Genomic DNA, 206,229 nt, shown 5'->3' on the forward strand with positions numbered 1-206,229 from the left:
GTCTTGGGATGGGTCCCATGGGAGCGTTTTGGTTGTTCAGGGGCCAGATCGAGCCGGTGATAGGCGCGCAGAGCGCGCCGTAACAGGGGTGGGGACGGGTTGGACAACCATCCCCTCAGGACCACCAAATCGCTCGGAGGGCAACCCTGCCCCTCGGACACGCCGACAGTGAATGCAGCATCTCCCGCCCGGTCTTCCGAGCGGGAGATTTTGCTTTCAGTCCCCGGATCGGCCTGGAGGGCGTGAGATCCTGGCGAGGCGGGCGTGCTGAGACATCCCTCGACACCGACAGTCTTCGCCCGGGTCGTGACCGCGTTTCGTGGAGCTCGGGCTGGCGGTGTCGACGGTCAGCGGCTGCTGGCGCGACGTCCTCGGCCCTCGAGCCGTTTCCACTCATCGAGCACCCGGTTGGAGAGGTTGTGCAGATGGCGCTCGGCCGCGGCTTGCGCCGCGTCGCCGTCTTGCTCGCGTAGCGCCTGGAGGATGCGAGCGTGCTCGAGAACAGCCTGTCTCTTGCTGCTTGTCCAAGCGGTGGAGTAGGCGGCGAGGACGACCTGTGTCTGCACGCGTTCGAGGGTGTCGGTGAGGCACTCGTTGCCTGACAGGTTCTGGATGTACTGGTGGAATTCGAGGTCGGCTCGCCGGGCGGTGGGTTGATCTTCGTGGAGCATGGCGCGGTCGAAGCGCTCATGGATCGCACCAAGGTCATCGAGCGCTTGCTCATCGATATGTGGTGCTGCGAGTCGAGCTGCGAGCCCCTCAAGGGGCGCTCGGACGGCGAGCGCGTCGAGTAGGTCGAGACGGTCTGGCGCGGCGACCCCTGCCCCGCTGGCGGTCCTGCTGAGGAGCCGTTCGGACATGAGTCGCTCGATGGCCGATCGCACGGGACTGCGGCTCATCCCGAACGTCCCAGCTAGGGCGACGACGCTGACGGAGGTGCCGACTGGCAGCGAACCGTCGAGGATCATCTCTCGGATGCGGTAATAGGCCGCGTCGGTGAGGTTCTGTGTGGTGTCGAGCTGCGTGGCGTCGAGCTCTGCGACGTTTGCTGGTGTTGGCATCGGGCTCATGCGCTCCTCGCTTGGTGTGCGCCTCAGGCTAGTGGAGGGCTTCACGGCGGTCTCCGAAGGCGCCCAGGAGCTCCGAGGAGAGGTCCTTGACGCTGGGTGCTCCGAGCAGCTGCATCGTACGCACCATCTCGGTGGCAAGGAGATCGGTGGTTCGTCGTACGCCGGCTTCGCCGGCGGCCATGAGGCCATACAGGTAGGCGCGTCCGACGAGGACTGCGGTCGCGCCGAGGCATAGTGCGACGACGACGTCTGAGCCGGACAGGAAGCCGCCGTCGACCATGATCTCGGTCTGGTCGCCGAGAGCGTCGACGAAGCGAGGCAGGACGTCAAGGGATGCGGGAGAGCGGTCTAGCTGGCGGCCACCGTGATTGCTGATCACGACCGCATCGACGCCGACGTCGACGCAGTCGGTGGCGTCCTGGAGTGATGTGATGCCCTTGACGATCAGCTTGCCCGGCCACTGGTCACGCAGCCATGCGAGGTCATCGAGGTTGATCGAGGGGTCGAACAACGTCGAGGCGAGCTCGGCAACGGTCCCGCTCCACTGCGCCAACGACGCGAACGACAACGGCGGTGTCGTGAGCAGGTTGAACCACCAGTGCGGGTGCCGCGCCCCATCGACCACGGTCCGCAGACCCAGCGCAGGGGGAATCGTCATGCCGTTGCGGACGTCTCGGAGCCGCGCACCAGGGACGACGGTGTCCACGGTCAGGATCAGCGCGTCGTAACCGGCGGCTGCCGCACGCTGGATCAGATCAAGTGAACGCCCGCGGTCGCGCCACACGTACAGCTGAAACCACCGCCGACATCCGGGGATCTCGGCGGCGACGTCCTCAAGTGAAGTGGTTCCCATCGTCGACAACGCGTAGGTGATGCCCGCAGCACCCGCCGCCCGAGCGACCGCCAACTCGCCGGCACTGTGCATCATCCGTGTGAATCCGGTCGGCGCAAAGACCACGGGGATAGGGGATCGCACGCCCAGGATCTCCGTGCTCGGGTCTGGATCCGACACATCACGAAGCGTTCGCGGCGCGAATCGGACACCCTCCAAGGACGAGCGCGCGTCTCGCAGGGAGAGTTCCGACTCTGCGCCACCGTCGACGTAGTCGAAGACAGCGCGCGGTACACGCCGCTGGGCGATCGTGCGTAGGTCGTGTACGGAGGCCGCGGCGGCGGCACGTCGTCGGTCGCCTTGAAGCTCCAGCGGCTTGGGCCGAAGCAGCGGGCTGAGTTCGCTCCATCGCGGCAGGCGACGTTGAGCAGAAGAGATGGCGGTCACACACTCAGCCTGCATGCAGGAGGGTCTTAGGTCAACCCTGGCTGCATCCCAGCAACAGTAAATTTCCAGCGTGACGGTTGACACATGCTGCATGCAGTCACATGATTGCCACGTCAGGCGGGATGCGCCTGGAGTTATCCGAAGGGAGATCGCACATGGCTGCGTCATATCGCGTACTGATCCCGCTGCCGGACACCGACTTCGACACCACCGAGTCCGCAATCTCATGGAGGCGGTTCACCGAGGCGGGGTTCGTTGTCACGTTCGCGACCGAGACCGGCAAGGTTGCCCGCTGCGATCAGCGCCTGTTGAAGAGCGGATGGTTCAACCCGCTGCCGGCCGGTCCTGAAGCGCGGGCCGCCTACACCGCGATGGTGTCCTCGCCCGAATTCCGGGCACCGATCACCTACCGCGCCATCGACCCGGCCGACTTCGACGCGATCCACCTTTCGGGCGGACACGCCCAAGGGATGCGCCAATACCTCGACAGCAAGGTCCTGCAAGCCAAGGTCGTTGACTTCCATCGAGCGGAGAAGCTCATCGGGGCGGTGTGCCACGGCACCCTGATCCCTGCGCGCGCCGTTGACCCCGCGACCAAGCAGAGCATCATTGCCGGTCGCCGGTTCACGACCTTGACCCTTCCCCTAGAGAAGTGGGCGTTCAAGGTGACGTGGTTCCGGGTAGGTCGCCGGTACCGCACCTACTGGAAGTACACCGAGACCGAGGTGCGCGCGGCTGTGGGTCCCAGTGGGGAGCTCGTGCGGGGAGAGTCATTCCAGACTCCGCTCGTCGTGGAGGACGGCAACTTCATCAGCGCCCGCTACCCCTTGGACGTCCCGGACTATGCGGCCGCATTCGTACGTCGCCTCCAAGCCTCAGAGCAAGCAGCCTCAGAGCAAGCAACACCGCGCACCGTCTAGCGCCCGTCGGCCCCCGCCGAGTCCCGGGCAGGCTGTCACCGACTGCCTCCCGAAAGTCCAGAGCAGACGCGTCTCGAACGTCTTGTCGAGCTCCCTGCTCCGCGTTCCCCACCGGTGAAGTCGGGCGCTTTCGCACGCCCTCAACAGCCCTACCTAGGAGAGACATGTCCATCCCCGTCCCTAGCAGCGAGAGCAAGAACCGCCAGACGACCAACGCCTTGTTCTCGGAGAACAAGCTCAAGCTCGGCCTTTTCGGCCCCAACTGCGATCGCGGGTGTGCGATGACGCTCTCGGACGACGTCCCGCTACTGACCTGGGACTACACCAAGCGCGTCGCCCAGGTCGCCGACCGCGCCGGATTCGAGGCGCTGGTCCCCGTCGCGCGGTGGAAGCAGATCGGGGAGAACGGCTTCAACGGCCGCAACTTCGAGACCTACACCTGGGCCGCCGGCCTGGCCTCGGTGACCGACCACATCACCCTCGTGACCACCGCCCACGTGCAGGCAAGCCACCCCGCCGTCGCCGCGAAGCAGGTCGCCACCGTCGATCACATCAGCGGCGGACGGATCTGCCTCAACATCGTCAACGGCTGGTTCGAGCCGGAGTTCAAGATGCTGGGGTCCGACTTCCTGCCACACGACCGGCGCTACCAGTACACCACCGAGTGGTTCGAGCTCGTCCAGCGCTTCTGGACCGACGAGGAGGAGTTCGACTTCCACGGCGAGTTCTTCCAGGTCGAGGGCGGCTACTCCCAGCCCAAGCCGATCCAGTCACCCATCCCCGCGATCATGAACGCCGGCGGCTCCAAGACCGGCCGCGAGTTCATCGCCAAGTACGCCGACGCCGGCTACGTGCTGCTCGCGGGCTACGACCTGGCCGCAGCCCGCGCGCAGGTCGAGGAGCGTGCGGCCGACGCCGAGGCCGCTGGTCGTGACGTCTCGACCTGGACCACCGCCTACGTCATCCAGCGCGACACGATGGAGGAGGCCCAGCAGTACCTGAACAAGGTGTTCGTCGACGAAGCCGACATGAGTGCCGGCGAGGCGGCCGCACGCTACCTCGGCCTCAACTCCTCGGCGATGGAGCCGCACCAGTGGCAGGAGTTCAACCTCCACCTGCGGGCCGGATACGGGGGCTACCCCCTCGTTGGCACGGCCGAGGACATCGCCGAGCGTCTCAACGAGCTCTCCGAGATCGGCGTCAGCGGCGTCTCGCTCTCCTTCGTCGACTTTGTCGACGGCCTGGAGCGCTTCAACTCCGACGTCATGCCGAAGCTCGAGGGCGCCGGTCTCCGCAAGCCCTTCACGCCGGGAGTGTGAGGCATGACCACCGTGGACTTCTTCGACGGACTGATCGAAGCACTGACCGACGGCACCTCGCCCGCCCTGGTGGATGCCGACACCTTCCGCGACTCCATGGCGCGTGTCTGCGCACCGGTGACCATCGTGGCGACCGTCGGCTTCGACGGGCCCTATGCCACGACCGTGAGCGCGTTCACCTCGCTCTCGCTGGACCCGCCCATGGTGATGGTGTCCTTGGGCAAGCAATCGAACCTCCTCAGCCACGTGCGCAGTTCTCGCCGCATCTCGGTCAATGTCTTGGCCGTGGACCAGGACGATCTCGCCTTGAGGTTCGCGCGCAGCGGTGAGAACAAGTTCAGCGGTGTTGCCTGGCAATTACACGACGGGCTCCCGCAGTTCCCCGGGACGGCCACCTGGCTGAGCTGCCGCGTCGACCGCTTCGTCGATGGCGGCGACCACGCCATCCTCATCGCCACCGTCGCCGAGGCGGAGATCAGCGACCATCCGCCACTGGTGTATGCCCGCCACAAGTTCGGCACCCACGACGGCCTGGCAAGGGGAGGCCAGTGAGGGTCGCCAACGTTAACCGACGCGCCTGGCTCCTGACAGGCGACCGCACGGGGGTGGACATCAACCATGCCAGCGCCGGCGCCTTCCCGGCCGACCTCAGGCAGCTGCTTCCCGAGCTCGACCGCCTCGAAGCCTGGCTGAGGGAGCAGCCGTGGGGCGTGATCGAGACCCAGGCCATGTCCTTCGAACTCGATGACCTTGGGCCCGTAGTACCGGACCCCCCGCAGATCTTCGCCATCGGTCTGAACTACCGCAGCCACAAGGACGAGACCGGCTACGCCCAAGCACCTGAACCCGTCATCTTCACCAAGTACGCCAGCAGTCTGGCAGGGCCGCTGTGTGACGTTGTGCTGTCGTCGGACGCCGTCGACTGGGAAGCAGAGCTCGTTGCCGTCATCGGCCACCCGGGCCGCAACATCGCAGCGGCAGACGCTTGGACGCATGTCGCAGGCCTGTGCGTCGGGCAAGACCTGTCTGACCGTGGGCACCAGTTCGCCGCCGTACCACCGCAGTTCTCGATGGCGAAGTCGTTCGCGGGATACTCCCCGGTGGGGCCATGGCTCGTGACACTCGATGAGATCGCCGATCCCTCCGACATCGAGATCGGCTGCTCCGTCGACGGCCGTATCCTCCAGAAGGATCGGACCTCGAACATGATCCTCGATATCCCGGCGACCATCGAGCGCCTCTCGCGGGTGGTCGAGCTCAACGTCGGAGACCTCATCTTCACCGGGACGCCAGCCGGCGTCGGGATGGGACAGCAGCCGCCGATCTACCTGCGTCCCGGCGACGAGCTGGTGACCTGGGCCGTCGGCATCGGCGAGATCTGCCAACGGCTACTGGAACCCTCCCGCTGAAGGCGCCGAGACCGCCGTCACCGCCGCCACCGCTGCGATCCCGTCCTACCGAGAGGGCCAAGCATGCGAGCCGTTGTCTACCGACAACCCGGTTCATCAACCGTGCTCCATGTCGCCGAACGCGACCTGCCCGAGCCGGGACCCGGCGAGGTCCGCGTGCGGGTGGTCCGCTCTGGCGTGAACCCGACAGACTGGAAGTCCCGTACCCAGACCATGAGCGGGCACTGCGAGGTGACCCCGGGCCAGGATGGCGCCGGCGTGGTCGACGCCCTTGGACCGGGGGTGGAGAGCTTCAGCGTCGGCGACCGGGTCTGGCTGGCGTTGGCCCAGCACGGCCGACCCTACGGAACGGCTGCCGCGTACACCGTTCAGCCCATCGAGCGCGTGGCACCGCTGGCCGACACCGCCTCCTACGATCTCGGAGCGAGTCTGGGCGTGCCTGCCGTCACCGCCCACCGTGCCCTGACCGCAGTCGAGGACGGACCCGACCGGCTGGCACCAGGTGCCCTCGAGGGCAAGGTGGTACTCGTGGCCGGAGGAGCCGGGGCGGTAGGCAATGCCGCGATCCAGCTCGCCCGCTGGGCAGGCGCTGTCGTGATCACGACGGTCAGCAGTGAGGAGAAAGGCGCGCTGGCGCGCAGTGCGGGTGCACATCACGTCGTGAACTACGGTCAGGGTGATCCCACCCGGCAGATCCGGGAGATCCGGGAGATCGTCCCAGACGGCATCGACATCGCCGTGGAGGTCGCGCCCGCGCGCAACATCCTCATCGACCTGGATCTGGTCAAGACCCACGGGCTGATTTCGATCTACGCCAACAACGGCGGTGACCAGCTGACCATGCCGATCCGTGCGGCCTTCGGCAGGAACCTGCGCCTCCAGTTCATCATCCTCTACACCCTTCACCCTCACCTCATACGCCGCGCCATCGAGGACGTCACCTTGGCCGTCGTCGCGGGCGCACTTCAGGTGGGGGAGCGTGCAGGCCTACCCCTGCACCACTTCTCCCTCCAGCAAGCCGCCGCGGCCCACGACGCGGTCGAAGGCGGAGCGGTCGGCAAAGTCCTGATCGACGTCGCCGAGGCCTGACCGCGAAGGCCGGTGCAGACGGTGCCACGCCATGTCGACATCGCAGGCTGACCCCGCCTCTGCGCGGGGCCGCGGAGAACGCGGCGCACGTGGTATCGCGACGACCGAACAATCCGCATCAGTTGACGATAGGAACCCCACGATGGACCTTGCCGAACAGCACCAACTCTGCTCCGAGGACCCGGAAGCATTCTGGGGAAAGGCCGGCCTCCTCATCGACTGGTCCCAACCTCCGACCCAAGCAGCGCCGGACCCAGCGGCCGGCGGCGGGTGGTACCCAGGCGGCCGCCTCAACACCTGCTACAACGCCCTCGACCGTCACGTCAAAGCCGGCCACGGTGACCGCCCCGCTGTCGTGTTCGAGAGCGGCATCACCGGAGCGAGCCAGATTCTGCGCTACGCCGACCTCAGAGCCAAGGTCCAAGAATGCGCTGCCGTACTCCAGCGTCTTGGTGTTCAAGCCGGCGATCGCGTTCTGGTCTTCATGCCCACGATCCCCGAGGTGATCGTGGGCATGCTCGCCTGCGCCCGGATCGGGGCGATCCACTCGGTCGTCTTCGGAGGATTCGCCGCCCCTGAACTAGCTGCACGCATCGACGACGCCGAACCCAAGGTCCTGCTCACAGCGTCGTGCGGGCTCGAACCCGGCCGACTCATCGACTACATGCAGCTGGTCAACGATGCCCTCGCGCTCGTCGCGCATCCCGTGTCCGCCGTATTGGTCAAGCAACGCCCCGAACAGAACGCGACCCTGGTCGCGGGCCGCGACTATGACTGGGACCAGGAGCTGACTTCGCACGCTGGAGCTCAAGTTCCATGCGTCGATCGATCCAGCACCGACCCGCTCTACATCCTCTACACCTCCGGCACGACTGGCCGCCCCAAAGGCATCGTCCGCGACAACGGCGGGCACGCCGTTGCCCTCGCCTGGTCGATGGCCAATATCTTCAACATCCGAGCCGGCGACGTCTGGTGGGCCGCCTCCGACGTCGGGTGGGTCGTGGGCCATTCCTACATCGTCTACGCACCGTTGCTCGTCGGCGCCACGACTGTCCTCTACGAAGGCAAGCCAGTCGGCACACCAGACGCTGGCATCTGGTGGCGCATCTGCGAGAAGCACGATGTCCGCGGCCTGTTCGCTGCCCCCACCGCCATCCGCGCCCTCAGACGCGCCGACGAGACCGGGCAACACGTCCGCGCCTCTCGCCTCTCCAACCTCCGGTCCCTCTTCGTTGCCGGCGAACGCATCGACCCCGAGACCGCCTCGTGGGCTCGCCGTACTCTCAAGGTCCCCGTTGTCGACAACTGGTGGCAGACCGAGACCGGTTGGCCGATCACCGTCACCGCTCCCGCGGAAGATGCCGATGCCGCAGGCCCAACCGCCGGTGGCCAGCCCTCGCCTGGCTACCAAGTCGCGGTACTCGACACCTCCGGTGAGCGCCTGCCGGCCGGGCAGGAGGGCTCGATCTGTCTCCGACTTCCGCTCCCCCCTGGGGCGGCCACCGCTATCTGGAGCGACCAGGAGCGCTACGCCTCTGAATACCTCTCGACCTTCGCCGGTTACTACCTGACCGGTGACGGAGGCTTCCTCGATGCGGACGGGCGAGTGCACGTTCTCGGACGAACCGATGACGTCATCAACGTTGCGGGACACCGGCTATCGACCGGAGCACTCGAGGCCATCGTCGCTGCCCACCCAGCGGTGGCCGAATGCGCAGTGATCGGAAAGGCAGACCCGTTGAAAGGGCAGACACCTCAGGCGATCGTCGTCCTCAAGGACGGCCACGAAACCGAGGCCGACGCCGTCGCGAGGGAGATCGTCGACCTTGTCCGCGCCGAGTTCGGGGCTGTGGCGGCGCTGCGCCAGGTTCAGGTCGCCTCCGCACTCCCGAAGACGCGCTCAGGCAAACTGCTCCGCCGCACGATGCGGGATCTCGCCGAAGGAAGACCAGCCGTCATCCCCGGCACCATCGAAGACCCCAGCGTCGTCGAGTCATTGCGCACAGAGCTGGAGAGCGCCCAGGAGCCGGTCGAGCGATGAGCCGATCGTCCCAGGGCACAACGAGGGGACGTCATAGCCGTCGTGTAGTCCCACCGAGGCAGTCGAACCGCGCACCACTTCACCCACGTCCTTGACCGCGCCGCACGGCCTACTACAGCCTGTTGACCCGGCGGGCGATCGAGCCGATGTCGACCTACCTGTGGCAGGTCGGTGCCGTGCCCGGCCCCGGTCGCGGCGAGCGCTTGCGCGGCGGCTGGTGACGTGCTCGAGCACCTACACCGGTGTCGGAGACGCGGTCGGGAACGGCGTGGTGGTGAAGATGACGTCCGCCACGGTGATCACGATGACTGATCCCGACGTGCCGGCGACCCGCTCACCGGCCAGGTAGGGGCGGATGGTCGTCCTGTCCCGGCCCAGGTGCCGAGCGATCGCAGAGGCTCGTCCAGCCCGGCGTAACGCGTGAGCGTCGATGTCTTTCATATGAGCGCCGTCAGCAGTCTGCCTGTCGTCTCATCACGCGTCCAACATGTGCGAGAAGTGGCGGATGCTTGCACTCCCGCGGACGACGGGACCGCAACCATCCGCCACTTCCGGCGGTGTGTCCGCCGCGGCCCCCTCAGGCCTGCTCCCGCAGCTCCGCGGCGAAGAACTCCAGCGCCGTCTTCGTCTTGGTCTGCTGCTCGCCGCCGAGCGGAATGCCGAGGGACTGCAGGTAGGACCGCGCGTGCACGGCGACCGGGAGGGCCTGTCCCGGCACGGCCTTGGTCGACAGCTCGACCACCCGCGAGCCGTCGGGGTAGGTCCACAGCTCCACCACGAGGCGCTGAGCGAGGTCGGCGGGGTTGAACTTCAGCTTCAGCACGAGGATCGGCCCCAGGACCGACAGGTCGTCGAGCGCGAGACCGGCTGGCGCGTGAGCTGCGTAGAAAGCGCGCTGCTCCTTGGAGAAGAGCTTGCGCAACGGCTGCTCGCCCGACGTCGAGGCCAGCACGGCGGCGGCCGTGACCGTGTGCTTCATGGAGCCCGAGCAGACGTAGCCTCCTGGCATGGCGTCGACCTCGACGTTGAACTGCGGCGACTTCCGCACCGCCGGGTCCAGCTCCGAGGGCACCACCGGGCGCAGCTTGATCGTCGAGTCGCCGTCACGGCCCTGGATGCGGCGTGCTCGGGCCACCACGCCGGCGGCGTTGAGAGCGAGGTCGGGGGTGTCGAAGAAGAACACCTGGCGGATCTGGGCATTGAGCGGATCGAGCTTCAGAGCCTTGGCTGCCGCTCGGTAGGACGTGGGCGGCACGGTCAGCTTGAGCTCGACGCTGTCGGACTGCCCGGCCAGCTCCATCACATGCAGGAGCTCCTCGGGCAACAGCGTGGGGGTGGCGGTCATGCAATGTTCCTTTCTCAGATGGCGGCACGAAGGGCGAACCGTTCCGCGAGCACGCCGTAGCGCAGACCGCGGTCGCTCACCGTGAGTGAGTCCTTCCCGAGCTTGTCGAGCACCGTGCGCACGATGCATGCCCCCGCGAGGATGACTTCCGCGCGCGCTGGCTGCAGGCCGACGATGGAGCGCCGCTCCGCGGCCGTGCGGGTGCGGAAGCGTTCGATCTGGGCGTCGATGGCCGCACGGTCGAGCACCGTGCCCTGCACGACGTCGGGGTCGTAGTCGGTCAGGGCGTGCTCGATCGCGGCGAGGTTCGTGACCGCGCCGCCCATCGCGAGCACGGCGTCCGGAACCTCTCGGCCGTCCAGCCGGGCGAGGCCGTCGGAGATCGCCGCGAGGGCGCTGCTCAATGTCTCCGGGGAGGCCGCGCCGTCGAGGCCGAACTGCTCGGTGAACCGCGCCGCTCCGACCTCGACGCTGAACTGCTCGTCGATCCGGTCACCATCGCCGAAGGTGAACTGGGAGCTGCCGCCGCCGGTGTCGAACACGACGAGCGACCCCCGCGGGGAGCGCGCCGCCGAGAGCGCCGAGGTGGCCGCGCGGTAGGCCAGCCGCGCCTCGTCCTCCCCGGAGATCACCTCGATCAGCACCCCACACCGTGCCTGGACCGCGCCGACGAGCTCGGAGCTGTTGGCGGCCATCCGCAGGCCGGCGGTGCCAACGGCTGCGATCGCCGCAACACGCTGGCGGCAGGCCTCCTCGGCCATCCGTGCGATCGCCTCGACGGTCCGCTTCATCGGCTCGGCCTCCAGCCGACCGCTGTCCCGCAGACCCTCGCCGAGCCGGGTGACCTCGGCGCGGTCGACGATGCGGCGCCAACTGCCGTCGGCGCACCGCTCGCCGATGTGGAACTTGACCGAGTTGGTCCCGACGTCGATGACGGCGAAGCGCTCGGCGCCGAACCCCTCGAGGACGCGGAGCCCGCGCCCGTAGCTCACATTCGGCACGCACGTGAGCCCGAGGCGGTCGAGCTCGCTGACGACGTACGCCGGCTCCTCGGACTCGATCGCGATGGAGCGTGCCGAGGCGTCGCCCGTGCGGACCTCCGTCACCTCGGCGAGGCACCCGTCCGGCTGGTAGCGCACCCGCGTCTTGTGCACCTCGACCGCGCGCAGCTCAGGACTCGGTGCGACGACGTCGCTGAGCAGAGCGGCGAGCGACATGCCGGCCGACCCGACGGGCGCTGGCGCATCGACGCCCCACGCCTGCGTGAGGACGGCGAGGTCGTCGTCGGTCAGGGGGAAGCTCGCCTTCAGCACCGGCGTCCACTGCTCGAGTCCGTCGTCTCGCACCTGCTGGAGATGCTTGACATCCATCAGGCCGCCCCGCACCTTGACGAGCCCGGCGCCCGCGGCCGAGACGACGTACGTCTCGTCGCTCTCCACGACCTGCACGACCGCGGTGTCGGCGAGGGCGGCGGCGGCGTCGGCGAGGTGCTCGCCAAAGCTCCGCCACTCCCATCGAGGCACCACCGTCGGCATGGCTCACCCTCGCTTCCCGCCGGCTCCGATCACATCAGTCGCGACGTGAGCAGCCGTCACCCGAGTCGGGTGAACGAAGACTTTGCTGAGACTCTGAGGTGCCCGAGGAGGGTGATCGATCCGCCGCCTGGGCACGAGGAGGACAATGGCGCTGTGGAGCCGCATCGTGCCGGAGCGACCGAGAACCGACCGCCAGGTCCGCAGGTGGGTGCCGTCCTCGGCGCAGCCGGAGGTCTCCTGCTCGCCGGGGTGTGGGCCTTCGGCGCCTGGGACGTCGCGCTCGCGCTCACGGCCGTCTTCGCCTGCCTGGTCGTCGCGCTCGCGCTCGGCGCGCCCGGCTGGCGCCCGTTCGACCTCGCCCTGCTGCTCGGCGCCATCGCCGTCGCCGGCGTGATCGCGCTCTTCCGCTGAGAGCGCACGGAGGGGCGCTCCCGAGCGGGCGTCGCGTCAGGCCCCCGACGGCGTGAAGGAGAAGTCGCTGATGACGACCTCGGTCGCCGGCGTCTGGCTCCAGCCGCTCGTGCAGCCGCACACCCACAGGTTGATTCCGACGCTCTCGTCGTAGGGCGCCGGCGCGTCCGCACCGGTCGCGGTGGCGGTCGCGAGCACGGCTCCGGAGGCGTCGTACGACGTCCAGGTCAGGACCCCGGGCTCCCAGTCGAACTGCTGGGTGCTCGGGCCGGTCACCGCCGGCGTGCGGGCGACCGAGTCCTGCCCGTCGGCCCAGGTCGTGTAGTCCCAGGTGATCGGCGTGGTGCCCCAGCCGGACGCCTCGATGTCGATCTCACGGTGGCCGTAGGCGGCGTCGCGACCGTAGGTGAACAGGCCGAGCACATACTCCGGCGCCAACTGCGTCACGTCGGTGTCGACCCGCCACCGGTAGACGCCGTACCCCCAGCCGTTGCGTGTGGAGTCCAGCTCCGCCTGGGTGTAGCGGCCCTTCTTGTCGCGCGTGACCTCGAGGTGCAGACGCCCCGCGCTGTCGATCGACACGTTGCTCGCCGACCACTGTCCGGGAGCGCCCGGCGCGCCGGGCGCGGTGCGGGCCACCCACGTGTAGCCCTGCCACGAGAGCGTGGTCGTCCGCGCGGAGGCAGGCGAGAGCAGGCCGCCACCGAGCAGGAGGCCGACCGCGAGGGGCAGGACGAGCAGCTTCTTCATCGGCAACGAGTCTCAGGCCGGGCGGGGGTCCGCGTCTCGAGAACGCCGATCCTCGGCCCCTCGGCCCGTCGGCCCTTCGAGCTATGGCTGCCTCGACTGCTTGTCCGATGACGCAGGATGGCGCCATGGCCGACTGCCTCTTCTGCTCGGTCGCCGCCGGCGACACTCCGGCCGCGACGGTGCTCGCCGACGAGCAGTTCGTCGCGTTCCTCGACCACCGGCCGGTGTTCAAGGGGCACACGCTGCTGGTGCCGCGCCGCCACGTGGTGACCCTGCCCGACCTGCCCGGCGAGCTGCGCGATGGCTTCCTGGCCCGCGCGCAGCATCTGGCCTCGGCCGTGGTCGACGGCCTGGGGGCGCAGGGCAGCTTCGTCGCGATCAACAACACCGTGAGCCAGTCGGTCGCCCACCTGCACCTCCACGTCGTGCCGCGCACCAAGGGTGACGGCCTGCGGGGGTTCTTCTGGCCCCGCACCCGCTACGCCTCGGACGAGGAGCAGGAGGAGTACGCCGACCGGCTGCGCAGCGCCCTCGGCGCTTAGGTGCTCCGCGCGCCTCCGTGTTCTCATACCGTCGCCGACGCACACTGGACAGTGGTCCTCCGCTGGACAGACACCACACCCCACGATCGGAGTCTTCGTGCGCACTCGCACCCGGAGCGGTCTCCTGGCTCGCACCCTCACGCCCCTGCTGGTCGCCGGCCTCGCGCTGAGCGCCTGTGGCGGCGGTGGCGGCGAGAAGAGGACGTCCGCGGACAAGCCGGCCGCCAGCGCGTCTCCGACGACCCCGCCCCCGCCGCAGTACTGGCCCCTCACCGGCATCCAGGCGCCCGCGGGCCAGTCGGTGGCGAAGAACCGGCCGGTGCTCGTCGTGAAGATCGACAACACCGACAACAGTGCGCCGCAGCTCGGCCTCGGCTCGGCCGACATGGTCGTCGAGGAGCTCGTCGAGGGCGCGGCGACCCGTCTCGCGGCGTTCTTCTACTCCACCCTCCCGAAGACCGTCGGCCCGGTCCGATCGATGCGGGCCAGCGACATCGGCGTCGTCTCGCCGGTCGACGCCACTGTCGTGACCAGCGGTGCGGCGGCGGTCACCAAGTCGCGCATCAGCAAGGCGGGGATCCACTTCATCCAGGAGGGAGCCAAGGGCTTCTTCCGCGACAACTCGCGCACGTCGCCGAGCTGGTATCACCTGCTCGATCACCTCGACCAGACCGCGACGCTGGCGAAGACGAAGACCGCCAAGACCCCGAAGAGCTACCTGACCTTCGGCACCGAGGCGGAGCTCCCCGCCGGGACGCCGGCGACCCAGGTCGCGGTGCCGTTCGGCGGGTTCCACACGACGAAGTGGCTCTTCCAGGGCGGCCACTATGTCAACACGAACTCGTTCGCCAAGAAGGGCGACACCTTCGCCGCGGACAACGTGCTGGTGATCCGGGCCCACATCGGGGATGCCGGCTACCTCGACCCCGCCGGCAACCACGTGCCGGAGATCCAGCTCGACGGACGGACCGGCAAGGCCTTGCTCTTCCACGGCGGCAAGGTCGTGCGCGGCACCTGGAGCAAGAAGTCCGCGGCCTCGCCGTTCCAGCTCGCGACGGCCGCCGGGCCGCTCAAGGTGCCGGCGGGCCACACCTGGATCGAGCTGGTCCCCGACAACGGGCCCGCGCTGACGATCAGGTAGGTCTCGATACGCCCTCGCCCGGGGGCTCGGGCTACTCGACCAGCGAAGCCGACGGGCTGCTCGGCTCGGGCTACTCGACCAGCGAAGCCGCGCGGACGGCGTCGGCGAATGCGTCGACGTCGTCCTCGCTCAGGTCGAAGCTGCACATCCACCGGGCGACGGGGCGCTCGGCGTCGGACTCGTCCCACAGGTAGAACGGAAACCGCGGCTGGACCGCGTCGACCACGGTGCGGGGGAGTCGGACGAAGACCGCGTTGGCGTCGACGGGCGCGGTGACCTCGACGCCCTCGATGCCGGTGACCGCCGCGGCGAGCCGAGCGGCCATCGCGTTCGCATGTGCCGCCCCGCGCAGCCACAGGCCGTCGGTCACCATCGCCTCGAGCTGCGCGGAGATGAACCGTGTCTTCGAGCTCAGCTGGGTGGCCAGCTTGCGCAGGTAGAGGACGCCGCGGACCCGCTCGGGGCTCAGCACGACGATGGCCTCGCCGAAGACCATCCCGTTCTTCGTGCCGCCGAAGGAGAGCACGTCGACCCCGGCGTCGCGGGTGAAGGACCGCACGGGCGCGCCGAGCGCCGCCGCGGCGTTGGCGATCCGAGCGCCGTCCATGTGGACGCTCATCCCGAGCCCGTGAGCGTAGTCGGCGAGAGCCTTGATCTCGTCCGCGCTGTAGAGGGTGCCGAGCTCGGTGCTCTGGGTCAGCGACAGCACCGTCGGCTTGGCCCGGTGCTCGTCCTCGAAGCCTCGAGCCTCCCGGGCGACCAGCTCGGGCGTCAGCTTGCCGTGCTCGGTCGGCACGGCGAGCAGCTTGAGTCCACCGATCCGCTCCGGCGCGGCGCACTCATCGGTGTTGATGTGCGCGACGTCGCTGCAGATCACCCCCGACCACCGGTCGGTGAGCGCCATGAGGCTGACGACGTTGGCACCGGTGCCGTTCCAGACCGGGTAGACCTCGATCCCGTCCCCGAACAGCGGCGCGAAGACCTCCGGCAGGGCGGCGGTGTAGGCGTCGGCGCCGTACGCGCTCTGGTGCCCGCCGTTGGCCGCCGCAAGCGCCGCCAGCACCTCGGGGTGAGCGCCGGCGTAGTTGTCGCTGGCGAAGGAGATGCGCGAGGGATCGTGGCGGACGGGGATCGTCATGCCGTCATCTTGCCGGTGACGCCTCGCGTCGACTCGACGACCCCGCCCAGCTTCCGTGCCAGCGTCTCGTAGAACATGCTGAGCGGGAACTCGTCGGGCAGCACGTCGTCGACGAGCTGGCGCGGCGGCACGCTGAAGTCGAGCTCCTCGCGAGCATGGGCCCACTTCGAGCCGGGGTGCGGGGACAGGTACGTCGACACGAGCTCGTGGCCGGCGATCCAGTGCACGACCTTGGGCCGGTCGATGCCGTCGCGGTAGAACCGCTGGATCTCCTCGCCGAGCTGCGAGGTCAGCTCCCGGGCGCGGTCGAAGTCGATGCTGAGGTGGTTGTCGGTCCACCGAAGGGCATCGTGCTGGTGCAGGTAGACGAACAGCAGCTGCCCACCGAGGCCGTCGTAGTTGCGCACCCGGTTGCCGCTGACCGGGAACCGGAACAGCCGGTCGAAGAGGACGGCGTACTGCACGTCCTCGGCTTGTGCCAGGCCCTCGCCCGCCAGCGTCACCGCCTCCCGGAACGCGGTGAGGTCGCAGCGCAGCTCCTCGAGGCCGTACATCCAGAACGGCTGGCGCTGGCGGATCATGAACGGGTCGAACGGGAGGTCCCCGTGGCTGTGGGTGCGGTCGTGGATGAGGTCCCAGAGGACGAAGGCCTCCTCGCAGCGTGCCTGGTCAGCCAGCAGCTCGCGGGCCTCGTCGGGCAGCTCGAGCCGCAGGATGTCCGCAGCGGCGGCGGTCACCTGGCGGAAGCGGGCGGCCTCGCGGTCGCAGAAGATGCCGCCCCACGTGTAGGACGACGGCGTCTCGCGCACCGCGACCGTCTCCGGGAAGAGGACCGCGGAGTGCGTGTCGTAGCCGGCGGTGAAGTCGTCGAAGCGGATGGGCACGAACATGGGGTTGTCGTAGCGCGTCGCCTCCAGGTCGGCGAGCCAGTCCGGCCATGCCTCGTGGATCAGCAGCGCCTCGAGGTTGCGGTCGGGGTTGCCGTTCTGGGTGTACATCGGGAAGACGACCAGGTGACCACGGCCGTCGGCGCGGCCCTTCGAGGGGTGGAAGGCTGAGAGCGAGTCGAGGAAGTCCGGCGCGCCGAGACCCTCATCCGCCCAGCGAGCGAGGTCGGTCTGCAGCGCCGTGAGGTAGGCCGCGTCGTGCTCGAAGTGCGGTGCGAGCTCCGCGACCGCGCCGCGGATCGTGTCGACCAGTCCGACCGGTCCGCCGGGGGCGGAGCCGTCCGCCTGCTGGTGGCGGCGCAGCTCGCTCGTTGCGTCACGCAGGCGGAGCCAAGCGGGGTGCTGGCGAAGATCTTGCGTCATGAACCCTCCTGGGCCGTAGATCGTCCTGCCAGGAACCCTATTGCATGGAAGGTCACCGGTCCAAGCGTGGCGCGATCCTGAGACGGGGGTAGCGGTCCTCCGACGCCTCGCCAGGGCGTGGCCGGCGCAGGCATGATGGGGGCATGCCAGGCGACGACGGAGGGGGTGCCGGCCTCGCGGCCGGCATGCTGCTCGTGGCCACGCCGGCCCTGCTCGACCCGAACTTCGCCGAGACCGTCGTGCTCCTCCTCGACGTGGACGACGACGGTGCTCTCGGCGTGGTGCTCAACCGGCCCTCGCCCGTCACCGTCGCCGAGGTGCTCGGCCAGTGGAGCTCCGCGGTCACCGAGCCGCACGTCCTCTTCCACGGCGGACCGGTCGGGACCGACGCCGCCCTCGCGGTCGCGCTCCTGCGCGACCCGGCCGACGTCCCCGTCGGCTTCCGGTCCGTCCGAGGATCCCTCGGCCTGCTCGACCTCGACACGCCCACCGAGCTGCTCGCCGGCAGCCTCGCCCGGTTGCGGATCTTCGCCGGCTATGCCGGCTGGGCCCCCGGGCAGCTCCAGTCCGAGGTCGGGGAGGGCAGCTGGTACGTCGTGCCGGGCGAAGCGGTCGACGCCTTCCGCGACGACACCGACGTGCTGCGCCGCGACGTGCTGCGACGTCAGCCGGGCGAGCTCGCCTGGCACTCGACGAGGCCTGCCGATCCCGACCTGAACTGACCTGCCGGGTTAGGCTACGGGCATGGGTTTCCTGGGCTTCGGTGACAAGGGCGGCACCGCTCTGGACGAGCGGGTGCGGGAGGATGAGCGCACCGTCCCGACCGACGAAGGCGACCACGACCGCTTCTCGCACTATGTCGAGAAGGACAAGCTCACCGAGGCGATGGTGATGGGCACGCCGGTGGTCGCGCTGTGCGGCAAGGTGTGGGTGCCGAGCCGCGACGGCACGAAGTTCCCGGTCTGCCCGGAGTGCAAGGAGATCTGGGAGGGCCTCTCCGACGGCCCCGAGGACGGCTCCGACAACCCCGGCTCCGGCGAGTGACGGGCGCGCGCCCGACCGACGCCGCCTCTCCCCACGCACTCCCACCGGCCTGGCCGGAGCGGGCGGCGTGGGGCACGGCGACGTCCCTGCGTGCCTGGCAGCAGGCGGCCATGACGGCGTACTTCTCCGACCTGCCGCGCGACTTCCTCGCCGTCGCCACCCCGGGCGCGGGCAAGACCACCTTCGCCCTGTCGGTGGCCAGCGAGCTGCTCGGACGACGGATGATCGACCGGATCATCATCGTGGCGCCCACCGAGCACCTCAAGACGCAGTGGGCCGAGGCCGCGAGCCGCGCCGGCATCCCGATCGACCCGACCTACTCCGCCGGTCAGGGCAAGACGTCGGCCGACTTCCTGGGCATCGCGGTCACCTACGCGGGTGTCGCCGTCAACCCGCTCGCCATGCGCATCCGCACGGAGCGCTTCAAGACGCTCGTCATCCTCGACGAGGTCCACCACGCCGGTGACGCGCTGTCCTGGGGCGAGGGCGTCCGTGAGGCGTTCGAGCCCGCGGCGCGGCGGCTGGCGCTGACCGGCACGCCGTTCCGCTCGGACGTGAACCCCATCCCGTTCGTCACCTACGCCCCCGGCGAGGACGGCATCCCTCGCTCGGTGGCGGACTACACCTACGGGTATGCCGAGGCGCTGCGCGACCACGTCGTCCGCCCGGTCCTCTTCATGGCCTATTCCGGCCAGATGACCTGGCGCACGCGTGCCGGCGACGAGATCGCCGCGCAGCTCGGTGAGCCGCTCACCAAGGACATGATCCAGCAGGCGCTGCGCACCGCCCTGGACCCGAAGGGCTCGTGGATCCCGGCCGTGCTCGCCGCCGCCGACAAGCGGCTGGTGGAGGTGCGCCGCCATGTCCCCGATGCCGGCGGCCTCGTCATCGCGACCGACCAGGACTCCGCGCGTGCCTACGCCAAGACGCTCAAGCAGATCACCGGGGAGTCGGCGACCGTCGTGCTCTCCGACGAGAAGGCGGCCTCGAAGAAGATCGCCGCCTTCAGCGCCGACGACAGTCGGTGGATGGTCGCGGTGCGGATGGTCTCGGAAGGCGTCGACGTCCCACGCCTGGCGGTGGGCGTCTATGCCACCACCACCTCGACCCCGCTGTTCTTCGCCCAGGCCGTCGGCCGCTTCGTGCGGTCGCGCTCGCGCGGTGAGACCGCGAGCGTCTTCCTGCCGTCGGTGCCGGGCCTGCTGGGCCTGGCCGCCGAGCTCGAGGTCGCCCGCGATCACGTGCTGGGCAAGAAGATCGCCGACGAGGGCGACATCTTCGCCGCCGAGGATGCGTTGATGGCGCAGGCCAACGCCAGCGAGTCGGCCAGCGACGAGGAGGTCGGCCTGCCCTTTGAGGCGCTCGGCTCCGAGGCCCGCTTCGACCGCGTCCTGTTCGACGGCGGCGAGTTCGGCCACGCCGGGGAGGTGCAGGTCGGGTCGGAGGAGGAGATGGACTTCCTGGGGATCCCCGGCCTCCTCGACCCCGAGTCGATGAAGCAGCTGCTCCGCCAGCGCCAGGCCGACCGGGCGAAGGAGCAGAAGTCTCGCGCCGTGGCGAGCGAGCAGGCCCGCGAGCGGGCCGCCGACTCCCTCGCCGACGTGTCGACCCACGAGCAGCTCGCCACGCTGCGGCGCGAGCTGAACGGGCTCGTCGCCGCCTGGAACCACCGCACCGGGCAGCCCCACGGCATCACGCACGCCGCGCTCCGCAAGGAGTGCGGGGGCCCGGCGGCCGCGGTCGCCAACGCCGACCAGCTCCGGACCCGCATCGAGCGGATCCGTGACTGGGCCGCTCGCAAGTCCTCCTGATTCGCCGAGCCTCGGGGCGTGAGGGTCAGTCGACGTCGGCCGTCTCGAGGATCTCGGCCTCCTCGGCGCTGCCGTGGACCGGCGCGCTCGTGCTGGGGACGAAGCGACGGAAGCTGAGCAGCAGCACCACCGCGAGGAGCGTCGCTCCCGCGCCCATCCAGAACGGCGCGTGGATGTTGTGCTCGAGCAGCTTGCCGGCGAGGTAGGGGCCGACCGAGGCGCCGGCGAAGCGGACGAAGGAGTACGCCGCGGAGGCGACCGGCCGCGGCACAGGAGCCGAGCCCATGACGAGCGTGGTGATCACGGTGTTGTTGATGCCGAGGAACGCGCCGGCGAGGATGACGCAGACCACGATGACCGCCTTGTGCTCGGTCCAGATCGCCATGACCGAGAGCAGTGCCGCGAAGCCTACGAGAGCGACGACGATGGTCGCGACCGTGCCGATCCTGGCCTCGATCCACGGGGCTCCCCAGATCGAGAAGAACGCGAGCAGCAGGCCCCAGCCGAAGAAGATCCAGCCGACGTTCGAGGCGCTGGTCTGCAGCGGGAACGGCGCGGCCAGCATGAGGGTGAAGAAGCCGAAGTTGTAGAGCAGCGAGGTCAGGGCGACGACGAGAAGGCCCGGATACTTCAACGCTCTGATCGGGGCGGCGATCGAGATCCTCGGTCCTCGGACCGGGATCGACGGCAGGAAGATCGCGGTCGCGAGGAGCGCGATCATCATCAGCGCGGCGACGCCGAAGAACGGCGCGCGCCAGGAGATCGAGCCGAGCTGGCCGCCGACGATCGGGCCCAGGCCGATGCCGATGCCGAGCGCGGACTCGTAGAGGAGCACGGCCTGCTTGAGCGAGCCGGCGGCGAGGGTGACGATCGTCGCCAGCGACGTCGCGATGAAGAGGGCGTTGCCCAGACCCCAGAAGGCGCGCGCGATCACGATGCCGCCGATGCTGTCCATCGCGCCGGCCACGGCGGAGAACACGACCACGAGCACGAGGCCGGCGATGAGCGTCCGCTTCGCGCCGATGCGGCTGGAGACGAAGCCGGTGATCAGCATGGCCACACCGGTCACGGCCATGTAGGACGTGAACAGAAGCGAGACCTGGCCAGGGGTGGCGTGCAGGTCCTTGGCGATCGAGGTGAGGATCGGGTCCACGAGGCCGAGACCCATGAAGGAGATGACGCAGGCGAAGGCGACGGCCCAGACGGCGCGTGGCTGCTGGAGGAACGAGCCCCGCTCGGGTGCGGAGGAGGGCGTCGGGGTGGCGCGGACGGCGCTCATCGAATCCTTTCGGCTCAGGTGCCCCTCTCCGCGTCATCGACGGCTCCCGACTCGAGGAGGTCGCGCAGGACCGACACCGTGGTCGCCAGCTCCTCCTCGGTCCGGTTGTGTGCTCGCAGCCGCTCGCTGATCGTCGTCGCGTAGATGTCGCGCAGCGTCGAGAGCGACTCGCGGCCCGCATCGGTGAGGCTGACGACGCTGCTTCGCGCATCCTGCGGGTTCGGCTCCTTGCCGACCAGACCGCCGTCGACCAGTTGGGCGACGGCGGCCGACATCGTCGGCTGGGAGCAGCGGTCGAGCTTGGCGAGCTGGGTCACCCCGAGGGGGCCGTGCTCGTCGAGCAGCGACAGCACCCGCGCCCCGGCAGGGACGTCGTGCGTACGGCGCAGCGCACGCACCAGTCTGGTCGTGTAGATGACCAGATCGGTGCTCAGTGCGAGCGAGGCGTGGGTCAGGTGCGAGTACATGAGGTCGATTGTACGGAGTCCATAGGGAGACTATGTATCTTGACGAACCCCATCGTACGCCGCCTCTGACGGATTGCGAAAGATCCTCACGCCGCCGGTGTGGAGACCGGCAGCGGCGCCGGCCGCGCGAGTTCGCGCACGGGCGCCGAGACCAGGGTCAGCAGGGCGATGGCGACGAAGAGACAGCCGCCGACGGTGAGCACCTCGCCGATGCCGTACAGACCGGCGAGTGGGCCGAGCGCCAGCTGACCCACCGGGACGGCGGCCAGGGAGCCGAGCTGGTCGTAGGAGTAGGCCCTCGACAGCATCTCGTCGGGCACGTTCTCCTGCATGGCGAGGTGCCAGCCGAGGATGAAGACCTGCACGCCGACGCCTGAGACCAGGCAGGCCGCGACGAGGGCCCCCGTCGAGGGCCAGGCCCCCAGCACGATCATCGGGAGCCCGAAGGCGGCCAGGGCCAGCAGACCGGTGACCAGGGGGCGCTCGAGCCGCCACCTCATCAGCGCCACGGTGGCTCCCAGCGCGCCGAGCGCCTGCGCCGACATCGCCAGGCCCCAGCCGCCGGCGCCGATGGCGGTGCCCTCGGCGCGGATCGGGCCGAGCGCGGTCAGACCCCCCTCGGCGAGGGCGTTCAGGATCGCGCAGGCGGACACGACCAGCCACAGCCACGTCGTCCTCCGGAAGAACTGCCACCCCTCGCGCAGCTCCTCGAGCATCGTCGCGTCGGTCGTGATGGCCGGCGGCAGCGAGACGGGCAGCAGCAGCGCCGCGGCGAGCAGCGAGGTGACCGCGTCGATGAGCAGCGCCCAGCCGGCGCCTGCTCCGACCACCAGCGCGGCGGCCGCGCTCGGCCCGATCACCATGAGGGAGGCGCGCGTGAGCGAGAGAAGCGCGTTGGCCTGCTGGAGCTCCTCGCGCCGGACCAGCTGCGGGACGATCCCGTTCATCGCGGGCAGCCCGGGCGCGACCACCAGGCCGTTGAGAGCGGCGAGCACGACGAGCGACCACAGCTCCGCATGCCCGCTGAGCACCAGCAGGGCGAGCCCTCCGCGGACGAGGCCCGCCAGGAGGTTCGACCCCTGCACGACCCGCTGCCGGCCCCAGCGGTCGGCGAGCACGCCGCCGAGCAGGAGGAGGACGACGAGGGGGATCGTGTACGCCGCCAGCACGATGCCCAGTGAGGTCGTGCGGTCATCGACGGCGAGCACCGCGAACGCCAGCGCGACCGGGGCCATCGTCGTGCCCGCCAGGTTCACCGACCGTGACAGGAAGTACCACCGGAAAGCGGGTGCACGAAGAGGAGACATCGCCGAGATCGAGGTCACCACGGGACCTTAACCTGCCGGCACGGGTCGGGCCAGGGGTCAGGCCACCCTCACGCCCGCCCTCATGAGCTCCTCGATCGCAGCTGCCGTCGACTCGGGGGCGACCCCGACGGAGAGCTCCGCCAGGAGCGTGACGGCGAAGCCCTCGCGGACCGCGTCGAGCGCGGTGGCCCGCACGCAGTAGTCGGTGGCGATCCCGCATACGTCGACGTCGGTCACCCGCCGGGCGCGCAGCCAGTCGGCGAGCCCGCTGCCGTCGGTCGAACGCCCTTCGAACCCCGAGTACGCCGCCGCGTGCTCGCCTTTGGTGAAGATCGCCTCGAACGGCTCCGGGTCGAGGTTGGGGTGGAACGCCTCGCCGTCGGTGCCGACGACGCAGTGGGCGGGCCAGGAGTCGCGGAAGTCCGGCTCCCGGGAGAAGTGGCCACCGGGGGAGATGTGGTGGTCCTTGGTCGCGACGATGTGGTCGTACGCCGCAGCGCCCGGCAGCCCCGCCGTGCGCGCATGGAGCAGCGTGGCTATGTCGCTGGCGACGCGCGCACCGCCCGCCACCGGGAGGGACCCGCCCTCGCAGAAGTCGTTCTGCACGTCGACGACGATGAGCGCGCTGGCCATGCTCGACAGAGTAGACCGGCCCGCCCTCACTCGAAGAGCGTCGGGATGACCGGCTCGCCCTTGCTCATCGACTGCGCGGCCACGGGCAGCTCCGCCCGCGCCGCGGCGTGCCGCTCGCGTGCGGCCTCGAGCGGCTCGCGGCCCAGGATCTCGCCCTCGCGCACGAGCGGGACGAGCAGGGGACGGTCGTCACCGTCGTCGGCGGGCACGGCGCCGATGCCCACGACCTCGGCCTGCGCGACGCCGGCGGCCGAGCGTCGCCGCAGCGCGTGCTTGCGCCCCCCGATCGAGACCTTGTCCGTGCTCCTCTTCGCGACCGAGACCAGCTCGCCGTCAGCGCCCTCGCGAGCGACGAGCTTGTAGACGAACCCGCTGGTGGGGTGGCCGCTGCCGGTGACCAGCTCGGTGCCCACGCCGTAGCCGTCGACGGGTGCGGCGGCCAGCGCGGCGATCGCGAACTCGTCCAGGTCGCTCGTGACGATGATCTTCGTGTCCGTCGCCCCGAGGGAGTCGAGCTGCTCGCGCACCGCGATCGCCAGCACGCCGAGGTCGCCGGAGTCGATCCGGACCGCGCCGAGCTTCGTGCCGGCCACCTCGACGCCCAGCCGCACCGCCTCGGCGATGTCGTAGGTGTCGACGAGCAGGGTGGTGTCCGCGCCCAGCGAGCTCACCTGCGCGCGGAAGGCCTGGTCCTCGGTGTCGTGCAGGAGCGTGAACGAGTGCGCGCTGGTGCCGGTCGTCGGCACGCCGTACCGCTGACGGGCGGCGAGGTTGGAGCTCGCGGTGAAGCCGGCGACGTACGCCGCCCGCGCGGCCGCCACGGCCGCTTGCTCGTGGGTGCGGCGCGAGCCCATCTCGATGCAGGGCCGCTCTCCGGCGGCCATCGTCATCCGCGACGCCGCCGAGGCGACGGCCGAGTCGTGGTTGTAGATGGAGAGCAGCACCGTCTCGAGGAGGACCGCCTCGGCGAAGGTCGACTCGACGACCAGCAGGGGGGAGTGGGGGAAGTAGAGCTCGCCCTCCGGGTAGCCCCAGATGTCGCCGGTGAACCGGTAGTCCGCGAGCCAGGCGAGCGTCGGCTCGTCGACCACCCCGTCCAGGGCGGCGAGCGTGTCGGCGTCGAAGCGGAACGCCTCGACCGCGTCGAGGGCACGGCCGACGCCGGCGACGACGCCGTACCGTCGCCCCTCGGGCAGGCGGCGGCCGAAGAGCTCGAAGACCGAGCGGCGAGCGGCCGTGCCGCCGGCCAGCGCGGCCTGCAGCATGGTCAGCTCGTAGTGGTCGGTCAGGAGGGCTGTCGAGTCCACGGGCGCCATCGTGGCACGATGGTCGTCATGTCCGCGCCGAGCCCGGTGGAACTCGACGAGCCTGTCACCGATGACGTCACCGTCCCGACCACCCCGTGGATCACGGTGGTCTGGAACGACCCGGTGAACCTCATGTCCTACGTCACCTTCGTCTTCTGCAAGTACTTCGGCTACTCCAAGAAGAAGGCCGAGAAGCTGATGCTCGAGGTGCACGAGGACGGCCGGTCGGCGGTGAGCTCGGGCACGCGCGAGGAGATGGAGCGCGACGTGCAGGCCATGCACGAGTACGGCCTGTGGGCGACCTTGGAGAAGCAAGAATGACGGGGTTCACCCGGCACCGGCGCAGCGGCCTGGTCATCGCGAACTTCACCGGCTTCGAGGCAGACCTCCTGCGCTCGCTCGCCGGTCAGCTCGTCGAGCTGCTCCGCAATGAGTCGGCCGCCCCGGTCGAGCAGGACCCGCTGGAGGCCTTGCTCGACTTCTCGGGGCCGACCACCGAGCCCGACGACCCGGTGCTCGCGCGACTCTTCCCGACGGCCTACCGCGACGACGAGGAGGCGGCCGGGGACTTCCGCCGCTTCACCGAGGGGAACCTGCGCGACGGCAAGGCGGCGTCCGCGACGGCGATCATCGACGGGCTGGAGGACGCCGGGCTGCCCCCCGAGCTGACCGAGGACGGCCTCATGATCGATGTGGAGCTCGACGAGCCGACGGCCGAGGCGTGGATGCGCTCCTTCACCGACATCCGACTCGCTCTCGCCACCCGGCTCGAGGTCGAGGAGGGCGACGAGACCTACTGGGCGTCCCTGCCCGACGACGACCCGCGCGGGCAGGCCCACGACATCTACGACTGGGTCGGCTACCTCCAGGAGACCCTCGTCGAGGCGCTCTCGAGCTGAGGCGGCCACGTGAGCCTCGTCACGTCCGGCTTCCGGGCGGCGTGAGGCGAGCAGGTGCCCCTCGCCTAGGCTGGTCGCCGTGCTGACCATCTCCCAGGCGACGTACGACGCCATCGTCGCCCACGCGAAGCGTGACCACCCGGACGAGGCCTGTGGCATCGTCGCCGGGCCGGAGGGCAGCGACCGTGCCGAGCGCGTGGTCGAGATGGTCAACGCCGCCGGGAGCCCCACCTTCTACGAGTTCGACAGCACCGAGCTGCTCGAGCTCTACAAGTCGATGTGGGCAGCTGACGAGGAGCCGGTGATCGTCTACCACTCCCACACGGCCACCGAGGCCTACCCGAGCGTCACCGACGTCAAGCTGGCGAGCGAGCCGAACGCCCACTACGTGCTGGTCAGCACCCGCGAGCACGGCAACGACGAAGGTCCGGTGGAGTTCCGCTCCTACCGGATCGTCGACGGCGAGATCACCGAGGAAGAGATCCAGGTGGTCACGGCGTTGAGCACCACCGAGTAGCCGAGCAGATCGACTACCGAGCACACCGAGTCAGGCCCACCAAGGAGAGACCATGGCCATCGAGGTCCGCATCCCGACCATCCTGCGCACCTACACCGCCGGCGAGAAGTCCGTCAGCGGCGACGGAGGCACGCTCGCCGCGCTCATCGACGACCTCGAGTCGAACCACGCGGGCATCAAGGACCGGCTGATCGACAACGGCGACCTGCGCCGCTTCGTCAACATCTACGTCAACGACGAGGACGTCCGCTTCCTCGGTGGCCTCGAGGCCGAGCTCAAGGACGGCGACCAGGTCGTCGTGCTGCCGGCTGTCGCCGGCGGCGCCCGCTGAGGCCCCGACGCCGCCTTCGGACCACTCGACCGACGAGGGAGACATGACGCGCTACGACAGCCTCATCGCCTCGGTGGGGAGCACCCCACTGGTGGGGCTGCCGCGCCTGTCTCCAGGTCTGCAGCCGAACGGGACCGATGTCCGGCTGTGGGCCAAGCTCGAGGACCGCAACCCGACCGGGTCGATCAAGGACCGTCCGGCGCTGCGGATGATCGAGCAGGCCGAGAAGGACGGACTGCTCCGTCCCGGCTGCACCATCCTGGAGCCCACGTCGGGCAACACCGGCATCTCGCTGGCGATGGCGGCCAAGCTCAAGGGCTACCGGATCGTCTGCGTCATGCCCGAGAACACCTCCGAGGAGCGTCGCCAGCTCCTGCGCATGTGGGGCGCGGAAATCGTCTCCTCGCCCGCGGCCGGCGGCTCCAACGAGGCGGTGCGGGTCGCCAAGCAGCACGCCGCCGAGCACCCCGACTGGGTGATGCTCTACCAGTACGGCAACGCCGCCAACGCGCTCGCCCACGAGGAGGGCACCGGCCCGGAGCTGCTGGCCGACCTCCCCTCGATCACGCACTTCGTCGCCGGTCTCGGCACCACGGGCACCCTCATGGGCGTCTCGCGGTTCTTCCGTCGCGCCAAGCCGGACGTGCGCATCGTGGCCGCCGAGCCTCGGTATGGCGAGCTGGTCTACGGCCTGCGCAACCTCGACGAGGGGTTCGTCCCGGAGCTCTACGACGCCGAGCTCATCGACACGCGCTTCTCGGTCGGCCCGCGCGATGCCGTCCGGCGCGTGCGCGAGCTGCTCGAGCTGGAGGGCATCTTCGCCGGCATCTCGACCGGCGCGATCCTGCACGCCGCTCTCGGGCAGGCGGCGAAGGCGGTGCGCGACGGCGTCTCGGCGGACATCGCGTTCGTCGTGGCCGACGGCGGCTGGAAGTACCTGTCCACGGGTGCCTACGAGGGCACGATCGACCAGGCGGAGGAGTCCCTCGAGGGCCAGCTCTGGGCGTAGGTCCCCGGGACCGGCCGTCAGGGCGTGGGCGCACTCACAGCCCCGACATCGTGCGTCAGCGGTGCCCAGCGCCTAGCCTTTCCGCTTGTGCACGTGCCGAGGTTGGAGCCGACCCTCCCCGTCGACGTCGACGCGCCCATCGGCATCTTCGACTCCGGGTTCGGTGGGCTCACCGTCGCACGCTCGGTCATCGACCAGCTGCCCCACGAGTCGGTCCTCTACGTCGGCGACACCGCCCGTGCGCCGTACGGTCCCAAGCCGATCGCCGAAGTGCGTGAGTACGCGTTGGAGTGCCTCGACCACCTCGTCGACCAGGGCGTCAAGGCGCTGGTCATCGCCTGCAACTCGGCCAGCGCCGCGATGCTGCGCGACGCGCGGGAGCGCTACGACGTGCCCGTCACCGAGGTGATCCTGCCGGCGACGCGTCGAGCGGTGGCCGCGAGCCGGACCGGCCGGATCGGGGTCATCTGCACCCGCGCGACCGCGGAGTCGATGGCCTACGACGACGCCTTCGCCGCCGCCCCGCACGTCGAGCTGCATACGCAGGTGTGCCCGCGTTTCGTCTCGTTCGTCGAGGCGGGCGTCACCAGCGGCGAGGAGCTGCTCGCGGTGGCCCACGAGTACCTCGACCCCCTCACCAGCGCTGGCGTCGACACCCTGATCCTCGGGTGCACGCACTACCCGCTCCTCACCGGCGTCATCTCGTATGTCATGGGCGACAACATCACGCTCGTCAGCAGCGCCGAGGAGTGTGCGAAGGACGTCTACCGGATGCTCGCCGGCACCGGCCTGATGCGCGAGTCGGGCGTGCCGACGTACCGCTTCCTCACCACCGGCGCGCCCGAGGCGTTCGAGACCATCGGCCGCCGTTTCCTCGGCCCGGAGATGGTCGCCGCATCGCAGTTCGTGGGAGGACTCGCATGAGCCAGCACCCGACCGGGTCGCCGACCCCGTCCGCCGCGATGACGCTCACGATCGTGGGCTGCTCCGGGTCCTATCCCGGACCGGACTCGCCCGCGAGCTGCTACCTGGTCGAGGCCGTCGGCAGCGACGGCAACGGCGGCAGGCGTACATGGCGGCTGCTGCTCGACCTCGGCAACGGCGCGCTCGGGGCGCTGCAGCGGTACGCCGACCCCCTGGCCATCGACGCCGTCCTCCTCTCCCACCTGCATGCCGACCACTGCATCGACATGACCTCCTACTACGTGCTGCGCAAGTACCACCCCAGCGGCCAGCAGCCGCCCATCCCCGTGTGGGGCCCGAAGGGGACCGCTCGCCGGCTCGCGCGCGCCTACGACCTGCCGCGCAAGCCGGGCATGGCCGAGGAGTTCGACTTCCGCCGGCTGCGCAGCCGCTTCGACGTGGGGCCGTTCCGGATCACGCCCGTCGAGGTCGACCACCCCGTGCCGGCGTTCGCCTTCCGGGTGGAGGTGGCCGGCACCGTGCTGGCCTACACCGGCGACACCGGGCCGACCGAGGCGCTCCTCGGGCTCGCCGAGGGCGCGGACCTGCTCCTGGCCGAGGCGTCGTTCCGCGAGGGCGACGACAACCCCGCGAGCCTGCACCTGACCGGTGTCCAGGCTGGTGACGTCGCCGCCAAGGCCGGCGTGAAGCGACTCGTCCTCACCCACGTCCCGCCGTGGCACGACAGCAACGGCATGCTCGCCGAGGCGGCCACGTCGTTCGAGGGCCCCGCCGAGCTCGCGGTCGCCGGGGCGGTCTACTCGCTGCCTTGACGCGGGCGGCCGGCTGACTGTTCGTCGAGGTAGGCAGCCGAGTCGTCACCTCCCGTGCGGAACTCCGCGAGGGACGTGTCGGTCCGCCTGCATACCTCGACGAGTCAACACGCGGACTCGCCGCCTGTCGGTTGGGCGTCGCGGCCGAGACACGGCAGGGTAGGGCCCATGATCAAGGTCGAAGGACTGACGAGGAAGTACGGCGCGTTCACGGCCGTCGACGACGTGAGCTTCGTGTGCCAGCCCGGTCGGGTCACCGGCTTCCTGGGGCCCAACGGCGCCGGCAAGTCGACGACGATGCGGGTCATGGTGGGGCTGACGCCGCCGACGAGGGGTCAGGTGATGATCGGCGGACTGCGCTACCACGACATCCCGAACCCGGGCCGCCACGTGGGGGTGCTGCTCGACGCGTCGGCCCAGCACGGCGGCCGGACCGGCCGGGAGGTGCTCACCCTCGGTGCGATGACGATGGGCCTGCCCGAGTCGCGCGTGGACGAGATGCTCGAGCTGGTCTCGCTGACGAAGTCGGAGGCCAAGCGGCGCATCCGCAACTACTCGCTCGGCATGAAGCAGCGCCTCGGCATCGCGCACGCCCTGCTCGGCGACCCGCAGGTCCTCATCCTCGACGAGCCGGCCAACGGACTCGACCCCGCCGGCATCCGCTGGATGCGCGGGCTGCTCAAGTCCTACGCCGACCGCGGCGGCACGGTCCTGCTCTCCAGCCACCTCCTCCACGAGGTGGAGCAGATCGCCGACGAGATGATCCTCATCGGCAACGGACGCATCGTCGCCCAGGGTGACCGGACGACGCTGCTCGCTGGAGCCGGCCCCGCCCAGACCCTGGTGACCTCGCTCGACAACGCCTCGCTCGCCGCCGCGCTGCGTGCCAAGGGCGTCGCGGTCGAGACGGCCGGCGAGGGGCTGCGCGTCCACGCCGCCACCCCGGACGTCGGGCGCGCCGCGCTCGAGGCGCAGATCGTGCTCACCGACCTCCGCGACGGCGGTGCGGGCTTGGAGGACCTCTTCCTGCAGCTCACCGCCGACACCCAGCGTGAGGCGCCGTCCTCGCTCCAGGCTCCGACCCCCGAAGGGACCGTCGCATGACCACCGCCTCCAGCGGCGCCGCGCCGCTCGTGCTCGACGTCACCGACACCGCGCCGGTTCCGTTCGCCCGGCTCGTCAACGTCGAGTTCCGCAAGGCCCGCGACACGAGGGCGAGCTTCTGGTTGCTCGCTGCCATCGGCATCCTGGTCGTCGGTGCCGAGGCGATCGCGCTGATCGTCACCACGGTGAACGACCAGAAGATCCAGTTCGGAGACTTCACGGCCGTCGCTGCCTTCCTGACGTCCGTGCTGCTCCCGGTCCTCGGGATCATGTTGGTGACCACCGAGTGGACCCAGCGGTCGGCGATGGTGACGTTCACCCTCGAGTCCCGGCGGTCCCGCGTCGTGCTCGCGAAGCTCGTCGTCGGGGTCCTCCTGACGTTGGCGACCATCGTGCTCGCGACCGCCATCGGTGCGCTGTGCACCGTGCTCTACGGGCTGTTGAACGGCCACGCGGACTGGCACTACGGGTGGGACGGGTTCTTCGGCTTCATCATCAACCAGAACCTCGCGATGCTGACCGGCTTCGCGCTGGCCTCCTTGCTGCTCAACACGGCCGCAGCCATCGTCATCTTCTTCGTCTACACCTACATCCTGCCCGGACTGATCGCCCTCGGGGCGCACTACATGAGCTGGTTCGACAAGCTCGCTCCGTGGATCAACTTCGACGCCGCGCGGGCCGAGCTCTACACGCTCTCGTCCATGACCGGCAAGGAATGGGCGCATCTCGTCGTGTCCGGGTTCGTCTGGTTGGTGATCCCGTTCGTCATCGGGCTGCGCCGCATCCTCCGCGCCGAGGTCAAGTAAGCCGGGAACGCGAGCGGCCGCGGGTGCGCCGGGGGCGCGAGCGGCCACCGGCCCGCCCATGCGCCCCGCGGGGGCGACTCGCCGCGGCGTACGGCGTGTCGTGCGAATCCGGCGCAGCGGCGGGCCGGGCGGCGGGGGATCCGCGGCCGCGCCGGGCGGCACCCCGGGGGCGGCGCAATCGTCGCCGATAGGGTCGCGGGTATGACGACGACCCGCGCGGACGGCCGCGCCGACGACGAGCTGCGCCCGATCACGATCACCCGCAACTGGCTCGACCACGCTGCGGGTTCGGTGCTCGTGGAGTTCGGTCGCACTCGTGTGCTCTGCGCCGCCTCCGCCTCCGAGGGCGTGCCGCGGTGGCGCAAGGGTTCGGGCCTCGGCTGGGTGACGGCGGAGTACGCGATGTTGCCGGCGTCGACCAACACGCGTTCGGACCGTGAGTCCGTCAAGGGCCGGATCGGTGGCCGCACCCACGAGATCTCGCGGCTCATCGGCCGGTCGCTGCGGGCGGTGATCGACTACAAGGCGCTGGGCGAGAACACCATCCAGCTGGACTGCGACGTCCTGCAGGCCGACGGCGGCACGAGGACCGCCTCCATCACGGGTGCGTACGTCGCCCTCGCCGACGCCGTCGCCCACCTGAAGGCAAGAGGCGCGCTCACGGGCGAGCCCCTGACCGGATCGGTCGCCGCCGTCTCGGTGGGGATCATCGACGGCGTTCCGCGGCTCGACCTGCCCTACGAGGAGGACGTGCGGGCCGAGACCGACATGAACATCGTCATGACGGGGAGCGGCAAGTTCGTCGAGGTGCAGGGCACGGCCGAAGGGGCGGCGTTCGACCGCACCGAGCTCGACGCCCTGCTCGCGCTCGGTGAGAAGGGCTGCGCCGACCTGACGCGCCTGCAGAGCGAGGCGCTGGAGCGCGCATGACGCAGGTGTTCGTCGCATCGCGCAACGCCAAGAAGATCGCCGAGATGGAGCGGATCCTCGCCCCCCTTGTGCCGGGAGTCGCGGTCGTCGGCCTCGATGACGTGGCGTTCTACGAGGAGCCGGTCGAGGATGCGCCGACCTTCGAGGGCAACGCCCTGATCAAGGCGCGCGCCGGCTTCCTCGCCACCGGCCTGCCGTCGGTCGCGGACGACTCCGGTCTCTGCGTCGACGCGCTCAACGGCATGCCGGGGGTGCTCTCTGCGCGCTGGAGCGGGCGACCCAAGAGCGACGAGCGCAACAACCAGCTGCTTCTCGATCAGCTGACCGACGTGCCCGACGCTCGCCGGAGCGCGCACTTCGCCTGTGCGATCGCGTTCGTCTGGGCCGAGGGCGAGCTGGTCCTCGAGGGGCGCATGGACGGTCGCGTCATCCGTGAGGTCCGCGGGAGCGGCGGGTTCGGATACGACGTGCTCTTCGAGGCCTCCGACCATCCCGGACTCACGACGGCCGAGCTCGCGCAGGAGGAGAAGGACGCGATCTCGCACCGGGGCAAGGCGCTGCGGGAGATCGGTCCTCACATCGCCGACGCCCTGGCCGGCTGAGGGTCCGCCGCTCGACCTCAGGGCGGGCTCAGGCGGGCTCGGTCGCCGCGCCGACCGGCCGCCCGACGACCATCCCGTCGAGCAGCCCGCTGGGCAGCGCGGAGGCGGTCTCAGGGTCCAGCTGTGCACCCAGTCCGTCGAGCACGCGCGTGAAGAAGGAGCGGGCCGCGGCGGCGTACACGACGTCGGCGATGTCGGCGTCGGTCAGCCCGACGGAGCGGAGGGCGTCGATGTCGGCCTGCTCGACCGAGGCTGCGTCCGCGGCGACCTTGGTCGCGAATGCGTAGACCGCGCGGTCCTGCTCAGGGAGGGTGCCTCCCGAGGGATCCTCGGCGAGCGTCCACAGCGTCGCCTCGTCGTCGCAGACGTCGCGGAGGAACTTCGAGTGCGCCGCCGTGCAGTAGGTGGAGCGCAGTGCACGCGCCGCCGCGATGGTGGCGAGCTCGAAGCGTCGCCGGTCCATCCCGCTGCGGATCGCGCCGTTGAGGGCGTTCCACGCCTGCGCGACGTCCGGTCGGGTGGAGAAGGCACCCGCGTAGTCGGGCAGGAAGCCCCACGCGCCGCGCTGCTGTGCGTAGTACGCGGCCAGGTCGCCGGTGGCCTTCGACTCGGGGACGGTCTCGATGAACATGAGGACACTCTCCTCGCCCACGGGGCCTCGGCGCGAGGGGTCGGGCGGGGGATACGCCGCCCCGCACGGCAGGATGGCCGCCGTGACACTCTTCCGCCAGGCGGTCTCCGCCCTCGACCAGTACAAGGATGGTCCCAAGGTCTGGGAGGTGCCGGTCGCCGAACAGCGTGAGGCGGCCCGCCTCGTGGCGTCGAAGGAGCCGAAGGAGGAGGTCGCGAGCGCTGAGGACGTCGACGCCGACGGCGTGCCGTGCCGGCTCTACAAGCCACAGGATGCGGTCTGGCCGGGTGGGAACGGGCTGGTCGTCCACCTCCACGGCGGAGGCTTCGTCTTCAACGACGTCGAGATCCACGATGCGGTCTGTCGGCGCTTCGCCAACCGCAGCGGTCTGGCCGTGCTCAGCGTCGACTACCGGCGTCCGCCGGAGCACCGGTTCCCGGCTGCCGTCGACGACGTCGACACGGTGCTGCGCTGGCTGGAGCGGCAGGATCGAGACCCGCAGCACGCGACGTTCGCGCACGGCGACAGCGCCGGGGGCAACCTCGCCCTGGTCGCCGCGTTGCGCAACCCCGGCCTCTTCGACGCGGTCGCCCTGATCTACCCCTTCCTCGACCCGACGCAGGCGTTCGAGTCCTACGACACGGCAGCCGAGGGCTTCGACCGGGAGGAGGCGGCCTGGTACTGGCAGCAGTACGCCGCCACCGACGCCGACCTGACGGACCCCGACCTGGCGCCGCTCCTCAGCGACCGGCTCGCGACCCTTCCGCCCACGCTCGTCGTCACCGCGGAGCACGACCCGCTGCGCGACGAGGGGGAGGAGCTCGCCCGACGGCTCGATGCCCTCGGTGTCGAGGTGACCGCGACGCGCTACCTCGGGCAGACGCACGGCTTCTGGCGGCACGACGCCTTCACCAGCGCGGAGCGGCTGGTCCGCCAGGTGTCGGGGTTCCTGGCGTCGTACGCCTGAGGCGACCTGACAGGATGACCCCATGCGCGTGCACCTCGGCTGCGACCACGCAGGCCTGGATCTCAAGAGCCACCTGACCACCCGCCTCACCGACCTCGGCTACGAGGTCGTCGACCACGGACCGTTCGTCTACGACGCCCTCGACGACTACCCGGTCTTCTGCATCCGGGCGGCCGAGGCGGTCGCCCGGGAGCGCGAGCAGGGTCAGGACAGCTTCGGCGTCGTGATCGGTGGCAGCGGCAACGGGGAGCAGATGGCGGCCAACAAGGTGACCGGCATCCGGTGCGCTCTCGTGCACTCCGACGAGACGGCCAAGCTCGCGCGCGAGCACAACGACGCCCAGGTCGTGGCCGTCGGTGGACGGATGCACAGCATCGAGGACATGACCCGGTTCGTCGAGATCTTCCTCGCTGAGCCGTTCAGCGACGAGGAGCGCCACATCCGCCGCATCGGCCAGCTCGACGTCTACGACCGCACCGGTCAGCGGCCGCCGCTCCCGGAGTCGGCCCGCGGCATCGGCCCGGCGGAAGACCAGGACTGACCGCCTCATGCCCGAGGGCCACACCCTCCATCGCCTCGCCCATGACCTGACCGACGCCTTCGCCGGTCGCCCGGTGCGCGTGGGCAGTCCGCAGGGCCGCTTCGACGCCGAGGCCCGTCAGCTCGACGGCCAGGTGCTCGAGGGCGCACAGGCGTGGGGGAAGCAGCTGTTCGTCGAGTTCGCCGGCGACCGCTTCGTCCACATCCATCTCGGGCTCATCGGCAAGCTGCAGCTCGCGCCGTACGACGCCCGGGGTGGGCAGAGTGTGCCGCCCCCGATCGGACAGGTGCGCCTGCGCCTGGTCGGGGAGCGGTCGGTCGCCGACCTGCGCGGCGCGACCGCCTGCGACCTGTGGACCATTGAGCAGGTCGACGCCTGTGTGGCGAAGCTGGGACCGGACCCGCTGCGCAAGGACGCCGACCCGCTCCGCGCATGGGCGCGGATCGGCAGGAGCCAGCGCAGCATCGCGAGCCTGCTCATGGACCAGACGGTGCTCGCGGGCGTCGGCAACGTCTACCGGGCCGAGCTGCTGTTCCGGCACCGCGTCGACCCGTACCGGCGCGGCGACTCGCTGACCCGCAAGCAGTGGCTCGCGATGTGGGAGGACCTCGTGGCGCTCATGCACGACGGCGTCGCCAAGAACCGGATCGACACCGTCCGCCACGAGCACACGCCGGAGGCCATGGGCCGCGACCCGCGGGTCGACGACCACGGCGGCGAGGTCTACGTCTACCGGCGCACCGGGCAGCCCTGTCACGTGTGCGGCGCCGTCGTGCGTACGGCGGAGGTGGAGGGTCGCAACCTCTTCTGGTGCCCGCGCTGCCAGCGAGCCTCCCGATCTCGCGCGACGCGCTGATCTGCCCACTAGAGTGTGGCATCCCCGACCACGAGGACCTCAGACATGACCGCTCCCGCCGAGTCGTCGCGCGCCGCCGCGGTCGGACGCTCGCTGAGGTGGCGTGCCCGGGCTCGGCTGCGCAAGGGCCGCCTCACCGGCGAGACGGGCATGCTGCTCATGCTCAGCGCCCTGGCGCTGGTCACCTGCTTCCTGATCATCACGGCCGCCACCTACGCGCCCGTCACCCTGCTCCTGGTGCCGCTGCTGATCGCGAGCCTCGTGCTGGGGCCGCGCTCGCTGCCGTGGTTCGTGGTGTTCGTGCTGACGCTGACCGTGGTGGCGGTCATCGGGCGTCGGCTGCGCCACGTCGACATCGCGCCGGCGACCGTGACGGGCATCGCCACCGTCTTCCTGCTCGGTCTGATCGTGCTGCTGATGTCGTTCCGACGCTCGCGGCTCGGCGTCGCCGGCGTCCGGGGCGAGTCGATGTTCGTGGACCTGCGCGACCGCATCCTCAACCAGGGCGGGATCCCGGTGCTGCCGATGGACTGGCACGTCCAGTCCGCACTGGCCTCGGCCGGCGGCACGCTCTTCGCGGGTGACTTCGTCGTCGCCAGCCGGCCCGCGCGCGACCGGCTGGAGGTCGTGGTCGTCGACGTCTCCGGCAAGGGGGAGCAGGCCGGCACTCGTGCCCTCCTCCTCTCCGGCGCCTTCGGCGGCCTGCTCGGAGCCCTGCCGCCCGAGCAGTTCCTGCCGGCGGCCAACGAGTACCTCCTCCGGCAGGAGTGGGAGGAGGGCTTCGCCACCGCCGTGCACCTCTCGGTCAACCTGATGACGGGGGCGTTCGACCTGCGCACGGCGGGCCACCCGCCGCCGGTGTGGCGCGCCGCCGGCTCCGGGCGGTGGAGCGTGCTGGCCAGCGAAGGACCGATCCTCGGGCTGATCCCCGGGGCGGAGTTCGAGGTCGCCTCCGGCGTCCTCGCCCACGGCGACGCGATCCTGCTCTACACCGACGGCATGGTCGAGCAGCCCCGCCGTGACATCGACCTCGGCATCGACCGACTCGTCGGGGAGGCGGAGTCGCTGCTGCGTGGCGACTTCGTCGACGCGGCCCAGCGGCTGGTCGACGCCTTGGGCTCGCGCAACGACGATCGGGCCACCGTCGTCGTCCACCGGCTGTAGCCCACCGTCCTGGGGCCGGTTGGTGGGGGAGCCGGTTGGGGAGAAGGGCGGCGCGTATGGCACCATTTCGCAGGTCGCTCCGCTGCTGCGGGGACACGCGGATGTAGCTCAATGGTAGAGCCTCAGTCTTCCAAACTGATTACGCGGGTTCGATTCCCGTCATCCGCTCCGAGGGACCCGGCGTGGCGTCGGCTCTGCCTACCTCGACGAGCATGCGGTCGGGCGGCCTCGCTTCGCCGCCGGGCGGGGGGCACGGATACGATCCACCCAACGGGATGTGGCCTAGTTTGGTAGGGCGCCTGCTTTGGGAGCAGGAGATCGCTGGTTCGAATCCAGTCATCCCGACTGATGGACCGATCGGCGCCGAGTTCGGCCTGGGCGCGGCGGCGGCTATCGTTGGCAGGTCGAAGTTGCGGGACGAGGATCGGGCGCGCTTGCAAGCCGCGAAGTGGCACTGACCTTCGCGAGGATCCACGTCCTGCTGCCCGACCGCTCACGCCACATCAGTTCAACTAGAGGAGAAACCCTGTGAAGAGCGCCGTCGAGACCTTGAGCCCGACCCGGGCCAAGCTGACCGTCGAGGTGCCCTTCGAGGAGCTCAAGCCGAGCCTCGACAAGGCATACAAGCAGATCGCCCAGCAGATCAACGTCCCCGGCTTCCGCAAGGGCAAGGTCCCCGCTGCCGTCATCGAGCGCCAGTTCCCGGGTGCGGCCCGCGACCAGGCACTCAATGACATCCTCAACACCAAGTACGTCGAGGCGCTCCAGGCCAACGACCTGACCCCGCTGGCGCAGCCGGAGGTCGAGGTCACCAAGTACGAGGACAACGGCCCGCTCGAGTTCGTCGCCGAGGTCGACGTCCGCCCCGAGTTCACGGTGCCGGAGTACGACGGCCTCGAGGCCAGCGTCGACGACGTCGAGGTGACCGACGAGGACGTCGCGGAGCAGGTCCAGGCGCTGCGCGAGCGGTTCGGCACGCTCAAGGACGTCGAGCGGCCCGCGGCCGACGGCGACTTCGTGGTCATCGACCTCGTCGCGACCCAAGACGGCGAGACCGTCGAGGGCGCCGAGGTCAGCGGCATGAGCTACCAGGTCGGCAAGGGCGGGATGCTCGACGGTCTCGACGAGGCCCTCACCGGCCTCTCCGCGGGCGAGGAGGCGACCTTCACCAGCCAGCTCGTCGGCGGGGACATGGTCGGCCAGGACGTCGAGGTGACCGTCAAGGTGACCCAGGTCCAGGAGCAGGAGCTCCCCGAGGCCGACGACGACTTCGCGCAGCTCGCGAGCGAGTTCGACACCTTCGCCGAGCTCGAGGCCGACGTCCGCGAGCGGCTCGGCCGTGGCAAGCGGCTCGAGCAGGCGGCCGCGGCGCGTGACGCCGTGCTCGAGGCCCTGCTCGACAAGGTCCAGATCCCGCTCCCCGACACGCTGGTCACCGACGAGCTCAACGCCCGCCGCGAGAACATCGAGCAGCAGCTGCAGTTCGCCGGCCTCACGATGGAGAAGTACCTCGAGGACGAGGAGCAGACCATCGAGGAGTTCGAGGCCGACCTCGAGCGCCGGGTCCGCGACGCCATCACCGCGCAGATGCTCCTCGACGAGATCGCCAAGGGCGCCGACTTCGAGGTCACCAACGAGGACCTCACCGGCTACATCCTCCGCCAGGCGCAGAGCCAGGGTCAGGACCCGCAGCAGGCGTTCGCGCACATCCAGGAGCACCCGCACCACCTGCAGGAGTACGCCGGCGAGATCGTCCGCGGCAAGGCCCTCGCCTCGATCGTCGAGTCGGCCGTGGTCAAGGACGCCTCCGGCAACGTGCTCGACCTGAAGAACCTGCGTCCTGACGGCACGGTCGGCGAGCCCGAGGCCGAGGGCGCCTCCGAGGAGGAGGCGGCGGCCGAGCCCGTCGCCGACGACGCGGAGTGACACACCCCTGAGCGCACCGAAGGCGCCCGGTCCCCTGGTGGGGCCGGGCGCCTTCGTCGTCGTACGCCGCCTCGTCGCGTCCGCCGTCAGCGAACAGGGGCCGAGAACCCGTGGAACTGTCCGGACCGACGGCTAGGGTCGGCGACGTGAACCAGAACTCCAGCCACGCCGAGGCTTCGGCGTACTCGCACCAGATGGGCGGCGGTCCCGGGCCGGCCGACCTCGACAGCCACATCTACTCGCGGCTGCTGCGGGAGCGGATCGTCTTCCTCGGTTCCGAGGTGCGGGACCAGAACGCCAACGCGATCTGCGCCCAGCTGCTGCTGCTCTCGGCGGAGGACCCCGACGCCGACATCTTCCTGCACATCAACAGCCCGGGCGGCTCTGTGGACGCCGGCATGGCGATCTACGACACGATGAACTACATCCCCAACGACGTCGCCACCGTCGGCATGGGCCTGGCCGCCTCGATGGGCCAGTTCCTGCTCTGCGCCGGCGCGAAGGGCAAGCGCTACGCGCTGCCGCACGCGCGGATCATGATGCACCAGCCCTCGTCGGGCATGGGCGGCTCGGCCTCCGACATCAAGATCCAGGCGCAGCAGTCGCTGCACATCAAGAAGGTCCTGCTGGACCTCATCTCCCAGCACACGGGCCAGCCCATCGAGCAGGTCGTCGCCGACGCGGACCGCGACCGCTGGTTCACCGCGCAGGAGGCCCTGGAGTACGGGCTGGTCGACCAGGTGATCACGAGCGCCCGCGAGGCCTCCGACGAGGGCCGCCCGGCCCACGCGAACGACTGAGCGGGCGAGGAGAGCCATGAACTACTACATCCCGCAGTGGGAAGAGCGCACGTCCTACGGCTTCCGCCGCATCGACCCCTACGCGAAGCTCTTCGAGGAGCGGATCATCTACCTGGGCACACCGATCAGCGACGACGTCGCGAACGCGGTGATCGCGCAACTGCTCTGCCTGCAGTCGATGAACCCCGACCAGGACATCAACATCTACATCAACTCGCCCGGTGGCTCCTTCACGGCGCTCACGGCGATCTACGACACGATCCAGTTCATCAAGCCCGACGTGTCGACGGTGTGCATGGGCCAGGCGGCCTCGGCGGCGGCGATCCTCCTGGCAGCCGGCACCAAGGGGAAGCGGATGGCGCTGCCCAACAGCCGCATCCTCATCCATCAGCCCTACACGGAGGGCACCTTCGGCCAGACCTCCGACATCGAGATCCAGGCCAACGAGATCCTGCGGATGCGTGAGCTGCTGGAGAAGATGATCGCCGACCACAGCGGGCGGCCGCACGACGAGGTCAGCCGCGACATCGAGCGCGACAAGATCCTCACCGCCCAGCAGGCGGTGGACTACGGGCTGATCGACACCGTCCTCGGGTCGCTCAAGACGCCGGTCCTGGCCTGACCGACTGAACGCATGGACCCCGTGTCCGTCTCCCGCGAGAGGCGGACACGGGGTACCGTCAGGGGCTGGAACGGACAGCCCCGCCCGCACGATCACGACCCACGCACGACGAGCAAGACCTGCGAGAAGGAGACCGCCCGTGGCACGCATCGGTGACGGAGGCGACCTGCTGAAGTGTTCCTTCTGCGGGAAGAGCCAGAAGCAGGTCAAGAAGCTGATCGCCGGGCCGGGCGTCTACATCTGCGACGAGTGCATCGACCTGTGCAACGAGATCATCGAGGAGGAGCTCTCCGAGGGCACCGAGGTCAGCCTCGACGAACTGCCGAAGCCGAAGGAGATCTTCGAGTTCCTCAACTCCTACGTCATCGGCCAGGAGCAGGCGAAGAAGTCGCTGGCCGTCGCGGTCTACAACCACTACAAGCGCGTTCAAGCCGGGCTCCAGCCCGGCTCGACCTCCGGGGCGGCGGGCAAGCACTCCAAGGACGAGAGCGTGGAGGTGGCGAAGTCCAACATCCTCGTGATCGGCCCGACGGGATGCGGCAAGACCTACCTCGCCCAGACGCTCGCGCGGATGTTGAACGTCCCCTTCGCCATCGCCGACGCAACGGCGCTGACGGAGGCGGGGTATGTCGGCGAGGACGTCGAGAACATCCTCCTGAAGCTGATCCAGGCGGCCGACTACGACGTCAAGAAGGCCGAGACGGGCATCATCTACATCGACGAGATCGACAAGGTGGCCCGCAAGGCGGAGAACCCCTCGATCACCCGCGACGTCTCCGGTGAGGGCGTGCAGCAGGCGCTGCTGAAGATCATCGAGGGCACGACCGCGTCCGTCCCCCCGCAGGGTGGGCGCAAGCACCCGCACCAGGAGTTCATCCAGATCGACACGACGAACATCCTGTTCGTGGTCGGCGGCGCCTTCGCCGGTCTGGAGCACATCATCGAGCAGAGGGTCGGCAAGAAAACCCTCGGCTTCACCGCCGAGCCGCGCGGTCACGCCGAGAAGCAGGCCGAGGACCTCCTCAAGCTGGTGCGGCCCGAGGACCTCACGAAGTTCGGCCTCATCCCCGAGTTCATCGGCCGTCTGCCGCTCATCGCCAGCGTGAGCAAGCTCGACCGTGAGGCGCTCGTCCAGATCCTCACCGAGCCGCGCAACGCGCTGGTCAAGCAGTACCAGAAGCTCTTCGAGCTCGACGGCGTCGACCTGGAGTTCACCGACGACGCCATCGAGGCGGTGGCCGACAACGCGCTCGAGCGAGGCACGGGTGCGCGCGGCCTGCGCGCGATCATCGAGGAGGTCCTCCTCCAGGTGATGTATGACGTGCCGTCGCGCGGCGACGTTGGCAAGGTCATCGTGACCCAGGACGTCGTCGAGGGGCAGGCGGCTCCGACGCTGGTCCCGCGCGAGTCCGAGGCGAAGAAGAAGAAGTCCGCCTGACCTACCCAGGCAGATCTAGTCACTTTGAGCCATTTGTCCTCTTTCGTCCGTGTTCGCCTCCGGCAGGCCGAGACAATGACAGTGTGTCGGTCCTGGTCTCGGCAGGGACGCGCCTGTGAGCTCACAACACAAGGCGCCCCTCGCAGCGTTCTTGGTCATCTCGATCGCGTGCATCGTGGTCGTGGTGAATGCGCTGCGCTCTGACGCACTCTCCGGGATCTTCGTGACCCCCACGCAGGTCGTGGTGGCGGGTGCGCGCCTGGTTCCTCAGCCTCAGGAGATCCTCTCGACCGAGGCGAAGGTCGTCTCCCACGCCGCTGCCGGCCTCGCGATCGCGCCGGACACCGCCGACCGAGTGGTCAGGCAGTCGGCACCGGGCGGCGCGCGGACGCGGACGAGCGCGCCTCGGGCCAGGACTGCTCAGGCTCACCACCGCTCTGGCGCTGCTGGAGCCCACGCCAAGACCCACGCGGCGCCGACCCAAGCAGCGCTGACTCACCCGACGGCGCCTGCGCCGGCACACCACGTCGCCGCCCCGACCGCCCCGACCGCCCCGACGTCCATCCTCCCGGGCTGGCTCGGCCACCCGGCGCACCCGGCACACCCCGCGCACCCCGCCACGCCGGCTCTCGGTCACCACGGTGCGATGACGCCCTCCAGTCAGATGCATCTCGGCTGGGGCTGGGTCAAGCGCCAGGGGCAGGTCCAGCAGTCCTCCTGGGACCGTGCCGCGGTCTCGACCGCGGCTCGGAGCGGGTCCAACGGACACGGACACGCCTACGGCCGGGGATGGGGCCACGCTCGCGGCGGCCAGGCGGTCGACGCGCTCGCCGGCGCCCGCTCCCACGGCTTCTCCGTCCGTGGCGCTGTCGTCAGCTGGGTGCCGTCGAACAGCTGGTCCGACGCTCGCCGGTCGAGCACCGGGCGCGGCTGGGGCGGCAACGGCCGCCACGGCCGGCACTGACCAACCGTCGTACGCCGACCGGACGCAGATGACCGCTGGTTCGGTCTCGAGTGGGCGCAGATGACCGCTGGTTCGGTCTCGAGCGGACGCAGATCACCGCCGGTTCGACCTCGAGCGGACGCAGATCACCGCCGGTTCGCCCCCGAGCGGACGTAGATCACCGCCGCAGCCTGCGGTCATCTGGGTCTGCTCGGCGAGGATGGCGCGGCCATCTGGGTCTGCTCGGCGGCGGGGGCGCGGTCATCTGCGTCTGCTCGCCGAAGCGAAGCTCTCAGTCGGTGTGAGCGAGCTCCGCGCTGACGGTCAGCTCGGTGGCGGACTCGTCCACGACGAACCGCAGCTCCCCGACGATCCGGCTGCTCTTGCGCAGGTCGTCCGCCGCCAGCTCGGCGGCCTGCACCAGCGCCTGGGGCCCGGTCACCGTCGCGTGCGAGAGCTCGGCGCGCATCGACGCCTTCGCCTGTGACTTGGCCCCCCGCAGGCCGGTCAGCGCTGCCGAGACGGCGTCGAGGCTGGACGGGTCAGCCGCGGCCGCGGAGCCGAGCTCCAGCTCGGTCGGCCAGGCGGAGTGGTGGATGGAGCCGCCCTCGGCGTTCGCCGAGTGCCACCACGACCACACCTCCTCGGTGACGTAGGGCAGGAACGGCGCGAGCAGGCGCAGCTGGGTGTGCAGCGCGATCGCCAGCGTGGACTTGGCCGACGCCTTGGCGGAGCTGTCCTCCTCGGCGTACGCCCGCTCCTTCACGAGCTCGACGTAGTCGTCGCAGAACTCCCAGAAGAACTTCTCGGTCGTCTCCAGGGCGGTCGTGTAGTCGTAGGCCTCGAACGCGTCGGTGGCCTTCTCGATGACGTCCTTGAGACGCGCGAGGAGGGCGCAGTCGACCGGCTCGCTCACCTCGAAGGCATTGAGCTCGGTGGCCTTGACCCCGTCGAGGACGAACTTGGAGGCGTTGAGCACCTTCACGGCCAGCCGGCGACCGACCTTCATCTGCGTCTCGTCGAACGGCGAGTCCAGGCCGGGACGCGCCATGGCGGCACGCCAACGGACGGCGTCGGCGCCGAACCTCTCGAGGATCTCCGTGGGCACGACGACGTTGCCCTTCGACTTCGACATCTTCTTGCGGTCGGGGTCGAGGATGAAGCCCGAGATCATCGCGTGGTGCCACGGGACGGCGCGGTTCTCGAAGTGCGCGCGCACCACGCGCGAGAAGAGCCAGGTCCGGATGATGTCGTGCGCGTTCGTGCACAGGTCCATCGGGAAGACGCGCGAGAACAGGTCGTCGTCGGAGCCCCAGCCGCCCGCGATGTGCGGGGTGAGCGAGGAGGTCGCCCAGGTGTCCATCACGTCGGGGTCGCCGATGAAGCCGCCGGCCTTGCCGCGCTGCTCCTCGGTGAAGCCCTCGGGGGCGTCCGTCGACGGGTCGACCGGCAGACGCTCCTCGTTCGCCAGCAACGGGTGGTCGTAGTCGGGCTCGCCCTGCTCGTCGAGGCGATACCAGACCGGGAACGGGATGCCGAAGAAGCGCTGCCGCGAGATCAGCCAGTCACCGTTCAGTCCGCTGACCCAGTTGTCGTAGCGGTGCTTCATGTGGGCCGGCACCCAGGTGATCTGGTCGCCCGCAGAGACGAGCTGGTCGCGCAGGGCGGTGTCGCGGCCGCCGTTGGTGATGTACCACTGCCGGGTCGCCACGATCTCGAGCGGCTTGTCGCCCTTCTCGTAGAAGTTCGCCATCCGCAGAGTCGGGGTCGGCTCACCTTCGAGGTCGCCGGTCTCGCGCAGCTTCGCGACCATGGCCTCGCGGGCCGAGTGCGCCGTCTTGCCCTTGAGGTCCTCGTACGCCGCCGCGGCGGCCTCGCTCGAGAGCCACTCGGGCGTCTCGCGGCTCATCCGGCCGTCGCGCCCGATGAGCGTGCGGACCGGCAGCTGCAGCTCGCGCCACCACAACACGTCGGTGAGGTCGCCGAAGGTGCAGCACATCGCGATGCCGGCACCCTTGTCGGGCTCGGCGGCGGGGTGTGCCAGCACCGGGATCTCGACGCCGAACACCGGGCTGGTGACGGTGGTGCCGAAGAGGGCGGCGTACCGCTCGTCGTCGGGGTGGGCGATCAGCGCGACGACGCTCGGAATGAGCTCGGGACGTGTGGTCTCGATGTGGACGGGGGAGCCGTCAGGCTTGTGGAAGGCGACGCGGTGGTAGGCGCCGGGGTATTCCCTCGCCTCGAGCTCGGCCTGCGCGACCGCCGTCTGGAAGGTGACGTCCCACAGCGTCGGCGCGTCGTGCAGGTAGGCCTCGCCGCGAGCGAGGTTGCGGAGGAACGCGCGCTGGCTGACCGCCTGGGCGGCCGGGCCGATGGTCGTGTAGGTCTGCTTCCAGTCAACCGAGAGGCCGACGACGCGCCACAGCTCCTCGAAGACCTTCTCGTCCTGCTCCACGAGCCGCTCGCAGAGCTCGATGAAGTTCGGCCGGCTGATCGGGATCTGACTCTTCGGGTCGGGCTTCTCCGGTGGCGTGAAGTCGGGGTCGTAGGGCAGGCCCGGGTCGCACCGCACGCCGAAGTAGTTCTGGACGCGACGCTCGGTCGGCAGGCCGTTGTCGTCCCAGCCCATCGGGTAGAAGACGGTCTTGCCGCGCATCCGCTGGAAGCGGGCGATGAGGTCGGTGTGGGTGTAGGAGAAGACGTGCCCGACGTGCAGGCTGCCGCTGACGGTGGGCGGGGGAGTGTCGATCGCGTAGACGTTCTCCCGCGGCTGCGTGCGGTCGAACGCGTAGGTGTCGTCGGCCTTCCACCGCTGGCCCCACTTGGCCTCGAGACCTTCGAGCGCAGGCTTCTCCGGTACGACGACGGCGCGCACTGCGGTCGTCGTGTCCGGGTCGCCCGTGAAACCGGGCTGCGTCTGCGTGGTGTCGGTCATAGCCGAAATCCTAGGGCTCGCGCATTCACGCCCGTGAAACGAGTCCACCTAGACTCGACGGGCCATGACCGAGACTCCCGCCGGCCGCCCGGCTCAGACCTTCGCTGAGGCGGAGGATGCGCTCCTCTCCCGCTGGCCCGAGACGAGGCTCGAGCCGTCGCTCGACCGGATCCGGGCCTTCGTCGAGATCCTCGGCGACCCGCAGCGCGCCTACCCGGTGATCCACCTGACCGGGACAAACGGGAAGACCTCGACCTCTCGGATGATCGACACGCTGCTGCGAGCGCTCGACCTGCGCACCGGCCGGTTCACCAGCCCGCACGTGGAGAAGATGAGCGAGCGGATCAGCATCGACGGCGAGCCGCTGTCGGACGAGGCGTTCGTGGACGCGTTCAACGACGTCGCCCCCTACACCCACCTCGTCGATGCGGACCAGATCCACCCCCTCTCGTTCTTCGAGACGGTCGTGGGGATGGCCTACGCCAAGTTCGCCGAGGCGCCCGTCGACGTCGCCGTGGTCGAGGTCGGCATGGGCGGCTCCTGGGACGCCACCAACGTGGCCGACGGGGCGGTCGCCGTCATCACCCCGATCTCGGTCGACCATGCCGCCTACCTGGGCGGGACGCCTGCCGCGATCGCGGTGGAGAAGTCCGGGATCATCAAGCCCGGCGCGATCGCCGTCGTCGCCGAGCAGGACGACGACGTCCTCGCGGTGCTCGAGACCAGGGCCGCGGAGGTCGGTGCGACGCTCGTGCGTGAGGGCGTCGACTTCGCCGTCGTCTCCCGGACCCCGGCCGTCGGCGGCCAGCTCCTCACGCTCAAGGGCCTGCGGGCGACCTACGAGGACGTCTTCGTCCCGCTCTACGGCGCCCACCAGGCGCAGAACGCCGCGGTGGCTCTCGTCGCCGTCGAGGCCTTCCTGGGCGCGCAGAGCGAGACCAGCGAGCCGCTCGGCGACGAGATCGTGCGCAACGCGTTCGCTGACGTCACCTCGCCCGGCCGGCTCGAGGTCGTGCGCCGCTCGCCCACCATCGTGCTGGACGCCGCGCACAACCCGCACGGCGCCGAGGCGACCGCCGCGGCGCTGGAGGACTCGTTCTCCTTCTCGCCCCTGATCGGGGTCATCGGCGTCATGGGCGACAAGGACGTCGAGGGCGTCCTGGCCGCCTTCGAGCCGCATCTGGAGCACCTCGTCGTCACGCAGTCCTCGACCGAGCGCGCCATGCGCGCGAGCAGGCTCGGCGAGCTCGCCGTGCCGATCTACGGCGAGGACCGGGTCACGGTCGTCCCACAGTTGGCCGACGCCATCGACGCCGCGGCGGCCCTGGCCGAGTCCGGCTCGGGTGACTCCCTCAGCTCCGGGGCCGTCCTGGTCACCGGGTCCGTCGTCACCGTCGGCGAGGCGCGGGTGCTGCTCGGGGGCGTGAAGTGACGACGGAACGCGAGAAGTCGCCCCGTCGCGGCATGTGCGCGGCGGTGCTGGCGCTCGAGGCGATCACGCTCGGACTGACCACGCCGGTGATGATCTCGATCTCCGACGTCGCGACGGGCTGGGCGCTCGCGATCGGTCTGGGACTGGTCGTCGCCTGTGTGGTGGTGGCCGGCCTGCTGCGCCGGCCGTGGGCCTACGCGCTGGGCTGGGCCATCCAGGTCGCCGCTCTGGCGCTGGGGTTCGTCGTCGGGATCATGTTCGTCCTCGGTGGGATCTTCGCCCTGTTGTGGGGCATGGCCGATCTCCTCGGTCGGCGGATCGACCGGGAGCGGGCGGCGGCGTTCGCGGCGTACGACGCCCAGCACTGAACGGCGACTCGACGCATCTTGATCTCTGTGGGGCGCGGGTTCGGTCGAGCTCGGGTTGCCGACGCCGGTTCGATCGAGCGCGGGGGCGGTCGCTAGGGTGCGGGCCATGACCCAGCGCACACTCGTCCTCGTCAAGCCCGACGGCGTCCGCCGTGGCCTCACGGGCGAGGTCATCCGCCGGATCGAGGCGAAGGGCTACACGCTGGTCGCCCTGGAGCTGCGCACCGCCACTCGCGAGATCCTCGCCGCGCACTACGCCGAGCACGAGGGCAAGCCGTTCTACGAGCCGCTCGTCGAGTTCATGCTCTCCGGTCCGGTCGCCGCGATGGTCGTCGAGGGGGAGCGGGTCATCGAGGGCTTCCGTTCGCTGGCCGGCGCCACCGACCCGACGACGGCCGCCCCGGGCACGATCCGCGGCGACCTCGGTCGCGACTGGGGCCTCGCCGTCCAGCAGAACCTCGTCCACGGCTCCGACGCGCCCGAGTCCGCCGCGCGCGAGATCGGGATCTGGTTCCCGACCCTCTGAGGGGCCGCCACGCGCGCGGCCACGCTCGCTCGGAGGCGCTGGGCCACGCCGTCCGGCGGCCGCCGCGAGTGCTTGTTCGTCGAGGTATGCAGACGAGTTGTCACCTCCCGTGCGGAGTTCCGCGAGGGGAGTGACGACTCGTCTGCATACCTCGACGAACATGCGGTGGGCCGCCCAACCCCGATCACCACATCCGTCACACGACCCTCGGCGTGCCTCAGCAGAAACACGGTCCCGCACGCCTAGCCTCGACCGTGGGAACGGCCGTCCTGCCGTCCCGCTCTTCCCCGAGACCACAGGACGACGGAGCTCTCCCCATGGCCAACAGCATCATCGGCCGCGACATGGCGGTCGACCTCGGCACCGCCAACACGCTGGTCTACGTGCGCGGCAAGGGCGTGCTCGTCGACGAGCCCAGCGTCGTCGCCCTCAACCGGACGACCGGCGAGGTGCTCGCCGTCGGACACGAGGCCAAGCGCATGCTCGGCCGGACCCCTGACGACATCACCGCGATGCGGCCGCTCAAGGACGGCGTCATCGCCGACTTCGAGGCGACGGAGCAGATGCTGCGCTGGTTCATCCAGCAGGTGCACCGGCGCCGCTACTTCGCCAAGCCGCGGATGGTCATCTGCGTCCCGAGCGGCATCACGGCCGTCGAGCAGCGTGCTGTGAAGGAGGCGGGCTATCAAGCGGGCGCGCGCCGCGTCTACATCGTCGAGGAGCCGATGGCGGCGGCGATCGGCGCCGGGCTGCCCGTGCACCTGCCGACCGGCAACATGGTCGTCGACGTCGGCGGCGGCACCACCGAGGTCGCCGTCATCTCACTCGGCGGCATCGTCACCTCCATCTCCGTCCGCACCGCGGGGGACGACCTCGACAACGCGATCGTGCAGTGGATGAAGAAGGAGCACTCCCTCCTGCTGGGCGAGCGCACCGCCGAGGAGGTCAAGATGACCCTTGGCAACGCCTTCCCGATGAGCAACGAGCCGGAGGCCGAGATCCGCGGGCGGGACCTCATCTCCGGTCTGCCCCGCACCGTGACCACGTCGAGCGCCGAGATCCGCAAGGCGCTCGAGGAGCCGCTGCACGACATCGTCGACGCCGTCCGCGCGACCCTGGACCAGACCCCGCCTGAGCTCGCCGGCGACATCATGGACCGCGGCATCGTCCTCACCGGTGGCGGCGCGCTCCTGCGCGGCCTCGACGAGCGGCTGCGCCACGAGACCGGGATGCCGGTCCATGTCGCGGACTCGCCGCTGACCAGCGTCGCCCTCGGCGCCGGTCGCTGCGTGGAGGAGTTCGAGGCGCTTCGTCAGGTGCTCGTCGCCGACCGCCGGAGCCACTGATGGCCATCCTCATCCCCGAGCGCCTCAACCGGCGCGGCCGCCTCGAGCATCCCGACCCCGGAGCGCCCAAGCGCCCGACGGTCGTGGCGTTGCTGCTCGCCTGCGCGGTGCTGCTGGTGCTCGACCTGACCGGACCGGCGCTCACCCCCGCTCGGCGCCTGCTCGGCGAGGTCTACGGGCCGCTGGAGTCCGCCGCCAGCACGGTCGCTCGACCCGTCACCGGGATCGGCGACTGGTTCCACACCCAGAGTGGGCTGCGCGACCGCATCGACACCCTGGAGTCCGACAACGCCGCGCTGCGCCAGCAGCTCGCCACGACCGACTTCGGCCGGGCGAAGCTGGCTGAGTATGAGGGCCTGACCGCCGCCGCGCAGAACATCGGCTACGCCGTCGTGCCGGCCCGGGTGGTGGGGTACGGCGCCAGCCAGTCCTTCTCGCGCACCGTCACCATCGACGCCGGGTCCGAGGCGGGCATCGCTCCCGACATGACCGTGCTCAACGCCGCCGGGCTGGTCGGTCGCGTGCTTCGCGTGAGCCGCTCGACCGCCACGGTCCTCCTCATCGTCGACGCGGACTCCGTCGTCGGCGGTCGCGCCGGATCCAGCATGGAGGTCGGCTTCGTCCACGGCAGCGGCGTCCTCGGCCACACCGGCCGGCTCGACCTCGAGCTGCTCGACCAGACGGTCGTCCCCGCCAAGGGGGAGACCGTCGTGACGTGGGGGAGCAGCAAGGGCGCGCCGTATGTCGCCGGCGTGCCGATCGGCGTCGTCGACTCGGTCTACTCCAGCGTGCGCGACTCCACTCAGCACGCGCGGATCACGCCGATGGTCGACTTCTCCAGCCTCGACGTCGTCGGCGTCGCGGTGCCGAGCGGCACCAAGAGCGACCGAGGTGTCATCGAGCCGAACGGGAGGCTGAAGTGATAGCCGCTCGCGTCGCCGTCACGGCCGCGTTGATCAGTCTGGCGGTCATCCTCCAGGCGAGCGTGTTCGACGCCTTCTCCTGGCATGGGATCGTCCCGGACCTGGCGCTCCTGGTCGTCGTCGGTGCAGCGCTGGTGCGCGGTGCCGAGTTCGGCATGGTGACCGGCTTCGCGGCGGGCGTCGTGCTCGACCTCGCTCCACCTGCCGACCACCTCGCGGGGCGCTGGGCGCTCGCCCTCCTCGTCGTCGGGTACGTCGCCGGCCGGGTCCGTCAGGACGCACGGCCCGGCACCGCACCGACCGCCACCACCGTCATGGCGACCGTGGCCGCGTGCAGCTTCGTCGGCAGCAGCATCTTCGCGCTCACCGGGATCGTGCTCCGTGATCCGGCGGTCGGCGTCGGGGAGCTGCTCCAGGTCATCGCGATCAGCCTCGTCTGGGACGTCCTGCTCGCGCCGCTGGTCCTGCCGGGCGTGATGGCGGCGTTCCGTCGGCTGGACCCGGCCCGGTGAGGTCATGAGCGCCACCGCCAAGACCTCCCGCCTGCGGCTCATCGTGCTGCAGGCGCTCGTCTTCTCCCTCTTCGCCACGCTCTTCGCCCGGCTGTACTACCTCCAGGTCGTCACCGGTGACGACTACCACGCCAAGGCCGCCTCCCAGTCGGTGCGCGAGGTCGTCCAGCAGCCGGCGCGGGGCCTCATCGTCGACGACATGGGCCGGCCGCTGGTCACCAATCGGAAGGCGTGGGTCGTCGAGATCGACGAGAACGTCCTCTCCCAGCTGGCGTCCGGCGACCGGGCGGAGCTGTTGAAGCGGGTGTCCCGGGCGACCAAGGTCTCGGTCGCCGACATCGAGAAGGCCCTCGCCGACTGGAACGGCTCGCGCTACCAGCCCGTCCCGGTCGCCTCCGACGTCCCCGAGAAGGTGGCGCTGACGATCCTGGAGCAGTCAGAGGACTATCCCGCGGTCGTCGCGGAGCAGCAGTCGGTGCGGGCCTACCCGGAGCCCTTCGGCGTGAACCTCGCCCACGTGCTCGGCTACCTGAGCCCGGTGACCGAGGGCGAGTACGAGACCGCCAAGAAGACGAAGGACCCCTCCCTCAACGCCACCTCGTCAGTCGGACGGGCGGGCGTGGAGAAGGAGTACGACGAGTGGCTCCGAGGGCTCCCGGGCCACACCTCGGTCGCCGTCGACTCGCTCGGGCGCCCGCTCGGAGACGGTGAGAGCGTGGCCGCCCAGCCGGGCGACACGTTGGTCACCAGCATCGACGCGAAGGTGCAGTCCGTCGTCGAGCAGCAGCTGCACGACGCGATCACCGCGGCACGCAAGACCTACGACCCGGTGACGCACAAGAACTACGTGGCCGACTCGGGGGCCGCCATCGTCATGGAGGCCAAGACCGGCCGGATCGTGGCGATGGCCAGCCAGCCGTCGTACGACCCCTCGGTCTGGGTCGGCGGCATCACGAAGAAGCAGCTCAAGGCGCTCTACTCCACCAAGGACGGCAACCCGCTGCTGGCCAGGGCCACGCAGGGGCAGTTCGCTCCGGGCTCGACGTGGAAGCCGATCATGACGTCGGGCGCGATCACCGGCGGCATGTCCACCGACACGACCCTCGGCTGCACGAGTGGGCTGCAGATCGGCAACCGGTGGTTCAAGAACTACGAGTCCGAGTCCTACGGCAACATCACCTTCGCCCGCGCCCTCGAGGTCTCCTGCGACACCTTCTTCTACCGCGTGGGCCTGCACTTCTGGCAGAAGTACGGCTCCGACCCCGCCAACGCGAAGGCGAAGGACCCGCTGGCGACGACCGCGAAGTCCTTCGGCTTCGGCAGCCCCACCGGCATCGACCTGCCCGGCGAGGCGAGTGGCCGCGTCGGCGACCGGCGCTGGCGGGCGGCGTACTACGACGCCATGAAGGGCTACTACTGCAAGCTCGACGAGTCCGGGAAGGCGGGCACGGCGTTCCTGCGGAAGTTCGCCCACGAGTTCTGCCTCGAGGGCAACTACTTCCGCCAGGGCGACGCCGCCAACTTCGCGATCGGCCAGGGCGACACCATGGTGACGCCGCTGCAGCTCGCCCGGGCCTACTCCGCCATCGCGAACGGCGGCACGCTGTATGAGCCGACCGTCGGCAAGGCGATCGTCTCCGAGGACGGCACGGTGCTCAAACGCATCAGGCCGAAGGTCCAGCGGCACGTCAAGGTGTCGAAGAGGGCGCTCGGCTATGTCAACCAGGCGCTGCTCGGGACACCGAAGGTCGGCACGCTGGCGTGGAAGTTCAACGGCTTCCCCCTCGACAAGGTCAAGCTCCGCGGCAAGACCGGCTCGGCCGAAGTCGAGGGCAAGCAGTCGACCTCGTGGGTCGCGACCTTCGACGGCGACTACGTCGTCGTGATGATGGTGACTCAGGGCGGCACGGGCTCGGGGACGGCCGGTGAGCCGGTCCGGCACATCTGGGAGTCGCTCTACGGCATCACCGACGGTCAGGTGAAGGCCAAGAGGGCGGCGATCGGCGGGACCACCCCGCCGAAGGGCCTGCCGACCTTCGCCAAGGACGGCTCGATCCTGCCGCCCATCTCCGCTGGTCGAGGAGCGAGCGCCAGCGAGCACATCGAGACCAAGGAGCACCGATGATGGCACGTCGGGTCGACTGGCTCCTGCTCGGCGCGGCGCTCCTGCTCGCGGCGGCCTCCTGCCTGCTCGTCTGGTCGGCGACGTCCCACCGCGACGCGCTCACCGGTGGCGACGGCGGCCTCTTCCTGCGCAAGCAGCTCGTCAACGTGGTGATCGGGCTGGTCCTCATGGCGGTGGTGTGGGCGACCGACCATCGGTGGATCAGGATCGTCACACCGCTGGTGTACGTCGGCTCGATCGGTGGACTCCTGCTGGTGCTGACCAACGGCATGACGATCAACGGCTCGAAGTCGTGGATCGACGTGGGCGGGATGTCCCTGCAGCCGTCGGAGTTCGCCAAGCTCGCGGTCGTGATCGGCATGGCGCTCGTCCTCGCCGAACGGACCGAGGGCCGATGGCGCGCGCAGGTCGGGGTCGGGGACGTCGTCGCGATGCTGCTGGTGGCGGCGCTGCCGACGCTGCTCATCGTGATGCAGCCCGACCTCGGCACGACGCTGGTGCTCTCGGCCACGGTCTTCGGGGTCCTGGCCGCCGCCGGTACGCCGCGCCGCTGGCTGGCGCTGCTCGCGGGCGGAGGCGTGACCCTGGCGGTCGCGGCGGTGGCGGGCGGAGTGCTGAAGGCCTACCAGATCGACCGGTTCATGTCGTTCGTGAACCCCGCCCTGGACCCGAAGGGCGCCGGCTACAACGTCCAGCAGGCCCGCATCGCCATCGGGAACGGTGGCCTCCTCGGCCAGGGCCTCTTCCACGGGTCGCAGACCCAGTCGGGCTTCGTGCCGGAGCAGCACACCGACTTCGTCTTCACCGTCGCCGGCGAGGAGCTCGGCCTGGTCGGGGCCGGCGTGCTGGTCGCCCTCCTCGGCGTCGTGCTGTGGCGGGCACTGCGGATCGCCACGCGCACCGACGACCTCTTCGGCCGGATCGCGGCCGCCGGGATCGCGTGCTGGTTCGGCTTCCAGGCGTTCCAGAACATCGGGATGTGCCTCGGCATCATGCCGGTGACCGGCGTGCCGCTGCCGTTCCTCTCCTACGGCGGCAGCTCGATGTTCGCCTCGCTGCTCGCCGTCGGCCTGCTGCAGAACATCCACGGCCGCTCGACCGCGGTCGCCGACCGGAGCCTCGTCGAGTCGCCGCGGGTGCTTGCTGTCCGCTGACGACGGGGGACCGGGGCCGGCGTACGCCTCGTCAGCCCCTCTGGTCTCGGGATGCAAGTAGATTGGCTCTCGATGAACAGCACCCCCGACCCTGACCCGACCGCGCTCCGCGAACCGGCCCCCGCGCCGGCCCCCGCGCCGGCGGAGTACACCCACCAGCAGATCGTCACGATCATCACGGGCCTCATGCTCGGAATGTTCCTCGGCGCCCTCGACCAGACGATCGTCTCGACGTCGATCCGGACGATCGCCGACGACCTGCACGGACTCTCGGCGCAGGCGTGGGTGACGACGGCTTACCTCATCACCTCGACCATCACGACGCCGATCTACGGCAAGCTCGGCGACCTGTGGGGCCGCAAGAAGCTCTTCATGTTCGCGATCACGATCTTCATCGTCGGGTCGGCGCTGTGCTCGTTCGCGACGTCGATGTATCAGCTGGCGGCGTTCCGCGCCTTCCAGGGGCTGGGCGCCGGCGGTCTGTTCACCCTGATCCTGGCCATCATCGGCGACATCGTGCCGCCACGTGAGCGCGCGAAGTACACCGGCTACTTCATGGCCACCTTCGGGGCGTCGAGCGTGCTAGGCCCCGTCATCGGGGGCATCCTCGCCGGCACAAGCACGATCCTCGGCATCACCGGCTGGCGCTGGGTCTTCCTCGTCAACGTGCCCATCGGCATCGTCGCCCTGGTCGTCGTCTACAAGACGCTGCACGTCCACCACGTGCGCCGACCCTCCAAGATCGACTGGATGGGCGCGGTCTCCCTGTGCGTCTGCCTGATCCCGCTCCTGACCGTCCTCGAGCAGGGGCGCGGCTGGGGCTGGGACTCGACCCGCTCGATCGTCTGCTTCGCCACGGCGGCCGTCGGGCTGGTGCTCTTCGTGGTCGCCGAGGCGGTCATGCGCGACGCAGCGCTGATCCCGCTGAAGCTCTTCACCATCCGGCCGGCCGTGGTCACGATCATCGCGAGCGTCATCGTGGGCATGGGGATGTTCGGCGGCATGATGCTGCTGCCGCTCTACATGCAGATCGTGCACGGTGCGACCCCGACGCAGTCGGGCTTCCTGATGCTGCCGATGGTCGCCGGGCTCATGTCGGCGTCGATCACGTCGGGTCGCATCATCGCCAAGACGGGCAGGACCCGGATCTTCCCGATCGTCGGCTCCGCCCTCATGACCCTCGGCATGCTGGCCCTCACCCAGATCACCGCCGACACGCAGCTGTGGATCGTGATGATCATGATGCTGGTGGTCGGCTACGGCGTCGGCAACTGCATGCAGCCGCTCATCCTCACCGTCCAGTCGGCGGTGCCGCCCAGCTCGATCGGCGTGGCGACGTCCTCGGCGACCTTCTTCCGGCAGATCGGCGGCACCATCGGCGTCGCGATCTTCCTCTCCATGCTCTTCGGCGGAGTGGGCGCGAACATCTCCCAGGCCTTCGCCGACGCGAAGCCGCAGATCACCTCGCTCGCCCAGGACCCCTCCTTCAAGCGGACCGCCATGGACCAGAGGGTGCTCCACGGCGACACGACCGTCTTCGCGGAGGTGCAGGACGACTCCTCGATCATCGAGCAGATGAACCCGGTCCTCGCGCACCCCTTCAAGGCCGGGTTCGCTGACTCGATCGCCTCGGTGTTCTGGGTCTCCGGCGGCCTCGGCGCGCTGGCGTTCCTGGTGCTGCTGACGATGCCCGAGGTGGAGCTGCGTCAGCAGTCGGCCTCCGTCGCGGCGGCCGCCGACCGCGCCGCCGCGGCGGCCGCCCGATCGGACGCAGGCTCGTAGGGGTCGCGGCTGTTCGACGAACTTGCACGGCCGAGCAGAATCGGTGGCCAGGGTCCGTCCGACGTACCCTGATCGCTATGTCCGGCGAGTCCCTCTTCCCCCGCCTCGAGCCGCACCTCGGTCGCGTCTCCAAGCCGATCCAGTACGTCGGCGGTGAGCTGAACTCGACCGTGAAGGACTGGGATGCCGCAGATGTCCGCTGGGCGCTCATGTATCCGGACGCCTACGAGGTCGGCCTGCCCAATCAGGGCGTCGCGATCCTCTACGAGGTGCTCAACGAGCGCGAGGGCATCCTGGCCGAGCGAACCTATGCCGTCTGGCCGGACCTCGAGAAGATCATGCGCGAGGAGTCGATACCGCAGTTCACCGTCGACGGACACCGCGGCGTGGGCGACTTCGACCTCTTCGGCGTGAGCTTCTCCACCGAGCTCGGCTACACCAACATGCTGACCGCGCTGGACCTCGCCGGCATCCCGCTGCACGCCGCCGACCGTGGTGAGGGTCACCCGGTCGTCGTCGCCGGCGGCCACGCGGCGTTCAACCCAGAGCCCATCGCCGACTTCGTCGACGTGGCCGTCCTCGGCGACGGCGAGGAGGTCGTCCTCGCGATCTCCGAGGTCGTGCGGGAGTGGAAGGCCGAGGGCCGCCCCGGCGGCCGCGACGAGCTCCTGCGCCGGCTCGCCGTCTCCGGCGGGGTCTATGTCCCGCGGTTCTACGACGTGACGTACGCCGCCGACGGGGCGATCGAGGCCGTCGTGCCCAACCGTCCGGGCATTCCCTGGCGGGTCAGCAAGCACACGCTGATGGACCTCGACGCGTGGCCCTACCCGGCGAAGCCGCTGGTGCCGCTCGCCGAGACGGTGCATGAGAGGTTCTCCGTCGAGATCTTCCGCGGCTGCACCCGCGGCTGCCGCTTCTGCCAGGCCGGCATGATCACTCGCCCCGTCCGCGAGCGGTCGATCAACACGATCGGTGCGATGGTCGAGAACGGCATCCGCAAGTCCGGCTTCGAGGAGGTGGGCCTGCTGTCGCTCTCGAGCGCCGACCACACCGAGATCGGCGACATCGCGACGGGTCTCGCCGACCGCTACGAGGGATCGAACATCTCGCTGTCGCTGCCGTCGACGCGCGTGGACGCCTTCAACATCACCCTCGCCAACGAGTTCTCGCGCAACGGGCGCCGCTCGGGCCTCACCTTCGCCCCCGAGGGCGGGAGCGAGCGGATGCGCAAGGTCATCAACAAGATGGTGACCGAGGAGGACCTCATCCGCACGGTCGCCACGGCGTACTCCCATGGGTGGCGCCAGGTGAAGCTCTACTTCATGTGCGGCCTGCCGACCGAGACCGACGAGGACGTGCTCGCGATCGCCGACCTGGCCAAGAAGGTCATCGCGAAGGGCCGTGAGGTCTCCGGTCGCAACGACATCCGCTGCACCGTCTCGATCGGCGGCTTCGTGCCCAAGCCGCACACGCCGTTCCAGTGGGCGGCCCAGCTCGACCACGAGACGACCGACGAGCGGCTGCGCAAGCTGCGCGCCGAGGTGCAGACCGACAAGCGGTTCGGCCGCGCGATCGGCTTCCGCTACCACGACGGCAAGCCCGGCATCGTCGAAGGACTGCTCTCCCGCGGGGACCGGCGCGTCGGCCCCGTCATCGAGGCGGTCTGGCGCGATGGAGGCCGCTTCGACGGCTGGAGCGAGCACTTCTCTTACGAGCGGTGGATGTCGTGCGCCGAGTCGGCCTTGTCGGGCACTGGTGTGGACGTGGACTGGTTCACCACCCGCGAACGCGCCTACGACGAGGTCCTGCCGTGGGACCACCTGGACTCCGGCCTCGACAAGGACTGGCTCTGGGGCGACTGGGAGGACGCCCTCGCGGCCGCCGACGGCGAAGACATCGAGATCGAGGACTGCCGCTGGACGCCGTGCTACGACTGCGGCGTCTGCCCCGAGATGGGCACCGAGATCCAGATCGGTCCCACAGGGCAGAAGCTGCTGCCGCTCTCGGTCGTCTGACGCGACCAGGTCGGTTCGACAGCCCGAGCCGCCTCGTTGGTCGAGTAGCCCGAGCCGCTAGGCGAGGGCGTATCGAGACCGGTCGGGGGGCGGCCGCAGCGTGCGGCTCCAGCGGGCGACACGCCGAGACTGTCGGCGTGTCGCGCCGATCTGGCGCACCGGAGGGCCGGGCGCCCGAGGGTCTCCGGGTCAGGCCGTCGCCGGCACGCGCAGCTGGTCCTCGACGTAGACGGGACGCGCGCAGAGCAGGCCGAAGATGGTCTGGGGCACGCAGATGGCGATGAGCACGCACAGCGGCCACGTCCAGCCGCCGGTCCTGTCGTAGAGCAGCCCGATCGCGAACGGCCCGACCCCGGCGATCAGGTAGCCGACGGACTGCGCCACGCTCGACAGGGCCGCGGTGCCGGACGGCGTGCGGGAGCGCAGGTTGATGAGCACCAGCACGAGGGGGAAGACGACGGTGCCGGCGCCGACCAGCACCGCGGCCGGGGCGGCGAGGTTGTGCGGCGCGATGAGCAGGGCGACGTAGCCCAGCGGGTAGCACAGCATGAAGACCAGCAGGATCCGGCGCGGGTGGGCGGTCCGCGCCAGCGCGGCCGGCGCCCACAGCGACAGTGGGATCGACGTCGCCGCGACCAGGCCGACCAGCACGCCCGCCGTGGTCGCCGAGAACGCGTTGTCGCGCCACATCGTCGCGAACCAGCCGAACACGACGTACGCCTGCAGCGACTGCAGGCCGAAGAACAGGATCATCGACACGCCGATCGGCGTGCGGAGCACCTCGAGGAACCCCACGGTGCGCGGTCCGCGCTCCATCGAGGAGTCGTGCGCGATCATCGGCAGCCAGGGGATCGCGGCCACGACGGCCACGACCGCCCACACCCCGAGGCCGGTGCGCCAGCCGCCCCCGGCGTGGGAGATCGGCACCGTCAGGGTCAGCGCCAGCGTGAGGCCGATGGCGAGCAGGGTCGTGTAGAGCGCCGTCACCTGGCCGACCCGGTCGGGGAAGTGCAGCTTGACGAGGGACGGGAGCAGCACGTTCGCGAGCGCCATGCCGGCGAGGGCGAGCATGCTGAGGCCGAGGAAGCCCGGCTCGTCGTCGGCGAGCGAGCGGCCGAAGAGCCCGATGGCCACGGCGAAGAGGCTGAGCAGCGTGACCCGGTGGATCCCGTAGCGACGGGCGAGCAGGGGTGCGAGCGCTCCGAAGAGGGCGAAGGCCAGCACGGGGAGCGAGGTCAGGAGGCCTGCGGAGCCGGCGCCCATGTGCAGCCCGTCGCGCACCTCCTCCAGCACCGGTCCGACGCTGACGGCGGTCGGTCGCAGGTTGACCGCCAGCAGCAGGATGGCGGCGAGAGCGACGACGGACGTGCGACGGGTCACCCGGTGATCCTGCCATCGCTCTTCACCTTCGCGGCACCGGGTATTGCGGAATCGGCCCCTGGTGTGCCTGCGCCCTAGCCTCTTCGGTGTGCGACAGCAGCCCGAGCAGCAAGCCCCACCGGTCCAGCGGCTGAGGATCCGCTACGCCAAGCGCGGGCGGCTCCGCTTCACCAGCCACCGTGACTTCTCCCGGGCCTTCGAGCGCGCGCTGGTGCGAGTGCGCCTGCCGATGGCCTACTCGAGCGGCTTCAACCCGCACCCGCGGATCTCGTACGCCGGCGCGGCCCCGACCGGTGCGGCCAGCGAGGCGGAGTACGTCGAGATCGGCCTCGCCGCGATCGTGGAGCCCGCCGACGTGCAGCAAGCGCTCGCCGAAGCGCTCCCGGACGGTCTCGACGTCCTGGAGGTGGTCGAGTCGACCGGCGGGTCGCTGGCGGACCGGCTCGAGGCGAGCGCCTGGGTGATCGACATCACAGCGCCGTACGACGAGGCGGAGCGCGCGGTCTCCGCGTTCCTCGAGGCACCGGAGGTGCCGGTGGAGCGGATGACGAAGAAGGGGCTGCGGACGTTCGACTGCCGCGCCGCGGTCGTCACGCTCGAGGCGGAGGCGACCGGGTCGCCGGGGTCGGGCACGCGGCTGCGGCTCCTGCTGCGGCACGGGACACCGGCCGTTCGGCCCGACGACGTCGTCACCGGGCTCGGCGCGGTGGGCGGTCTGAGGGTCGGTCCGGAGTACGGCGGCCTCCCGCTGCTGACCCGCCTCGCCCAAGGGCCGTTCGACGAGGCGACCGCGACGATCGGCGACCCCCTGGTGTGACGCCGCGCGCCCGCTCGGTGTGTGTCGCCGGCTCGGGTTCGGCGACGTGATGTGCGATACTCGGCCTCGGTCGGCCTAGCGTCGCGGTGCGTGCGCCGCGCGCGATGACCGACCCGACGACTCATCCGTCGTGCCGAGCTCCCAGCCAGGGAGCGGCGGTCCGACACGGTGACGACACTCCTCGTCGCCACGCCGCGACGCGGCCCCAGGTCGGTGACAGCGACCGGACGGGCCGGCGACCGCGGCAGGCGTGAGGCAGGTGCCGTCGCTGACGCGTTCGCGGGACGAGCCGCCGCCCCTGACAAGCTTTTGCGTCGGTCGGCGACCTGAGGGTGGCCGACTGGCGTCGGACCTGTCCGTCGCGTTGATGCTGGCGGACCGAGGAGCAGCACATGGCCGACGACCTCACCGTCGAGAACACCACCACCACCCCTGCCGAGGCCACCGCCACCGGCGCCGACTCAGCCGCGGAGCCCGCGAAGAAGACGGCCGCGAAGCGGACCGCCGCCAAGAAGGCGACCGCGTCGAAGACGACCCCCGCGAAGACCGCCGCGAAGAAGACGGCGGCCAAGAAGGCCGCAGTCAAGGCCACCGCCGCGAAGACCGCCACGAAGAGGGCCACCGCCAAGAAGGCGGCCTCCGCGGAGACAACGCCTGAGGCGACGGCCGAGGCGGCCGAGGCGGCTGGGCCTGAGAAGACGACCGCTGCGAAGCGGACGCCGGCCCGGCGGACCACGAAGAAGGCCGCTGCCGCGCCCGCCGACGAGACGCTGCCGCTCGACTCAGGGCTCGACGCCACCGCCGCGGCGGTCGAGGAGCCGCGCGCCGAGGCGTCTGCCGAGACCGGCGAGGGCGCGGTCGCTCCGGCGAAGAAGCCGGCCGCCAAGCGAGCCGCGAAGAAGACCGCCGCCAAGACGACCACCCGCAGGACCGCCAAGAAGGCCGCCGCGCCCGAGGGCGACGGTTCGGAGTCCGCCGCGGCGGCCACCGACGGCGAGACCGAGGCTCCGGGCGAGGTCGCCGCCGAGGCGGACGGCTCCGGGTCTGCCCCGGCCGTCCTGTTCCAGACGCCCGAGACCGCTCCGGCACCGCGCAAGCGGGCGAGCCGCAAGAAGGCGGCCCCGGCGCCCGAGCCGGTCGAGACCGCTCCGGAGGAGGCGCTCGAGGACGCTGCCCTCGAGGCGGCTGCCGCCACGGAGGCGGCCGTCGAGGCTCAAGCGGTCGAGGCGGACGCCGTTGAGGCGGAGGCCGACGTGGCTGAGGTCGACGAGACCGAGGACGCCGACGCGGAGGAGGCGCTCGAGGCCGACGAGGAGCAGCAGGAGTCCGAGGACGCCGCTGAGGAGACCGAGGAGGGCACGCCGTCGCGTCGCCGTCGTCGGCGCGGCGGGCGCCGCCGTCGCAAGTCGAACGGCTCGGCCGACGACGCCGGCGACACCAGCGACTCCGACGACGAGGACGACGCCGACAGCGAGGCCTCGGACGAGGGAGAGGAGACCGAGGCCGCGGCGGAGAGCGGCACGTCGCGCCGGCGCCGTCGTCGTCGTCGCGCGGGCGACAGCGCCGCCGAGGAGGACGACAACCCGCCCAACACCGTCACGCGGGTGCGCGAGTCCAAGCCGCTGGAGCAGCAGATCACGGCCGTGTCGGGGTCGACGCGGCTCGAGGCGAAGAAGCAGCGCCGGCGCGAGGGGCGCGAGGCGGGCCGTCGGCGTGCCCCGATCGTGAGCGAGGCCGAGTTCCTGGCCCGTCGCGAGTCGGTCGAGCGGGTCATGGTCATCCGCCAGCGTGACGACCTGACCCAGATCGGCGTCCTCGAGGACAAGGTGCTCGTCGAGCACTACGTCGCCCGCGAGTCCCAGACGTCTCTGATCGGCAACATCTACCTGGGCCGCGTCCAGAACGTCCTCCCCTCGATGGAGGCCGCGTTCATCGACATCGGCAAGGGCCGCAACGCCGTGCTCTACGCGGGCGAGGTCAACTGGGCGGCGCTCGGGCACAAGGAGGGCCAGCCGCGCAAGATCGAGTCGGTGCTCAGCAGCGGCCAGACCGTGCTGGTGCAGGTGACGAAGGACCCGATCGGCCACAAGGGCGCACGGCTGACCTCGCAGATCTCGCTGGCGGGCCGCTTCCTGGTCTACGTGCCGGACGGCACCACCAGCGGCATCTCGCGCAAGCTTCCCGACACCGAGCGCAACCGCCTGAAGTCGCTGCTCAAGGAGATCGTCCCCGACACCGCGGGCGTCATCGTGCGCACCGCCGCCGAGGGCGCCAGCGAGGACGAGCTGACGCGCGACGTCGAGCGCCTCAAGGCCCGCTGGGAGGACATCGAGGCCAAGTCCCGGGGCAACGCGCCCCAGCTGCTCTACGGCGAGCCCGACCTCACCCTCAAGGTCGTCCGCGACCTCTTCACCGAGGACTTCGCCAAGCTCGTCGTCCAGGGGGACGAGGCGTGGCAGACGGTGAAGGGGTACGTCGACCACGTCGCCCCCGACCTGTCCGACCGTGTCGAGGCCTACGAGGCGGGGGACGGCAAGGACCTCTTTGCGACGTACCGCGTCGACGAGCAGATCGCCAAGGGCCTCGACCGCAAGGTCTGGCTGCCCTCCGGCGGATCGCTCATCATCGACCGCACCGAGGCGATGACCGTCGTCGACGTCAACACCGGCAAGTTCACCGGGTCGGGGGGCAACCTCGAGGAGACGGTCACCAAGAACAACCTGGAGGCGGCCGAGGAGATCGTCCGTCAGCTGCGGCTGCGCGACATCGGCGGCATCATTGTGGTCGACTTCATCGACATGGTCCTCGAGTCCAACCGCGACCTGGTGCTGCGTCGCCTCGTCGAGTGCCTGGGCCGCGACCGGACCCGTCACCAGGTCGCCGAGGTCACCTCGCTCGGCCTGGTGCAGATGACCCGCAAGCGGATCGGCACCGGCCTGGTCGAGGCGTTCTCGGAGACCTGCACGCACTGCCAGGGTCGCGGCCTCGTCATCCACGACCACCCCGTCGAGTCCGGCGGCTCCGGTGTCGTCGCACCCGAGGACAGCGGTGGCCGCCGTGGCCGCCGGCGCGGTGGTCGCGGCCGGACGAACGGCGAGGAGATCGTCGAGACGCCCAAGCCGGTGGTGCCCTCGCCCAAGGACATCGCCCTGCTGCCCCGGCATGAGGCCGACGAGATCATCGTCGCGGCCGACGACGTGCCGGAGTCGTCCACGGTCGAGGCCGACGTCGAGGTGACGCCTGCTGCTGCGACCGCGCTGGAGGCGGCGGCCGACTCGACGGTGGCGTCCACCGGCGCGACATCCGAGGCCGCCGTCGAGGAGCTCGTGGATGCGACGAGCGAGCCAGTGGCGGCCCCCGAGCCGGCGTCGACGCCTGAGCCGGCCAACGAGCCGACCAGCTCGGTCGACGTCGCGCCGCGCGTGGTCACCCGGACACGCTCCCGTCGCGGTGCGAGCCGACCGGTCGTCTCGACGGGTGACGGCACCGTGGTGGAGGTCGCCGCGGAGCCGGTCGGCGTACCCGTCCACGTCGCCGACGCTCCCGCACCGCCCAAGGTCGTGACCCGCACCCGCCGCGGCGCCAGCCGCGAGGTCGTCCACACCGGCGCCGATGGCGTCCGGGGCGGTGGCGGGGGAGCGCCGGCCGAGGAGGAGCACATCGAGCATGTGCCGATCAAGAAGAAGGGCGCGCGCAAGCGCTGAGGTGTTGACCAGGCCCCGGTGCCCCGCGTTTTGCGTGGGCCACCGGGGTTTGCGTACTATTGACCCTCGGTGTTCGGCGACGACTCGACGAGCATCGATCGCCGGCATCCCACCCCCGAACACCCGCGGTGGTGAGGCGTGCCGCGACCCGAGACTCAACGCTTGCAGGATGAAGGAGACCGCGGTGTACGCGATCGTGAAGGCTGGCAGCACCCAGCAGAAGGTTGCCGTCGGCGACGTCATCAAGATCGACCAGGTCGCGACCGGCGTCGGCGAGTCCGTCACGCTGCCTGTGGTCCTGGTCGTCGACGGCGAGAACGTCACCTCGACCGGTCTCGACAAGGCGTCGGTGACCGCTGAGGTGGTCGGCGGCGCCAAGGGCCCGAAGATCATCATCCAGAAGTACAAGAACAAGACGGGCTACAAGAAGCGCCAGGGCCACCGTCAGAAGTACACCCAGGTCAAGGTCACCGCGATCAACGCCTGAGCGTTGACGGCAGCTACGAAGGACTGAAGAGAAATGGCACACAAGAAGGGTGCGGCGTCCACCAAGAACGGCCGCGACTCCAACTCCCAGCGCCTCGGCGTCAAGCGCTTCGGTGGCCAGGTCGTCAACGCCGGCGAGATCATCGTCCGTCAGCGCGGCACGCACTTCCACCCGGGCAACAACGTCGGCCGTGGTGGCGACGACACGCTCTTCGCCCTGTCGGCCGGTGCGGTCGAGTTCGGCACCAAGCGTGGTCGCCGGGTCGTCAACATCGTCCCGGCCGCGGAGTGACGCTCCGCAGCTGAGAAGCTCCGCACGGTAGGGCGTCCCGCACTCGGGGCGCCCTCCCTGCATTTCCCCCTACCGAGAGACTGGTCCCCATGGCAGTGCCCACGTTCGTCGACCGCGTGCGGCTGCACGTCCGTGCAGGACGGGGTGGCAACGGTGTCGCGTCGGTGCACCGCGAGAAGTTCAAGCCGCTGGGCGGCCCCGACGGCGGCAACGGCGGACCGGGCGGCTCGGTGATCCTGCGCGTCGACCCCGATGTCACCACCCTGGTCGACTACCACCACAGCCCCCGGCGGTCTGCCACGAACGGCGGTCAGGGCGCCGGCGGCCACCGCAACGGCGGCCATGGCGCCGACCTCGTGCTGCCGGTGCCGGACGGCACCGTCGTGACCGACGCGCAGGGCAACGTCCTGGCCGACCTCGTCGGACCCGGCACCGAGCTCGTGGTCGCCGAGGGCGGCCGAGGCGGCCTGGGCAATGCCGCGCTGGCCAGCGCCAAGCGGAAGGCACCCGGCTTCGCGCTCCTCGGAGAGCCCGGCGACGAGCTCGAGATCGGCCTCGAGCTCAAGGTCGTCGCCGACATCGGCCTCGTCGGCTTCCCCAGCGCCGGCAAGTCCTCGCTCATCGCCTCGATCTCGCGCGCGCGGCCCAAGATCGCCGACTACCCGTTCACGACGCTTGTGCCCAACCTCGGCGTGGTCCGTGCCGGCGACGTCACCTTCACCGTGGCCGACGTCCCCGGCCTGATCGAGGGCGCGTCGGACGGCCGAGGCCTCGGGCACGAGTTCCTGCGCCACATCGAGCGCTGCGCCGCGATCGTCCACGTCGTCGACACCGCCTCCATCGAGCCGGGCCGCAACCCGGTCGACGACCTGCAGATCATCGAGCGCGAGCTGGCACGGTACGGCGGCCTGCAGGACCGCCCGCGGCTGGTGGCGCTCAACAAGGTCGACGTGCCCGACGGCCGCGACCTCGCCGACATCACCCGCGACGACATCGAGGCCGAGGGCTACCGGGTCTTCCCGATCTCGGCCGCGAGCGGCGAGGGGACCCGTGAGCTGATCTTCGCGATGGCCGAGATCGTCTCGGCCGCCCGCACCGAGCGACCCACGGTCGCCCCGAAGCGGATCGTGCTGCGGCCCGGCGGCGCCGACGGCGGCGACGAGTTCACCATCACCGAGACCGCCGAGGGATACGTCGTCCGCGGTGCCAAGCCCGAGCGCTGGGTGCGGCAGACCGACTTCGGCAACGAGGAGGCCGTCGGCTATCTCGCCGACCGGCTCAACCGGCTCGGGGTCGAGGACCGGCTCATGAAGATGGGCGCCGAGGAGGGCGACGCGGTCATCATCGGGCCTGCCGACAACGCCGTGGTCTTCGACTTCCGGCCCTCCATCGAGGCGGGCGCGGAGATGCTCGGCCGACGTGGCGAGGACCAGCGCTTCGACGAGTCCCGGCCCGCCGCGCACCGACGGCGCGCGATCGACGAGGCGATGTCCGACCGCGCCGAGGGCGAGACCCGCGCGGACGTCGCCCGCCGGCTCGACGAGGCCCGTGGGCCCGTCTCCTACGAGATCGGCTCTGACGACGACCCCGACTTCTTCGACCTCTCCGAGAGCGACCCCGACACATGAGGTCGCGGGCGTGAGCACCCAGGAGGGACCGGGCGGGGTGCCGGAGAGCGCCGTGTCGGAGAGCGCGGTGCTGGAGAGCGCGGTGCTGGAGAGCGCGGTGCGGCACAGCGTCGTCGACGCGAAGCGCATCGTCGTCAAGGTCGGCTCCTCGTCGCTCACGACGGCCGCGGGCGGCATCGACCCGGACCGGGTCAGCGCGCTCGTCGACGCCCTCGCCGACGCCCGCAAGCGGGGGTCGGAGATCGTGCTCGTCTCCTCCGGAGCCATCGCCGCGGGGCTGGCTCCGCTCGGGCTGCGGAAGCGGCCGCGGGCACTGGCCGCGCAGCAGGCGGCGGCCAGCGTCGGCCAGGGCCTGCTTGTGCACCGCTACACCGAGGAGCTGGCCCGGCACGGTCTCACCGCCGGCCAGGTGCTGCTGACCGTCGACGACGTGACGCGGCGCAGCCATTACCGCAACGCGTTCGCGACGTTCGCCAAGCTGCTCGAGCTCGGGGTGCTGCCGATCGTCAACGAGAACGACACGGTCGCCACCTCCGAGATCCGGTTCGGGGACAACGACCGGCTCGCGGCGCTCGTCGCACACCTCGTGCACGCCGACCTGCTCGTGCTCCTCAGCGACGTCGACGGACTCTACGACGCCCCGCCCACCACGCCCGGCGCGTCCCGCATCGGCGAGGTGGCCGCACTCGAGGAGCTGGCCGACGTCCAGGTCGGCAAGGCGGGGGCCGCGGGCGTCGGCACCGGCGGCATGGTCACCAAGCTGGAGGCGGCGCGCATCGCCGTCGAGGCGGGCATCCCCGTCGTCCTCACCGCGGCCGACCGGGCCGGAGCCGCTCTGGCCGGGGCCGACACGGGCACGCTCTTCCACGCAACCGGCCGCCGTCAGCGGACGCGGCTGCTCTGGCTCGCCCATGCGACCGAGCCCGCCGGGTCCATCACGCTCGACGCGGGAGCGGTCCGAGCCCTGACCCAGCGGGGCGCGTCGCTGCTGGCGGCGGGTGTCACGGGTGCCAGTGGTCGCTTCCAGGCCGGAGACCCCGTCGACCTGGTCGGCCCCGACGGCACGGCGGTGGCACGGGGCCTGGCGGCGTACGACGCCGACGAGATCCCGCAGCTCATCGGACGCTCCAGCAAGGACCTCGAGGCCGATCTGGGGCCGGCGTACGCCCGTGAGGTCGTCCACCGCGACGACCTGGTCCTGCTCTGACGCTCGCCCAAGATGACCCGCCGACGCCGTTGACCGGGGTTCGCGACGGGTATTCGATGAGCGGCGGGGAGCGAACCCGAGGGGGACAACACCCACGGAAAAGAGAGCGCCATGCCCAAGTACATGATCAAGGCCTCGTACTCGCCCCAGGGGATGAAGGGCGTCGTGGCGAAGGGCGGCACTGCGCGTCGGACCGCCATCGAGAAGCTGCTCGCCGGAGTCGGCGGCTCGCTGGAGTCGTTCTACTTCGCATTCGGGAGCGACGACGTCTATGTCACCGTCGACGCTCCGAACCATGAGGCGGTCGCCGCAGTCGCGGCGGCTGTCACGAGCACCGGCGCGATGAGCCGCTACGAGACCGTGGTGCTGTTGGAGCCCGAGCAGCTCGACGCCGCGGCCGGCCTGACCGTCGACTACACGCCACCGGGCAGCTGATCGACGGCGCCGCGGTTCTCCCTTGCCGGGGGCACCGGCTGCGCTCCGCGTGACCGGCCATTCCATGCGCGCGAACCGCGCGACACGCCGGGAACGTCGGGCGTGTCGCGCCCTGGGGGCGCAGCGAATGGCCGCCGGCCCTCGGCGCGAGCGGGTGCGCCTCGGCCGGCGCGAGCGGAGCGGTCGCAGTGATTCAGTCCCCGACCGCGTCGATCCCGCGCTGGACGATGAGCGGGTCGGGGCTCCCGACGAGGGCCTCGTCCTTGCCGTCGTAGGAGAACAGCGACAGGAAGTGGCGCATCGCGTTGATGCGTGCGCGCTTCTTGTCGTTGCTCTTGATCGTCGTCCACGGGGCCCAGTCGGTGTCGGTGGCGCGGATCATGTCCTCCTTCGCGGCGGTGTAGTCGTCCCACTTGTCGAGCGACTCGATGTCGATGGGGGAGAGCTTCCACTGCCGCACGGGGTCGACCTGGCGGATGATGAAGCGCGTCCGCTGCTCCGAGCTGGTCACCGAGAACCAGAACTTCGTCAGCGAGATGCCGCTGTCGACGAGCATCTCCTCGAAGAGCGGCACCTGCTTGATGAACTGGCGGTACTCCGGCTCCGACGCGAACCCCATGACCCGCTCGACGCCGGCGCGGTTGTACCAGGACCGGTCGAAGAGCACCATCTCGCCGGTGGTGGGGAAGTGCTGGACGTAGCGCTGGAAGTACCACTGGCCGGCCTCACGGTCGCTCGGCTTCGTCAGCGCGACCGTCCGGGCGTAGCGCGGGTTGAGGTGCTCCATGAACCGCTTGATCGTGCCGCCCTTGCCGGCGGCGTCGCGGCCCTCGAAGAGGAGGATGTGGCGACTGCCCGTCGCCGACGCCCAGTTCTGGAACTTCAGCAGCTCGACCTGGAGGAGATACTTGGCCTCGTCGTACTCCTCGCGCGGCATCCGCTCGGAGTACGGGTAGTTCTCGCGCCAGGTGTCGACCGCGTTCCCCTGCGCGTCCAGCAGGATCGGGTCGTCGTCGTGGTCCTCGCCGATCGAATGGCCGTCGATGCGGAGTCGGTCGATGTACTCGCGGACGTCGGTGAGCATGCACCCACGGTAGGACGTCTCGTTGAACGATGTCGTCGGCCGCTGACCGACGTGGCCGGTGCTGGTTCGTGACCGGGTCGGGGCTCGCCGTACCCTGGAGGTCGTCATGACCGCCGCCCAGACTCCCGTCGTCTACCTCGACCACGCCGCGACCACCCCGATGGTCCCTGCCGCCGTCGACGCGATGACCGCCCACCTGCTCGAGGTGGGCAACGCCTCGTCGCTGCACGCGTCCGGCCGCCGGGCACGCCGGGTGGTCGAGGAGTCGCGCGAGACGATCGCCCAGGCGCTCGACTGCCGGCCCGGCGAGGTCGTGTTCACCTCCGGCGGCACCGAGGCCGACAACCTGGCGGTCAAGGGCGTCTACTGGTCCCGGCGCGCCGCCGACCCGCAGCGCATCCGGATCCTGGCGACCTCCGTCGAGCACCACGCCGTCCTCGACCCGCTGCACTGGCTCGAGACCCGCGAGGGTGCGACCGTGGAGCTGCTGCCGGTCGACGCTGCCGGTCGCGTCGAGATCGCCGCGCTGGAGGAGGCCCTTGACCGGGATCCGGAGTCCATCGCGCTCATCTCCGTCATGTGGGCCAACAACGAGGTCGGCACGCTCGAGCCGGTCGCGGACGTCGTCCGGCTGGCCGCACGCCACGGCATCCCGGTCCACACCGACGCGGTCCAGGCCGTCGGCGCGGTGCCGGTCTCGTTCGCCGGGTCGGGGGTCGATGCTCTCACCATGACGGGGCACAAGGTCGGCGGGCCGTACGGCGTCGGCGCCCTTCTCGCCCGGCGCGAGCTCTCCGTCACCGCGCTGGTGCACGGCGGCGGGCAGGAGCGCGACATCCGCAGCGGGACCATCGACCCGCCGGCGATCGCCGGGTTCGCCGCCGCCGTGGAGCTGGCGGTCAAGGAGCAGGCGACGTACGCCGCCCGCGTCGGCGCCCTGCGTGACGAGCTGGTGCGCGGCGTGCTGTCGGTGGTCCCCGACGCGATCCTCAACGGCGCTGCCCCCGATCCCGCGGCAGTCGACCGGCTGCCCGGGAATGCGCACTTCTCCTTCCCCGGCTGCGAGGGCGACTCGCTGCTGATGCTGCTCGACGCCCGCGGCATCGAGTGCTCCACGGGCTCGGCCTGCTCAGCCGGCGTGCCGCAGGCCTCTCATGTGCTGCTGGCCATGGGCCAGTCCGAGGCGGAGGCACGCTCGTCGCTGCGCTTCTCACTCGGCCACACGACGACCCGGGCCGACGTGCGCGCTCTCGTGGAGGCGATCGGGCCGTGCGTGGAGCGCGCGAGGCTGGCGTCCCGATGAGGGCGGACCTGTGAGGGTCGTCGCCGCCATGTCCGGCGGCGTGGACTCGGCGGTCGCCGCCGCCCGCGCGGTCGAGGCCGGTCACGACGTGACGGGCATCCATCTGGCGCTGTCGCGCAACCCTGCGTCGTACCGCTCCGGCGCCCGCGGCTGCTGCACCATCGAGGACGCCAACGACGCCCGCCGCGCGGCTGACGTGATCGGCATCCCGTTCTACGTGTGGGACCTCTCCGACCGCTTCCACTCCGACGTGGTCGAGGACTTCATGACGGAGTATGCCGAAGGTCGCACGCCCAACCCCTGCCTGCGCTGCAACGAGAAGATCAAGTTCGCAGCCGTCCTGGACCGGGCCCTGGCGCTCGGCTTCGATGCGGTGGCGACCGGGCACTATGCGGTGCTCCGACCCGGGCCCGCCGGAGTCGAGCTGCACCGCTCGGTGGACGCGGCCAAGGACCAGAGCTATGTCCTCGGTGTGCTCGACTCCGACCAGCTGCGGCACTCGCTCTTCCCGCTCGGCGACACGCCGAAGCCGCAGGTGCGCGAGGAGGCGGCCCGGCGCGGCCTGCTGGTCGCCGACAAGCCGGACAGTCATGACATCTGCTTCGTCGCCGACGGCGACAACGCGGGCTGGCTGCGCGAGAAGCTCGGCGAGCGACAGCCCAACACCGGCGGCGCGATCGTCGACGAGGCCGGTGTCGAGCTCGGGCGGCACGCCGGGACGGTCGGCTTCACGATCGGTCAGCGCCGCGGCCTGCGGCTGGGCCGGCCGGCGCCCGACGGCAGACCGCGGTTCGTGCTCGACATCGAGCCGGTGTCGGGCACGGTCACTGTCGGTCCCCGCGAGCACCTGGCGGTCGACCACGTGTCCGGCATCCGGCCGCGCTGGTGCGGTCCGGCACCGACGTCGTTCGAGGGGACGGTCCAGCTGCGCGCCCACGGCAAGGAGCACCGGTGCACGGTCACCGTCGCAGAGACCGTCGAGATCGAGCTCCTCGACCCGGCGTACGGCATCGCGCCCGGCCAGGCCGCCGTCCTCTACGACGGCACCCGCGTCGTCGGGTCCGCGACGATCGCGTCGACCCGTCGCCTGACGGCGGCCGAGCGGTGAGCTGTCAACGGGGCAGCGTCGGCGAACGGTTGCTGACGCACCGCCCGCGCGGGGTGGCACCGGTGGGCGGTGAGCTGTCACCGGCCGACGTCCATCCTCCGGATGCTCACTCACCGCTGGGGCGGCGCGCATGATCGCCACGGGGATCGGGTCGCTCCCGGGGGAGGCCCAGAGCGACTACGCCGAGGCGGTTCGGATCGTTCTCGGGGAGCTGCCCGACCTGCCGCACGTGCCCGAGCTTCCGGGCCGTGGCGCGACGGCGAGCATGACCGGGCGGACGCTGGCCCTCGTCACGGGCCTGGACGCCGACCTGCAGCCGGCCGGGTGGCGGCTGACGGGCTCGGCCGGGTCGCCGGGCGTCGACCATCGCCGCGCGCGCAGCCTGCTGGCCCAGGACCTCGACACGGTCGAGGAGCTGGCGGAGGGCTACCGAGGCGCGTTCAAGATGCAGGTGACCGGGCCGTGGACGTTGGCGGGGAGTGTGGAGCGGCCGCGAGGCGATCGCATCCTGGCCGACCACGGGGCTCGGCGAGACCTGGCGCAGGCGCTCGCGGAAGGCGTGCAGGCGCACGTGGCCGACGTACGACGCCGGCTGCCAGGCGCCGACCGCCTCGTCGTCCAGGTCGACGAGCCCGCGCTGGCGTTGGTGATGGCCGGCAAGGTCCCGACGGCGTCGGGCTTCGGACGGCACCGCTCCGTCGACGCGCCGCAGGCCTCCGAGGCGCTGAGCTGGGTCCTCGACGCGGTCGCCGCGGCCGGCGCCGAGCCGTGGGTCCACTCGTGTGCGCCCGGCACTCCTCTCGGGCTCCTGCGCACCGCGGGGGCACGCGGGCTCGCCGTCGACCTCGGGGTCCTCGACGCCGGCGACCACGACGCCTTGGCCGAGGCGCTCGAGGCGGGGGAGACGGTGGCGCTGGGCGTCGTACCGTCGCTTGCGCCCGAGGTCGCCCCCAGCGACAAGGACGTGGCTGAGCGGGTCCTGCGCTGGCTCGACATGGTTGGCCTCGACCCCGAGGAGATCGGCGACCGGCTCGTCATCACCCCCGCCTGTGGGCTGGCCGGCGCCACGTGGGACTGGGCGCGGCGCGCGCTCGCGCTGGCGCGCAGCGGCGCCAGTGCGCTCAGCGGGGAGAGTGCGCTCAGTGGAGAGAGTGCGCTCAGTCGGGACGGAGCGCTCCGTGGAGACGGAGCGGAGCCCGGTCCCCGATCAGGGTGAGCGATCTGCGCCGATGGTGACCCGGCGCGCCGCCGTCATGTGTACGTCGAGCAGGTCCCAACGGAACGTCGGCCGGCCGCCGTACGCGGCGGGCGGAACTGGTCTGAACGGGCGCGCCGGAGCGCGTTCGCGGTGCCGCTTGAGACCAGTTGCCGGCGCCTCCGCCTGGCGTCTTCCGCGGCGGGCGGAACTGGTCTCAACGGGCAGCTCGACCGGCCGCCGGGATGCCGATTGAGACCAGTTGCGCGGACCGGGGTCGGCCGTCGTACGTGACGGGCGGAACTGGTCTGAACGGGCGCGCCGGAGCGCGTTCGCGGTGCCGCTTGAGACCAGTTGCTGAGCATGCAGACGCCAGCGCGCCCCCGGTCCGAGGACCGGAGGCGCGCTTGGGAGCGTTCTGCGCTCGCGGAGCCCCGAGACACGACCTGCGGCCATGGGGAGCCCGGTAGCCGGACGGCTCAGCCGACGTGGACGCCCTCGGGGGCGTCGGTGGCCAGCTCTTCGTGCTTGACGTCGAGGAACGCCCAGATGATCGCCGACCCGACCAGCGCCATCACCGAGCCGACCAGGAAGGCGGTGGTCGCGCCGTGGGCGAAGATCTGGTGCTGGATCGTGGCCATCAGGTCAGCCGGGGGGCGAGCCCCGCCGGCCGCCGCGGCCGCCTTCTGGAGCGACGCGGCGTCGCTGGTCATGACGTGAGTGGCGACGGTCGAGAGGATCGCGAGGCCGAGCGCGCCACCGACCTGCTGCATCGTGTTCAGTACGCCGGACCCGATGCCCGCGTCCTCGGGGCGAAGGTGGTGGACGGCTGTCAGCGTCACCGGCACGAAGGTCAGCCCCATGCCGATCGCCATCAGCGTGATCCACGGGAAGACGTGGGTCCAGTAGCCGGCCGCGGAGGCGTGGATCGGCAGCGTCACGTCGGACGGGATCCGGGAGAAGCCGAACAGGGCGATCGCGGCGAGAAGGGTGCCGATGCCGGCGAGGTAGCGCGGGTCGATCCGGTTCACCAGGTTGGAGGCGAGGCCGGCGGCGAAGACCATGCCGACGCAGAACGGCAGGAACGCGACGCCGGTGTGCAGGGGCGTGTAGCCCTTCACGAGCTGGATGTACTGGCTCAGGTAGAAGAACATCGCGAACATGGCCGCCGGCAGCAGCATCATCGCGACGAAGGACGACGCCCGGGTCCGGCTGGCGAAGATCCGGAACGGCAGCAGCGGGTGCTCGACGCGCGTCTCGATGAGGGCGAAGACGCCGAGCAGCACCACGCCGCCGATGAGGAAGGCCAGGGTCGTGCCGGAGGTCCAGCCGTGGCTCGAGGCGCGGGTCAGTCCATAGACGATGGCCAGCAGGCCTGCGGTGCCGGTGATCGCGCCGGGGACGTCGAGCTCGCCGGTGTGGCGCTCGGACTCGGCCAGCAGGGGGCGGGCCGCCAGGGCGGCCAGGATGCCGATCGGGACGTTGATGAGGAAGGTGAGCCGCCAGCCCTCGATCGCAATGCCGAACACGCCGTCCAGGCCCGTCAGCCAGCCGCCGAGGATCAGCCCGACGGCGGCGCCCACGCCTGACATGGCGGCGTACACGGCGAAGGCTCGGTTGCGGGCCGGGCCGGCCGGGAAGGTGGTGGTGATGAGGGCCAGCGCCGACGGTGCGGCGAGCGCCGCGCCCGCGCCCTGGAAGGCACGCGAGACCAGCAGCATCGCCTCGGAGCCGGCCAGACCGCCGACGAGCGAGGCGACGGCGAACACCAGGAGGCCCGTGATGAAGATCCGGCGCCGCCCGTAGAGGTCGCCCAGGCGACCACCGAGGAGCAGCAGGCCGCCGAAGGTCAGCGAGTAGCCAGTGACGACCCAGGTCAGGTTGCTGGCCGAGAAGTCGAGGTCCTTCTGGATGAAGGGGAGCGCGATGTTCGCGATCGTGGCGTCGAGCACGACCATCAGCTGGGCGATGCAGATGAGGACGAGCGCCCAGCCGAGGTGGCGGTGGGAGCCCGCTTCCTGGACCGGCGGGTCGGCTTGGGTGGTGGATGACATGGAGTCGGTCAGTCCTTCGTTCAGAGACGGTCGGTGCCGGCGACGGTCTCCTGACGGAGCGCCGCGGGGAGGATGATCTGGTCGATCACCCGCGTGATCAGGTCCTCGTCGGGCAGCTGCCCGAGCACGAAGACGCGGTGGAGGACGATGCCGGCGAGAGCCGGCTCGAGGATGTCGAGGTCGACGTCGTCCCGCAGCTCGCCGCGAGCCTGGGCGCGTGCCCAGATGGAGCGCGAGCCCTCGAGCTTCTCGGCGAGGAAGCGGGCCCGGAACTGCTCGGCGAACTCCGGGTCGCGGCCGATGGCGGTCATGACGCTGCTGAACACGGCGACCGCGTCCGGGTCGGTCAGCCCGCCCATGCCGCAGAACGTCGCCTGGAGGTCGCCCCTCAGGCTGCCGGTGTCGGGGAACTCGTGCGGACCTTTGCTGTGGGCCAGCGCGTCGATCACCAGGTTGGCCTTGCTCGACCAGCGTCGGTAGAGCGTGGCCTTCGAGGCCTTCGCCCGAGTGGCGACGGCATCCATCGTCAGCCGGTCGTAGCCGGCCTCGGCCAGGATCGCGAGGGCTGCCTCGAGGATCTCGAGCTCGCGGTCGCCCTCGACGCGGGGCCTGTTCTTCCCCAGTGCGCGGGCGAGGTTCATCGCCGTCCTCCTGACGTTCGCCTTCTCGAAACGAAACAGTTTCGTTTCACTTCCCGGTCAAGACGGTACGACGTCGTTTCATTCCCTGCAACCGAATTTTCTCCGCAGTGGTCTGGACCGCCTGACCCGCGCGGCGCTGTGGAGGGCGCGGCGAGAACGTCGGTGGCACCCGGCAAGATGGACTCCATGACGGAGTCAGTCGCCGAGCCCGCTGCCGAGATGGCCGCCGCGCCCTCCGACGCGCGCGAGCAGCACCGCCTGCTGTCGGAGGAGATCGAGCAGGCGCGTTGGCGCTACTACGTGCTCGACGACCCCACCCTGTCCGACGCCGACTTCGACCAGCGGATGCGGGCGCTCGAGGCGCTCGAGGCGTCCTATCCCGAGCTCCGCACGCCCGACAGCCCGACCCAGAAGGTCGGCGGGGCCGTGTCGACCGAGTTCACCGCGGTCGATCACCTGGAGCGGATGGAGAGTCTCGACAACGCCTTCTCCTTCGACGAGCTTGCCTCCTGGCACCAGCGGATCGCGCGAGACGGTGCCGGTGACGCGGCGCTGCTCTGCGAGCTCAAGGTCGACGGGCTGGCGATCAACCTGCTCTACGAGAAGGGTCGTCTTGTCCGGGCGCTGACGCGCGGCGACGGCCGGACCGGCGAGGACGTCACGCCCAACGTCAAGACGATCGCCTCGGTGCCCCACCGCCTGACAGGCACCAACGAGTTCCCGGTGCCGGAGCTCGTCGAGGTGCGCGGCGAGGTCTTCTTGTCCCCGGCCGCCTTCGAGCGCCTCAACGCCTCGCTGGTCGACGCCGGCAAGCCGATGTTCGCCAACCCGCGCAACTCGGCGGCCGGATCCCTCCGGCAGAAGGACCCGCGGGTCACCGCGACCCGCGAGCTGGGCATGGTCTGCCACGGCATCGGCGCGCGGCGCGGGTTCGAGCCCACCGCCCAGTCGGGGGCGTACGACGCCCTGCGGGCCTGGGGCCTCCCCACGAGCGAGCGGGTGCGAGTCGTGCCGACGCTCGCCGACGTCGAGGAGTTCATCTCCTACTACGGCGAGCATCGCCACGACGTGACCGAGCACGAGATCGACGGCGTCGTCATCAAGGTCGACGACGTGGCCCTCCAGCGGCGACTCGGCTCGACGTCACGGGCGCCACGGTGGGCGATCGCGTTCAAGTACCCGCCGGAGGAGGTCAACGCCAAGCTCCTCTCCATCGCGGTCAACGTCGGCCGCACCGGACGGGTGACACCCTTCGGCGTCATGGAGCCGACCCGGGTGGCCGGCTCGACCGTCGAGCGGGCCACCCTCCACAACGCCCACGAGGTCAAGCGCAAGGACGTGCGTCCCGGCGACACGGTGATCCTGCGCAAGGCGGGGGACGTCATCCCCGAGATCGTCGGTCCGGTCCTCCCGCTTCGCCCCGAAGGGCTCGCCGAGTGGGTCATGCCGACCGAGTGCCCCTCGTGCGGCACGACGCTGGCCCAGCAGAAGGAGGGCGACAAGGACCTGCGCTGCCCGAACCACCGGGCGTGTCCGGCCCAGGTGCTCGAGCGGGTGTCCCACGTGGCGAGCAGGGGTGCGTTCGACATCGAGGGGCTCGGCTCGGAGGCCGCCTCCGCGCTGCTGGAGGCAGGCGCCCTGGAGAACGAGGGCGAGGTGTTCGACCTCGACGCCGAGCGCCTTGCTCGCGCACCGCTGTTCACGCGTGCTCCCAAGAAGGGGGAGGAGGGGCCACAGCTGACCGCGAACGCGGAGAAGCTGCTCGCCAACCTCGCAGAGCGCAAGCAGGTGCCGTTGTGGCGCGTGCTGGTCGCCCTGTCGATCCGGCACGTCGGGCCCACCGCGGCGCGGGCCCTCGCGACGGAGTTCGGGTCGCTGGAACGGATCCGCTCCGCCTCGCGGGAGGAGCTCGCGGCAGCCGAGGGCGTCGGGCCCACGATCGCCGACGCGGTCATCGAGTGGTTCGGGGTCGACTGGCACCGCGACATCGTCGACAGATGGGCGGCTGCCGGCGTGACCATGGCCGACGAGCGCGACGAGTCCGTGCCGCGCACGCTCGAGGGGCTGACGATCGTCGTCACGGGCTCGCTGACCGGCTTCTCGCGCGACTCCGCGAAGGAGGCGATCATCAGCCGCGGCGGCAAGGCCGCCGGGTCTGTGTCGAAGAAGACCGACTTCGTCGTCGTCGGGGAGAACGCGGGCTCCAAGGCCGACAAGGCCGAGGAGCTGGGCGTGCCGGTCCTCGACGAGGGGGGCTTCGTCACCCTCCTGGAGGGCGGCCCCAGCGCCGTGGGGTGAGCGATTCCCCGAAGACGGTTACCGGGGCTCCACGCGAAGGCCGGTGAGAAGAGCCGGTCGGAAGGGAGTGATCGACCATGGTCACCGCTCGGGACATCATGACGCGTGGCGCCGCTTGCGCAGCGGCAACCGAGACCCTCGTCGACGTGGCGCGACGGATGCGCATGCTCGACATCGGGGCGATGCCCGTCTGCGGCGAGGACGGCCGCCTGCAGGGCATGATCACCGACCGCGACATCGTGGTGAAGTGCGTCGCAGCGGGCGAGAGTCCCGCCGACCATCGCGCCGGGGACCTCGCGCAAGGGCACGCGATCACCGTCGACGCCGACGACAGCGTCGAGGAGGCGCTGCGGACGATGATGAACGCCGACGTCCGCCGGCTGCCCGTCCTCGACAGGCACAGCCTGGTGGGCATGGTGACGCTCGCCGACCTGGCGATGAGCCTGCCCGACGACGACGTGAGCGAGCTGGTCGGCTCGGTCTCGTCGGCCGCGCCGAACAACTGACCCCCACCCGCGGGGCCCGCCAGCGTGACGGGTCCCGCCTCCCCGGCGCCGCGTCGCGTCGGCTGGCCGCCGAGGGGAGTCCAGCGCCCGGGAGACCGCGCGTGAGCGCGCCCCGCGCCGACACCTAGACTGACGCCCATGCCTGAGACCCCTGGATCGAGCAGCCCGCGCGGCGCGAGCGGGCACATCGAGATCAGCCGTGACGAGGTCGCCCACCTGGCCGACCTCGCCCGGATCGACCTCGACGACGCGGAGCTCGACCACCTCGCCCCGCAGCTCAACGTGATCCTCGAGGCGGTCGCCTCCATCCAGGGCGTCGCCGGAGACGACGTCGTGCCCACGTCGCACCCGCTGCCGCTGACCAACGTCTTCCGTGATGACGTCATTCGGCCGTGCCTGACGCCTGAGCAGGCACTGGCCGGCGCGCCGGAGGTCGAGGAGCAGCGCTTCTCGGTGCCGCGGATCCTGGGGGACGAGCAGTGAGCGACCTCCTCCACCGGACCGCAGCCGAGCTGGCCGACGCCCTCGCCGCCCGCGAGGTCACCAGCGTCGAGCTGACCCAGGCTCATCTGGACCGCATCGCCGCCGTCGACACCGGCAACGACGGTGTGCACGCCTTCCTCCATGTCGACGCCGAGGGCGCGCTCGCCCAGGCCAAGGCCTCCGACGAGCGCCGTGCCGCCGGTGCGCCCCTCCACGCGCTCGACGGCGTGCCGATCGCGGTCAAGGACGTGCTCACCACGACCGGCCTGCCCACGACGTGTGGCTCGAAGATCCTCGACGGCTGGATCCCGCCGTACGACGCCACCGTCGTCGCCCGGCTCAAGGCGGCCGGCCTGCCGATCCTGGGCAAGACCAACATGGACGAGTTCGCGATGGGCTCCTCCACGGAGCACTCGGCATACGGCCCGACCCGCAACCCGTGGGACCTCGACCGGATCCCGGGTGGCTCGGGCGGTGGCTCGGCGGCCGCGGTGGCCGCGTTCGAGGCGCCGCTGGCGCTCGGCACCGACACTGGCGGCTCGATCCGCCAGCCGGGCGCTGTCACGGGCACGGTCGGCGTGAAGCCGACGTACGGCTCTGTCTCCCGCTACGGCCTCGTCGCTCTGGCCAACAGCCTCGACCAGGTCGGTCCCGTGGCTCGCACGGTGCTCGACAGCGCGCTGCTGCACGAGCTGATCGGCGGCCACGACCCGCTCGACTCGACGTCCGCGACGCTGCCTGAGTCAGGTGGCAAGGTGACCGGCCTCGTCGAGGCGGCCCGTCAGGGCGCCGCAGGCGACCTGGCCGGCCTCAAGGTCGGCGTCATCAAGGAGCTCTCCGGCGACGGCTGGCAGCCCGGCGTGATGCAGCGCTTCGCCGAGGCCGTGGACCTGCTCACCAAGCTGGGCGCCGAGGTCGTCGAAGTGTCGACGCCGAGCTTCGTGCACGCGCTGGCGGCCTACTACCTGATCCTGCCGGCTGAGGCCTCGAGCAACCTCGCCAAGTTCGACGCGATGCGCTACGGCCTGCGCGTCACTCCTCCCGGAGACCCGAGCGCCGAGGACGTCATGAAGGCGACCCGCGACGCCGGCTTCGGCGACGAGGTCAAGCGCCGGATCATCCTGGGCACCTACGCGCTCTCGTCGGGCTACTACGACGCCTACTACGGGCAGGCGCAGAAGATCCGCACGCTCATCATCGAGGACTTCAACCGCGCGTACGCCGACGTCGACGTGCTCGTCAGCCCCACCGCGCCGACGACCGCCTTCAAGCTCGGCGAGAAGCTCGACGACCCGATCGCGATGTACCTCAACGACCTCGCGACCATCCCCGCCAACCTGGCCGGCGTCCCGGGCATCTCGGTGCCCGCCGGCCTGGCCCCGGAGGACGGCCTGCCGGTCGGCTTCCAGATCCTCGCGCCCGTGCTCGAGGACGCGCGGCTCTACCAAGTCGGAGCCGCCCTCGAGTCCGCGCTCATCCAGCAGTGGGGTGCCCCGCTGACGCCAACGGGTCTCGATATGCCGGGTCTCGATACGCCCTCGCCTAGCGGCTCGGGCTACTCGACCAACGAGAGGTCTAGCGGCTCGGGCTACTCGACCAACGAGAGGTCTAGCGGCTCGGGCTACTCGACCAACGAGGAGAAGCAGTGACCGACACGCTCATTGGGTTCGACGAGGTCCTCGAGGACTTCGACCCGGCGCTGGGCCTCGAGGTCCACGTCGAGCTCAACACGGCGACGAAGATGTTCTGCGGCTGCCCGACGGAGTTCGGCGCCGAGCCGAACAGCCAGGTCTGCCCCACGTGCCTCGGGCTGCCCGGTGCGATGCCGGTGGTCAACCGCAAGGCCGTCGAGTCCGCCATCCGCATCGGCCTCGCGCTCAACTGCTCGATCGCCGAGTGGTGTCGCTTCGCCCGGAAGAACTACTTCTACCCGGACATGCCGAAGAACTTCCAGACCTCGCAGTACGACGAGCCGATCGCGTTCGACGGCTACATGGACGTGGAGGTCGAGGGGGAGACGTTCCGCATCGGCATCGAGCGGGCGCACATGGAGGAGGACACCGGCAAGACCACCCACATCGGTGGAGCGACCGGCCGCATCCACGGCGCCGACCACTCGCTCGTCGACTACAACCGAGCCGGCATCCCCCTCATCGAGATCGTCACCAAGCCGATCACCGGCACCGGCGCCAAGGCGCCTCTGGTCGCTCGTGCCTACGTCGCCGCGCTGCGCGAGCTGATCCTCGCGCTCGGGGTCTCGGACGCCCGGATGGAGCAGGGCTCGATGCGCTGCGACGTGAACCTGTCGCTGGCGCCGAAGGGCTCCGAGGTGCTCGGCACCCGCACCGAGACGAAGAACGTCAACTCGCTGCGCTCGGTCGAGCGGGCGGTCCGCTTCGAGATGAGCCGCCACGCCGGCGTACTCCTCGATGGCCGGAAGGTGCTGCAAGAGACCCGCCACTTCCACGAGGACACCGGCACGACGTCGCCCGGCCGCGAGAAGTCGGATGCGGAGGACTACCGCTACTTCCCCGAGCCCGACCTGGTGCCGATCGCACCGTCGCGCGAGTGGGTCGAGGAGCTGCGCGGCACGCTGCCCGAGCCGCCGGCCGAGCGCCGGGCCCGGCTGCAGACCGAGTGGGGCTTCTCCGACCTGGAGATGCGCGACGCGGCCGCGGCCGGAGCGCTCGCGCTCATCGAGGAGACCGTCGCCGCCGGAGCGGCGCCACAGGCCGCCCGCAAGTGGTGGCTCTCCGAGCTCGCCCGCCGTGCCAACGACGTGGGCGTCGAGCTGACCGACGTCGGGGTGACGCCGGCGCAGGTCGCCGAGGTGCAGAAGCTCGTCGAGGCCGGCACGGTCAACGACAAGCTGGCGCGCCAGGTCTTCGAGGGCCTGTACGCCGGCGAGGGCTCGCCCGCCGAAATCGTCGCCGCCCGCGGGCTCGCCGTGGTCTCCGACGACGGCGCCCTGTCGGCCGCGGTCGACAACGCCATCGCCGCCAACCCCGATGTCGCGGACAAGATCCGGGACGGCAAGGTCGCCGCAGCAGGTGCGCTCATCGGTGCGGTCATGAAGGAGATGCGTGGCCAGGCCGACGCCGGCCGGGTGCGCGAGCTGATCCTCGAGAAGCTCTCCTGACGTGGCGGAGCCGTTCAGGATCGCGTTGCTCATCGACGCGGACAACGCGGATGCCTCGAAGATCGACTCGATCCTCAACGACCTCGCCGAGTACGGCGAGTGCAACATCCGCCGTGCGTACGGCAACTGGACCAAGCCCAACCTGAAGCGGTGGGTGGAGGAGCTGCACGGGGCCGCGATCCGTCCGATGCAGCAGTTCGACCTGACCACCCACAAGAACGCCTCCGACATGGCGCTGGCCATCGACGCGGTCGAGCTGCTCCACGCGGCCTCACCGGACGCCTTCGCGATCATGTCGAGCGACTCCGACTTCACCCCGCTCGTCCACTACCTGCGAGAGAAGGGCCGCGCCGTCTACGGCTACGGCCGCGCGAACACGCCGGCGCCGTTCCAGAGCGCCTGCACCCGGTTCACCGTGGTCGACCGGCTCGGTGAGGACGAGTCCGAGGTGGACGCCGACGAGAACCGGAGCGCCGACGCCGAACCGACCTCCGACGGGCGCGCCAGGGTCCCCAGCGGCGACCTCAAGGGCAACTCCGGCCTCGTCCGGCTGCTGCGCAGCGCCATCCGCGGAGCCGCCGAGGAGGACGGGTGGGCGGCGGTGTCGAAGGTCGGCCAGAAGATCCGCAACCAGTCCTCGCTCGACTGGCGCAACTACGGCTACGCGACGCTGACGAAGCTGCTGGCCGCGACGGAGCTCTTCGAGCTGCGCGACGAGGGCACGCCGGCCGTGTCCGTCCGCGATCCCCGCGATCCCCGCGAGGCCAAGGGCTGAGAGGGCGGGTTGGGTCTGGGACTGACTGCGGGGTTAGGCTTCGGCCGCTACATCTCCACATTCATCACGCCCGCGCGTGGGGGAAGCCGGTGAGAGTCCGGCACTGACCCGCAACCGTGTGCCCCTGCCCAGGGGCGAGTCGGACCACCCGCCGCGACGCGTCCTGACAACCACGCTGTCGCGGACAACAGCGGGTGTGCTCGCGAGGCCCTCCCGCTGGTGCAGCGGGAAGGAAACCATGCGACTCCTCCTCCGATCAGCCGCCGCCCTCACCGGTGGACTGCTCATGATCCCGGCTCTCTCCTCGCCTTCGATGGCGGCGACGCCCTCCGCGCAGGCCGGCTCCTGGCTTGCTCGACAGATCTCGACCGGCGTCGTGCACAACAGCCAGTACGACTTCGACGACTACGGGCTCACGGCCGACACGGCTGTCGCGCTCAAGGCCATCGGTGGTCACAAGAAGGCGCTCACGAAGACGCGGCGGACGCTCGCCGCGCACGTGAACAGCTGGACGACGGGCGTCGACTACGGCGCCAGCAGCGACGTGTTCGCGGGGTCCGTCGCCAAGGCGGCGGTCACGGCCAAGACGCTGGGCGGCAACCCTCGTTCGTTCGGGGGCGTCAACCTGATCAAGCGTCTGAACGCTCGGGTCATCACGTCCGGCCCGGCCAAGGGGCGGATCCATGACGCGGGTTCGGCAGACTACGCCAACACCGTCGGGCAGGCGCTCGCGGCACGGGCACTCTCCGACGCCGGCTCGCCGCGAGCGCGCATCGTCGTGCGGTTCCTGCTCGCCCAGCAGTGCTCGGCGGGCTACTTCCGGCTCACCTTCTCGGCCGCCTCGTCCTCGTCGCAGAAGTGCGTCCCCGGAGACGTCGTCGGCAGTGCGCCCGACCCCGACACCACCTCGCTGGCCCTGCTGAGCCTGCACAGCATCAAGCACCCCTCGGCCGGGGTCCGGGCCTCGATCGCGAAGGCCACGCGTTGGCTCAAGCGTCACCAGCGCCACGACGGGTCCTTCATCGGTGGCCCGACGACGGCCACCCCCAACGCGAACAGCACCGGGCTTGCCGGCTGGGCTCTCGGTGAGGTCGGCGCCTGCAAGCAGGCCCGCAAGGCGGCCTCCTGGGTCAAGCGCCTGCAGGTGACGAGCAAGAACGCCACGGACAAGCTCGCGCACGAGCACGGCGCGATCGCGTACGACGCCACCGCCCTCGCCGCCGCTCGAGCCGCCGGGATCACCACCACGTCCCAGGACCAGTGGCGTCGCGCCACGGCGCAGGCCGGCCCGGCGCTGCGCTTCCTCCGCGGCTGCTGACGATGGCCCCGCTGAGCACGATGGCCAAGCTGGTCGCCGCGGTGATGATCACCGCGGCGGCCACGCTGGCATTGCCCTCCGCACCGGCTCAGGCAGCGTCGTGCTCGGCGGAGCAGGTCAGCGTCGTCGTCGACTACGGCGCGCTCGGTGGCGGCACGGCGGCCGGGTGCGGCACCGGATCGACCGCCGACAAGGCGTTCACCAGCGCCGGCGTCTCCCTCGGTCGGCTGACCGGACAGCCGGGGGTCGTCTGCAAGGTCAACGGCAAGCCGTCGCAGGGCAGCTGCTTCACGACGACGTCCTATTGGGGCTTCTTCGTCGACAACGGCAAGGGCTGGGTCTACGCCTCACAGGGCGTCTACTCGCAGGCCGTCGGCGCCGGCGACTCCGTCGCGCTCGCCTGGCAGTGCAGCGGCACGCCGCGCAAGCCCGGTCAGACCGGCTCATGCTCGACCCCGACGCGATCGGCCTCGACCGCGCCGAAGCCGAAGCCGAGCAACACCCGCACGCCACGGCCCTCGAAGGCGCCAGCCACCCGCGCGACCAGCAGCGTCGCACCGAAGGGCCCCACGACCCCGAGCGCGAGTGCGACGACGACCGCGCCGTCGGCCAGCCCATCGCGCAAGCCCGGGCCGAAGTCGTCGCCGTCACCCGCATCGAGCTCGGCCATCGCGGTCGCGACGACGAGCGCCGACCCGACCCCGAGCGCATCGATGAGCCCGACGACGGAGGCGGCCATCACGCCGGCGTCGAGCGAGAGCAGTGGTGGCATGCCCGGTTGGGTCCCGCCCGTGCTCATCGCGGTGCTGGCGGCCGCGGCCGGTGGGATCGCCTGGGCCAGACGGGCGCGATGAGCCGGCGATGACTCTGCGATGACCCTGTGATGACCGCCCGATGACGAGGATCGCCCGCGATCTGCACCCGGTCGCTTGGTGGCTGTGGGCGATCGGGCTGGCGGCGTACGCCTCCCAGACCACCAACCCCTGGCTGCTGCTGATGCTGATCGGCGCCGCAGCGGTGGTGGTCAGCGCCAGGCGCTCCGACCAGCCGTGGGCCGGCTCGTTCCGGATCTACCTCATCGCCGGGGCGGTCATCGTCGCCATCCGCGTGGTCTTCCGGATCCTGCTGGGTGGGGCGGTCGGCGGCACCGTGATCGTGCACCTCCCGCAGATCCCGCTGCCGGGTTGGGTCCTCGGCATCACGCTCCTGGGGCCGGTGACGCGGGAGTCGGTCCTCGCTGGCCTCTACGACGGGCTCCGGCTCGCGACGATCGTCATCTGCGTCGGCGCGGCCAACTCCCTCGCCAACCCCAAGCGGCTCCTGCGCAGCATGCCGGCCGCGCTCTACGAGGTGGGCACCGCCGTCGTCGTCGCCGTCAGCGTCCTGCCGCAGCTGGCCGAGAGTGTCCAGCGGGTCCGCCGTGCTCAGCGCCTGCGCGCCGAGGTCGGTGAGCGGTCGCGCGGCGTGCGCCGTCTGCGCCGCTTCGTCGTCCCCGTGCTCGAGGACGCCCTGGAGCGCTCGCTCACCCTCGCTGCGGGCATGGACACGCGCGGCTACGGCCGCGCGGGTGACGCCACCGCGGCACAGCGCCGTCTCACGGGCTCCCTCATGATCATCGGCCTCATCGGGGTGTGCATCGGCGCGTACGCCCTCCTCGACCAGACCTTCCTCGGCGGCTCGTGGGGGCCGGTCAGCCGGGGCGCCGTGGTGCTGGCCGTGGGCGTGGGGGTCTGCGTCGCCGGCATGGCGTCCGCGGGACGGCGCGTGGGGCGCACGACCTACCGGCCCGACCCGTGGCGCTGGCCGGAGACCGCAGTCGCGCTGACCGGCATCGTCGTCGGCGGCGTGGGCTCGTGGGTCGCCCAGCACCAGTACGCCATCACCAACCCCGACCTCGGCGCCTCTCCGCAGGTCAGCGTCGCCGCGCTCGTCGGCGTGCTCGTCGCCCTGGCGCCTGCTGTGTTGGCTCCGACGCCCCGGCTCCCGGTCGACCGTACGCCGGCCCGCCCGTCAGCTCGCGAGGTCGAGGTGGCCGCATGAACCCGCCCCTGCTGGAGCTGCGTGGCATCACGGTGACCCTTCCCGAGCGGGCGCAGCCGGTCCTGGCGGGCGTGGACCTGGCCGTGGACGACGGCGAGCTCCTCGTGATCTCCGGACCGACCGGATCGGGCAAGTCGACGCTGCTCGGCGTCGTGGCGGGGCTGGTGCCGCGCTTCAGCGGCGGTGCCCTCTCGGGTGACGTCCTGCTCGACGGCACCTCCATCGTTCGGACGCCGCCGCGCGAGCGCGCGGCCTCCATCGGGTACGTCGGCCAGGACCCCGCCGCCGGCTTCGTCACCGACACCGTCGAGGAGGAGCTGGCCTACGGGATGGAGCAGCTCGGCCTGCCGCCGGCCACCATGCGCCGCCGCGTCGAGGAGACCCTCGACCTGCTCGGCATCGCCGACCTGCGCGACCGCGACCTGCGCACGCTGTCCGGCGGACAGCAGCAGAGGGTCGCGATCGGCTCAGTGCTCACGATGCATCCCCGGCTCCTCGTGCTCGACGAGCCCACCAGCGCGCTGGACCCCACCGCCGCCGAGGACGTGCTCGCCACGCTCACCCGGCTCGTCCACGACCTCGGCGTCAGCGTGCTGCTGGCCGAGCACCGGCTCGAGCGGGTCGTGCCGTTCGCCGACCGGATCGCGCTGCTGGTCGGCGATGGGTCCGTCGAGGTGGGGGAGCCGGCGGAGGTGCTCGCCGACTCGCCCGTCGTACCTCCCCTCGTCGAGCTCGGCCGCGCCGCCGGGTGGTCGCCGCTGCCGCTCACCGTCCGCGAGGCCCGTCGCCGGGCTCGGGGGTTGGGCCTGCAGCGGTCGGGTCTCGATACGCCTTCGCCTGGCGGCTCCGGCTACTCGACCAGCGGAACATCCGATGGTCGAGTAGCGAGCGCCAGCGATCCCGGAGGTCGAGTAGCGAGCGCCAGCGAGCGTCCAATCCTCGCCGGTCGAGTAGAGAGCGCCAGCGAGCGTATCGAGACCCGTGTCGAGAAGCTCGTCGTCCAGCGCGGCGAGCGGGCGGTGCTGGCCGGTGTGTCGCTGAGCCTGGCTCCGGGCACCGTCACCGCGCTGATGGGCCGCAACGGAGCCGGCAAGTCGACGTTGCTCTGGGCCCTCCAGGGGGGCCAGCGACGCTCAGGCGGCATGGTGACGGTCGGCGGGACGGACCCGGCCCGGATTGCCGACGCTGATCGACGCGCCATGGTCGGGATGCTGCCGCAGACGGCGGCCGACCTGCTCTACCTCGAGTCCGTCGACGACGAGTGCCGTGCTGGCGGACCTCGGACGAGGGCGATCCTCGACCGTCTCGTGCCCGGCATCCCGGGCGACCGCCACCCGCGCGACCTCTCCGAGGGGCAGCGGCTGGGCCTCGCACTGAGCCTCGTCCTGGCCGCCGATCCGCCGGTGCTGTTGCTGGACGAGCCGACGCGGGGACTGGACTACGCCGCGAAGCGCCATCTCGCCCACCTCCTGCGAGACCAGGCCGCAGCCGGCAGGACCGTCCTGGTCGCCACCCACGACGTGGAGTTCACCGCGCAGGTCGCCGACGACGTCGTCGTCCTGGCGGAGGGTGAGGTCGTCTCAGCGGGGCCGGTGCGCCGCGTCGTCGCTGAGTCGCCGTCGTTCGCCCCTCAGGTCACGAAGGTGCTCGGCCCGCCGTGGCTGCGGGTCGACGAGGTCGTCGCTGCCCTGTCCGCCGCGGACGGGGCCGCGGATGGCGCCGCCGATGGAGCCGCTCGTGCGTCCTCCACCGGGCCGTCTGCCGCGTCCTCCGCTGCTGCGTCCTCCACTGCCTCGGGGAGGAGGTCACCCTCGTGATCCGGATGACCGCCCGGTCGGGGCTGATCCTCGGCGTGGCGAGCGTGGTCGGGCTGATCACCCTCGTGTGGCCGCTGCTGCTCCACGACCCGCGCAGCACGCAGGTCCAGCCGCCGTTCGTCTTCCTGGCGCTGCTGCCGGTGGTCGTCGCGGTGGTGCTCGCCGAGCTCGCCGAGGGCGGCCTCGACCCGCGGGTCCTTGCGATCCTCGGGGTGCTGACCGCCATCGATGCGGTCCTGCGGGGCGTCTCGGCGGGGACCGGCGGTGTCGAGCTGGTCTTCTTCCTCATCATCCTGGCCGGACGGGTCTACGGTCCGGCGTTCGGCTTCGTGCTCGGCTGCACCAGCCTCTTCGTCAGCGCGCTGGTCACCGCGGGGGTCGGTCCCTGGCTGCCCTACCAGATGCTCTGCTCCGCCTGGATCGGCCTGGGCGCGGGGCTGCTGCCGCCGGCGCGGGGCAGGGCGGAGCTGGCGCTGCTGGCGGCGTACGGCGTCGTCGTCTCCTACCTCTACGGGCTGCTGCTCAACCTGCAGGGCTGGCCCATGCTCGCGGGCGTCGCGATCCCGGGCCACCACGAGCAGCTGGCCTTCGACCCGGCGGCGAGCCTGGGGGAGAACCTGGTCGTGTTCGTGAAGTACACCCTCATCACGTCCACCACGAGCTATGACACCGTGCGGGCGATCACGACGGCCGTCGCGATCCTGCTGCTCGGTGGCGCCGTCCTCACGCCGCTGCGCCGCGCCGCGCGTCGGGCGAGCGTGACGGCGAGTGTCGAGACAGCCAGCCCGTCAGGTCACGAGCTCCCCGCGGACCGAGGCTGAGGAAGGGGCAGGTCGGTGCGGCGCTGGACCGCGGCCTCCAGGTAGGCGTCGGCGTCCTCGCGCTCGGCGCGCCGTTGGGCGAGCGAAGTGAGGGCGACCATGGCGTTGCGTCGAGCTCGCGTCTGCGACGAGGTCGACCAGTGACGCGCAGCCGCAGCGAGCGGCATCGGCGTCCGCGGAAGCAGAACCATGGAGAACCGGGACAACGTCATGAGCGGCTCCGAGGTGGGGAGGAAGAACCTGTGTCTAACTTAGGCGCCTCGAGCACATCTGTCGTCACCGGAAGATGACCTTTGTGTGAATCTCAGTCCAGGACCGGCACGGGCTGACGTGCCGAACGGGTCATCCCGATGCTCGCGACCACGACGCAGAGCAGCGCGAGCCACTGCACGGCGCTGAGTGTCTCACCCACCACCAGCCACCCGGCGAGCGCTGCCGCGGCGGGCTCCAGACTCATGAGCACCCCGAAGACCGACGGCGGCAACGAGCGCAGCGCGACGAGCTCGCACGAATACGGGATGACCGAGGAGAGGACACCGACCGCTGCGCCGATCACCCAGATGTGGCCGGAGCCCAGGTCGTCGCTGTGCAGCCCGATCGCCAGCGGGCTCAGCATCAGCAGGGCCACCCCGCTGGCGACGGCGAGCCCCTCGAGGCCCTCCCAGTGCCGACCGGTCTGCGCGCTGAGCAGGATGTACGCCGCCCAGGCGGCACCCGCCAGCAGCGCGAACCCGACCCCGGCGACGGTCAGGTCGGTCCGCTGGAAGCCCAGGAGGAGCACGCCGAGCGCAGCCAGCCCGATCCAGACCAGGTCGCGAGCGCGGTGGGACCCGAAGACGGCCAGCGCCAACGGTCCGACGAACTCGATCGTGACGGCGATGCCGAGGGGGATCCGAGCGAAGGCCTGGTAGATCGCCCAGTTCATGGTCGCCAAGGAGAGCCCGAATCCGACGACGACCGCCCAGTCGTGGCTGGTCCGCCCCCGCAGCGACGGGCGGACCACCGCCAGGAGCACGACCGCGCTGGTGAAGAGCCGGAGCCAGACGATCGTCGTGGGGGAGACCTCGTCGAACAGTGTCTTGGCGAGCCCGGCGCCGAACTGGACCGATGCGATGCCGATGAGGACCAGCAGGACGGGAAAGCGGCTCGTGGACATCGCTCGCAGCCTAGAAGGTCCACGCCTCCGGGTCGCAGTCGTGACAGAGTGCGGCCATGGGATCGCCGTTCGCCATCACCCGCTCGCTCGTGATCGACGCCCCGCAGGAGCGCCTCCACGAGCTCATCGACGACTTCCACCAGTGGCGTGCCTGGTCGCCGTGGGAGGACCTCGACCCGGACCTGCAGCGCACCTATGAGGGTCCGGAGTCGGGCGTCGGAGCGCGCTACCTCTGGAAGGGCAACCGCCGCGCCGGCTCGGGATCGATGGAGATCACGGGTGTCGCCCCGGACCGGGTCGACGTACGCCTGGTCTTCACCGCGCCCTGGCAGGCGGACAACAAGGTTTCGCTGGTGTTCACGCCGGCCCAGGAGCGCGGCACGGACGTCACCTGGACCATGACCGGCGAGCACGTCGGCGGCGTGCGCGGCCTCGTCATGCGGCTGATGCCGCTGGACAAGATGGTCGGCCGCGACTTCGAGAAGGGACTCGCCCGCCTCAAGGCCGTGGCCGAGAAGTAGCCGCTAGAGCTGATCGGGCTGGTAGACGGGGATCTGGATCTCCTCCGTCGTCGGCCCGAGGCTTGGCTCGGGCACGGCGGCGGTGATCGTGGACCCGTCGGGGCGGGTGCCGCCGAGCACCGGCGCGTCGTCCATGTGGCCGGGAGCCCGCGGCCCGTGGTGGGCGAGCTCGACGACCAGGGGGGCGTCGGTCCCGACGACGTACGTCGTCCCACGGACGGCCAGCGTGACGGGCCCGGGCCCCTCCTCGATCGTGATCGCGATCCGCTCCTCGGTCAGACCCACGACGAGGCGCGCGCCGCGCCAGCGGACCCGGAAGGTCAGGGACGACCAGCTCTCCGGCAGCCTCGGGTCGAAGGACAGGCATCCGCCGTCGGCCAGCGTGCCGTGGTCGCGCATCCCGCCGAACCCGAAGACGAGCGCCGACCAGACGCCTCCGGTGGAGGCGACGTGCATTCCGTCGACGGTGTTCCCGTGGAGGTTCATGAGGTCGACGTAGAGCGCGTCGTGGAAGTAGCGCAGCGCAGCCTCGTGGTAGCCGACCTCGGCGGCGACGATCGACTGGACCACCGCCGACAGGGTGGAGTCACCGGTGGTGATGGGGTCGTAGTACTCGAAGTCCGCCCGCTTCTCCTCGAGGCTGAACCGGTCGCCCTGGAGGAAGAGGGCGAGAACCACGTCGGCCTGCTTGAGCACCTGGAAGCGGTAGATCACCAGCGGGTGGTAGTGCAGCATCAGCGGCCGCAGCTCCGGCGGGGTGTTGGGCAGGTCCCACACCTCGCGCTCGAGGAAGAAGTCGTCCTGCGGGTGGATGCCGAGCCCCTCGTCGAAGGGGATGTGCATGCCCTTGCCGCAGCGGGCCCACTCCTCGACCTCGCCGTCCTCCAACCGCAGCCTCGCCCGGATCTGCTCGAACTCGTGCGGGTGCTCGCGCCGGATCAGCTCGACCGCGGCCACGGCCTGCTCGAGGTTGTAGCGGGCCATCACGTTGGTGAAGAGGTTGTTGTTGACGACCGTCGTGTACTCGTCGGGCCCGGTGACGCCGTGGATGTGGAACGACGGGACGCCGTTGTGCCGCCAGAAGCCGAGGTCGGCCCACATCCGGGCGGTCTCGACGAGAATGTCGATGCCCTCGCGGATGAGGAACCCGTGGTCGTCGACCGCCTGGACGTACTTGCTCAGCGCGTAGGCGATGTCGGCGTCGATGTGGACCTGCGCGGAGCCGGCCGCGTAGTAGGCGGACGCCTCCTCGCCGTTGATGGTGCGCCAGGGGAACATCGCGCCGCTCCCGGCCAGCTCCTTGGCGCGCTCGCGGGCGGCTGGCAGCATCACCGAGCGGAAGTGCAGGACGTTGCGGGCGAGCGCCGGCTGGGTGAAGGTCAGGAACGGGACGACGTAGACCTCGGTGTCCCAGAAGTAGTGGCCCTCGTAGCCCGACCCGGTGACGCCCTTCGCCGGCACGCCGAGGCCGTCCGCGCGCGCGGACGCCTGCGCCAGGCTGAACAGGTTGAACCGGATCGCCTGCTGCAGGGCTCCGGTGGCCATGGTCCCGCCGTCCGTGGCGCCGACCTCGACGTCGCACGCCGCCCAGAAGGCGTCGAACCACTCGCGCTGCTCCTCGTGCAGGCGCGTGACGCCCATGCGGTGGGCGCGGTCGAGCGTGCGGTCGCACCGGTCGGAGAGCTCGCGGACAGGTACGCCGCGGGAGGTGTGGTAGGTGACGAGCTTCTCGATCCTCAGCGGAGCGCCCTCGGTGGCATCGACCCGGAAGACCATCTTGGCGCGGTCGTCGTCGGCCCCCACGACGGTCTCGTAGGCGTCGGTGGTGCTGATCCGGTGGTCGGCCGCGACCGCCAGCGTCATCCCGGAGCGGTTGGCCTGGTAGCCGAGCATCATCCGGTCCTCGGTCGCATAGCTCATCCGCGGCAGGAGCACGCGCTCGTCGAACGCGGCCGCCTTCCGCGGGTCGATGCCGACGCCGAGCGTCCCCGGGACGTTGTGCTGGGGCTGCTGGTACTCGTCCTTGCCGTCCTGGCGGTTGAGCAGCTGCGACGAGATCACGACCGGGGCATCGCCGCTGAGCATCGTCACCTCGAGGCTCAGCAGTGCGAGGTGGCGCTGCGTCATCGAGACCATGCGGGTCGAGGAGATCCGCACCCGCTTGCCGGACGGCGTACGCCAGACGAGGCTGCGGCGCAGCATCCCGTCACGGAAGTCGATGCTGCGCTCATACTCCTCGAGGTCGGCCGTGCCGAAGGTCAGCGGCTCGTCGTCGACGTAGATCTTCATGACCTTGGCGTCGGGGACGTTGACGATGGTCTGGCCGGTGCGCGCGAAGCCGAACGCGTTCTCGGCGTGCCGGATCGGCCAGGTCTCGTGGAAGCCGTTGACGAATGTCCCGTGGACGTAGGTCGGCCTGCCCTCCTCGGGGTTGCCGCGCATGCCGAGATAGCCGTTGCCGACGGCGAAGAGCGTCTCGGTCAGGCCCAGGTCATCGGGGTTGTAGCCCGTCTCGACGAGCCGCCAGGGGTCGACCGGGAACCGGCCGTGGTCCATCGGGTCCGGCCCGACTCCGGTGACGTTCATCATGGCTGGCCTCCTGGGACGAGATGGCGGAGATCGGAGACGACGACATCGGCGCCCGCGTTGGTCAGCGCCGTCGGTCCGGCGCCCCGGTCGACGCCGACGACCAGGCCGAAGCGTCCGGCCGCGCCGGCCGCCACACCCGAGAGGGCATCCTCGAGCACGACGGCGTCGGAGGCCGGCGCGCCGAGGACCTCGGCGGCGTGGAGAAAGGTGTCGGGGGCCGGCTTGCCGGCCAGGCCCAGCTCGTCGGCGACCTTGCCGTCGACGACGGTTGCGAACCGATCGAGCAGGCCTGCCGCCTGCAGCACGTGGCGGGCGTTGGCCGAGGAGGAGACGACGGCCAGCGGTACGCCGACCTCCCGCAGATGGTCGAGCAGTGCGACCGAGCCCGGGTAGGCCTCGACGCCGTCACGATCGAGCACGTGGTTGAACGCGTCGTTCTTCCGGTTGCCCAGGCCGCGCACGGTCAGCGCCGTGCCCGGGTCCTGCGACGTTCCCTCGGGCAGCGTGATGCCCCGCGACGCGAGGAAGTCCCGCACGCCGTCGTAGCGCGGCTTCCCGTCGACGTAGGAGAAGTAGTCGTCGTCGGTGTAGGGCGCCTCGCCGGGCTGGTGCTCGGTCAGGTAGCCGTTGAACAGCTCCGACCACGCGGCCATGTGCACGACCGCGGTCGGCGTGATCACGCCGTCGAGGTCGAAGAGCACGGCGGCGTACCGCTTCCAGTCCACGGACTCCATGACCGTCAGCGTATTGGTCTGGCGCACCGGTGGGGCAAGGGAGCATGGTGAACCCATGGCGACGAAGCTGCTGGTCGGGACACGCAAGGGCCTGTGGATCGGGACGTCGGACGACGCCCGCGAGGAGTGGAGCTTCACCGGGCCGCACCATGACATGGAGGAGATCTACTCCGCGATGATCGAGCCCGGCACCGGCCGGATCCTGGCCGGTGCCTCCTCGCTCTGGCTCGGCGCCCTGGTGCGGGCCAGCGACGACGGTGGGAAGACCTGGACCGAGACGTCGGTGAAGTTCCCCGAGGACGTCGACGCGAGCGTCGCCCGCGTCTGGCAGCTGGCGCCGGGCACGCCGTCCGGATCCGGCGGCACGGGCACGATCTGGGCCGGCACCGAGCCGGGGGCGATCTTCCGCTCGACCGACGGGGGCCGGTCCTTCGAGCTGGTGCGGGGGCTGTGGGACCACCCGCACCGGACCGAGTGGAACGCGGGCTTCGGCGGGCAGGCCTTCCACACGATCCTGCCGCACCCGACCGACCCGCTGTCGGTGACGGCGGCGATCTCGACCGGCGGCGTCTACCAGACCCGCGACGGCGGGGAGACCTGGGAGCCGCGCAACGACGGCATCCGGGCGATCTTCCTGCCCGAGGGCATGCAGTTCCCGGAGTTCGGACAGTGCGTGCACAAGATCGCGCGGCACCCCTCGCGCCCGGAGCGGCTCTACCTGCAGAACCACGGCGGCGTCTACCGCTCCGACGACGAGGCGGCGACGTGGAAGTCGATCGCCGACGGGCTCCCGACCGACTTCGGCTTCGCGATGGTCGTGCACCCGCACGAGCCCGACACGATCTACACCTTCCCGATCGGCGCCGGCGAGAGCCGCTACCCACCCGAGGCGAAGGCACGGGTGTGGCGCTCGAAGGACGCCGGCGAGACCTGGGAGGCCCTCGACAAGGGTCTGCCCGAGGGCTGGTACGTCGGAGTGATGCGTGACGCGATGTGCGTCGACGACCAGGCGCCCGCCGGGGTCTACGTCGGTGCGCGCAACGGCGCGGTCTGGGCGTCGAACGACGCGGGAGAGTCGTGGAGGCGCATCATCGGCGAGCTGCCCGACGTCCTGGTGGTCCGCGCGGCGAGCGTCTGAGTCACCGGCTCGGGGCGGGGCTTAGGCTTGACCCATGCCCACCCTGCGCTCAGCGACCTCAACGTCGGGCCGCAACATGGCCGGTGCGCGCGCCCTGTGGCGTGCCACCGGCATGACCGACTCCGACTTCGGCAAGCCGATCATCGCGATCGCGAACTCGTTCACCGAGTTCGTGCCAGGCCACGTGCACCTGCGTGACCTCGGCAAGATCGTCGCCGAGCAGGTCGTCGCCGCGGGTGGCGTCGCCAAGGAGTTCAACACCATCGCCGTCGACGACGGCATCGCGATGGGGCACGGCGGCATGCTCTACTCGCTGCCGAGCCGTGAGCTGATCGCGGACGCGGTGGAGTACATGGTCAACGCGCACTGCGCGGACGCCCTCGTCTGCATCTCCAACTGCGACAAGATCACGCCCGGCATGCTGATGGCCGCCCTGCGGCTCAACATCCCGGTCGTCTTCGTCTCCGGCGGCCCCATGGAGGCCGGCAAGACGGTTGCGATCGAGGGCATCGTGCACGAGAAGCTCGACCTGGTCGACGCGATGGCGCTCTCGGCCAACGACGCGGTCAGCGACGAGCTGCTCGACACCATCGAGCGCTCCGCGTGTCCGACCTGCGGGTCGTGCTCGGGCATGTTCACCGCCAACTCGATGAACTGCCTCACCGAGGCGATCGGCCTCTCCCTCCCCGGGAACGGGTCCACGCTGGCCACGCACGCGAAGCGTCGTGCGCTCTTCGAGGAGGCCGGGCGCCTGGTCGTCGACCTCGCCAAGCGCTACTACGACGGCGACGACGACTCCGTGCTGCCGCGCAGCATCGCCACCCGCAGCGCGTTCGAGAACGCCGTCGCCCTCGACGTCGCGATGGGCGGCTCGACCAACACCGTCCTCCACCTGCTCGCCGCCGCACGTGAGGCCGAGCTCGACTTCCACGTCGCCGACATCGACGCCATCTCCCGCCGGGTCCCGTGCCTGTCGAAGGTCGCGCCGAACAGCCCGAAGTACCACATGGAGGACGTCCACCGCGCCGGCGGCATCCCCGCCCTGCTAGGCGAGTTGCGTCGCGGCGGTGCCCTCAACACCGACGTCCACACCGTCCACTCGGCCTCGGTGGAGGAGTGGCTGGGCACCTGGGACATTCGCGGGGAGAACCCGAGCGCGGAGGCCCTCGAGCTGTTCCACGCCGCCCCGGGGGGCGTGCGCACCACCGAGGCGTTCTCCACCGAGAACCGCTGGAGCACCCTCGACACCGACGCCGCCGAGGGCTGCATCCGCGACATCGAGCACGCGTACTCGGCTGACGGGGGCCTGGCGATCCTGCACGGCAACCTCGCCGAGGACGGCTGCGTGGTCAAGACCGCCGGCGTGCCCGAGGAGATCTGGACCTTCACCGGCACCGCGATCGTCTTCGAGTCCCAGGACGACGCCGTCGCGGGCATCCTGTCCAAGAAGGTCGAGGCGGGCCACGTGGTGGTCATCCGCTACGAGGGGCCCAAGGGCGGTCCGGGCATGCAGGAGATGCTCTACCCGACGTCGTTCCTCAAGGGCCGCGGGCTCGGCCAGAAGTGCGCCCTCATCACCGACGGCCGCTTCTCCGGCGGCACGTCCGGCCTGTCCATCGGCCACGTCTCCCCGGAGGCGGCCGGCGGTGGGCTGATCGCGCTCGTCGAGGACGGCGACCAGATCTCGATCGACATCCCGAACCGGACCATCTCGCTCGACGTCGACGCCGACGTCCTCGACCAGCGCCGGATCGCCCAGGAGAAGCGGGACAAGCCCTACACGCCGCTCGACCGCGACCGGGTCGTCTCGGCGGCACTGCGGGCCTACGCGTCCATGGCGACCTCCGCCTCCGACGGCGCCTACCGACGCGTGCCGGAGTGACCTGAGCCCACCCGCGGCGAATCCGGGTGAGCCTCGTCGGCTTCCGTCGCCGCCGTTTGGGACACTGGGAGGCGTGGGACTGCTCGGGCGACTGCTGATCCTCGGTCCTCACGCGGGTGCCCACCGGATCGCCTTCCGCGCGTCGGTCTCGGTCTTCGTGCCGCTGCTGGTGCTGTGGGCCACGGGCCATCTCGAGTGGTCGATCTACGCGGCTTTCGGCGCGTTCACGTCGCTCTACGGGCGCGAGCGCGTCGACCGCGCTCGCCTGACGCTCCAGATCGAGGCCGCTGTCACGCAGGTCGCCGTGATCACGCTCGGCGTCCTGGTCGGGATGAACGAGGATCGAGCGTGGCTGGCGATCCCGGTCGCGGCGGCGGTGGCGGTCGGTGCGTCGTACGAGTCCGCGCGCCGCGGCTGGCATCCACCCGGCTCGCTCTTCCAGGTCTTCGGCTTCGCGGCGGTCGCGTCAGCGCCGGCCACCACCGCGAACCTCGCGCCGGCGGTCCTGGTCTCGGCAGCCGCCGCGCTGTTCTCCATCCTCGTCGGCTCGGTCGGGGCGGCCGTGCGGCGCGTCCGCCTGGTGCCGTCCCTGAGCCCGTCGCTGGCGGCGAACCCGCCCATCGGTGGCGCGGTCGAGGGCGTGTGGCGCTACGCCCTGCAGTCCGGCGCCGGCGTCCTGCTCGCCGGCGTGGTCGCGACCTCGAGCGGCATCGGCCGGCCCTACTGGGCGATGGTCTCTGCAGTTGTCCCGCTCGTCGCTCGCGACCTCTCGGCCCAGCTCACCCGGGGCCTGCACCGCGTCGTCGGGACCGGGCTGGGGCTCCTCCTCGCCTGGGCACTGCTCGAGCTGAACATCGACGGGCTCGTCCTCGTGGTCGCCGTCGCGCTGCTGCAGGCCGCGGCCGAGCTGCTCGTCGGCCGCAACTACGCCCTCGCCTTGGTGTTCGTGACGCCCCTCGCGCTGATGATGGTCCACCTCGTCGCCCCCGTGCCGACCAGTGAGCTGCTGACCGACCGGGGTGTGGAGACGGTGATCGGGGTCGTGGTCGGCATCGCGGTCGGGTTCCTCAGCCGCCCGCGCCTGGGCGAGGTCGTCCGCGCCCGGCTCTCGCAGGCTGATCGCTAGGGTCGGCCGCGTGCCCGAGACCATGCCCGAGACCAACGAGTTCGGCCAGCCGGTCGGCGATGTCGTTCCCGCGTGGGAGCCTCGAGCCCGCCCCGAACCGGTCACTCTCACGGGGCGCTATGTCCGCGTCGTGCCGCTCAGCTCCGCGCACTACGCCGAGCTCTTCAAGACGCTCTGCCGTCCCGAGGACGGCGACCTCTGGACCTATCGGCCCGTCGACCGCCCGACGACGCTGGCCGAGCTGTGGATGCACCTCGCCGCCGTCCTCGAGGCGCCTGGCGACGTGACGTTCGCGCTGGTCCCCACCGAGGGGGAGTACGCCGGCCTGCCCGCCGGCCTCGCGTCGTACCTCCGGGTCGAGCCGCGCACCGGTCAGGTCGAGGTCGGCGGGGTGCTGTTCGCGAAGGCGCTCCAGCGCACCCGCGCGGCGACCGAGGCGATCCACCTGCTGATGCGGCACGCCTTCGAGGAGCTGGGCTACCGCCGCTTCGAGTGGAAGTGCGACAGCCTCAACGAGCCGTCGCGTCGGGCCGCGACGCGGCTCGGGTTCGTCTACGAGGGGCGGTTCCGGCACCACATGATCACGAAGGGCCGCAACCGCGACACCGACTGGTTCTCAGTCACCGACGCCGACTGGCCCGTGGTCCGCGCCGCCCACGAGCGGTGGCTCGACCCGGCCAACTTCGACGCCGATGGCCGTCAGGTGACGGCGTTGAGCGCGCTGACTCGCCCCTGATTGCTCTCGGCTGCCCTTGGCTGCCCGTGACTGCCCTGGGCTGGCCTGGATCTCGCCGCTTGACGCGCTGTCGGAGGTCGGTGCGAAGGTGGTGGCATGGACCAGCGGATCAGCTTCGTGACCCTCGCGGTGCGAGACGTCGCCGGCAGCCGGACGTTCTACGTCGAGGGCCTCGGCTGGTCCGAGGAGCTCTTCGTGCCGGGCGAGGTCCTCATGATCCGGGTCGGGGAGCACGTGGTGCTCAGCCTCTGGGACCGCGCCCACTTCGAGGCCGAGGTCGGCCCGATCAACGAGGGCGACGGCGGTGTCCCGCCGGTGACCCTCGCCCACAACGTCGGCACGCCGGCTGAGGTCGATGCCGTGCTCGCCACGGCGCGCGGCATCGGGGCAGACCCGGTCCATGACGGACAGAAGCGCGACTGGGGTGGCTACACCGGTTACTTCGCGGATCCGGACGGATACCGCTGGGAGGTCGCCCACAACCCCGGGCCCATCGGAGAGCTGGTGCTGCCATGACCGACGATCGCTCCGCCTCGGACAAGCAGGTTCTCGGCGGTGAAGGCGTCGCCGCGGCTCTGCTCGATGACTGGAGGCTCCTCTTCGGTGCCCTCCACGCCCGCTTCCGCACCGGCAGCTTCAGGACCGGGATGGCCCTTGTCGATCGGATCGCCAAGGAGGCCGAGAAGGCCGACCACCATCCGGACATCGACCTGCGCTACGGGTTCGTCCACGTCCGGCTCACCAGTCACGACGCCGGCGGCGTCACCGAGCGCGACGTCCGCCTCGCGCGCATCATCAGCGAGCTCGCCGACGGGCTCGGCGCACCTGCGCAGGTGGGGGCGCTCCAGGTCGTCGAGGTCGGCCTGGACACCGCCGACGCTGCGCAGATCAGGCCGTTCTGGGCGGCGGTCCTGGGGCTGTCCGACGTCGGCGACGAGCTCGTCGACCCCGACGGCCGACTCCCCACGCTGTGGTTCCAGGAGACCGACCCGCACGAGCCGCCGCGGCAGCGGTTCCACTTCGACGTCCGGGTGCCGCCCGAGCTGGCCGAGCAGCGGGTGCGGTCGGCGATCGAGGCTGGCGGCACGCTGGTCAGCGACGGTCGGGCGCCGCGGTTCTGGGTGCTGGCCGACGCCCAGGGCAACAAGGCCTGCATCACCACGTGGCTCGGCCGTGACGGTGACCATGAGTAGGCGCGCTGAGCGGGGCGGCGCAGGAGGCCGGATGATGGGACGTGCGTCTCAGATGGCGAGACCTGGAGGGGGCCGGGATGACGGATCCGAGGTCTGCGAGTAGCGTGACCGCCATGCGCCTGGACATTCTCGTACGCACGCGACGCGCCCACTGAGCATCAGTCGACGCGTCCCCCTCCGCTGCCATCCGGCCGGGGGGTTTTTTGTTGCAAGCGGTCAGGCACACGCATCAGAGCAGGAATGAGGAACGACAGCATGGGTGAGATCACCGGGGCACAGAGCCTGGTCAAGTCGCTGGAGGCGGCGGGTGCCGAGAACGTCTTCGGGATTCCGGGTGGCGCGATCCTCCCGGCGTACGACCCTCTGATGGACTCCACGAAGGTGCGCCACATCCTCGTCCGGCACGAGCAGGGCGCGGGGCACGCTGCCGAGGGTTATGCCTCGGCGACCGGCAAGGTCGGCGTCTGCATGGCCACGTCGGGTCCGGGTGCCACCAACCTCGTCACGCCGATCGCAGATGCCTACATGGACTCCGTGCCGATGGTCGCGATCACGGGCCAGGTGCCGGCGAGCCTGATCGGCACGGACGCCTTCCAGGAGGCCGACATCCGCGGCATCACGATGCCGATCACCAAGCACAACTTCCTGGTGACCGACCCGGCCGACATCCCGCGGCGCATCGCGGAGGCCTTCCACATCGCCTCGACCGGTCGCCCCGGCCCGGTGCTGGTCGACGTCGCCAAGAGCGCCCTGCAGGCGATGACCACCTTCCAGTGGCCCACCGAGCTGCAGCTCCCGGGCTACCGACCGGTGACGAAGCCGCACGCGAAGCAGATCCGCGAGGCAGCACGGCTCATGCTCGAGCGCCGCAAGCCGGTGCTCTACGTCGGCGGCGGGACGATCCGCGCCGGCGCCCACCGAGAGCTGCGCCGGCTCGCCGAGCTGACCGGCATCCCGGTCGTCACCACGCTGATGGCTCGTGGAGCGTTCCCCGACAGCCATCCGCAGCACCTCGGCATGCCGGGCATGCACGGCTCCGTCGCTGCGGTCGCGGGCCTGCAGAAGAGCGACCTCATCGTCAGCCTCGGCGCTCGCTTCGACGACCGGGTGACCGGTGACCTGTCCACGTTCGCCCCCGGTGCCGCGGTCATCCACGCCGACATCGACCCGGCCGAGATCGGCAAGAACCGGCACGCCGACGTCCCGATCGTGGGCGACATCCGCGAGGTCCTCACCGACCTCCTCGCCGTCCTCGAGGCCGAGAAGGCCGCCGGCCGGGAGGGCGACTACGAGTCCTGGGTGGCCTACTGCGCCGGGATCAAGGAGAGCTACCCGCTCGGCTACGACACGCCGGCCGACGGGCTCGCGCCGCAGTACGTCATCGAGCGGCTCGGCCAGATCGCCGGCCCGGAGGCCATCTACGTCGCGGGCGTCGGCCAGCACCAGATGTGGGCGGCGCAGTTCGTCGGCTACGAGCACCCGAACACCTGGCTCAACTCCGGCGGCGCCGGCACGATGGGCTACTCCGTCCCGGCGGCCATGGGCGCCAAGGTCGGCCGGCCGGACGCCACCGTGTGGGCCATCGACGGCGACGGCTGCTTCCAGATGACCAACCAGGAGCTCGCCACCTGCGCCATCGAGAGCATCCCGATCAAGGTCGCCATCATCAACAACGACAACCTGGGCATGGTCCGGCAGTGGCAGACGCTCTTCTACAACGAGCGCTACTCCAACACCGACCTGCAGAAGCACGGCGGCCCTGTCCGGATCCCCGACTTCCCGAAGCTCGCGGAGGCCTACGGCTGCGTCGGGCTCTCATGCGAGTCGGCCGCCGACGTCGATGCGACCATCAAGAAGGCGATGGAGATCAATGACGTGCCGGTCGTGGTCGACTTCCGCGTCCACAAGGACGCCATGGTGTGGCCGATGATCGCCGGCGGCGCCAGCAACGACGAGATCCAGTACGCGCGCGACCTCGCGCCCAAGTTCGATGAGGACGACATCTGATGGCCGAGCTCAGCAGCGGCAAGCACACCCTCTCGGTCCTCGTCGAGGACCGCCCCGGCGTCCTGGCCCGCATCGCGGGCCTGTTCAGCCGCCGCGGCTTCAACATCGAGTCGCTCGCGGTCGGCCCGACCGAGCACGACGGCATCTCGCGCATGACCATCGTGGTCAACGTCGAGGACACCCCGCTCGAGCAGGTCACCAAGCAGCTCAACAAGCTCGTCGAGGTCATCAAGATCGTCGAGCTCGAGCAGGGCCACGCCGTCCATCGCGAGCTCATGCTGGTCAAGGTGGGCGCGACGGCGGAGACCCGCGGTCAGGTCCTCGACGCGGTGCAGCTCTTCCGCGCGAAGGCGGTCGACATCTCCACCGACGCCGTCACGATCCAGATCACCGGCAACAGCGGCAAGCTGACCGACTTCCTGCGCGTGCTGGAGCCGTTCGGCATCCGCGAGCTCGTGCAGTCGGGCATGGTCGCGATCGGCCGCGGCTCGCGCTCCATCTCGGAGCGCTCGGCCCGCCCGGTCGCCGTCCCCGCTCCGCCCGCGGCCAGCTGAGCCGGCCCCACCGGCCCGCTTCCGGTCCGGGCCGGTGGACCTGCCCGCCAGCTGGGCCGCCGCACCCGAAGCATCCCCATCCCGCTAGCCTCGTCCGAGGCGAGAAACAAACCAGAAGGAGAGCCCGAACGTGGCTGAGATGTTCTACGACGACGACGCCGACCTGTCTCTGATCCAGAGCAAGAAGGTCGCGGTCATCGGTTACGGCAGCCAGGGCCACGCGCACTCGCTGTCGCTGCGCGACTCCGGTGTCGAGGTCCGCATCGGCCTGCAGCCGGGCTCGAAGAGCGCCCCCAAGGCCGAGGCCGAGGGCCTGACGGTCGTCACTCCGGCCGAGGCCGCCGAGTGGGCCGACGTCGTCATGATCCTGGCGCCCGACCAGCACCAGCGGAAGCTGTACGCCGACGAGATCGCCCAGCACATGACCCCGGGCAAGGCGCTCGGCTTCGGTCACGGCTTCAACATCCGCTTCGGCTACATCACCCCGCCCGAGGGCGTCGACGTCTTCATGGTCGCCCCGAAGGGCCCCGGCCACCTGGTCCGTCGTGAGTTCGTCGACGGCCGCGGCGTCCCGGTGCTCGTGGCCGTGGAGAAGGACGCCTCCGGCAAGGCGTGGGACCTGGCGCTGTCGTGGGCCAAGGGCATCGGCGGCCTGCGTGCCGGCGGCATCAAGACCACCTTCACCGAGGAGACCGAGACCGACCTGTTCGGCGAGCAGGCGGTCCTGTGCGGCGGCGCCTCGCAGCTGATCATGTATGGCTTCGAGACCCTCACCGAGGCCGGCTACCAGCCCGAGGTCGCCTACTTCGAGGTCCTCCACGAGCTCAAGCTCATCGTCGACCTGATGTATGAGGGCGGCATCGCCAAGCAGCGCTGGTCGGTCTCCGACACCGCTGAGTACGGCGACTACGTCTCCGGCCCGCGTGTCATCGACCCGCGCGTCAAGGAGAACATGCAGGCCGTCCTCGCCGACATCCAGAACGGCGAGTTCGCCAAGCGCTTCATCGCCGACCAGGACGCCGGTGCGCCCGAGTTCAAGGCGCTGCGCGAGAAGGGCGAGAAGCACCCGATCGAGGAGACCGGCCGCGAGCTGCGCAAGCTCATGGCCTGGGTGAAGTCGCACGACACCGACTACACCGAGGGCACCGCCACGCGCTGAGAATGCCCGGGTGACCGGACGCAGATGTTCAAGGGGGCAGGCCTCTCGCCGCGGCGAGAGGCCTGCCCCCTTGAACATCTGCGTCCGGTCACCCGACCCCGGGAACATCCCCGGCGTGCTTCGGCGTTCGGTCACCGTGCGCATCGACATCTGGTCCGACATCGCCTGCCCGTGGTGCTACATCGGCAAGCGCCGCCTGGAGACGGCGCTGGCCGACTTCGAGCACCGCGACGACGTGGAGCTCGTCTACCGCTCCTTCCAGCTCGACCCGAGCGCGCCGACCCACCCGACCGAGACCGCGCAGCAGATGCTGTCCACCAAGTACGGCGTCAGCCCCGCCGAGGCCGCTCAGATGCAGGCGCGCGTCACCGAGCTCGCCGTCGTCGAGGGCATGGCGTGGCGCCACGACGAGACGGTCCACGCGAACACGTTCGACGCCCACCGCCTCCTGCACCTGGCCAAGGAGGCCGGCCGCCAGGGCGAGCTGAAGGAGGCCTTCCTGCGGGCCAACTTCTCCGAGGCGCGCAACATCGCCGACCACGCGACGCTGCGTGAGCTCGCGGTGGGCGCAGGCCTGCCCGCGCACCGGGTCGACGAGGTCCTGGCCGGCGACGAGTTCGCGGCCGACGTACGAGCCGACGTCGAGCAGGCCCGGGCGTACGGCGCCAACGGCGTGCCGTTCTTCGTCATCGACGAGAAGTACGGCGTCTCAGGCGCCCAGCCGACCGAGCTCTTCGGTCAGCTGCTCGAGCGGGCATGGCGGGAGTCTCACCCGATCGTCGAGCTGGTGGGGGAGGGCGCTGCCGACGGCGTCTGCGGCCCGGACGGCTGCGCGATCTGACGCCCTGTGTGGCCCGCCGAGTGAGGCAACCCTCAGTATGGTGAGGCAAACCTAAGTTCTCGTGTAGTATCCGATCCGTGGTTGCGAACTACCTGATCGGTTTGCGGGAGGGTCTGGAGGCTGCGCTCGTCGTCAGCATCCTGGTCGCCTACCTCGTCAAGACCGGCCGCACTCAGCTCCTCAAGCGGATCTGGGCGGGCGTCAGCCTCGCCGTGCTCGTCTCCCTCGCCTTCGGCGCGCTGCTCACGTGGGGACCGAGCGGGCTCACCTTCGAGGCCCAGGAGGCCATCGGCGGCTCGCTCTCGATCGTCGCGGTCGGGTTCGTCACGTGGATGATCTTCTGGATGGCCCGGGCCGCCCGCGGGCTGGGCGGCGAGCTGCGCGGTGCCATCGAGAAGGCCGCCGAGGGCAGCCGCTGGTCGCTGGTGGTCGTCGCCACGCTGGCCGTCGGCCGCGAGGGCCTCGAGACGGCTCTGTTCCTGTGGGCCGCGACGAAGGCGGGGACCCGTGAGAGCGTCGGCTCCCTCACCCCCACCTGGGAGCCGTTGCTCGGCGCCGTCCTCGGGCTGGGCACGGCCGTCGTCCTCGGCTACCTGATCTACCGCGGCGCCGTCGCGATCAACCTGACCACCTTCTTCGCCTGGACCGGCGCCTTCCTGATCCTGGTCGCCGCGGGCGTGTTGTCCTACGGGGTGCACGACCTGCAGGAGGCGCGGATCCTCCCCGGCCTGCACACGGTCGCCTTCGACGTGTCAGGCACGATCGACCCGAACGCGTGGTACGCCACGATCCTCAAGGGCGTCTTCAACTTCTCGCCGGTCACCACGACGCTCGAGGCGTCGGTGTGGCTGGTCTACGTCGTCCCGGTCATGCTCTTGTTCTTCTCTCGCAAGCGCCGCTCCACCCAGGCGCAGCGACGTGCCGCCGAGCCGAGCGGCTCGCGCGTCGCCACCCATCACTGACCGCCAGTCCGGCCGGCGCCCCACGCGCCACTGACTCGAAGGACCGAGCCCATGCGCACGCCTGCCCTCCTCCTGACCGCCTCCGCACTCGCGGCCGTGCCGCTGCTCGCGGCCTGCACGCAGAACGGCACCACCGCCGGTGCTGACAACGGCGACCCGCGCAGCCTCACGGTCGAGTCCTCGGCCGACGCCTGCACGCTCTCCGCGACGAGTGCACCGGCGGGCACCCTCACCTTCGACGTCACCAACATGGGCTCGGAGGTGACGGAGTTCTACCTGCTCGGCTCCGACGGGCTCACGATCAAGGCCGAGATCGAGAACATCGGGCCGGGCATCAGCCGCAAGCTGACCCTCAACGCTCCCGCCGGCCGCTACGTCACGGCGTGCAAGCCGGGCATGACCGGCGACGGGATCCGGACCGACTTCACGGTCAAGCAGTCCGGTGACGCGCCGAGCGCCTCCGCTGACGAGCAGCAGCAGGTCGCCACTGCGCTCGCCCACTACAAGGCCTATGTCAACGACCAGTCCGATCAGCTCATGGGTGCCACCCAAAGGTTCGTCGCGCTCTACAAGGCCGGCAAGGACGACGCCGCCCGCGCGCTCTATCCGCGGGCGCGCACCCACTGGGAGCGCATCGAGACGGTCGCGGAGTCCTTCGGTGACCTCGACCCGAAGACCGACGCCCGCGAGGCCGACCTGGAGCCTGGGCAGAGGTGGACCGGCTGGCATCGCCTCGAGAAGGACCTCTGGCCGCCGGCGGGCTACCGGGCGCTCACGCCGCAGCGGCGGGCGGCGTACGCCGACGACCTGCTCGCCAACGTCACCACCCTCGACACCCGGATCGGCGCCCTGACCTACACCGTCGACCAGATCACCAACGGGTCACGCGGGCTCCTCGAGGAGGTCGCGAACGGCAAGGTCACCGGCGAGGAGGAGATCTGGTCGCACACCGACCTGTGGGACTTCCAGGCCAACGTCGACGGCGCCCGTGTCGGCTGGGAGGGCGTGAAGCCCATCGTCGAGACGAAGGACCCCGCCCTCGCCCAGCAGCTCGACAGGCGCTTCGCGGCACTCCAGGCGCTCCTCGACAAGCAGCGCTCGGGTGACGGCTTCGTCTCCTACGACAAGGTCGGCGACGTCGACAAGAAGGCGCTCGCCGACGCCGTCAACGCCCTCTCGGAACCGCTCTCGCGGCTGACGGCGGCGGTCCTGTCATGACGGACCTGTCTCGTCGCGGGCTGCTCGGGGGCGGGGTCGCCGTGGCCGGCGTGGCGGGAGCGTTCGTCGCGGGGCGGGCGAGTGCCGACGAGGCGCCGGCGCCGGCGAACGGACCGAAGGCCTACGCCTTCCGCGGGACACACCAGGCCGGGATCGTCACGCCGGCCCAGGACCGACTGCACTTCGCGGCGTTCGACGTCACCACGGACTCGCGCGACGAGCTCGTCGCGATGCTGAAGGCGTGGACGGACGCCGCCGAGCGGATGACCAAGGGCGAGGGGGCCGGGCCGATCGGGCCGACGCAGGGCGCGAGCAACCTGCCGCCCGACGACACCGGCGAGGCGATAGGCCTGTCGCCGAGCGGTCTGACGATCACGTTCGGCTTCGGGCCTGGGCTCTTCCGCACTGTCGACGGCAAGGACCGGTTCGGGCTGGCGGCGCGGCAGCCGGCCGCGCTCAGGATGCTGCCGCACTTCCCCGGCGACATGCTGGTGCCGCAGCGCTCCGGAGGCGACCTCTGCGTCCAGGCCTGCGCCGACGACCCGCAGGTCGCTGTGCACGCGATCCGCAACCTGGCCCGGATCGCCTTCGGCACCGCGTCGGTGCGCTGGAGCCAGCTCGGGTTCGGTCGCACCTCGACCACGTCGGTCAGCCAGGACACGCCGCGCAACCTGTTCGGCTTCAAGGACGGCACCGCCAACGTGAAGGCGGAGGAGACCACGGCGCTCGACGAGCACATCTGGGTGGCCTCCGGAGACGACGCGAAGGCCGAGTGGCTCGCCGGCGGCTCGTACCTGGTCGCGCGGCGGATCAACATGCGCATCGAGGTGTGGGACCGCCAGCCGCTGGAGGACCAAGAGGGGTTCGTCGGGCGGACGAAGGACACCGGCGCCCCGCTGTCGGGCGGCACCGAGCAGACGCGGCCCGACTTCGACATGCCCGGCCACGACGGTCCGGTGATCCCGGCCGACTCCCACGTGCGCCTGGTCCACCCCGACTTCAACGACGGGGTCCGGATCCTGCGGCGCGGCTACAACTTCGTCGACGGCTCGACCGACCTGGGCGGCCTGGACGCCGGGCTGTTCTTCCTCGCCTACCTGCGCAACCCCGACACCCACTTCGTGCCGCTCCAGACCAGGATGGCCGCGCACGACGCGATGATGGAGTATCTCCAGGTCACCGGGTCGGCGCTGTTCGCCGTGCCCGCGGGCATACGCCCGGGGGAGTACGTCGGGCAGTCCCTGTTCGAGGCCTGACGCCGCTCAGGCCTCGAGCCGGCTCTCCGCGGCGAGTGCCGGCTCCGGCGTCCTCATCACGATGCGGCCGCCTTGGGCGAGGACCGGCTGCCACTGGCTCGCGGTCTCCTCGCTCAGCGGTCCGACCGCCAAGAAGACGGGGCGCTCGTCGCTGGCCCGAACGTCGCTCGAGGCGATCGGCGACGGCCCGACCGGCATGAAGGCCGTCCTGGTCATCCCGCCGGCTAGGAATTCGCCCCAGCCCAGTGCGCGCTTGCCCCGTGCACCCTCGAGCAGGGCGCCCGCGAGCCGGCCGTCGAGGCAGACCAGCGTGTGCGCGCGCGGAAGCCTGAGCTGCGCCTCGAGCACCAGCCCCGCGTCGGCCGCGTGGAAGAGCAGCACGGAGCAGGCGCTCAGTTCCTCGACGAGCTCGTCGGCTCCGACCTGCGCGGGGTCGACGAGGACCCACGCCGCCCCTGCGCGGCTTGCGCCGAAGAGGCACGTCAAGGCCATCGGGTCGTTCGCCGACACGATGCCGACGGTGGCCCCGCCGGCGCCGCAGGCCCCGAGCGAGGCGGCGACACTGCGGCTGAGCCCCTGGACCTCCGCATAGCTCAGGGTGGCATTCTCCGTCACCAGGCATGGTGCGGCCGGGACCAGGGCGGCGCCGAGGTCCAAGCAGTCGACCAGTTTCACAGTGTGTCTCCAGTGGGGGGAGGAGGACGGGCTCTGTGTGTGACAAACGGCCGGGTGGGGAAAACCCTTGGTGACGATTGTCCGAATTCCTCTGGACAACCGTCAAGCACCATCTGGACAATTGTCCAATCGGAGGATCGCCCTGGTCCGTTGGGAGGCATGCGAATGACGTCCAAGGCCGGCCGCCGACCGGCGGACAAGTTCGACGAGCGTCGGCGCGAGCTGGCGGAGTCGGCGCTCGTGACACTGGGAGAGCTGGGCTATGCGCGGACCAGCCTGCGCGAGATCGCCAGCCACTCCGAGTTCAGCCACGGCGTGCTCCACTACTACTTCTCCGACAAGCTCGAGCTGATCATCTTCTGCGTCCGCTACTACAAGGCGCGCTGCGTGCACCGCTACGACGAGGTCGTCGAGCGGTCCGCGACCGCCGACGAGCTGCTCGACGGCTTCGCGGCGAAGCTGGCCGAGACGATCGTCGAGGAGGCGCCGATGCACCGCCTCTGGTATGACCTGCGCTCCCAGAGCATGTTCGAGGAGAGTCTGCGCGAGGCCGTGACGACCATCGACCGGACGCTGGAGCAGATGGTCTGGCGGGTGATCACGCGGTACGCCGACCTCCTCGGCGCCCCGGTCACCACCACGTCGGCGCTGGCCTACGGACTGCTCGACGGGCTCTTCCAGCAGGCACTGCTCGGCTACACGGCCGGCGACCAGACGGCCCTCGACCGTCTCCAGGACGAGGTGCGGGCCGTCATGGACCTGCTGTTCCGGGGCGCGATCGCAGCCTGAGCGGCGAGGGCGTATCGAGACCGGCGTCAGTGCTTGGTCGCGATGATGACGGACGCGTCCGCGGCGACCATCACCTCGACGGCGGTGAAGCGCTCGTCGGTGAGCCACTGCTCCCGGAGCGTGTCGACGCGGCCGTAGGTGATCGGGGGCCAGGTCTCACTCGGCGTGAAGTCGTCGAGCACGACGATGCCGCCGTCGTCGACCAGGTCGACGATCCGCTCGACCCCCACCTCCTGGGGCTGGCCGGAGTCGAGGAAGAGCAGCGAGAACGGGCCTTGGTCGAGGAGCGTCGACCAGTCGGCGGCGAGCACCTCGACCTGCGGGTCGGCGGTGAAGATCTCGGCCGCGGCCGAGGCCAGCCTGGTGTCGCGCTCGGCGGTGACGATCCGGACGTCGGGGCGGCGTACGCCGGAGCGCAACCACGCCGTGCCCACGCCCGTGCCGGTGCCGAACTCGGCCATCGTCCCGCTCCGGGTCGCTGCGAGCGTCGCGAGCAGCCGGCCGGTCTCGTTGCGGCAGAACGAGACATACCCGGCCCGACGGGAGACGTCGAAGGCCCGGGTGACGATCTCGGGAAGCTCTGGCGGGGCGCTCATGGTCGCGAGTCTTTCACGCGGCGGACCGCGTCTCGGATGACGGAAGGATCGGCGAGGAGTGCTGACGCGCCAAGCGTCGGCCGCTACCCTGTGAGGCACCATGCGGACGCTTCTCGTAATTCGGCGCCGCGGCGGGGCCCGGACACACGTCTGAGAGGCCACCCCGTCGCGGTGGTCGTGCTCGTCCCCGAACGAGCCCGCTGGCTTCTCGATCCGTCCCCTCGTGAAGCCCGAAGGAGCACCGCCATGCCTCTGCAGACGCTCATCAGGACCCTCGAATGGGGTCCCGCCAACCGCGATCCCGAGAACCCGTTCGGCCAACGTGCCATCGAAGACGCTCTCGACCGTCGGGACACTGCCGACGAGCGCCCCGACGACAACTAGAGTCCCTGCCGTGACTGAGCCCACGACCCCCCTGCGTCTTGCTGTCATCCCCGGTGACGGGATCGGCCCCGAGGTGACCGATGAGGCCCTCAAGGTCCTCGAGGCCGCCTCGCCGGTGAAGTTCGAGCAGACGCGCTACGACCTCGGCGCGGAGCGCTACCTCGCGACCGGCGAGGTCCTGCCCGACTCGGTGCTGGCCGAGATCAAGGAGCACGACGCGATCCTGCTGGGCGCGGTCGGCGGCAAGCCCAACGACCCGAACCTGCCGCCGGGCATCCTCGAGCGCGGGCTGCTGCTCAAGCTCCGCTTCGAGCTCGACCACTACGTCAACCTGCGGCCGTCCAAGCTGTTCCCCGGCGCCGTATCGCCGCTCTCCGACGCGGTCCTGGGCAAGGGCGAGATCGACTTCGTCGTCGTCCGCGAGGGCACCGAGGGCCTCTACGTCGGCAACGGCGGCTCGATGCGGACCGGCACGCCCGCCGAGGTCGCGACCGAGGTCTCGATCAACACGGCGTACGGCGTCGAGCGCGTCGTCCGTGACGCCTTCAACCGCGCCCAGCGGCGGCGCAAGAAGCTCACGCTGGTCCACAAGACCAACGTGCTCGTCAACGCCGGGTCCCTGTGGTGGCGCATCACGCAGGAGGTGGCCCATGAGTATCCCGACGTCGCCGTCGACTACCTGCACATCGACGCCGTCATGATCTTCATGGCGACCGACCCCGCACGCTTCGACGTCATCGTCACCGACAACATCTTCGGCGACATCATCACCGACCTCGCCGCCGCGATCACCGGCGGCATCGGCCTGGCCGCATCGGGCAACGTCAACCCCGACCGCACGTTCCCGTCGATGTTCGAGCCGGTCCACGGCTCCGCGCCCGACATCGCCGGCCAGCAGAAGGCCGACCCGACCGCCGCGATCCTGTCTGCGGCGCTGCTCCTCGACCACCTCGGGCACGCCGACGCGGCTGCGCGCATCGACGCCGCTGTGCTCGCCGACCTCACTGAGCGCGGCAGCGCCGTGCGGCGTACCGCTGAGGTCGGCGACGCGATCGCCGCCCGCATCTGACCGACCACCGACCTGTCCCGCTGGGCGGGAGGGAGGACTAGCCTCATGTCCATGGACATCCACACTTCGCTCTCCGCCCACAAGGCCAGTGACGAGCGCCTTGCCGAGATCCTCGCGGACCCGGGGTTCGGCCAGCACTTCACCGATCACATGCTCACCGTCGAGTGGACGCCCGAGAAGGGCTGGCACGCGGCCCGCATCGAGCCCTACGGCCCCATCTCGCTCGACCCCGCCACCGCCGTCCTGCACTACGCGCAGGAGACGTTCGAGGGCATGAAGGCCTACCGCCACCCGGACGGGTCGGTCTGGTCCTTCCGCCCGGAGGCCAACGCCGCGCGCATGGCGCGCTCGAGCCACCGGCTCGCGCTGCCGGTGCTGCCCGAGGAGGACTTCGTCCAGGCCGTCGACGAGCTCGTCAAGGTCGACGCCCGGTGGGTGCCTGAGTCGTCGGAGGGGAGCGAGAAGTCGCTCTACCTGCGTCCGTTCATGTTCGCCTCCGAGGCGTTCCTCGGCGTGCGGCCCTCACAGCACGTGACGTTCATGGTGATCGCCTCGCCCGCCGGCTCCTACTTCAAGGGCGGCGTCAAGCCGGTCCGGATCTGGCTGACCGAGGAGTACACCCGCGCCGGCCGCGGAGGGATGGGTGCGGCGAAGACGGGCGGCAACTACGCCTCGTCGCTGGTCGCGCAGCAGGAGGCCTACGACCAGGGCTGCGACCAGGTCGTCTTCCTGGACGCGTCGGAGGGGAAGTACGTCGAGGAGCTCGGCGGCATGAACCTCTACTTCGTCTACGCCGACGGCCACATCGTCACGCCCGCGCTGACCGGCACGATCCTCGAAGGCATCACGCGTGCCTCCATCGTGGAGCTGGCCGGCAAGCTCGGCCACGCCGTCGAGGAGCGCCGCTTCTCGATCGACGAGTGGAAGTCCGGCGTCGCCTCCGGGGAGATCGTCGAGGTCTTCGCCTGCGGCACCGCCGCCGTCGTCACCCCGGTCGGCGAGCTGGTCTGGGACGGCGGCTCGGTCACCTCGCCCGCCGGCCAGGTCGGTGCCACCATCCGGCAGCACCTCGTCGACATCCAGCTCGGCCGGGCCGACGACACGTTCGGCTGGATGCACCGGATCGTGTAACCGTCCCCGAGCCGCGGGTTGCTGCTGGTCTCAGCCAGCAGCAACCCGCGGTTCGAGGGACGACAACCCGAGGCTCGGCGATCGGGAGGTTAGGGTCGGATCCGTGACGACAGCGCCGCGCGAGCGAGTCCCGAGACCGGGCAGCGAGGCCGGGGGTCCGCGGACCATCGGCGGCTACACGCTGCTCGCGTCGCTCGGTGAGGGCGGGATGGGCGTCGTCCATCTGGCCCGTCGCAGCGACGGCCAGCGCGTCGCGCTCAAGATCCTCCGGCCGCAGGTCGTCGGCGACGACGAGACACGTGCCCGCCTGGCCCGCGAGGTCGCCTCGCTCCGACGGGTCCGGAGCCGCTGGGTGGCCGAGATCATCGACGCCGACCCGTGGGCGCCGGTGCCCTACATCGCCACCCGCTACGTCCCCGGGCTCTCGCTGCACGACGAGGTCGTCCGTGAAGGCCCCGTGCGCGGCGAGGATCTCGCCTGGCTGGCCCGGTGCCTCCTCGAGGGGATCGCGGCGGTCCACGAGGCGGGCGTGCTGCATCGCGACGTCAAGCCCTCCAACGTCCTCATGGAGGGCCGGACGCCGGTCCTCATCGACTTCGGGCTCGCGCGCGTCGCGGACGACCCCAAGCTGACTCAGACGGGCTGGCTGCTGGGGACGCCTGGCTACCTGGCGCCCGAGGTGCTCTACGGCGACGAGCCGACGCCGGCGGTCGACGTGCATGCCTGGGCGGCGACGGTCGCGTACGCCGCCACCGGCCGCCCGCCGTACGGCCGCGGACCGTCCATGGCGGTGATGGACCGCGCCCGGCGCGGCGAGCACGACCTGACCGGCGTGCCCTCGCCGCTGCGCGAGGTGCTCGACGCAGCGCTCAGCCCCGCGCCGGAGCGTCGGCCGAGCATCGTCCAACTGCTGACCTGGCTGCGCGGGCGCGGCCCCGCCCCCGTCGCGCTCGCCGTCTCGGCGCCGGTGCCGCCGGTCCCCGTAGTGCCCCCCGCGCCCCTCACCGCCGAGACGATGCCACTCTCGCTCTTCAGCGACGAGTCGGAGCACGGCGTGCACCCGCCGGAGCCGGTGACGCGCGCGGAGCAGGCCCCGTGGGCCGAGGCGGCGCCGTGGGCGGAACCGGTCACGCGGGCCGAGCCGGCGGCGTGGGCGGAGCAAGAGCCGTGGGCCGAGCCGGTGACGCGGGTCGAGCCGGCGCCGTGGGAGGTCCCGGGCGCACAGGCGGCCGGTCCGACGGCGCCTGGGCTCGCCGAGCGAGGCCGCCGCCTCGCCCTCCTCGGAGCGACCGCGCTTGCGGCCGCGGGCGGCATCGCGGCGTACCCCGGGGCCGGGCTCGGCGTCGTCCTGGTTCTCGCCTGGCTGCTGCGCACCGGCTCGCTGGCCGCCTCGGCCGTGGGGGAGCGGCGCCGGCTCCGCGGCGCGAAGTGGCACGACGGCCCGCGACTCGTCCTCGGCGCCCCCTGGGGTCTGGTCCGGTCGCTGCCGGCCAGCGTGATGCTCGGCCTGTGGGCCTTCGGGATCGCGGTCGCGGCGATCCTGCTGTGCTACGCGGTCGCGGCGTCGGCCTCGGTCACGCTGCTCATCGCAGGCCTCATCTTCGCGTGCTCCGTCTGGTGGGGGCCCGGCGGATCCCGGGTCCGGTCGCCGGTCAACCGCGTCGTCCGACCGCTCGCGACCGGTCTGCGGAGCTGGGCGATCGCACTCGCTGTCGTCGTGGCCCTCGCCGGGCTGCTCGGGGCGATGGCGGCGCGAGGTGCCGACTGGCTGCCGGCGAGCGGCGCGCCGTTCTCCGGGCTGGCCGGCTGACCGCATGCCAAGACCATCGGTCCACATCCCGAGCCGCGGGTGGCATGATGGCCGCATGCAGCAGGGCACGATCATTAGCTAGCGCGTCAGGACCCTGACGCGCCGACCTCTCGCACCCCGAGAGGTTTTTTTGTGCCCGGACGACCGGAGAAGGACCTATGAGCGAGTTCCACGTCTACGACACCACGCTGCGCGACGGCGCGCAGCAGGAGGGCCTCAACCTCTCGGTGGCCGACAAGCTGGTGATCGCGCGCCAGCTCGACGGACTGGGCGTGGGCTACATCGAGGGTGGCTGGCCCGGGGCCAACCCCAAGGACACCGAGTTCTTCGCCCGCGCCCGCAACGAGCTCAAGCTCGAGCACGCCCAGCTGGCCGCGTTCGGCGCGACGCGTCGTGCCGGGCTCAAGGCCGCCGACGACCCGCTGATCGCCGCCCTGCGCGACTCGGGCGCCGGCGTCGTGACGCTGGTGGCGAAGTCGCACGACCGCCATGTCGAGCTGGCCCTGCGCACGACCCTCGACGAGAACCTCGCCATGATCCGCGACACGGTCACCCACCTGCGCGAGGAGGGTCAGCGGGTCTTCCTCGACGCCGAGCACTTCTTCGACGGCTACCGGGCCAACCGCGCCTACGCCCTCGAGGTGCTCCGCACGGCGGCCGACGCGGGAGCCGAGGTCGTCGCGCTGTGCGACACCAACGGCGGCATGCTGCCGGGCTGGATCGCCGACGTCGTCCACGACGTGGTGTCCGAGACGGGCGCGAAGGTCGGCATCCACTGCCACAACGACACCGGCTGCGCCGTCGCCAACAGCCTCGCCGCGGTCGACGCCGGCGCGACGCACGTGCAGGGCACGGTCAACGGATACGGCGAGCGCACCGGCAACGCCGACCTCATCGCGGTCGTCGCCAACCTCGAGCTCAAGCTCGGCCGCCGCGTGCTGCCCGACGGGCTGCTGCGGGAGGCCACCCGGACCGCCCACGCGATCGCCGAGGTCACCAACGTCCCGCCCGCCTCGCGCCAGCCGTATGTCGGCTCCTCCGCCTTCGCCCACAAGGCCGGACTGCACGCGAGTGCGATCAAGGTCGACCCCGACCTCTATCAGCACATGGACCCGCTCGGCGTCGGCAACGACATGCGCCTGCTCGTCTCCGACATGGCCGGCCGCGCCTCGATCGAGCTGAAGGGCAAGGAGCTCGGCTTCGAGCTCGACGCCGACCTGGCCCGGCGGGTCACCGACCGGGTCAAGGAGCTCGAGTCGCGCGGCTACACCTTCGAGGCGGCTGACGCCTCGTTCGAGCTGCTGCTGGCCGAGGAGGTCGAGGGTGCCCGGCCGTCGTACTTCGACGTCGAGTCCTGGCGGGTCATCAGCGATGCCGCGGGCGGCAAGGCCGGGCTCACCGAGGCGACGGTGAAGATCGTGGCCGACGGCGTCCGCTTCGTCGTGACCGGCGAGGGCAACGGCCCGGTCAACGCACTCGACTCGGCGCTCCGGTCGGCGATCACCCAGGCCTTCCCGGAGGTGCAGGGGTTCGAGCTGACCGACTACAAGGTGCGGCTCTTCGACGAGGGGCATGGCACGGATGCGAAGACGCGGGTGCTCATCGAGACCTCGGACATGGACGAGTCCTGGGTGACGGTCGGGGTCGGGGAGAACGTCATCGAGGCCTCGTGGGAGGCGCTCGTGGACGGACTGACCTTCGGGCTGCGCCGACACCGCTGAGCCGCGAGTGTCTCGACCACCCATGGGTGGTCGAGACACTCACGGCTCTGCCAGGGTGGCCGGGTGAGACTCGCGCCGACGTACCCCCTCCAGACCGAGCGGCTGCTCCTGCGCCCGCTCACGCCGGCCGACGTCGACGACGTGCATGCCTACCAGTCGCTGGACGAGGTGTGCGCCTTTCTGCCGTACGAGCCGCGCAGCCGCGAGGAGATCGAGAAGCGGCTCGGCGACCCGCAGTTCACCCGGACCGAGCTCGACGCCGAGGGGCAGGTGCTCATCCTCGGGCTCGAGCTCAAGGAGACCGGTCGGGTCGTGGGCGACGCGCTCCTCATGTTCCACAGCGAGAAGCACCGCTCCGGGGAGCTGGGCTACGAGCTGCATCCCGACGTGTGGGGACGGGGTCTGGCGGTCGAGGCCGGGCGGGCGGTGCTCCGGCTCGCCTTCGAGGACCTCGGCCTGCACCGGATGGCCGCGCGGATCGACGCGCTCAACACCGCCTCGGCCGCGGTCCTGCGCAAGCTCGGCATGCGCCAAGAGGCGTTGCTGGTCGAGAACGAGTGGTTCCGCGGCCGGTGGAGTGACGAGATCGACTTCGCGATCCTCGACCGCGAGTGGGAAGCCTCCCTAGGCTGACCGGGTGACCGATCTGCACGACCTGTCCGCGTTGGAGCAGGGTGAGCTGGTACGCCGCTGCGAGGTGTCGCCTGGCGAGCTGGCGGAGCACTACCTGCAGCGGATCGAGGCGCTGGACGACGTGGGCGCGTTCGTCACGCTGGCCGAGGAGCGGATCTCCTCCTGCGCGCGCTCGTTGGCAGTCAAGCCGGTGGGGGAGTCACCCCTGTTCGGCGTACCCACCGCCATCAAGGACCTCAACCTCACCGCCGGCGTGCGGACGACCTTCGGGTCGGCGGCCTTCGACGACTACGTGCCGGACATCTCCGACAACGTGACGCTGTCGATCGAGGCCGCCGGGATGATCTCCCTCGGCAAGACGAACACGCCCGAGTTCGGCTCGCCCTGCTACACCGAGCCCGACGTCGCGCCGCCCGCCGTCACCCCGTGGGACCGGACCCGTGGCGCCGGCGGCTCCTCCGGTGGTGCGGCCGCCGCCGTGGCCGCCGGGCTTGTGCCGGTCGCTCAGGGCTCCGACGGGGGCGGCTCGATCAGGATCCCGGCGTCATGCTGCGGCATCGTCGGCTTCAAGCCGTCACGGGGCGTCATCTCCGGAGCCCCCATGTACGGCGACCCCGTCGGCCTCGGCACCTCCGGCCCGCTGGCGCGGTCCGTGCGTGATGCCGCCGCTTTCCTGGACGTGCTGGCCGGCCGCCGGGTGGGGGACCCGTTCTGGGCGGTCTCCTCAGAGTCCTACCTGGAGGCGTGCGACCGGCCCGTCGGCCGGCTGCGGATCGCGCGGTTCCTCGAGCCGGTCATCACCGAGGCGGCGGTGGACCCTGAGGTCGTGCAGGCCTGGTCGGACGCCTCTGTCCTGTTGGAGTCGCTCGGCCACGAGATCGTCGACGTGCCGGTGCCGCTGCCGCCCGAGGCCGTGCCGACATTCGAGACGTGCTGGGCGGTCCTGACGGCGCTGTCGGTGGTGCCGCCTGAGCGGGAGTCGCTCCTGCGGCCGTTGACGCGGTGGCTGATCTCGCGCGGCCAGGGTGTGTCCGGGCCGGAGTTCGGGCTCGCGATCGGCACGATGCGGCGGTATGCGGCGCAGGCGCTGGCCGCGCTGGCGCCGTACGACGCCGTCCTGACTCCCACGTTGGCCGTGCCGCCGCTGCCCGTCGGTGCGATCCGCGACGACGCCGACCCGGCCCGCGACTTCGAGAGCCAGAAGCGCTTCACGCCGTGGACGTCCGCCTGGAACGTCACCGGCATGCCCGCCGTCTCCCTCCCGCTGCACTGGACGGCGTCCGGCCTGCCGGTCGGCGTGATGCTGGCCGCGCGCCCGGCCGAGGACGAGCTGCTGTTCTCTCTCGCTGCTCAGGTCGAGGAGGCCGTCGGCGGGTTCACGCGGCGGCCGCCGGGGTGGTGAGGGTCTGGGTGGATGCTCGTCGAGGTATGCAGCCGAGTCGTCACTTCTCGTGCGGAGTTCCGCGGGGGAAGTGACCGTTCGGCTGCATACCTCGACGAACACGCAGCGCGTCGGTCAGCCGTCGCCGATCCCACGAGCGTGCAGGGCGTCGCCGGTCTCGTGGGCGCGGGCGACGACGCGGATGACGAAGGGCGTCAGGTAGGCACGCGGCGTCCGAAGGCCGCGGGCTCGCGCGGCGTCGCGTGTCTCGAGCACGAGGGCGAAGGTGGCCGGCAGAGACTGGATCGCGAGTCCCACGGTCAGCGCGACCCGCTCCGGGTCGACGCCGATCCGGCGCAGGGGCGTGATCCAGCGGACGAACGCGTCGAGCATGTCCGTCACGGCCGTCGTGTGGCTCAGCGTCAGGCCGAGGAGCCCGAGGGTGAGCAGGTCGAGGAGCGACTCGACCGCGCGGGCGGGTCCGATCGACCACCACTGCAGCAGGGCGATCGCCACCGCGAGCAGCAGCAGGGCGCGCAGCGTGCGCACGATCTGGAGCAGCGGGATCCGCGCCAGCGCCGCGACGGCCAGCGCTCCGGCGAAGAAGACGACCGCGGAGAGGGGGCCGCGGACGACGACGAGGGCGATGCTCGCGATGATCAGGCCGAGCAGCTTCGGACCGACCGGTGCTCGATGCAGGAGCGAGGTGCCCGGCCGGTAGACGCCCAGTCCGTCGAGGTAGCTCACCGCTCGGCCGGACACGACCCCTCCCAGGCGGGTGTGGAAGTCGCAACCGACTCGACGTAGTCGGCGACGGCGTCGGGGGCGGGACCGTCGTAGCGGATGCGACCGTCCTCGACGACGATCCCGCGGTCGCAGCGAGCGGCCAGGGCGAGGTCGTGGGTGACGAGGACCAGCTGCTGGGGGAGCGAGAGCAAGAGGTCGCCGATGAGGCGGGTGTTGGCGAGGTCGAGGAGCGTGGTCGGCTCGTCGGCGACGAGGACGTCCGGCTCGACCGCGAGGACGCCGGCAAGAGCGAGCAGCTGACGCTGTCCGCCGGAGAGCGCGTGGACGCTGACGTCGGCGCGGTCCTCGAGCCCGAAGCGGGCGAGTGTGGCCAGGGCGGCGGGTCGACGCTCGGCGCGGGGGAGCCGCTTGCGGAGGGAGAGCTCGACGTCCTCGACGCACGTCGGCATGACCAGCTGCGCGGACGGGTCGGTGAAGCAGAAGCCGACCTGCCGGCGCACGTGGGCGCCGTGGCCCACCGTGTCGTGGCTGTCGACGAGCACGCGACCGACGGTGGGCTCGATCAGCCCGTTGATCAGGCGCGCGAGCGTCGACTTGCCGGAGCCGTTGCCGCCGATGACCGCGATGCGCTGCTCGCGCAGCACGAGGTCGGTGGGCGCCAGGATCGTCCGCTCGCCAGCGGTGACCCCGGCGCCCTCGAAGACGATCTCAGCCACGGCGTCCCAGCAGTGCGGGGAACGCCCGGTGCACCTCGGCGGCCACGATCGCGGCCACGGCGGCCTTCACGATGTCGCCGAGCCAGAACGGCGCGTCGAAGGAGGCCGCCTTCGCCCACGAGACGTCGAGGCTGAGGTGGAGGCCCAGGATGCCGGCGGCGTGGTTGACGAGCACCGCGGCCAGTGCCGGCACGAAGAGGAAGACGGCCCGCGTGCGGTTGGCACCGACCAGCAGGGCGCCCAGCCCGGCCACGGCCGTCATGAGCGGGAAGCTGTAGAGGTAGCCCGCCGTCGGACCCGTGAACACCGCGGCGCCCGACGTGTGCTCGGCGAAGACCGGGAGACCCACGAGACCGAGGAGGAGATAGAGCGACGCCGCCAGGAAGCCGCGCACCGGACCGAGCACGAGGCCCGTGAGGATCAGGGCGAAGGTCTGCAGGGTCAGCGGCACGCCGGCGCCGCCGACGGGGATGGCGGCGACATACGCGGCCGCCGCGATCAGCGCCGCAAAGACCGCGATCAGTGCGAGGTCGGTGGTCGTGAAGCGGCGCCGGCCGGTCGCATTGGCGGGTGTCTCGGTCATGGTCATGCGTCTGGCTTCCTGTCGGGACCTGAACGGTGGTCAGGTGAACGTTGTTCAGGTTAAGGTGGGCCCGCGTGCCGGTCAAACGGTGCCACGAACGGGAAGCAGGTGACATGCGCTATCGCCGCGACGACGTGGTCGCCCGGGCGGTCGACGTGCTCGACGGCTATGGGCTGGCGGACCTGACGATGCGGCGGCTCGGCGCGGAGCTCGGCGTGCAGCCGAGTGCGCTCTACCACCACTTCGCCAACAAGCAGTCGCTCCTCGCGGCCGTCGCGGACGAGATCCTGGCGCGAGCGTCATGGCCGGCCGACGGATCGTGGGAGGAGCGCGCGACCGGGATCTGCTCGGTGCTGCGCGACGCGCTGCTCGCCTACCGCGACGGCGCGGAGGTCGTCGCCACCGTGTGGTCGTTCGGACTCGGCGCGGCGTATCCCTATGAGGCGCTCCTCGACGCACTCCGCGAGGCCGGACTGTCCGAGCTCGCGCCCGTGGCCGCCCGGACGCTGCTGCACTACGTCTACGGGCACGCGGTCGACGAGCAGACGCACCTGCAGGCGGCCTCCGTCGGCGCGATCGACGATGAGCCGCGTGAGTCGTCGGACTTCGAGACCGGCCTGGGGCTCGTCATGGCCGGCATCCAGCTCGCCGTGGCGGTGCGGCAGGCGTCCTGACGCCGGTCCACTGAAGGGTCCGCGTACACGGGTACACCGAAGTCGGTGTCGGACTCAGCGTCCCCCCGTGGCGCCAGCGCTGACGGCGGACTTCGGTGTACCCGTGTACGTGAGCAGTCGCTCGCACTCGTCGATGAGGCGCTGGCGGATGGGCTGGGCTCGCTCGGCGAAGCCACGCTGAAGCTCCGCGTAGACGCGCTTGCCGTCGGGTGTCTCGATCCGCACCGGCGACCATTCCTCGCCGGAGGGGTCCAGTCTCAGGCCCGTCATGTCATACGGAGCAGCGCGCATGTCGAGGATCCGGATGTCCCAGGCGAGCTCGAACGCGTCGGCGACGAGGTCGGAGCCGACCATCGGGGTGAGCCGGTAGGCGTGCATGTAGAGGTCCATGCCCCCGTGCAGGCAGCCGGGCTGCTCGAAGTCGGGCCGGTCGTGCGACGCGGGGGAGAGGGCGTTGAGCGGCACCGCCGACGGCGTGAAGAACCGGAAGGCGTCGAAGTGGGAGCAGGCGATCCGGTGGGACTCGACCACCGCGTCGGTCGCCGCCCCGCCGAGCCGGAGTGGCTGCGGGTGTCGGGTCTCGTCGGCGCGGTAGACCATCGCCCACTCGTGCAGCCCGAAGCAGCCGAAGTTTGCCGCCCGGTCTGCGGTGGCGCGCAGGAGGCGGAGGAGCGTCTCGACGAGCGTGCGCTGGGAGGCGACGTACTCGGGGGAGACGGTGATGATCTCGTGACGGGTCTCGATACGCTCGCTCGCGCTCGCGCTCGCGCTCGCTGCTCGACCGGCGAGGTCGTCGCTGGTCGAGTAGCCCTCGCGAGGGACGAGCGAGGGCGTATCGAGACCCTCGGCGAGCGGGGCGTAGCCCTTGAGACCGGCGTACTCGGCGGCGTCGGCCAGCCCGATCCCAGCTCCGGGGTGCCAGCGCAGCAGCTGCGCGGGGCGCTGGGAGTAGTAGGTGAAGAGGAAGTCGTGCACGGGGTGCTTGACGCGGGCCTCGCGGCGGGCGAGGTGGGGGTCGACGTACGGGGCGAGGCGGGCGCGGTGTGACGCGGCCCGGGTCTCCCACTCGTCCCGCGACAGCACCTCCACAGACACAGAGGGTAGGTCGATAGGCTCCCAGGGTGCGCATCGCGAGATTCACCACCGGTGGAGACCCTCAGTACGGCGTGATCGCCGGTGAGCTCGACCAGTTCGGTCAGCCGGAGGAGGATGCGCAGGTCCTCGTGCTGGCCGGAGACCCGCTTTACGCGGGGCTGAACCCGACCCAGCAGACGCTCCCGTTGAGCGAGGTGAAGCTGCTCGCGCCGGTGATCCCGCGCAGCAAGGTGGTCGCGATCGGCAAGAACTACGCCGACCACATCGCCGAGATGGCGAATGTGACGGGCGGCGAGGCGCCGACCGAGCCGATGTTCTTCCTCAAGCCCAACACCAGCGTGATCGGCCCGGGCGATGCGATCGTCTATCCCGAGCAGTCGGAGAACGTTCACTTCGAGGGCGAGCTCGCCGTCGTCATCGGCCGCATCTGCAAGGACGTGCCGGCCGAGAAGGCGGCGGACGTCATCTTCGGCTACACCCTCGCCAACGACGTCAGCGCGCGCGACCTGCAGGTCAAGGACAAGCAGTGGAGCCGCGCGAAGGGCTTCGACACCTTCTGCCCGCTGGGCCCGTGGATCGAGACAGAGCTGACCCTCGACGAGATCAAGAAGGGCATCGACCTCAAGACCTATCTGCAAGGCGACGTCAAGCAGGACGGCACGACGGCCGACCTGATCTTCGACATCCCGAGGATCATCGCGCACGTGAGCGCCGCGATGACCCTGCTGCCCGGAGACGTCATCCTCACCGGCACCCCCGCCGGCGTCGGGCCGATGGAGCCGGGCGACGAGGTCGAGGTGACGTCCTCGCGGCTGGGCGCCCTGACCAACACCGTCATCAAGAAGTCCTGAAGAAGGAAGTGTTGTGACCGTTCGCGTCCGTTTCTGCCCGTCCCCGACCGGCTCCCCGCACGTCGGCTTCGCTCGCACGGCGCTCTACAACTGGGCCTTCGCGCGCCACCATGGTGGCACCTTCGTCTTCCGCATCGAGGACACCGACAAGGAGCGCAGCACCCAGGAGTCGCTCGACTCGATGATCGGCGCGATGCAGTGGCTGGGGCTCAACTGGGACGAGGGCCCGCTGGTCGGCGGACCGCACGGCCCCTACCGGCAGTCCGAGCGTGGCGACCTCTACCGCGAGGTGCTCGACAAGCTGGCCCACTCGAAGTTCACCTACGACTGCTACTGCACCAACGACGAGGTGGCGGCGCGCCGGCTCGAGAGCGGCTCCAAGGTCATGGGGTACGACGGCCACTGCCGCGAGCTCAGCACCGAGCAGCTCGAGCGGTTCCGCGCCGAGGGTCGCCAGCCGGTCGTGCGGTTCCGAATGCCCGACGGGTCGATCACCTGGAACGACCTGGTCCGCGGGGAGATCACGTTCGAGACGCAGTACGTCCCCGACTTCGCGCTGTGCCGCGCCAACGGCGACCCGCTCTACACGCTGGTCAACCCCGTCGACGACGCGCTGATGGAGATCACCCACGTGCTGCGCGGCGAGGACCTACTCTCCTCGACGCCGCGGCAGATCCCGCTGCACCAGGCGCTCGTCGAGCTGGGGATCTCGAAGGGCGTGCCGGAGTTCGGTCACCTTCCCTTCGTCATGGGGGAGGGCAACAAGAAGCTGTCCAAGCGCGACCCGCAGGCGCACCTGTTCGGCTACCGCGAGGACGGCTTCCTTCCCGAGGGCCTGCTCAACTACCTCGCCCTGCTCGGGTGGGCGATCTCCGGCGACCGCGACATCTTCACCCTCGAGGAGATGGTCGAGGCGTTCGACATCCGCGATGTGAACCCCAACCCTGCGCGCTTCGACCTCAAGAAGGCGGAGGCCATCAACGCCTCGCACATGCGCATGCTGTCGATCGACCAGATCACCGAGCGGGCGTTGCCGTACCTCAAGAAGGAAGGCGTCCTCACCGATCCGGTGAGCCCCGCCGACCAGCAGCTTCTCGAGCTCGCCATGCCGTTCGTCGCCGAGCGGATCAACAAGCTCACCGAGGCCGCGCCGATGCTCGGCTTCCTGTTCGTCGCCGAGGACCACTTCACCGTCGACGAGACCGACAAGGCCAAGCTCGTGGACACCGACGAGGGGCAGGCCGTCGTGCAGGCGGCGTACGACGCCCTCGCACGCGTCGAGCCGTGGTCCGCTGCTCGGATCAGCGATGCGCTGACGCAGGCGCTGGTCGAGGAGATGGGACTCAAGCCGCGGGTGGCCTTCGGTGCGGTCCGGGTGGCCGTCACCGGGCGCCGGGTCAGCCCGCCGCTCTTCGAGTCCCTCGAGCTGCTCGGCCGCGACCGCAGTCTCGGGCGGCTCCAGTCGGCCCTGGCCTGAGGGGTTTCGGCGATGCAGGCGGGGCTGGAGTACCACGAGCTGCACCGGGGCGGTGTGACGAGCTGGTGGCGCGCGCTGATCGGCGTGGTCGTGCTCCTGCTGAACTTCATCGGGTTCATGCTGTTCCCGCTCCTGCTGCTCGCCGTGTTCACCGCCGTGTTCGTGGCGCAGGGCGACACCCCGGGGGAGGCCGTCGACCGGCTGACCGGCGACACCGTCACGCCGGCGTACCTGGCCTTCCTCAACCTCAACCTGGCCACGGCGATCCCCACGGTCATGCTGCTGACCTACGTCCTGCACGGCTGGCTCAGGCCCGGCTGGATCGCCTCCGTGGCCGGGCGGATGCGCTGGAAGTGGATGCTGCTGTGCTTCGGCATCGCGGTGGTGGCGCTCTTCGCCACGCTGGTCGTCTCTGCGCTGCTGCCGGCGGCCGGGTCGGACGATGATCTCGGTGGCAAGGTCAACCACTTCACCTCGACGACCCGTGACTACCTGCTCGTCATCCTCCTCCTCACGCCGCTGCAGGCGGCGGGCGAGGAGTATGCCTTCCGCGGCTACCTCACCCAGGCCTTCGGCGGGGTCTTCAGGCGGCGGTGGGTCGCCGTGGTCGTTCCCGCTGTGCTCTTCGCGTTGGCGCACGGCTCGCAGGGCATCCCGGTGTTCTTCGACCGCCTGGCGTTCGGGCTGGTCGCGGGCGTCCTGGTCATCGTCACGGGCGGCCTCGAGGCCGGCATCGCGATGCACGTGCTCAACAACTTCCTGGCCTTCGGTCTGGCGCTCGCCTTCGGCGACATGACCACGGCCTTGAAGGCGTCGGAGAGCAGCTGGTGGATGATCCCCAGCACGCTGACGCAGTCCCTGGTCTACCTGGGGCTGGTGACGTACGCCGCCCGCCGCTTGGGCATCGCGCGACGGACCGCCGGTGAGACGGCCACCGTTTTGGTCGGCCAAACCCCGCCCGTGTAAGGTTCCTTCTCGGTTCGAACGCCTGGCGGACGAGCCGTTCGGCTGTTAAGTCGATGGTCTATGGTGTAATTGGCAGCACGACTGATTCTGGTTCAGTTAGTCTAGGTTCGAGTCCTAGTAGACCAGCGGATCCTCTTTGAGGATTTGGTGCGGAATCCCAGCTCCGGCTAGTGTTCTGCGAGTTGTCCGAAGGACATGCCCCCGTTGTGTAGCGGCCTAGCACGCCTGCCTCTCACGCAGGTAGCGCCGGTTCGAATCCGGTCGGGGGTACCAACCGCAACAGGCCCTGACCAGCAGAGATGCTGGTCAGGGCCTGTTGCGTTATTGCGGCGCTCGATGGTGCCCGCGACGAGGCGCCGCAGGCGATCAGCCGCCGGTATCGCGCTCAGCGTGCCCAACGGACTGCGCTTCGCGACTCTCAGGAGGCGACTGGCGGAGGATCAAGATGTGCCCGAGGCCGATGCCGAGGGTGGCGTTGACGAGGGTGTCGGTGCGGAGCTCGAAGGCCTCCACTGGGTCGTCGAGGCCGTCAGCGTGCACGGGGATGCCGACCACCCGCGCGGTGGTGCCAGGTGGGAACGGGACTGCGGTGGTGACGGGCGTGAAGTCGTTGGCATCCGCGGTGGCGACGACCGTGTGCACCTGGACGGAGACCGTGCGGCCGCTGGGGCGCGACAGTGTGACCGGCACCGAAGCAACCGTCGATCCGGCGGCAGGCGTCGGTGACGCTGACGTCGGCCAGTCGGAAGACTGGCGGTGGGTCGTCGTCATCGGCGATGCCGCGGGCGCTGGTGCGCCGGATCGTGAGACCTCGCTGTGCGGACAGGTGCAGCCGGATCATCTCGGTTGGCTCGTCGAGACTGTCGCCGAGCACCGGCACCCGCACCACGGGGCGGGTCGCCCCGAGGGCGACGCGCATGCGGACCCGTTGCTGTAGGTAGTCGAGGCCTGCTCTGGCGCCGTTGTCGGCCGTGGTCACCAGGACACTGGTGGCGAGTGGGCCGGTCGAGGCTGAGCGCGAAGGCCAAGGTGGAGCGCGAGCCGTGCGTTCGCTCACGCGAGCGTCGGAAAGCGACACCGCCGGAACCGGTGGGTCCGGGGTCCGGTGGGAGCTTCTCAGGAAGGCGAAGCAGTAGCCGCGGGCGTGAGTGCGCTTCACGGGGCGTCACTCCGCCGCGTACCATCTAGGTCGCGCCACAATGCCGCGCGAGCTCGTGTGCCCGATCAGCGAGTCGAGACCTCTGACCGGCGGAGCAGGTCAGAGGCCTCGATCTTGGGTGCTGTTAGGCGACGCTCTCTCTTTCTGTCTCATCGGAGCTCTCGTGCCGATAGCCGTGACCCGGGTGGCGTTCGTTGAGCAAGGGTCCCTCGCCGAACAACTTCTCCCGGTAGGTGCCCTCCTGGTAGGCGGTCTTGTAACGACCGCGACTCTGGAGTTCCGGTACGACGAGGTCGATGAAGTCGTCGTAGGCCTCGGGAAGCACGATGCGGCCGAGGTTGAACCCGTCGATGTCCGTCTCGTCCATCCACCGCTGGAGTTCGTCGGCAACGGTCGTTACCGAGCCGACGACCAGGGGGCCGAGGCCGGCCAGACCGACCTGCTCGGCAATGGCGCGCGGCGTCCACACGCGGTCTCCGTCGACGCTGGTGAACATGGTGGCGATCGACCGGACGCTCTCGGACTCCACCTGGTCGAGCGGTGAGTCCAGGTCGTACTTGGAGAAGTCGATCCCGGTCCAGCCGGCGACCAGGGCGAGAGCGCCGTCGTGGTTCACGTATTGCTTGTAGTCCTCGAGCTTGGCGTGAGCCTCCTCGTCGGTCTCGGCAACGACGACGGTCATCCAGGCCAGCACCTTGGCGTCGCCCTCATCGCGGCCGGCGGCGACCAGCCCCTCCCGGAGGCCCTTGACCGCGCCGCCCAGAGCTCCGGTCGACGGGGCGACGACGAAGACGCACTCGGCGTGGGCCGCCGCGAAGGCTGTGCCCTTCGGGGAGGCGCCGGCCTGATAGAGCACAGGGGTGCGCTGTGCCGATGGCTCGCAAGGGTGGATGGCCTCGAACTGGAGGTGGTCGCCGTCGTGGCTGATCTTGTGGATCTTCGACGGATCCGTGAAGACTCCGTTCTCGCGGTTCACCATCACGGCGTCGTCCTCCCAGCTGGACTCCCAGAGCTTGTACATGATGTCGATGTACTCCTCCGCGATCTCGTAGCGAGTGTCGTGGGAGATCTGGTCGTCCTGTCCGACGCTCTTGGCGGCGCTGGCGAGGTAGCCCGTGACGATGTTCCAGGCGACCCGGCCCTTGGTGAGGTGGTCGAGGGTCGACATCCGGCGGGCAAAGGGCAGCGGAGGTTCGTAGGTCAGCGAGCCCGTGATTCCGAAGCCGAGGTGTTCGGTCGCCGCGGCCATGGCTGGAACGATCATCATGGGGTCGCAAACCGGGATCTGTACACCGTTGCGGATGGCCGTCTCCGGGTCGCCGCGGTAGACGTCGTACACCCCGAACACGTCGGCGAGGAACAGGCCGTCGAAGAGACCACGTTCGAGGGTCTGGGCGAGCTCCGTCCAGTACTCGAGGGTGTTGTAGTCGCGCGACTTGTCGCGGGGGTGGCGCCACATCCCAGTTGCGATGTGGCTGAGGCAGTTCATATTGAAAGCGTTGATGCGGATTTCCTTGGCCATGATCGGCTCCTTGATGTGACGGAAGGTGTGCTCGGCAGGCGGTACGACCGGTCAAGTCATCGACGGCCTCCTGCCAGTCGCAGCGAGTCCGAGCTCGCGCGAAGCCTCGACATCGCGACAGTCCCGACGAACGGCCCGATCGCGAGGAGGCTGAACGCGACCGGCCAGCCGATCCGTTCGTGCGCGGTGCCCAGGAGCTGGATGCTGCCCAGGGTCAGCAGGAAGCCGAGGCAGGTCTGCAGCGTCAACATGCTGCCGATCGCCTCAGGGGGAGAGAGCTCGCTGACGCTGGCGGAGAACTGCGCGGAGTCGGCGATCACGGTCACGCCCCACACGAGACCCACTGCCAGTACCGCCAGGGGCGGTACGTCGACGAGCCATCCCATGATCAGTGCGCAGGTGCCGCTGAGGGACATCGCGCCCATCGTCGTTGCGGTGCGACCGAAACGATCCGCGCAACGTCCTCCGAGAACCGCTCCGATGGCCCCCACCCCGATGGTCGCGAAGGTGGCGAGGCTGGCCGATGATCCTGGGTTATGCACGCCTGTGGTGGTGAAGCTCGTGACGTAGAACGTCCCGATCCACGCCCACATGGCGTAGAGCTCCCACATGTGGCCGAGGTAGCCGATGTTGGCCAGGCGGAGGGGTCGGTCCTTCCACATCTGGGTGATCTGGCCGAGCTGAAGCCTTCCACGGGAAGACTGGCGGTGGCCGCTGGTGAACAGGCGAATCCCGAGTCCACCCGTGGCCGCGGCAGCTGCAGCGACGACGTAGATCAGCCGGTAGTCGACCTCGAGGAAGCTGGAGACGAGGTGAGGTGCGGCTGACCCGAGGGTGAGGGCTCCTACCAGCAGTCCCATGAGCAGACCGAGGTCGTTCGTCGCCCACGTCGCGGCCAGGCGTAGCCCGATCGGGTACACGCCGGCGAGTGCCATGCCCGTGAGCACGCGCAGCAGGATGGCGGGCCAGGAGACGGCGGGGAGCCAGACCAGGCAGAGGGTTGCGCCCGCAGCCAGCATTGATGCACCCATGAAGTAGCGCAGGGGATCGAGCCCGTCCGCCAGCCTGAGCAGTGCACTCAGCAGGGTGCCCAGGACGAACCCGACCTGTACGGCGCTGGTGAGGGCGGCGAGTCGGAACGGTGTCGATCCGGGCTGCTCCGAGATCTGTGGGATCACGGCGGTCGATGAGAACCACACGGTCATCACGAGGACCTCACAGCCGAGCAGGATCAGCATCGCGCGGACCTTGTCGGGGTGGTTTCCCCGGGTGGAAGCGCCTGAGAGCACCGCCACGTTGCTCTTGTTCATGGGGTGAGGCCCTTTCTGTGCGCATGCGATCGCGCGAGACGGAGCCAGTGGGCCAGATGATCACCCGCGGTGACCTCGTCCTCGGTCAGGTAGAGACCGCGGACCGGACAACTCGCGCCGAGTTCGACCAGGACCGGGCGGAGGGTGAGCTCCGGGGTCATGGCGTGGCCCGGCCCGGCCCGGCCCCGAGCATCATGGGAAATGCGGTGGCTCCCTCAAGGGAGTTGCCGGGCAGCTTGTCGAGGAAGAGCTTGAGCAAGCCGGTGTAGGTGCCCTTGTACGTCGGCGAGGTCACCAGGAGCATCGACGCGTTGGACACCGTCGCCAGCGCCCGGTCAGCGGCCTCGTCGGAGGTCTGCAGGAGCCCTGCTCCAAAGGTGGCGATGTCGATGACCTCGTCCACCCCGGCGTCGAACAACTGATGCGCGACCTCCCGGGCGGCCTGCAAGGTCCTGGAACCAGGCTTGGGATTGCCCACCAACACAATGTTCGACATCGGAAACTCCTTCCGCGGAGGCACGCTCAGTGAGCGTCTTCCCAGACGCCCGGCGTCCGTTGACTGATCCAGCGGTACGGCGCGGAACCGATGCCCCAGACGAGTGGGAACGACAGCGACCAGAAGACGAGGTGCCAGGCATAGACCTGGGCTTCCAGCTGGGCCAGCGCGTGTTCGGCGAACAGGTTGTCGAAGACGACGCCCAGGAGGGCCGCGATGGCGGCTGACCACGCGATGACGCTGACCATGGCCACAGCGGTGCCGAACGGCTGACGGATCCGGCTGAAGGGCCAGCACTGCAGCATCGCCAGTACGCCGAAGTTCGTGCCGCACCACACGGCGAAGAAGATGCTCCACGACGCGTTCGGCGCTCCCACCGTCCACGGGCCGGTAGGCGGTGCGGACGTCCAGAGTCCAAGAGCCGCGGAAGCGCCGACGACGGTTGCGGTGAGGACGGCGAGGATCGCCCAGGCGTACAAGCTCTTCACCGGTTGACGGATGCCGCGCAGCAGGTAGCCGAAACCGCCCGTCACCAACAGGGTCTGCGCAATCGGGAACCAGAACGGCGGGATCCAGGTGATGGTCAACACCACGACGAGGGTCAAGCCGATCCAGACGACGGCGTTAAGCATGGTGCGCCGCCCGGGTGTCAGATGGGCAGCGTGCGCTTCCTCGCCAACGAAGCTGGTCACGGCGATCCAGAACCAGAGCGTCGCAATGATGGGAAAGGCGAGCTTCGCCATGTCGATGCCGAACCAAACGTGGAGCGCCTGCCAGCTGAGGAACGCACTGGCCAACGCCACCACGGTGATGACCAGCGCCCGCATTGTCGCCGAGGAGATCTTCGCGAAGGGCCCGTAGCCGGCCAGAGCCAGGGCGGAGGCAATCGCGGCGCCCACGGTCGCGGTCCAGATACTCGCGAGGGGTGGTGCGAGGGTATCGAGCCCTGATGAGTTGATCCACCGCATGCCGGCGTACGACCCTGCGGCCGCGACGAAGACGCCGATGATCCACGGGACTCCAGCGCTTGGCCTGGAGAGCCCGACGGGGACCGCCCCCGTGTCGAGAGTGGGTTGCTCGAAGGGTTCTGTGTCATACGCGGCTGTACTCATGACGTCTCGCTCTCGGGTGGGTGCCTCGGTGCTGCCCATCGTGTGATGGGTCGACGATGGCGGGGTTACGTACCCACCACGGGAATTTCCACGGAGACTGGTTCGGCGGCGCCCGGCGGGCATAGCCTCCAGTTGGGGCGGGGCGGCGATCGGGAGCGCGGTCGCGACATGGAGTGCAACGTCGTGGACGGTTGGACCGTCGGTGGAGGGATCAGTGGAGCGCGAGAAGGACTCCTCGACAGGGGGCTCACTGCAGGAGCGGTTCGTCACCCAACGTGAGGCAGAAGTGCTGGCTGCCATCCGCCGACGGATGTCCAACGCCGAGATCGCCGAGAACCTCACCATCTCGGTGCGGACCGTCGAGAGCCATGTCTCGTCCCTGTTGGCGAAGTTCGGGGTGGGCAACAGGTCGCTGCTGGTCAACCTCGCCGAGGAAGCCGGCCGCTCCTGGATCGACCAACTGGAGCCGCCGTCCGGATTGCTGCGCATGGCCGATGTCGGGGCCTGCGTCGGGCGAGCCGATCAGTTGCGTTCGCTCAGCAGATCCTGGGGGCTTGCCAAGGCAGGTACCCCTGAAGTCGCCTTTCTTGCGGGGGAAGCCGGCATCGGAAAGACGCGTCTGGCCGCGGAGTTCGCCAAGTCCACGCTCGCCGATGGCTCGATCGTCATGTTCGGCCGCTGCGACGAGGATCGCCAAGGGCCCTTCGAGGCCTTCGGTGACGCGCTGGCGCCGTACGTCACGTTCTGTCCCGCCGAACGGCTCCACTCGGACGTGGGCGAATTGCTGGGTGACCTCTCGCGCATCATGCCGAGCGTCGGGTCCCGCCTGCCGCGTCCGATGGATGCCCTGCAGTCCGATGCCAACGTGGCACGGATGCGCCTGTTCGAGGCGGTGAAGCGCCTCCTGCGTGGTGCCGGAGAAGCGGCCCCGGTCCTCTTGGTCATCGATGACCTGCACTGGGCGCCGCAATCGACGCTGAACCTGCTGAAGTACCTGCTGCGTGGGCAACTGCGCGGACCGGTGATGGTCCTGGGCACCTACCGAGACGTCGGCCAGTCGCCGGGCTTCGCTGCCTTCCTCGCCGAGGTACGCCGCGACGCCGTCCACTCCCAATTGGCGCTCAAGGGGCTGAACCAGTTCGACGTGGGAGAGCTGGTGCTCGAGTCGGGCGCGGCGCCGGTTGAGTCCCGCGAAGCCCTCGCCCTCGAGATCTTCGCGGAGACCCGGGGCCACCCGTTCTTCACCGTCGAGGTGATCCGCAACCTCCACGAATCCGCGATGAGGGCGCGGTCGGATGAGCAGCGTGCGGTTCCTGTCGGGGTGCAGGAAGTGATCACGCATCGGGCCAACCGGTTGAGCCCGGAGGCCCGCCGAGTCCTGAGGATCGCCGCGGTCCTTGGCCAGGAGTTCGACCTGTCAATGCTGCAGGCCGTCGCCGAGATCACCGAATCGGTGATGGTGGATTGCATCGAGGAAGCCGAGACCGCGAATCTGGTCATCGATGTGACGGACGGATCAAGTTCCTCCAGCACGGAGCGTTACTCGTTCGCCCACGCCATCGTCCGGCGTACCGTCCTGGCGTCCCTGTCGCTGCCTCGCCGACGCCGGCTTCACGCGATGGTTGCCCGCGTCATCGAGGAGCAGTACCCGAACTCGCTCGAGTCCCGGGCCGATGAGATCGCCAGGCATCTCGTCGAAGCCGGTCAGGTCACCGACAGCCTGCAGACTCTTCGTTACCTGACGATGGCCGGACGGTCGGCCCTCAATGTTGCGGCGCCGGAGGAAGCTCTCCGATTCTTCAAGCGGGCCGAGGGAATGCTCGACTTCGCCGAGGTTTCAGATGTCGTCGAGCTGAGGTTCCAGATCGGTCTTGCCGAGCGCAGCCTGGGGCGCTGGATGGATGCGGTGGCGTCGTGGCAGGAGTCCCTTCGTCTTGCCGCCAAGGTCATTGACCCGACGCTCATTGCTCGCACGTGCGCCGCTGCGAACCACAACATCGTGTTCGCCCTGCGCACGGACGAGGCCCGCCAGCTCACTGAGGAAGCACTGGGACTTCTCGGTCCGGCTCCGACCTCGGAGCGTGGTCAGCTCCTCGGTGCCTTGTCGTTCTCAAGCGCCTGGTCCGGTGACTACACGACCTGTGTGGAAGCGATCGCCGAGGAACTTTCGATCGCAGCCGTGCTCGGGGACGAGGCGTTGCGGGCCCACGGATTGGCGATGAAGACGCTCGGTCACGCAGCCTTCCTGGAGCACAGGGCAGCGGTGGAGCACTGCGCGGAAGCGGCTGAAGTGCTTCGCCGCGTGGATGACAGTTGGACGTTGAGCAGCATGTTCGGATTCATGAGTTATGCCCTGGTGGGGTTGGGCAGATTCGCGGAGGCTCGTGCCGTGGGGATGGAGCTGACCCCCCTTGCAGAACGTGTCGGCAATTACGGGGCCATGCAGCAGTGGGCGCGCATGAGCGCGATGATCGACTTCTTCGAGCGGGGCGATCTTGCCGAGCTCGAGCACTTCGCCCTGGCGGACCTGGCGTTCTGTCGCTCGGTCGGGGTCGGGCTGCGCGACCACTCCCTGGGGTGGGCCGGGATGGCCAAGTTCCTGGCAGGGGACTGGGACGAGGCGGAGACCTACCTCGAGGCCGCACACTCCGCGGAGCCGGACAGCGCCATGGTGGGTTGGGCCTGGGCCTCGCTCTACGAGTTCCATGCGTACGCCGGGCACACCGCGCTCGCAGACGACCTGCTGCGCCGCTACGAGCACAACCTCCCTAGGCCGGACGGCGCCAACACCTGTGGCTCGTGGACGATGGCGCTGGCCGCGGCAGAGGGACTTGCCGTCCTGGGCGACTTCAAGCGATCTGCAGCGTTGCTGCCGGTAATCGAGGCGTGCATCGAACGCACCGGCGTCATCTGCATCGAGTACCGGGGCGGCCGCCTCCTTGCCCGTGCGGCCGGCATCGCAGCGGCCGCTGGAGGTGACTGGGAACGAGCTGAGCACCACTTCGAGAACGCACGCAAACAGGCTGAAGCGCTGCCCCACATCGTCGAGCTGGCCCACACCCTCCGCCTTCACGGCGCGATGCTCCACGAGACGGCCCAGCATCAGGAGAAACGGGCGAACACCTTGCTCAAGCAGGCGCGGGACATCTACCAGCGGTTGTCGATGCCCCGCCATGAAGCCCTGTGCACGGACCGGCTGGACGTGGGCCAGCGCGGCCACGCCTGAGCCCGTTGCCCCTCTCCGTGCAGATCTCGGTGATCTTCACGGATGTGAGCATTCCCTTGCGGTAGCACGCTCTTTCCATGCAATGAACCCGAATGAAGGGAGCATGGAGATGAGCACCACAGTTGCAAGCGGTCTGGACACCCAGCTGCTCAGGGGGACCTTCGGCTGCTTCCCCTCGGGAGTCACAGCCATCTGCGCAGTCGTCGAGAGCAGGCCACTTGGGATCGTGGCCAGCTCATACACGAGCGTGTCGATGGACCCGCCACTCGTGTCGGTCTGCATGGCTTCCACCTCCTCGACGTGGCCCCTGTTGCGTCACTCGGCGAGGTTCGGGATCAACGTCCTGGCCGAGGGTCAGGGCGAGCTCTGTCGTCAGCTTGCGACCAAGGACACTGACCGGTTTGCGGGTGTCGACTTCGAGACCACCAGCGCCGGCGCGGTCCTCATGTCGGAGAGCGCAACTTGGCTCGAGTGCAGCATCCACTCCGAGCTCGACGCCGGCGATCACACGATCGTGTTGTTCGAGATCCACGAGGTGAGCCGGCAGCCCCACAAGGCGCCCCTTGTCTTCCACGCCTCGAAGTTTTGCCAACTGGCACAGGCCGTCTAGCTCGTCGACGCACGAAACCTGCAGTAACCCAAACCACCAAGGAGACACCATGACCGCCGTTGCAGACGTCCAGATCCAGCCCCGGGTTCGAGAGTTCTTGTCCGGCAGCAAGAGACTGCTCATCGGTGGTGACTGGGTCGAAGCCGCGTCGGGCCGGACGTTCCCGACGTACGACCCGGCGACCGGAGAGAAGCTCACGTACGTCGCGCACGGCGACGCCACGGATGTCGACCGGGCAGTGAAGGCGGCGCGTGCCGCCTTCGAGGGCCCTTGGTCGCGGATGAAGTCGGCCGAGCGCGAGCGCTTGATCTGGCGGGTGGGTGACCTGCTCTCCGAGCGCGCCGAGATCTTCGGCCAGCTGGAATCCCTGGACAACGGCAAGTCCGCCGTAATCGCGCAGGTTGTCGACACCGAGTGGGCCGCCGATGTGTTCCGGTACTACGCCGGCTGGGCCACCAAGATCCAAGGCAGCACGGTCAACGTCTCGATGCCGTTCGCCCCGGACGCCGAGTTCCATGCCTACACACTGCGGGAGGCCGTCGGCGTGTGCGGGCAGATCGTCCCTTGGAACTTCCCGCTCCTGATGTCGGCCTGGAAGATCGCCCCGGCGCTCGCGGCGGGCAATACCGTCGTACTCAAGCCTGCGGAGCAGACGCCACTGACCGCCTTGCTCCTCGGCGAGCTCTTCGAGGAAGCCGGTTTCCCGCCGGGTGTGGTCAACGTCGTCACCGGGTACGGCGATGCAGGTGCTGCCCTCGCCGCGCACCATGACGTCGACAAGGTCGCGTTCACGGGTTCGACGGAGGTCGGGAAGCTCGTCGTCGACGCGGCCAAGGGCAACCTGAAGAAGGTCTCGCTCGAGCTCGGCGGCAAGAGCCCCAACATCGTCTTCGCCGATGCGGACTTCGACCTCGCGGTCGCCGGTTCGGTCAACGCCTGGCTGTTCAACCACGGACAGTGCTGCGTCGCCGGCACCCGTCTCTTCGTCGAGGACACGATCTTCGAGGACTTCACCCAGGCCGTCGCCGAAGCCGCCTCTCAGGTCAAGATCGGCCCAGGGATGGAGCCGACGACCCAGCTCGGCCCGCTCGTGTCGCAAGAACAGTTCGACCGCGTGACCGGCTACATGGCTGCCGGTCTCGCCGACGGGGCCAGGGCGCTCACCGGCGGCAATCGTTTCGGAGATCGCGGCTTCTTCGTCGAGCCCACCGTCTTCGTCGACGTCGACCCCTCGTTCTCGATCGTTCGTGAGGAGATCTTCGGCCCGGTCGTCGCAGCCATGCCCTTCAACGCAGCCGACGACATCGCCGCTGCAGCCAACGACAGCGAATACGGTCTCGCGGCAGGCATCTGGACCCGGGATGTCTCCCGTGCCCACAAGGTCGCCAAGCGACTCAAGGCCGGTTCGGTGTGGGTCAACCAGTACAACGGGTTCGACACCGCACTCCCGTTCGGCGGCTACAAGCAATCGGGCTGGGGTCGCGAACTCGGCGGAGCCGCACTCGACCTGTACACGCAGACGAAGGCCGTCAACGTCGCTCTCTGAGCCACGAGACCTGCCAGTGAGATCTCCGACCCGGGTGTGGACCACCCGCCCGGGTCGGAGCACCAACTTCGACATGGAGGAAGACTCCCGTGGATTCGTATGCCGCTGGCGAAGCCAGCACGACACTGCTCCAGGAGACGATCGGCGCGCACTTCGAGCGCATCGCACTCGAGTTCGCCGACGGCGAGGCTCTCGTGGAGGTGGCGTCCGGTCGCCGCTGGACCTACGCCGAACTGAACGGTGACATCGACGCCTTCGCCCGGGGGCTGCTGTCGGCCGGCATCGCCAAGGGTGACCGCGTCGGTGTCTGGGCGCCGAACTGCGCGGAGTGGACGATTGCGCAGTACGCGACCGCCAAGATCGGCGCGATCCTGGTCAACATCAATCCGGCGTACCGCACCCGCGAACTGGCCTACGTGCTCAGTCAGTCAGGCGTGAAGCTGCTGATCTCGGCCACGGACTTCAAGACCAGTGACTACCGGGCAATGATCGGCGAGGTCCGGCACGAGACTCCCGTCGAGCAGGTGATCTTCATCGACACCGACGAGTGGACCGACCTGGTCGCCGGCGGTGAGACCCTTCCTCAAAGGGCCGTCGCCGACCGCATGGCCACCTTGGGAAGCGATGACCCGATCAACATCCAGTACACCTCAGGCACGACCGGCTTTCCGAAGGGAGCCACGCTGAGCCACGCCAACATCCTGAACAACGCCTTCTTGACCACGGGTGTTCTCAACTTCACCCATGCGGACCGGCTGTGCATTCCGGTGCCGTTCTACCACTGCTTCGGGATGGTGATGGGCAACCTCGGTTGCACTACGCACGGGGCCACTATGGTGATTCCTTCGGCCGGCTTCGAACCGCTGATCACCCTGCAAACGATCCAGGACGAGCAGTGCACCGGTGTGTACGGCGTCCCCACCATGTTCATCGCGATGCTGAACGCTCCGGGGTTCGCGTCCTTCGACCTCTCCACCCTGCGGACCGGGATCATGGCCGGGTCTCCGTGTCCGGTCGAGGTGATGAAGCGGTGCATCGACGAGATGGGGATGACCGAAGTCGCGATCGCCTACGGGATGACCGAGACCTCACCGATCGCGACCCAGACGCGCATCGACGACGACCTGGACCGGCGTACGGCGACCATCGGGCGGGCCCATCCCCACGTGGAGATCAAGATCATCGACCCCGTCACCGGGAAGACCGTCGAGCGCGGTGAGCCGGGCGAGTTCTGCACCCGTGGCTACTCGGTGATGCTGGGCTATTGGAACGACCCGGAGAAGACCGCCGAGGCGATCGACGCCGACGGCTGGATGCACACCGGCGACCTGGCCGTGATGCGCCACGACGGCTACTGCGCGATCGTCGGCCGGATCAAGGACATGGTCATCCGGGGCGGGGAGAACATCTACCCGCGGGAAATCGAGGAGTTCCTCTACACCCACCCCGACATCGAGGACGTCCAGGTCGTCGGCGTGCCCGACCAGAAGTACGGCGAAGAACTCTGCGCCTGGATCAAGCTCCGTCCCGGAGCCGAGCCTCTGGACTGTGAAGGAGTCCGGGCGTTCGCGGCGGGGAGGCTCGCGCACTACAAGATCCCGCACTATGTCCTGATCGTTGAGGAGTTCCCCATGACCGTCACCGGGAAGATCCGCAAGGTCGAGATGCGGGAGGAATCCGCTCGTCGCCTCGGACTCAGTTCTGGATGAGGCAGAGGGCGCTGACCTTCGGCAGCCCCGAGGTGACCCATTCCGCCGCTGATGGCGTCCATCATCCGTTCGGACCTGCGATGGTTCTTTCGCCAATCGGGGGGATGATGGTGGAGAGCCGTCGCGGTGTGATGTATCAGGCGCGGACCTCGATGGCTTGGCTGCGTTGTGGGCGGAGGCTTACTTGAGGTCGAAAGCCCGATCACTCTTACTGCCCGGGAGCTCTGATGACGAACTACGAGCGCGAGCCCCTTGACGAGCTTGAAGAGGTGCGGGGCGTCTTCTACGGCGGCCAGGGTCAGGTTGGACAGCAGTTCGTCGTCACGAACAGGCGCCTGCTTTTCGCCCCCATCAAGTTGATCAAGAACATCGCGAACGACGTTGCGATCAAAGGTGCCGCGTATGTCGCCGGCCAACTGAAAGTGCCTGGTGCCGAGCTGGTCGGGGAGATCTTGCAGTCCTATGCGCCTTTCGATGCTCGTACAGTCTGGCTCAGACACATCGTCGGCGTTCGTGCCGGAAGTAACGGGGGCTGGTTCAAGGCTCCCCAGCTGATCTATACGACGGATACGGAAGACGTCGAGTCGATCGGTGTTGTACGAGGCATGTGGGCTCTTAGCAAGGATCCCAGGAATCTTTCGATACGCGACCAAATGGTCGTTGTCCTGACCCAGGCAGTAGCGGACGCTAAGCGCGTCGCGGGCACCTGACTCCCAGTAGGACGGCGCGCTCGACCGCGGACAGCGCGTCGCTCCGCGTCGGTGCCGCTCACCCGCGATCGGATCTGGCGATGGAGCGGACCGCCTCCGGAGGCGATGCGAGCGCGCCCGACCTGTCTGTTCACCACCCCGCCCGAGCGGGTGGTGACCAGACGAAGGGGCTAACCGCCCACGAGACCTGCGCACTGGCCTGTCGCTTTGCCGCCGGTGATGTTCACCGCACCGGGGATGAAGCCACCAGACAGGCGCGGACCGAGCCCGTCGCAGTTCAAGTTCCTCCCGATCGTGTTGGACACGACGTTGACGGAGGCGAACCCCTCGTCCTCGGGGTCGGTCGACATGATGTTCGTCAACGTCGCGTTTCCGCCGATGTGGTTGAACAGCAGGCCGAACCACTCGGGCGTGATGTTGCTCGCGGTGACGTTCCCGCCGATCGTGTTGTTCTTGATCGGCCAGGGGAACTCACCCCCGCCTCCGGTTAAAGTGACGTTTCCGTTGACCGTGATGCCGTTCAGCAGCACGGTGTCCGCGTCGGTGGTCGTGACGTTGCCCTTGACGGTGATGACGGAGTGACCGTCCGGCTCGATCGCGCACGGGTGGGCCGCGTGGGCGCCGTTGGGCTGACAGCCAAGACCGAGGATCGAGCCCGCAGCCGCGGTGACGTTCTTGCCGACGGTGATGGTCGATGGCGCGCTCTGCGCGTCGAAGACCGCATCCGCGGCAACGTTGATGTTCCCCGTGACGTTGATGACCGCGTCCGGCACTACGTCACAGAACCCGGCCACCGTGATGCTGGAGTAGTTCCCAGACGGGATCGAACCGCCGGTGCACGTGTACGCCGTACTGGATCCAGCCGCCGTCGCCGGCCCTGCCGGCAACGCAAACGCACCCAAGATGGCAAGAGACCCCACAAGCCCGGGCCAGAGTGACTTCCGCATCAGCACCTATCCCTTCTCCATTTTCCTGAGACCCCGGAAGGGCCACACCGATGTAGTGACGCAAGCACACCAGCCCGCAGGTGCGCTTCGTCAGGGTTGGGGATAGTCGCGACGGCCGACCCGCCCCTCACGCCAGGGGGGTTCACTTCAGCGCACCTGCCGTGACGGGATTCTGTCGCCCTGATCGCACGGCCTCACCGGCCGTCAACCGTGCTCGGCACCTAGTCCAGCAGGCTCACTCGTGACGTGCTGCGCGCGATGATGCGGCCGTGGTCGGGGGCGGGCGGGGGCTCGCGCTCCACGCCGTCGACGACGATGAGAAGCCGCATGGTGGCCTCCCACGCCAGCGCCTCCGGCTGGCGGTCGACCGCCGAGATGGGCGGTGCCGCCGAGCGCATCGACTCGGCGTCCGACCCGCAGACAAGCTGTACGCGCTGCAGCAGTCCGCGCTCGCCCAGCACCTGATGGACGCCGACCGAGTGCTCCGGGGTCAAGGCGTAGACCGCATCGATGTCCGGGTCCCGCGACAGCAGCTCGAGGACCGCCTCACGGCCACCGGCCGTGTCGGAGCGCTCGGGTCGTCGCACGAGCAGCGGCGAGGCGCTCAGCGACGAGTCGCGCGGAGGCCCGCACTGGTACACCCGCGGAGTCAACGTGCCCGGTGCCGTCGGCTCGCTGGTCGGTGCGGTCGTGGCCCTGCTGTGCTCGTCGACCCCCGTCTACACGGGACCCGTCTCCGCCGCCCTCGGCGGCGTCGACCTCTCCCTCGTGGCCGGCCTGGTGCTGCCCGCTGCGATCTACCTCGCCACCATCAACCGATACGGCGCGCGCGGAGGTGTCCGATGACGCTCGTCCACTACCGCGCCGGCCGGATCTTCACCGCCGCCGAGCCGCTCTGGGCCGAGTCGGTCGTGACCGACGGCGATCGCATCGCCTACGTCGGCGACACCGAGACCGCTGACAGACTGGCCGCCGGCGCAGACACCGTCGAGCTGGATGGCGCGTTCGTCCTGCCGGGCATCGTCGACGCGCACACGCACCTCGTGAACCTCGGCGAGTCCCTCGCCCAGGTCGACCTGCTCGACGCTGCCGACCTCGGCCAGATCCAGGCGAGGGTGGCGTCCGCCGCGGCGGCCGACCTGGACGCACCTCGGGTCCGGGGTCGCAGCTGGCTCTTCGCCGCGCTCGGCGGGAGAGCGCTGCACCGCGCGATGTTCGACGCCGTCGAACCGGACCGGCCGGTTTACCTGACGGCCGCCGACCTGCACTCGGCCTGGGTCAACTCGGCGGCCCTGCGCGAGCTGGGCATCACGCGGTCTACCCCGGACCCCCTGGGCGGGCGCATCGAGCGCGACGCCGACGGCGAGGCCACGGGCTTCCTGCTCGAGAACGCCGCGCTCGGCCTCATGCGCGACGTCCTGGACGGCCTCACCACGGACGTCGAGCGCCTGGCGGCCCAGGACGACGCGTTCGCCTGCTACCTGGCAGCCGGCGTCACCTCTGCGGTCGACATGGGGCTGGGGGAGGAGGAGCTGCGGCCGCTGGAGCAGGCCCTGGCCCGCGACGGTCGACTTCCGCTCCGGATGGGGGGCCACTGGATCGTCAACCGCACCGGCGACCGCGAACGCGACCTCGCGCAGGTGGCCCGAGCGGTCCACCTGCGCAGGACGCACCGGGGGCCGTGGCTGCACATCCAGGGCATCAAGATCTTCGTGGACGGGGTGATCGAGAGCTGTACGGCCGCGATGGAGTGGCCGTTCGCCGACGGCCGCCACCCCGACGCACTCTGGGACCACCGCGCATGCCGGCCGATGGGAGTCCGTGACCGGCCGGCTCGTGGCCGGGCTCAGCGCCGACCTGGTCGTGATCGACGCCGACCCGTTCGCGGACGGGCCCGACGTGCTCTTGACCGCCCGCCCGCTCCTGACCGTCGTCGCCGGCCAGGTCGGGCATGCGGCTCAAGGATCCTTCCCCGTGTTCGGCCGCAGTGTCGCTGCATGTGTGCCCGCTGACAGTGCGCCACGGGTGTTGTCGGAATGACCGTGGGCTGGTCGCCGTGTCTGGCTACGGCACATAGCGCATGGGGTCGCCATCCGCCGTCGCAGCGAGGACGTGTACGGGAGGATAGTTCGTTGTTCCCGGTCCGGCCCGGACCCGGCGCCTACCGCGTGAGCGGCGCCTCGACCTCGAGCCGGCTGAGCTTGGTCGGGTTGCGGATCGCGAAGATGCGGCTGATCCGCCCGCCCTCGACGGCGAAGGTGATAGCGGTATCGAAGCCGTCGTCGAGGCCGACGATCCGCGCCCCCGGCGCGCCGTTGAGCAGCACCGGCACGAAGGTCGCGCCGGCCCCGAACTTCGGGAACGTGCGCAGCAGGTTCGCGACCTTCTTGGCACCCGTGACGGGGTTCATGAGTGCCTGGGCGATCCCGCCTCCGTCGGCCACCAGCACGACGTCGGGGGCCAGGACGTCGAGTAGCTCCTGCAGGTCGCCGCCGGTCACAGCGGCGAGGAACCGCTCGACGACCTCCTGTTGCTCGCTGCGGCTCACCTCCACACGAGGCCGGCGGGCGGCGACGTGCTTGCGGGCCCGATGCCCGATCTGGCGTACGGCGGTCTCGGACTTGTCCACCGCCTCCGCGATCTCGCCGTAGGAGAGGTCGAAGACCTCCCTCAGCACGAAGACCGCCCGCTCGATCGGTGCCAGCGTCTCGAGCACGGTGAGCATCGCGAACGACACGCTGTCGGCCAGCTCGACGTCGTCGGCGACGTCCGGGGCGGTCAGCAGCGGCTCAGGCAGCCACTCGCCGACGTACTCCTCGCGCCGCCGCGCGTTGGCGCGCAGCCGGTCGAGCGCCTTGCGGGTGGTCATCCGGACGAGGAAAGCACGCGGGTCTCTGACCTCGGCCCGGGCCGCCTCGCCGATGGCATCCCAGCGGATCCAAGTCTCCTGCACGACGTCCTCGGCCTCCGAGGCCGCCCCGAGCATCTCATAAGCCACGGTGAACAGCAGCCCGCGGTGGAGGAGGAAGGGGTCGTCGGACACGGTCATGACCCTACGGCGGCGCGCTCGGGCAGGGGAGCGAGCCCGCACGCCGCGGCGAAGCCGTCGGACTCGATGCCGAGGGCGACGTTGCCCCGCGTCGTGAAGTTGGCGAACGCGATGACACCGGTCAGCTCGATGACGGCGGCGTCGCCGAGTTGGGCGCGCAGCGACTCGACCATCTCGTCGGTCACGGTGGGCTCGGTCTCGGTCATCGCCTCCGCGTAGGCGAGCACCTCCCGCTCGAGCGGGGTGAACACCTCGGACGCGTGCCAGCGCGGGATCTCGCGGGCCTTGGCCATGTCGAGGTCCTTGTTGTGGGCCTCGAAGTAGTTGAAGTCCAGGCACCAGGTGCAGCCGACGCGGGACGCGACAGCCATGTGCGCGAACGACTTCAGCTGCTCGTCGCAGGTATCCCACTTCTGGACCTTGCCGCCGAGGCCGGCCATGTCCATCAGCACCTTCTGGTGGTGCCAGTACACGCCGATCGAGGTCGGCACCTGGCCCAGTGTCCGCTTCGCCATCCGCTTGACGAGCCAGCCCTTGAAGCCGGAGATCTCGGCGGCGGGGATACGGGTCGTTCCGGTCATGATGTCCTCCTGAGGTGGTCGGTACGGACATCCAGACGCCTGCCGGCCGCCATTTGTGACACCTCCGAGGACACGCGGCCTGGACCCGTCATCGTTCACGGTTGCCACCGACGCTGACCTTGGCCAGAGTGGATTCCACTGGAGCGCTACGACCTTGGAGGGCACCGTCATGGCCTTGAAACCTGTCGTCTTCATTCACGGTCTCTGGCTGCACGCAACCAGCTGGGATCCTTGGGTCGAGCTCTTCCGCGAGGCTGGGTACAGCCCGCTTGCGCCTGGCTGGCCCGGCGAGCCCGAGACGGTCGCCGAGGCTCGAGAGCACCCCGAGCGCGTAGCCAACATCGGCATCAATGACGCCACGGGACACTACGCCGACATCATCGACGGCTTGGCCGAGCCTCCCGTGATCATCGGGCACTCCTTCGGAGGACTCATCGCCGAGAAGCTTCTGGGCCAAGGGATCGGAGCAGCTGCGGTCGCCATCGACCCTGCGCAGATCAAGGGCGTGCTCCCGCTGCCACTTGCCCAGTTGCGCGCTGGCCTCCCTGCCTTGGGAAACCCGAGCAATCTTCACAAGGCGGTGTCCCTGAGCCGAAAGGAGTTCCGATTCGGCTTCGGGAACGCGGTCAGCGAGGAGGAGTCCGATCAGCTCTACGAGAAGTGGACGATCCCGTCACCGGCCAGGCCGTTGTTCCAGGCTGCCGCTGCGAACTTCGTGATGCACTCCCAGGCCAAGGTGAACACGGCCAACGAGAACAGGGGACCCCTTCTCCTGGTCTCGGGACTTGAAGACCACACCGTTCCTGACGTGGTCACCCGCTCGACGTTGAAGCAGTATCGCGACTCCGCGGCGGTCACCGAGCTGAAGCAGTTCGAGGGACGCGGCCATTCGCTGACCATCGACAGCGGCTGGAGGGAAGTGGCCGACGCCATCCTGGACTGGCTCAAGACCAACGGTCTCTAGACCGAGCGGCATCCTGACGCCATCGACATGAGGGGTGACGGATGACGGCGACACGGCGCTGTCTCTGATCTCACAGATCGCGGAAGCGAACTCGTCCGGGGCCGACTCTGGCAGTCTTTGCTCAGGCCCGACAGTGCAGCATGTGGGTGCCATCAATACGAACACGGGGGTCGGGCATGAGCATCAACGTAGACGGGCCGGGCGATCCGTCCACCAGTGGCGGTGGCGACACCCATGGCGACACGGCGCCGCCGGATGGCCCGGAGGCCACCCACGACGATGGCTCCCACGCTTCGCACGCGGCGGCTCGACTGCTCGAGCTGACCGCCCGCGAGACCGAGCAGTGGCGCTCAGACGCCCGAAACGACGCGGCGACGATCGTGGCGCGCGCTCGCGAAGAGGCCGCCGAGCTCGTGCGCGCTGCAAGGACCGAGGCCGACCGCTTGGCTAGCTCCGCGCGGGCTGAGAGCACGCACATGACGAACGAGGCACGCGAGGAGGCGTCTCGACTGCGTGAGGAGACGACGGCACTACGCGGGCGCCACGAGGAGGAGGTCGCCCGCCTCCAGCAAGCAGCAACCGAGCTCAGAGGGCGGCTGCGGCATCAGCTCACCGAGATGCTCGACCAGGTCGACTCCATCCCTGGCGCGAGCGGCCAGTAACGCCATTCACGCAGCCGAAACCATCGACAAGGCTCCAGTCGGCTGAGCGAGGACCGCTGTGCAGGGCGCTGACCGCGTCAGCCGAACCGATTCCATCTCTCGAGGATGACGAGGGTCTTGGTGCCGGCGACGGGTCCACCCGAGCGCATGCGGCTCACGACCTGGCGCAGATGCTCGACGCCATCGACCCGGATGCGGACCAGGGCGTCGGGGTCGCCGGCGAGGGTCAGGACCTCCTCCACCTCGGGGATCTGGGCGACGAACTCCATGATCTGGGCGAGGTCGAGGTCCGCGGCGAACTGCAGCTCGGTGACGGCCTCGATCCCGGTCGCAATGCGGCCCTGGTTGATCTGCACGGTGTAGCGGCTGATGACGCCGGTCTTCTCGAGCCGGGCGATGCGACGTTGCACCGGCGCCACGGTGAGCCCGACGCTGGCGGCGATCTCGCGGAGGGGTCGCCGGGCATTCTCCTGCAGCAGAGCGAGGATCTGACGGTCGATCTGATCCAGCACGGTCGGCTCGCTCACGCAAGGAAATGTAGAGCATGAGCGAAGAATTCGCGCGAGATTCCTCTGTCAGTGGTGGCCGGTTGCGACGTGTCGCCTATCTGCGCGATATACGTTGTGATCGGAGGCACGGGACGGCCAGAGTCGTGCCACCAGAGCCATCGACGAGCGGGCGCTCCGGCGCCGCGTCAGCCAGGAGGATCAGTCGTGACCGAGCTGCTCAACCGACCGACCGTCGAGGCCTATGAGCTCGCCGACCGGTTCAAGGCTGGCGGGCCGCCCATGCTGCTGACGGGCGTGCAGGCGATCGCGCGGCTCCTCGTGGAGCATCGCGCTCTGGATCGGCGGCGCGGTCTGCGCACGGCCTCGTTCGTCTCCGGCTACCAAGGCAGTCCGCTGGGGGGCCTGGACCGCATGCTCGCCGAGATGCCGGAGGTGCTGGAGGAGAACGACATCCGGTTCGTGCCCGGCGTGAACGAGGAGCTGGCGGCCACCTCTGTCTGGGGAAGTCAGATCGACCTCCCCCTGGGCACCCGCACCTACGACGGCGTCACCGGCTTCTGGTACGGCAAGGGGCCAGGTGTCGACCGCGCGACCGACGCTCTGCGGCACGCCAACATGTACGGCGTCAACCCCAACGGCGGCGCCTTGCTGCTGGTTGGCGACGACCCTGCGTCGAAGTCGTCGACGGTCCCCGCGGTCAGCGAGCGCTCCTTGGCGGCGCTCGGGATCCCCGTGCTGTTCCCGCGCAACGCCGCGGAGATCGTCACCCTCGGTCTGCACGGCATCGAGATGTCGCGCGCCTCAGGATGCGTCGTCGCCCTCAAGATCGTGGCCGATGTCGCCGATGGCGCCTGGATGGTCGAGCCCTCCGTCGGCGCCGCGACTCCCGGCCGGCCCGAGGTCGAGTGGGAGGGACGGACCTACACTTACGAGCAGCGTCCGATGGTGCTCCGCCCCGACGCCATCGTCGGCGCCGAGGCCGCGCTCGTCGGACCCAGAGCCAAGGTCGTGCGGGAGTACGCCGCCCTCAACCGGCTGAACGTGCTCGAGGTCGACCCGCCTCAGGCCACGCTGGGCTTCATCGCGTCAGGCAGCTGCTTCGACTCGATGCGCCAAGCGTTCCTCGATCTCGGCGTCCGAGACGACGACCTGGAGCGGGCCGGCATCCGCCTGCTGCGCCTGGGTCTGATGAGCCCCGTCGAGCCCGGCATCGTGACGCGGTTCGCCGAGGGCCTCGACCGCATCGTGGTGGTGGAGGACAAGACGTCCTTCATCGAGGCCCAGGTGCGCGAGATTCTCTACGGCACCTCCGGCGCGCCGCAGGTCTTGGGCAAGCGGGACGCGTCGGGGCTGACGCTGATCCCCGCTGACGGCGAGCTGACCGCCGGTCGGCTGCTGGCGCCGATGCGGCACGTCCTCCAGGACGCGGTCGCCGTGGCGCCGCCGAAGCCGAAGCGCACGCAGCTCCCGCTGCTGTCGGCCAGCCGGTCGGCGTACTTCTGCAGTGGCTGCCCGCACAACCGCTCCACCGCCATCCCGGAGGGCTCGATGGGTGGGGGCGGGATCGGCTGCCACGTGATGGTCACGATCTCCGACCGTGAGGACAGCGCGGTCACGGGCGTGACGCAGATGGGCGGTGAGGGCGCTCAGTGGATCGGGCAGGCCTGGTTCACCGACGCCGAGCACATCTTCCAGAACGTCGGCGACGGCACGTTCTTCCACTCCGCGCAGCTCGCCGTCCAGGCGTGCATCGCGGCCGGGGTGAACATCACCTACAAGGTCCTCTACAACGACGTCGTCGCGATGACCGGCGCTCAGGACGCCGAGGGCGCCCTCAGCGTTCCGCAGCTGACCCACAAGCTGCGCAGCGAGGGCGTCACGAAGATCATCGTCTGCGCCGACGAGCCCGATCGACACCGCAAGCGCGACCTCGCACGCGGCACCTTGCTCTGGAGCCGTGACCGCCTCGACGAGGCCCAGCGGATCCTGCGCGAGACCCCCGGTGTCACCGTCCTGATCTATGACCAGCACTGCGCCGCCGACGCCCGGCGTCAGCGCAAGCGCGGCGGGCTGCCGGCCCGCACCAAGCGGGTGGTCATCAACGAGGCCGTCTGCGAGGGATGCGGCGACTGCGGAGTGAAGAGCAACTGCCTCTCCGTCCAACCGGTCGAGACCGAGTACGGTCGCAAGACCCGCATCGACCAGACCTCCTGCAACACCGACTACAGCTGCCTCGACGGGGACTGCCCGTCGTTCGTCACCATCGAGACCTCACCCCGCAAGAGCCGCAAGGCAGCGCGGAAGGCGGCACGGAGGGCGGCACGGAGGGCGGCACGAAACGCCGCGCGGAAGACCGGGTCGAAGACCGAGAGCTCCAGGGGGAGGGCGAAGCGCACGTTCCCGGTCCCGCCGACCCTCGCGCCCAGCGCCGCGGAGGGAACCGTCTCCGCGACGCAGAATGTCTTCATGGTGGGCATCGGCGGCACCGGCATCGTGACGGTCAACCAGGTCCTCGCCACCGCCGCAGCGCGTGCGGGCTATGCCGTCGAGTCGCTGGACCAGACCGGGCTGAGCCAGAAGGCGGGCCCGGTGGTGGGACATCTCCGCTTCGCCGCCGGGGACCTCGAGCCGGCCAACCGGCTGACGCCCGGGTCGGCCGACTGCTTCCTCGGCTTCGACCTGCTCACCCTCGCCGAGGACCGCAACCTCGCCTACGGCGACCCGCAGGCGACCAAGACGGTGGTCTCGACCAGCCGGACGCCGACCGGCGCGATGGTCTACGACACGAAGGTGCAGCACCCGGACGAGGTCGACCTCCTCGAGCGGGTCCGCTCCGCCAGCGCCGAGGTCTTCACCGTCGATGCCCTCGACGCAGCGGAACGCATCTTCGGCAACACCATGGCGGCCAACTTCCTCCTGGTGGGCGCCGCCTACCAGTCCGGCGCCCTCCGGCTGCCCGCTGCGGCGATCGAGGAGGCCATCGGCATCAACGGCACCGCGGTCGATGCGAACGTGGCGGCCTTCCGCTGGGGCCGCGCCGCGGTCGCCGCGCCCGACGCCTTCCAGGCGGTCGTCGCGCCCCAGACAGGATCCACGGCACGAGCTCAGCAGCGACCCGTCCCGACCGCGGTGACGCGCAGCGACCTCCAGGGCGAGGTTCTCCGCCTCGTCACGCAACGCGCCGCGGGCCTCGTCGCCTACCAGAACGACGCGGTCTGCGCCGACTATGTGGACTTCGTCGCGCAGATCGCCACGGCCGAACGCGCAGTGACGAACGAGACGCGCCTGAGCGAAGCGGTCGCCCGCAACCTGTTCAAGCTCACCGCCTACAAGGACGAGTACGAGGTCGCACGCCTCCTCACGGACCCAGCGTTCCTGGACTCGGCCCAGGAGGCCTTCCCCGAGGGAACCGTCTCCTACATGCTCCACCCGCCCACGCTTCGGGCGCTGGGCCGGAAGAAGAAGATCGCGTTCGGTCCGCAGTCCCACGTGGCGCTCCGGACGTTGGCTCGCCTGAAGTTCCTGCGGGGGACACCGGCCGACGTCTTCGGATACGCACATCTGCGTCGGGTCGAACGCGACCTGCGCGACCACTACCGCGCCTTGCTCGCCGACCTCGCCGACGGCCTCACCCTCGACTCCTACGAGCGGGCGGTGCAGCTGGCCGAGCTGCCCGACATGATCCGCGGCTACGAGACGGTCAAGCTGCGGAACATCGCGCGGTACGCCGAAGCCCTGCGCGAGCTCGGTGTCGCGCCGCCGGCGACGACGCAGGCCTCGTGACCGCTGATCGCCTGCCTCGTTGTTCCGGGAGAGCACCCCGATCCTGATGCAACCGCGGTCATGAGCTAGCGTCCGCCGACATCAGCGATCATCGGCCACTCTGGGAAGAAGAACGCGTGACCATCGCCCTTGCCGACGCCAGGCGTCGCGGCGGCGTGGGCCTGCGGATCGCCTACATCGCCTATACCGGTGCCGGTGCGTGGTTGGCCGTCGCCGCCACGCTGGCAGGACTCGGGCTCGCGTGGGTCGCATGCTACGGCGCCGGCGGGTCGAACTCTTCGCTTCCACACCTGTTCTACCTGCCGATCATCCTGGCCGCCGTGCGCCTGACGTGGCCGTTGGTCCTTGCCACTGCGGTGACCGGGGGACTTCTCGCCGGGCCCGCTCTCCCGGCCGAGGTCGCCACCGGTGAGCCGCAGCAGCTCGACCACTGGCTGCTCCGCATGCTCGTGTTCGTGCTGGTCGCCTTGTTCCTGGCATGGCTGACCCGCGGGCAACGTGAGTCGTTGAGCTCCACCATGCAGGACTCGCTGACCTCGGCGCGCTTGGTCGGAGCGGTGCGACGTGGCGAGGTCGAGGTGCACTACCAACCGCTCTACCGACTCCACGACCACCAGATCGTCGGGTTCGAAGCGCTGGCCCGTTGGAACGACCCACGCCGTGGCCCCGTCCCCGCTGGAGAGTTCATCCCCGCGGCTGAGCGCACCGGTGCGATCATCGCCTTGGACCGCTTCGTTCTGGACGTCGCGACCGCACAGGTCCGGCGGTGGAGCGTGGAGGCGGACCGCCCGCTCCGGCTCTCAGCCAACCTCTCGACCATGCACTTCACGTCGCCAGACCTCATCCATGACGTCGTGCAGGCACTCGATCACGCAGGGCTTCGGGCCGAGGAACTCGAGCTGGAGATCACCGAGTCCGCCCTGATCGACAACATCGGCGAGGCCGTCGAGCAGATCGGCAGGCTGCGCGCCCTGGGGGTGCGCATCGCCATCGACGACTTCGGCAGCGGGCACGCCTCGCTGGGCTACCTCAGCCACTTCGATGTCGACACCGTCAAGCTCGACCGCAGCTTCCTACAACAGGCCACGACCGACGCTCGCCCATGCGCGGTGCTCGCCGGCGTCATCCGGCTCCTGCGCGACCTGAACGTCGAGATCGTCGTCGAAGGAGTCGAGACACACGACCAGCTCTCGATGCTGGGCGCCCTCGGCGTGCACGTGGGGCAAGGCTTCCACCTCGGCGAGCCGCTCACGGCTCTCGGCGCCGCACGCCTGCTCGGGTTCATCTCCACATCTGAGGCGTGACGCGACGACCCGGATCCCGAGGGGCTCTGCCGGACCGGCGGTCATCGGCAGCGATGACGGCCCTCGTCCACCACGCCCACCAACGCACGGCGGCGGTGTATCCGGCGGAGGCCAGCAGTCCCGCTAGCAGCGACGCAAGGACGCCTACTCCACCGAGCCCCGCGGCCTCCAGGTCCGGGTAGATCTGCCAGTGCACGAGGTAGATCCACAGCGAGGCGCTCGCGAGCGCGCCCGTGGTCCGTGCGAGCAGCCGGGGGAGCAGGACGGGCCACGGCATGAGAAGTACGACGGCTCCGGCGACGACGACGGTCTCGCGCACCGGGTCCCCGAAGAACCCGTAGGTCGCCACCACCGCCGCGGCCGCGACCGTGACCCGCTGCCAGGGGCGGTGCGCCTCGGCGGCTGCCCAGCCCTGCGCCAGGCACCACAGGACGCATCCGATCGTGTAGCGCTCCGTGGGGCCGGCCTCGACGCCGACCCACGCGAACCGGACGACCAGCGTCACGCCGACCGCGACCCCGGCCGCGCCGAAACGATGCCGTCGCTGCCAGATGTCGAGCGCGGGCACGGCAAGGAGGACCGCGAGCCCGGCGAACGACCAGGTGACTGCCTCCAGGAACCAGAGCTGCCAGTCGCGGGTCCAACCGTCACTGCCGAGCGCCTGGTTGAGACCGAGCGCGGTCCGCCACTGGTAGCGATCGCTGACGAGCGCGACGCCGCCCACCCAGAGGGCCGCAGGGACGACGACGGAGCCGGCGGCCCCGAGCAGCCGACGGGTGCGGAGTCCGCGTGTGGGTGCGGCAAGGCCGAACCGGGCCAGGTTGTAGCCGGCGACGGCCAGCAGCACATGAGCACCGCCGAGGACGGTCCAGACGTCGGCATGGCTGCCCACGACCGCGACGATGGCCAGCGCCCGCAGCAGGACGGGGAGCTCGACCGGCGTCAGCCATCGACGTCGCGGTCGGCCGCTCGCCGCCAGCTCCGCGATCGTCCGGTGCTGCCAGGCGGACGGCAGCGTCCCCAGGCGGTCGGCGAGCTGCGTCGCGATCTCGACGAAGGAGAGCGAGTCACCGCCCAGCGAGACGAACGTGTCCTCGATGCTCGCGTCCGGGCGGCCCAGGGCGCCTGCGTACACGGCGCGGAGTGCGTCGGCCGAGGCGTCGTCGCGCGCAGACGGGTCACGGGACCCGGCGCGGTGCGCGCACTCAGCACCCTCCGCGCGGTCCGCGATCGCGTCGGATGCGGTGGCCCGGGCCTCGAGGGCGGCGTAGTCGACCTTGCCGCTGCGGGTGCGCGGAACCTCGGGCACGTGGTGGATCTCAATGCCCGAGGCCGGCAGGGTGACGACGTCGGCCAGCAACCCGCGGAGCCGCTCCGCGACCCCCCGCCCCGCCACGAACAGGTGCAGCCGAGCGCCCGGCGCGACAGCGCGCACCGACGCACCGGACGTGGTGGCCAGCTCGGTCTCGATGCGGTCGAGGTCGAGGCGCAGACCGAGGACCTTGCCGAAGCGGTTGCGCCGGCCGGTGATCTCCCACAGGCCGTCGTCGGCCTGGCGGGCGAGGTCACCGGTGCGCAGCTCGCCGAGCTCGGCCCCGCGGGCCAGATCGGCCGCCTGCTCGGCATACCCCATCATCACGTTCGGGCCGGTGTAGACGAGCTCGCCCACCCCCGGCTCCGCACCCTCGACCGGGTCGAGCCGGAAGTCCCCGCCCGGAATCGGGACGCCGATCGCCTCGGGCCGCAGACCGGCCAGTGCGGGCGGCAGGTAGGCCATCCGGGCGGTGGCCTCGGTCTGGCCGTACATGACGAACAGGTCCCAACCGCGTTCGGCGCCCAGGTCGGCGTAGCGGCGGATCTGCTCCGCCGGCATCCGACCGCCGGCCTGGGTGATGTAGCGCAGGGCCGGAAGCGTGCGGTCGGCGAAGCCGGAGCTGTCGAGCAGGTCGAAGGTGTAGGGCACCCCGGCGAAGCAGGTCGCCCCGACGCGCGCGGCGAGGTCCCAGAAGCAGTTGTCGGCGACCGAGAGGTCGGTCAGGACGACGGCGGCGCCGCTGATCAGGTGGCTGTTGAGAACCGACAGGCCGTAGCAGTAGTGCAGGGGGAGTGAGGTCATCGCGCGGTCGGCGGCGGTGAGCCGGAGGTACGTCGCGATGCTGGTCGCGTTCGCGACGAGGTTCTCTCGGGAGAGCCGCACGAGCTTCGGGGAGCCGGTCGAGCCGGAGGTCGACAGCAGCACCGCGAGGTCGGGGTGGAGGTCGGCGTCGCCCTCGAGCGCCGACCGGTAGCGGGCCCGGAGCTCGACGCGAGGACCGCCGGGGGGTGCGAGCAGGACCGGGTGGTGGCTGGCGAGCGCGGCCAGATAGTCGACCACCGAGGCGAGGTCGTTCCGGGTTTCGAGGAGCACCAGGCGACGAGCGGGTCCCAGCTCGGCAGCCCGGCGTACGACGGCACGCTCGAGGTCGGCGTAGGTGAGCGTCGTCTCGGCCGTCATCAGCGCCGGGTCGCCGGCCCGCCCGCGGAGCAGGAGGTGTCCCGCAGCGGTCTCCAGGACCGTCATCGGCCGGCTCCGACCGCCGTGAAGGCCACCAGCGGCCCGACGACGTCCAGGCCGACCTTCGTCCCGCTCGCCGGGATGCCGACGCCCGGGACTCGGGCCAGCAGCAGCTCACCGCTCGCGAGCCGGACCCGGACGGTCGCGTCGTGACCGAAGAACGACACCTCGTCGACGATGCCCGGCACCGCGGCGTCGGCGGTGGGACCGGTCACGACCTGGAGCTGCTCGGCACGCACGACGAGCGTGACCTCGCCAGGCGGCTGGGGGGAGACCACCTCGACCTGCCCCAGCGGCGAGTGGACGCGGCCGTCGGCCGTGACCTCACCGCGCAGCACCGTCGCCGACCCGAGGAACGCAGCAACGTCTGGATGCGCGGGGGAGAGGTAGAGGTCGGTCGGGGACGCGACCTGCAGGAAGCGACCATCCGCCATGACGGCGACCTGGTCGGCGAGCGAGAGCGCCTCGCCCTGGTCGTGTGTCACCAGGACCGCCGCCGCACCGGTCGCCCGCAGAGCCCGGACCACCGCGCGGCCGGTCTCCTCGCGGAGCCCGGCGTCGAGGGAGGAGAACGGCTCGTCGAGCAGCACGAGGCCCGGGCTCGGGGCCAGTGCCCGGGCGACGGCGACGCGCTGCTGCTGGCCGCCGGAGAGCTGGTGCGGCTGGCGCGAGGCGAGCTCCTGCGGGAGCTCGAGCAGGGCCAGAAGCTCCTCGACCCGCCGCTGCCGCGCGGTCCGCCCGACCCGGCGCCCGAGGCCGAAGGCGATGTTGGCGGCGACGTCGAGATGCGGGAAGAGCGCGCCCTCCTGGGGGACGTGCCCCACGCCGCGGCGACGTGGCGCCAGGCCGAGAGCCGACCGGCCGCCGATCGCGATGTCGCCGGCCGTGGGGGTGATGAAGCCGGCCACGGCGCGCAGCAGCGTCGTCTTGCCGCAGCCGGACGGGCCCAGCACGGCGGTCACGCCCTCGGCGACGATCAGGTCGAGACCCTCGAGCACCGTCCGGGCGCCGTGGCTCGCGCACAGCCCCGTCACCCGCAGCGCTGCGTGGGGCGTGGGGGTCATCGTGCCTCCCCGACGGCGATGCGGCCGAGGAGGATCGTCGCGGGCACCGAGAGGAGCACCAGGGCCAGGGCGTAGGGCGCCGCGGCGCCGTACGCCACCGCCGAGGCCTCGCTCCAGAACTCGGTGGCGAGCGTCGTCGTGCCGATCGGCGCCAGGAGCAGGGTTGCCGTGAGCTCGGTCGAGACGGCGAGCGCGACCAGCGCGGTCGCGGTCGCGAGGCCGGGCAGCAGCAGCGGCAGGGTCACCCGCCACATCGCCCCCATCGGGCTCTGGCCGAGGGTGAGGGCGACCTCCTCGAGCCGGGCCGGGACGAGCTCGAGCACCCCCCTGACGGACACGAGGGCGCGGGGGAGGAACAGGATCACGTACGCCGCCGCGAGGAGCGGAAGCGTCTGGTAGAGCCCCGGCAACCAGCGGATCGTCACCGTCACCAGCGCAAGAGCGACGACGACGCCCGGGAGGGCGCTCGTGATGTACGCCGCCCGCTCGACGCCGACCGACCAACCCGACGCGCGGCGCACCGCCCCCCAGACGACCGGAAGCGCAGCGACGGTGGCGATCATCCCGGCGGCGGCCGCGAGGCCCACACTCGTGCCGGCAGCCGACAGCAGGCGGTCGACGTCGAAGCCGGCCGAGCTGCCCCGCGCGAGCCACCTGACCAGGCTGCCGACCGGCACACCGACTGCGAGCGCGACGAACGCGGTGAGGCCCGCGAGCACGGGCACGGTGACGCGGCCGAGCGCGTGCCGTTCCGCCGGCCTGGGCGTGCCGCCGCCGACTCGGGCACGGCGAGCGGACCCACGCACGATCACCTCGAGGAGCAGCAGTCCGAGGCACGCCAGCAGCAGGACGCTGGCCAGCAGCGTCGCGGCGGCGCCGTTGAACGCGGTGCCGTACTGCTGGAGGATCGCGGTCGTGAGGGTCGGGTAGTTCAGCAGCTGGAGGGCGCCGTACTCAGAGAGGAGATGGAGCGCGACGAGCAGCGCGCCCCCGAGGACCGCCGGCGCGATTCCAGGGAGCACTACGCGCCGGAAGGTCTCGCGTGACCCACACCCGAGGGACGCCGCGACCTCCTCCAGGGCCGGGTCGAGCCGCCGGAGTGCGGCGACCGTCGGCAGGTAGACGAGCGGGTAGTAGGAGAGCGAGACCACCACGACCGCACCCAGAGAGGACTGCACGGCGTGGGTGGTTGCCACCCAGGCGTAGCCGTTCACGAACGCCGGCACCGCCAGCGGCGCGCACAGGGCGCCGTGCCACAGCCCTCGCACCGGCAGGTCGGAGCGCTCGACGAGCCACGCGCCCGCGACGCCGAGGACGACGCTGAGGAGCACACCGCCGGCGACCAGGCGGGCCGTGTTCCACAGCAGCTCGCCGATGCGTGGGCGCAGCAGGAACTCGAGAGCCGCTGACGGGCCGGACGCGGCCGACCACAGCACGTAGGCGACCGGCACGAGGCAGGCGACGACGATGAGCAAGGCCACCCCGGCCACCACCCACCGGGCGCTCGGCAGTCGGGTGGGAAGCCCGCCCAGAACGCCACCTGACAGGTCGCCACCGGTCACGACGCCCGGGACGCCGTTCGACTCGCCGCTCAGAGGAACCCCACCTCCGTCATCAGGTCGACCACCCGGTCGCTGTCAAGGTCGGACACGGTCACTCTCGGTGGCTGGAGCTCGGCGAACGGCTTGACCGGCGGCGCGAGCTGGACGTCGGGGTTGAGCGGATACTCCAGGGCGTAGCTGTCGGCCAGACCCTGCTGCCCCGCCTTGCTCGTGAGGTAGCCGACGAACTTCTCCGCAGCGGTCCTGTGCTTGCTCGAGGCCAGGACGCCGGCGCCGGAGACGCTGACGAAGGCGCCGGGGTCCTGGTTGCCGAAGAAGTGGAGCTGCGTGTGGTCGCTGACCTCGCCGGACTCGGCTTGGTCGCGATACCAGTAGTAGTGGTAGACGATGCCGACCGGCGACTTGCCGGAGTTCACCGACTCGAGCACGACGTTGTTGCCGTCGTAGACCGTGCCGTTGGCCTCGAGGCCTTCGAGCCAGGCCTTCGTGGTCCTCTCGCCCTCGGTGGCGAGGACGCCGGCCACGATCGCCTGGAAGTCGGCGCCCGTCGGCGAGAACGAGATCCGGCCCTTCCACTGAGGGTCTGCGAGATCGAGGAGGGAGTCCGGCAGCTCGGACTCCTTGACCTGGCCGGTGTTGTAGACGAGCACGGTGGAGCGGGCAACGAAGCCGGTCCACTCGTTGCTGGCCGGCCGGAACTGCGCCGGGATCGGTGCGGTGACGTCGGCGGGCAGTGTCGCGAGGAGGCCGTCACGTTCGACGGCCGCCATGGCGGGGGAGTTCTCGGTGAGGAAGACGTCCGCCTTCGACGCCTTGCCCTCCGCCATCAGCTGCGACGCGAGCTCCAGGTCCGAGCCGTGGCGCAGCTCGACCTTCACCCCGGTCTCCTTCTCGAACGCCGGCACCAGCTCCTCGATGAGCTGCTTGTGCTGGGCGTTGTAGACGACGAGCGCGTCACTGTTGGACGAGCACGCGGCAAGGGTCGCCGCGGCAAGGGCGACGACGAGGGAGACGACGACAACGGCGATACGCTTCACGACCGGCCTTTCAAGTCAGGTAAGGCTCACCTTACTTACTTGGCCTTGCTGGGTGAAGTGGTCTGCGTCACACGCGGGCCGGTGAGGCGGTGGAGGAGCTCCGTCGTCTCACCGGCGACGCGCATGCGGCAGAGCCGTCCGGGCAGCCGGAGTCGAAGCCATGTTTGCCCCGCGCCCCGCGCCCCGCGCCTCGCGCCCCGCGCTACGGCGCAAGCAGGCGCTTCGCGCGCTCCGTCACCAGCTCCACCACGTGGTCGGGCAGGTCCAAGCGGCCCGCGGCGTCAAGGAGCTCGTCAGCGGTTCGGGCAACGGTCGCTGTCGCCGCCTGCTCGCTCATGGGCCACGACATCGCCTCGGCGACCAGGTCGCGGGCGGTGACGGCTGACAGACGGGTCTTCCCGTTCACCCACATGGCTGCACGATCTGGCAGTCGGCTCCACAAGGCGGTGGGCACGGTGTCGTAGAGCGGAGCCAGCGTGATAGTGGCCTGGTCCGAATGCAGCAATGACAGGTTCTTGCCATGCGCGTCGCCGTTCCCGATCGCGTAGGTGAACACCGCGGTCCGCAACAGGCTGGTCAGGTGTGCGGCGACCGGCGTCTCTGCGTGTTGGACGAGGAGCTTGGCGACGTCGCGGAAGCCTGGGCCGCCGAACTCCTGATACTTCGCACGGCGCTCGGCCCCGTCGATGTCGAGGCCGAGCGCCTGGCAGACGTCCTCCTGGTGTACTCGCTCAGGGAGGCCCGAGGCTGGGCCAGCGCGGCGGTCGTAACGCGAGACGATGAGGCAGTCGAGGTCAGCGATCGTCGTGACCTCCGCGTCAACGGAGGTCAGGCCGAGCTCGCGAGCGAGGCGGAGGCACGCGGCTTCCATCGTCACCAATCCGGGGTATCGGCGGTCCTCGACCTTCAAGATGTGGGTCGAGGGGTAGCCGCCTGCGGGTCGACCCCAACCCTGCTCGGTCTGGACGAGGAGGAGCTTGCTCTGCAGGCCGGGCAATGACAGTTCGCTGTCGTCGTGCAGGGCGAAAGGGCGTTCGTCGATGTCGGCGACGTCGGCAGCCAGCTCGGCGGTGGCGTAGTCGGCGACCCACCCTGGCCCGTGTGTTGAGTCGTCGGCACTGATGACCGCCGCGCCCGCGACGTCACGGCCGAACCGCGCCAGGATTCCGAAGGTGTCGAACGTCGGGACCTTCGCCTCGGCAGCGACGGCCGCCAGTGCCGCGCCTTCGGGGAGGAGCCCACGGAAGAAGGGGGCCGCCGTCTTGATCGGCCGCCTGCTGATCGGTAGCGAGCACGACAGGAGCGGTGCATTGAGCGGCCACTGCGACCGGGCTTGGTCGGTGTATTCGCACGTGACCTGACCGGGGCTGACGGAGGTCAGGCGGGCGATCACGGTGCCGTACATCTGCACGTACAGCGGTTCCCGCCTAGCCACGACGCCCTGCTGCGCCCGTGGACTCGCCAGATGCGCCCAGCGTGGTGGGGTCGTCGTCGAACTCGACGACCAGGGTGGCGCCCATGGTGCGAAGGACCCTCACGAGGAGGTCGACCATGATCGTGGTGCGGCCGCGTTCGAGCTTGGCCAGTCGGGTGCGCTCGACGCCGACCTTCTCCGCGAGTTGCTGCTGTGTCAGGCCAAGCGCCAGCCGGATCTCGGCGATGCTCTCGCCCAGATCGGCGCCGTTGCTGACCAGCCATCGCTGCTTCACGCGCCCTCCTTGTGCGGGAATCGGCACATTCAAACCAACGGTACTAGTTGTGACCAAAACGGCACAATATGGAGAATATTGCGATTGTGCCCAAAACGGCACGTGAGTCGCTCGCGCCCTCTGCGGACACGCGAGGACGCGTGCCAGGTTCGATGCTTCCCTGTGTCAGTCCCGGCGGTGTCGGTGGGGCGTGGCAAGATCCGGCAACGTGAGTGAGCCGTCGGAGCGGTCGGTCGAGGTCGCCGCGGACGCCTACGGGCCGTTCGCCTACCTCTCCACGCCGAACGCGCCGCTCTACCGTCGGGTGATGCGTGCTCTCCTGTCGGCGAAGGAGAGGTTCACCGTCCACGTCCGCGCCGAGCAGGTGCACGCGGCCCTGCAGGTCGACGACGGCGGCTACGTCACTGAGGAAGCCGTCGCGGAGGCCTTGGACCGCCTTGCCCAGGACAGCTGGGGCAACCTGCATGCGTTCCCGGATGCGAGCCGCGTGACCACCCTGGAGGACTTCCACCGGCGACGGATGCTCTACCAGCTGTCTCGGCCGGGCGAGGCGGCGGAGCGGGCCCTGGCGTCGTACGACGCAGCGCTGGGGAGTCGCGGGTCACTCCAGTCGGTGGCGCTGGAGGACATCATCGTCCTGCTGACACATCTGCGCGACACCGTGGCGGCGCATGATGCCGGCGAGTCCGTGGACGCCGCCAGCACCCACCAGGCCATGCGCAGTCTGCGCGACCGGTTCAGTGAGCTGGCTGAGAACGCGGTTGCCTTCATGGGCTCGATCCAGCGCACCATCGATCTGCACGACGCCGATGTCGACGCGTTCCTCGCCTACAAGGAACAGCTCATCGACTACCTCGAGCGCTTCATCAACGACCTGCTGGTCCGCGGTGCCTCCATTGCGGAGCTGCTCGGCTCGATCAGTCCGGAGGGTGCCGACTTCCTGGCCCTCGCCGCCGCGGAGCGCGAGTCGCTCGACGCCGTGCCGGGGGAGGCGGAGGCCGCGCTGGTCACCGCGCGCGAGACCTGGTTGCTGCAGTGGGCCGGGCTGACGCAGTGGTTCGTGAGCAGCCCAGGGCGGGAGAGCGAAGCGAAGCTGCTGCGCTCGCGTGCCCGCGCGGCCATTCCGGCGCTGCTCGCCGTGGTGCGTGCGCTGCACGAGAAGTCAGGTGGGATCACCGATCGCAGCCATGACTTCCTGACCCTCGCTCGTTGGTTCGCCGGGCTGAGCAGCGACGGGGACCGGCACCGCCTGTGGCGCTCGGCCTTCGGGCTCACCAGCGCCCGGCACCTCTCGGTGACCGCCGCGACCGAGGATGCGTGGGCGAGCGCCGACCTCGGCAACGCCACCCCGTGGGCAGAGGCCCCACCGGTCGAGATCAGCCCGCAGCTGCGGCGCACCGGATCCTACGAGCGACGCGGGAAGGCGAGTCGGGTCGCCGATCGCTCGGAGGCCAAGGCGATGCTCCGTGAACGCGCCCGCAGGGAGAGTGAGCAGACGGCAACCGCGCGGCGACGTATCCTCACCGGCGGTCCGAAGCCCCTCTCCGCGTTCGGCATGCTCGATCCGGAGGCGTTCCAGCTCTTCCTCGGTCTGCTCGGCGACGCGCTGGCGGCGATCGGGCCGATCGCCACGACAGCGCAGGTGCACACTTCCGACGGCGAGCTCACCGTCATGCTCACCCGGGTGCCCGGGGCGGGCATCGCCCGGATCGCGACGCCCGACGGTGAGCTCACTGGGCCCGACTTCCTCGTCGACATCGCCTCGGCGGTCGAGGGGGTCCTGTGAGTCGGCTCGATCTGGCGCCGAGGATCTCCGAGGCGCTCGGAGACCGGGACGCTGCCGGGCGCATCCGGGTCCTGCGAGCGCTGCTCCAGCGTCCCGTGATCAGCTCCAGTCAGGATCCTGAGCTGTTCCGACTGGCGCGGCGCCACGGTGAGGCGCTGCGGGAGTGGTTCGAGCGGGAGACCGGGTGGCGGCTGGTCGTGGAGTCGCAGACGGTGAGACTGCAGACCTCCTATGTCCCCGTCGGCCCGACCGCGGCAGCGATCGCCGAGCGGCATCCGGCCCGGGCCCGGCGCGGTGACCCCGCCTTCACGCGGCGGCGATATGTGCTGCTCTGCCTCGCGCTCGCGGTGCTCGAGCGCTCCGATCCCCAGGTCGCGCTCGGAAGGCTCGCCGAGGAGATCGTGCTCGCTGCGCGCCAACCGGGCTTGGAGGAGATCGGGTTCACGCTCGGCAACCGTGAGGAGCGCGCGGACCTGGTCGCCGCGATCCGGCTGCTGATGGGCTACGGGGTGTTGGTCCGGGTCGCCGGCGACGAGGAGTCCTATGCCGCCGGCGGAGGCGACGCGCTCTACGACGTCGACCGGCGGGTGCTGGCCACCATGCTCACCTCGCCGCACAGCCCGGGGATGGTCGCGGCGGATCTCGGCTTCGTGCCTGCGATCGACCAGATCGAGGCGGCGCTGCATGAGCCGCCGATGGCCTACACCGAGGACGAGGCCAACCGGCAGCTGCGCCAGTCGGTCTCGCGCCGGCTTCTCTGCGATCCGGTGGTGTACTTCGACGAGCTGCCCGCCGCTGAGCGCGACTACCTGCTCAGCGGTCAGCGCGTCGGTGTCACCCGCCGGCTGGCCGAGGCGACGGGCCTGGTGCCCGAGCTGAGAGCTGAGGGGATCGCGCTCGTCGACCCCGATGACCAGCTCACCGACGTACGGATGCCCGAGCAAGGCACCGACGGACATGCGACCCTGCTGCTCGCCGAGCATCTGGCCAGCGGCGGCAGCAGCGACGTCGCCGCTCTGCGGCGCCTGGTCAAGAGGCTCGCCAAGGAACACGGGTCGTACTGGCGCAAGACCACTCGCGAGCCGGGTGCTGAGAACGCCATCGTCTCCGACGCCCTCGACCGGCTCGCCGGGCTGGGCCTGGTCAGGGTGGTCGGGGACGGTGCTGCGGCAGTGGTCGAACCGCTCCCTGCGCTGCGGCGGTTCGCGGTGGCCGCCACGACCCTCATCGAGAGGAAGAGGACATGACCGAGGTGGACAACGGGTGGCTCGCGCCTTCGCGGGCGTCCGCCGAGCTGCTGCCGCAACCCACCACGGAGCGTTGGCAGCCGCTGAGGCTCGGCCTGGTCGACATGTTCTACTACGACGACGAGCAGTTCTGGTTCCATGACGGTCGGCTGCTGCTGCGCGGCAACAACGGCACCGGCAAGTCCAAGGTGCTGGCGCTGACCCTCCCGTTCCTGCTCGACGGCTCCATCGCACCGCGTCGAGTCGAGCCCGATGCGGACCCGAAGAAGCGGATGGAGTGGAACCTGCTCCTCGGTGGGGCCCACAGCAGCTCGGAGCGCACGGGCTACACCTGGATGGAGTTCGGTCGCCGCGCCGCCGACGGGACCGTCTTCTTCACCACCCTCGGAATCGGCCTGAAGGCAGCGGCCGGGCGAGGAATCGTGAAGACGTGGTACTTCACGACGACCCGTCGTATCGGCGACCTGCGCCTCGTCGATGAGTCCCGCACAGTCTTGGGCAACGACCGCCTGCGGGAGGCGATCGGCACGTCGGGTGCGGTCCACGCGACCCAAGAGGCATATCGCCGCGCCGTGGACGAGGCGCTGTTCGGCCTCGGGGAGGCGAGGTATGCCGCGCTGATCGACCTCCTGATCCAGCTGCGTCAGCCACAGCTGTCCAAGCGGCCTGACGAGAAGGCGCTCTCCGCTGCCTTGACCGAGGCGCTCGCGCCGCTCGACCAGGCCGTGGTCGCCGACGTCGCAGAGTCGTTCCGCTCGTTGGAGGAGGAGCGCGAGGGGATCGCGGAGTCGCGCGAGACTCTGCGCGCCGCCGAGGACTTCCTGAAGCACTACCGGGTCTATGCCGAGGTCGCGGCGCGGCGGCACACGACCGCCGTCCGGACCAGCAACTCGAAGTACGAGCATGCCGGACGCGACCTGCGCGAAGCGGAGGAGGCGCTGACGGCGATCTCCTCCGAAATGGAGTCCCTCGGCAGAGCGCAGGCACAGGCCGAGGAGCACCAGGGCGTGCTCGAAGGGCAGGCGGAGGCGCTGCGCGACAGCCCCGCGATGCGTGAGGCCGAGGGGCTGCGGATGGCCGAGAAGGCCGCCACGGAGGCCGAGGCCAGTGCTTCCCGCGAGGAGGCCGATGTTGCGGCTGCCGCCGCGGTCGGCGAGCGCGAAGCGGTGGCCGCCCGAGACGCCGAGGAGAAGCGCGACCTCGCAGCTCGCGATGCCGCCGAGCGCGAGCGGGTGGCTGCGGCGCTGGCCATCGTCGCCGGTTTGGGCGAGGAGCACCCGGGACTTGTCGCCGACCGTGTGCAAGGTGAGCGCGCCTTGGCGCGCCGCCGCGAGCAGATCGCTCAGGTACGCCGGTTCGCCGACGAGACCCAGCAGGCCCGTGCGAGGTCGGCGACCGCCCGCGTCCGGCTCGATGAGGCCGACGCGGCCGCGGCTCGCCGTGCCGAGGCCGTGCAGGCCGCCCGAGCGCTCCTCGACGAGAGTGGCTCTGGCTACCGCACCCTCGTCGCGGACTATCTCGACAGCCTCCGCCTGCTCCATCCCGGGTCCGATGCCGACGCCCTCGCCGACCTGGCCGAGGAGTGGGCGCGGAGCCTGTCGGGTGCGTCGCCGGCCCGCGCGGCGCTCGAGGCGGCGGCGACCGCGGCCTTCGACGTGGTCGGGCACAGGAGGGCTCGGGCCGAGCAGTCACGGGGAGCAGCACAGGAGCGCCTGACACAGATCTCGGAGCGGATCGCGGATCTCGCGTCCGGACGCGACCCCGAGCCGCCGCCGTCTCCCGGGCGAGAGTCGACGCGACGGACCGGCTCTGCCGGCGCGCCGTTGTGGCAGGTCGTCGACTTCGTCGAAGGAATGAGCGATGGTGACCGCGCAGGGCTCGAGGCTGCGCTGCAGTCCGCGGGGCTGCTGGACGCCTGGATCTTCCCCGACGGCACATTGAGCGTCGCGGGCGACGTCGTCCTCGGCCCAGCAGGCGCAACGGTCGCCGATCCGGTGCTCGGCACGGCCCTCAGGGCAGCCATCGGGCCGGAGAGCGACGTCTCGAAGGCGGCTGCGGAGGGTGTCCTGGCCCGGATCGGTCACGGCGAATCGTCGGGGGCGGCGCTCTGGGTCGACGCCCAGGGACGGTGGGGTGCCGGACCCGCACGAGGCACGTGGGCCAAGGCGCAGGCGGAGTATGTCGGCGCTGGTGCACGAAGTGCCTACCGGCAGCAGGTGCTCGCGGGACTGCGCGAGGAGAAGGTCCGGATCGAGCAGGAGATCGCCGACCTCGACGCCCTCCTGGCAGGTCTCGCCGAGGAGAGGAGCGAGGTCGCCGACGAGCTGCGGCGCTACCCGCATGACGCCGAGCGGGCGCTCGTCGACGTCCACGCGCAGGTCGGCCATGCCGAGCGGGAGGCGGTGGCCGCGCAAGCCGCGGTGGCCGTGGCCCGCGATGCCTGGGAGCAGGCCGACACTGAGGCGGAGGAGAGGGCGGCCCAGCTGGCCGAGGCGGCCGGCGACCTGGGTCTCGGCACGACGCCTGTGGCGCTTGACGAGGCTCTGCAGGCGGTCGGGGACTACGACAAGGCTCTGGTCGAGCTGCGCGCCGCCCGCCATGCCGCCGAGGAGGCCGCTGTCGCCGGCGACCAGGCGCGACGACGCGCCGAGGATGCCGCTGCGACGCTCCGCGAACGTGAGGCGCGGGCGCGTTCGCGGCGTACCGAGGCGACGGGGCTGCGAGCGAGGGCCGACCGGCTTCGCGCGACCGTCGGCGCCTCGGTCGCCGAGCTGGAGCGACAGCTCGCTGAGATCGCCGGCGCCACGGCGGCGGCCAAGGCCGAGCTGAACCGGCTGGCCCAGGCCATGAACCAAGCGTCGGGTCGGCGGGGAGGCCTGGAGGAGAAGGTCCGCGAGCTGGGGATACGCCGGGAGGAGGCTGCCACCGAGCGCGAGGATCGGATCCTTGCCCTACGCGCGTTCACCGCCACGGGTCTGCTTCGGGTCGCCCTGCCAGAGCTCAGCACGCCCCACCCGAACGTGGCCGATGAGTGGAACCTCACGGCTTCGGTCGGCCTGGCGCGTGCCGCTGAGGCTCGCCTCACGAGCGTCGATGAATCAGACGAGGCCTGGCTGCGGGTCCAGCAGCGGGTCTCGACGGGGCACACCGAGCTGGCCGCCCAGATGAGCCGCCGAGGTCACACCGCGATCATGGACCAGCGCGGCGACGTCTCGATCGCCCGCGTGCGCTACTTGAGTGAGGAGGTGGACGTCGACCGGCTCGCCCGGCGAATCTCCGACGACCTCGCCGACCGGGAGCGCTTGCTCACCGCGAAGGAGCGCGAGATCCTCGAGAACCACCTGGTCAACGAGGTGGCGGGCCACCTCCATGAGCTGCTCCAGCGTGCCCAGGAGCAGATCGACCAGATGAACCGCGAGCTGTCGACCCGCAAGACCTCCACCGGCATGCAGCTGCGTGTGCAGTGGCGCGAGCGCGCCGACGGGCCGACCGGGCTGGCGGCCGCCCGCGACCTGATGCTCCGCTCGGATGCGACCTGGACCCCGGCGGACCGGACGGCGATCGGCGACTTCCTGCAGGCCAGGATCGCCGAGGAGCGCCAGGCCGATCCGACTGGCAGCTGGGTCGAGCACCTGGAGTCCGCGCTCGACTACCGGCGCTGGCACGCGTTCTCCGTCGAGCGCTTCCAGAACGGGTCGTGGCGCTCGGCCTCCGGGCCTTCCTCGGGTGGTGAGAAGGTGCTGGCCGTCTCGGTTCCCCTGTTCGCCGCCGCCACTTCGCACTACAACTCCGCCGGTCCGCTCGCTCCGCGTCTGATCCTGCTCGACGAGGCGTTCGCCGGTGTCGACGATGACTCGCGCGCCAAGTCGCTCGGTCTGCTCGCCACCTTCGACCTGGACGTGGTGATGACCTCCGAACGCGAGTGGGGCTGCTACCCGCAGGTGCCGGGTCTCGCAATCGCCCAGCTCTCCCGCATCGAGGGCGTCGATGCGGTCGGCGTCACCAGATGGCGCTGGGACGGGCGCCGGCGCCAGCGCCTCGGCGAGATCGACGACTCGGCCCGCGCCGGTGACCCGTCCAGGTCCGACGGCGGAGATGCCGAGGCGGAGTCGCTGTTTGCATGAGGGACCTCACGCACGACGACCGGTCCGCACTGCACCGACTGCTCGGCGGCCCCGAGACGGCCTGGCTCGTCGAGCGTGTGCGCGCCCGCATCCTCGACGCCGCGGGGCAGAGGCTCACCGGCGTCGTGGTGCTGAAGCAGCCCACGCCGGCACAACGCTCGGCCATCGTCTCTCTGGTTGGCCGCCCGCGACGCTCCGGCGCGACCCTTCGGGTCGACCTCGCCGACGTCGAGGAGATGTTGCGCCGTGGCCCCTGGGCAGCGGGACTGGCCGACGCTGTGGAGGCGCTCACCGGCCCGGTGGCGGACGCGGCGGCCGAGCGGGCGCGTGATGTGGCGGCCTGGCGTGAGGCCTACGCCGGGCTGGGCACACCCCTGGAGCGGTTCTCCCACCTGCCGTCCTGGTGGGAGAGCTGGTGTGAGCGTGGCGGTCTGAAGCGGATGGCTCGCGCTGAGGCTACGCGGACGGGCATCGAGTTCGGGCCGGCGGTCGGCGCGGATTTGGTGGCCCAGGCGGCGGCTGTCCTCGAGGCGCTTCCCGCTTCCGGGGAGCCGCTGGCGGTTCTTGCCCGGCGTGTGACCGGTGACGCCCACGGCCTGGATGAGGGGCGACCCCTGGGGAGGCTTGTCCAAGCGATCGTCGCGGCGGTCTTCGCGGATGAGGATCTGGATCTGGCCGAGTCCGCGACAGCCGGCCGCGGGCGCTCGGCACGTGACACGTGGGCGGCGGCGGGCGTCGTGCTCTCCAACGTCGCCTCGACGGTGCTGTGTCTCGGGGTGTCCGGCGAACGGTCGGACATGGAGCGCGCGCACTCGATGCGCGCGGGCGCGACCGCAGCGGTGCTCGACGCCACTCGAGCTGCGCGGATGCCGGTTGTGCTGACGCTGGATCAGGTCCGAGCCGGCGGCGTTCGCTCTCTTCCTGCGGATGCCAGCGTCTACGTCTGCGAGAACCCGTCCGTCATCGAGGTCGTCAGTGCCCGCTGGTCGTCGGCCAACCCAGGCCCAGCCGACGGCCACGGTCCGGTGCTCGTCTGCACGTCGGGCCAGCCGAGTGCGGCGGTCGTCGAGCTGCTGGCAGCGCTCACGCGCGGGGGAGCAGCGTGCCGATATCACGGCGACTTCGACTGGGCCGGGCTCCGGATCGCTCGTGCGCTGAGCAGCCGGGTGCCCTGGACGCCGTGGCGCTTCAGCTCCGAGGACTATGAGAAGGCGGTCGAGCAGATGCGCACCGGTTCGCTGGCCCTGGTCGGCAAGCCCTCCGAGTCCCCATGGGACCCGGAGCTTGCTCTGTCCATGGCTCGGCACGGGCTTGCTGTGGAGGAGGAGGCCGTGGCGAGGATGCTTGCCGACGATGTCGTGTTCGGCGTTCGACACTGACGCAACTCAGTGTCTGAGCGGCCGGCTCCTCACGCATAGCTGCGCGACAGCGTTGACGTTGAACGTCAGCTGCCACCCTGAAGCGAATGCCGAGCTGCGGGGGACATCGGCTGGTACGAGGACGGCGTCGCGGGATTGGGGGATCGCTTCGATGTCAGTGTCAACCTGCTGATTGACGCTGTTCTCACGTGGCCTGAGTCGGGCCCCGTGTGGCCGGGGTGGGACAGCAAACCGGTCGTGAGGTCGCGTCGCGTGCCCGACTTTCCCTACCGCTTGGTCTACCTGGTGCAAGCGGACGAGCTCGTCGTCGTTGCACTGGCACATGAGAAGCGCAAGCGGAACCACCGGGCGGCGACCTCGTGACCGCCGCTCACCTGCCTCGTTGTTCCGGGAGAGCACCCCGATCCCGATGGAGCCGCGGCGATGAGCTACCGTCCGTCGACACCACCGAGGATCATCGGCCACTGTCGGAAGAAGGACTCGTGACCACCGCCTTTGTCGACGCCACCCGTCGTGGCGGCGTGGGCCTACGGATCGCCTTCATCGCCTACACCGGAGCCCGCGCGTGGTTGGCCGTGGCCGCCACACTGGCAGGGCTCGGACTCGCCTGGGTCGCGTGCTATGCCGCCGGTGGCTCGAACTCCTCCTCACCACACCTGTTCTACCTGCCGATCATCCTGGCCGCCGTACGCCTGACCTGGCCGATGGTCGTTGCGACGGCCCTGACGGCGGGACTCCTGGCCGGGCCGGCCCTTCCTGCGGACGTCGCGACCGGCGAGCCGCAGGAGCTTGCCCACTGGCTGCTCAGACTGGCCATCTTCGTGCTGGTCGCCTTGTTCCTGGCCTGGCTGACGCGTGGGCAGCACGAGCCCCTGCGGTCGACCATGCAGCACTCGCTGACGTCTGCGCGTCTGATGCAGGCGGTGCAGTGCGGCGACGTGGAGGTGAACTACCAGCCGCTCTATCGACTGCACGACCAGCAGATCGTCGGGTTCGAAGCCCTTGCTCGCTGGCACGATCCCCGCCGTGGGTCCGTCCTCCCCGATGAGTTCGTCGCCGCCGCTGAGCGCACCGGGGCCGTCATCGTCCTGGACGCCTTCGTGCTGCGGGCTGCGGCCGCACAGATCCAGCGGTGGAGCGCCGAGCTGGGACTTCCGCTCCGGCTCTCCACCAATCTCTCCACGATGCACTTCACGTCGCCGGACCTCGTCCACGACGTCGTGCAGGCACTCGATCACGCAGGGCTCCCCGCCCGGGCGCTCGAGCTGGAGATCACCGAGTCCGCCCTGATCGACAACATCGGCGACGCCGTGAAGCAGATCGGCACGCTGCGTGCCCTGGGTGTGCGCATCGCCATCGACGACTTCGGCAGCGGACAGGCCTCGCTGGGCTACCTCAACCACTTCGATGTCGACACCGTCAAGCTCGACCGCAGCTTCCTACAACAGGCCACCACCGAGGCCCGCCCCTCTGCGGTGCTCGCCGGTGTCATCCGCCTCCTGCGCGACCTCGACGTCGAGATCGTCGTCGAAGGAGTCGAGAGCGACGACCAGCTCGCCGTGCTGCGCGATCTCGGCGTGCATCTCGGGCAAGGTTTCCATCTGGGCCAGCCGCTCACCGCCCTCGACGCCGAACACCTGCTCCGGTCGATCTCCGCCTCGGAGGCGTGACGTCAGTGGAGTGATCCCCCCAGGGGGGCGGCCGGACTGGCCGCCCTCGCATGTGAGCGCCCTTCCCACAGAGACCGTGGCGTCCTACCGTCGCGGGTAGACCCCGACGACGCGCGGGAGGTAGGGATGAGGGAGGCCTGGGAGCGGTTGATCCGCGGGCCGGCGGATGCGAGTCGCTCGGTCCTGCTCCTGCCGGGCGGCGCGAATGCCGCGCGATCGTTCGACCTGGTGATGGCGGAGCCGGCACTGTCCGGGGTGCGCCTGGTGGCGACCACGCTTCCGGGCATGGCGGGCGCGCCACTGACAGAGGACGACGCGTCCATCACCGCCATGGCCCGCAGGGCCAGCGAGCTGGCTGAGGAACACGGGTGCGACGTCGTGGCCGGCTTCTCCCACGGCGCCACAGTGGCGCTCGAGATGGTGTTGTCCGGACGGTTCCGCGGCCCGGCGGTCCTGCTCGGGATCAGCCTGACCACCGCGGACGAGGCCACGGCCTTCCGTGCGCTGGTGCGCACGTCGCAGAAGGTCGGCACGTGGCCGTTGGCGGCCATGCTCCGGCTCCTGCCTCTGATGGCCAGGTCGGCCACGACGCCTGAGCGGCACAAGGCCGAGCTGATCGAGGACCTCAAGCAGAACAGGGCGAGCGACTCGCTCCGGGTGTGCCGCGAGTATCTCGACTACCTCGCCGCAGACCGGAACTACGCGGTCGAGCTGGCCTCGATGGCCCAGCCGGTGTGGGTTGTTCACGCCGAGAAGGGCGACGGAGGGCTCACCGACAGCGAGCGCGCCACGCTCCAGGCGGCTCCGAACGTGACCCTCGTGACGATCCCCGGCTCGGTGTTCCTGCTGCCGGACGAGGCCCCACAGCGCACGGCTCAGGTCCTCGCAGACGCTGTCGCGCAGGCGGCCTGAGCGACGACGCCCGCGGCGGAGGAGGATCGGAGTGTGACGTCCGAGCTGGCCGGCGAAGGGCGTGCCGCGCTGCGCAGAGGCGACGCTGCGGCCGCCCGTGCGGCCTATGCGGCCGCCATGTCGGCAGAGCCCTCGCACAGAGCAGGGGCGGTGTGGGAGGGGATGGCCTCGGCGTCGTTCGTCCTGCAAGACTATCCGCGCGCCATTGCGGAGATGGAGACGGCGTATGCCGACTACCGGGCGGTCGGCGCTGCGTCGGATGCCGCCCGCGTCGCGCGGATCCTGGGCGGCATGCACGGCTCCACCACCGGCGACTGGGCGGTGGCGAGCGGCTGGATCGCTCGCGCGAAGACGCTCCTCGCCGAAAAGCCAGACGATGCCGAGCTGGGCTGGGTCGCGCTGACGGAGGGGATGTTCGCGCCGAGTCGTGCTGACAAGCACCGGGCTTTTCGCGCCGCCCTGGAGGCAGGGCGCCGGTCCCACGACATGGAGCTGACGTTCTCGACGCTCGCCTACCTGGGCGCGAGTCTGGTCCACGACGACCGTGTCGACGAGGGCATGGCGATGCTCGACGAGGCCCTCGCCGCGGTCGCGGGCGGCGACGTCGACAGCTTCCTGGTGATCGAGGAGATCTTCTGCCAGCTCTTCTCCGCGTGCGAGCGCGCGCGGGACGTCGACCGGGCTGAGCAATGGATCCGCGTGGGGGAGCTGATCGCCGACCGACGCCGACTGCCGGCCGTCAGTGCGTACTGCCGCACGCACTATGGTGGCATCCTCACGGCGGCCGGTCGGTGGCCGGAGGCCGATGCGGCGCTGACCGAGGCGGTGCGGCTGTGGACCGAGGCTCGGCGCACGCTCAGGGCGGGCGCTCTGGCGCGGCTGGCGGAGCTGCGGGTCAGGCAGGGGCGCTTCGAGGAGGCGGAGCGGCTCCTCGATGGACAGGACGACGACGAGTCGGTCCTGCCACGCGCCTTCCTCCACCTGGCTCGAGGGGAGAACGCGCTCGCCCTCGACCTCCTGGAGCACGCGGTGCGGCGAACGGATCCGGACAATAGCGCCTGCCTCCCGCTGCTGGCCCTGCTCGTGGAGGCGCAGGTGGCGTGCGGTGAGGACCCGGGCCAGACGGTCTGCGACCTCGACGCCTGTGCGGTCGCGCATCCATCGCCCTACGCAGCGGCGGTCGCCGCCCGAGCGCATGGGCGGGCGGCGCACGACGACCCGCGACCCTGGCTGCGCGCCGCTCTCGACGGGTTCACCCGCGCCCAGCTGCCGTGGGAGGCGAACCTCTGCCGTCTCGATCTGGCCCGGGCATGCGGCGAGACCAACCGCGAGGTCGCCATCGCCGAAGCACGGGCCGCTCTGCAGGCGTTCGAGCGTCTCGAGGCGCTGCACGACGCCGATGCTGCCGCCGGCCTCCTTCGCCAGCTGGGTGAGAAGGTGGCGTCGCCGCGGCCCTCGGGACAGGTGTTGAGCGTGCGCGAGTCCGAAGTCCTGCGGCTCCTCGGCGAAGGGCTCTCCAACCCCGAGATCTCGGAGCGCCTCTTCATCAGCCGCAAGACCGTCGAACACCACGTCGGCAACGTGCTCGCCAAGCTGGGTCTGCGCAACCGTGCTGAAGCCGCCGCCTATTCCGTGCGAGCCGCCACCGAACAGGGCCCGCGGGAACGGACCTCCCGATAGGGGAGTTCCCGGATCCGTCGGCGGTCGGGACCGGCCACGCTCTTCGAAGACCGATCAACCCACCGATCGCAGGAGAGCACCATGACCGAGTACGACGCCATCGTCATCGGAGCCCGAGTCGCCGGCTCGCCGACCGCCATGTTGCTGGCCCGCAAGGGCTACCGGGTCCTCGCCGTCGACCGCGCCGCGTTCCCTAGCGACACGCTGTCCACGCACATCGTCCACGCGCCAGGCATCGCGGCGTTGCATCGGTGGGGTCTGCTCGACCGACTCGTGGCGACCGGGTGCCCACCCATCACGAGGTACTCCTTCGACTTCGGGCCGTTCACCATCAGCGGCCGGCCGAGGTCGGTCGAGGGCGTCGGCATGGGCTACGCGCCACGTCGTACCGTCCTGGACGCCCTGCTCGTCGACGCCGCTCGGGAGGCAGGCGTCGAGGTGCGCGAGGAGTGCCACGTGGACGGCGTCGTCATGGATCCGGACGGCGCCGTCCGGGGGATCAGGACCGCCGAGGGTGAGGACACCGCGCGCATCGTGATCGGGGCCGACGGGCGAAACAGCCAGGTGGTCAAGGCCGTGCGGCCGGAGGAATACCACACCAAACCCCGTCTCCAGTACGCCTACTACACCTACGTCAGCGGCCTGCCCGCCAACGGCATGGAGACGTTCATCCGCCCGGACCGTGGGTTCGCCTGCGCCCCGACGCACGACGGCCTCACCATGATCGTGATGGGCTGGCCCTACGCCGAGGCCCAAGCATTCAAGGCTGACGTCCCGGGCAACTTCCGGAAGACCCTCGAGCTCGTGCCGGACTTCGCCGCCCGCGTCGCCGGCGCTCGTCAGGAGGCACCGTTCCTGGGTGGAGCGGTCCCGGGCTGGTTCCGCAAGCCGTTCGGTCCTGGCTGGGCACTGGTCGGCGACGCGGGCTACAACAAGGACCCGATCACCGCGCAGGGGATCACGGACGCCTTCCTGGACGCGGAGCGTTGCGCGGATGCGGTGGACCGTTGGCTGGGCGAGGGGAAGCCGTACGACGACGTGATGGTCTCCTGGCAGGCCGAACGCGATGCCAAGGCCGTGCCGATCTACGAGTTCACCTCCCAGATGGCGACGCTTGAGCCACCGCCTCCCGAGCTGCAACGGGTCCTCGGGGCCGTCTCCGGGCATCAGCCGGCCATGGATGACTTCGTCAGCGTCGTGGCGGGGTCGCTGTCGCCGGTGGACTTCTTCTCCGAGGAGAACATCGGCCGCATCCTCGCCCCCCGAGCGGGATGAAGCCTCGGTGATCGCCGGGTGAGGACCGCACCATCACCGGTGGGGCCCCATCACCGGTGGGCCCTCACCGCTCGTTCTCTACGGCGACGGGGTCGGCCGCTGCTCGGTCGGCGCCCTCGCGGAAGAAGGCGAGCAGCTCCTCGTGCCCGCCCAGCTCCGCCATCGGACGCGTGGCTCCGAACGGCTCGTTCCAGAACGGTCCGGTCCGGGGCTGCCAGGGCCCGACGTAGGCGTAGGGCTCCCGATGTGCCGCGTCCCCCGGTGACACGCCGTAGTTCACCTCGCCGACGCTGATCGCGACGTCGAGGTGCTCCGGCCACAGCACCGGTTGCTGGTCCGGGGCAAGCTCGCGCAGCGCCGCTTCGCCCAGGGCGAGAGCTTCGACGAGGACCGCCAGGTCGTCGGCGTCGAGCTCGATGCGGTCCTCGACAGTGACCGGCGCACGGTCTCGGTAGACATCGTCCAGCTCACGCGGGGTGATCCCCACCGCGCGAGCGACCTCCGCATAGGTGCCGACGAGAGGGAAGCGGCCGCGGGCACTGACCAGCTCGGTCCGTTCGAGCCGCAGGTCCGGATCGGCCGTCGTGGCGATCCCGTTCGTCAGGACACGGAGCCGGATCCCGCCACCAGCGGCGTACTGCGGCCCGGCCAGGAGCAGCTCGGCGATCCCGTGAAGGGAGGTGCGGGTCTGGGTGAGGTCCATCGGAGCTCCCTGTAACGGGTGGGGACGTGGTCGGCACTGATGTCCATCGGTCTCGAGCGCGAGCAGGAGCGTTACATGGACGGCAACGACGGCAACGGCGGCAGCACTGCGACCTGGCACCGGGTGCGGCCCGAGGACGTCCCCGACGAGGGCCGTGTCCGCAGCGTCAGCGTCGACGGACGGTCCATCGCGATGGTCCGCTGCGGGGGACGACTGGGCGCGCTCGACAACCGCTGCCCCCACCAGGGCGGTCCGCTGGGTGAGGGGTCGATCGAGAAGGGACTGCTGCGCTGCCCCTGGCATGGCTATGACTACGACCCTGTGACCGGTGCCCCGCCCGGCGCGCTGGCCGAGCACCTCGACGACCGGGTGCCGGCGTACGACGTGGAGGAGGACCCCGCCGGCGTACGCGTCAAGCTGCCGGTCCGGGCGACGCCGACCCGCACCGTCGCCGACGTCCTCGTCGAGACCCTGGTGGCCCACGGTGTCGACACCGTCTTCGGCATGGTCGGCCACTCCAACCTCGGCTTCGCGGACGCGCTGCGCAGGGCGGAGGAGCGCGGCGACCTGCGCTTCATCGGCATCCGGCACGAGGGTGCCGCGGCGTTCGCCGCGAGTGCGTATGGCAAGCTCACCGGCCGACCCGCCGCCTGCTTCGCCATCGCCGGACCGGGCTCGACGAACCTGCTGACCGGACTGTACGACGCGAAGCTCGACGGCGCCCCGGTGGTGGCGATCTCGGGTCAGGTGCCGTCCAAGGTCCTCGGCCGCGGAGCGTTCCAGGACCTGGACCTCGGGGCCGTCTTCCGCGACGTCGCGATCTCCACGACCACGGTGCAGACGGGGAGTGACCATGCCGAGCTGGCCGCGCTGGCCGTGAAGCACGCGCGTGACGGCCGTGGCCTCGCACATCTGGTGCTCCCCGACGAGGTGCAGGCCCAGCCGTCCTCGGCTCCGGCCGGGTCGCCGGACGGTCGCTACTCCCGACGTCCCGTCGGGCCCGACCCTCGCGCGCTGGCCCAGGCGACCGAGCTGGTGGCGGGCGCACGCCGGCCGGTGCTCGTCGTCGGGCACGGGGCACGTGGTGCGCGCGTCGAGGTCCTGGCGCTGGCGGAGCAGCTCGGAGCACCCGTGCTGACGACGTTCAAGGCGAAGGGGCTGGTGCCCGACACGCACCCGCTCGGCGCGGGCGTGCTCGGGCGAAGCGGCACGCCGGTCGCGAGCTGGCTGATGAACGAGGCCGACCTCCTCGTGGTCGTCGGGGCGTCGTTCTCCCACCACACCGGCATCGCCCCCTGGCAGCGGATCGTCCAGATCGACGACACCCCGACCGCGATCGGGCGGTTCGATGCGGTGACCGCTGACCTCCTCGGCGACGCCGCCATCGTCCTGCCTGCCTTGACCGACGCCGTCCGTAAGGCTGGCGCGCAGGCTGAGGACCAGGGCCCCGACGTCGCCGAGCGCTGGGAGATCTGGCGGGCCGAGAAGGCCCGGCGAGTGGCCGACGACCGTGGCCACGGCGTATCTGCGGCGGCCGTGTTCGCGGCGCTGTCCGACCACCTCCCCGCCGAGGCCGTGGTCACCGTCGACGTCGGCAACCACGCCTACTCGCTGGGCCGATACCTGGAGTCGCAGGGTCAGCCGGTGCTGATGTCCGGCTACCTCGGCTCCATCGGCTTCGGCTACCCGGCCGCCTTGGGCGCCTGGGCCGCCGACCCCAGCCGGCCCGTCGTGGCCGTGACCGGTGACGGGGGGTTCGGCCAGTACGCGATGGAGCTGACGACCGCAGTCCACCACGGGATCGGCACCAAGCACGTCCTGCTGAACAACAACGCCCTCGGGAAGATCAGCAAGGAGCAGCTGGCCGCCGACTACCCGGTCTGGCACACCTCGCTCACCAACCCCGACTGGGCGGCGTACGCCGAGCTGTGCGGCGCCCGCGGGATCCGCGTCAGCGAGCGAGACCAGCTCGACGCGGCCATGACCGAGCTCTTCTCCACCGACGGACCGACCCTGCTCTGCGTCGAGCAGGACGCCGAGCTCCTCTGACACCACTGACCGATCACTGACCGACCACTGACCGACCACACGGGAGCAACGATGGACCACGACTTCAGCGGCCTGGCGGCCACGTTCGTCAACTGCACGCTCAAGCGGAGCCCGGAGCGGAGCAACACGCAGGGGCTGGTCGACGCCAGCGCGGGGATCATGCGCAAGCACGGCGTGGACGTGACACAGCTGCGGCTCGTCGACCACGACGTCGCGACGGGCGTCTACCCGGACATGCGCGAACACGGCTGGGAGACTGACGAGTGGCCCGAGCTCTACCCCGGGATCCTCGCCAGCGACATCCTCGTGGTGGCAGGCCCGATCTGGCTGGGCGACAACTCCAGCATCACCAAGCAGCTGATCGAGCGGCTCTACTCACTGTCGGGGGAGCTCAACGAGAAAGGGCAGTACCTCTTCTACGGCCGAGTGGCGGGCTGCCTCATCACCGGCAACGAGGACGGCATCAAGCACTGCGCCCAGAACATCCTGTACTCGTTGCAGCACATCGGCTACACGATCCCGCCGAACGCCGACGCCGGGTGGATCGGCGAGGCGGGTCCTGGTCCGTCGTACCTCGACCCCGGCAGCGGCGGCCCCGAGAACGACTTCACCAACCGCAACACCACGTTCATGACCTGGAACCTGATGCACCTGGCCAAGATGCTGAAGGAGGTGGGTGGTGTCCCCGGCTATGGCAACCAGCGTTTGGAGTGGAACGCCGGCACGCGCTTCGACTTCGAGAACCCTGAGTACCGCGCGTGATCGCTATGGTGGCGGCGTGGGGCCCGACGAGGGCGATCTGCTCGCGGCGCTGCGCGCCGGAGACGAAGCCGCCTTCGCCTTGGTGGTCAGCGAATGGTCGGGACCCATGCTGCTCCTCGCCCGTGGCTTCGTCTCGACCGAGGCGTCCGCGGAGGAGGTCGTGCAGGACACCTGGCTGGCCGTCATCCGCGGCCTTGACGGATTCGAGGGGCGCGCGTCCCTGCGCACCTGGGTCTACCGGATCCTCGTCAACATCGCGAAGACCCGCGGCACCCGCGAGCACCACTCCGTCCCGTGGAGCAGCCTCGGCGAGGAGGACCATGGGCCGACGGTGGAACCGGACCTGTTCCGTGGACCCGACGACCAGCACGCGGGCGGCTGGCGCTCGTTCCCCGCGGACTGGCGCAGCACCGAGGACAGCGTCCTGGAGATCGAGGTGCACGACCACCTGCGCGCTGCCCTCGAACGGCTTCCGGACCGCCAGCGCATCGTGCTCACCCTGCGCGACGTGATCGGCTGCTCCTCGGACGAGGTCTGCGAGCTGCTCGACCTCTCGACCGCCAACCAGCGGGTGCTGCTCCACCGTGCGCGTGCCGCCTGCCGAGCCGTCCTTGCGGCCTACCTGGCGGACGAGCCGACGGTGGAGGCGTCATGACCGAGGAGATCGGGAGCATGAGCTGCCAAGAGTTCGTCGAGCTGGTCACCGACTACCTCGAGGGCGCCCTCGAGATCGAGACCCGAGTGCGGTTCGAGCGCCACCTGGACCTCTGCCACGGGTGTGAGGCGTATCTGCGGCAGATGAAGGAGACCGCGGCTCGCCTGGGATCCATCCCCGTCGACTCGCTCTCCGAGGACGCTCAGGCCGTCCTGCTCGAGGCGTTCCGCGGCTTCCGGCGTTGACGGCTGGGCGCCGTTGGGATGTCGGCGCAGGAGACACCGGTGCGGTCGCGGCGTGCGGGCCCCGTCAGCGCGCGGGCGGCCAGCTCTGCGCGCCCAGCTCACGGGAGAGGGCCCGGGCCGTCTCGCGGACCTGGTCGCTCGGATCCGAGTCGGTGGAACCGGAGACCACGACGCCGATCGCGCCGACGACGGCTCCCCATGAGTCGAAGACGGGGGACGCGATCGCGCCCTCGCCGAGGACTGCTTCGTCCTGCTCGCGAGCGATGCCGGTGGTGCGCACCAGCTCGAGCTGACGGCGTACGTCGTCAGGGGAGGTGAGCGTCTCGCCTGTCATGCTGCGCAGCTCCCCTCCCGCCAGCATGCGCTCGGCCTCATCCGGGTCGAACGCGAGCATCGCCTTGCCCAGGGCGCTGGCGTGTGCGGGGATGACGATTCCCACCTCGGGCATCTGCCGGGTCCCGTCGGGGCGGGGCTCGTGGTGGATGATCACCACGTCGTCGATCAGGAGCACGCCGGTGCGCACGGCGAGACCGGTGCGTCGTGCGAGGTCCTCGGCCCACGGCACCGCCTTCGACCGCAGCTCGAGGGTGTCGAGGTAGACGTTGCCCAGTCGTAGCACCGCCGGGCCCAGCTGATACCGGCTCGACCCGCGCTCCTGGACCACCATGCCGTGCTCGACCAGGGTCCGGACGATGCCGTGGGTCGTCGAGGGCGCCAGGTCCAGGCGTGCGGAGAGCTCGGACAGGCTCATCCGGCGCGCTCCCTGGAGCGCCGTCAGCACGCGGATCGCACGGTCGACGGACTGGATCACCGGTGTGAGCCTCCTTGCTGGGCGGTCGTCGGCAAAGTATGCCGAAAGGTCTTGCTGTGACGCGAATCACAGAGGTACTCTCCGATCATCATTCGACTATATCGAATGACATTCGACAAAGTCACCGCGTCACAGAGCACGAAAGGACTGGACATGCTCGACGAGACCAACACCGTCCAGAAGCTCGCCGCAGAGGCCCTGGGCACCGCCTTCCTGGTGTTCATCGGCGTCGGCTCGGTGCCGGCCACCCTCATCGTGAACGGCAACGCGCCGTTCACCATGGCCGACCTGGGCATGATCTCCCTGGCCTTCGGCACGGTCGTGATCGCGACCGTCTACGCCCTCGGGCACGTTGGCGGCAACCACATCAACCCGGCGGTCACCCTCGGTCTTGCCGTGTCGGGCAAGTTCCCCTGGTCGCAGGTCCCGGGCTACCTCGCGGCTCAGGTGGTGGGCGCGATCGCCGGCGCCGCGGCCATCCTCGGCGTCCTCGGGCACAAGGCGAGCGACGTCGGCCTCGGCGTCGCGTCGTACGGCGACATCAGCTGGGTCCAGGCCTTCACCGCTGAGTTCGTGGGGACCTTCATCCTCGTGTTCACGATCTTCGGCGTCATCCACCGCAAGGCCGCCGCCGGGTTCGCCGGGCTCGCCATCGGGTTCGTCGTGTTCGCTGCGATCATCCCGGTCGCGCCGGCCACCGGTGCGTCCATCAACCCCGCCCGCACCATCGGCCCGATGCTCGTCCAGCAGCTGGCCGGCGGCACGGTGAAGTGGCAGCAGCTGCCGGTCTATCTCACTGCCGAGCTGCTGGCCGGTGCACTTGCCGCACTGGCCTATGGCCTCATCGCCCACACACCCGCCGACCGGGCGGCCGTTGCTCCGGGGTTGGACCTCGGCGATCCTGAGGAAGCACCCCTCACCCAGGCCACCGCCTGAGCGCCGCCCCACACGCGAAGAACCACCGAAAGAGGGAGTCATGAAGAAGCTCATCAACGACCCGAACGACGTCGTCGCCGAGGCTCTGCTGGGCGTCGAGGCAGCGCACCCTGACCTTCGGGTCGATCATGCGAACAAGATCATCTACCGCGGTGACGCGCCCCGGACCGGCAAGGTCGGGATCATCTCCGGGGGCGGCTCGGGCCACGAGCCTCTCCACGGAGGGCTCGTCGGCCTCGGGATGCTCGATGCCGCCTGCGCCGGCGAGGTCTTCACCTCGCCGGTGCCCGACCAGATGCTGGCGGCGACCAAGCTCGTCGACGGCGGGGCAGGGGTCCTGCACGTCGTCAAGAACTACACCGGCGATGTCATGAACTTCGACATGGCCGCTGAGATGGCTGCGGCGGAGACGGGTGCGCGCGTCGTGTCGGTGGTCACCGACGACGACGTCGCGGTGCAGGACTCGACGTGGACAGCCGGTCGACGCGGGGTCGGCGTCACGGTCCTGCTGGAGAAGATCGCCGGCGCTGCTGCCGAGCAGGGTCGCGATCTCGACGCAGTGGCAGGCGTCGCGCGCGAGGTGAACGCGCGCGGCCGGAGCATGGGTGTCGCGCTCACGTCCTGCACCGTTCCGGCCGCCGGTCACCCCACGTTCGAGCTCGGAGAGCAGGAGATGGAGCTCGGGGTCGGCATCCACGGTGAGCCGGGCAGGCAGCGCGTGCCCTTGGCTCCGGCCCGGGAGATCGCCGAGATGCTCGTCGAGCCGATCCTCGCCGACCTGCCGTTCGACCGCGGCGACGATGTGATCGCCTTCGTCAACGGCTTGGGCGGCACGCCGCTCATCGAGCTCTACGTGATGTACCACGAGGTCGACAAGATCCTGTCGAAGCACGGCGTGAGGGTCGCCCGGTCCCTGGTGGGCTCCTACATCACGTCGCTGGAGATGGCGGGCTCGTCCGTGACACTTCTCCAGGTCGACGACGAGCTGCTGTCGTTGTGGGACGCTCCGGTCAGGACGCCGGCGCTGAGGTGGGGGATCTGAGGAAATGACCGACAACGTGACCACGGCGGCTCTCGACACCTGGGTGCGCCGCTTCGCCGAGCTCGTCGCGCAGGAGCGTGACCACCTGACCGAGCTGGATGCTGCGATCGGCGACGCCGACCACGGCACCAACCTCGACCGGGGGATGACGGCTGCTGTGGCTGCGTTGGACGAGCTCGCCGCGACAGGTGCGGGACCGCGGTTCACCAAGGTCGGCATGACCCTGGTGTCCACCGTCGGAGGGGCATCGGGACCGCTCTACGGCACCCTGTTCCTCCGGATGGGCACGGCCCTGGGCGACGTCCCGGCCGTCTCGCCCGACCACGTGGGCGGTGCGCTGCGCGCCGGTCTGGAGGGCGTGGTGGCGCGCGGCAAGGCGCAGGCCGAGGACAAGACGATGTACGACGCCCTCGCCCCCGCAGTGGATGCGCTCGAGGCGGGGCTGAAGGACGGCCTGTCGCTGGGTGAGGCGCTCGCGCGATCGCGGGAAGCCGCTGTGGCCGGGCGCGATGCGACGGTCGCGATGCTCGCGCGCAAGGGACGGGCGAGCTACCTCGGCGAGCGCAGCGTCGGCCATCAGGACCCCGGTGCCACGAGTGCAGCGCTGCTCATAGCCGCCGCAGCGGACACGCTCTCGTGACCCGGCCAGCAGTCGACTAGGCGAGAGGATCCGCCATGACTTCCGGGCAGGGCGTCGGCATCGTCGTCGTCTCCCACAGCTGGGCGCTCGCTCGGGCAGCGCTCGCCCTGGCGAGCGAGATGCTGCACGGCCGACCCGTGCGCATCGAGCTGGCGGCCGGTCTCGACGAGACGACGTTCGGCACGGACGCACTTCGCGTGAAGGAGGCGATCGAGTCCGTCGACGGGCCCGACGGCGTCGTCGTCCTCATGGATCTCGGCAGCGCTGTCCTCAGCGCCGAGCTCGCCCTCGACCTCCTGGACGACCCCGCCGTGAGGCAGCGGGTGACCCTGTCCTCGGCGCCCATCGTCGAGGGCCTGGTCGTGGCCGCGGTCGCGGCCTCCGGTGGCGCGACCCGGGCCGAGGTCGCCGCCGAGGCGCGCAACGCCCTGCTCGGCAAGGCCGCCCACCTGAGCGTCCCCGACGACGATCTGACCGCCGCGGCGGCCCCGATCGCCGGACCGGAGGCCTCCGGCACCTTCACGGTCGCCAACCACCACGGCCTCCACGCGCGGCCCGCCGCACGCCTCGTCAGTGAGGTCAGCGGCCTCGACGCCGCCGTCACGCTCACCAATCTCACCACCGGGGCTGGACCCGTGCCGGCGGCCAGCCTCAGCCGAGTCGCCACCTTGGGCGCGCAGACCGGACACGTGGTCGAGATCAGGGCCTCCGGGCCTCAGGCGCAGGAAGCGATCGAGCATCTGCTCGCCTTGGCTGCGCGCCACTTCGACGAGACCGCCGGCGCCGGCCCCGCTGCTGCGAAGCTCCCGGAGACGTCCGCGGGCCCCCTGGGGGCGTCGCCCGGCATCGCGATCGGGCCCCTTCGGAGACTCGCCCCGCCCGCCCTCGAGGTCGACGACCACGAGGTGGGTGACCCCGGCGCGGAGTGGCGTCGCGTGGTCGAAGCCGTCGCGGAGGTAAGGCGCGAGATCGAGCACCTGCGTGCCCTGACCGCCCGAGAGATGGGGGAGGGCGAGGCTGGCATCTTCGACGCGCACCTGACCTTGTTGGCCGACACCACGATGCTCGCCGACGTGAAGGCAAGGATCGGGGACGGCGTCGGCGCGGTGGCGGCCTGGTCCTCCTGCCTCTCGGCCATCGAGCACGAGTGGTCGGGTCTCGCAGACCCCTACCTCCGCGAGCGGGCGGCCGACGTCGGTTCGGTTGCCGACCAGGTCCGACGCGCGCTCGCCGGAGCGCGAGGGCACCGGGCCATCGACGAGGGGATCCTGGTGGCGCGCGATCTCACACCGGCCGATGCTGCGGGGCTCGACAAGACGCTCGTGCACGGCATCGTGCTCGCGGGCGGCAGCGCCACCTCGCACGCTGCGATCCTGGCGCGCTCCCGCGACCTGCCGATGGTGCTCTCGGCGGGACGCGACATCCTCGAGGTGCCTGAGGGGACGCTCCTGGTCATCGACGGCACCACAGGCGAGGTCCACGTCGATCCGGCGGCGGACCTGGTCGACGGCTTCCGGCGCCGCGCCGTGGACCAGGCCGCGCGCCATGCGCGTGACCTCGCAGCAGCCGGCCAGCCTGCGACCACCCGCGACGGCACCCGCGTCACGGTCGCCGCCAACCTCGGCTCCCTCGCAGACGCCCGGGCGGCTCTGGAGGCCGGCGCCGACGAGGCGGGACTGGTGCGCACGGAGTTCCTGTTCCTCGAGCGCAGCGCACCACCGGACGTCGCCGAGCAGGAACAGGAGTACGTCGCGATCGCTGAGGCTCTGGGGCATCGGCGCACGACGCTGCGGACGCTGGATGTCGGTGGAGACAAGCCACTGTCCTATCTGCCGATGCCGCCCGAGGAGAACCCGTTCCTCGGACTGCGCGGCCTGCGTCTCGCACTGGAGCGTCCCGAGCTGCTGCGCGCGCAGCTCGACGCGATCTGTCGGGCCGCGCGGGTGGCTCCGACCAGCGTGATGTTCCCGATGGTCTCGACCGTCGCCGAGCTCCGCGCAGCGCGCTCTGCGCTGTCCGCGGCTGCAGGTGCCGACGGGCTGCCGCCCTCCTTGCGCGTCGGCATGATGGTGGAGGTCCCCGCCGCTGCCCTGAAGATCGAGTCGTTCCTGCCTCTGCTCGACTTCGTCAGCATCGGCACCAACGACCTGACGCAGTACACCCTCGCCGCCGAACGGGGGAACCCCGGCGTCGCAGCCCTCTCCGACGCCCTCGACCCCGCCGTGCTCCAGCTCATCGCCCACGTCTGCCAGGCGGCGCGGGGGCGAACCGACGTGGCGGTCTGTGGAGAGGTCGCCGGCGACGACCTCGCCGTGCCGGTGCTCGTGGGGCTCGGCGTGCGCGAGCTGAGCGTCGCGCCTCGCGCGGTGCCGCGGGTCAAGGCCCGCGTCCGCGAGCTCGACCTCGAGCAGTGCGAGGTCATCGCCAAGCAGGTGCTGCGGCTCGACGGCGCGGACGAGGTCCGGGCGTTCGTGGCCGCGGCCTTCGGCGCGTGCTAGCGACGCGGGTGCCGCTGGAACGTCTTCCCCTGCCGCGGTGCGGCATGCGTTCGCCGGCGGACGTCGGCTACCCGGCGTGATCGTCGAGCCGCTGTTCGAGCTCCGTGATCCTGTCCTCGAGGACGAGGACGCGGGCGATGCCGGCCAGGTTGAGGCCCTCGGCGAGCAGCTCTCGGATGCGGTGCAGGGTCTCGATGTCGTCGGGACTGTAGAGCCGTGTCCCACCTGCCGTGCGATCGGGACGGAGGAGCCCTCGACGTTCGTAGACGCGCAGGTTCTGGATCTCCATCGAGACCATCTCGGCGGCCACCGAGATCGCGAACACGCCGCGCTTGCTGCTCGTCGCCACCGATCACCTCCGTGCGTTCCTGCGCCGATGAGAGAGGCCTGCCGCCTGCCCGCATGCCCTCTTGATCGCCTCTGGCGGCAAGGGTATAACAAATCTGTACCCATCAATACAGGTGCTGGTCCGGGAGAGCTGCCGGGCCACGACTCGATCAGAACCAGGAGGACTGTGATGCTGCTTCGAAACACCGACCCGTTCCGCGACTTCGACCGTCTCACCCAGCAGATGCTGGGCAGCACCAACCGTCCCGCGGTGATGCCGATGGATGCCTGGCGTGAGGGCGACCGGTTCGTCATCGAGTTCGACCTGCCCGGTGTGGTGAAGGAGAGCATCGATCTCGACGTCGAGCGGAACGTGCTCACGGTCCGGGCCGAACGGGTCGCGCGCAACGGCGACTGGGAGACGCTCGCCGCCGAACGGCCCAAGGGTGCGTTCAGCCGCCAGCTCGTGCTCGGGGACAACCTCGACCTCGACCGCATCGAGGCGCAGTACGCCGACGGCGTCCTGCGACTGGTCGTTCCGGTCGCGGAGCGGGCCAAGCCACGCAAGATCCAGATCACCGGCACCTCGACGGAGAGCGAGTCTGGCTCGCCGGCCGAGCTCACCGGCTGAGATCAGCCGTCCCACTCGGCGCCGCGGCGAGAAGCGCGGCGCCGAGCGCCTCGGCCCGCGCGCCGAGCTCGGCCCGCACGACTCGCATGTCGTGGTTGGCGACCGGCGGCAGGGCTGAGTCGAGCGCGCGACCGGCTGCAGCGAGCAGGGCATCGCTGGAGCCGGGACGCGCCATGAGGTCGCCGCCGATCACCACCAGGCGCGGGTCGGTGATGGTGCAGACGCTGGCCAAGGCGGTGCCGAGGACCTGCCCTGCATCGGCGAGCAGTCGCAGCGCCCCGCGGTCGCCGGCGTCCGCCAGGTCGAGCAGGGCGTCGACCGTGGCGGCCGGGCCGAGCGTGTGGGCGAGGGCGGCGACGAGTGCTCGCCTGCTGACGAGCGTCTCGAGGCAGCCTCGCGCCCCGCACCGGCAGATCTTGCCGTCGCTGACGACGGAGAGGTGGCCGAGCTCTCCGGCCATGCCAGATGCCCCCGTGTGCAGCCGCCCCCCGAGGATCAGGCCGCACCCGACTCCTTCGCCCAACATGACGTAGACCAGGTCGTCGACCCCCGCACCCGCGCCCAGTCGCCACTCCGCGAGCGCGCCCAGGGTCGCGTCGTTGCCGAGATGGACGGGAAGGCCCGTGCGCTCAGCCAGGACGCGCCCGATGTCGACGCCGCCCCAGTCCAGGAGCATCGGCGGTGAGCCCAGGACTCGCGAGTCGACCACCGGCGCCGAGACCGCGACTCCGACACCCAGGACACGGTCGGGCTCGACCTCGCTGGAGGCGAGCAGGTCGGCAGTGCTGCGGGCAACGCGGTCGAGGGAGGCGGCCGGCTCGTGGTCGACGTCGAGGACGTGATGCTGCTCGGTGACAAGGGTGCCGTCCAGCGCCGTGAGGACCACTCGCAGGTCGGCGTGGCCGAGATGGATCCCGACCACCGAGCCGGCGCGAGGGGCGAGCCCGAGCGAGACCGACGGCCGGCCGCCGCTCGTCGAGGGGTTGGTGCCGAGCTCGACCAGCACCCCCGCCTCGATCAGGCTGCCCACCAGCGAGGAGACCGCGGAGGTCGACAGGCCGGTCACCCTCGCGACGTCCGCCCGGCTGCACCGCGGATGGGACCGCACCGCGGCGACGACGGCCTCCCCGTTCCTGGTCATCGTCGAGCCCGTCTCCCGAACAGTCACGCGTGCAGCGTACCGAGCACATTAGTCCCGGAAAAGGACAAACAAGGCAAAAGATCCTCTGTGTTCATCCTTGACCGGGACAATGAGGCAACCGTACGGTCATGAGACCCCGGTCACTCGTCCATCTCTCCGGCGGCGCCTGGGGCGACCTACTCGGCGCGCATCCCTCTCGGGGCTGCGCCTTCTCTCGGAGCTCTCATGGTCAGCAGACAACGCCATCCCGCCCTGGCCGCGCTCGGCATCGCCGTCGCCTCGGGCACGCTCGCAGCCGCCGCCGTCGGCACCAGCGCAGCAGCCACCACCCCTGCCGCTCACGCGGTCGGGTCGCCACCGACGTCCTCGCCTCTCTACCTGGACCGCTCACACACGCCGGCGGAGCGAGCCGCAGACCTGGTCTCGCGGATGTCCCTGGCCGAGAAGGCCCAGGAGATGAACAGCAGTCAGGCGCCGGCGATCCCTCGACTCGGCATCGCCGCCTGGGGCTGGTGGAACGAGTCCAACCACGGGGTCAACGCCTCGACGATCACTCCGACCGGCAACGCCACGACGCTGACCAACACCACGTCGTACCCCTCGGACCTGTCCATGGGCAGCAGCTGGAACCGGGAGCTCGTCTACCGCGAGGCGTCCCTCATCGGCGACGAGGCGCGCGACACGGCGCCTGCCAACCGCCTCAACCTCGACTTCTACGCGCCCACGGTCAACCTCTCGCGCGACCCGCGCTGGGGTCGCAACGATGAGAGCTGGAGCGAGGACCCGACGCTGACCGCGGCGCTGGCCGGGCAGTACGTCGACGGCCTGCAGGGTCAGACGCCGGAGGGCGTGCTGCCGGCGTCGGCCAACGGCTACTACAAGGCGATCGCCACGCTGAAGCACTACGCGGCCAACAACAGCGAGGTCAACCGCCGCAACGGCTCCTCCGACATGGACCAGCGGACGCTGCGGGAGTACTACACCAAGCAGTTCGCCGACATCATCGAGCAGGCACACCCGGGCTCGATCATGAGCTCCTACAACTCCGTCAACGGCGTGCCGGCTGCGGCCAGCGTGCAGCTGATGAGCGACCTGGCTCGCGACACCTACGGCTTCGACGGCTACTTCACCTCCGACTGCGACGCGGTGCGCGAGATCCAGAACGGCCACCACTGGCAGCCGCCGACCGCCTCGGCGCCGCTGGACCAGTACGGGCGCTCGGCGTACGCGATCTCGGCCGGTGAGGACCTCGACTGCAACTGGGGCTACCACGACCAGTACAGCTACGGGAACACCGTCCCGACCGCGATCGCCCAGAAGATCAAGACCGAGACCGACACCTTCAACGTCGGCGACGTCGACACCTCGCTCACCCGGCTCTTCACCGCCCGGATGGAGACCGGCGAGTTCGACGACGAGAACCAGGTCGGTTGGGTCCGTGAGGCCCGCCAGCGCCTCGGTGGCGCCACGTGGACCAGCTCGACCGACAACAACGCCGTCACTGAGACGCCGGCGCGCCTCGACCAGGCTCAGGAGAGCGCGGAGAAGGACCTGGTCCTGCTCAAGAACGACAAGGTCGGCGACTCGCCGCTCCTGCCGCTGAGCGTGCCGAAGAGCTCGCCCTACAAGGTGGCCGTCGTCGGCTACTTCGCCCACCCGCAGCAGCTCTTCACCGGTGGCTACTCCAGCCGTCAGGTCAATGCCGGAGCCGCGAACAACGTCGACGCCTACACCGGGATCAAGGCCGCCATCCAGGCCCGCAACCCCGGCGCTCAGGTCGACTTCCTGCCCGGCGTCACCGGCGGCACCACCGCGTCCCGGCTGAACACCGTCGACGCGGCCACCATCGCCGCGGTCAAGGACTACGACGCCGTCGTGGTCGTCGCCGGCACCGACGGCAGCACCGCGTCGGAGGACCACGACCGGACGACGACGGCGCTGCCCGGCGCCCAGGCGTCGATGATCAGCCAGGTCGAGGCAGCCAACCCGCGCACGGTGGTCTACCTCCAGACCGTCGGCTCGGTGGACGTGCGCAGCTTCCAGGCCACCAGCCCGGCTGTCCTGTGGAGCTCCTACCTCGGCCAGCGCCAGGGGCCTGCCATCGCCAACGTGCTGCTCGGCAGCGTGAACCCGAGCGGGCACCTGCCCTTCACGTGGTACACCGACGACAGCCAGCTGCCGTCCATCACGGACTACGCGATCCGGCCCAGCCAGTCGGCACCCGGCCGCACGTACATGTACTACACGGGGACGCCCAGCTTCTCGTTCGGGCACGGTCTGGGCTACAGCGGCTTCCGCTTCTCCGACCTCAAGGTCGCCAAGGCCAGCGTCGGTGCGTCCGACACCATCTCGGCGACCGCGACGGTCACCAACACCGGTGACGTCACCGGCACGGCGACCCCGCAGCTCTACGCGACGACGCCGTTCGCCTCCGCGGCGGACGAGCGACCTGCGAAGCGGCTGCTCGCCTTCGACCAGGTCGTGGTGAAGCCGGGGCAGTCCGTCGAGGTGCACTTCTCTGCACCCGCCTCGCAGCTGGCGTTCCTCGACGAGGCGACCCAGACGATGAAGGTGGACCAGGGCAGCTACGGACTCGAGCTCGCGGCCTCCGCCTCCGACGTCCGCGACCAGACCTCGGTGAAGATCACGGGCGAGCTGGGCCGCGTGCCCACGACGGTCTCGGTGCGTCCGGTCGAGACCGGCGACGCCGCCGCCGACGTCGCCCAGCGCGTCGCCTTCGACGTCGGCACCAGCATCGACCCGCAGGTCACCGTCGCCACCGACGACGAGGCTCTCCACGGCTACATCAGCAAGGGCCGCAGCACCCCGCTGCCCACCGGGACCAAGATCCGCTACCAGTCGAACGACACCGACGTCGTCGCGGTCGAGGAGGGCGGCAAGGTCCTGCACACGGTGGGCTCCGGAGTGGCCACGGTGACCGTCGACGCCACCTACCACGGCCGGACGGTCAGCACGTCGTTCGTCGTCAACGTGGCGCCCCTGCAGATCACCTCCCCGTCGACGGCGACGTTCACCGCGGGAACAGCCGGCACCTCCACGGTGTCGACCGCGACCACACAGTCGCCGACCGCGGACGAGGTGCCGAGCATCTCGGTCGACGGCACGCTGCCGGCCGGGTTGACCTTCACCGACAACGGTGACGGGACGGGCACGATCTCCGGCACGCCGACGGCCGCCGGGACGTTCACGGTCCAGGTGCGGGCGAGCAACAAGGTCAGCCCGACGGCTACTCAGGAGCTGACCATCACGGTTCGCTGACGCCACACCGCACGTCACGACCGAAAGACGCGGTCGCGGGCCTCGCCCGCGGCCGCGTCTGCCTTGTCGCCTGGGGCAGGGTCCGCTCCTCGGGACTACTCCTCGGGCGCGGGGAGCTCGAGGGTGCCAGCGGATATCGCATGGTGACCCCCGTCGTTCACGACGTCGAAATGAAGGATCCGGTCGTCTGGCCGAGCAGCTCGCACCGTCAGGCAGGTGTGGGGGAAGACCGGCGCGGTGAACTGGCATGAGACTGACGAGATCCGCGTCGGCGAGCCTGGCAGCTGCGCCGTGATCGTCGAGATCGCACGTGCCAGCACCTCGGTCCCATGAAGGACGGTGCCGGGCAGGCCCGCCGCCTTGGCGACGCGCCGGTCCGTGTGGATCGGGTTCCAGATGCGCGAGCACTCCGTGTAGATGGGTGCGTTCGTCTCGTCGACGTGGAACGTGCCGATCGGCGCGAGGTCGCCTGCCGTCCGCGTCGGCCGGCTCGCTCGTCGTGCGCTGAGCTGCTCGCCCCAGAGGCGCACCCCGGGATAGAGCATGTGGGTCCGCGTGACGGCGACGACCTCGTCGGAGTCGTCTGTCGTCGTGAACTTCGTGGCGATGTGAACCGCACGTGTGCGTTGCTCGGCGACGTCCAGCTCGGCGACGGTGGTCAGGACGTGGCCCGGCCGGATCGGCGTGTGCAGAGTCGACGTCTGCTCGACGTGGAGACCTCGGTGGAGCGTGGTCGGCGTCAAGGCGATGCCAGGTGCGCCCGTCGCAACGAGAGGCCACTCGAGGCACGCCGAGAAGGTGGGGTGGGCGATGATCCCGTCGGGTAGCTCGACGTCGACGTACGCCTGCCGCGTGTCGCTGACTCCGGCGGCGAAGGCGAGCAGCCAGCGGTCGGAGACCTCATGCGTCACCTCACGCCGGGCAGGCCCGTCCGGGAGCACGTAGATGGTGTCGTCCTCGAGCCTCGTGCGGGGCCCTGGGTTCGCGCGCATCGTTCTCCATCCCATGACGTCTCTTGTCTGGACTGACCGATCGGTACAATAATCTCGTCAAGGAGGGAATGCAACCGCTCCTTCCGGAGACGAAGTACCGTACGATCGGTACAAGAGAGGATCACTCATGAAGGCAATGCAGATCGCGACCCTCGGCGGCCCCGAGGGCATGGAGCTCGTCGACGTCCCCGAGCCCCTCGCTGCCCCGGGTGAGGTGCTCATCGATGTGAGGGCTGCCGGGGTCAGCTTCGTCGACTTCCTGATGACCCAAGGGCTCTACCAGGACAAGCCCGAGCTCCCCTTCGTGCCGGGGATCGAGGTCGCGGGAGTCATCAGGAGCGCACCCGAAGGGTCGGGATTCCAGGTCGGCGATCGAGTGGCGGCGTACGTCAAGATCGGCGGCTACGCGGAGGTGGTCGCGGCGCCGCTCGCGACGACCATGGCGCTTCCCGACGAGCTGGACTTCAACCAGGGCGCCGCCGTCGCCATGAACTTCCAGACGGTCCACTTCGCGCTGGCGAGGCGTGGGCGGGTGAAGGCTGGCGAGCATGTGCTGGTCCATGGCGCCGCAGGCGGGATCGGGACGGCGGCGATCCAGGTCGCCAAGGGCCTCGGTGCCAGGGTGACCGCGGTGGTCGACGCCTCGGTGAACGTGAAGATCGCCGAGGTGGCGGGGGCCGATGACATCATCGTGGCGGACGAGGGCTGGGCCAAGCAGGTGGCAGCACTCGGACCGGTCGACGTGACGGTGGACCCGATCGGTGGCGACTACTTCACCGACTCCCTCCGTCTCCTTGCTCCAGAGGGCCGGCACCTGGTGATCGGCTTCGCTGCGGGCAGCATCCCGGAGGTCAAGGTCAACCGCCTGCTGCTCAAGAACATCGAGGTCGTGGGCGTGGGCTGGGGTGCCTTCCTCGCGATCGACGAGACGATCGCCGCGGCGTCCGCGGCCGAGCTCGGGCGGATGGCCCGCGAGGGCTTCGTGCGGCCCGTGGTGGGAGCGACGTTCCCCCTCGAGCGCGCTGCTGACGCACACGCCGCGCTTCGCGACCGAACCGCGTCGGGCAAGCTGGTGATCGAAGTGGCCTGAGTAGGGTGTCGCCTGTCGAACGGGCGGGACCAGGGCGGTAGCCCGTGAGAGCGAAAGCGAGGATGGAGTGGTGTCTGTGGGAGCGGGTCAGGCAAGCCGGCGTGTCAACCGGACCGGCGCCGCGTCCCGGGAGCGCATCCTCACGATCGCGGCGAAGCTGTTCGCCGAGAACGGCTACCACGGGACCGGCATCGAGCTCATCTCGAGCGAGGCCCAGCTCGGGCGCGGCGCGCTCTATCACCACATCGGCAACAAGGAGGCCCTCCTCTTCGAGATCTGCCACTCGACGATCAGTGATCTGCTGAGGGACTCCGAGGTCGTCCTCGCCCGTGGCGGCTCGGCGATCGATCGGTTCCGTGGACTCATGGAGGTCGGGATGACGAGCATCGCGAGTCGTCTTCCGGAGTGGCGCGTCTCGCTGCACGACTTCGGTGCCCTCACGGGTGAGCGGCGCGAGATCATCCGCGAAGGCCGCGATCGGTGGGAGAGGATGGTGGCCGACGTCCTCGTCCAAGGTGCCGAGGCCGGTGAGCTCCGCCGGCTGGACCCGATCGTCACCAAGGGCGTGATCGGCATGTTCAACTACTCGATCGTGTGGATCTCGCCCGAGGGGTCGATCAGCCCGTCGCGCATCGCGGAGAAGTTCTGCGACGCGATCCTGGGTGGGATCGCGCATCCAGAAGGCTGAGGGTCCAACGCCCACGTCGAAGGCCGGCACCGCCTCAGCGGGGCCGGCCTTCGACGTGGGCTGTCACCTGGCCCGGTGCTACCAGACCTTCTCGAGGAGCTCGTAGACGACCTGCTCGTCGACGGGTCGAGGCGACTCGCGGACCACGATGTCCTGCAGCGTGGCCTTGGCGACGGCCGACATCTTCTCGCGTCCGACCCCGAAGTCCGACACACGCCGTGGGACTCCGAGGTCGTCGAGGATCCGCTCGAGTCGGTCGGCTGCTGGCAGCTCCTCGGTGTCTCCTTGAACGCGGGCCATCGAGGCAGCCATCGCGCGCTGCTCGTCGTGTGTCACGGGCTCGAGGAACCTGACGACGTGGGGGAGCATGATGCAGGAGGTCACCCCGTGAGGGATCCCGACCGCTCCGAGCTGGTGGCCGATCGCATGGGAGAGGCCAAGCGAGACGTTGTGCACGCCGATGATCGACATCCACGCCGCTTCCTGGCAGCGCAACGCGGCGTCGTAGTCGAGCGGGTCCTTGACGGACTTGGGCAGATTCTCGGCGAGCATGGCGAGAGCCCCGTTGGCCAGCGCCGTGGTGAAGGGGTGCGCATTCTTCGCATACGAGGTCTCCACTGCATGGTCGAGGGCGCGGACGCCGGTGGTCGCCCAGAGGTCGCGTGGCGTGTGCGCGCAGATCTCTGGATCCAGGAAGACCACCTTCGGAGTGAGCTCGAGGTAGCAGGTGATGTCCTTCGTGTCCCGCTCGTGATCGACCGTGCCGGCGAAGCCGTCCCACTCGGCGGCTGACAGCGTCGTCGGCACCGCGAGAACGGGAAGGGGAGACGTGGTCAGGGGCCGGACGCGGACCGTGCTGGGATACTCGAAGCGGAGATAGTTCCTCGAGATCTCCTCGACCGTCGCATTCCCCTCCGTCAAGGAGATGGCGGCCACCTTCGCAGCATCGATGGGCGAGCCGCCGCCGACGCCGACGAACGAGTCCGCCTCGGCCTTCGAGCTGTACTCGATCAGGTCGACGATGGTCTCGACCGGGTTGTGCGCCTGGATCTCCTTGTAGACGCCGGCCACCCTGTCACCGAGCTCGGCGACGAGGTCCGCGAACCACTCACTGGACCCGACCGACCTCCCCGTCACCACCACGGTTCGTGACAGTCCGCGGCGGTCCAGCTCGGCCGCGATCTGGTGGACCGAACCGGCGCCCTGGATCACGGTCTCGACCCGCGGCATCTCGAACGTGCGTACTTCGCTCATGCCCTTCAACTTTCCTGTCAGGTGTGCTCTGGTGCAGAGCTCGTTCGCCAAAAACGTACCGTTCGGTCAGTACGGAGTCTAGGCCTCGCGGGAATTACTTGTGACCGTTGACACATGACAGAACGGCATGTAACAGTACTGACCGATCGGTACAGAAACGAACGATTGCACCCTTGAATGGAGCCCGTCATGAAGCGGAAGAAGTGGTCGGTCCTCATCAGTGCGGCCGCCGTGGTGGTCGCGTTCGCCGGATGCGACGCCAGCGGCACCACTGCCTCAGGCTCCGCGGGGACGAGTGCAAGCGCCAAGGCCTTCGCGGAGAAGGCGCGCGCTCTCGTGGCGGCGGCGTCGGGTGAGATCCCGACTCACGGTCCGACCACCGCCCCGGCGATCGAGCCACACAAGAAGATCGTCACCATTCCCTGCTCTGCCGGTGCGCAGGGATGCAAGTTCGCCGTCGACCGGTTCGCAGCGGCTGCGAAGGCGGTCGGCTGGACGACCACCATGATCGACCCGGCCGGTGACCCGGCGAAGATGGCGGCCGCGGTCAACCAGGCCGTCTCCGAAGGCGCCGACGGGATCTACTCCGTCGCCATCGACTCCGCCAACCTCAAGGCGCCGTTCGGGGCAGCGAAGGCGGCGGGCGTCCACACGGTCTGCTTCTCCTGTGTCGACGACCCGAAGCTGCTGCTCGCCACCCTCCCTGACGAGGCCCAGCTCCAGCAGGACGGCTACGTCCTGGCGGCCAAGGCCTTCCTCGACTCGGGGGAGAATCTCAAGGCCGTCCTCATGAGGGACAGCGAGTTCGGCAACACGATTCGTCGTGAGCAGGGCGTCCTGCGCTTCATCGACGACTGCCGGGCCGCCGGAGCGAGCTGCACGCTGGTGGCGCAGCAGAACTTTCTCGTCGGCAACATCAGCACCAGCGTGCCGCAGCAGGTGGCGGCGTTGCTGCGGAACAAGCCGGACTGGAACGCACTGATCGCGCCGTACGACGCAACGCTCCTCTATGTGCTCCCGGAGCTCCGCAACAGCGGCCTGGTCAAGGACGGGCAGCGCGCCTACGGCTTCGACCCGCTCGACCAGAACATCTCCTGGATCCGCGACAACGACGTCGAGGCGGCGACCGTTGCCTCCCCGTACGACTGGATCGCGAACGCTGCCATCGATGAGCTGAACCGGGCCTTCTCCGGGCAGCCGGCGGTCGACGAGGGCGTCACTGACAAGCTCGTCTCGTCGCACAACGCCCCCGCCGAAGGCAAGACCTACGTCGGCGACGGCGACCCTGCCGCCACCTACGCGAAGCTCTGGGGCCTGTCGTGACGAGTCCGTCGAGGGCGGCGACCGCTGACATCGCCATCGAGATCGACGGCCTGTCGAAGACCTTCGGAGGGCATCGAGCGCTGTGCGACTTCACACTCCGGCTTGCGCCGGGTGAGATCCACGCCTTGGTCGGCGAGAACGGCTGCGGCAAGTCAACCCTGATCAAGTGCCTGTCCGGCTACCAGGCCCCGGACGCGGGCGCCAGACTCACCGTGGACGGCGCGACCATGACATTCCCGTTCTCGGCAAGCCAGGCCGCTGAGCACGGACTGGTCTTCGTCCACCAGGACTTCGGCATCGTGCCGAGCCTGAGTGTCATGGAGAACATCGCGCTCGGGGGTGGCTTCGCGACGCACGGCGGACGCATCAGGTGGAGGGAGCAAGCGCGTCGAGCGACCGCCGCCCTTCGCCTCCTCGGACGCGACGACATCCCGCCCGAAGCAGCAGCCGGCGAGCTCCCCGCCAGCTCACAGGCGATCATCGCGATCGCGCGTGCACTCGCAAGCGCGCAGAGCGGGGCGAGCCTCGTCGTCCTCGACGAGCCGACCGCCGCACTGCCGCAGACCGAGACCGAGGCGCTGTTCGCCGCGGTTCGGGCGCTGGCCGCTGCCGGGAGCGCCGTCCTCTTCGTCTCGCACCGCCTCCAGGAGGTCTTCGACCTGGCGCACCGCGTCACCGTCCTGCGCGACGGCCGAGTGGTCGGCCACTACTCGACGCGCGACCTGGACCAGCGCACGCTGGTCAACAAGATCGTCGGCCGCGAGCTGAGCGCCCTCTACCCGGACTCGACCGCTGAGGTCCGCGAGGCGGTGGCGCTCGATGTCAGGGACCTGAGTGGGGCGAGCGTGCGGGAAGCGACGTTCGTCGCCCACCGCGGGGAGATCCTCGGCATCGCCGGGCTCCAGGGCTCCGGCCGGAGCGAGCTGCTGCGACTCTTGTTCGGGGCCCAGCATCGGACCAGCGGCGAGGTGGTCCTCCGCGACCGTCGCGTTCGGTTCACATCGCCCGCGCAGGGGATCGCCGCCGGCGTGGCTCTGGTGCCCGAGGACCGGATGCGCCAGGGGATCTTCGGCGCGATGTCAGTCAGCCACAACGTCACGCTGCCGACACTGCGGAAGTACTGGCGCAAGGGCCGCCTCCGCGGCCGGGCGGAGCACAGTCGCGTCGAGGAGCTGATCCGCCGCTTCGACATCCGCCCGGGCAACCCGTCCCAGGTCATGGCCCGTCTCTCCGGTGGAAATCAGCAGAAGGGCGTCCTGGCGAAGTGGCTGGAGACGGAGCCGACGCTCCTGCTCCTCGACGAGCCCGTCCAAGGTGTCGACGTCGGGTCCAAGAGCGAGATCTACCACCTGCTCGAGACCTGGGTGGAGGCGACGTCGGCAACCGTGGTCATGGTCAGCACCGACTTCGAGGACCTGCGCGCGGTCTGCCACCGAGTCCTCGTCATGAAGGAGGGCCGCATCGTCGCCGAGCTCGAGGGCGCCCAGAAGACGGTCGACCGCATGCTCGAGCTCGCCTACCTGCCGGGGGTGGCCTGATGTCGACGGCGAGCCGCGAGCAACCCCGGCAGATTCCTCCCGAAGCCACGACGACGAAGGACAAGGCGTTGGACAAGACAACCGCCACCACCATCACGGGCTCGGCGCAGCCCGCGACGGATGAACGCGACGCGCGCAGCGCCACCCCGACCGCTCAGCGCGCCGCGCAGTGGGCCCTTCCCCTCATCCTCGTGGCGCTGGTCATCGTGTTCTCCGTGCTCAAGCCTGCTGCGTTCGCGACCTCCGGGAACGCCAGCACGATCCTCGGATCGCAGGCGGTGCTCATCCTGGTCGCCTTGGGCGCGATGCTCCCGCTCATCGTCGGGCAGTTCGACCTCTCGGTCGGCGCCAACATGGCAACCGCATCTCTCACGCTCGCGAAGGCCGTGGGCGAGTGGGGCTGGTCGCCGGCCAGTGGCGTCGTCCTGGCGCTCGCCGTGTCGACGGCCCTCGGCGTGTTCAACGGCTTCGTCGTCGCCTGGGTGGGCGTCGACTCGTTCGTGGCGACCCTCGCCGTGAGCTCGCTGCTGTCCGGTGCCCTCGTCTGGACGACCGACGGGACGATCATCTCGGGCGGCATCCCCAGCTCGCTGGCTGCCTTCGGTCGCCACAGCGTGGGCCCGATCCCGACGCAGTTCCTGGCCGTGGTGATCCTCGCGGTGATCACTCAGTACGTCCTCCGGATGACGCCGACAGGTCGATACCTGTACGCGATCGGCGGCTCGGCCGAGGCGTCTCGCCTGTCCGGGATCAACGTGCGCCGACTCACGATGGCCGCCTTCGCTGCTGACGGGCTCCTCTGCGGCATCGGCGGGGTGTTCCTGGTCTCCAAGCTGGGGTCCGCCAGCCCGACGACGGGGCCCGAGTTCCTCCTGCCGGCCTTCGCGGCCTGCTTCCTCGGGGCCACCTCGATCAGGCCCGGATCGTTCAACGTCCTGGGCACGGTCCTGGCTGTCCTGGTCCTGGCGGTCGGCACGACGGGCCTGCAGATGTTGGGTGCCCCCTTCTACATTCAGCCGATCTTCGCTGGACTGGTGCTCCTAGCCGCTTCGCTGGCCACGCGCTACCTGAGGAACCAGCAGTCATGACGAACCCACCAGCCTTCCCGAGCCGCGAGGACGCCGTCCTGCGCTACGTCCTCGACCGGCGCGCGCAGGAGGAGCCGGACAAGCCGTTCGCCGTCTTCGACGGCGGCTCGACCTGGACCCGGGCAGAGCTCAGATCGCGCGTACGGCGTGCCGCCGCGTCGCTGGAGCAGCTCGGTGTGAGCCAGGGGGACCACGTCGTGGTCTGGCTGCCGAACGGACCCGATGTCCTCCTCTACTTCTTCGCGATCAACTACCTCGGAGCCGTGTTCGTGCCGATGAACACCGCCTATCGCGGGGGCGTCCTGGCGCATGCGCTGCGGACGTCCGACGCCGAGATCGCGATCATCGACGGCGGCCTGGCCACTCGCCTGGCTGAGCTCGAGGACCGCGGCCGGCTCAACCGTGTGGTGACGGTCGGTCCGGCTCCGGAGGCCCTCACCGGCCTGGACGTGATCGGCGCCGACGACCTTCCGGACGGCGGCGAGGGGCCGAGCGAGCTGGCCCGCCCCATCGAGCCGTGGGACACGCAGTCGATCATGTACACCTCCGGGACGACCGGGCCGTCCAAGGGCGTGCTCTGCTCCTACATGCAGGCATACGTCAGCTTCCACGAAGAGACGATGCCGTTCCTCACGGGCGCTGATCGGTTCCTCATCAACATGCCGTTCTTCCACATCGGCGGGGCGACGCTCACCTACACGATGCTCGTGAACGGCGGCTCGATCGCGATCGTCGATCGCTTCAGCGGGGAGCGCTTCTGGGCGCAGATCGAGGAGACCGGAAGCACCGTCGTCTTCCTCCTCGGCGTCATGGCGAGCTTCGTGCAGCAACGCGAGCCTTCGCCCGCCGACGCGGACAATCCCTTGACCAAGGTGTTCATGGTTCCGCTGGTCGACGACGTGCCTGCGTTCTCCAAGCGCTTCGGGCTCGACGTCTACACGATCTACAACATGACCGAGCTCAACGCGCCGTTGCTCTCAGACGCCAACCCCACGCTGCGCGCCACGTGCGGGCGCATGAAGCCGGGCGTCGAGGTGCGGCTCGTCGACCACGCCGACCGGGAGGTGCCGATCGGCGAGGTCGGCGAGATCGTGGTTCGGACCGAGCAGCCATGGGCGCTCAACCACGGCTACTACAAGATGCCCGAGGCGACGGCTGTCGCCTGGCGCAACGGCTGGTTCCACACCGGCGACAGCGCCCGCCGCGACGCGGACGGCAACTTCTTCTTCGCCGACCGGCTCAAGGACGCCATCCGTCGACGTGGGGAGAACATCTCGTCGATGGAGGTCGAGGTGGAGATCCTGGCCCACCCCGATGTTCGCGAGGCCGCGGTGGTCGCCGTGCCCAGCGAGGTCGCCGAGGACGAGGTCCTTGCCGTCGTGGCGCCCCGCACGGGTCACACGATCGACCCGGCTCAGCTCATCGAGTTCCTGGTGCCGCGGATGGCGTACTACATGGTCCCGCGCTATGTGCGCGTCGTCGATGAGCTGCCGAAGACCGAGACCGCCAAGATCCAGAAGGCGAGCCTGCGTGGCCTCGGGTTGACCCCGGACACGTGGGATCGCGAGCGGGCAGGGATCAGGGTGACCCGCTGAGTCGCGCTTGTCCTACCGCGTGATCGCCATCCACGCGTCGAGCCCGATCGGCCGCCTCCAGCGGCACACACGAAGGAGAGTTCCATGAAGGCTGCCTACGTGCAGGCGCCCGACCCCACCGATCCGCTGGCAGCTCTGGTGATCGGTGAGCGGCCCGAGCCCACGCCTCCGACCGGTTGGGCCAGGATCCGCGTGAGCGCCGCGTCCCTCAACCACCACGACATCTTCACCCTGCGAGGAGTCGGGGTGGCCCCAGGGGATCTGCCGATGACCCTCGGCTGCGACGCCGCCGGCATCGATGACGACGGCAACAGAGTCGTGGCCCACGCGGTGATCAATGCCCCCGACTGGAGCGGACCGTCCCTGCTCGACCCGACGATGTCGGTGCTCTCCGAGAAGGTGCAGGGCAGCTTCGCTGACTACGTGATCGTCCCGCGGCACAACCTCCTGCCTGTTCCCGACGGCGTCAGCCTCGACGAGGCATCGTGCCTGCCGACAGCGTGGCTGACGGCGTACCACATGCTGTTCTGCCAGGCCGGCCTCACTGCTGGTGAGTCGGTGCTCGTGCAGGGTGCGTCAGGCGGCCTCGCCGCCGCCACGGTCGTCCTCGCAGCGTCGGCGGGCATCAGGGTGTGGCTGACCTCCCGTGATGTCGCCGCTGCGGTCCACCTCATGGACCTGGGTGCCGACCAGGTCTTCGAGCACGGCTCTCGACTGCCCGGACGAGTCGATGCTGTCCTCGACGGAGTGGGATCGGCGGCGTGGCCGCACTCGCTGAAGGCGCTGCGTCCGGGAGGGATCCTCGTCGCAGTCGGGGGAGTCAGCGGCTTCGACGGGAGAGTCGACATCGGGCGCATGATCCGGAACAGACTGCGCATCGCCGGGTCGATGATGGGGTGCCGCGACGACCTCGAGGCCCTCCTGAGCTGGTGCGCGAGCGGTCGTGTGCGGCCGGTCATCGATGAGGTCATCGGGTTCGACGACCTTCCCGCAGGGCTCTCGCGGATGGTCGCGGGAGGGCTGGCGGGAAAGATCGTCGTGCGCCTCTGACCGACCTGCCGCACCGCCTCGCCGGTCCGGCACTGCCCGACGAACCAGATGAAAGCCACAGGAGGTAGCCGTGCTCGACAGCACGTTCTCATCGAGTGCCGAGGAAGCGCGCAAGGCCTGGACCGAAGCGGTGGACCGCCGGTATGGAGGCACGTCGTTCGACCACGTCAACCGGTCGGGTGTCACCGTCCGCCCGGTCTACGACGCCACCGATCTGCGGGCCGCCGGCCTCACCGCGGCCGAACCCGGCCAGTTCCCCTACGACCGCGGCATCTATCCGATCCACTACCAGCACCAGCCGTGGATGGACCTGCAGATCATCGGCTACGGCGTGGCCTCGCAGCTGCGTGAGCGGATGGACCTGCTCAAGGCCGCCGACGGAGCCAAGGGCTACTTCGGTGGAGAGGCCTACAACCTCATCTTCGACATGCCGACCTCCATGGGCTACGACCCGGACACTCCAGGTGTCGGTGGAGCCATCGGCGACTGCGGAGTCTCGATCGTCAAGGCCTCCGACTTCGAGACCCTCTTCGCTGGGAAGGACCTGGCCCGGACCCACGTGTCGATGGTCTGCAATGCGGGCTCACCCGCCATGCTCGCCCTCTACCTCGCTGCCGCCCGCCGCATGGGGGTGTCCGGCGACAGGCTGGCCGGCAACATCACCAACTACATCTGGGACTTCTTCGGTCATTGCGGAGGCGTGAACTTCTCGCCGCGCGGAAGCTACCGGCTGTGCGTCGATGTGGCGGCCTACTGCGCCGAGCACGCGCCACGGTTCAACACTGTGACCGTCAGCGAGCACAACATCTGCGAAGCGGGGGCGAACCACGTCCAGGCGCTCGCCTTCAGCATGGCGACGATCGTGGCGCTGAACGAGGAGGCGGTCTCCCTCGGGATCGACCCCGACACGCTGCTGCCTCGCTATGGGTTCCATGTCCGCTACGGAGAGGACTTCTTCGAGGACGTGGCCAAGACCCGTGCCCTCCGACGCATGTATGCCCGGATCAACTCCGAACGGTTCGGTGCCACCCGGACCGGCTCCCTCACGGCGCGCATCCACGCGCAGACCGCGGGATCGCTGCTGACCGTCCAGCAGCCGCTCAACAACCTGGTCCGCAATGCCTACGGCGCGCTGTCAGCCGTGATGGCGGGCGTGAACGGCATGACGATCAACGCCTACGACGAGGCGCTGGGCATTCCCACCGAGGAGGCCGTGACGCTGTCTCTGCGCACGAGCCAGATCCTCGCCGAGGAGACAGGCGCGGCCAAGGTGACCGACCCCCTCGCGGGGTCCTACTACGTGGAATCGCTGACCTCCGAGATCGAGGCAGCTGCTCAGGTCCTGCTCGACGAGATCGACCGGCAAGGTGGCCTCGTGGCCTGCATCGAGAGCGGCTGGGTCCAAGCGCAGGTGGCGGAGTCGGCGTACCGGTGGCGGCAGGAGGTCGAGTCCGGAGAGCGTGTCCTGGTCGGCGTCAACAAGCACACGACCGACGAGCCTGACCAGACTCGGGTGTTCCGGCCAGACCCCGCCACCGCCCAGCTGGCGCTGGAGGACCTGCGCCGGCACCGCGCGGAGCGCGACGAGGCGCGCACCCGCGCGGCCCTGGCCGACCTGCTCGCTGCGGCGACGGCCGTCAACGAGGGCCGGGAGATCGGATCATGCACGGCCGCCCTCGTCGCATCCGCCGATGCGGACGCGACCTTGGGCGAGATGCAGGCGGTCCTGTTCAGCGTCTTCGGTCGGAACAAGTGAGGAACCATGACAAAGCAACCACGCGTCCTGCTCACCAAGAGCTTCATCGACAGCCACGACCGCGCGATCAAGACGATTGCGACCGCCCTGCGCGATGACGGCATGGAGGTCGTCCTCGTCGACTACGAGACGCCCGAGGACATCGTCGCCATGGCGATCGACGAGGACGTCGACGTGATCGGCATCAGCTTCATGTCAGGAGGCCAGGTCGAGACCACGACCGACGTCCTGCGCATCCTCGCCGACCGTGGCTCGTCCGGGGTCCCGGTCGTCGTCGGCGGGACGATCCGGCCCTTCGACGTGCCGGCGCTCAGCGACGCCGGTGTCTCCGCGATCTTCCGAGGGGGTGAGATGCTGGCCAAGGTCTCCGCGCGCTTCCAGCAGCTCGCCGCCGACCGCCAGCGGACCCATGCCTGAGTCCCTGACGGCGCCCGCCGCGCCCACCGTCTCCGCCGTGCTCGATGGCCTCGCCGCCGGTGACCGGCGGTGGCTCGCCAAGGCGATCTCGGCGCTCGAAGACCAGACGCCGCTCGGCGCTGATCTCGCTGAGCGGCTTCGACGCCAGCAGCCCTCGGCGCTGGTCATCGGCCTGACCGGCCCACCAGGTGCCGGCAAGTCCACTCTGATGAGCGCCCTGACCGCGGCCTACGCCAGCCGCGGACGCCGGGTCGCGGTGCTCCTGGTCGACCCGTCGAGCCCGCTGACCGCGGGCGCCGTGCTGGGGGATCGGATCCGGTTCCGCCAACGCGATCTGTCCGACGACGTCTATGTCCGCTCCCTGGGCAACCGCGGGCACGCCGGCGGGCTGACGATGGCCACCTCGGACGTCATCCGGGCTCTGGAGGCGTTCGGGTTCGACACGGTCCTGATCGAGACCGTCGGCGCCGGACAGTCCGAGGTCGGCGTGACCGCGCTCGCCGACTGCACCGTGTGTGCGAGTCCGCCAGGGCTGGGTGACTCGGTGCAGGCGATCAAGGCCGGGATCATCGAGGTCGCCGACGTCTTCGTGGTCACCAAGAGCGACCTCCCGGGTGCGGCCCAGGTGGCCGCTGAGCTACGCCGCGTCGCGCTGCGACGAGGTGACGAAGGTCCTCGACCCATCGTCCGGGTCTCCAGCGTCTCAGGGGAAGGCGTCGACGAGCTCGTCCAGCTCCTCGATGGGCGCCGCGGCCTGCCGTCGGCACGAACGACCCCCGTCGAGCATCCCGGCGGCAGGGCTCTCGGCCCGCTCCATGGCCGCGTCGCTCTCGTCACCGGAGCGTCGAGCGGTCTGGGCCGTCACTTCGCCCGCGTGCTGCACGGCGCCGGAGCCCGTGTCTACATCGCGGCTCGTCGCAAGGAGGCATTGGACGAGCTCGCCGGTGAGCTCGGCGATCGCGTCGTGGCCGTGCCGTGTGACGTGACCAGCGAGGCAGACCTGGACCGGTTGATGGACATGATCGGCCCGCGGCTCGACGTCGTGGTCAACAACGCCGGCCTCGGCGATGTGATCGCCGCCGAGGTCGAACCGGTGGAGCAGTTCCGGGCGGTCGTCGAGGTCAACCTGGTCTCGGTGTTCGCGATCAGCCAGCGTGCCGCCCGGATCATGCTCGAGCAGGGTTCGGGCTCGATCATCAACGTCGCGTCCGCTCTCGGGCTCGGCGCCTCCCACCCGATCCCGCAAGCAGGCTACGCATCCTCGAAGGCGGGCGTCGTCAACCTGACCCGCGAGCTCGGAGCACAGTGGGCGCGCCGCGGAGTCCGGGTGAACGCCATCGCGCCCGGTTGGTTCCGCTCGGAGATGACCTCCGACATGTTCGACAGCGACCGGGGCGCCGACTTCATCAAGCGGAACACGCCCATCGGAAGAGCGGGCGAGGCGGACGAGCTCGACGGTGCGCTTCTCTTCCTGGCGGGCGACAGCTCTACGTACGTCGTGGGGCAGACGCTCGTCGTCGACGGCGGCTGGACCATCCACTGACCATCCACTGACCATCCACTGACCATCCACTGACACGGTCGAGGCGCCGGCGACACCCGTCGACCGTCGAGGGTATTTCGGGCCTCGAGCGTGCCTCTGCGAGACGGCGTGGGCATAGACTGCCGGGTGCCGTGCGCGCGACGGCGGAACGCTGGTGGAGGCGATGGTGACCACTCCGGAGGCGTGGCTGGCCCGGGTCGCGGAGCTGCTTCCCGGCACCGTCGGGGGCGACTCCGGGGACCTGCACGGCCGTTATGCGGACGCGTTCCCCCGCGGTTTCATCGACACGCACCGGGCTGACTCGGTGCCGGCGTACATCGCCGCACTCGAAGGCTATGCCAGGCGGCCGGTGCCGACACTGCAGCTGGTCGAGCCGACGCAACCGTCGGGCGACGGCGCGGCCGAGCGCCCGCACCTCGTGTTGCTGTGGTCCACCCCGGCACCGGCGCTGCTCGCCGACGTGTTCCCGGTGCTGGAGAACCTGGGGCTCCGGGTCGCGTCGCACGGGGCCTTCGAGGTGCTCCCGGCGGACCGCGCACCCGTCCGGGTCGAAGAGTTCAGCCTGCTGCCGCGCGACGCGCTGGCGCTGCTCGACGACGGCATCCGGGATCTGGTCACCGAGGCGTTCGATGCGGTCTGGTCGGGGACGGCCGAGGACGACGAGCTCAACCAGCTGGTCGCGCGGGCCGGGCTGTCGTGGCGTGAGGTGATGGTCCTGAGGGCGGTCTCCGCCTACCTGCGCCAGGCGGGGACCTTGTTCACGACGGCGTACGTCGCCCGCACCCTCCGCGCGCATCGCCCGATCACCCGGTTGCTCGTGGACCTGTTCAAGGCTCGGTTCGATCCGAGGCCCGGTGGCGAAGCGCGCGAGCACCAGGTGCGTGGGTTGCTGGAGGGGGAGCTGGCGGCGATCGACAACCTGACCGACGACCGGCTGCTGCGCTCGTTCCTGTCGGTCATCACCGGCACCATGAGGACGAGCTACTTCCAGGTGGACCAGCGCGGCGATCCGAAGCCCTACCTGGTGCTCAAGCTGGAGCCGTCGGGGTTCGAGTTCCTTCCGCGGCCGCGGCCTCTCGTCGAGACCTTCGTGTACTCGTCCCGGGTCGAGGGCCTTCATCTCCGCTCGGCCCGGGTCGCACGCGGCGGGATCCGCTGGTCCGACCGGCCCGAGGACTACCGCACCGAGGTCCTGGGCCTGATGAGGGCCCAGCTGGTGAAGAATGCCGTGATCGTGCCGCAAGGTGCCAAGGGCGCCTTCGTCGTGAAGCGCCCACCGGCCGTCACCCACATGCACGCACTGGCCGAGGAGGTGCGCCACGGCTACTCGACGTTCGTCCGCGGCCTGCTCGACGTCACGGACAACCTCGTCGACGGCGTGGTGGTGCACCCGGCAGCGACGGTCTGCCACGACGGCGCCGACCCCTATCTCGTGGTTGCGGCCGACAAGGGAACCGCGACGTTCTCGGACCTGGCCAACGGCATCGCCGCCGAACACGACTTCTGGCTGGGCGATGCGTTCGCCTCCGGCGGGGCGACCGGATACGACCACAAGGCTTTGGGAGTCACCGCCCGCGGGATGTGGGAGTCGCTGCGCCGCCACCTCGGCGAGCTGGGCATCGATCCCACCCATGATCGGTTCACGGTCGTCGGGATCGGAGACATGTCGGGGGACGTCTTCGGCAACGGCATGCTGCTCTCGGACCGGATCCGGCTGGTCGCCGCGTTCGACCACCGGCACATCTTCCTCGACCCCGACCCTGACTCCGCCTCGTCGTTCTCGGAGCGCCAGCGCCTGTTCGCCACCCCCGGATCATCCTGGGCGGACTACCGGCCGGAGCTGTTCTCCGAGGGCGGCGGGGTCTACCTCCGTACGGCGACCTCCGTGCCGCTCACGCCGCAGGTTCGGGGGCTGCTCGGCGTCGAGACCGACCGGATGTCGGCGGACGAGCTGGTCCGCGCCGTGCTGCGGGCACCAGTGGACGTGCTGTTCAACGGGGGGATCGGCACCTACGTCAAGGCCTCCGATGAGTCGCACGGCGTTGTCGGTGACCGACGCAACCAGAGCGTCCGCGTGGACGCGACCGAGCTCCGTGCCCGCATCGTGGCCGAGGGCGGCAACCTGGGGGTGACGCAGCGGGCCCGCGTCGAGTACGCCGTGGCGGGCGGCAAGATCAACGCCGACTTCATCGACAACTCGGCCGGTGTGGAGACCTCGGACCGGGAAGTGAACCTCAAGATCCTGCTGGATGCCGCGATCGCAGCTGGACGCCTCGATCGGGCACGCCGTGACGAGCTTCTCCATGAGGCCGCCCCCCAGGTCGTCGCCCACGTGCTCGCCAACAACGCCGCCCAGGCCCAGTCGCTGAGCGTCAGCGAGTGGCTGGGGCCGCTCCTGTTGGATCCGCTCGCCGACGTGATTCGCCTCCTCGAGCAGCGCGGCGTGCTCGACAGACGTGAGGAGAGCCTGCCCGACGAGGAGGCACTGGCCCGGCGTCGGGCCGACGGAATCGGCATGACGCGCCCTGAGATGGCGTTGCTGCTGGCCTCGGCGAAGAACACCTACTCGCAGACGCTGCTCGCCTCCGACGTCCCGGACGACCCGGGCGTGCGGGCCGACACGCTGAACAGATACCTGCCACCGTCGTTGGCCGAGTTCGGCGACCTGATGGCCGTGCACCCGCTGCGTCGCGAGATCGCGACCAGCGTGCTGGTCAACGAGATGATGAACCGGCTGGGCTCGGGTTTGGTGCGACGCGTCATCGAGCTCAGCGGTCAGCACGAGCCACAGGCGGCACTGGGTTATCTCGCAGGCCGCGACGTGCTGGGGCTGCCCGCTGTCTGGGCCGAGATCGACCACCTCGACATCGCCACCCACGGCGCGGTGCAGACCCGCATGCTGGTCGAGCTGCGCACCGTGGCGGAACGCTCGACCCGGTGGTTCCTGCGCCATCGGCATGTCGTGGATCCCGCGTTCGAGGTCACCCGCCTCCGTCCCGGGGTGGCGAAGCTGGTCAGCTGCCTGCCCGATGTCCTCCCGGCGACCGCGCACGCCCGGCTGCAGGCCCGGATCGACTCGCTCGTCGAGGCGGGCGCGCCTACCGACCTGGCGCGCGACGTCTGCGTGCTGCGGAGGCTCAGCGCCGCGCTGGACCTGGTGGAGGCCGCCCACGACGCGGATGCCGATCTGCCGTGGTTCGCCGAGGTCTACTACGGACTGGGGGAGCACCTCGAGCTGGACTGGTTGAGTCGGCGCGCGACCTACGAGCCCGACGACAGCCATTGGCTGATGCTCGCGAAGACGTCGGTCGCCGATGAGCTGTGGACCTTGCAACGCCAGCTGTCGATGGCCGTCCTGGCCAATGTCGGCGCGGAGCGTCCGCCTGTCGAGGCGATCGACATCTGGCTGACCGGCAACCACCAACGGCTCAGCCTCTATCAAGAGACTCTGCTCCGCCTGCATGAGGCGCCGGAGGTCGACCTGGCGATGCTGTCGGTGGCGCTCGAGGGGCTTCGGACCCTGCTCTACGCCGCCCACGAGCAAGGTCGGCCGGTCGGCCCGTCCCGCGGGTGACGGGCGGGTGCTGCCCTCGGCGACCTGGTGACGGTCGGGGGACGGGCGAGGGCTTGCCGAGGGCCGGGCGGAGGGCCGCCTCCCTGGCCGTGCCGACGACACCGCGAGTCGGGACTTGTAGGGCAATCCCGGGGCGAGGAGGTCCGGAAGTGCGTCCGGTGACTGTGGACCACACCGTGAGCCCTTGCAAGTGAATCGAATGTGTGTTCTAATTGATCAAGATCTTCGGTCGCCCGTTCACGGGCGGCTCCCTCCACGTTGATCTGCTGACTTGTCCGTCTGCTGTCCGTGGAGCCCTGATGACTTCTCCTTTTCCGGAGCCGCCTCGTCGGCCGGCTGTGACGCGGTCGCATCAGGTGCACCGGTTCCTGGGCCGGCTGGGTGAGGTGTTGGACGAGGTCAGTACTGACACCGTC

At 70.2% G+C, this 206,229-nt stretch carries 180 protein-coding genes, 4 tRNA genes, 3 pseudogenes and 1 riboswitch; of the genes and pseudogenes, 136 read left to right on the top strand and 51 right to left on the bottom strand.

Features of this window, described 5'->3' with window-relative positions:
* Nucleotides 1-347 precede the first annotated feature (347 nt).
* Both ACYQ1K_RS10080 and ACYQ1K_RS10085 read right to left on the bottom strand, forming a co-directional pair.
* Nucleotides 348-1,061, bottom strand: coding sequence for a GntR family transcriptional regulator (locus ACYQ1K_RS10080; protein WP_459982777.1), 714 nt, complete (start codon nucleotides 1,059-1,061; stop codon nucleotides 348-350).
* Nucleotides 1,062-1,098: 37 nt separating this feature from the next.
* Entirely contained in the window at nucleotides 1,099-2,577 is a 1,479-nt protein-coding gene (locus tag ACYQ1K_RS10085) for an alpha-hydroxy acid oxidase (RefSeq protein ID WP_459982779.1), read from the bottom strand.
* On the opposite strand from ACYQ1K_RS10085, the gene ACYQ1K_RS10090 reads away from it, so the two are divergent.
* The 6 genes from ACYQ1K_RS10090 to ACYQ1K_RS10115 all read left to right on the top strand — a co-directional run bounded on the left by ACYQ1K_RS10090 (nucleotide 2,505) and on the right by ACYQ1K_RS10115 (nucleotide 9,127).
* Nucleotides 2,505-3,269 carry a type 1 glutamine amidotransferase domain-containing protein gene (locus tag ACYQ1K_RS10090; protein ID WP_459982781.1) on the top strand — a complete coding sequence of 255 codons (765 nt, stop codon included), beginning with the start codon at nucleotides 2,505-2,507 and terminating at the stop codon, nucleotides 3,267-3,269. The two genes, ACYQ1K_RS10085 and ACYQ1K_RS10090, sit on opposite strands and share 73 nt — an antisense overlap.
* A 164-nt stretch (nucleotides 3,270-3,433) precedes the next feature.
* The gene (locus ACYQ1K_RS10095; protein ID WP_459982783.1) at nucleotides 3,434-4,588 is read left to right on the top strand and encodes an LLM class flavin-dependent oxidoreductase; all 1,155 of its coding nucleotides are present in this window, start codon (nucleotides 3,434-3,436) and stop codon (nucleotides 4,586-4,588) included.
* 3 nt (nucleotides 4,589-4,591) lie between these two features.
* A complete protein-coding gene (locus tag ACYQ1K_RS10100) occupies nucleotides 4,592-5,140 on the top strand; it encodes a flavin reductase family protein (protein ID WP_459982785.1) in 549 nt (182 codons plus the stop codon).
* Nucleotides 5,137-5,997 carry a fumarylacetoacetate hydrolase family protein gene (locus ACYQ1K_RS10105; protein ID WP_459982787.1) on the top strand — a complete coding sequence of 287 codons (861 nt, stop codon included), beginning with the start codon at nucleotides 5,137-5,139 and terminating at the stop codon, nucleotides 5,995-5,997. The genes ACYQ1K_RS10100 and ACYQ1K_RS10105 overlap by 4 nt, the downstream gene beginning before the upstream one ends.
* A 63-nt stretch (nucleotides 5,998-6,060) precedes the next feature.
* Complete coding sequence (locus ACYQ1K_RS10110; RefSeq protein WP_459982788.1) at nucleotides 6,061-7,086, top strand: NADPH:quinone reductase; 1,026 nt, start codon at nucleotides 6,061-6,063, stop codon at nucleotides 7,084-7,086.
* A 142-nt stretch (nucleotides 7,087-7,228) separates the two neighbouring features.
* Nucleotides 7,229-9,127, top strand: a complete 1,899-nt coding sequence (locus ACYQ1K_RS10115) for an AMP-binding protein (RefSeq protein WP_459982790.1) — start codon at nucleotides 7,229-7,231, stop codon at nucleotides 9,125-9,127.
* A gap of 234 nt (nucleotides 9,128-9,361) precedes the next feature.
* On the opposite strand, the gene ACYQ1K_RS10120 is transcribed toward ACYQ1K_RS10115, so the two are convergent.
* The 3 genes from ACYQ1K_RS10120 to ACYQ1K_RS10130 all read right to left on the bottom strand — a co-directional run bounded on the left by ACYQ1K_RS10120 (nucleotide 9,362) and on the right by ACYQ1K_RS10130 (nucleotide 12,007).
* Nucleotides 9,362-9,568, bottom strand: coding sequence for a hypothetical protein (locus ACYQ1K_RS10120; protein ID WP_459982792.1), 207 nt, complete (start codon nucleotides 9,566-9,568; stop codon nucleotides 9,362-9,364).
* Nucleotides 9,569-9,704: 136 nt separating this feature from the next.
* Complete coding sequence (locus ACYQ1K_RS10125) at nucleotides 9,705-10,472, bottom strand: CYTH domain-containing protein (protein WP_459982794.1); 768 nt, start codon at nucleotides 10,470-10,472, stop codon at nucleotides 9,705-9,707.
* 14 nt (nucleotides 10,473-10,486) lie between these two features.
* Nucleotides 10,487-12,007 (bottom strand): Ppx/GppA phosphatase family protein, encoded by a 1,521-nt coding sequence (locus ACYQ1K_RS10130; RefSeq protein ID WP_459982795.1) that lies wholly within the window; start codon nucleotides 12,005-12,007, stop codon nucleotides 10,487-10,489.
* Nucleotides 12,008-12,160: 153 nt separating this feature from the next.
* On the opposite strand from ACYQ1K_RS10130, the gene ACYQ1K_RS10135 reads away from it, so the two are divergent.
* The gene (locus tag ACYQ1K_RS10135; protein ID WP_459982796.1) at nucleotides 12,161-12,418 is read left to right on the top strand and encodes a hypothetical protein; all 258 of its coding nucleotides are present in this window, start codon (nucleotides 12,161-12,163) and stop codon (nucleotides 12,416-12,418) included.
* Between the two features lie 36 nt (nucleotides 12,419-12,454).
* Here ACYQ1K_RS10135 and ACYQ1K_RS10140 read toward each other — a convergent pair whose 3' ends face one another.
* Nucleotides 12,455-13,168: a glycoside hydrolase family 16 protein gene (locus ACYQ1K_RS10140; RefSeq protein ID WP_459982798.1), complete on the bottom strand. Its 714-nt coding sequence runs from the start codon at nucleotides 13,166-13,168 to the stop codon at nucleotides 12,455-12,457.
* A 125-nt stretch (nucleotides 13,169-13,293) separates the two neighbouring features.
* Here ACYQ1K_RS10140 and ACYQ1K_RS10145 point away from each other — a divergent pair, with 125 nt between their 5' ends.
* Both ACYQ1K_RS10145 and ACYQ1K_RS10150 read left to right on the top strand, forming a co-directional pair.
* Nucleotides 13,294-13,710: an HIT family protein gene (locus ACYQ1K_RS10145; RefSeq protein ID WP_459982800.1), complete on the top strand. Its 417-nt coding sequence runs from the start codon at nucleotides 13,294-13,296 to the stop codon at nucleotides 13,708-13,710.
* A 97-nt stretch (nucleotides 13,711-13,807) separates the two neighbouring features.
* Nucleotides 13,808-14,851, top strand: a complete 1,044-nt coding sequence (locus ACYQ1K_RS10150; RefSeq protein WP_459982802.1) for a DUF3048 domain-containing protein — start codon at nucleotides 13,808-13,810, stop codon at nucleotides 14,849-14,851.
* Between the two features lie 70 nt (nucleotides 14,852-14,921).
* Here ACYQ1K_RS10150 and ACYQ1K_RS10155 read toward each other — a convergent pair whose 3' ends face one another.
* Entirely contained in the window at nucleotides 14,922-15,989 is a 1,068-nt protein-coding gene (locus ACYQ1K_RS10155) for a threonine aldolase family protein (protein ID WP_459982803.1), read from the bottom strand.
* The gene (locus ACYQ1K_RS10160) at nucleotides 15,986-17,299 is read right to left on the bottom strand and encodes a DUF6421 family protein (RefSeq protein WP_459982805.1); all 1,314 of its coding nucleotides are present in this window, start codon (nucleotides 17,297-17,299) and stop codon (nucleotides 15,986-15,988) included. Before ACYQ1K_RS10160 ends, ACYQ1K_RS10155 begins: the two co-directional genes overlap by 4 nt.
* A gap of 143 nt (nucleotides 17,300-17,442) precedes the next feature.
* Here ACYQ1K_RS10160 and ACYQ1K_RS10165 point away from each other — a divergent pair, with 143 nt between their 5' ends.
* The 3 genes from ACYQ1K_RS10165 (at nucleotide 17,443) to ACYQ1K_RS10175 (ending at nucleotide 20,154) form a co-directional block, all read left to right on the top strand.
* The gene (locus ACYQ1K_RS10165; protein WP_459982807.1) at nucleotides 17,443-18,021 is read left to right on the top strand and encodes a YqgE/AlgH family protein; all 579 of its coding nucleotides are present in this window, start codon (nucleotides 17,443-17,445) and stop codon (nucleotides 18,019-18,021) included.
* Nucleotides 18,022-18,043: 22 nt separating this feature from the next.
* Nucleotides 18,044-18,343 (top strand): DUF3039 domain-containing protein, encoded by a 300-nt coding sequence (locus ACYQ1K_RS10170; RefSeq protein ID WP_459982809.1) that lies wholly within the window; start codon nucleotides 18,044-18,046, stop codon nucleotides 18,341-18,343.
* 110 nt (nucleotides 18,344-18,453) lie between these two features.
* Complete coding sequence (locus ACYQ1K_RS10175) at nucleotides 18,454-20,154, top strand: DEAD/DEAH box helicase (protein WP_459983018.1); 1,701 nt, start codon at nucleotides 18,454-18,456, stop codon at nucleotides 20,152-20,154.
* A gap of 25 nt (nucleotides 20,155-20,179) precedes the next feature.
* Here the strand turns inward: ACYQ1K_RS10175 and ACYQ1K_RS10180 are convergent, their stop codons facing one another.
* The 5 genes from ACYQ1K_RS10180 to ACYQ1K_RS10200 all read right to left on the bottom strand — a co-directional run bounded on the left by ACYQ1K_RS10180 (nucleotide 20,180) and on the right by ACYQ1K_RS10200 (nucleotide 25,156).
* On the bottom strand, nucleotides 20,180-21,433 hold the full coding sequence (locus ACYQ1K_RS10180; RefSeq protein WP_459982811.1) for an MFS transporter: 1,254 nt from the start codon (nucleotides 21,431-21,433) through the stop codon (nucleotides 20,180-20,182).
* 14 nt (nucleotides 21,434-21,447) lie between these two features.
* Nucleotides 21,448-21,900, bottom strand: a complete 453-nt coding sequence (locus ACYQ1K_RS10185; RefSeq protein ID WP_459982813.1) for a MarR family winged helix-turn-helix transcriptional regulator — start codon at nucleotides 21,898-21,900, stop codon at nucleotides 21,448-21,450.
* Nucleotides 21,901-21,986: 86 nt separating this feature from the next.
* Nucleotides 21,987-23,225: an MFS transporter gene (locus ACYQ1K_RS10190; protein ID WP_459982815.1), complete on the bottom strand. Its 1,239-nt coding sequence runs from the start codon at nucleotides 23,223-23,225 to the stop codon at nucleotides 21,987-21,989.
* A gap of 39 nt (nucleotides 23,226-23,264) precedes the next feature.
* The gene (locus ACYQ1K_RS10195) at nucleotides 23,265-23,849 is read right to left on the bottom strand and encodes a nicotinamidase (protein WP_459983019.1); all 585 of its coding nucleotides are present in this window, start codon (nucleotides 23,847-23,849) and stop codon (nucleotides 23,265-23,267) included.
* A 17-nt stretch (nucleotides 23,850-23,866) separates the two neighbouring features.
* Nucleotides 23,867-25,156, bottom strand: a complete 1,290-nt coding sequence (locus tag ACYQ1K_RS10200) for a nicotinate phosphoribosyltransferase (RefSeq protein WP_459982817.1) — start codon at nucleotides 25,154-25,156, stop codon at nucleotides 23,867-23,869.
* Between the two features lie 18 nt (nucleotides 25,157-25,174).
* Here ACYQ1K_RS10200 and clpS point away from each other — a divergent pair, with 18 nt between their 5' ends.
* The 11 genes from clpS to rdgB all read left to right on the top strand — a co-directional run bounded on the left by clpS (nucleotide 25,175) and on the right by rdgB (nucleotide 33,081).
* On the top strand, nucleotides 25,175-25,468 hold the full coding sequence (gene clpS / locus ACYQ1K_RS10205) for an ATP-dependent Clp protease adapter ClpS (RefSeq protein ID WP_459982818.1): 294 nt from the start codon (nucleotides 25,175-25,177) through the stop codon (nucleotides 25,466-25,468).
* On the top strand, nucleotides 25,465-26,046 hold the full coding sequence (locus ACYQ1K_RS10210) for a DUF2017 domain-containing protein (RefSeq protein ID WP_459982820.1): 582 nt from the start codon (nucleotides 25,465-25,467) through the stop codon (nucleotides 26,044-26,046). The genes clpS and ACYQ1K_RS10210 overlap by 4 nt, the downstream gene beginning before the upstream one ends.
* 79 nt (nucleotides 26,047-26,125) lie before the next feature.
* Entirely contained in the window at nucleotides 26,126-26,563 is a 438-nt protein-coding gene (locus tag ACYQ1K_RS10215) for a M67 family metallopeptidase (RefSeq protein ID WP_459982823.1), read from the top strand.
* Between the two features lie 52 nt (nucleotides 26,564-26,615).
* Nucleotides 26,616-26,894 carry a MoaD/ThiS family protein gene (locus ACYQ1K_RS10220; RefSeq protein ID WP_459982825.1) on the top strand — a complete coding sequence of 93 codons (279 nt, stop codon included), beginning with the start codon at nucleotides 26,616-26,618 and terminating at the stop codon, nucleotides 26,892-26,894.
* 43 nt (nucleotides 26,895-26,937) lie between these two features.
* Entirely contained in the window at nucleotides 26,938-27,903 is a 966-nt protein-coding gene (locus ACYQ1K_RS10225) for a PLP-dependent cysteine synthase family protein (protein WP_459982827.1), read from the top strand.
* A gap of 93 nt (nucleotides 27,904-27,996) precedes the next feature.
* Complete coding sequence (murI, locus tag ACYQ1K_RS10230; protein ID WP_459982829.1) at nucleotides 27,997-28,827, top strand: glutamate racemase; 831 nt, start codon at nucleotides 27,997-27,999, stop codon at nucleotides 28,825-28,827.
* Nucleotides 28,824-29,639 (top strand): MBL fold metallo-hydrolase, encoded by an 816-nt coding sequence (locus ACYQ1K_RS10235; protein WP_459982831.1) that lies wholly within the window; start codon nucleotides 28,824-28,826, stop codon nucleotides 29,637-29,639. Before murI ends, ACYQ1K_RS10235 begins: the two co-directional genes overlap by 4 nt.
* A 168-nt stretch (nucleotides 29,640-29,807) precedes the next feature.
* The gene (locus ACYQ1K_RS10240) at nucleotides 29,808-30,743 is read left to right on the top strand and encodes an ABC transporter ATP-binding protein (RefSeq protein ID WP_459982832.1); all 936 of its coding nucleotides are present in this window, start codon (nucleotides 29,808-29,810) and stop codon (nucleotides 30,741-30,743) included.
* Nucleotides 30,740-31,549 (top strand): ABC transporter permease, encoded by an 810-nt coding sequence (locus tag ACYQ1K_RS10245; RefSeq protein ID WP_459982834.1) that lies wholly within the window; start codon nucleotides 30,740-30,742, stop codon nucleotides 31,547-31,549. The genes ACYQ1K_RS10240 and ACYQ1K_RS10245 overlap by 4 nt, the downstream gene beginning before the upstream one ends.
* Nucleotides 31,550-31,750: 201 nt before the next feature.
* Nucleotides 31,751-32,479, top strand: a complete 729-nt coding sequence (gene rph / locus ACYQ1K_RS10250) for a ribonuclease PH (RefSeq protein ID WP_459982837.1) — start codon at nucleotides 31,751-31,753, stop codon at nucleotides 32,477-32,479.
* Nucleotides 32,476-33,081 carry an RdgB/HAM1 family non-canonical purine NTP pyrophosphatase gene (gene rdgB / locus ACYQ1K_RS10255; protein WP_459982840.1) on the top strand — a complete coding sequence of 202 codons (606 nt, stop codon included), beginning with the start codon at nucleotides 32,476-32,478 and terminating at the stop codon, nucleotides 33,079-33,081. Before rph ends, rdgB begins: the two co-directional genes overlap by 4 nt.
* Before the next feature lie 28 nt (nucleotides 33,082-33,109).
* Here the strand turns inward: rdgB and ACYQ1K_RS10260 are convergent, their stop codons facing one another.
* Nucleotides 33,110-33,712 carry a carboxymuconolactone decarboxylase family protein gene (locus ACYQ1K_RS10260; RefSeq protein ID WP_459982842.1) on the bottom strand — a complete coding sequence of 201 codons (603 nt, stop codon included), beginning with the start codon at nucleotides 33,710-33,712 and terminating at the stop codon, nucleotides 33,110-33,112.
* Nucleotides 33,713-33,785: 73 nt separating this feature from the next.
* Between ACYQ1K_RS10260 and ACYQ1K_RS10265 the strand changes: the two genes are divergently transcribed.
* The 11 genes and pseudogenes from ACYQ1K_RS10265 to ACYQ1K_RS10315 all read left to right on the top strand — a co-directional run bounded on the left by ACYQ1K_RS10265 (nucleotide 33,786) and on the right by ACYQ1K_RS10315 (nucleotide 42,990).
* Nucleotides 33,786-34,679 carry an alpha/beta hydrolase gene (locus ACYQ1K_RS10265; protein WP_459983020.1) on the top strand — a complete coding sequence of 298 codons (894 nt, stop codon included), beginning with the start codon at nucleotides 33,786-33,788 and terminating at the stop codon, nucleotides 34,677-34,679.
* A 22-nt stretch (nucleotides 34,680-34,701) separates the two neighbouring features.
* Nucleotides 34,702-35,220 carry a ribose-5-phosphate isomerase gene (locus ACYQ1K_RS10270; RefSeq protein ID WP_459982844.1) on the top strand — a complete coding sequence of 173 codons (519 nt, stop codon included), beginning with the start codon at nucleotides 34,702-34,704 and terminating at the stop codon, nucleotides 35,218-35,220.
* Between the two features lie 7 nt (nucleotides 35,221-35,227).
* The gene (locus tag ACYQ1K_RS10275; RefSeq protein WP_459982846.1) at nucleotides 35,228-36,076 is read left to right on the top strand and encodes an Fpg/Nei family DNA glycosylase; all 849 of its coding nucleotides are present in this window, start codon (nucleotides 35,228-35,230) and stop codon (nucleotides 36,074-36,076) included.
* Nucleotides 36,077-36,121: 45 nt separating this feature from the next.
* Nucleotides 36,122-37,240 (top strand): PP2C family protein-serine/threonine phosphatase, encoded by a 1,119-nt coding sequence (locus ACYQ1K_RS10280; RefSeq protein ID WP_459982848.1) that lies wholly within the window; start codon nucleotides 36,122-36,124, stop codon nucleotides 37,238-37,240.
* 97 nt (nucleotides 37,241-37,337) lie between these two features.
* Nucleotides 37,338-37,408, top strand: a tRNA-Gly gene (locus ACYQ1K_RS10285).
* A 103-nt stretch (nucleotides 37,409-37,511) separates the two neighbouring features.
* A tRNA-Pro gene (locus ACYQ1K_RS10290) sits at nucleotides 37,512-37,585 on the top strand.
* Between the two features lie 183 nt (nucleotides 37,586-37,768).
* On the top strand, nucleotides 37,769-39,166 hold the full coding sequence (gene tig, locus ACYQ1K_RS10295) for a trigger factor (protein WP_459982850.1): 1,398 nt from the start codon (nucleotides 37,769-37,771) through the stop codon (nucleotides 39,164-39,166).
* Nucleotides 39,167-39,360: 194 nt separating this feature from the next.
* Entirely contained in the window at nucleotides 39,361-39,966 is a 606-nt protein-coding gene (locus ACYQ1K_RS10300; protein ID WP_459983021.1) for an ATP-dependent Clp protease proteolytic subunit, read from the top strand.
* A 13-nt stretch (nucleotides 39,967-39,979) separates the two neighbouring features.
* A pseudogene (locus ACYQ1K_RS10305) lies at nucleotides 39,980-40,588 on the top strand (ATP-dependent Clp protease proteolytic subunit); the annotation flags it as partial.
* Nucleotides 40,589-40,727: 139 nt separating this feature from the next.
* Nucleotides 40,728-42,026 (top strand): ATP-dependent Clp protease ATP-binding subunit ClpX, encoded by a 1,299-nt coding sequence (clpX, locus tag ACYQ1K_RS10310; RefSeq protein WP_459982852.1) that lies wholly within the window; start codon nucleotides 40,728-40,730, stop codon nucleotides 42,024-42,026.
* Nucleotides 42,027-42,141: 115 nt separating this feature from the next.
* Nucleotides 42,142-42,990 (top strand): hypothetical protein, encoded by an 849-nt coding sequence (locus ACYQ1K_RS10315; RefSeq protein ID WP_459982854.1) that lies wholly within the window; start codon nucleotides 42,142-42,144, stop codon nucleotides 42,988-42,990.
* 271 nt (nucleotides 42,991-43,261) lie between these two features.
* Here ACYQ1K_RS10315 and valS read toward each other — a convergent pair whose 3' ends face one another.
* Nucleotides 43,262-45,904 carry a valine--tRNA ligase gene (gene valS / locus ACYQ1K_RS10320; RefSeq protein ID WP_459982856.1) on the bottom strand — a complete coding sequence of 881 codons (2,643 nt, stop codon included), beginning with the start codon at nucleotides 45,902-45,904 and terminating at the stop codon, nucleotides 43,262-43,264.
* A gap of 64 nt (nucleotides 45,905-45,968) precedes the next feature.
* On the opposite strand from valS, the gene ACYQ1K_RS10325 reads away from it, so the two are divergent.
* The 10 genes from ACYQ1K_RS10325 to ACYQ1K_RS10370 all read left to right on the top strand — a co-directional run bounded on the left by ACYQ1K_RS10325 (nucleotide 45,969) and on the right by ACYQ1K_RS10370 (nucleotide 58,087).
* A complete protein-coding gene (locus tag ACYQ1K_RS10325) occupies nucleotides 45,969-47,336 on the top strand; it encodes a bifunctional folylpolyglutamate synthase/dihydrofolate synthase (protein ID WP_459982859.1) in 1,368 nt (455 codons plus the stop codon).
* Nucleotides 47,333-47,704 (top strand): DUF4233 domain-containing protein, encoded by a 372-nt coding sequence (locus tag ACYQ1K_RS10330; protein ID WP_459982861.1) that lies wholly within the window; start codon nucleotides 47,333-47,335, stop codon nucleotides 47,702-47,704. The genes ACYQ1K_RS10325 and ACYQ1K_RS10330 overlap by 4 nt, the downstream gene beginning before the upstream one ends.
* A gap of 106 nt (nucleotides 47,705-47,810) precedes the next feature.
* Complete coding sequence (gene ndk / locus ACYQ1K_RS10335; protein ID WP_459982863.1) at nucleotides 47,811-48,230, top strand: nucleoside-diphosphate kinase; 420 nt, start codon at nucleotides 47,811-47,813, stop codon at nucleotides 48,228-48,230.
* Between the two features lie 317 nt (nucleotides 48,231-48,547).
* Entirely contained in the window at nucleotides 48,548-49,576 is a 1,029-nt protein-coding gene (locus ACYQ1K_RS10340; protein WP_459982865.1) for a rod shape-determining protein, read from the top strand.
* Nucleotides 49,576-50,499 carry a rod shape-determining protein MreC gene (mreC, locus tag ACYQ1K_RS10345; protein WP_459982867.1) on the top strand — a complete coding sequence of 308 codons (924 nt, stop codon included), beginning with the start codon at nucleotides 49,576-49,578 and terminating at the stop codon, nucleotides 50,497-50,499. Before ACYQ1K_RS10340 ends, mreC begins: the two co-directional genes overlap by 1 nt.
* A complete protein-coding gene (mreD, locus tag ACYQ1K_RS10350; RefSeq protein WP_459982869.1) occupies nucleotides 50,496-51,011 on the top strand; it encodes a rod shape-determining protein MreD in 516 nt (171 codons plus the stop codon). The genes mreC and mreD overlap by 4 nt, the downstream gene beginning before the upstream one ends.
* Before the next feature lie 4 nt (nucleotides 51,012-51,015).
* On the top strand, nucleotides 51,016-53,136 hold the full coding sequence (gene mrdA, locus ACYQ1K_RS10355) for a penicillin-binding protein 2 (RefSeq protein ID WP_459982871.1): 2,121 nt from the start codon (nucleotides 51,016-51,018) through the stop codon (nucleotides 53,134-53,136).
* Nucleotides 53,133-54,290, top strand: a complete 1,158-nt coding sequence (gene rodA / locus ACYQ1K_RS10360) for a rod shape-determining protein RodA (RefSeq protein ID WP_459982873.1) — start codon at nucleotides 53,133-53,135, stop codon at nucleotides 54,288-54,290. Before mrdA ends, rodA begins: the two co-directional genes overlap by 4 nt.
* A 72-nt stretch (nucleotides 54,291-54,362) precedes the next feature.
* Nucleotides 54,363-56,072: an MDR family MFS transporter gene (locus ACYQ1K_RS10365; RefSeq protein ID WP_459982876.1), complete on the top strand. Its 1,710-nt coding sequence runs from the start codon at nucleotides 54,363-54,365 to the stop codon at nucleotides 56,070-56,072.
* 77 nt (nucleotides 56,073-56,149) lie between these two features.
* Nucleotides 56,150-58,087 carry a TIGR03960 family B12-binding radical SAM protein gene (locus ACYQ1K_RS10370; RefSeq protein WP_459982878.1) on the top strand — a complete coding sequence of 646 codons (1,938 nt, stop codon included), beginning with the start codon at nucleotides 56,150-56,152 and terminating at the stop codon, nucleotides 58,085-58,087.
* Nucleotides 58,088-58,276: 189 nt separating this feature from the next.
* On the opposite strand, the gene ACYQ1K_RS10375 is transcribed toward ACYQ1K_RS10370, so the two are convergent.
* Complete coding sequence (locus tag ACYQ1K_RS10375; protein WP_459982881.1) at nucleotides 58,277-59,467, bottom strand: MFS transporter; 1,191 nt, start codon at nucleotides 59,465-59,467, stop codon at nucleotides 58,277-58,279.
* A gap of 88 nt (nucleotides 59,468-59,555) precedes the next feature.
* On the opposite strand from ACYQ1K_RS10375, the gene ACYQ1K_RS10380 reads away from it, so the two are divergent.
* From ACYQ1K_RS10380 to ACYQ1K_RS10410, 7 genes are all read left to right on the top strand, one after another.
* A complete protein-coding gene (locus ACYQ1K_RS10380; RefSeq protein ID WP_459982884.1) occupies nucleotides 59,556-60,284 on the top strand; it encodes a TIGR03936 family radical SAM-associated protein in 729 nt (242 codons plus the stop codon).
* A 392-nt stretch (nucleotides 60,285-60,676) separates the two neighbouring features.
* The gene (locus ACYQ1K_RS10385) at nucleotides 60,677-63,988 is read left to right on the top strand and encodes an Rne/Rng family ribonuclease (protein WP_459982886.1); all 3,312 of its coding nucleotides are present in this window, start codon (nucleotides 60,677-60,679) and stop codon (nucleotides 63,986-63,988) included.
* A 184-nt stretch (nucleotides 63,989-64,172) separates the two neighbouring features.
* Nucleotides 64,173-64,475 (top strand): 50S ribosomal protein L21, encoded by a 303-nt coding sequence (rplU, locus tag ACYQ1K_RS10390; RefSeq protein WP_459983022.1) that lies wholly within the window; start codon nucleotides 64,173-64,175, stop codon nucleotides 64,473-64,475.
* Nucleotides 64,476-64,508: 33 nt separating this feature from the next.
* On the top strand, nucleotides 64,509-64,766 hold the full coding sequence (gene rpmA, locus ACYQ1K_RS10395; RefSeq protein ID WP_459982889.1) for a 50S ribosomal protein L27: 258 nt from the start codon (nucleotides 64,509-64,511) through the stop codon (nucleotides 64,764-64,766).
* A gap of 89 nt (nucleotides 64,767-64,855) precedes the next feature.
* Nucleotides 64,856-66,394, top strand: coding sequence for a GTPase ObgE (gene obgE / locus ACYQ1K_RS10400; RefSeq protein WP_459982891.1), 1,539 nt, complete (start codon nucleotides 64,856-64,858; stop codon nucleotides 66,392-66,394).
* A gap of 85 nt (nucleotides 66,395-66,479) precedes the next feature.
* On the top strand, nucleotides 66,480-67,601 hold the full coding sequence (gene proB, locus ACYQ1K_RS10405) for a glutamate 5-kinase (RefSeq protein WP_459983023.1): 1,122 nt from the start codon (nucleotides 66,480-66,482) through the stop codon (nucleotides 67,599-67,601).
* A 111-nt stretch (nucleotides 67,602-67,712) separates the two neighbouring features.
* Nucleotides 67,713-68,036, top strand: coding sequence for a GYD domain-containing protein (locus ACYQ1K_RS10410; protein WP_459982893.1), 324 nt, complete (start codon nucleotides 67,713-67,715; stop codon nucleotides 68,034-68,036).
* Between the two features lie 193 nt (nucleotides 68,037-68,229).
* On the opposite strand, the gene ppk2 is transcribed toward ACYQ1K_RS10410, so the two are convergent.
* Nucleotides 68,230-69,120 carry a polyphosphate kinase 2 gene (ppk2, locus tag ACYQ1K_RS10415; RefSeq protein ID WP_459982895.1) on the bottom strand — a complete coding sequence of 297 codons (891 nt, stop codon included), beginning with the start codon at nucleotides 69,118-69,120 and terminating at the stop codon, nucleotides 68,230-68,232.
* Nucleotides 69,121-69,226: 106 nt separating this feature from the next.
* Between ppk2 and ACYQ1K_RS10420 the strand changes: the two genes are divergently transcribed.
* The 3 genes from ACYQ1K_RS10420 to ACYQ1K_RS10430 all read left to right on the top strand — a co-directional run bounded on the left by ACYQ1K_RS10420 (nucleotide 69,227) and on the right by ACYQ1K_RS10430 (nucleotide 72,747).
* A complete protein-coding gene (locus tag ACYQ1K_RS10420) occupies nucleotides 69,227-70,423 on the top strand; it encodes a cysteine desulfurase family protein (protein WP_459982897.1) in 1,197 nt (398 codons plus the stop codon).
* 10 nt (nucleotides 70,424-70,433) lie between these two features.
* Nucleotides 70,434-71,531 carry a tRNA 2-thiouridine(34) synthase MnmA gene (gene mnmA, locus ACYQ1K_RS10425; RefSeq protein ID WP_459982900.1) on the top strand — a complete coding sequence of 366 codons (1,098 nt, stop codon included), beginning with the start codon at nucleotides 70,434-70,436 and terminating at the stop codon, nucleotides 71,529-71,531.
* A gap of 130 nt (nucleotides 71,532-71,661) precedes the next feature.
* Nucleotides 71,662-72,747 carry a uroporphyrinogen decarboxylase/cobalamine-independent methonine synthase family protein gene (locus tag ACYQ1K_RS10430; RefSeq protein WP_459982902.1) on the top strand — a complete coding sequence of 362 codons (1,086 nt, stop codon included), beginning with the start codon at nucleotides 71,662-71,664 and terminating at the stop codon, nucleotides 72,745-72,747.
* A 458-nt stretch (nucleotides 72,748-73,205) separates the two neighbouring features.
* On the opposite strand, the gene ACYQ1K_RS10435 is transcribed toward ACYQ1K_RS10430, so the two are convergent.
* On the bottom strand, nucleotides 73,206-74,780 hold the full coding sequence (locus ACYQ1K_RS10435; protein WP_459982904.1) for an MFS transporter: 1,575 nt from the start codon (nucleotides 74,778-74,780) through the stop codon (nucleotides 73,206-73,208).
* A gap of 20 nt (nucleotides 74,781-74,800) precedes the next feature.
* A complete protein-coding gene (locus ACYQ1K_RS10440) occupies nucleotides 74,801-75,421 on the bottom strand; it encodes a TetR/AcrR family transcriptional regulator (RefSeq protein ID WP_459982906.1) in 621 nt (206 codons plus the stop codon).
* 177 nt (nucleotides 75,422-75,598) lie between these two features.
* On the opposite strand from ACYQ1K_RS10440, the gene ligA reads away from it, so the two are divergent.
* From ligA to ACYQ1K_RS10495, 11 genes are all read left to right on the top strand, one after another.
* Nucleotides 75,599-77,719, top strand: a complete 2,121-nt coding sequence (ligA, locus tag ACYQ1K_RS10445) for an NAD-dependent DNA ligase LigA (protein ID WP_459983024.1) — start codon at nucleotides 75,599-75,601, stop codon at nucleotides 77,717-77,719.
* Between the two features lie 77 nt (nucleotides 77,720-77,796).
* Nucleotides 77,797-78,225, top strand: coding sequence for a CBS domain-containing protein (locus ACYQ1K_RS10450; protein ID WP_459982908.1), 429 nt, complete (start codon nucleotides 77,797-77,799; stop codon nucleotides 78,223-78,225).
* 138 nt (nucleotides 78,226-78,363) lie between these two features.
* Nucleotides 78,364-78,708, top strand: a complete 345-nt coding sequence (gene gatC, locus ACYQ1K_RS10455) for an Asp-tRNA(Asn)/Glu-tRNA(Gln) amidotransferase subunit GatC (RefSeq protein WP_459982910.1) — start codon at nucleotides 78,364-78,366, stop codon at nucleotides 78,706-78,708.
* The gene (gene gatA / locus ACYQ1K_RS10460; protein ID WP_459982912.1) at nucleotides 78,705-80,357 is read left to right on the top strand and encodes an Asp-tRNA(Asn)/Glu-tRNA(Gln) amidotransferase subunit GatA; all 1,653 of its coding nucleotides are present in this window, start codon (nucleotides 78,705-78,707) and stop codon (nucleotides 80,355-80,357) included. Before gatC ends, gatA begins: the two co-directional genes overlap by 4 nt.
* A complete protein-coding gene (gatB, locus tag ACYQ1K_RS10465; RefSeq protein WP_459982914.1) occupies nucleotides 80,354-81,847 on the top strand; it encodes an Asp-tRNA(Asn)/Glu-tRNA(Gln) amidotransferase subunit GatB in 1,494 nt (497 codons plus the stop codon). Before gatA ends, gatB begins: the two co-directional genes overlap by 4 nt.
* Before the next feature lies 1 nt (nucleotide 81,848).
* Nucleotides 81,849-82,622, top strand: coding sequence for an NYN domain-containing protein (locus ACYQ1K_RS10470; RefSeq protein WP_459982915.1), 774 nt, complete (start codon nucleotides 81,849-81,851; stop codon nucleotides 82,620-82,622).
* Nucleotides 82,623-82,646: 24 nt separating this feature from the next.
* Nucleotides 82,647-82,792: riboswitch (cobalamin riboswitch) on the top strand.
* A gap of 68 nt (nucleotides 82,793-82,860) precedes the next feature.
* A complete protein-coding gene (locus ACYQ1K_RS10475; protein WP_459982916.1) occupies nucleotides 82,861-83,940 on the top strand; it encodes a hypothetical protein in 1,080 nt (359 codons plus the stop codon).
* Nucleotides 83,941-83,942: 2 nt separating this feature from the next.
* Entirely contained in the window at nucleotides 83,943-84,794 is an 852-nt protein-coding gene (locus ACYQ1K_RS10480; RefSeq protein ID WP_459982917.1) for a hypothetical protein, read from the top strand.
* A gap of 40 nt (nucleotides 84,795-84,834) precedes the next feature.
* Nucleotides 84,835-85,980, top strand: coding sequence for an energy-coupling factor transporter transmembrane component T family protein (locus ACYQ1K_RS10485; RefSeq protein WP_459982918.1), 1,146 nt, complete (start codon nucleotides 84,835-84,837; stop codon nucleotides 85,978-85,980).
* Nucleotides 85,977-87,797 carry an ABC transporter ATP-binding protein gene (locus ACYQ1K_RS10490; RefSeq protein WP_459982919.1) on the top strand — a complete coding sequence of 607 codons (1,821 nt, stop codon included), beginning with the start codon at nucleotides 85,977-85,979 and terminating at the stop codon, nucleotides 87,795-87,797. The genes ACYQ1K_RS10485 and ACYQ1K_RS10490 overlap by 4 nt, the downstream gene beginning before the upstream one ends.
* Before the next feature lie 5 nt (nucleotides 87,798-87,802).
* The gene (locus ACYQ1K_RS10495; protein ID WP_459983025.1) at nucleotides 87,803-88,618 is read left to right on the top strand and encodes an ECF transporter S component; all 816 of its coding nucleotides are present in this window, start codon (nucleotides 87,803-87,805) and stop codon (nucleotides 88,616-88,618) included.
* Here ACYQ1K_RS10495 and ACYQ1K_RS10500 read toward each other — a convergent pair.
* Nucleotides 88,591-88,830 carry a hypothetical protein gene (locus ACYQ1K_RS10500; RefSeq protein ID WP_459982920.1) on the bottom strand — a complete coding sequence of 80 codons (240 nt, stop codon included), beginning with the start codon at nucleotides 88,828-88,830 and terminating at the stop codon, nucleotides 88,591-88,593. The two genes, ACYQ1K_RS10495 and ACYQ1K_RS10500, sit on opposite strands and share 28 nt — an antisense overlap.
* Nucleotides 88,831-88,922: 92 nt before the next feature.
* A complete protein-coding gene (locus ACYQ1K_RS10505; RefSeq protein ID WP_459982921.1) occupies nucleotides 88,923-89,774 on the bottom strand; it encodes an EamA family transporter in 852 nt (283 codons plus the stop codon).
* Between the two features lie 56 nt (nucleotides 89,775-89,830).
* Here ACYQ1K_RS10505 and ACYQ1K_RS10510 point away from each other — a divergent pair, with 56 nt between their 5' ends.
* Nucleotides 89,831-90,295 (top strand): SRPBCC family protein, encoded by a 465-nt coding sequence (locus tag ACYQ1K_RS10510; protein ID WP_459982922.1) that lies wholly within the window; start codon nucleotides 89,831-89,833, stop codon nucleotides 90,293-90,295.
* Nucleotides 90,296-90,298: 3 nt separating this feature from the next.
* On the opposite strand, the gene ACYQ1K_RS10515 is transcribed toward ACYQ1K_RS10510, so the two are convergent.
* Together ACYQ1K_RS10515 and ACYQ1K_RS10520 are read right to left on the bottom strand one after the other, a co-directional pair.
* A complete protein-coding gene (locus ACYQ1K_RS10515) occupies nucleotides 90,299-92,884 on the bottom strand; it encodes a glycoside hydrolase family 65 protein (RefSeq protein ID WP_459982923.1) in 2,586 nt (861 codons plus the stop codon).
* Nucleotides 92,881-93,618: an HAD family hydrolase gene (locus tag ACYQ1K_RS10520; protein WP_459982924.1), complete on the bottom strand. Its 738-nt coding sequence runs from the start codon at nucleotides 93,616-93,618 to the stop codon at nucleotides 92,881-92,883. Before ACYQ1K_RS10520 ends, ACYQ1K_RS10515 begins: the two co-directional genes overlap by 4 nt.
* 55 nt (nucleotides 93,619-93,673) lie before the next feature.
* Here ACYQ1K_RS10520 and ACYQ1K_RS10525 point away from each other — a divergent pair, with 55 nt between their 5' ends.
* From ACYQ1K_RS10525 to efeB, 13 genes are all read left to right on the top strand, one after another.
* Nucleotides 93,674-94,756 carry a WD40/YVTN/BNR-like repeat-containing protein gene (locus ACYQ1K_RS10525; RefSeq protein WP_459982925.1) on the top strand — a complete coding sequence of 361 codons (1,083 nt, stop codon included), beginning with the start codon at nucleotides 93,674-93,676 and terminating at the stop codon, nucleotides 94,754-94,756.
* A gap of 34 nt (nucleotides 94,757-94,790) precedes the next feature.
* Entirely contained in the window at nucleotides 94,791-96,638 is a 1,848-nt protein-coding gene (ilvD, locus tag ACYQ1K_RS10530; RefSeq protein WP_459982926.1) for a dihydroxy-acid dehydratase, read from the top strand.
* A 73-nt stretch (nucleotides 96,639-96,711) separates the two neighbouring features.
* Nucleotides 96,712-97,764 (top strand): FUSC family protein, encoded by a 1,053-nt coding sequence (locus ACYQ1K_RS10535; protein WP_459982927.1) that lies wholly within the window; start codon nucleotides 96,712-96,714, stop codon nucleotides 97,762-97,764.
* 10 nt (nucleotides 97,765-97,774) lie between these two features.
* Nucleotides 97,775-98,500 (top strand): GNAT family N-acetyltransferase, encoded by a 726-nt coding sequence (locus ACYQ1K_RS10540; RefSeq protein WP_459982928.1) that lies wholly within the window; start codon nucleotides 97,775-97,777, stop codon nucleotides 98,498-98,500.
* A gap of 96 nt (nucleotides 98,501-98,596) precedes the next feature.
* Complete coding sequence (locus ACYQ1K_RS10545) at nucleotides 98,597-99,016, top strand: VOC family protein (RefSeq protein ID WP_459982929.1); 420 nt, start codon at nucleotides 98,597-98,599, stop codon at nucleotides 99,014-99,016.
* Nucleotides 99,013-99,693 carry a 4a-hydroxytetrahydrobiopterin dehydratase gene (locus tag ACYQ1K_RS10550; protein ID WP_459982930.1) on the top strand — a complete coding sequence of 227 codons (681 nt, stop codon included), beginning with the start codon at nucleotides 99,013-99,015 and terminating at the stop codon, nucleotides 99,691-99,693. The genes ACYQ1K_RS10545 and ACYQ1K_RS10550 overlap by 4 nt, the downstream gene beginning before the upstream one ends.
* Nucleotides 99,694-99,948: 255 nt before the next feature.
* On the top strand, nucleotides 99,949-101,700 hold the full coding sequence (locus ACYQ1K_RS10555; protein ID WP_459982931.1) for an acetolactate synthase large subunit: 1,752 nt from the start codon (nucleotides 99,949-99,951) through the stop codon (nucleotides 101,698-101,700).
* Nucleotides 101,700-102,254, top strand: a complete 555-nt coding sequence (ilvN, locus tag ACYQ1K_RS10560; protein WP_459982932.1) for an acetolactate synthase small subunit — start codon at nucleotides 101,700-101,702, stop codon at nucleotides 102,252-102,254. The genes ACYQ1K_RS10555 and ilvN overlap by 1 nt, the downstream gene beginning before the upstream one ends.
* Before the next feature lie 130 nt (nucleotides 102,255-102,384).
* Nucleotides 102,385-103,413 carry a ketol-acid reductoisomerase gene (gene ilvC / locus ACYQ1K_RS10565; protein ID WP_459982933.1) on the top strand — a complete coding sequence of 343 codons (1,029 nt, stop codon included), beginning with the start codon at nucleotides 102,385-102,387 and terminating at the stop codon, nucleotides 103,411-103,413.
* 115 nt (nucleotides 103,414-103,528) lie between these two features.
* Nucleotides 103,529-104,254 carry a DsbA family oxidoreductase gene (locus ACYQ1K_RS10570; protein WP_459982934.1) on the top strand — a complete coding sequence of 242 codons (726 nt, stop codon included), beginning with the start codon at nucleotides 103,529-103,531 and terminating at the stop codon, nucleotides 104,252-104,254.
* A gap of 77 nt (nucleotides 104,255-104,331) precedes the next feature.
* Entirely contained in the window at nucleotides 104,332-105,216 is an 885-nt protein-coding gene (gene efeU / locus ACYQ1K_RS10575) for an iron uptake transporter permease EfeU (RefSeq protein WP_459982935.1), read from the top strand.
* Between the two features lie 51 nt (nucleotides 105,217-105,267).
* Nucleotides 105,268-106,434 (top strand): iron uptake system protein EfeO, encoded by a 1,167-nt coding sequence (gene efeO, locus ACYQ1K_RS10580; protein WP_459982936.1) that lies wholly within the window; start codon nucleotides 105,268-105,270, stop codon nucleotides 106,432-106,434.
* Nucleotides 106,431-107,690, top strand: a complete 1,260-nt coding sequence (gene efeB / locus ACYQ1K_RS10585; protein WP_459982937.1) for an iron uptake transporter deferrochelatase/peroxidase subunit — start codon at nucleotides 106,431-106,433, stop codon at nucleotides 107,688-107,690. Before efeO ends, efeB begins: the two co-directional genes overlap by 4 nt.
* A gap of 6 nt (nucleotides 107,691-107,696) precedes the next feature.
* Here the strand turns inward: efeB and ACYQ1K_RS10590 are convergent, their stop codons facing one another.
* Nucleotides 107,697-108,365, bottom strand: coding sequence for an AMP-binding protein (locus ACYQ1K_RS10590; RefSeq protein ID WP_459982938.1), 669 nt, complete (start codon nucleotides 108,363-108,365; stop codon nucleotides 107,697-107,699).
* 165 nt (nucleotides 108,366-108,530) lie between these two features.
* Between ACYQ1K_RS10590 and ACYQ1K_RS10595 the strand changes: the two genes are divergently transcribed.
* Entirely contained in the window at nucleotides 108,531-109,154 is a 624-nt protein-coding gene (locus tag ACYQ1K_RS10595; protein WP_459982939.1) for a TetR/AcrR family transcriptional regulator, read from the top strand.
* A 26-nt stretch (nucleotides 109,155-109,180) separates the two neighbouring features.
* Here ACYQ1K_RS10595 and ACYQ1K_RS10600 read toward each other — a convergent pair whose 3' ends face one another.
* Nucleotides 109,181-109,750 (bottom strand): O-methyltransferase, encoded by a 570-nt coding sequence (locus ACYQ1K_RS10600; RefSeq protein WP_459982940.1) that lies wholly within the window; start codon nucleotides 109,748-109,750, stop codon nucleotides 109,181-109,183.
* A gap of 246 nt (nucleotides 109,751-109,996) precedes the next feature.
* On the opposite strand from ACYQ1K_RS10600, the gene ACYQ1K_RS10605 reads away from it, so the two are divergent.
* The 7 genes from ACYQ1K_RS10605 (at nucleotide 109,997) to ACYQ1K_RS10635 (ending at nucleotide 117,900) form a co-directional block, all read left to right on the top strand.
* A complete protein-coding gene (locus ACYQ1K_RS10605; RefSeq protein WP_459982941.1) occupies nucleotides 109,997-110,134 on the top strand; it encodes a hypothetical protein in 138 nt (45 codons plus the stop codon).
* Nucleotides 110,135-110,144: 10 nt separating this feature from the next.
* A complete protein-coding gene (locus ACYQ1K_RS10610) occupies nucleotides 110,145-111,203 on the top strand; it encodes a 3-isopropylmalate dehydrogenase (RefSeq protein ID WP_459982942.1) in 1,059 nt (352 codons plus the stop codon).
* Nucleotides 111,204-111,248: 45 nt separating this feature from the next.
* On the top strand, nucleotides 111,249-112,334 hold the full coding sequence (locus tag ACYQ1K_RS10615; RefSeq protein ID WP_459982943.1) for a branched-chain amino acid aminotransferase: 1,086 nt from the start codon (nucleotides 111,249-111,251) through the stop codon (nucleotides 112,332-112,334).
* Between the two features lie 103 nt (nucleotides 112,335-112,437).
* Nucleotides 112,438-114,144, top strand: coding sequence for a serine/threonine-protein kinase (locus ACYQ1K_RS10620; protein WP_459982944.1), 1,707 nt, complete (start codon nucleotides 112,438-112,440; stop codon nucleotides 114,142-114,144).
* Between the two features lie 158 nt (nucleotides 114,145-114,302).
* Nucleotides 114,303-115,865 carry a citramalate synthase gene (gene cimA / locus ACYQ1K_RS10625; RefSeq protein ID WP_459982945.1) on the top strand — a complete coding sequence of 521 codons (1,563 nt, stop codon included), beginning with the start codon at nucleotides 114,303-114,305 and terminating at the stop codon, nucleotides 115,863-115,865.
* A 63-nt stretch (nucleotides 115,866-115,928) separates the two neighbouring features.
* Nucleotides 115,929-116,498 (top strand): GNAT family N-acetyltransferase, encoded by a 570-nt coding sequence (locus tag ACYQ1K_RS10630; RefSeq protein WP_459982946.1) that lies wholly within the window; start codon nucleotides 115,929-115,931, stop codon nucleotides 116,496-116,498.
* 4 nt (nucleotides 116,499-116,502) lie between these two features.
* Entirely contained in the window at nucleotides 116,503-117,900 is a 1,398-nt protein-coding gene (locus ACYQ1K_RS10635) for an amidase (protein WP_459982947.1), read from the top strand.
* Nucleotides 117,901-118,014: 114 nt separating this feature from the next.
* Here ACYQ1K_RS10635 and ACYQ1K_RS10640 read toward each other — a convergent pair whose 3' ends face one another.
* From ACYQ1K_RS10640 to ACYQ1K_RS10650, 3 genes are read right to left on the bottom strand one after another with little or no spacing between them, the layout of a single operon-like run.
* The gene (locus ACYQ1K_RS10640; RefSeq protein ID WP_459982948.1) at nucleotides 118,015-118,641 is read right to left on the bottom strand and encodes a CbiQ family ECF transporter T component; all 627 of its coding nucleotides are present in this window, start codon (nucleotides 118,639-118,641) and stop codon (nucleotides 118,015-118,017) included.
* Complete coding sequence (locus ACYQ1K_RS10645) at nucleotides 118,623-119,342, bottom strand: energy-coupling factor ABC transporter ATP-binding protein (protein ID WP_459982949.1); 720 nt, start codon at nucleotides 119,340-119,342, stop codon at nucleotides 118,623-118,625. The genes ACYQ1K_RS10640 and ACYQ1K_RS10645 overlap by 19 nt, the downstream gene beginning before the upstream one ends.
* Nucleotides 119,335-119,925 (bottom strand): biotin transporter BioY, encoded by a 591-nt coding sequence (locus ACYQ1K_RS10650; protein ID WP_459982950.1) that lies wholly within the window; start codon nucleotides 119,923-119,925, stop codon nucleotides 119,335-119,337. The genes ACYQ1K_RS10645 and ACYQ1K_RS10650 overlap by 8 nt, the downstream gene beginning before the upstream one ends.
* Before the next feature lie 113 nt (nucleotides 119,926-120,038).
* Between ACYQ1K_RS10650 and ACYQ1K_RS10655 the strand changes: the two genes are divergently transcribed.
* Complete coding sequence (locus tag ACYQ1K_RS10655) at nucleotides 120,039-120,599, top strand: TetR/AcrR family transcriptional regulator C-terminal domain-containing protein (RefSeq protein ID WP_459982951.1); 561 nt, start codon at nucleotides 120,039-120,041, stop codon at nucleotides 120,597-120,599.
* A 54-nt stretch (nucleotides 120,600-120,653) separates the two neighbouring features.
* Here the strand turns inward: ACYQ1K_RS10655 and ACYQ1K_RS10660 are convergent, their stop codons facing one another.
* On the bottom strand, nucleotides 120,654-121,688 hold the full coding sequence (locus ACYQ1K_RS10660) for a 3-methyladenine DNA glycosylase (protein WP_459982952.1): 1,035 nt from the start codon (nucleotides 121,686-121,688) through the stop codon (nucleotides 120,654-120,656).
* Nucleotides 121,689-121,720: 32 nt separating this feature from the next.
* On the opposite strand from ACYQ1K_RS10660, the gene ACYQ1K_RS10665 reads away from it, so the two are divergent.
* The 5 genes from ACYQ1K_RS10665 to ACYQ1K_RS10685 all read left to right on the top strand — a co-directional run bounded on the left by ACYQ1K_RS10665 (nucleotide 121,721) and on the right by ACYQ1K_RS10685 (nucleotide 125,261).
* Complete coding sequence (locus ACYQ1K_RS10665; RefSeq protein WP_459982953.1) at nucleotides 121,721-122,545, top strand: fumarylacetoacetate hydrolase family protein; 825 nt, start codon at nucleotides 121,721-121,723, stop codon at nucleotides 122,543-122,545.
* A 13-nt stretch (nucleotides 122,546-122,558) separates the two neighbouring features.
* Nucleotides 122,559-124,022, top strand: a complete 1,464-nt coding sequence (gene gltX, locus ACYQ1K_RS10670; RefSeq protein ID WP_459982954.1) for a glutamate--tRNA ligase — start codon at nucleotides 122,559-122,561, stop codon at nucleotides 124,020-124,022.
* 12 nt (nucleotides 124,023-124,034) lie between these two features.
* The gene (locus ACYQ1K_RS10675) at nucleotides 124,035-124,988 is read left to right on the top strand and encodes a CPBP family intramembrane glutamic endopeptidase (protein ID WP_459982955.1); all 954 of its coding nucleotides are present in this window, start codon (nucleotides 124,035-124,037) and stop codon (nucleotides 124,986-124,988) included.
* Between the two features lie 54 nt (nucleotides 124,989-125,042).
* Nucleotides 125,043-125,114 (top strand) — tRNA-Gln (locus tag ACYQ1K_RS10680).
* A gap of 71 nt (nucleotides 125,115-125,185) precedes the next feature.
* Nucleotides 125,186-125,261: transfer RNA gene (locus ACYQ1K_RS10685), tRNA-Glu, on the top strand.
* 93 nt (nucleotides 125,262-125,354) lie between these two features.
* Here ACYQ1K_RS10685 and ACYQ1K_RS10690 read toward each other — a convergent pair.
* On the bottom strand, nucleotides 125,355-125,678 hold the full coding sequence (locus ACYQ1K_RS10690; RefSeq protein ID WP_459982956.1) for a hypothetical protein: 324 nt from the start codon (nucleotides 125,676-125,678) through the stop codon (nucleotides 125,355-125,357).
* On the opposite strand from ACYQ1K_RS10690, the gene ACYQ1K_RS10695 reads away from it, so the two are divergent.
* Complete coding sequence (locus ACYQ1K_RS10695) at nucleotides 125,668-125,925, top strand: hypothetical protein (protein WP_459982957.1); 258 nt, start codon at nucleotides 125,668-125,670, stop codon at nucleotides 125,923-125,925. The two genes, ACYQ1K_RS10690 and ACYQ1K_RS10695, sit on opposite strands and share 11 nt — an antisense overlap.
* A 346-nt stretch (nucleotides 125,926-126,271) precedes the next feature.
* Here the strand turns inward: ACYQ1K_RS10695 and ACYQ1K_RS10700 are convergent, their stop codons facing one another.
* The 4 genes from ACYQ1K_RS10700 to ACYQ1K_RS10715 all read right to left on the bottom strand — a co-directional run bounded on the left by ACYQ1K_RS10700 (nucleotide 126,272) and on the right by ACYQ1K_RS10715 (nucleotide 130,302).
* Complete coding sequence (locus ACYQ1K_RS10700) at nucleotides 126,272-127,669, bottom strand: LLM class flavin-dependent oxidoreductase (RefSeq protein ID WP_459982958.1); 1,398 nt, start codon at nucleotides 127,667-127,669, stop codon at nucleotides 126,272-126,274.
* A gap of 56 nt (nucleotides 127,670-127,725) precedes the next feature.
* Nucleotides 127,726-128,979 carry an MFS transporter gene (locus tag ACYQ1K_RS10705; RefSeq protein ID WP_459982959.1) on the bottom strand — a complete coding sequence of 418 codons (1,254 nt, stop codon included), beginning with the start codon at nucleotides 128,977-128,979 and terminating at the stop codon, nucleotides 127,726-127,728.
* Between the two features lie 157 nt (nucleotides 128,980-129,136).
* A complete protein-coding gene (locus tag ACYQ1K_RS10710) occupies nucleotides 129,137-129,475 on the bottom strand; it encodes an NADPH-dependent FMN reductase (protein WP_459982960.1) in 339 nt (112 codons plus the stop codon).
* A 26-nt stretch (nucleotides 129,476-129,501) separates the two neighbouring features.
* Nucleotides 129,502-130,302, bottom strand: coding sequence for a hypothetical protein (locus ACYQ1K_RS10715; RefSeq protein WP_459982961.1), 801 nt, complete (start codon nucleotides 130,300-130,302; stop codon nucleotides 129,502-129,504).
* 499 nt (nucleotides 130,303-130,801) lie between these two features.
* Between ACYQ1K_RS10715 and ACYQ1K_RS10720 the strand changes: the two genes are divergently transcribed.
* The 5 genes from ACYQ1K_RS10720 to ACYQ1K_RS10740 all read left to right on the top strand — a co-directional run bounded on the left by ACYQ1K_RS10720 (nucleotide 130,802) and on the right by ACYQ1K_RS10740 (nucleotide 138,388).
* On the top strand, nucleotides 130,802-133,813 hold the full coding sequence (locus ACYQ1K_RS10720) for an ATP-binding protein (RefSeq protein ID WP_459982962.1): 3,012 nt from the start codon (nucleotides 130,802-130,804) through the stop codon (nucleotides 133,811-133,813).
* A 109-nt stretch (nucleotides 133,814-133,922) separates the two neighbouring features.
* Nucleotides 133,923-134,423 carry a flavin reductase family protein gene (locus tag ACYQ1K_RS10725; protein ID WP_459982963.1) on the top strand — a complete coding sequence of 167 codons (501 nt, stop codon included), beginning with the start codon at nucleotides 133,923-133,925 and terminating at the stop codon, nucleotides 134,421-134,423.
* A gap of 49 nt (nucleotides 134,424-134,472) precedes the next feature.
* The gene (locus ACYQ1K_RS10730) at nucleotides 134,473-135,969 is read left to right on the top strand and encodes an aldehyde dehydrogenase family protein (RefSeq protein ID WP_459982964.1); all 1,497 of its coding nucleotides are present in this window, start codon (nucleotides 134,473-134,475) and stop codon (nucleotides 135,967-135,969) included.
* An 89-nt stretch (nucleotides 135,970-136,058) separates the two neighbouring features.
* Nucleotides 136,059-137,678, top strand: a complete 1,620-nt coding sequence (locus ACYQ1K_RS10735) for an AMP-binding protein (protein WP_459982965.1) — start codon at nucleotides 136,059-136,061, stop codon at nucleotides 137,676-137,678.
* Nucleotides 137,679-137,905: 227 nt separating this feature from the next.
* Complete coding sequence (locus tag ACYQ1K_RS10740; RefSeq protein WP_459982966.1) at nucleotides 137,906-138,388, top strand: hypothetical protein; 483 nt, start codon at nucleotides 137,906-137,908, stop codon at nucleotides 138,386-138,388.
* A gap of 170 nt (nucleotides 138,389-138,558) precedes the next feature.
* Here ACYQ1K_RS10740 and ACYQ1K_RS10745 read toward each other — a convergent pair whose 3' ends face one another.
* Nucleotides 138,559-139,335 (bottom strand): hypothetical protein, encoded by a 777-nt coding sequence (locus ACYQ1K_RS10745; protein WP_459982967.1) that lies wholly within the window; start codon nucleotides 139,333-139,335, stop codon nucleotides 138,559-138,561.
* Between the two features lie 221 nt (nucleotides 139,336-139,556).
* On the bottom strand, nucleotides 139,557-139,976 hold the full coding sequence (locus ACYQ1K_RS10750; protein WP_459982968.1) for a substrate-binding domain-containing protein: 420 nt from the start codon (nucleotides 139,974-139,976) through the stop codon (nucleotides 139,557-139,559).
* Between the two features lie 13 nt (nucleotides 139,977-139,989).
* Here ACYQ1K_RS10750 and ACYQ1K_RS10755 point away from each other — a divergent pair, with 13 nt between their 5' ends.
* The 3 genes and pseudogenes from ACYQ1K_RS10755 (at nucleotide 139,990) to ACYQ1K_RS10765 (ending at nucleotide 141,375) form a co-directional block, all read left to right on the top strand.
* The gene (locus ACYQ1K_RS10755; protein ID WP_459982969.1) at nucleotides 139,990-140,181 is read left to right on the top strand and encodes a hypothetical protein; all 192 of its coding nucleotides are present in this window, start codon (nucleotides 139,990-139,992) and stop codon (nucleotides 140,179-140,181) included.
* Nucleotides 140,178-141,086: pseudogene (locus ACYQ1K_RS10760) on the top strand (amidohydrolase); the annotation flags it as partial. The gene ACYQ1K_RS10755 and the pseudogene ACYQ1K_RS10760, both read left to right, overlap by 4 nt.
* Before the next feature lie 70 nt (nucleotides 141,087-141,156).
* Entirely contained in the window at nucleotides 141,157-141,375 is a 219-nt protein-coding gene (locus ACYQ1K_RS10765; protein ID WP_459982970.1) for a hypothetical protein, read from the top strand.
* Between the two features lie 121 nt (nucleotides 141,376-141,496).
* Here the strand turns inward: ACYQ1K_RS10765 and ACYQ1K_RS10770 are convergent, their stop codons facing one another.
* Both ACYQ1K_RS10770 and ACYQ1K_RS10775 read right to left on the bottom strand, forming a co-directional pair.
* Nucleotides 141,497-142,384 carry an RNA polymerase sigma-70 factor gene (locus tag ACYQ1K_RS10770; RefSeq protein WP_459982971.1) on the bottom strand — a complete coding sequence of 296 codons (888 nt, stop codon included), beginning with the start codon at nucleotides 142,382-142,384 and terminating at the stop codon, nucleotides 141,497-141,499.
* Nucleotides 142,381-142,965 (bottom strand): carboxymuconolactone decarboxylase family protein, encoded by a 585-nt coding sequence (locus ACYQ1K_RS10775; RefSeq protein ID WP_459982972.1) that lies wholly within the window; start codon nucleotides 142,963-142,965, stop codon nucleotides 142,381-142,383. The genes ACYQ1K_RS10770 and ACYQ1K_RS10775 overlap by 4 nt, the downstream gene beginning before the upstream one ends.
* Before the next feature lie 169 nt (nucleotides 142,966-143,134).
* On the opposite strand from ACYQ1K_RS10775, the gene ACYQ1K_RS10780 reads away from it, so the two are divergent.
* Nucleotides 143,135-143,929, top strand: a complete 795-nt coding sequence (locus tag ACYQ1K_RS10780; protein WP_459982973.1) for an alpha/beta hydrolase — start codon at nucleotides 143,135-143,137, stop codon at nucleotides 143,927-143,929.
* Between the two features lie 176 nt (nucleotides 143,930-144,105).
* On the top strand, nucleotides 144,106-144,591 hold the full coding sequence (locus ACYQ1K_RS10785; RefSeq protein ID WP_459982974.1) for a F0F1 ATP synthase subunit B family protein: 486 nt from the start codon (nucleotides 144,106-144,108) through the stop codon (nucleotides 144,589-144,591).
* 77 nt (nucleotides 144,592-144,668) lie between these two features.
* Here the strand turns inward: ACYQ1K_RS10785 and ACYQ1K_RS10790 are convergent, their stop codons facing one another.
* Nucleotides 144,669-145,118 (bottom strand): Lrp/AsnC family transcriptional regulator, encoded by a 450-nt coding sequence (locus tag ACYQ1K_RS10790; RefSeq protein ID WP_459982975.1) that lies wholly within the window; start codon nucleotides 145,116-145,118, stop codon nucleotides 144,669-144,671.
* 186 nt (nucleotides 145,119-145,304) lie between these two features.
* On the opposite strand from ACYQ1K_RS10790, the gene ACYQ1K_RS10795 reads away from it, so the two are divergent.
* Both ACYQ1K_RS10795 and ACYQ1K_RS10800 read left to right on the top strand, forming a co-directional pair.
* Nucleotides 145,305-148,883, top strand: a complete 3,579-nt coding sequence (locus ACYQ1K_RS10795; protein WP_459982976.1) for an indolepyruvate ferredoxin oxidoreductase family protein — start codon at nucleotides 145,305-145,307, stop codon at nucleotides 148,881-148,883.
* A gap of 116 nt (nucleotides 148,884-148,999) precedes the next feature.
* Nucleotides 149,000-150,187, top strand: a complete 1,188-nt coding sequence (locus ACYQ1K_RS10800) for an EAL domain-containing protein (RefSeq protein ID WP_459982977.1) — start codon at nucleotides 149,000-149,002, stop codon at nucleotides 150,185-150,187.
* On the opposite strand, the gene ACYQ1K_RS10805 is transcribed toward ACYQ1K_RS10800, so the two are convergent.
* From ACYQ1K_RS10805 to ACYQ1K_RS10830, 6 genes are all read right to left on the bottom strand, one after another.
* The gene (locus tag ACYQ1K_RS10805) at nucleotides 150,165-152,747 is read right to left on the bottom strand and encodes an AMP-binding protein (RefSeq protein WP_459982978.1); all 2,583 of its coding nucleotides are present in this window, start codon (nucleotides 152,745-152,747) and stop codon (nucleotides 150,165-150,167) included. The genes ACYQ1K_RS10800 and ACYQ1K_RS10805 overlap by 23 nt on opposite strands.
* A complete protein-coding gene (locus ACYQ1K_RS10810; protein WP_459982979.1) occupies nucleotides 152,744-153,805 on the bottom strand; it encodes an ABC transporter ATP-binding protein in 1,062 nt (353 codons plus the stop codon). The genes ACYQ1K_RS10805 and ACYQ1K_RS10810 overlap by 4 nt, the downstream gene beginning before the upstream one ends.
* Nucleotides 153,802-155,367, bottom strand: coding sequence for an ABC transporter permease (locus tag ACYQ1K_RS10815; RefSeq protein WP_459982980.1), 1,566 nt, complete (start codon nucleotides 155,365-155,367; stop codon nucleotides 153,802-153,804). The genes ACYQ1K_RS10810 and ACYQ1K_RS10815 overlap by 4 nt, the downstream gene beginning before the upstream one ends.
* 29 nt (nucleotides 155,368-155,396) lie before the next feature.
* The gene (locus tag ACYQ1K_RS10820) at nucleotides 155,397-156,404 is read right to left on the bottom strand and encodes an iron ABC transporter substrate-binding protein (RefSeq protein ID WP_459982981.1); all 1,008 of its coding nucleotides are present in this window, start codon (nucleotides 156,402-156,404) and stop codon (nucleotides 155,397-155,399) included.
* Nucleotides 156,405-156,606: 202 nt separating this feature from the next.
* Nucleotides 156,607-157,839 (bottom strand): HipA domain-containing protein, encoded by a 1,233-nt coding sequence (locus ACYQ1K_RS10825; protein WP_459982982.1) that lies wholly within the window; start codon nucleotides 157,837-157,839, stop codon nucleotides 156,607-156,609.
* Nucleotides 157,832-158,113, bottom strand: a complete 282-nt coding sequence (locus tag ACYQ1K_RS10830) for a helix-turn-helix transcriptional regulator (RefSeq protein ID WP_459982983.1) — start codon at nucleotides 158,111-158,113, stop codon at nucleotides 157,832-157,834. The genes ACYQ1K_RS10825 and ACYQ1K_RS10830 overlap by 8 nt, the downstream gene beginning before the upstream one ends.
* Before the next feature lie 208 nt (nucleotides 158,114-158,321).
* Between ACYQ1K_RS10830 and ACYQ1K_RS10835 the strand changes: the two genes are divergently transcribed.
* From ACYQ1K_RS10835 to ACYQ1K_RS10870, 8 genes are all read left to right on the top strand, one after another.
* The gene (locus ACYQ1K_RS10835; RefSeq protein WP_459982984.1) at nucleotides 158,322-159,899 is read left to right on the top strand and encodes a TIGR02677 family protein; all 1,578 of its coding nucleotides are present in this window, start codon (nucleotides 158,322-158,324) and stop codon (nucleotides 159,897-159,899) included.
* Complete coding sequence (locus tag ACYQ1K_RS10840) at nucleotides 159,896-161,146, top strand: TIGR02678 family protein (RefSeq protein WP_459982985.1); 1,251 nt, start codon at nucleotides 159,896-159,898, stop codon at nucleotides 161,144-161,146. Before ACYQ1K_RS10835 ends, ACYQ1K_RS10840 begins: the two co-directional genes overlap by 4 nt.
* On the top strand, nucleotides 161,143-165,270 hold the full coding sequence (locus ACYQ1K_RS10845; RefSeq protein ID WP_459982986.1) for a TIGR02680 family protein: 4,128 nt from the start codon (nucleotides 161,143-161,145) through the stop codon (nucleotides 165,268-165,270). Before ACYQ1K_RS10840 ends, ACYQ1K_RS10845 begins: the two co-directional genes overlap by 4 nt.
* Nucleotides 165,267-166,649 (top strand): TIGR02679 family protein, encoded by a 1,383-nt coding sequence (locus ACYQ1K_RS10850; protein WP_459982987.1) that lies wholly within the window; start codon nucleotides 165,267-165,269, stop codon nucleotides 166,647-166,649. Before ACYQ1K_RS10845 ends, ACYQ1K_RS10850 begins: the two co-directional genes overlap by 4 nt.
* Before the next feature lie 482 nt (nucleotides 166,650-167,131).
* A complete protein-coding gene (locus tag ACYQ1K_RS10855) occupies nucleotides 167,132-168,319 on the top strand; it encodes an EAL domain-containing protein (protein WP_459982988.1) in 1,188 nt (395 codons plus the stop codon).
* 126 nt (nucleotides 168,320-168,445) lie between these two features.
* Nucleotides 168,446-169,231: an alpha/beta fold hydrolase gene (locus ACYQ1K_RS10860; protein ID WP_459982989.1), complete on the top strand. Its 786-nt coding sequence runs from the start codon at nucleotides 168,446-168,448 to the stop codon at nucleotides 169,229-169,231.
* Between the two features lie 33 nt (nucleotides 169,232-169,264).
* Nucleotides 169,265-170,911, top strand: a complete 1,647-nt coding sequence (locus tag ACYQ1K_RS10865; RefSeq protein WP_459982990.1) for a LuxR C-terminal-related transcriptional regulator — start codon at nucleotides 169,265-169,267, stop codon at nucleotides 170,909-170,911.
* An 81-nt stretch (nucleotides 170,912-170,992) separates the two neighbouring features.
* The gene (locus ACYQ1K_RS10870; protein WP_459982991.1) at nucleotides 170,993-172,186 is read left to right on the top strand and encodes an NAD(P)/FAD-dependent oxidoreductase; all 1,194 of its coding nucleotides are present in this window, start codon (nucleotides 170,993-170,995) and stop codon (nucleotides 172,184-172,186) included.
* Nucleotides 172,187-172,250: 64 nt separating this feature from the next.
* Here the strand turns inward: ACYQ1K_RS10870 and ACYQ1K_RS10875 are convergent, their stop codons facing one another.
* Complete coding sequence (locus tag ACYQ1K_RS10875) at nucleotides 172,251-172,889, bottom strand: hypothetical protein (RefSeq protein WP_459982992.1); 639 nt, start codon at nucleotides 172,887-172,889, stop codon at nucleotides 172,251-172,253.
* A gap of 39 nt (nucleotides 172,890-172,928) precedes the next feature.
* Between ACYQ1K_RS10875 and ACYQ1K_RS10880 the strand changes: the two genes are divergently transcribed.
* From ACYQ1K_RS10880 to ACYQ1K_RS10895, 4 genes are read left to right on the top strand one after another with little or no spacing between them, the layout of a single operon-like run.
* Nucleotides 172,929-174,938 carry a thiamine pyrophosphate-binding protein gene (locus ACYQ1K_RS10880; RefSeq protein ID WP_459982993.1) on the top strand — a complete coding sequence of 670 codons (2,010 nt, stop codon included), beginning with the start codon at nucleotides 172,929-172,931 and terminating at the stop codon, nucleotides 174,936-174,938.
* Between the two features lie 51 nt (nucleotides 174,939-174,989).
* Nucleotides 174,990-175,700, top strand: coding sequence for a flavodoxin family protein (locus tag ACYQ1K_RS10885; RefSeq protein WP_459982994.1), 711 nt, complete (start codon nucleotides 174,990-174,992; stop codon nucleotides 175,698-175,700).
* A 16-nt stretch (nucleotides 175,701-175,716) separates the two neighbouring features.
* Nucleotides 175,717-176,355: an RNA polymerase sigma factor gene (locus tag ACYQ1K_RS10890; RefSeq protein WP_459982995.1), complete on the top strand. Its 639-nt coding sequence runs from the start codon at nucleotides 175,717-175,719 to the stop codon at nucleotides 176,353-176,355.
* Nucleotides 176,352-176,600 (top strand): anti-sigma factor family protein, encoded by a 249-nt coding sequence (locus ACYQ1K_RS10895; RefSeq protein ID WP_459982996.1) that lies wholly within the window; start codon nucleotides 176,352-176,354, stop codon nucleotides 176,598-176,600. The genes ACYQ1K_RS10890 and ACYQ1K_RS10895 overlap by 4 nt, the downstream gene beginning before the upstream one ends.
* A gap of 64 nt (nucleotides 176,601-176,664) precedes the next feature.
* Here the strand turns inward: ACYQ1K_RS10895 and ACYQ1K_RS10900 are convergent, their stop codons facing one another.
* The gene (locus ACYQ1K_RS10900) at nucleotides 176,665-177,411 is read right to left on the bottom strand and encodes an IclR family transcriptional regulator (RefSeq protein WP_459982997.1); all 747 of its coding nucleotides are present in this window, start codon (nucleotides 177,409-177,411) and stop codon (nucleotides 176,665-176,667) included.
* A 153-nt stretch (nucleotides 177,412-177,564) separates the two neighbouring features.
* Between ACYQ1K_RS10900 and ACYQ1K_RS10905 the strand changes: the two genes are divergently transcribed.
* The 5 genes and pseudogenes from ACYQ1K_RS10905 to ptsP all read left to right on the top strand — a co-directional run bounded on the left by ACYQ1K_RS10905 (nucleotide 177,565) and on the right by ptsP (nucleotide 182,527).
* Complete coding sequence (locus ACYQ1K_RS10905; RefSeq protein ID WP_459982998.1) at nucleotides 177,565-178,347, top strand: MIP/aquaporin family protein; 783 nt, start codon at nucleotides 177,565-177,567, stop codon at nucleotides 178,345-178,347.
* A gap of 40 nt (nucleotides 178,348-178,387) precedes the next feature.
* The gene (gene dhaK / locus ACYQ1K_RS10910; RefSeq protein ID WP_459982999.1) at nucleotides 178,388-179,389 is read left to right on the top strand and encodes a dihydroxyacetone kinase subunit DhaK; all 1,002 of its coding nucleotides are present in this window, start codon (nucleotides 178,388-178,390) and stop codon (nucleotides 179,387-179,389) included.
* A 4-nt stretch (nucleotides 179,390-179,393) separates the two neighbouring features.
* Entirely contained in the window at nucleotides 179,394-180,029 is a 636-nt protein-coding gene (dhaL, locus tag ACYQ1K_RS10915) for a dihydroxyacetone kinase subunit DhaL (protein ID WP_459983000.1), read from the top strand.
* Nucleotides 180,030-180,064: 35 nt separating this feature from the next.
* A pseudogene (gene dhaM / locus ACYQ1K_RS10920) lies at nucleotides 180,065-180,484 on the top strand (dihydroxyacetone kinase phosphoryl donor subunit DhaM); the annotation flags it as partial.
* A 36-nt stretch (nucleotides 180,485-180,520) separates the two neighbouring features.
* Nucleotides 180,521-182,527 carry a phosphoenolpyruvate--protein phosphotransferase gene (ptsP, locus tag ACYQ1K_RS10925; protein WP_459983026.1) on the top strand — a complete coding sequence of 669 codons (2,007 nt, stop codon included), beginning with the start codon at nucleotides 180,521-180,523 and terminating at the stop codon, nucleotides 182,525-182,527.
* 67 nt (nucleotides 182,528-182,594) lie between these two features.
* Here the strand turns inward: ptsP and ACYQ1K_RS10930 are convergent, their stop codons facing one another.
* Nucleotides 182,595-182,876 carry a MerR family transcriptional regulator gene (locus ACYQ1K_RS10930; RefSeq protein ID WP_459983001.1) on the bottom strand — a complete coding sequence of 94 codons (282 nt, stop codon included), beginning with the start codon at nucleotides 182,874-182,876 and terminating at the stop codon, nucleotides 182,595-182,597.
* Nucleotides 182,877-183,044: 168 nt separating this feature from the next.
* Between ACYQ1K_RS10930 and ACYQ1K_RS10935 the strand changes: the two genes are divergently transcribed.
* The gene (locus ACYQ1K_RS10935; RefSeq protein ID WP_459983002.1) at nucleotides 183,045-183,485 is read left to right on the top strand and encodes an Hsp20/alpha crystallin family protein; all 441 of its coding nucleotides are present in this window, start codon (nucleotides 183,045-183,047) and stop codon (nucleotides 183,483-183,485) included.
* On the opposite strand, the gene ACYQ1K_RS10940 is transcribed toward ACYQ1K_RS10935, so the two are convergent.
* Nucleotides 183,475-184,653 carry an ROK family transcriptional regulator gene (locus ACYQ1K_RS10940; RefSeq protein ID WP_459983003.1) on the bottom strand — a complete coding sequence of 393 codons (1,179 nt, stop codon included), beginning with the start codon at nucleotides 184,651-184,653 and terminating at the stop codon, nucleotides 183,475-183,477. The two genes, ACYQ1K_RS10935 and ACYQ1K_RS10940, sit on opposite strands and share 11 nt — an antisense overlap.
* A 198-nt stretch (nucleotides 184,654-184,851) precedes the next feature.
* On the opposite strand from ACYQ1K_RS10940, the gene ACYQ1K_RS10945 reads away from it, so the two are divergent.
* Nucleotides 184,852-187,905 carry a glycoside hydrolase family 3 C-terminal domain-containing protein gene (locus tag ACYQ1K_RS10945; RefSeq protein WP_459983004.1) on the top strand — a complete coding sequence of 1,018 codons (3,054 nt, stop codon included), beginning with the start codon at nucleotides 184,852-184,854 and terminating at the stop codon, nucleotides 187,903-187,905.
* 95 nt (nucleotides 187,906-188,000) lie between these two features.
* Here ACYQ1K_RS10945 and ACYQ1K_RS10950 read toward each other — a convergent pair whose 3' ends face one another.
* The gene (locus tag ACYQ1K_RS10950; protein ID WP_459983005.1) at nucleotides 188,001-188,897 is read right to left on the bottom strand and encodes a MaoC/PaaZ C-terminal domain-containing protein; all 897 of its coding nucleotides are present in this window, start codon (nucleotides 188,895-188,897) and stop codon (nucleotides 188,001-188,003) included.
* A 127-nt stretch (nucleotides 188,898-189,024) separates the two neighbouring features.
* On the opposite strand from ACYQ1K_RS10950, the gene ACYQ1K_RS10955 reads away from it, so the two are divergent.
* Together ACYQ1K_RS10955 and ACYQ1K_RS10960 are read left to right on the top strand one after the other, a co-directional pair.
* Nucleotides 189,025-189,987, top strand: a complete 963-nt coding sequence (locus tag ACYQ1K_RS10955) for an NADPH:quinone oxidoreductase family protein (protein ID WP_459983006.1) — start codon at nucleotides 189,025-189,027, stop codon at nucleotides 189,985-189,987.
* A gap of 70 nt (nucleotides 189,988-190,057) precedes the next feature.
* Nucleotides 190,058-190,675 (top strand): TetR/AcrR family transcriptional regulator, encoded by a 618-nt coding sequence (locus ACYQ1K_RS10960; protein ID WP_459983007.1) that lies wholly within the window; start codon nucleotides 190,058-190,060, stop codon nucleotides 190,673-190,675.
* A 78-nt stretch (nucleotides 190,676-190,753) separates the two neighbouring features.
* On the opposite strand, the gene ACYQ1K_RS10965 is transcribed toward ACYQ1K_RS10960, so the two are convergent.
* Nucleotides 190,754-191,929, bottom strand: coding sequence for an iron-containing alcohol dehydrogenase (locus ACYQ1K_RS10965; RefSeq protein WP_459983008.1), 1,176 nt, complete (start codon nucleotides 191,927-191,929; stop codon nucleotides 190,754-190,756).
* Between the two features lie 189 nt (nucleotides 191,930-192,118).
* Between ACYQ1K_RS10965 and ACYQ1K_RS10970 the strand changes: the two genes are divergently transcribed.
* From ACYQ1K_RS10970 to ACYQ1K_RS11010, 9 genes are all read left to right on the top strand, one after another.
* Nucleotides 192,119-193,252, top strand: coding sequence for a sugar ABC transporter substrate-binding protein (locus ACYQ1K_RS10970; RefSeq protein WP_459983009.1), 1,134 nt, complete (start codon nucleotides 192,119-192,121; stop codon nucleotides 193,250-193,252).
* Complete coding sequence (locus ACYQ1K_RS10975) at nucleotides 193,249-194,790, top strand: sugar ABC transporter ATP-binding protein (RefSeq protein ID WP_459983010.1); 1,542 nt, start codon at nucleotides 193,249-193,251, stop codon at nucleotides 194,788-194,790. The genes ACYQ1K_RS10970 and ACYQ1K_RS10975 overlap by 4 nt, the downstream gene beginning before the upstream one ends.
* A 68-nt stretch (nucleotides 194,791-194,858) precedes the next feature.
* Nucleotides 194,859-195,878 (top strand): ABC transporter permease, encoded by a 1,020-nt coding sequence (locus tag ACYQ1K_RS10980; protein WP_459983011.1) that lies wholly within the window; start codon nucleotides 194,859-194,861, stop codon nucleotides 195,876-195,878.
* On the top strand, nucleotides 195,875-197,473 hold the full coding sequence (locus ACYQ1K_RS10985; RefSeq protein ID WP_459983012.1) for an AMP-binding protein: 1,599 nt from the start codon (nucleotides 195,875-195,877) through the stop codon (nucleotides 197,471-197,473). The genes ACYQ1K_RS10980 and ACYQ1K_RS10985 overlap by 4 nt, the downstream gene beginning before the upstream one ends.
* 84 nt (nucleotides 197,474-197,557) lie before the next feature.
* Complete coding sequence (locus tag ACYQ1K_RS10990; protein ID WP_459983013.1) at nucleotides 197,558-198,523, top strand: zinc-binding dehydrogenase; 966 nt, start codon at nucleotides 197,558-197,560, stop codon at nucleotides 198,521-198,523.
* A gap of 70 nt (nucleotides 198,524-198,593) precedes the next feature.
* A complete protein-coding gene (locus tag ACYQ1K_RS10995; protein ID WP_459983014.1) occupies nucleotides 198,594-200,279 on the top strand; it encodes an acyl-CoA mutase large subunit family protein in 1,686 nt (561 codons plus the stop codon).
* A 6-nt stretch (nucleotides 200,280-200,285) separates the two neighbouring features.
* Nucleotides 200,286-200,696 carry a cobalamin B12-binding domain-containing protein gene (locus ACYQ1K_RS11000; RefSeq protein ID WP_459983015.1) on the top strand — a complete coding sequence of 137 codons (411 nt, stop codon included), beginning with the start codon at nucleotides 200,286-200,288 and terminating at the stop codon, nucleotides 200,694-200,696.
* On the top strand, nucleotides 200,689-202,239 hold the full coding sequence (gene meaB / locus ACYQ1K_RS11005; protein WP_459983016.1) for a methylmalonyl Co-A mutase-associated GTPase MeaB: 1,551 nt from the start codon (nucleotides 200,689-200,691) through the stop codon (nucleotides 202,237-202,239). The genes ACYQ1K_RS11000 and meaB overlap by 8 nt, the downstream gene beginning before the upstream one ends.
* 166 nt (nucleotides 202,240-202,405) lie before the next feature.
* Complete coding sequence (locus ACYQ1K_RS11010) at nucleotides 202,406-205,813, top strand: NAD-glutamate dehydrogenase domain-containing protein (RefSeq protein ID WP_459983017.1); 3,408 nt, start codon at nucleotides 202,406-202,408, stop codon at nucleotides 205,811-205,813.
* The last annotated feature ends 416 nt before the right edge of the window (nucleotides 205,814-206,229 follow it).

The sequence above is a fragment of the Nocardioides sp. AN3 genome, from assembly GCF_054653495.1.

Excerpts from the sequence above, each read along its gene's own strand:
- ACYQ1K_RS10175 (WP_459983018.1), top strand. The coding sequence starts at position 18,454 with ATGACGGCGTACTTCTCCGACCTGCCGCGCGACTTCCTCGCCGTCGCC.
- ACYQ1K_RS10730 (WP_459982964.1), top strand. The coding sequence starts at position 134,473 with ATGACCGCCGTTGCAGACGTCCAGATCCAGCCCCGGGTTCGAGAGTTC.
- ACYQ1K_RS10280 (WP_459982848.1), top strand. The coding sequence starts at position 36,122 with ATGACCGCTCCCGCCGAGTCGTCGCGCGCCGCCGCGGTCGGACGCTCG.
- ACYQ1K_RS10260 (WP_459982842.1), bottom strand. The coding sequence starts at position 33,712 with ATGTTCATCGAGACCGTCCCCGAGTCGAAGGCCACCGGCGACCTGGCC.
- ACYQ1K_RS10870 (WP_459982991.1), top strand. The coding sequence starts at position 170,993 with ATGACCGAGTACGACGCCATCGTCATCGGAGCCCGAGTCGCCGGCTCG.
- ACYQ1K_RS10115 (WP_459982790.1), top strand. The coding sequence starts at position 7,229 with ATGGACCTTGCCGAACAGCACCAACTCTGCTCCGAGGACCCGGAAGCA.
- ACYQ1K_RS10485 (WP_459982918.1), top strand. The coding sequence starts at position 84,835 with ATGACGAGGATCGCCCGCGATCTGCACCCGGTCGCTTGGTGGCTGTGG.
- ACYQ1K_RS10740 (WP_459982966.1), top strand. The coding sequence starts at position 137,906 with ATGACGAACTACGAGCGCGAGCCCCTTGACGAGCTTGAAGAGGTGCGG.
- ACYQ1K_RS10385 (WP_459982886.1), top strand. The coding sequence starts at position 60,677 with ATGGCCGACGACCTCACCGTCGAGAACACCACCACCACCCCTGCCGAG.
- mrdA (WP_459982871.1), top strand. The coding sequence starts at position 51,016 with ATGAGCGCCACCGCCAAGACCTCCCGCCTGCGGCTCATCGTGCTGCAG.
- ACYQ1K_RS10875 (WP_459982992.1), bottom strand. The coding sequence starts at position 172,889 with ATGGACCTCACCCAGACCCGCACCTCCCTTCACGGGATCGCCGAGCTG.
- ACYQ1K_RS10420 (WP_459982897.1), top strand. The coding sequence starts at position 69,227 with ATGACCGCCGCCCAGACTCCCGTCGTCTACCTCGACCACGCCGCGACC.
- ACYQ1K_RS10480 (WP_459982917.1), top strand. The coding sequence starts at position 83,943 with ATGGCCCCGCTGAGCACGATGGCCAAGCTGGTCGCCGCGGTGATGATC.
- ACYQ1K_RS10090 (WP_459982781.1), top strand. The coding sequence starts at position 2,505 with ATGGCTGCGTCATATCGCGTACTGATCCCGCTGCCGGACACCGACTTC.
- cimA (WP_459982945.1), top strand. The coding sequence starts at position 114,303 with ATGAGCGAGTTCCACGTCTACGACACCACGCTGCGCGACGGCGCGCAG.
- meaB (WP_459983016.1), top strand. The coding sequence starts at position 200,689 with ATGCCTGAGTCCCTGACGGCGCCCGCCGCGCCCACCGTCTCCGCCGTG.
- ACYQ1K_RS10990 (WP_459983013.1), top strand. The coding sequence starts at position 197,558 with ATGAAGGCTGCCTACGTGCAGGCGCCCGACCCCACCGATCCGCTGGCA.
- ACYQ1K_RS10440 (WP_459982906.1), bottom strand. The coding sequence starts at position 75,421 with ATGAACCTCGCCCGCGCACTGGGGAAGAACAGGCCCCGCGTCGAGGGC.
- ACYQ1K_RS10525 (WP_459982925.1), top strand. The coding sequence starts at position 93,674 with ATGGCGACGAAGCTGCTGGTCGGGACACGCAAGGGCCTGTGGATCGGG.
- rph (WP_459982837.1), top strand. The coding sequence starts at position 31,751 with ATGACGACGACCCGCGCGGACGGCCGCGCCGACGACGAGCTGCGCCCG.
- ACYQ1K_RS10545 (WP_459982929.1), top strand. The coding sequence starts at position 98,597 with ATGGACCAGCGGATCAGCTTCGTGACCCTCGCGGTGCGAGACGTCGCC.
- mreC (WP_459982867.1), top strand. The coding sequence starts at position 49,576 with ATGGCCATCCTCATCCCCGAGCGCCTCAACCGGCGCGGCCGCCTCGAG.
- ACYQ1K_RS10500 (WP_459982920.1), bottom strand. The coding sequence starts at position 88,830 with ATGACGTTGTCCCGGTTCTCCATGGTTCTGCTTCCGCGGACGCCGATG.
- ACYQ1K_RS10140 (WP_459982798.1), bottom strand. The coding sequence starts at position 13,168 with ATGAAGAAGCTGCTCGTCCTGCCCCTCGCGGTCGGCCTCCTGCTCGGT.
- ACYQ1K_RS10435 (WP_459982904.1), bottom strand. The coding sequence starts at position 74,780 with ATGTCATCCACCACCCAAGCCGACCCGCCGGTCCAGGAAGCGGGCTCC.
- ACYQ1K_RS10245 (WP_459982834.1), top strand. The coding sequence starts at position 30,740 with ATGACCACCGCCTCCAGCGGCGCCGCGCCGCTCGTGCTCGACGTCACC.
- ACYQ1K_RS10895 (WP_459982996.1), top strand. The coding sequence starts at position 176,352 with ATGACCGAGGAGATCGGGAGCATGAGCTGCCAAGAGTTCGTCGAGCTG.
- ACYQ1K_RS10095 (WP_459982783.1), top strand. The coding sequence starts at position 3,434 with ATGTCCATCCCCGTCCCTAGCAGCGAGAGCAAGAACCGCCAGACGACC.
- ACYQ1K_RS10860 (WP_459982989.1), top strand. The coding sequence starts at position 168,446 with ATGAGGGAGGCCTGGGAGCGGTTGATCCGCGGGCCGGCGGATGCGAGT.
- ACYQ1K_RS10805 (WP_459982978.1), bottom strand. The coding sequence starts at position 152,747 with ATGACGGTCCTGGAGACCGCTGCGGGACACCTCCTGCTCCGCGGGCGG.
- ACYQ1K_RS10275 (WP_459982846.1), top strand. The coding sequence starts at position 35,228 with ATGCCCGAGGGCCACACCCTCCATCGCCTCGCCCATGACCTGACCGAC.
- dhaL (WP_459983000.1), top strand. The coding sequence starts at position 179,394 with ATGACCGACAACGTGACCACGGCGGCTCTCGACACCTGGGTGCGCCGC.
- ACYQ1K_RS10185 (WP_459982813.1), bottom strand. The coding sequence starts at position 21,900 with ATGTACTCGCACCTGACCCACGCCTCGCTCGCACTGAGCACCGATCTG.
- ACYQ1K_RS10935 (WP_459983002.1), top strand. The coding sequence starts at position 183,045 with ATGCTGCTTCGAAACACCGACCCGTTCCGCGACTTCGACCGTCTCACC.
- ACYQ1K_RS10200 (WP_459982817.1), bottom strand. The coding sequence starts at position 25,156 with ATGGCGCCCGTGGACTCGACAGCCCTCCTGACCGACCACTACGAGCTG.
- ppk2 (WP_459982895.1), bottom strand. The coding sequence starts at position 69,120 with ATGCTCACCGACGTCCGCGAGTACATCGACCGACTCCGCATCGACGGC.
- ACYQ1K_RS10225 (WP_459982827.1), top strand. The coding sequence starts at position 26,938 with ATGACGCGCTACGACAGCCTCATCGCCTCGGTGGGGAGCACCCCACTG.
- ACYQ1K_RS10845 (WP_459982986.1), top strand. The coding sequence starts at position 161,143 with ATGACCGAGGTGGACAACGGGTGGCTCGCGCCTTCGCGGGCGTCCGCC.
- ACYQ1K_RS10160 (WP_459982805.1), bottom strand. The coding sequence starts at position 17,299 with ATGACGCAAGATCTTCGCCAGCACCCCGCTTGGCTCCGCCTGCGTGAC.
- ACYQ1K_RS10340 (WP_459982865.1), top strand. The coding sequence starts at position 48,548 with ATGGCCAACAGCATCATCGGCCGCGACATGGCGGTCGACCTCGGCACC.
- ACYQ1K_RS10165 (WP_459982807.1), top strand. The coding sequence starts at position 17,443 with ATGCCAGGCGACGACGGAGGGGGTGCCGGCCTCGCGGCCGGCATGCTG.
- ACYQ1K_RS10905 (WP_459982998.1), top strand. The coding sequence starts at position 177,565 with ATGCTCGACGAGACCAACACCGTCCAGAAGCTCGCCGCAGAGGCCCTG.
- ACYQ1K_RS10120 (WP_459982792.1), bottom strand. The coding sequence starts at position 9,568 with ATGAAAGACATCGACGCTCACGCGTTACGCCGGGCTGGACGAGCCTCT.
- ACYQ1K_RS10145 (WP_459982800.1), top strand. The coding sequence starts at position 13,294 with ATGGCCGACTGCCTCTTCTGCTCGGTCGCCGCCGGCGACACTCCGGCC.
- ACYQ1K_RS10265 (WP_459983020.1), top strand. The coding sequence starts at position 33,786 with ATGGCCGCCGTGACACTCTTCCGCCAGGCGGTCTCCGCCCTCGACCAG.
- ACYQ1K_RS10450 (WP_459982908.1), top strand. The coding sequence starts at position 77,797 with ATGGTCACCGCTCGGGACATCATGACGCGTGGCGCCGCTTGCGCAGCG.
- ACYQ1K_RS10080 (WP_459982777.1), bottom strand. The coding sequence starts at position 1,061 with ATGCCAACACCAGCAAACGTCGCAGAGCTCGACGCCACGCAGCTCGAC.
- ACYQ1K_RS10600 (WP_459982940.1), bottom strand. The coding sequence starts at position 109,750 with ATGAGCGCCCCGCCAGAGCTTCCCGAGATCGTCACCCGGGCCTTCGAC.
- ilvN (WP_459982932.1), top strand. The coding sequence starts at position 101,700 with ATGGCCGAGCTCAGCAGCGGCAAGCACACCCTCTCGGTCCTCGTCGAG.
- ACYQ1K_RS10180 (WP_459982811.1), bottom strand. The coding sequence starts at position 21,433 with ATGAGCGCCGTCCGCGCCACCCCGACGCCCTCCTCCGCACCCGAGCGG.
- ACYQ1K_RS10605 (WP_459982941.1), top strand. The coding sequence starts at position 109,997 with ATGCCTCTGCAGACGCTCATCAGGACCCTCGAATGGGGTCCCGCCAAC.
- ACYQ1K_RS10235 (WP_459982831.1), top strand. The coding sequence starts at position 28,824 with ATGAGCCAGCACCCGACCGGGTCGCCGACCCCGTCCGCCGCGATGACG.
- ACYQ1K_RS10130 (WP_459982795.1), bottom strand. The coding sequence starts at position 12,007 with ATGCCGACGGTGGTGCCTCGATGGGAGTGGCGGAGCTTTGGCGAGCAC.
- ACYQ1K_RS10505 (WP_459982921.1), bottom strand. The coding sequence starts at position 89,774 with ATGTCCACGAGCCGCTTTCCCGTCCTGCTGGTCCTCATCGGCATCGCA.
- ACYQ1K_RS10950 (WP_459983005.1), bottom strand. The coding sequence starts at position 188,897 with ATGCGCGCGAACCCAGGGCCCCGCACGAGGCTCGAGGACGACACCATC.
- ACYQ1K_RS10885 (WP_459982994.1), top strand. The coding sequence starts at position 174,990 with ATGGACCACGACTTCAGCGGCCTGGCGGCCACGTTCGTCAACTGCACG.
- ACYQ1K_RS10850 (WP_459982987.1), top strand. The coding sequence starts at position 165,267 with ATGAGGGACCTCACGCACGACGACCGGTCCGCACTGCACCGACTGCTC.
- ACYQ1K_RS11000 (WP_459983015.1), top strand. The coding sequence starts at position 200,286 with ATGACAAAGCAACCACGCGTCCTGCTCACCAAGAGCTTCATCGACAGC.
- dhaK (WP_459982999.1), top strand. The coding sequence starts at position 178,388 with ATGAAGAAGCTCATCAACGACCCGAACGACGTCGTCGCCGAGGCTCTG.
- rodA (WP_459982873.1), top strand. The coding sequence starts at position 53,133 with ATGATGGCACGTCGGGTCGACTGGCTCCTGCTCGGCGCGGCGCTCCTG.
- ACYQ1K_RS10880 (WP_459982993.1), top strand. The coding sequence starts at position 172,929 with ATGTCCATCGGTCTCGAGCGCGAGCAGGAGCGTTACATGGACGGCAAC.
- ACYQ1K_RS10655 (WP_459982951.1), top strand. The coding sequence starts at position 120,039 with ATGCGCTATCGCCGCGACGACGTGGTCGCCCGGGCGGTCGACGTGCTC.
- obgE (WP_459982891.1), top strand. The coding sequence starts at position 64,856 with ATGGCAGTGCCCACGTTCGTCGACCGCGTGCGGCTGCACGTCCGTGCA.
- ACYQ1K_RS10100 (WP_459982785.1), top strand. The coding sequence starts at position 4,592 with ATGACCACCGTGGACTTCTTCGACGGACTGATCGAAGCACTGACCGAC.
- ACYQ1K_RS10955 (WP_459983006.1), top strand. The coding sequence starts at position 189,025 with ATGAAGGCAATGCAGATCGCGACCCTCGGCGGCCCCGAGGGCATGGAG.
- ACYQ1K_RS10745 (WP_459982967.1), bottom strand. The coding sequence starts at position 139,335 with ATGCGGAAGTCACTCTGGCCCGGGCTTGTGGGGTCTCTTGCCATCTTG.
- ACYQ1K_RS10715 (WP_459982961.1), bottom strand. The coding sequence starts at position 130,302 with ATGCGGGCGCTGGTCATCACCGTGGTGGCGTTGGCCAGTGCGTTCCTC.
- ACYQ1K_RS10705 (WP_459982959.1), bottom strand. The coding sequence starts at position 128,979 with ATGAACAAGAGCAACGTGGCGGTGCTCTCAGGCGCTTCCACCCGGGGA.
- ACYQ1K_RS10495 (WP_459983025.1), top strand. The coding sequence starts at position 87,803 with ATGACCGCCCGGTCGGGGCTGATCCTCGGCGTGGCGAGCGTGGTCGGG.
- ligA (WP_459983024.1), top strand. The coding sequence starts at position 75,599 with ATGGACTCCATGACGGAGTCAGTCGCCGAGCCCGCTGCCGAGATGGCC.
- ACYQ1K_RS10370 (WP_459982878.1), top strand. The coding sequence starts at position 56,150 with ATGTCCGGCGAGTCCCTCTTCCCCCGCCTCGAGCCGCACCTCGGTCGC.
- ilvD (WP_459982926.1), top strand. The coding sequence starts at position 94,791 with ATGCCCACCCTGCGCTCAGCGACCTCAACGTCGGGCCGCAACATGGCC.
- ACYQ1K_RS10785 (WP_459982974.1), top strand. The coding sequence starts at position 144,106 with ATGAGCATCAACGTAGACGGGCCGGGCGATCCGTCCACCAGTGGCGGT.
- ACYQ1K_RS10970 (WP_459983009.1), top strand. The coding sequence starts at position 192,119 with ATGAAGCGGAAGAAGTGGTCGGTCCTCATCAGTGCGGCCGCCGTGGTG.
- gatC (WP_459982910.1), top strand. The coding sequence starts at position 78,364 with ATGCCTGAGACCCCTGGATCGAGCAGCCCGCGCGGCGCGAGCGGGCAC.
- ACYQ1K_RS10490 (WP_459982919.1), top strand. The coding sequence starts at position 85,977 with ATGAACCCGCCCCTGCTGGAGCTGCGTGGCATCACGGTGACCCTTCCC.
- ndk (WP_459982863.1), top strand. The coding sequence starts at position 47,811 with ATGACCCAGCGCACACTCGTCCTCGTCAAGCCCGACGGCGTCCGCCGT.
- ACYQ1K_RS10220 (WP_459982825.1), top strand. The coding sequence starts at position 26,616 with ATGGCCATCGAGGTCCGCATCCCGACCATCCTGCGCACCTACACCGCC.
- ACYQ1K_RS10430 (WP_459982902.1), top strand. The coding sequence starts at position 71,662 with ATGATCGCCACGGGGATCGGGTCGCTCCCGGGGGAGGCCCAGAGCGAC.
- ACYQ1K_RS10710 (WP_459982960.1), bottom strand. The coding sequence starts at position 129,475 with ATGTCGAACATTGTGTTGGTGGGCAATCCCAAGCCTGGTTCCAGGACC.
- ACYQ1K_RS10985 (WP_459983012.1), top strand. The coding sequence starts at position 195,875 with ATGACGAACCCACCAGCCTTCCCGAGCCGCGAGGACGCCGTCCTGCGC.
- ACYQ1K_RS10155 (WP_459982803.1), bottom strand. The coding sequence starts at position 15,989 with ATGACGATCCCCGTCCGCCACGATCCCTCGCGCATCTCCTTCGCCAGC.
- ACYQ1K_RS10300 (WP_459983021.1), top strand. The coding sequence starts at position 39,361 with ATGGGCGGCGGTCCCGGGCCGGCCGACCTCGACAGCCACATCTACTCG.
- clpS (WP_459982818.1), top strand. The coding sequence starts at position 25,175 with ATGTCCGCGCCGAGCCCGGTGGAACTCGACGAGCCTGTCACCGATGAC.
- ACYQ1K_RS10555 (WP_459982931.1), top strand. The coding sequence starts at position 99,949 with ATGGGTGAGATCACCGGGGCACAGAGCCTGGTCAAGTCGCTGGAGGCG.
- ACYQ1K_RS10615 (WP_459982943.1), top strand. The coding sequence starts at position 111,249 with ATGTCCATGGACATCCACACTTCGCTCTCCGCCCACAAGGCCAGTGAC.
- ACYQ1K_RS10700 (WP_459982958.1), bottom strand. The coding sequence starts at position 127,669 with ATGGCCAAGGAAATCCGCATCAACGCTTTCAATATGAACTGCCTCAGC.
- efeB (WP_459982937.1), top strand. The coding sequence starts at position 106,431 with ATGACGGACCTGTCTCGTCGCGGGCTGCTCGGGGGCGGGGTCGCCGTG.
- valS (WP_459982856.1), bottom strand. The coding sequence starts at position 45,904 with ATGACCGACACCACGCAGACGCAGCCCGGTTTCACGGGCGACCCGGAC.
- ACYQ1K_RS10240 (WP_459982832.1), top strand. The coding sequence starts at position 29,808 with ATGATCAAGGTCGAAGGACTGACGAGGAAGTACGGCGCGTTCACGGCC.
- ACYQ1K_RS10945 (WP_459983004.1), top strand. The coding sequence starts at position 184,852 with ATGGTCAGCAGACAACGCCATCCCGCCCTGGCCGCGCTCGGCATCGCC.
- ACYQ1K_RS10650 (WP_459982950.1), bottom strand. The coding sequence starts at position 119,925 with ATGACCGAGACACCCGCCAATGCGACCGGCCGGCGCCGCTTCACGACC.
- rdgB (WP_459982840.1), top strand. The coding sequence starts at position 32,476 with ATGACGCAGGTGTTCGTCGCATCGCGCAACGCCAAGAAGATCGCCGAG.
- ACYQ1K_RS10125 (WP_459982794.1), bottom strand. The coding sequence starts at position 10,472 with ATGACCGCCACCCCCACGCTGTTGCCCGAGGAGCTCCTGCATGTGATG.
- ACYQ1K_RS10775 (WP_459982972.1), bottom strand. The coding sequence starts at position 142,965 with ATGACCGGAACGACCCGTATCCCCGCCGCCGAGATCTCCGGCTTCAAG.
- ACYQ1K_RS10780 (WP_459982973.1), top strand. The coding sequence starts at position 143,135 with ATGGCCTTGAAACCTGTCGTCTTCATTCACGGTCTCTGGCTGCACGCA.
- ACYQ1K_RS10550 (WP_459982930.1), top strand. The coding sequence starts at position 99,013 with ATGACCGACGATCGCTCCGCCTCGGACAAGCAGGTTCTCGGCGGTGAA.
- ACYQ1K_RS10325 (WP_459982859.1), top strand. The coding sequence starts at position 45,969 with ATGACCGAGACTCCCGCCGGCCGCCCGGCTCAGACCTTCGCTGAGGCG.
- ACYQ1K_RS10965 (WP_459983008.1), bottom strand. The coding sequence starts at position 191,929 with ATGAGCGAAGTACGCACGTTCGAGATGCCGCGGGTCGAGACCGTGATC.
- efeO (WP_459982936.1), top strand. The coding sequence starts at position 105,268 with ATGCGCACGCCTGCCCTCCTCCTGACCGCCTCCGCACTCGCGGCCGTG.
- ACYQ1K_RS10515 (WP_459982923.1), bottom strand. The coding sequence starts at position 92,884 with ATGATGAACGTCACCGGAGTCGGGCCGGACCCGATGGACCACGGCCGG.
- ACYQ1K_RS10725 (WP_459982963.1), top strand. The coding sequence starts at position 133,923 with ATGAGCACCACAGTTGCAAGCGGTCTGGACACCCAGCTGCTCAGGGGG.
- ACYQ1K_RS10270 (WP_459982844.1), top strand. The coding sequence starts at position 34,702 with ATGCGCGTGCACCTCGGCTGCGACCACGCAGGCCTGGATCTCAAGAGC.
- ACYQ1K_RS10110 (WP_459982788.1), top strand. The coding sequence starts at position 6,061 with ATGCGAGCCGTTGTCTACCGACAACCCGGTTCATCAACCGTGCTCCAT.
- ACYQ1K_RS10365 (WP_459982876.1), top strand. The coding sequence starts at position 54,363 with ATGAACAGCACCCCCGACCCTGACCCGACCGCGCTCCGCGAACCGGCC.
- ACYQ1K_RS10770 (WP_459982971.1), bottom strand. The coding sequence starts at position 142,384 with ATGACCGTGTCCGACGACCCCTTCCTCCTCCACCGCGGGCTGCTGTTC.
- ACYQ1K_RS10675 (WP_459982955.1), top strand. The coding sequence starts at position 124,035 with ATGCAGGCGGGGCTGGAGTACCACGAGCTGCACCGGGGCGGTGTGACG.
- ACYQ1K_RS10520 (WP_459982924.1), bottom strand. The coding sequence starts at position 93,618 with ATGGAGTCCGTGGACTGGAAGCGGTACGCCGCCGTGCTCTTCGACCTC.
- ACYQ1K_RS10595 (WP_459982939.1), top strand. The coding sequence starts at position 108,531 with ATGACGTCCAAGGCCGGCCGCCGACCGGCGGACAAGTTCGACGAGCGT.
- ACYQ1K_RS10510 (WP_459982922.1), top strand. The coding sequence starts at position 89,831 with ATGGGATCGCCGTTCGCCATCACCCGCTCGCTCGTGATCGACGCCCCG.
- ACYQ1K_RS10475 (WP_459982916.1), top strand. The coding sequence starts at position 82,861 with ATGCGACTCCTCCTCCGATCAGCCGCCGCCCTCACCGGTGGACTGCTC.
- ACYQ1K_RS10410 (WP_459982893.1), top strand. The coding sequence starts at position 67,713 with ATGCCCAAGTACATGATCAAGGCCTCGTACTCGCCCCAGGGGATGAAG.
- ACYQ1K_RS10210 (WP_459982820.1), top strand. The coding sequence starts at position 25,465 with ATGACGGGGTTCACCCGGCACCGGCGCAGCGGCCTGGTCATCGCGAAC.
- ACYQ1K_RS10085 (WP_459982779.1), bottom strand. The coding sequence starts at position 2,577 with ATGAGATTGCGGACTCGGTGGTGTCGAAGTCGGTGTCCGGCAGCGGGA.
- rpmA (WP_459982889.1), top strand. The coding sequence starts at position 64,509 with ATGGCACACAAGAAGGGTGCGGCGTCCACCAAGAACGGCCGCGACTCC.
- ACYQ1K_RS10170 (WP_459982809.1), top strand. The coding sequence starts at position 18,044 with ATGGGTTTCCTGGGCTTCGGTGACAAGGGCGGCACCGCTCTGGACGAG.
- ACYQ1K_RS10810 (WP_459982979.1), bottom strand. The coding sequence starts at position 153,805 with ATGACCCCCACGCCCCACGCAGCGCTGCGGGTGACGGGGCTGTGCGCG.